Annotated in this window: 195 protein-coding genes, 5 tRNA genes, 1 other RNA gene and 1 riboswitch; of the genes, 66 read left to right on the top strand and 135 right to left on the bottom strand. The window is 72.8% G+C overall.

Annotated features, from left to right (window positions below; translation table 11 throughout):
• Nucleotides 1-128 precede the first annotated feature (128 nt).
• The 7 genes from QUG98_RS11620 to QUG98_RS11590 form a co-directional block, all read right to left on the bottom strand.
• Entirely contained in the window at nt 129-1166 is a 1038-nt protein-coding gene (locus tag QUG98_RS11620) for an LLM class flavin-dependent oxidoreductase (RefSeq protein ID WP_289470662.1), read from the bottom strand.
• 133 nt (nt 1167-1299) lie between these two features.
• Nucleotides 1300-1935 (bottom strand): thymidine kinase, encoded by a 636-nt coding sequence (locus QUG98_RS11615; protein ID WP_137767739.1) that lies wholly within the window; start codon nt 1933-1935, stop codon nt 1300-1302.
• On the bottom strand, nt 1935-2636 hold the full coding sequence (locus tag QUG98_RS11610) for a response regulator transcription factor (protein WP_224441368.1): 702 nt from the start codon (nt 2634-2636) through the stop codon (nt 1935-1937). Before QUG98_RS11610 ends, QUG98_RS11615 begins: the two co-directional genes overlap by 1 nt.
• The gene (locus tag QUG98_RS11605; protein ID WP_289470661.1) at nt 2623-3819 is read right to left on the bottom strand and encodes a hypothetical protein; all 1197 of its coding nucleotides are present in this window, start codon (nt 3817-3819) and stop codon (nt 2623-2625) included. Before QUG98_RS11605 ends, QUG98_RS11610 begins: the two co-directional genes overlap by 14 nt.
• Nucleotides 3816-5111: a sensor histidine kinase gene (locus tag QUG98_RS11600; RefSeq protein WP_289470660.1), complete on the bottom strand. Its 1296-nt coding sequence runs from the start codon at nt 5109-5111 to the stop codon at nt 3816-3818. The genes QUG98_RS11605 and QUG98_RS11600 overlap by 4 nt, the downstream gene beginning before the upstream one ends.
• 157 nt (nt 5112-5268) lie before the next feature.
• On the bottom strand, nt 5269-6447 hold the full coding sequence (locus QUG98_RS11595; protein WP_289470678.1) for an Rv2578c family radical SAM protein: 1179 nt from the start codon (nt 6445-6447) through the stop codon (nt 5269-5271).
• Nucleotides 6448-6518: 71 nt separating this feature from the next.
• Nucleotides 6519-8006, bottom strand: coding sequence for a malate:quinone oxidoreductase (locus tag QUG98_RS11590; RefSeq protein ID WP_289470659.1), 1488 nt, complete (start codon nt 8004-8006; stop codon nt 6519-6521).
• A gap of 191 nt (nt 8007-8197) precedes the next feature.
• On the opposite strand from QUG98_RS11590, the gene QUG98_RS11585 reads away from it, so the two are divergent.
• Nucleotides 8198-9295, top strand: coding sequence for a hypothetical protein (locus QUG98_RS11585; RefSeq protein WP_289470657.1), 1098 nt, complete (start codon nt 8198-8200; stop codon nt 9293-9295).
• Between the two features lie 83 nt (nt 9296-9378).
• On the opposite strand, the gene QUG98_RS11580 is transcribed toward QUG98_RS11585, so the two are convergent.
• From QUG98_RS11580 to ffs, 6 genes are all read right to left on the bottom strand, one after another.
• Nucleotides 9379-10428, bottom strand: a complete 1050-nt coding sequence (locus QUG98_RS11580; RefSeq protein WP_289470655.1) for an aspartate-semialdehyde dehydrogenase — start codon at nt 10426-10428, stop codon at nt 9379-9381.
• 37 nt (nt 10429-10465) lie between these two features.
• Nucleotides 10466-11731, bottom strand: a complete 1266-nt coding sequence (locus tag QUG98_RS11575) for an aspartate kinase (RefSeq protein WP_058729137.1) — start codon at nt 11729-11731, stop codon at nt 10466-10468.
• A gap of 121 nt (nt 11732-11852) precedes the next feature.
• The gene (gene recR, locus QUG98_RS11570) at nt 11853-12452 is read right to left on the bottom strand and encodes a recombination mediator RecR (protein WP_058729138.1); all 600 of its coding nucleotides are present in this window, start codon (nt 12450-12452) and stop codon (nt 11853-11855) included.
• Nucleotides 12452-15436, bottom strand: coding sequence for a DNA polymerase III subunit gamma and tau (locus QUG98_RS11565; protein WP_289470654.1), 2985 nt, complete (start codon nt 15434-15436; stop codon nt 12452-12454). Before QUG98_RS11565 ends, recR begins: the two co-directional genes overlap by 1 nt.
• A 144-nt stretch (nt 15437-15580) precedes the next feature.
• Nucleotides 15581-22960: a choice-of-anchor G family protein gene (locus QUG98_RS11560; protein WP_289470653.1), complete on the bottom strand. Its 7380-nt coding sequence runs from the start codon at nt 22958-22960 to the stop codon at nt 15581-15583.
• A gap of 350 nt (nt 22961-23310) precedes the next feature.
• Nucleotides 23311-23407, bottom strand: an RNA gene (ffs, locus tag QUG98_RS11555) — signal recognition particle sRNA small type.
• 36 nt (nt 23408-23443) lie between these two features.
• Between ffs and QUG98_RS11550 the strand changes: the two genes are divergently transcribed.
• A complete protein-coding gene (locus QUG98_RS11550) occupies nt 23444-24118 on the top strand; it encodes an SDR family oxidoreductase (RefSeq protein WP_289470652.1) in 675 nt (224 codons plus the stop codon).
• 151 nt (nt 24119-24269) lie between these two features.
• Here QUG98_RS11550 and QUG98_RS11545 read toward each other — a convergent pair whose 3' ends face one another.
• Both QUG98_RS11545 and pta read right to left on the bottom strand, forming a co-directional pair.
• On the bottom strand, nt 24270-25466 hold the full coding sequence (locus tag QUG98_RS11545; protein WP_058750786.1) for an acetate/propionate family kinase: 1197 nt from the start codon (nt 25464-25466) through the stop codon (nt 24270-24272).
• Between the two features lie 97 nt (nt 25467-25563).
• Nucleotides 25564-27672: a phosphate acetyltransferase gene (gene pta, locus QUG98_RS11540; protein ID WP_289470651.1), complete on the bottom strand. Its 2109-nt coding sequence runs from the start codon at nt 27670-27672 to the stop codon at nt 25564-25566.
• Nucleotides 27673-27794: 122 nt separating this feature from the next.
• On the opposite strand from pta, the gene QUG98_RS11535 reads away from it, so the two are divergent.
• Together QUG98_RS11535 and QUG98_RS11530 are read left to right on the top strand one after the other, a co-directional pair.
• A tRNA-Ser gene (locus QUG98_RS11535) sits at nt 27795-27882 on the top strand.
• Nucleotides 27883-28171: 289 nt separating this feature from the next.
• Nucleotides 28172-28816 (top strand): hypothetical protein, encoded by a 645-nt coding sequence (locus QUG98_RS11530; protein ID WP_289470650.1) that lies wholly within the window; start codon nt 28172-28174, stop codon nt 28814-28816.
• Nucleotides 28817-28890: 74 nt separating this feature from the next.
• Here QUG98_RS11530 and QUG98_RS11525 read toward each other — a convergent pair whose 3' ends face one another.
• Both QUG98_RS11525 and QUG98_RS11520 read right to left on the bottom strand, forming a co-directional pair.
• Nucleotides 28891-30981, bottom strand: a complete 2091-nt coding sequence (locus QUG98_RS11525; protein ID WP_289470649.1) for a helicase HerA-like domain-containing protein — start codon at nt 30979-30981, stop codon at nt 28891-28893.
• 189 nt (nt 30982-31170) lie between these two features.
• Nucleotides 31171-32427: a multidrug effflux MFS transporter gene (locus QUG98_RS11520; RefSeq protein WP_289470648.1), complete on the bottom strand. Its 1257-nt coding sequence runs from the start codon at nt 32425-32427 to the stop codon at nt 31171-31173.
• A 296-nt stretch (nt 32428-32723) separates the two neighbouring features.
• Here QUG98_RS11520 and QUG98_RS11515 point away from each other — a divergent pair, with 296 nt between their 5' ends.
• Nucleotides 32724-33305 carry a TetR/AcrR family transcriptional regulator gene (locus QUG98_RS11515; protein ID WP_289470647.1) on the top strand — a complete coding sequence of 194 codons (582 nt, stop codon included), beginning with the start codon at nt 32724-32726 and terminating at the stop codon, nt 33303-33305.
• A gap of 63 nt (nt 33306-33368) precedes the next feature.
• Here the strand turns inward: QUG98_RS11515 and QUG98_RS11510 are convergent, their stop codons facing one another.
• From QUG98_RS11510 to QUG98_RS11490, 5 genes are all read right to left on the bottom strand, one after another.
• Nucleotides 33369-33911 carry a substrate-binding domain-containing protein gene (locus QUG98_RS11510; protein WP_289470646.1) on the bottom strand — a complete coding sequence of 181 codons (543 nt, stop codon included), beginning with the start codon at nt 33909-33911 and terminating at the stop codon, nt 33369-33371.
• Between the two features lie 31 nt (nt 33912-33942).
• A complete protein-coding gene (locus tag QUG98_RS11505; RefSeq protein WP_289470645.1) occupies nt 33943-35343 on the bottom strand; it encodes an MFS transporter in 1401 nt (466 codons plus the stop codon).
• 142 nt (nt 35344-35485) lie between these two features.
• Entirely contained in the window at nt 35486-36631 is a 1146-nt protein-coding gene (locus QUG98_RS11500; protein ID WP_289470644.1) for a cystathionine gamma-synthase, read from the bottom strand.
• A gap of 61 nt (nt 36632-36692) precedes the next feature.
• The gene (locus QUG98_RS11495) at nt 36693-38057 is read right to left on the bottom strand and encodes a cystathionine beta-synthase (RefSeq protein ID WP_289470643.1); all 1365 of its coding nucleotides are present in this window, start codon (nt 38055-38057) and stop codon (nt 36693-36695) included.
• 10 nt (nt 38058-38067) lie between these two features.
• Nucleotides 38068-39969 carry an ABC transporter ATP-binding protein gene (locus tag QUG98_RS11490; protein WP_289470677.1) on the bottom strand — a complete coding sequence of 634 codons (1902 nt, stop codon included), beginning with the start codon at nt 39967-39969 and terminating at the stop codon, nt 38068-38070.
• 129 nt (nt 39970-40098) lie between these two features.
• On the opposite strand from QUG98_RS11490, the gene QUG98_RS11485 reads away from it, so the two are divergent.
• A complete protein-coding gene (locus QUG98_RS11485) occupies nt 40099-41523 on the top strand; it encodes an APC family permease (protein ID WP_289470642.1) in 1425 nt (474 codons plus the stop codon).
• Between the two features lie 151 nt (nt 41524-41674).
• Here the strand turns inward: QUG98_RS11485 and QUG98_RS11480 are convergent, their stop codons facing one another.
• The 5 genes from QUG98_RS11480 to QUG98_RS11460 all read right to left on the bottom strand — a co-directional run bounded on the left by QUG98_RS11480 (nt 41675) and on the right by QUG98_RS11460 (nt 46272).
• Entirely contained in the window at nt 41675-42592 is a 918-nt protein-coding gene (locus tag QUG98_RS11480) for a hypothetical protein (RefSeq protein WP_289470641.1), read from the bottom strand.
• Between the two features lie 265 nt (nt 42593-42857).
• The gene (gene rplL / locus QUG98_RS11475; protein WP_058727461.1) at nt 42858-43241 is read right to left on the bottom strand and encodes a 50S ribosomal protein L7/L12; all 384 of its coding nucleotides are present in this window, start codon (nt 43239-43241) and stop codon (nt 42858-42860) included.
• Between the two features lie 51 nt (nt 43242-43292).
• Nucleotides 43293-43808, bottom strand: a complete 516-nt coding sequence (gene rplJ, locus QUG98_RS11470) for a 50S ribosomal protein L10 (protein ID WP_058727460.1) — start codon at nt 43806-43808, stop codon at nt 43293-43295.
• Nucleotides 43809-44074: 266 nt separating this feature from the next.
• Nucleotides 44075-45097 (bottom strand): sensor histidine kinase, encoded by a 1023-nt coding sequence (locus QUG98_RS11465; protein WP_434533439.1) that lies wholly within the window; start codon nt 45095-45097, stop codon nt 44075-44077.
• Between the two features lie 434 nt (nt 45098-45531).
• Complete coding sequence (locus tag QUG98_RS11460) at nt 45532-46272, bottom strand: response regulator transcription factor (RefSeq protein WP_289470639.1); 741 nt, start codon at nt 46270-46272, stop codon at nt 45532-45534.
• 160 nt (nt 46273-46432) lie between these two features.
• Between QUG98_RS11460 and QUG98_RS11455 the strand changes: the two genes are divergently transcribed.
• Genes QUG98_RS11455 through QUG98_RS11445 form a run of 3 tightly spaced genes read left to right on the top strand, consistent with a single transcriptional unit; the run spans nt 46433 to nt 49600 of the window.
• Nucleotides 46433-47494, top strand: a complete 1062-nt coding sequence (locus QUG98_RS11455) for an acyl-CoA dehydrogenase family protein (protein WP_289470638.1) — start codon at nt 46433-46435, stop codon at nt 47492-47494.
• Nucleotides 47488-48840 carry a bifunctional PIG-L family deacetylase/class I SAM-dependent methyltransferase gene (locus QUG98_RS11450; RefSeq protein ID WP_289470637.1) on the top strand — a complete coding sequence of 451 codons (1353 nt, stop codon included), beginning with the start codon at nt 47488-47490 and terminating at the stop codon, nt 48838-48840. The genes QUG98_RS11455 and QUG98_RS11450 overlap by 7 nt, the downstream gene beginning before the upstream one ends.
• Nucleotides 48841-48868: 28 nt before the next feature.
• The gene (locus QUG98_RS11445; RefSeq protein ID WP_289470636.1) at nt 48869-49600 is read left to right on the top strand and encodes a glycosyltransferase family 2 protein; all 732 of its coding nucleotides are present in this window, start codon (nt 48869-48871) and stop codon (nt 49598-49600) included.
• 27 nt (nt 49601-49627) lie between these two features.
• Here QUG98_RS11445 and QUG98_RS11440 read toward each other — a convergent pair whose 3' ends face one another.
• From QUG98_RS11440 to QUG98_RS11415, 6 genes are all read right to left on the bottom strand, one after another.
• Nucleotides 49628-50611, bottom strand: a complete 984-nt coding sequence (locus QUG98_RS11440; RefSeq protein WP_289470635.1) for a TolB family protein — start codon at nt 50609-50611, stop codon at nt 49628-49630.
• A gap of 101 nt (nt 50612-50712) precedes the next feature.
• Nucleotides 50713-51552 carry a carbohydrate ABC transporter permease gene (locus QUG98_RS11435; RefSeq protein ID WP_058727455.1) on the bottom strand — a complete coding sequence of 280 codons (840 nt, stop codon included), beginning with the start codon at nt 51550-51552 and terminating at the stop codon, nt 50713-50715.
• Nucleotides 51545-52540, bottom strand: coding sequence for a carbohydrate ABC transporter permease (locus QUG98_RS11430; protein ID WP_175415997.1), 996 nt, complete (start codon nt 52538-52540; stop codon nt 51545-51547). The genes QUG98_RS11435 and QUG98_RS11430 overlap by 8 nt, the downstream gene beginning before the upstream one ends.
• Before the next feature lie 173 nt (nt 52541-52713).
• The gene (locus QUG98_RS11425) at nt 52714-54015 is read right to left on the bottom strand and encodes an ABC transporter substrate-binding protein (RefSeq protein WP_137767765.1); all 1302 of its coding nucleotides are present in this window, start codon (nt 54013-54015) and stop codon (nt 52714-52716) included.
• A gap of 138 nt (nt 54016-54153) precedes the next feature.
• Complete coding sequence (locus QUG98_RS11420) at nt 54154-55308, bottom strand: Gfo/Idh/MocA family protein (RefSeq protein WP_289470634.1); 1155 nt, start codon at nt 55306-55308, stop codon at nt 54154-54156.
• The gene (locus QUG98_RS11415; protein WP_289470633.1) at nt 55305-56051 is read right to left on the bottom strand and encodes a sugar phosphate isomerase/epimerase family protein; all 747 of its coding nucleotides are present in this window, start codon (nt 56049-56051) and stop codon (nt 55305-55307) included. The genes QUG98_RS11420 and QUG98_RS11415 overlap by 4 nt, the downstream gene beginning before the upstream one ends.
• A 143-nt stretch (nt 56052-56194) precedes the next feature.
• Between QUG98_RS11415 and QUG98_RS11410 the strand changes: the two genes are divergently transcribed.
• On the top strand, nt 56195-57406 hold the full coding sequence (locus QUG98_RS11410) for an ROK family transcriptional regulator (RefSeq protein WP_289470632.1): 1212 nt from the start codon (nt 56195-56197) through the stop codon (nt 57404-57406).
• Between the two features lie 59 nt (nt 57407-57465).
• Nucleotides 57466-58218 (top strand): YqaJ viral recombinase family protein, encoded by a 753-nt coding sequence (locus QUG98_RS11405; RefSeq protein WP_434533437.1) that lies wholly within the window; start codon nt 57466-57468, stop codon nt 58216-58218.
• Here the strand turns inward: QUG98_RS11405 and QUG98_RS11400 are convergent.
• From QUG98_RS11400 to QUG98_RS11375, 6 genes are all read right to left on the bottom strand, one after another.
• Nucleotides 58215-58823: a Pr6Pr family membrane protein gene (locus QUG98_RS11400; RefSeq protein ID WP_289470631.1), complete on the bottom strand. Its 609-nt coding sequence runs from the start codon at nt 58821-58823 to the stop codon at nt 58215-58217. The genes QUG98_RS11405 and QUG98_RS11400 overlap by 4 nt on opposite strands.
• Before the next feature lie 86 nt (nt 58824-58909).
• Nucleotides 58910-59599 carry a 50S ribosomal protein L1 gene (rplA, locus tag QUG98_RS11395; protein WP_058727448.1) on the bottom strand — a complete coding sequence of 230 codons (690 nt, stop codon included), beginning with the start codon at nt 59597-59599 and terminating at the stop codon, nt 58910-58912.
• Nucleotides 59600-59684: 85 nt separating this feature from the next.
• On the bottom strand, nt 59685-60116 hold the full coding sequence (gene rplK / locus QUG98_RS11390; RefSeq protein ID WP_017888638.1) for a 50S ribosomal protein L11: 432 nt from the start codon (nt 60114-60116) through the stop codon (nt 59685-59687).
• Nucleotides 60117-60275: 159 nt separating this feature from the next.
• Nucleotides 60276-61319 carry a transcription termination/antitermination protein NusG gene (nusG, locus tag QUG98_RS11385; RefSeq protein ID WP_058727447.1) on the bottom strand — a complete coding sequence of 348 codons (1044 nt, stop codon included), beginning with the start codon at nt 61317-61319 and terminating at the stop codon, nt 60276-60278.
• A 150-nt stretch (nt 61320-61469) separates the two neighbouring features.
• Complete coding sequence (gene secE / locus QUG98_RS11380) at nt 61470-61748, bottom strand: preprotein translocase subunit SecE (protein WP_289470630.1); 279 nt, start codon at nt 61746-61748, stop codon at nt 61470-61472.
• A gap of 20 nt (nt 61749-61768) precedes the next feature.
• A tRNA-Trp gene (locus QUG98_RS11375) sits at nt 61769-61841 on the bottom strand.
• Nucleotides 61842-62055: 214 nt separating this feature from the next.
• Here QUG98_RS11375 and QUG98_RS11370 point away from each other — a divergent pair.
• Nucleotides 62056-63240 (top strand): pyridoxal phosphate-dependent aminotransferase, encoded by a 1185-nt coding sequence (locus tag QUG98_RS11370; RefSeq protein WP_289470675.1) that lies wholly within the window; start codon nt 62056-62058, stop codon nt 63238-63240.
• A gap of 75 nt (nt 63241-63315) precedes the next feature.
• Here QUG98_RS11370 and QUG98_RS11365 read toward each other — a convergent pair whose 3' ends face one another.
• Genes QUG98_RS11365 through QUG98_RS11355 form a run of 3 tightly spaced genes read right to left on the bottom strand, consistent with a single transcriptional unit; the run spans nt 63316 to nt 65221 of the window.
• Nucleotides 63316-64353: a UDP-N-acetylmuramate dehydrogenase gene (locus QUG98_RS11365; protein ID WP_434533438.1), complete on the bottom strand. Its 1038-nt coding sequence runs from the start codon at nt 64351-64353 to the stop codon at nt 63316-63318.
• On the bottom strand, nt 64350-64775 hold the full coding sequence (locus QUG98_RS11360; protein ID WP_289470628.1) for a MaoC/PaaZ C-terminal domain-containing protein: 426 nt from the start codon (nt 64773-64775) through the stop codon (nt 64350-64352). Before QUG98_RS11360 ends, QUG98_RS11365 begins: the two co-directional genes overlap by 4 nt.
• The gene (locus QUG98_RS11355) at nt 64772-65221 is read right to left on the bottom strand and encodes a MaoC family dehydratase N-terminal domain-containing protein (RefSeq protein WP_082687594.1); all 450 of its coding nucleotides are present in this window, start codon (nt 65219-65221) and stop codon (nt 64772-64774) included. The genes QUG98_RS11360 and QUG98_RS11355 overlap by 4 nt, the downstream gene beginning before the upstream one ends.
• Before the next feature lie 121 nt (nt 65222-65342).
• Between QUG98_RS11355 and QUG98_RS11350 the strand changes: the two genes are divergently transcribed.
• Nucleotides 65343-65720 carry a hypothetical protein gene (locus tag QUG98_RS11350; protein WP_288467248.1) on the top strand — a complete coding sequence of 126 codons (378 nt, stop codon included), beginning with the start codon at nt 65343-65345 and terminating at the stop codon, nt 65718-65720.
• A gap of 277 nt (nt 65721-65997) precedes the next feature.
• On the opposite strand, the gene QUG98_RS11345 is transcribed toward QUG98_RS11350, so the two are convergent.
• From QUG98_RS11345 to QUG98_RS11325, 5 genes are all read right to left on the bottom strand, one after another.
• Nucleotides 65998-66074: transfer RNA gene (locus QUG98_RS11345), tRNA-Met, on the bottom strand.
• A 32-nt stretch (nt 66075-66106) separates the two neighbouring features.
• Nucleotides 66107-66178 (bottom strand) — tRNA-Thr (locus QUG98_RS11340).
• A 92-nt stretch (nt 66179-66270) separates the two neighbouring features.
• Complete coding sequence (locus QUG98_RS11335; protein ID WP_289470627.1) at nt 66271-67518, bottom strand: peptidoglycan DD-metalloendopeptidase family protein; 1248 nt, start codon at nt 67516-67518, stop codon at nt 66271-66273.
• A 146-nt stretch (nt 67519-67664) separates the two neighbouring features.
• Nucleotides 67665-68486, bottom strand: coding sequence for an inositol monophosphatase family protein (locus QUG98_RS11330; protein WP_289470626.1), 822 nt, complete (start codon nt 68484-68486; stop codon nt 67665-67667).
• A gap of 88 nt (nt 68487-68574) precedes the next feature.
• Nucleotides 68575-68656, bottom strand: a tRNA-Tyr gene (locus QUG98_RS11325).
• Nucleotides 68657-68774: 118 nt separating this feature from the next.
• Here QUG98_RS11325 and QUG98_RS11320 point away from each other — a divergent pair.
• Nucleotides 68775-69263 carry a YajQ family cyclic di-GMP-binding protein gene (locus QUG98_RS11320; protein ID WP_058730193.1) on the top strand — a complete coding sequence of 163 codons (489 nt, stop codon included), beginning with the start codon at nt 68775-68777 and terminating at the stop codon, nt 69261-69263.
• An 11-nt stretch (nt 69264-69274) separates the two neighbouring features.
• On the top strand, nt 69275-70735 hold the full coding sequence (gene cls / locus QUG98_RS11315; RefSeq protein WP_289470625.1) for a cardiolipin synthase: 1461 nt from the start codon (nt 69275-69277) through the stop codon (nt 70733-70735).
• A 57-nt stretch (nt 70736-70792) separates the two neighbouring features.
• Here the strand turns inward: cls and QUG98_RS11310 are convergent, their stop codons facing one another.
• From QUG98_RS11310 to QUG98_RS11295, 4 genes are read right to left on the bottom strand one after another with little or no spacing between them, the layout of a single operon-like run.
• Nucleotides 70793-71974 (bottom strand): heparan-alpha-glucosaminide N-acetyltransferase domain-containing protein, encoded by a 1182-nt coding sequence (locus QUG98_RS11310; RefSeq protein ID WP_289470624.1) that lies wholly within the window; start codon nt 71972-71974, stop codon nt 70793-70795.
• Nucleotides 71975-71984: 10 nt separating this feature from the next.
• Complete coding sequence (locus QUG98_RS11305) at nt 71985-73355, bottom strand: FAD-dependent oxidoreductase (RefSeq protein WP_289470623.1); 1371 nt, start codon at nt 73353-73355, stop codon at nt 71985-71987.
• Nucleotides 73356-73411: 56 nt separating this feature from the next.
• Complete coding sequence (locus QUG98_RS11300) at nt 73412-74488, bottom strand: polyprenyl synthetase family protein (RefSeq protein ID WP_289470622.1); 1077 nt, start codon at nt 74486-74488, stop codon at nt 73412-73414.
• Nucleotides 74489-74520: 32 nt separating this feature from the next.
• Nucleotides 74521-75312 carry a demethylmenaquinone methyltransferase gene (locus QUG98_RS11295; protein WP_289470621.1) on the bottom strand — a complete coding sequence of 264 codons (792 nt, stop codon included), beginning with the start codon at nt 75310-75312 and terminating at the stop codon, nt 74521-74523.
• An 84-nt stretch (nt 75313-75396) separates the two neighbouring features.
• On the opposite strand from QUG98_RS11295, the gene QUG98_RS11290 reads away from it, so the two are divergent.
• Nucleotides 75397-76656: an isochorismate synthase gene (locus QUG98_RS11290; protein ID WP_289470620.1), complete on the top strand. Its 1260-nt coding sequence runs from the start codon at nt 75397-75399 to the stop codon at nt 76654-76656.
• A gap of 66 nt (nt 76657-76722) precedes the next feature.
• Here QUG98_RS11290 and menD read toward each other — a convergent pair whose 3' ends face one another.
• Nucleotides 76723-78525: a 2-succinyl-5-enolpyruvyl-6-hydroxy-3-cyclohexene-1-carboxylic-acid synthase gene (gene menD, locus QUG98_RS11285; RefSeq protein WP_289470618.1), complete on the bottom strand. Its 1803-nt coding sequence runs from the start codon at nt 78523-78525 to the stop codon at nt 76723-76725.
• Nucleotides 78458-78850 carry a PLDc N-terminal domain-containing protein gene (locus tag QUG98_RS11280; protein ID WP_289470617.1) on the bottom strand — a complete coding sequence of 131 codons (393 nt, stop codon included), beginning with the start codon at nt 78848-78850 and terminating at the stop codon, nt 78458-78460. The genes menD and QUG98_RS11280 overlap by 68 nt, the downstream gene beginning before the upstream one ends.
• 78 nt (nt 78851-78928) lie before the next feature.
• On the opposite strand from QUG98_RS11280, the gene QUG98_RS11275 reads away from it, so the two are divergent.
• Nucleotides 78929-79258, top strand: a complete 330-nt coding sequence (locus tag QUG98_RS11275; RefSeq protein ID WP_289470616.1) for a DUF4229 domain-containing protein — start codon at nt 78929-78931, stop codon at nt 79256-79258.
• 24 nt (nt 79259-79282) lie between these two features.
• Here the strand turns inward: QUG98_RS11275 and QUG98_RS11270 are convergent, their stop codons facing one another.
• The 4 genes from QUG98_RS11270 to QUG98_RS11255 all read right to left on the bottom strand — a co-directional run bounded on the left by QUG98_RS11270 (nt 79283) and on the right by QUG98_RS11255 (nt 82817).
• Nucleotides 79283-80278: a 1,4-dihydroxy-2-naphthoate polyprenyltransferase gene (locus QUG98_RS11270; protein ID WP_289470615.1), complete on the bottom strand. Its 996-nt coding sequence runs from the start codon at nt 80276-80278 to the stop codon at nt 79283-79285.
• Nucleotides 80279-80302: 24 nt separating this feature from the next.
• Nucleotides 80303-81454, bottom strand: a complete 1152-nt coding sequence (locus QUG98_RS11265; RefSeq protein ID WP_289470614.1) for an AMP-binding protein — start codon at nt 81452-81454, stop codon at nt 80303-80305.
• Nucleotides 81455-81470: 16 nt separating this feature from the next.
• Nucleotides 81471-82400, bottom strand: a complete 930-nt coding sequence (locus QUG98_RS11260) for a 1,4-dihydroxy-2-naphthoyl-CoA synthase (RefSeq protein WP_289470613.1) — start codon at nt 82398-82400, stop codon at nt 81471-81473.
• Nucleotides 82401-82472: 72 nt separating this feature from the next.
• Nucleotides 82473-82817, bottom strand: coding sequence for a hypothetical protein (locus tag QUG98_RS11255; RefSeq protein WP_058729677.1), 345 nt, complete (start codon nt 82815-82817; stop codon nt 82473-82475).
• A 436-nt stretch (nt 82818-83253) separates the two neighbouring features.
• Between QUG98_RS11255 and QUG98_RS11250 the strand changes: the two genes are divergently transcribed.
• Nucleotides 83254-84234: an o-succinylbenzoate synthase gene (locus tag QUG98_RS11250; protein ID WP_289470612.1), complete on the top strand. Its 981-nt coding sequence runs from the start codon at nt 83254-83256 to the stop codon at nt 84232-84234.
• A gap of 271 nt (nt 84235-84505) precedes the next feature.
• On the opposite strand, the gene ccsB is transcribed toward QUG98_RS11250, so the two are convergent.
• The 6 genes from ccsB to QUG98_RS11220 all read right to left on the bottom strand — a co-directional run bounded on the left by ccsB (nt 84506) and on the right by QUG98_RS11220 (nt 90784).
• Nucleotides 84506-85480: a c-type cytochrome biogenesis protein CcsB gene (gene ccsB / locus QUG98_RS11245; RefSeq protein ID WP_289470674.1), complete on the bottom strand. Its 975-nt coding sequence runs from the start codon at nt 85478-85480 to the stop codon at nt 84506-84508.
• Between the two features lie 8 nt (nt 85481-85488).
• The gene (gene resB, locus QUG98_RS11240) at nt 85489-87117 is read right to left on the bottom strand and encodes a cytochrome c biogenesis protein ResB (protein WP_289470673.1); all 1629 of its coding nucleotides are present in this window, start codon (nt 87115-87117) and stop codon (nt 85489-85491) included.
• A gap of 73 nt (nt 87118-87190) precedes the next feature.
• The gene (locus tag QUG98_RS11235; RefSeq protein WP_289470672.1) at nt 87191-87889 is read right to left on the bottom strand and encodes a cytochrome c biogenesis CcdA family protein; all 699 of its coding nucleotides are present in this window, start codon (nt 87887-87889) and stop codon (nt 87191-87193) included.
• 45 nt (nt 87890-87934) lie between these two features.
• Nucleotides 87935-88546, bottom strand: a complete 612-nt coding sequence (locus QUG98_RS11230; protein ID WP_289470611.1) for a TlpA family protein disulfide reductase — start codon at nt 88544-88546, stop codon at nt 87935-87937.
• A complete protein-coding gene (locus QUG98_RS11225) occupies nt 88546-89202 on the bottom strand; it encodes a histidine phosphatase family protein (protein WP_289470610.1) in 657 nt (218 codons plus the stop codon). Before QUG98_RS11225 ends, QUG98_RS11230 begins: the two co-directional genes overlap by 1 nt.
• 91 nt (nt 89203-89293) lie before the next feature.
• Nucleotides 89294-90784: a SulP family inorganic anion transporter gene (locus tag QUG98_RS11220; protein ID WP_289470609.1), complete on the bottom strand. Its 1491-nt coding sequence runs from the start codon at nt 90782-90784 to the stop codon at nt 89294-89296.
• 179 nt (nt 90785-90963) lie between these two features.
• On the opposite strand from QUG98_RS11220, the gene QUG98_RS11215 reads away from it, so the two are divergent.
• Complete coding sequence (locus QUG98_RS11215; RefSeq protein ID WP_289470671.1) at nt 90964-91356, top strand: MerR family transcriptional regulator; 393 nt, start codon at nt 90964-90966, stop codon at nt 91354-91356.
• Between the two features lie 223 nt (nt 91357-91579).
• Here the strand turns inward: QUG98_RS11215 and QUG98_RS11210 are convergent, their stop codons facing one another.
• Nucleotides 91580-91924 (bottom strand): hypothetical protein, encoded by a 345-nt coding sequence (locus QUG98_RS11210; RefSeq protein WP_289470608.1) that lies wholly within the window; start codon nt 91922-91924, stop codon nt 91580-91582.
• A gap of 140 nt (nt 91925-92064) precedes the next feature.
• Between QUG98_RS11210 and aspS the strand changes: the two genes are divergently transcribed.
• Nucleotides 92065-93405, top strand: coding sequence for an aspartate--tRNA(Asn) ligase (aspS, locus tag QUG98_RS11205; protein WP_289470607.1), 1341 nt, complete (start codon nt 92065-92067; stop codon nt 93403-93405).
• Nucleotides 93406-93477: 72 nt separating this feature from the next.
• On the opposite strand, the gene QUG98_RS11200 is transcribed toward aspS, so the two are convergent.
• The 5 genes from QUG98_RS11200 to QUG98_RS11180 all read right to left on the bottom strand — a co-directional run bounded on the left by QUG98_RS11200 (nt 93478) and on the right by QUG98_RS11180 (nt 95231).
• Nucleotides 93478-93771 carry a Dabb family protein gene (locus tag QUG98_RS11200; RefSeq protein ID WP_289470606.1) on the bottom strand — a complete coding sequence of 98 codons (294 nt, stop codon included), beginning with the start codon at nt 93769-93771 and terminating at the stop codon, nt 93478-93480.
• Nucleotides 93768-94022 carry a glutaredoxin family protein gene (locus QUG98_RS11195; RefSeq protein WP_289470605.1) on the bottom strand — a complete coding sequence of 85 codons (255 nt, stop codon included), beginning with the start codon at nt 94020-94022 and terminating at the stop codon, nt 93768-93770. The genes QUG98_RS11200 and QUG98_RS11195 overlap by 4 nt, the downstream gene beginning before the upstream one ends.
• An 83-nt stretch (nt 94023-94105) precedes the next feature.
• Nucleotides 94106-94204: a 30S ribosomal protein bS22 gene (locus tag QUG98_RS11190; RefSeq protein ID WP_003792170.1), complete on the bottom strand. Its 99-nt coding sequence runs from the start codon at nt 94202-94204 to the stop codon at nt 94106-94108.
• A gap of 125 nt (nt 94205-94329) precedes the next feature.
• Entirely contained in the window at nt 94330-94524 is a 195-nt protein-coding gene (locus tag QUG98_RS11185) for a helix-turn-helix domain-containing protein (protein WP_058729786.1), read from the bottom strand.
• A gap of 191 nt (nt 94525-94715) precedes the next feature.
• Nucleotides 94716-95231: an ArsR/SmtB family transcription factor gene (locus QUG98_RS11180; RefSeq protein WP_289470604.1), complete on the bottom strand. Its 516-nt coding sequence runs from the start codon at nt 95229-95231 to the stop codon at nt 94716-94718.
• 72 nt (nt 95232-95303) lie between these two features.
• Here QUG98_RS11180 and QUG98_RS11175 point away from each other — a divergent pair, with 72 nt between their 5' ends.
• Nucleotides 95304-96743: a TrkH family potassium uptake protein gene (locus tag QUG98_RS11175; RefSeq protein WP_289470603.1), complete on the top strand. Its 1440-nt coding sequence runs from the start codon at nt 95304-95306 to the stop codon at nt 96741-96743.
• 52 nt (nt 96744-96795) lie between these two features.
• Nucleotides 96796-97452, top strand: coding sequence for a potassium channel family protein (locus tag QUG98_RS11170; RefSeq protein ID WP_202596823.1), 657 nt, complete (start codon nt 96796-96798; stop codon nt 97450-97452).
• A 94-nt stretch (nt 97453-97546) separates the two neighbouring features.
• Here the strand turns inward: QUG98_RS11170 and proC are convergent, their stop codons facing one another.
• Nucleotides 97547-98377, bottom strand: a complete 831-nt coding sequence (gene proC / locus QUG98_RS11165) for a pyrroline-5-carboxylate reductase (protein WP_289470602.1) — start codon at nt 98375-98377, stop codon at nt 97547-97549.
• 96 nt (nt 98378-98473) lie between these two features.
• On the opposite strand from proC, the gene QUG98_RS11160 reads away from it, so the two are divergent.
• Nucleotides 98474-99430 carry a cation diffusion facilitator family transporter gene (locus QUG98_RS11160; protein WP_289470600.1) on the top strand — a complete coding sequence of 319 codons (957 nt, stop codon included), beginning with the start codon at nt 98474-98476 and terminating at the stop codon, nt 99428-99430.
• A 52-nt stretch (nt 99431-99482) separates the two neighbouring features.
• Here the strand turns inward: QUG98_RS11160 and QUG98_RS11155 are convergent, their stop codons facing one another.
• Nucleotides 99483-99914, bottom strand: a complete 432-nt coding sequence (locus QUG98_RS11155) for a nucleoside deaminase (protein WP_289470670.1) — start codon at nt 99912-99914, stop codon at nt 99483-99485.
• A 75-nt stretch (nt 99915-99989) separates the two neighbouring features.
• Between QUG98_RS11155 and upp the strand changes: the two genes are divergently transcribed.
• From upp to QUG98_RS11125, 6 genes are all read left to right on the top strand, one after another.
• The gene (gene upp / locus QUG98_RS11150) at nt 99990-100625 is read left to right on the top strand and encodes a uracil phosphoribosyltransferase (protein WP_058729799.1); all 636 of its coding nucleotides are present in this window, start codon (nt 99990-99992) and stop codon (nt 100623-100625) included.
• A 677-nt stretch (nt 100626-101302) separates the two neighbouring features.
• Entirely contained in the window at nt 101303-102073 is a 771-nt protein-coding gene (locus QUG98_RS11145; protein ID WP_289470599.1) for a winged helix-turn-helix domain-containing protein, read from the top strand.
• Between the two features lie 282 nt (nt 102074-102355).
• Nucleotides 102356-102856, top strand: coding sequence for a MarR family winged helix-turn-helix transcriptional regulator (locus tag QUG98_RS11140; protein WP_152999132.1), 501 nt, complete (start codon nt 102356-102358; stop codon nt 102854-102856).
• The gene (locus QUG98_RS11135; protein ID WP_289470598.1) at nt 102853-104202 is read left to right on the top strand and encodes a cryptochrome/photolyase family protein; all 1350 of its coding nucleotides are present in this window, start codon (nt 102853-102855) and stop codon (nt 104200-104202) included. Before QUG98_RS11140 ends, QUG98_RS11135 begins: the two co-directional genes overlap by 4 nt.
• Nucleotides 104199-105671, top strand: coding sequence for a serine hydrolase domain-containing protein (locus QUG98_RS11130; protein ID WP_289470597.1), 1473 nt, complete (start codon nt 104199-104201; stop codon nt 105669-105671). Before QUG98_RS11135 ends, QUG98_RS11130 begins: the two co-directional genes overlap by 4 nt.
• A 91-nt stretch (nt 105672-105762) precedes the next feature.
• Nucleotides 105763-106335 carry a TetR/AcrR family transcriptional regulator gene (locus tag QUG98_RS11125; protein WP_289470596.1) on the top strand — a complete coding sequence of 191 codons (573 nt, stop codon included), beginning with the start codon at nt 105763-105765 and terminating at the stop codon, nt 106333-106335.
• 177 nt (nt 106336-106512) lie between these two features.
• Here the strand turns inward: QUG98_RS11125 and QUG98_RS11120 are convergent, their stop codons facing one another.
• The 5 genes from QUG98_RS11120 to QUG98_RS11100 form a co-directional block, all read right to left on the bottom strand.
• Nucleotides 106513-107127: a superoxide dismutase gene (locus QUG98_RS11120; protein WP_289470595.1), complete on the bottom strand. Its 615-nt coding sequence runs from the start codon at nt 107125-107127 to the stop codon at nt 106513-106515.
• 45 nt (nt 107128-107172) lie between these two features.
• Nucleotides 107173-107682 (bottom strand): flavin reductase family protein, encoded by a 510-nt coding sequence (locus QUG98_RS11115; protein ID WP_058729777.1) that lies wholly within the window; start codon nt 107680-107682, stop codon nt 107173-107175.
• A 132-nt stretch (nt 107683-107814) separates the two neighbouring features.
• Nucleotides 107815-109338, bottom strand: coding sequence for an MFS transporter (locus tag QUG98_RS11110; RefSeq protein WP_289470594.1), 1524 nt, complete (start codon nt 109336-109338; stop codon nt 107815-107817).
• A 224-nt stretch (nt 109339-109562) separates the two neighbouring features.
• The gene (locus QUG98_RS11105) at nt 109563-110585 is read right to left on the bottom strand and encodes a LacI family DNA-binding transcriptional regulator (protein WP_289470593.1); all 1023 of its coding nucleotides are present in this window, start codon (nt 110583-110585) and stop codon (nt 109563-109565) included.
• Nucleotides 110564-112612, bottom strand: a complete 2049-nt coding sequence (locus tag QUG98_RS11100) for an aldo/keto reductase (protein WP_289470592.1) — start codon at nt 112610-112612, stop codon at nt 110564-110566. The genes QUG98_RS11105 and QUG98_RS11100 overlap by 22 nt, the downstream gene beginning before the upstream one ends.
• A 136-nt stretch (nt 112613-112748) precedes the next feature.
• On the opposite strand from QUG98_RS11100, the gene QUG98_RS11095 reads away from it, so the two are divergent.
• On the top strand, nt 112749-113303 hold the full coding sequence (locus QUG98_RS11095; RefSeq protein ID WP_289470590.1) for a TetR/AcrR family transcriptional regulator: 555 nt from the start codon (nt 112749-112751) through the stop codon (nt 113301-113303).
• Between the two features lie 91 nt (nt 113304-113394).
• Nucleotides 113395-113565 carry a hypothetical protein gene (locus QUG98_RS11090; protein ID WP_153257430.1) on the top strand — a complete coding sequence of 57 codons (171 nt, stop codon included), beginning with the start codon at nt 113395-113397 and terminating at the stop codon, nt 113563-113565.
• 204 nt (nt 113566-113769) lie between these two features.
• Here the strand turns inward: QUG98_RS11090 and QUG98_RS11085 are convergent, their stop codons facing one another.
• The 9 genes from QUG98_RS11085 to QUG98_RS11045 all read right to left on the bottom strand — a co-directional run bounded on the left by QUG98_RS11085 (nt 113770) and on the right by QUG98_RS11045 (nt 124925).
• Complete coding sequence (locus tag QUG98_RS11085) at nt 113770-114396, bottom strand: hypothetical protein (protein ID WP_289470588.1); 627 nt, start codon at nt 114394-114396, stop codon at nt 113770-113772.
• Nucleotides 114393-115070 carry a TetR/AcrR family transcriptional regulator gene (locus QUG98_RS11080; protein ID WP_289470587.1) on the bottom strand — a complete coding sequence of 226 codons (678 nt, stop codon included), beginning with the start codon at nt 115068-115070 and terminating at the stop codon, nt 114393-114395. The genes QUG98_RS11085 and QUG98_RS11080 overlap by 4 nt, the downstream gene beginning before the upstream one ends.
• Before the next feature lie 92 nt (nt 115071-115162).
• Nucleotides 115163-115642, bottom strand: coding sequence for a 6,7-dimethyl-8-ribityllumazine synthase (gene ribH / locus QUG98_RS11075; protein WP_289470585.1), 480 nt, complete (start codon nt 115640-115642; stop codon nt 115163-115165).
• A complete protein-coding gene (gene ribB / locus QUG98_RS11070; RefSeq protein WP_434533436.1) occupies nt 115639-116442 on the bottom strand; it encodes a 3,4-dihydroxy-2-butanone-4-phosphate synthase in 804 nt (267 codons plus the stop codon). Before ribB ends, ribH begins: the two co-directional genes overlap by 4 nt.
• A complete protein-coding gene (locus QUG98_RS11065) occupies nt 116439-117080 on the bottom strand; it encodes a riboflavin synthase (protein ID WP_289470584.1) in 642 nt (213 codons plus the stop codon). Before QUG98_RS11065 ends, ribB begins: the two co-directional genes overlap by 4 nt.
• Before the next feature lie 90 nt (nt 117081-117170).
• Nucleotides 117171-117304: riboswitch (FMN riboswitch) on the bottom strand.
• Nucleotides 117305-117638: 334 nt separating this feature from the next.
• On the bottom strand, nt 117639-120083 hold the full coding sequence (locus QUG98_RS11060; RefSeq protein ID WP_289470583.1) for a bifunctional lysylphosphatidylglycerol flippase/synthetase MprF: 2445 nt from the start codon (nt 120081-120083) through the stop codon (nt 117639-117641).
• On the bottom strand, nt 120080-121411 hold the full coding sequence (locus tag QUG98_RS11055; RefSeq protein ID WP_289470582.1) for an alpha/beta hydrolase: 1332 nt from the start codon (nt 121409-121411) through the stop codon (nt 120080-120082). The genes QUG98_RS11060 and QUG98_RS11055 overlap by 4 nt, the downstream gene beginning before the upstream one ends.
• Nucleotides 121412-121581: 170 nt before the next feature.
• The gene (locus QUG98_RS11050; protein ID WP_289470581.1) at nt 121582-123459 is read right to left on the bottom strand and encodes a hypothetical protein; all 1878 of its coding nucleotides are present in this window, start codon (nt 123457-123459) and stop codon (nt 121582-121584) included.
• Nucleotides 123460-123551: 92 nt separating this feature from the next.
• Nucleotides 123552-124925, bottom strand: coding sequence for a hypothetical protein (locus tag QUG98_RS11045; RefSeq protein WP_289470580.1), 1374 nt, complete (start codon nt 124923-124925; stop codon nt 123552-123554).
• A 111-nt stretch (nt 124926-125036) separates the two neighbouring features.
• On the opposite strand from QUG98_RS11045, the gene QUG98_RS11040 reads away from it, so the two are divergent.
• Nucleotides 125037-125468 (top strand): GNAT family N-acetyltransferase, encoded by a 432-nt coding sequence (locus QUG98_RS11040; RefSeq protein WP_126892230.1) that lies wholly within the window; start codon nt 125037-125039, stop codon nt 125466-125468.
• A gap of 32 nt (nt 125469-125500) precedes the next feature.
• Here the strand turns inward: QUG98_RS11040 and QUG98_RS11035 are convergent, their stop codons facing one another.
• The 3 genes from QUG98_RS11035 to QUG98_RS11025 are packed head-to-tail and all read right to left on the bottom strand — an operon-like array spanning nt 125501 to nt 127023.
• Nucleotides 125501-126028 (bottom strand): Lrp/AsnC family transcriptional regulator, encoded by a 528-nt coding sequence (locus QUG98_RS11035; protein ID WP_289470579.1) that lies wholly within the window; start codon nt 126026-126028, stop codon nt 125501-125503.
• A gap of 58 nt (nt 126029-126086) precedes the next feature.
• The gene (locus QUG98_RS11030) at nt 126087-126602 is read right to left on the bottom strand and encodes a hypothetical protein (RefSeq protein ID WP_137767817.1); all 516 of its coding nucleotides are present in this window, start codon (nt 126600-126602) and stop codon (nt 126087-126089) included.
• 31 nt (nt 126603-126633) lie between these two features.
• Nucleotides 126634-127023 (bottom strand): DUF5997 family protein, encoded by a 390-nt coding sequence (locus QUG98_RS11025; protein ID WP_058729189.1) that lies wholly within the window; start codon nt 127021-127023, stop codon nt 126634-126636.
• Between the two features lie 33 nt (nt 127024-127056).
• On the opposite strand from QUG98_RS11025, the gene QUG98_RS11020 reads away from it, so the two are divergent.
• Nucleotides 127057-127845 carry a LysR family transcriptional regulator substrate-binding protein gene (locus QUG98_RS11020; protein ID WP_289470578.1) on the top strand — a complete coding sequence of 263 codons (789 nt, stop codon included), beginning with the start codon at nt 127057-127059 and terminating at the stop codon, nt 127843-127845.
• Nucleotides 127842-128312: a GNAT family N-acetyltransferase gene (locus QUG98_RS11015; protein ID WP_289470577.1), complete on the top strand. Its 471-nt coding sequence runs from the start codon at nt 127842-127844 to the stop codon at nt 128310-128312. The genes QUG98_RS11020 and QUG98_RS11015 overlap by 4 nt, the downstream gene beginning before the upstream one ends.
• 11 nt (nt 128313-128323) lie before the next feature.
• Here the strand turns inward: QUG98_RS11015 and QUG98_RS11010 are convergent, their stop codons facing one another.
• Nucleotides 128324-128938: a DNA-3-methyladenine glycosylase I gene (locus tag QUG98_RS11010; protein ID WP_289470575.1), complete on the bottom strand. Its 615-nt coding sequence runs from the start codon at nt 128936-128938 to the stop codon at nt 128324-128326.
• Between the two features lie 34 nt (nt 128939-128972).
• Entirely contained in the window at nt 128973-129380 is a 408-nt protein-coding gene (locus QUG98_RS11005) for a VOC family protein (RefSeq protein WP_289470668.1), read from the bottom strand.
• A gap of 104 nt (nt 129381-129484) precedes the next feature.
• Here QUG98_RS11005 and QUG98_RS11000 point away from each other — a divergent pair, with 104 nt between their 5' ends.
• Nucleotides 129485-130015 carry a DUF3800 domain-containing protein gene (locus QUG98_RS11000; RefSeq protein ID WP_289470574.1) on the top strand — a complete coding sequence of 177 codons (531 nt, stop codon included), beginning with the start codon at nt 129485-129487 and terminating at the stop codon, nt 130013-130015.
• Nucleotides 130016-130338: 323 nt separating this feature from the next.
• On the opposite strand, the gene QUG98_RS10995 is transcribed toward QUG98_RS11000, so the two are convergent.
• Complete coding sequence (locus tag QUG98_RS10995; protein ID WP_289470573.1) at nt 130339-130665, bottom strand: hypothetical protein; 327 nt, start codon at nt 130663-130665, stop codon at nt 130339-130341.
• Between the two features lie 24 nt (nt 130666-130689).
• On the bottom strand, nt 130690-132360 hold the full coding sequence (locus QUG98_RS10990) for a sodium:solute symporter family protein (RefSeq protein ID WP_289470572.1): 1671 nt from the start codon (nt 132358-132360) through the stop codon (nt 130690-130692).
• Between the two features lie 137 nt (nt 132361-132497).
• On the opposite strand from QUG98_RS10990, the gene aroQ reads away from it, so the two are divergent.
• Nucleotides 132498-132977, top strand: coding sequence for a type II 3-dehydroquinate dehydratase (aroQ, locus tag QUG98_RS10985; protein ID WP_289470571.1), 480 nt, complete (start codon nt 132498-132500; stop codon nt 132975-132977).
• A gap of 425 nt (nt 132978-133402) precedes the next feature.
• On the opposite strand, the gene QUG98_RS10980 is transcribed toward aroQ, so the two are convergent.
• Nucleotides 133403-133999: an NAD(P)H-dependent oxidoreductase gene (locus QUG98_RS10980; protein WP_289470570.1), complete on the bottom strand. Its 597-nt coding sequence runs from the start codon at nt 133997-133999 to the stop codon at nt 133403-133405.
• A gap of 87 nt (nt 134000-134086) precedes the next feature.
• Between QUG98_RS10980 and QUG98_RS10975 the strand changes: the two genes are divergently transcribed.
• On the top strand, nt 134087-134554 hold the full coding sequence (locus QUG98_RS10975) for an MSMEG_6728 family protein (RefSeq protein ID WP_289470569.1): 468 nt from the start codon (nt 134087-134089) through the stop codon (nt 134552-134554).
• Nucleotides 134555-134797: 243 nt separating this feature from the next.
• Here the strand turns inward: QUG98_RS10975 and QUG98_RS10970 are convergent, their stop codons facing one another.
• The 6 genes from QUG98_RS10970 to QUG98_RS10945 form a co-directional block, all read right to left on the bottom strand.
• Nucleotides 134798-135067: a hypothetical protein gene (locus tag QUG98_RS10970; RefSeq protein ID WP_289470568.1), complete on the bottom strand. Its 270-nt coding sequence runs from the start codon at nt 135065-135067 to the stop codon at nt 134798-134800.
• Between the two features lie 69 nt (nt 135068-135136).
• A complete protein-coding gene (locus QUG98_RS10965) occupies nt 135137-136321 on the bottom strand; it encodes a cysteine desulfurase family protein (protein WP_289470567.1) in 1185 nt (394 codons plus the stop codon).
• Between the two features lie 4 nt (nt 136322-136325).
• A complete protein-coding gene (gene nadC / locus QUG98_RS10960; RefSeq protein WP_289470566.1) occupies nt 136326-137294 on the bottom strand; it encodes a carboxylating nicotinate-nucleotide diphosphorylase in 969 nt (322 codons plus the stop codon).
• Complete coding sequence (locus QUG98_RS10955; RefSeq protein ID WP_289470565.1) at nt 137291-139066, bottom strand: L-aspartate oxidase; 1776 nt, start codon at nt 139064-139066, stop codon at nt 137291-137293. The genes nadC and QUG98_RS10955 overlap by 4 nt, the downstream gene beginning before the upstream one ends.
• A gap of 34 nt (nt 139067-139100) precedes the next feature.
• Nucleotides 139101-140372: a quinolinate synthase NadA gene (gene nadA, locus QUG98_RS10950; RefSeq protein WP_289470564.1), complete on the bottom strand. Its 1272-nt coding sequence runs from the start codon at nt 140370-140372 to the stop codon at nt 139101-139103.
• An 8-nt stretch (nt 140373-140380) separates the two neighbouring features.
• The gene (locus QUG98_RS10945) at nt 140381-141139 is read right to left on the bottom strand and encodes an NUDIX hydrolase (RefSeq protein WP_289470562.1); all 759 of its coding nucleotides are present in this window, start codon (nt 141137-141139) and stop codon (nt 140381-140383) included.
• Nucleotides 141140-141239: 100 nt separating this feature from the next.
• Here QUG98_RS10945 and QUG98_RS10940 point away from each other — a divergent pair, with 100 nt between their 5' ends.
• The 3 genes from QUG98_RS10940 (at nt 141240) to QUG98_RS10930 (ending at nt 144501) form a co-directional block, all read left to right on the top strand.
• On the top strand, nt 141240-141521 hold the full coding sequence (locus QUG98_RS10940) for an acylphosphatase (RefSeq protein WP_289470561.1): 282 nt from the start codon (nt 141240-141242) through the stop codon (nt 141519-141521).
• Between the two features lie 164 nt (nt 141522-141685).
• Nucleotides 141686-143170 (top strand): MDR family MFS transporter, encoded by a 1485-nt coding sequence (locus QUG98_RS10935; RefSeq protein ID WP_289470560.1) that lies wholly within the window; start codon nt 141686-141688, stop codon nt 143168-143170.
• A gap of 83 nt (nt 143171-143253) precedes the next feature.
• Complete coding sequence (locus QUG98_RS10930) at nt 143254-144501, top strand: D-arabinono-1,4-lactone oxidase (protein WP_289470559.1); 1248 nt, start codon at nt 143254-143256, stop codon at nt 144499-144501.
• 134 nt (nt 144502-144635) lie between these two features.
• On the opposite strand, the gene QUG98_RS10925 is transcribed toward QUG98_RS10930, so the two are convergent.
• The gene (locus tag QUG98_RS10925; protein WP_289470558.1) at nt 144636-145127 is read right to left on the bottom strand and encodes a 2'-5' RNA ligase family protein; all 492 of its coding nucleotides are present in this window, start codon (nt 145125-145127) and stop codon (nt 144636-144638) included.
• A gap of 239 nt (nt 145128-145366) precedes the next feature.
• On the opposite strand from QUG98_RS10925, the gene QUG98_RS10920 reads away from it, so the two are divergent.
• Genes QUG98_RS10920 through QUG98_RS10910 form a run of 3 tightly spaced genes read left to right on the top strand, consistent with a single transcriptional unit; the run spans nt 145367 to nt 148028 of the window.
• Complete coding sequence (locus QUG98_RS10920; RefSeq protein ID WP_289470557.1) at nt 145367-146317, top strand: MetQ/NlpA family ABC transporter substrate-binding protein; 951 nt, start codon at nt 145367-145369, stop codon at nt 146315-146317.
• Nucleotides 146317-147357: a methionine ABC transporter ATP-binding protein gene (locus QUG98_RS10915; protein WP_289470556.1), complete on the top strand. Its 1041-nt coding sequence runs from the start codon at nt 146317-146319 to the stop codon at nt 147355-147357. The genes QUG98_RS10920 and QUG98_RS10915 overlap by 1 nt, the downstream gene beginning before the upstream one ends.
• Complete coding sequence (locus tag QUG98_RS10910) at nt 147354-148028, top strand: methionine ABC transporter permease (RefSeq protein ID WP_224441431.1); 675 nt, start codon at nt 147354-147356, stop codon at nt 148026-148028. Before QUG98_RS10915 ends, QUG98_RS10910 begins: the two co-directional genes overlap by 4 nt.
• Nucleotides 148029-148288: 260 nt before the next feature.
• Here the strand turns inward: QUG98_RS10910 and QUG98_RS10905 are convergent, their stop codons facing one another.
• Both QUG98_RS10905 and QUG98_RS10900 read right to left on the bottom strand, forming a co-directional pair.
• Nucleotides 148289-149068, bottom strand: coding sequence for an endonuclease/exonuclease/phosphatase family protein (locus QUG98_RS10905; protein WP_082687787.1), 780 nt, complete (start codon nt 149066-149068; stop codon nt 148289-148291).
• 175 nt (nt 149069-149243) lie between these two features.
• A complete protein-coding gene (locus QUG98_RS10900) occupies nt 149244-150656 on the bottom strand; it encodes an MFS transporter (protein ID WP_289470554.1) in 1413 nt (470 codons plus the stop codon).
• 199 nt (nt 150657-150855) lie between these two features.
• Between QUG98_RS10900 and QUG98_RS10895 the strand changes: the two genes are divergently transcribed.
• The 5 genes from QUG98_RS10895 to QUG98_RS10875 are packed head-to-tail and all read left to right on the top strand — an operon-like array spanning nt 150856 to nt 156271.
• Nucleotides 150856-152088: an alanine racemase gene (locus QUG98_RS10895; protein ID WP_289470553.1), complete on the top strand. Its 1233-nt coding sequence runs from the start codon at nt 150856-150858 to the stop codon at nt 152086-152088.
• On the top strand, nt 152088-152942 hold the full coding sequence (locus tag QUG98_RS10890; protein WP_289470667.1) for an IclR family transcriptional regulator: 855 nt from the start codon (nt 152088-152090) through the stop codon (nt 152940-152942). Before QUG98_RS10895 ends, QUG98_RS10890 begins: the two co-directional genes overlap by 1 nt.
• A complete protein-coding gene (locus tag QUG98_RS10885) occupies nt 152939-153946 on the top strand; it encodes a sugar kinase (protein ID WP_289470551.1) in 1008 nt (335 codons plus the stop codon). The genes QUG98_RS10890 and QUG98_RS10885 overlap by 4 nt, the downstream gene beginning before the upstream one ends.
• Before the next feature lie 49 nt (nt 153947-153995).
• Nucleotides 153996-154664, top strand: a complete 669-nt coding sequence (locus tag QUG98_RS10880) for a bifunctional 4-hydroxy-2-oxoglutarate aldolase/2-dehydro-3-deoxy-phosphogluconate aldolase (protein ID WP_289470550.1) — start codon at nt 153996-153998, stop codon at nt 154662-154664.
• On the top strand, nt 154661-156271 hold the full coding sequence (locus QUG98_RS10875) for an N-acyl-D-amino-acid deacylase family protein (protein WP_289470549.1): 1611 nt from the start codon (nt 154661-154663) through the stop codon (nt 156269-156271). The genes QUG98_RS10880 and QUG98_RS10875 overlap by 4 nt, the downstream gene beginning before the upstream one ends.
• 34 nt (nt 156272-156305) lie before the next feature.
• Here QUG98_RS10875 and QUG98_RS10870 read toward each other — a convergent pair whose 3' ends face one another.
• Nucleotides 156306-156692, bottom strand: coding sequence for a RidA family protein (locus QUG98_RS10870; RefSeq protein ID WP_289470548.1), 387 nt, complete (start codon nt 156690-156692; stop codon nt 156306-156308).
• A gap of 269 nt (nt 156693-156961) precedes the next feature.
• On the opposite strand from QUG98_RS10870, the gene QUG98_RS10865 reads away from it, so the two are divergent.
• Entirely contained in the window at nt 156962-158215 is a 1254-nt protein-coding gene (locus tag QUG98_RS10865; protein ID WP_289470547.1) for a glycosyltransferase family protein, read from the top strand.
• Between the two features lie 115 nt (nt 158216-158330).
• On the opposite strand, the gene QUG98_RS10860 is transcribed toward QUG98_RS10865, so the two are convergent.
• The 3 genes from QUG98_RS10860 to QUG98_RS10850 all read right to left on the bottom strand — a co-directional run bounded on the left by QUG98_RS10860 (nt 158331) and on the right by QUG98_RS10850 (nt 160896).
• Nucleotides 158331-158822: a pyridoxamine 5'-phosphate oxidase family protein gene (locus QUG98_RS10860; protein WP_289470546.1), complete on the bottom strand. Its 492-nt coding sequence runs from the start codon at nt 158820-158822 to the stop codon at nt 158331-158333.
• 150 nt (nt 158823-158972) lie between these two features.
• Entirely contained in the window at nt 158973-159599 is a 627-nt protein-coding gene (locus QUG98_RS10855) for a hypothetical protein (protein ID WP_289470545.1), read from the bottom strand.
• Between the two features lie 187 nt (nt 159600-159786).
• Nucleotides 159787-160896 carry an LLM class flavin-dependent oxidoreductase gene (locus QUG98_RS10850; protein ID WP_224441436.1) on the bottom strand — a complete coding sequence of 370 codons (1110 nt, stop codon included), beginning with the start codon at nt 160894-160896 and terminating at the stop codon, nt 159787-159789.
• Nucleotides 160897-161008: 112 nt separating this feature from the next.
• On the opposite strand from QUG98_RS10850, the gene QUG98_RS10845 reads away from it, so the two are divergent.
• Nucleotides 161009-161938, top strand: coding sequence for an SDR family oxidoreductase (locus tag QUG98_RS10845; protein WP_289470543.1), 930 nt, complete (start codon nt 161009-161011; stop codon nt 161936-161938).
• 171 nt (nt 161939-162109) lie between these two features.
• Here the strand turns inward: QUG98_RS10845 and QUG98_RS10840 are convergent, their stop codons facing one another.
• Together QUG98_RS10840 and QUG98_RS10835 are read right to left on the bottom strand one after the other, a co-directional pair.
• Complete coding sequence (locus QUG98_RS10840) at nt 162110-162877, bottom strand: SGNH/GDSL hydrolase family protein (protein ID WP_289470542.1); 768 nt, start codon at nt 162875-162877, stop codon at nt 162110-162112.
• 99 nt (nt 162878-162976) lie between these two features.
• Entirely contained in the window at nt 162977-163765 is a 789-nt protein-coding gene (locus tag QUG98_RS10835) for an NRDE family protein (RefSeq protein WP_289470541.1), read from the bottom strand.
• A 65-nt stretch (nt 163766-163830) separates the two neighbouring features.
• Between QUG98_RS10835 and QUG98_RS10830 the strand changes: the two genes are divergently transcribed.
• The 7 genes from QUG98_RS10830 (at nt 163831) to QUG98_RS10800 (ending at nt 169468) form a co-directional block, all read left to right on the top strand.
• On the top strand, nt 163831-165132 hold the full coding sequence (locus QUG98_RS10830) for a bifunctional phosphopantothenoylcysteine decarboxylase/phosphopantothenate synthase (protein WP_289470666.1): 1302 nt from the start codon (nt 163831-163833) through the stop codon (nt 165130-165132).
• A gap of 45 nt (nt 165133-165177) precedes the next feature.
• On the top strand, nt 165178-165576 hold the full coding sequence (locus tag QUG98_RS10825; RefSeq protein WP_058729100.1) for a DoxX family protein: 399 nt from the start codon (nt 165178-165180) through the stop codon (nt 165574-165576).
• Nucleotides 165573-166370, top strand: coding sequence for a DUF2071 domain-containing protein (locus QUG98_RS10820; protein ID WP_289470540.1), 798 nt, complete (start codon nt 165573-165575; stop codon nt 166368-166370). Before QUG98_RS10825 ends, QUG98_RS10820 begins: the two co-directional genes overlap by 4 nt.
• The gene (locus tag QUG98_RS10815; RefSeq protein ID WP_289470539.1) at nt 166367-166828 is read left to right on the top strand and encodes a DUF1810 domain-containing protein; all 462 of its coding nucleotides are present in this window, start codon (nt 166367-166369) and stop codon (nt 166826-166828) included. Before QUG98_RS10820 ends, QUG98_RS10815 begins: the two co-directional genes overlap by 4 nt.
• A 122-nt stretch (nt 166829-166950) precedes the next feature.
• Nucleotides 166951-167613, top strand: a complete 663-nt coding sequence (locus QUG98_RS10810; RefSeq protein ID WP_289470538.1) for a GntR family transcriptional regulator — start codon at nt 166951-166953, stop codon at nt 167611-167613.
• Nucleotides 167614-167777: 164 nt separating this feature from the next.
• Nucleotides 167778-168239 carry a MarR family winged helix-turn-helix transcriptional regulator gene (locus tag QUG98_RS10805; RefSeq protein ID WP_289470537.1) on the top strand — a complete coding sequence of 154 codons (462 nt, stop codon included), beginning with the start codon at nt 167778-167780 and terminating at the stop codon, nt 168237-168239.
• Nucleotides 168240-168535: 296 nt separating this feature from the next.
• The gene (locus tag QUG98_RS10800; protein WP_289470536.1) at nt 168536-169468 is read left to right on the top strand and encodes an aggregation-promoting factor C-terminal-like domain-containing protein; all 933 of its coding nucleotides are present in this window, start codon (nt 168536-168538) and stop codon (nt 169466-169468) included.
• A gap of 148 nt (nt 169469-169616) precedes the next feature.
• Here the strand turns inward: QUG98_RS10800 and QUG98_RS10795 are convergent, their stop codons facing one another.
• The 4 genes from QUG98_RS10795 to QUG98_RS10780 are packed head-to-tail and all read right to left on the bottom strand — an operon-like array spanning nt 169617 to nt 171397.
• A complete protein-coding gene (locus QUG98_RS10795; RefSeq protein ID WP_289470535.1) occupies nt 169617-169925 on the bottom strand; it encodes a hypothetical protein in 309 nt (102 codons plus the stop codon).
• Nucleotides 169922-170626: an Asp23/Gls24 family envelope stress response protein gene (locus QUG98_RS10790; RefSeq protein WP_289470534.1), complete on the bottom strand. Its 705-nt coding sequence runs from the start codon at nt 170624-170626 to the stop codon at nt 169922-169924. Before QUG98_RS10790 ends, QUG98_RS10795 begins: the two co-directional genes overlap by 4 nt.
• On the bottom strand, nt 170623-171177 hold the full coding sequence (locus QUG98_RS10785; RefSeq protein ID WP_058748505.1) for an RNA polymerase sigma factor: 555 nt from the start codon (nt 171175-171177) through the stop codon (nt 170623-170625). Before QUG98_RS10785 ends, QUG98_RS10790 begins: the two co-directional genes overlap by 4 nt.
• A gap of 16 nt (nt 171178-171193) precedes the next feature.
• Nucleotides 171194-171397 (bottom strand): hypothetical protein, encoded by a 204-nt coding sequence (locus QUG98_RS10780; RefSeq protein WP_289470533.1) that lies wholly within the window; start codon nt 171395-171397, stop codon nt 171194-171196.
• A 112-nt stretch (nt 171398-171509) separates the two neighbouring features.
• Here QUG98_RS10780 and QUG98_RS10775 point away from each other — a divergent pair, with 112 nt between their 5' ends.
• Nucleotides 171510-172145, top strand: coding sequence for an MOSC domain-containing protein (locus tag QUG98_RS10775; RefSeq protein ID WP_289470532.1), 636 nt, complete (start codon nt 171510-171512; stop codon nt 172143-172145).
• Here QUG98_RS10775 and QUG98_RS10770 read toward each other — a convergent pair.
• The 5 genes from QUG98_RS10770 to QUG98_RS10750 form a co-directional block, all read right to left on the bottom strand.
• A complete protein-coding gene (locus QUG98_RS10770) occupies nt 172047-172529 on the bottom strand; it encodes an MmcQ/YjbR family DNA-binding protein (protein WP_289470531.1) in 483 nt (160 codons plus the stop codon). The two genes, QUG98_RS10775 and QUG98_RS10770, sit on opposite strands and share 99 nt — an antisense overlap.
• An 89-nt stretch (nt 172530-172618) precedes the next feature.
• On the bottom strand, nt 172619-173203 hold the full coding sequence (gene epsC / locus QUG98_RS10765) for a serine O-acetyltransferase EpsC (protein ID WP_289470530.1): 585 nt from the start codon (nt 173201-173203) through the stop codon (nt 172619-172621).
• Nucleotides 173200-174138, bottom strand: a complete 939-nt coding sequence (cysK, locus tag QUG98_RS10760; protein ID WP_137767861.1) for a cysteine synthase A — start codon at nt 174136-174138, stop codon at nt 173200-173202. The genes epsC and cysK overlap by 4 nt, the downstream gene beginning before the upstream one ends.
• Before the next feature lie 138 nt (nt 174139-174276).
• Nucleotides 174277-175293 (bottom strand): PDDEXK nuclease domain-containing protein, encoded by a 1017-nt coding sequence (locus QUG98_RS10755; protein ID WP_289470529.1) that lies wholly within the window; start codon nt 175291-175293, stop codon nt 174277-174279.
• Between the two features lie 167 nt (nt 175294-175460).
• A complete protein-coding gene (locus QUG98_RS10750; protein ID WP_289470528.1) occupies nt 175461-176495 on the bottom strand; it encodes a dipeptidase in 1035 nt (344 codons plus the stop codon).
• Nucleotides 176496-176540: 45 nt separating this feature from the next.
• Here QUG98_RS10750 and QUG98_RS10745 point away from each other — a divergent pair, with 45 nt between their 5' ends.
• Nucleotides 176541-177113: a GNAT family N-acetyltransferase gene (locus tag QUG98_RS10745; protein WP_289470527.1), complete on the top strand. Its 573-nt coding sequence runs from the start codon at nt 176541-176543 to the stop codon at nt 177111-177113.
• Complete coding sequence (locus QUG98_RS10740; RefSeq protein ID WP_289470526.1) at nt 177110-177604, top strand: SRPBCC family protein; 495 nt, start codon at nt 177110-177112, stop codon at nt 177602-177604. The genes QUG98_RS10745 and QUG98_RS10740 overlap by 4 nt, the downstream gene beginning before the upstream one ends.
• Here QUG98_RS10740 and QUG98_RS10735 read toward each other — a convergent pair.
• The 8 genes from QUG98_RS10735 to QUG98_RS10700 all read right to left on the bottom strand — a co-directional run bounded on the left by QUG98_RS10735 (nt 177571) and on the right by QUG98_RS10700 (nt 186586).
• On the bottom strand, nt 177571-178401 hold the full coding sequence (locus QUG98_RS10735; protein WP_289470525.1) for a MurR/RpiR family transcriptional regulator: 831 nt from the start codon (nt 178399-178401) through the stop codon (nt 177571-177573). The genes QUG98_RS10740 and QUG98_RS10735 overlap by 34 nt on opposite strands.
• The gene (locus QUG98_RS10730; RefSeq protein ID WP_289470524.1) at nt 178398-179699 is read right to left on the bottom strand and encodes an allantoate amidohydrolase; all 1302 of its coding nucleotides are present in this window, start codon (nt 179697-179699) and stop codon (nt 178398-178400) included. The genes QUG98_RS10735 and QUG98_RS10730 overlap by 4 nt, the downstream gene beginning before the upstream one ends.
• Nucleotides 179696-181009 carry a pyridoxal-phosphate-dependent aminotransferase family protein gene (locus tag QUG98_RS10725; protein ID WP_289470523.1) on the bottom strand — a complete coding sequence of 438 codons (1314 nt, stop codon included), beginning with the start codon at nt 181007-181009 and terminating at the stop codon, nt 179696-179698. The genes QUG98_RS10730 and QUG98_RS10725 overlap by 4 nt, the downstream gene beginning before the upstream one ends.
• Nucleotides 181006-182412 (bottom strand): allantoinase AllB, encoded by a 1407-nt coding sequence (allB, locus tag QUG98_RS10720; protein WP_289470522.1) that lies wholly within the window; start codon nt 182410-182412, stop codon nt 181006-181008. The genes QUG98_RS10725 and allB overlap by 4 nt, the downstream gene beginning before the upstream one ends.
• The gene (locus QUG98_RS10715) at nt 182409-183197 is read right to left on the bottom strand and encodes an aspartate/glutamate racemase family protein (protein WP_289470521.1); all 789 of its coding nucleotides are present in this window, start codon (nt 183195-183197) and stop codon (nt 182409-182411) included. The genes allB and QUG98_RS10715 overlap by 4 nt, the downstream gene beginning before the upstream one ends.
• A gap of 156 nt (nt 183198-183353) precedes the next feature.
• Nucleotides 183354-184916: an NCS1 family nucleobase:cation symporter-1 gene (locus QUG98_RS10710; protein ID WP_289470520.1), complete on the bottom strand. Its 1563-nt coding sequence runs from the start codon at nt 184914-184916 to the stop codon at nt 183354-183356.
• A gap of 169 nt (nt 184917-185085) precedes the next feature.
• Complete coding sequence (locus tag QUG98_RS10705; protein WP_289470519.1) at nt 185086-185979, bottom strand: SDR family oxidoreductase; 894 nt, start codon at nt 185977-185979, stop codon at nt 185086-185088.
• Between the two features lie 184 nt (nt 185980-186163).
• Nucleotides 186164-186586, bottom strand: coding sequence for a hypothetical protein (locus QUG98_RS10700; protein WP_289470518.1), 423 nt, complete (start codon nt 186584-186586; stop codon nt 186164-186166).
• 216 nt (nt 186587-186802) lie between these two features.
• Here QUG98_RS10700 and QUG98_RS10695 point away from each other — a divergent pair, with 216 nt between their 5' ends.
• The 5 genes from QUG98_RS10695 to QUG98_RS10675 all read left to right on the top strand — a co-directional run bounded on the left by QUG98_RS10695 (nt 186803) and on the right by QUG98_RS10675 (nt 188864).
• Nucleotides 186803-187168, top strand: a complete 366-nt coding sequence (locus QUG98_RS10695) for a hypothetical protein (protein WP_289470517.1) — start codon at nt 186803-186805, stop codon at nt 187166-187168.
• 232 nt (nt 187169-187400) lie between these two features.
• Nucleotides 187401-187859 carry a hypothetical protein gene (locus QUG98_RS10690; protein ID WP_289470516.1) on the top strand — a complete coding sequence of 153 codons (459 nt, stop codon included), beginning with the start codon at nt 187401-187403 and terminating at the stop codon, nt 187857-187859.
• Nucleotides 187860-187927: 68 nt separating this feature from the next.
• Nucleotides 187928-188065 (top strand): isochorismatase family protein, encoded by a 138-nt coding sequence (locus QUG98_RS10685; RefSeq protein ID WP_289470515.1) that lies wholly within the window; start codon nt 187928-187930, stop codon nt 188063-188065.
• A gap of 3 nt (nt 188066-188068) precedes the next feature.
• Complete coding sequence (locus QUG98_RS10680) at nt 188069-188473, top strand: isochorismatase family protein (RefSeq protein ID WP_289470665.1); 405 nt, start codon at nt 188069-188071, stop codon at nt 188471-188473.
• Between the two features lie 151 nt (nt 188474-188624).
• Nucleotides 188625-188864 (top strand): hypothetical protein, encoded by a 240-nt coding sequence (locus QUG98_RS10675; protein ID WP_289470514.1) that lies wholly within the window; start codon nt 188625-188627, stop codon nt 188862-188864.
• 234 nt (nt 188865-189098) lie between these two features.
• Here the strand turns inward: QUG98_RS10675 and QUG98_RS10670 are convergent, their stop codons facing one another.
• The 10 genes from QUG98_RS10670 to QUG98_RS10625 form a co-directional block, all read right to left on the bottom strand.
• Nucleotides 189099-189440 (bottom strand): ribonuclease E inhibitor RraB, encoded by a 342-nt coding sequence (locus tag QUG98_RS10670; RefSeq protein WP_289470513.1) that lies wholly within the window; start codon nt 189438-189440, stop codon nt 189099-189101.
• Between the two features lie 121 nt (nt 189441-189561).
• Entirely contained in the window at nt 189562-190284 is a 723-nt protein-coding gene (locus QUG98_RS10665; RefSeq protein WP_289470512.1) for a VIT1/CCC1 transporter family protein, read from the bottom strand.
• A gap of 87 nt (nt 190285-190371) precedes the next feature.
• Nucleotides 190372-190869 (bottom strand): GNAT family N-acetyltransferase, encoded by a 498-nt coding sequence (locus tag QUG98_RS10660; RefSeq protein WP_289470511.1) that lies wholly within the window; start codon nt 190867-190869, stop codon nt 190372-190374.
• Between the two features lie 33 nt (nt 190870-190902).
• Nucleotides 190903-192300 carry an LLM class flavin-dependent oxidoreductase gene (locus tag QUG98_RS10655; protein ID WP_289470510.1) on the bottom strand — a complete coding sequence of 466 codons (1398 nt, stop codon included), beginning with the start codon at nt 192298-192300 and terminating at the stop codon, nt 190903-190905.
• Between the two features lie 190 nt (nt 192301-192490).
• Nucleotides 192491-192940, bottom strand: a complete 450-nt coding sequence (sufU, locus tag QUG98_RS10650) for a Fe-S cluster assembly sulfur transfer protein SufU (protein ID WP_289470509.1) — start codon at nt 192938-192940, stop codon at nt 192491-192493.
• A complete protein-coding gene (locus tag QUG98_RS10645) occupies nt 192937-194232 on the bottom strand; it encodes a SufS family cysteine desulfurase (protein WP_289470664.1) in 1296 nt (431 codons plus the stop codon). Before QUG98_RS10645 ends, sufU begins: the two co-directional genes overlap by 4 nt.
• Before the next feature lie 110 nt (nt 194233-194342).
• Nucleotides 194343-194555, bottom strand: coding sequence for an antitoxin (locus tag QUG98_RS10640; RefSeq protein WP_289470508.1), 213 nt, complete (start codon nt 194553-194555; stop codon nt 194343-194345).
• 117 nt (nt 194556-194672) lie between these two features.
• Entirely contained in the window at nt 194673-195968 is a 1296-nt protein-coding gene (locus QUG98_RS10635; protein WP_289470507.1) for a chloride channel protein, read from the bottom strand.
• Between the two features lie 120 nt (nt 195969-196088).
• Nucleotides 196089-198209 carry an alpha-galactosidase gene (locus QUG98_RS10630; protein WP_289470506.1) on the bottom strand — a complete coding sequence of 707 codons (2121 nt, stop codon included), beginning with the start codon at nt 198207-198209 and terminating at the stop codon, nt 196089-196091.
• 145 nt (nt 198210-198354) lie between these two features.
• Entirely contained in the window at nt 198355-199338 is a 984-nt protein-coding gene (locus tag QUG98_RS10625; protein WP_289470505.1) for a magnesium and cobalt transport protein CorA, read from the bottom strand.
• 84 nt (nt 199339-199422) lie between these two features.
• On the opposite strand from QUG98_RS10625, the gene QUG98_RS10620 reads away from it, so the two are divergent.
• Nucleotides 199423-200280 (top strand): TspO-related membrane protein, encoded by an 858-nt coding sequence (locus QUG98_RS10620; protein WP_353067845.1) that lies wholly within the window; start codon nt 199423-199425, stop codon nt 200278-200280.
• Nucleotides 200281-200378: the final 98 nt, after the last annotated feature.

The following is a 200378-nucleotide window of genomic DNA, read 5'->3' as shown; positions in this document are numbered from 1 at the left end:
AGCGTGGGACACGAAGGCCTCCTGGTCGGTGAAGCGGTTCCTAGACAGCTCCACTCCACCACCGGGAGGCCTTCTTCGATCAGCGCGTCACCGACCGCCCGACGACACAACGTCCCTGGACATCACAGCTAGACCGTCGCGCCCGCCGGCACCAACCGTCCCTCGGCCTGCAGCGACGCCACCACGTCGAGCGCCTGGTGCCGGTAGCGGGCCTGCGCAGCGCCCAGAGCGACGATGACCCCGTCGGCCCCGGTCGACGCGACCAGCTCGTTGAGCTTCGCCGCGACCTGGTCCCGCGACCCGTACGCCTGCCGCTCGGTCCGCGCGGCGATGAACCGACGCTCGAGGTCCGAGAACTCGTACGCGCGCGCCTCGTCCATCGACACCGGTTCGGGCTTCGCCCCCTGCCGCATGCGGATGAACGAGATCATGCCCGGAGCGCTCTGCTCCTCGACGACGGCAGGGTCCTCGTCGGTGACGACCTGCACGCCGATCAGTGCGTTCGGCGTCTGCCGGAAGCGCGACGGCCGGAACGAGTCTCGATAGAGCGCGAGCGCCGCCTCGGTGTTGTCCGATGCGAAGTGGTGCGCGAAGGCGAACGACACGCCGAGCGTACCCGCGACCTGCGCGCTGTAGCCCGACGAGCCGAGGAGCCAGAACTCCGGCACGTCGCCGTAGCCCGGCACCGCGCGGATGCGCGACAGCGGGTTCGACGCGTCCATCCCGGTGAAGAACCCGATCAGGTCCGCGAGCTGCTGCGGGAAGTCGTCGACGTCGAGCCGGTCGGTCCGACGCAGCGCCATGGCGGTCGCACCGTCGGTCCCAGGAGCCCGGCCGATCCCGAGGTCCACGCGGTCGCCGTAGAGCGCGCGCAGGGTGCCGAACTGCTCGGCGATCACGAGCGGCGCGTGGTTCGGCAGCATGACGCCACCGGAGCCGATGCGGATCCGCGAGGTGGCGGCGCCGACCGCGCTGAGCAGGACCGCCGGCGCGGACGACGTGATGCCCGGCATGCCGTGGTGCTCCGCCACCCAGACGCGCTCGTAGCCGAGGTGCTCGGCGTGCACGGCCATGTCGATCGAGCCCTGCAGGGCCTCGGTGTTCGACTGACCGTACTCGCGGGTGGCCAGGTCGAGGACGGACAGGTGCACGGTGGCGTCGCTCATGCAGACGACAACCGTCGCCGGCCTGCGCGCATTCCGGGCCACGGGACGGACGGGAGGCTCGTGGCGACGCCGCCACGAGCCTCCCGTCCGTCAGCGGGTCACCTGACGGACGCGGGCCGGGTCAGTGGCCGCGTCAGTGCGCGAGCTCGCCGTCGAGCCGTCCGCCGGACTCGCTGAGGTAGCAGTTCGCGCACAGCGACTCGTACGTGACGTCGACGCCGTCGATCGCGACCTGCGATCCGTCGAAGACGAAGCGGCCGTCGACCTTCCGGGCGTTGAACACCGCCTTGCGACCGCACCGGCAGATGGTCTTGAGCTCCTCGAGCGAGTGCGCGACCTCGAGCAGCCGCGCGCTGCCGGGGAACGCCTCGGTCCGGAAGTCCGTGCGGATGCCGTAGGCGAGCACGGGGACCTCGTCGAGCACGGCGATCCGGAGCAGGTCGTCGACCTGGCGCGGGGTGAGGAACTGCGCCTCGTCGACGAGCACGCAGCTCACCGGTCGCACCATGCCGTCGAGCCGGTCCGACTCCGGGTCGCTCGCGCCCGCCTCCGCGACCGCAGCCCGGACGTCGTCGTGCGGGGCGAACACGACGTCGACGGCCCGGGTGACACCGAGACGGGAGACGATCTCGCGGTCCCCCTTGGTGTCGACGGACGGCTTCGCGAGCAGGACGCGCTGCCCGCGCTCCTCGTAGTTGTACGCCGCCTGCAGGAGCCCGGTGCTCTTGCCGCTGTTCATCGCGCCGTACCGGAAGTAGAGCTTCGCCACTACGCGAGGAACCCGTCCTCGGCGGCACGGCGGATCAGGTCCGACTTCTTCGACGCGGGACGACCGACCTTGCTGTACTTCTCACGCACGCGACGCAGATAGGTCTTGGCTGTCTCGTACTGCACGTTCATCTGCGCGGCGACCTCGTTCGTCGAGTAGCCCGACACGTACAGGCGGAGCGCCTCTTCCTCGCCAGCGCTGAGCTTCGGTCGCTGGTGGGCGTTCGCGCCCGTCGGCAGCGGCCGCCAGTCGCGCTGCGGCGGGGTCTCGCGCGAGACGCCCATGACCTCGCGCGCGACGTCCATGACCTCGCGCATCGGCAGCGACTTCGACAGGAACGCCGCGGCACCGGCGGCGAGTGCGCGGTCCCGCGACTCGCGGCTGTCGACGCTCGACAGCACGATGACCTTCGCCCCGGCGGCCCGGCAGGTACGGACGCGCGCCTCGATCGACACCGGTTCCTTGAGCTGGAAGTCGAGGAACACGAGGTCCGTCGGGAAGTTCTCGCTGTGCACCATCTCGAGCCACGTGTGCGCGGTCAGGGCGAGGTCGAAGTCGAAGGCGTTCACGGCGATCCAGCTCGACAGGCTGTCGAGCAGCACCTCGTGGTCGTCGAGGATCGCCAGCCGCACGCGTCGGGTTCCGGGCTGCGGGAGCGGGGGCACGCCCTCCGTGGTCCGGTTCGGGTCAGTGCTGGTCATAGGAGAACCTTAGTGCGAGGGACGATGGGCGGACGGCGACGTCGAGGTCGGGGAAGGTCACGCGGAGGACCGCGAAGTACGGGTCGAAGGTGCGGTGGATGCCGACGTCGGAGTCGTCGACCGCGAGCTCCAGGCGGACCTCGACCCGGTCGGGCGGAGCGCCGGGCTCCTCGGCACGGCGGACCTCGGCGGCTCGGCGGACGACCGCGCGGAGGCGTGCCGGGTCGACCGTCGCCGACCCGAGCGCGGCGCGGAGGAAGGTGCGGACCACCGTGCGCTGGTCGGTGTCGAGCGTCGCGATGAGTCCGTCCGGGTCGTCGACGGACTCCGCGGAGCCGCCGTCCACGGTCACCGCGTACTCGAACCACGTCCGGTCGGCGTCGGCGACCATGGCGCGACGGATGCCGTCGGCGATCGCGCGGGCCCGAGCGCGGTCGGCGTCGGTGATCTCGTCACGCGTCCGGAGCTCGGTGAGGAACGGCGCGACGTCGCGGCCGAGGATGACCGAGCGGTCCTGCTGCACGCTCGCCGCGATGCCGTCCCGGTCGGCGCGCGCCACGGAGTACGAGCCCGCGCGGATCTGCACGCGACTCGCCAGGCCGCCGAAGGTCCACGCGAAGACGACCGACGCGCCGGTGAGGACCAGGGTCGGGGCCGCTGCGAGGAAGGCCGCGACGGACGTGGGCACCTGGTGGGGGAACGTGGCCGCGGCGATCCCCCATGCCGTGGCGTCGACCGCGGCGAGGACGGTGCCACCGATGGCCAGGTCGCGCCACGGCCGGTACGGCGCGACCACGACGATGCCGGTCGCGGTCAGCAGGGACATGAAGTCGTTGAGCGCGTTGCGGTCCGGCCCCCACTGCGCGGCGACGCTGGCGACCGTCGCCGCGCCGAGCAGCACGACGTGGAGCACGAAGGCCCACCGCGGGAACGGGGCGCGGAACGGCGACGACGCCGTGACGACGACCGCTGCGGACGCCGCCAGCAGCAGCACGGTGAGCGCACTGAGCGTGGGGCTCCCCACCACGTCACGATCGAACACCGACACGAGCAGTGCCCAGAGGACCCCGGCGGCACCGAGCAGGACCGCGAGCGGGCGGGAGCCCATCGCGCCGAGGGGATCCCACTGCTGCGCCGTCCTGGCGCTCCGGACGGCCGCGCGCACCGCGTCGACGCGGCTCACCGGGTGCTCCCCCGGTCAGACTCCCCGGTCACGGCGAACGAGGCCGCGCCGCTGGTGCGCACCCCACCGGAGCGTTCGCCGCCGGTGCGTGCTCCGTCGGTGCCGGGCGCGGTGTCCCGGCGTTCGTAGGGCACCGACATCATGACGCTGGTCCCCGAGCCGGGCGACGACCACACCTGGACGTCGCCACCGACGCGACCGATGCGCTCACGGACCGAGCCACGCAGCCCCATCCGGTCGGCCCCGGTCTCCTGCTCGTCGAACCCGCGACCGTCGTCGACCACCATGACGGTGCACGACGCTCCGTCGTCGAAGACGCTGACCTCTGCGGCGTCGGTGCCGGCGTGCTTCCGGACGTTCGCCAGGCACTGACCGACGGCGCGCAGCAGGGCGGTCGCCGCGGGTGGGTCGAGCCGCGCCAGGGCAGCGGGATCCCCGGTGACGGCGACCGCGAGCCCCTCGGCACGGTGCTCGTCCACCATCGCGGTGAACTCCGCTCCGGCGGCTGCCGGGTCCGGCTCGGCCGACCGGTCGGCCGGGGCGAGCCACTGCTTGCCGGTGAGCATCGCCACGTCGGCCTCGATAGTCCGCGCCAGTTGCGGGTCCATGGGTCCCTCGGGCGCCAGGGCGATGGCCCCGAGGTGGTTCAGGACGGTGTCGTGCAGGATCGCCGCGGCCTCGGCCTCGATGCCGGCGCGGTAGGCGGACACGTGCTCCTCGCGCGCGGAACGGAGCAGCTCGGGCTGCACCCGCTCGGAGCGGGCGGTGTTCCTGCTCGTGAAGAGCACGAGGGCGACGACGAACGCCAGGGTGATCCAGGCGAGCACGAGCGGTCGGGGCGGACCGCCCGCCTGCAGCACGGCGATCCCGGTCGCGAGACGGCCGACCAGGAACCCACCGATCGACCAGACGACGACACGGCTCGCGACCGCGCCGGCGCCGCCCACGAGCACGAGGGGGATGACCGCGAGGGACAGCAGGTAGCTCGTCACCCACCCGGCGGGGACCTCACGCTGCACGATCGTCGTGAACCACCACGTGCACACACCGCCGGTCAGCAGGAACGCCACGGCGGAGCGCCACGTGCCGAACTGCACGTGCACACCGATCATCGCCAGCATCGGCAGGAGTGCGAGCACCGCCCCGGCGACCCGAACGTCGGGTTCGGCCGTGCGGTACAGCAGCAGTGTCACGGCCGCGGCGACGACGGACCCGATCGCGGCCGCGTGGAACGCGCGCACGGTCGACCACGCGTTCACTCGCGGAGCGAGGTGCGTGGGGATGCCGAGCACGGGTCGAGGGTCCTTCCGGGAGTCGTCCGGTCGCCGGGTCACGCGGCCGGTGCGGGCCGCCCGTGTACCCCGAAACGAGCACGATCCGGCGACCCGCTCGATGCTACCGCCGATCACCGACACAGGGTGTCCCCCGAACGCGGAAGGTGGACGCTCCTCAGAACAGGGTCGGCCCGGTCCCGCTGCCGACCGCTGCCGCGGTGCCGCGTCGGTCGAAGCCGGGGTCCGCGCGCTTGAGCGGCGACGAGGTCGGGCGGGACTGCTCGTCGAGGGACACCGGGACGCGGTACCCGTTCGTGATGCCGGCAGCCGTCGCGCGATCAGGCACGAGGTGCGCCTGACGGTCGCTGAAGCCCATCGACCCGGTCGTCGGATCGACCCGGCCGAGGCCGAGGCCGTGTGCGGCGAGGATCGGGCGCACCCGCTCCGCGAGCCAGCGCCGGTAGTCGGCGGGCGCGTACGTGTTGTCGAGGTACATCGAGCGGTAGCGGGCGACGAGGTCCGGGCGCGTGCGCTGCAGCCACGCCGACCACCACGGCTTGACGCCCGGCCGCAGGTGCAGTGCGGAGTACATGACGCTCGAGGCACCTGCCGCCGCGGCACGACCGATGGCCTCGTCGAGGTGCGCTCGCGTGTCCGTGATGAACGGCAGCACCGGCATGAGGAACACCGAGCACTCGAGCCCGGCGTCGCGGATCGCCCGGACGGTCGCCAGTCGTGCAGCGGTCGTCGGCGTGCCCGGTTCGACCTGCTGCTGGAGCTCGTCGTCGTACACCGCGATCGACATCGCCAGGTCGACCGGCACGCTCCGTGCCGCCTCGACCAGCAGCGGGAGGTCCCGCCGCAGCAGCGTGCCCTTCGTCAGGATGCTGAAGGGCGTCCCCGACTCGGCCAGTGCACGGATCACGCCGGGCATCAGGCGGTAGCGCCCCTCGGCCCGCTGGTACGGGTCGGTGTTCGTGCCGAGCGCCACGGGGTGCCGGTCCCACGTCGGCTTCCGGAGCTCGCGGCGCAGGACGTCGGCCACGTTCGTCTTGACGACGATCTGCTGGTCGAAGTCGGCACCGCCGTCGAACTCGAGGTAGGTGTGGGTCGGTCGGGCGAAGCAGTACACGCACGCGTGACTGCACCCGCGGTAGGGGTTGATCGTCCACCCGTAGGTGCCGCTGCCGTCGGCTGCCGGTACCCGGTTCAGGGCGCTCTTCGCCAGGACCTCGTGGAAGGTCACCCCGGCGAACTCCGGCGTGGTGACACTGCGCACCAGCCCGCTGTTCGTCTCGAGTCCGGGCAGCGCGTCGTCGCGCTCCGCTCCGATCGCCTGCCCGCTCCACCGCACGGCCTTATTCGAACACACGTTCGAACGGACTGCAAGCCAGGCGTGAGCGTGCAGCTCGGTCGCGCGCGACCTCAGTGGTGCAGGCCGAGGACCTTCGCGGTGTGCTCGAGCGTCTCGTCGGCGAGCTGCGGGTCCGCGCCGAGGTCCTTGCCGTACGTCGGGACCATCGTCCGGACCATCGGGACCCAGGCGTCCCAGCGGTCCGGGAAGCACCGCTGCAGCATCGACAGCATGATCGGCACCGCCGTCGACGCCCCCGGGCTCGCTCCGAGCAGGCCCGCGATCGAGCCGTCCGCCGAGGTGATGACCTCGGTGCCGAACTGCAGCACGCCGCCCTTCTCGCGGTCGGGCTTGATGACCTGTACGCGCTGCCCCGCGGTGATCCGGTGCCAGTTGTCGGGCTGGGCCGTCGGCATGAAGTCGCGCAGGGCGTCGAACTTCGTCTGCTTCGACGCCAGGAGCTGCCCGACCAGGTAGCGGACGAGGTCGAAGTTCGAGAACGCGACGCTGAGCATCGGCCGGAGGTTGTGCGGCCGGATCGAGCGGAACAGGTCGAACAGCGAGCCCTGCTTCAGGAACTTGGGGCTGAAACCCGCGTACGGGCCGAACATGAGCGACGCCTTGCCGTCGACGATCCTGGTGTCCAGGTGCGGGACGGACATCGGCGGAGCGCCGACGCTGGCCTTGCCGTACACCTTCGCGGAGTGCTTCTGCACGACCTCGGGCTCGTCGGTCCGGAGGAACTCGCCCGACACCGGGAACCCGCCGTACCCACGGATCTCCGGGATGCCCGACTTCTGGAGCAGGTGCAGGGCGCCGCCGCCGGCACCGACGAACACGAACTTCGCGGCGATGCGCTGCGTCGACCTCCCGATCTCGTTGCGGACGTCGAGCACCCACCCCTCGGAGATCTTCGAGCGGGTGATCTTCTTCACCTGGTGCGACGGCTCGAACTCCACGCCCTCGATCTCGAGCTCGTCGAAGAGCTGTTGCGTGAGCGACCCGAAGTCGACGTCCGAACCGGCAGCCGAGTACGTCGCGGCGATCGGCTGGTCCTTCTTGCGGCCCGGGATGAGCGCCGGCGCCCACTTCCGGATCTGCACCGGGTCGTCGGAGTACTCGATGCCGGCGAAGAGCGGGTGGCCCTGCAGTGCCTCGTACCGCTTGCGCATGTACTCGACGTTGTCCGCTCCCCAGACGAAGGAGATGTGCGGCGTCGGGTTGATGAAGTTCGACGGCTGCGGCAGCGCGCCCGTCTCGACGAGGTGCGCCCAGAACTGCCGCGAGACCTGGAACTGCTCGTTGACGGTGACGGCCTTGGCGATGTCGACGTGCCCGTCGGGCATCTCCGGCGTGTAGTTCAGCTCGCACAGCGCCGAGTGGCCCGTCCCGGCGTTGTTCCACGGGTTCGAGGACTCCTGCGCGACGGAACCGAGGCGCTCGTACACGCGGATCTTCCACGTGGGCTCGAGTCGGTGGATGATCGCGCCGAGCGTGGCGCTCATGATCCCTCCCCCGACCAGGACGACGTCGATGGGGTCCACCTGCTTCACTGCCACCCGTCGATCCTACCCACTGCCGCTGGACCAGCCGGGGCGCGGACCCGCGCTGAGGGCGGACGTGCGGGGAACGCTCGGACGACGCGCACCGTCCCGAGCAACCGTCACCATGACGGGCGGTGGTGAAATGTTGCACATCGTGCATGGCACCATGTCGTGGTCCCGCTCCCCCGACACGGAAGGTCCCGCCCTTGTCCCACCTCCGACGGCCCGCACTCGTCGCGCTCCCACTCCTGTCCGCTGCCGCCTTCGCACCGCTCGTCCTCGGCACCGCGGCCCACGCCGCAACGCCCGTCGACCCGACGACGGACGCCACGACGACGCTCGAGGGCACGCTCCGTGTCCCCGGCTCCGACGGGTTCGTCGCGGTCGCGGACGACGGCGCCCAGCTCGTGCTCGACTCCCGGCCCGCGGTCGCCGACACCGTGCGCTACCCGGCTCCCGACACCACCGGGCCGCTCGTCGTCGGCGAGCACTGCCTGGCGGCCGCCAACGGTCCGGGGCTGCCCTTCGCGATCCTCGCCGATGTGTCGTCGCCGACCGCCTGCCTGCAGGTCCGGACGACCGCCACGGCTCCGCACCGGGTGCGCTTCACCGCGGACGACCCGCTGTCGCCCGCGAACGGCCTCAGCCTCGGTCTGCAGCCGGGCGGGCCGCTCCTCGCGCTCACCGCGAGCGGCGGCGAGCTCGAACTCGTCACCGAGGGGCGCGTCGTGGCGCCCGCGCTCGACGGGACCGAGCTCCCGGTCGGGTCGGACCTGACCGGCACCGCGACACCGGGGGCGCACGTCGTCGTCCTCCGCGACGGCCAGGTCCTCTGCGAGGCGGACGCAGCGGATCGGGACGCCGACGACGCCGGTCGGTGGTCCTGCACGCCGAGCGCAGCACTGGCGGAGGGGACGCACAGACTCGAGCTGCTGAGCTCGACCCCCGCGGGCCAGCTCACCGATCCCGCAACCGTCCTCGTCGAGATCGTCGGCACCCCCGGCCCCGGCGACGAGACCGGTCCGGGAGACGACGCAGACACCGGCGGCCAGACGGACCCGGCCGGACCCGCGTCGCCCGGCGGTAGCACGACGCCGGGTGACGGGGCGGTCGCCACGGCGGACCAGGCGTCCTCCGACGCATCCGCACCGGGCGCTCCGCGGACGTCGGCGCGGTCCCACGACCGTCTGGCGTGGACCGGTGCCGACGTCACCGCACCGCTCCTCGCTGCCGTCGGCCTCGTCGCCACCGGCGCCGGAGCACTCGTGCTGCGCGGTCGCCTGCGGGCGCGCGCGCGTCGCTGACCTGCACCGGACGGACGGGAGGCCCGTGGCGGTGTCGCCACGGGCCTCCCGTCCGTCCGGTGTCGCGCTCGCGACCGTGGTCGCTACGCCGTGACCGCGCGCCGCTCGAGGATCGTCTCGGCGATCTGCACCGCGTTCAACGCGGCGCCCTTCCGCAGGTTGTCGTTGCTGACGAACAGCGCCAGGCCGTGCCCCTCGGGCGCGGACTGGTCGGCGCGGATGCGGCCGACGAAGGACGGGTCCTGGCCAGCGGCCTGCAGCGGCGTGGGCACGTCGGCCAGCTCGACGCCCGGGGCGGCGGCGAGGATCTCGGTCGCCCGCTCGGGCGACAGCGGCTGCGCGAACTCGGCGTGCACCGAGATCGAGTGACCGGTGAAGACCGGCACGCGCACGCAGGTGCCCGCCACGAGCAGGTCCGGCAGCTCGAGGATCTTGCGGCTCTCGTTGCGGAGCTTCTTCTCCTCGTCGGTCTCACCCAGACCGTCCTCGACGATGCTGCCTGCGAGCGGGACGACGTCGAAGGCGATCGGGCGGACGTACTTCACCGGCTCCGGGAAGGTCACCGCGGAACCGTCGTGGGTGAGCGCCGCGGCGTCCTGCTCGAGTGCGGCGCGCGCCTGGCCGAGGAGTTCCTCGACACCGGCGAGCCCGGAGCCGGAGACGGCCTGGTAGGTGGTCGCGACGAGGCGGCGGAGGCCGGCTTCGCTGTCCAGCACCTTGAGCACCGGCATGATCGCCATCGTCGTGCAGTTCGGGTTCGCGATGATGCCCTTCGGCGCCTCGTCGATCGCGTGCGGGTTCACCTCGCTCACGACCAACGGCACCTCGGGGTCCATCCGCCACGCGCTCGAGTTGTCGACGACGAGCGCACCGGCCGCCGCGAACCTCGGCGCGAGGGCACGCGACGCCGTGGCCCCGGCCGAGAACAGGGCGATGTCGATGCCGGACGGGTCGGCGGTCTCCGAGTCCTCGACCAGGATCTGCTCGCCGCGGAACGGCAGCGTCGTCCCGGCGGACCGGGCGCTGGCGAAGAACCGGACGTGGTCGGCCGGGAACGCGCGTTCCTCGAGGAGACGACGCATCACGGCGCCGACCTGGCCGGTGGCGCCGACGACGGCGACGGTGGTGCTCATGTGGTGCTCCTGCTCGTGGATCGTCCGGAGGCCGTGCTCAGCGGCCGGTACCGGCGTAGACGACGGCGTCCTGGTCGGCGTCGAGCCCGAAGGCCTGGTGCACGACCCGCATGGCCTCGTTCAGGGTGTCGGCGCGGGTCACGACCGAGATGCGGATCTCCGAGGTGGAGATCATCTCGATGTTGATGGACGCCTCGTGCAGGGCACGGAAGAGCGCCGCGGAGACGCCGGCGTTCGTGCGCATGCCCGCACCGACCAGCGCGAGCTTGCCGATCTGGTCGTCGTACTGGATGCCCTCGTAGCCGATGTCGGCCTTCGCGACCTCGAGCGCGGTCAGGACGCCCTGGCCCTGGTCCTTCGGCAGCGTGAACGAGATGTCCGTGCGTCCGGTGACCGCCTCGGACACGTTCTGCACGATCATGTCGATGTTGGCGCCGGCGCGGGCCACGATCGTGAAGATCTCGGCGGCCTTGCCCGGGGTGTCAGGCACGCCGACGACGGTGATCTTCCCCTCGGAGAGGTCTCCGGCGATGCCGGTGATGATCGGTTCTTCCACGGTTTCCCCCTCTGCAGGGTTGTAGACGATGGTGCCCTCGGCGTTGCTGAACGAGGACCGGACGTGCAGGGTGACGCCGTGTCGTCGGGCGTACTCGACGGCACGGATGTACAGGACCTTGGCGCCGGACGCGGCGAGCTCGAGCATCTCCTCGCTCGTGATCCGGTCGACCTTCTTCGCCTTCGGCACCACGCGCGGGTCCGCGGTGAAGATGCCGTCGACGTCGGTGTAGATCTCGCAGATGTCCGCGTCGAGCGCGGCGGCGAGGGCGACGGCGGTGGTGTCCGACCCGCCGCGACCGAGCGTGGTGATCTCGCCCGTGGTGCGGTTGAAGCCCTGGAAGCCGGCGACGATCGCGACGTGCCCGGCGTCGAGTGCCTCACGCACCCGCTTCGGCGTCACGTCGACGATCCGAGCCTTGCCGTGCTGCGCGTCCGTGAGCATGCCGGCCTGGCTGCCCGTGTAGGACGAGGCCTCGACCCCGAGGCTCTTGATCGCCATCGCGAGCAGCGCCATCGAGATGCGCTCCCCCGCCGTCAGCAGCATGTCGAGCTCACGACCGGCGGGGATCGGCGTCACGGAGTGCGCGAGGTCGACGAGCTCGTCGGTGGTGTCGCCCATCGCGGAGACGGCCACGACGACGTCGTTGCCCGCCTTCTTGGTCTGGACGATCCGCTTCGCCACGCGCTTGATGCTCTCGGCGTCCGCGACGGACGATCCACCGAACTTCTGCACGATCAGGGCCACTGGCTGGTACTCCCGGGGACGACGGTTCCGCGACGGTCGCGCGGTCTGACAATCGTAGAGGGTGTTCCGCGGATGTTGCGTGCGAGGCGTGCTCGACGCAACGATCCTGCGCGACGGGCGATCAGCCGCCGACCAGGCGACGGCCCTCGAAGGCCCGGCCGAGCGTGACCTCGTCCGCGTACTCGAGGTCACCGCCCACCGGCAGGCCGGACGCCAGGCGCGTGGTGCGGATGCCCATCGGCACCAGCAGTCGGCTCAGGTAGGTCGCCGTCGCCTCGCCCTCGAGGTTCGGGTCCGTCGCGATGATCACCTCGTCCACCGTGCCGTCGGCCAGCCGCGTCATGAGCTGCTGGATGCGCAGGTCGTCCGGACCGACACCGTCGATCGGGCTGATCGCCCCGCCGAGCACGTGGTAGAGCCCGCGGAACTCGCGGGTGCGTTCGATCGCCGCGACGTCCTTCGCCTCCTCGACCACGCAGATGACGCTCGGCGAACGCCGGGGGTCGCGGCAGATGCTGCAGCGGACGTTCTCGGTGACGTTGCCGCAGACCTCGCAGAAGCGGACCTTCTCCTTGACCTCGGCCAACAGCTCCGACAGCCGGGCCGGGTCGAACGACTCGGTCTGCAGGATGTGGAACGCGATGCGCTGCGCCGACTTCGGGCCGATGCCGGGCAGTCGACCGAACTCGTCGATCAGGTCCTGGACGATGCCGTCGTACATCAGGCGCCTTCCTCGTGCAGGGCGGTCTCCTCGATGAACTGCGCACCGAGGATCTCACGGACGACTGCCTCGCCGTAGCGGCCGGCCACCGGTGTCCGGCGGACCTGGGGCGGCGCCGTCCGCTGCTGGGTCTGCGGTGCCTGCTGCGCGGCCGTCTGCTGTGCGGCGCCCTGCTGTGCCGTGGCGTGCTGTGCTGGGGCGTGCTGTGCCGTGGCGTGCTGCGTTTGCTCCGGTGCGCCGGTCCGGGACGGGCTGGCCGCACGACCAGGCGCGGGCGCTGCCGCTCTGCCGCCAGCCGGAGGGCCCGGGTCGGGGAACGGCGCTCCGTCGTCGTAGGGGTCGTCGTCGAGCGGGTAGTCGTCGACCGGTACGTCGCCGGCGGCCAGCGGTGTCGACCGCGGGCTCGGCGCCGGTGCCGGTGCCGCCGCGACTCCGGGCGCGGTCGGTGTGCTGTCCGCCGTGTCGCCGGACGGCGGCTCATCCGTGGTCGGACGTGCCGGTGCGCCACCCAGGGCCGAGGCCGGGCGGAGCTGCGCGGCGAGGGCCGCGTCGGCGGCGGGGTCGGACACCGGTGCGACCGGGGCGACCGGCTCCCCCGTGTCCGTCGTGCCGAACGGAGCGGACCAACCCGGCTCCGGGCGCCCTGGCGCAGCACGGGACGTCGGGTCCGTCGCCGGGATCGCCGCGACGACCCAGTCGGTCACCGGGCCGGTGGACGCCGGGGCGGCCTGCTGCTGGGACGGCTGCTGCCGAGACGGCGGCTGCTGCTCCGACTGCTGCTGCTCCGGCCCCGACGGCTGCGGCTGAGAGGCGGTTCCGGGCGTGGTCGACTGCTGCTGCGCCGACGGCGACTGCCGGGAGGGGGCCCCCGGCTGCCCGGCGGCCCCCGGCTGCCCGGCGGCCCCCGGCTGCCGCCCATGGTCGGTGCTCGATGCCGCGATCTGCTGCTCGGGCGTCCGTGCCGGCTCCTGCTGCTGCGCGCTCTGCTGCGGACGACCGCCCGGCTGCTGCGGAGCCCCGTCACCGCCGGGTCCCCCGCCGGGACGCTGCTGCCCCGGACCGCGGGCGACGAACTTCACCCGCAGGCCGAGCACGTCGATGATCGCCGATCGGAGCAGTTCACTCACGCTCGTCGACGGATCCGACGCCTCCTTGAACGAGGCGACGTCCTGCTGGCTCGGGAACGTCAGGGTGAGCACGTCGTCGCGCAGGGCGGTGACCTGCGCCGTGACCACCACGGACCACGCGGACCGGCGGGCGCGCTGGACGTGCTCGACGACCTGCGGCCAGGCGTCGCGGAGCTGCTGGAACCCCACGGCGCTCACCGGTCGCACCACGGGCTCGTCCCCGACCGCGGTGCCCTGCCCGGTGGACGAGGCGTTCGCCGCTCCCGAGGGTCCGTGCGGCGTCGGCGCTGCCGGACGCTGCTCGGTCGCCCCGTCAGCCCCGGTCGACGGCACGGACCCGGCCGTGCTCGGCACGGCCGCTGCCCAGGACGCTGCGGCTGCACGAGCCGCAGCGCGTGGGTCCGCTGACCCGGCCGGTGCCGCCTGGTCCTGCGCAGCACCGGCCGGAGCCGCCTGGCTCGATGCCGCGGCGGAGGCGCTCGACTGCGGAGCGGTCGGAACGGACCCGGCCGAGCCGGACTGCGCGGACGGGACGGACTGCGCCGACGAGCCCACGGGCGCCGCTGCCGGACCCGCCTGCGGCGCGCGGGCAGCCGTCGGCGTCGAGGACTGCGAGCGTGACGTCGACGCGGACCGGTCAGCGGCCGACGTGGATGGCGCAGCGGTCGCCGCGGCGTCGTGTCCGCCGGCGTCGCCGACGCCGACGCGCCGCTCGAGCCGCTCGACGCGCGCGAGGGCCCCCCGCTGCGTGTCGTCGGCCTCGGGCACGAGCATGCGAGCCGTCATGAGCTCGAGGTGCAGTCGCGGTGACGTCGCACCGGTCATCTCGGTGAGCGCGCGGTTCGCGATGTCGGCAGAGCGGGACAGCGCCGTCGCCCCGAAGACCCCGGCCTGACGGGTCATGGTGTCGAGCTCCTCCGGGGAGATCCCGCGGAGGACGGCTGCGGCGCTCTCGTTCGTCGCCGCGACCACGATCAGGTCGCGGAGGCGCTCGAGCAGGTCCTCGACGAAGCGACGCGGGTCCTGACCGGTCTGCACGACGCGGTCCACCGCGGCGAAGGCCGACGCGGGGTCGGCGACGGCCAGGGCGTCGACGACGTCGTCGAGCAGTGCGGCGTCGGTGTAGCCGAGCAGGGCGACGGCTCGCTCGTACGCGATCGCGCCGTCCTCGCTGCCGGCCATGAGCTGGTCGAGCAGCGACAGCGTGTCGCGGACCGAACCCCCACCGGCACGGACGACGAGCGGCAGCACGCCCGGCGCCACGGAGACCGACTCCTGCTCGCACAGCTGCTCGACGTACTCGAGCATGGTCGCCGGCGGGACGAGTCGGAACGGGTAGTGGTGGGTCCGGGAGCGGATGGTCCCGATGACCTTCTCGGGCTCGGTGGTCGCGAAGATGAACTTGACGTGCTCGGGCGGCTCCTCGACCAGTTTGAGCAGGGCGTTGAAGCCCTGCGGCGTCACCATGTGCGCCTCGTCGAGGATGAAGATCTTGTAGCGGTCGCGGGCCGGTGCGAAGACCGCCCGGTCGCGCAGGTCACGGGCGTCGTCCACGCCGTTGTGGCTCGCCGCGTCGATCTCGATGACGTCGAGCGATCCCCCGCCGCCGCGCGCGAGCTCGACGCAGCTCGGGCAGACGCCGCAGGGCGTGTCCGTCGGCCCCTGCTCGCAGTTGAGGCAGCGGGCGAGGATGCGTGCCGACGTGGTCTTGCCGCACCCGCGCGGTCCGCTGAAGAGGTACGCGTGGTTGACGCGGTTCGTCCGCAGGGCGGTCCGCAGCGGGTCCGTGACCTGCGACTGACCGATCAGCTCGGCGAAGTTCTCGGGCCGGTAACGGCGATACAGGGCGGTGACCACGGGTCAAGGGTAGCCGGGACGGCCGACAGCCAGGCGCCCCCGGTGACCGCCTGTGGAGGCGGGCCGACAGGCGGCACGGCACCGCGCCTCCCGGCCGTCGTGGTGACGGGCGGGAGGCGCGGTGCGGTGGGTGCGGACGTGCGGTCAGGCGCGTCCGCGGCGGCGGATGCCGCGTGCGAGGCGGGAGAGCCCGAGCAGCAGGAACCCGAGGACGACGAGGCCGCCCGCGGCACCTGCGAGCGGTGCCACGTCCGCGCCGGTGAAGGCGAGGTCGCGACCCGTGCCGTTCCCGGTCCCGACGCCGTTCCCGGTCCCGTTGCCGAGCCCCGTCCCGTTGCCGGAGCCCGCACCGTTCCCGACGCCGCCCGGCAGACCGGGCTGACCGGGCTGACCGGGCTGACCGGGCTGACCGGGCTGACCGGGCTGACCCGGCTGGCCCGGCTGGCCCGGCTGGGCGGCGAGCACCACGACCGGCACCGCCTGGGCGGCGGACGTGGCACCCTCGACGGTCTGCGTCACCGTGAAGGTGTGCGGCCCGACCCCGAGGTCCACGGACACCGACCAGGAACCGTCGGCACCGGCGTTCGTCACGACGGGGTCCCCGCCGTCCGTGCGGACCGTGACGGTCGCACCCGGGTCCGCCGTGCCGGCGACCCGCCAGGTGCCGGTGCCGTCGGGGCCGGCGGTCTGCCGCGCGCCCGGCAGGGGCGAGGTGACCGTCAGCGGATCGGCCACCCGCACCACGATCGGCACGACCTGGGAGTCGGACGTGGCACCGCCGACGGTCTGGGTCGCCTGCAGCGTCCAGTCACCGGCGGGCACCTGCTGGAAGGTGACGCTCCAGCGACCGTCACCACCCGCCGTCGTCGTCAGGACCTGGCCGGTCGACAGCCGGACCTCGACCGCTGCGTCGGCCGCGGCCGACCCGGAGACCGGCACGGTGGTCGTGGCGTCGAGTCCCGGGGCCTCGAAGAGGCGGCCCGGCGTCGGGTCCGTGATGACGACGGCGTCCTCCTCCGCGGCGACCACGCTGATGCCGTTGGTCACCGGGGCCGAGGTGACCCCGCCGACCGTCTGCGTCGCCGTCACGGTGTGGTCCCCGAGCGGGACGCCCGGCACGGTCACCGTCCAGGAGCCGTCCGTGCCCGCCGTCGTCGACACCGTGGTGCCGTCGATGGTGACGGTGACGGTCGCTCCCGGCTCGGCCGTCCCGCTGACCGGCACGGAGACCGTGTCCTGGTCGGTCGGGAACACCTGGCCGTCCGCGGGGGCGACCACCTGCAGCGCTGCCACGGCGGCGACGGTGAAGGTGACGTCGGGTGCTGCGGTGGTGGCGCCGTCCACGGTCTGGGTGGCCGACGCGGTGTGCGCGCCGAGTGCGACGCCCGGCACGGTGACCGCCCAGTCGCCCTCGTCGTCCGCCGTCGTCGTGACCGCGGTGCCGCCGTCGACGGTGACGGTGACCGCCGCACCCGGCGCCGAGGTGCCCCCGACCCGGACGGGTGTGGTGTCGCCCACGATGCGGATCGTGCTCCCGGCCGCCGGCGTCGTGATGACGACGGCGTCCTCGTCGGCGACCTCCACGGTCACGTCCACCACGACCGGGTCGGAGGTGGTGCCGCCGACCTCCTGGCCCACGGTGACGGTGTGGTCGCCGGGACCGACGCCGGGCACGACCGTGTCCCAGGTGCCGTCGTCACGGACGGGCACCTCGACCGGGTCACCGTCGTCGACGACCACGGTGACCGTGCCGCCCGGCTCGCCGGTACCGGCGACGGGCAGGTCGACCGTCGGGTCGGACGCCGGCACGGTGACGACCTGGTCGTCGGTCGGCGTGGTGACCGTCAGGGGCGCACCGGCCTGGACCGTGAAGGTGCTCGCCACCGGTGCCGAGGTGGACCCGTCGACCGTCTGGGTGGCCCGGACGGTGTGCTCACCGGTCGCGACACCCGTGAACCGGACGCTCCAGGTACCTGCGTCGGTCGCCGTCACGGACTGCTCGTCGCCGTCGTCGAGGGTCACGCGGACCTCGGCACCCGGCTCGGCAGCTCCGTTCGCGAGGATCGACGCGAGGGAGTCGTCCTGCGCCACCGGGACGGTGGACCCGTCGGCGGGTACGGCGATGGTGAGCGGTGCCGCGACCACGACCTCGATGCCGACCGTGACCGGCCGGGAGGTGGTGCCGCCGACCTGCTGGGTGACGCTGACGGTCGTGGTGCCCGCCGGGACCCCGGGGACGTCGACCTCCCAGTCACCGTCCTCGTCGGCCTCGGTCGAGGCGTCACGGCCGCCGCCGAGGTCGACCACCACGGTGGCGCCCGGCTCGGCCGTGCCGCGCACGGTCACCGTCGTCGTGGCGTCCTCCTCGGCGACGCGCACCTCGTCGCCGTCCGCGGGGGCGGTGATGACGACCGGTGCCGCCGCGACGACCTCGAAGGGGCGCTCGACCGGGGTGGTCGAGGTGGACCCGCCGACCGTCTGCGTCGCCGTCACCTCGTGCTCCCCGACCGCGACGTCCTCGACGTCCACGCTCCAGGTGCCGTCGGCGCCCGCCGTCACCTCGACCGGCTCGCGGTCGTCGACGGTCACCGTCACCGTCGCGCCGGGCTCCGCGTCCCCGGCGACCGTGACGGTCGTGGTGGCGGCGTCGTCCGCGACGGTGACGGTGCCCTCCGGCTGGCGGATGACGAGCTCGGCCGCGGCGACGACCGAGACCGGTCGCGTGACGGGGGCGCTCGTCGTGTCGTTCACCGACTGCGTGACCGAGGCCGTCCAGGACCCCACGGGGACGTCCTCGACGGTGGTCGCCCAGGTGCCGTCGTCGCCCACGATCGTCTCGGCGGTGCCGCCGGCACCGAGGTCGACGGTGACCGTCGCCCCGGGCTCGCCGGTACCGGCGAAGTCGACGTCGGTGGTGGCGTCGTCGTCCGCGACCGTGACGGTCGTGGCTCCGGCGGGGGTGGTGACGGTCAGCGGTGCACCGGCACGCACCGACAGCGTCGCGCTGACGGGTGCCGAGGTGATCCCGCCGACGACCTGCGTCGCCCGGACGGTGTGGTCACCGGTCGGCACGTCGGTGAACGTGTGGGTCCACCGTCCGTCGTCGCCCGCCTCGACCGTCGTCTGCTCGCCGGTGGAGATCGTGACGGTCACGGGTGCGCCCGGCTCGGCCGTGCCCGCGGCCACGACGTCGACCGTGCCGTCCGCGTCGGCCACCGTGATGACGTCGCCGTCCTCGGGGCTGGTCAGGGCGAGCGGCTCGCCCGCCCGGACCGTGAGCGTCTGCTCCGCACTGGAGGCAGTGGTGCCGCCGACCGTCTGGGTCGCGGTCACGGGCTGCTCGCCCACGCCGACCCCACCGACGACGACCGTCCAGTCGCCGTCGCCGTCTGCCGTCGTGGTGGCCTGGGCGCCGCCGACACGGACCGTCACCGGTGCGTTCGGCTCGGCCGTACCGGACACCGTCACGTCACGCGTGGTGCCGTCGTCGGGGACGAGCAGGACGGCGCCGTCCTCGGGCGACGTGATGAGCACGTCGTCCGCGGCCACGATCGTGACGTCGCGGGTCACCGGGTCGGACGTCGCCGGGCTCGAGACGGCGCCCGGCAGGGTCTGGGTCACCGACACCGGGTGGGTCCCGACGCCGACGCCCTCGAACGTGACCGACCAGGTGCCGTCGGCGCCGACCGTGGTGGCCTGCCCCGGCTCCTCGCCGTCGATCGTCGCGACGATCGCGGCGCCGGGCTGCCCGGTGCCGGTGACCGTCACGTCGCGGGTCACGTCGTCGCCGGCGACCGGGATCGCCGCCGTGCCGGGAGCCGTGATCGCGAGGGGCGCGGCGACGTCGACCGTGAAGCCCACGGGCAGGGCGTCCGTGCTCACGCCGTTCACCGTCTGCGTCGCGTCGATCGTGTACCCGTCCGGGGCGAGGCCGGCTGCCTCGACCGACCAGGTCCCGTCGACGCCGTCGGCGGTGGTCGGCAGCTCGAGGTCACCGACCGTCACCGTCACGGCTGCACCGGGCTCGGCGACACCGCTGATCGTCACCGTCGCCGATGCGTCCTCGTCGACCACGACGAAGCGCGAGCCGACGGCGGGGCTGTCGATGGTGATCGCGGTGCCCGGGACGACGGTGAAGTCCCGCGTCTCGGTGGGACCGGTCGTCCCGTTCACGGTCTGCACGGCCTCGACGGTGTGCTGACCGGTCGCGAGCTGCACCGGGTCGAGCGCCCAGCTGCCCGTGGTGTCCGCCACGACGTCGACCGGTGCTGCTCCGTCGACGCTGACCGACACCGTGGCACCCGGCTCGGCGGTCCCGCGGACCACGACCGACGCGTCGCCGGTGCTCGTGGCCGGGATCGCCTGCCCGTCGGTGGGAGTGGTGATCACGAGGTCGTCGCCGACCGCGATCGTGATGTCGCGCTCGATCGCGGGCGAGGTCCGTCCGCCCACGGTCTGGGTGACCGACACGGTGTGGCCACCCGTCCCGACGCCCGGCAGGGTCACCGACCAGGTGCCGTCGTCGGCCACGGTGGTCGTGACGGGCGTGCCCTGGTCGAGCACGACGTCGACGCCGGCCCCCGGCTGTGCCGTCCCGGTCACGGCGACGTCGACCGTGTCGTCGTCGTTCGCGACGACCGTCGTCGCGCCCTGTGCAGGTGCGGTCACCTGCAGCGGTGCGGCGGGGACGACCGAGACGACCCGCTGCTGCGCGGGCGACGTCGTGCCGTCCACCGTCTGGGTGGCCGAGAGCGTGTAGCGACCGACCGGCACGTCCGTGACCGTGGTGGACCAGTTCCCGTCACCGTCGGCCGTGGTCGTGGCGGTCCGGCCGCCGCCGAGCGACACGGACACGTCGGCGAGCGGCTCCGCGGTGCCGGTGACGCCCAGGTCCGTCGTGGAGTCGGCGTCGAGGACGGGCACGGTGGCGCCGTCCGCGGGCGCCGTGATCCTCAGCGGCGCACCGGCGACGATCTCGAAGGCCGAGGTCACGGGTGCCGAGGTGGCACCGGCGACGGTCTGCGTCGCGGTGATCGTGCGCGCACCGACCGGCACGCCCAGGAACGAGGCCGTCCAGTCGCCGTCGTCGTCCGCCTGCGTGATCGTCGCGAAGGAGCCGCCGAGGTCGACGGCGACCGACGCGTTCGGCGCAGCCGACCCGGTCACGGTGACCGACCTGGTCGAGGTCGTGTCGGCGACCGTCAGCACGGCGCCGTCGGCCGGGTCCTCGATGGTGACGTCGGGCACGGCCGTGACGGAGAAGGCACGGGTGACGGGCGCACTCGTCGTCCCGCCGACGGTCTGGGTCGCCGTCGCGGTGTATGTGCCCGCGGGGACGTCCTCGACCGTGGCGGTCCAGGTGCCGTCCGGGTTCGCCGTGGTCGTGGCGGTCAGGCCGCCGCTGAGGGTCACGTCGACCCGGGCACCGCCCTCGGCCGCACCGGTGAGCACCACGTCGCGGGTGTCACCGACGAGCGGCAGGACCGCTCCGGCTTCCGGCGTGTCGATGGTCAGCGTGCGTGCGGCCACGACCACGAAGTCCCGCGTCACGGGTGCCGAGGTGGTGTCGCCGACGGTCTGCGTCACGCTCGCCGTCTGCGCTCCGACCGGGACCGCGTCGACGGGGACGCTCCACACGCCGTTGCCGTCGGCCGTGCCGCTCGCCGTGACGCCGTTGCCGATGGTGACGTCGATCCGAGCGTTCGCGGTCGAGGTGCCGGTGAGGGTCACGGGCGTCGTGGTGCCCGTCGTGGTGAACTGCTGCCCGGCGGTCGGGGTGTCGATGACGAGCGGGCGCTGTGCGACGACCGAGAACGTCTGCGTCGCGGTGCCGGCTGCGACACCACCGACGGTCTGGGTCGCGGTGACGGTGCGGTCCCCGACCGGCACGCCGGTCAGGACCGCCGTCCACCGGCCGTCCGCGCCGACGGGAGCGGAGGCGGCGAGGGTGCCACCGGCGGAGAGGGCGATGGAGGCCCCCGGCTCACCGGTGCCGCTCACGGTCACCGAGCGCGTCGACGTGTCCGTCGGGACGCTGAACTGCTGCCCCGCGGTCGGGGCGGTGATGGTCGGGGCGATGAAGGCCGTGGCGCGCACCGTCGAGGTGGCGAGGTCGACCGTCGCGGCGTTCAGCCGGGGCAGGATCGTGAGCCGGAGAGCGGTCACGCTCTGCGCTCCCGTGTCGTACCCGCGGGGGTCGCGGAAGCCTGGGCCCTGCTGCGCGTTCACCGTCAGGTCGACCACCTGGCGGAGCAGGAGCACGACGGGCGAGAGCGCCGTCGCAGCGGCCGTGGTGGTCGTCGTGAGCGTCGACACGAGCTGGGTCAGCGCGGCCGGGTCCGCCAGGGGCTGCACGGCGGCCCGCAGGGCCGGGACGATGGTGCCGTTCGCGACGACGCCGAGCACTGCACCGACGTCGAGTCCGGCGAGCGACCCGGTCGTGGTGATCCTCGGTGCGACGGTGGTGGCGCCGGTGAGGTCGCCGATCGTGGTGGCGACCGACAGGGTGACCGGCACGCTGACGAGCGCGGCGGTGAGGGTCGCCCCGACGTCGACGCGGACCTGGGTCGCGTTCACGGCGTTCGTGACGGCGGTCCCGAGGGTGGTCGGCAGCCGGGTCCCGAGGATGTTCGTGATGCTGCTGTTGATCGCCGCGATCGCCGCGTCGGTCAGCACCGGGGTGTCGGCGGGCTGGTCGTTCAGCCGCGTCAGCGCGTCCAGGTCGACGGTGATCGTGCCGGCCGACGGCGTGATCGTGACCGCACCGTCGGTGATCGGCTGCGCGAGCACGCCGTCGACGGTCGGCCCCAGGTCGAGGCTGGCCGTCGTCCGGACGGTCGCGCCGGACAACCCCACCCCGGGGAGCAACTGGCCGGGGATCGACGCGCCGGTCACCGCCGTGCTGAGGGCGCCGGTGACGGAGGTCGCGAGCGAGTCCACGTCCTGCCGGAGCGACGCCGTGAGTCCCGCGACCGCCGGGCTGGTGAGCTGCAGGTTGGCGCCGGCGATGCGGTAGTCGCTCGTCGTGGCGACCGTCGACCCGCGCGTGGCGCTGATGGTCGAGGCGAGTGCACCGATCTGCAGCTGCGCGTTCGACAGCACCGACGTGTCCGCGCCGACCCGTGTCAACAGCGGGTCCAGGTCCAGCGTCGACGCCCCGGCACCGGTACCGCTGCCGACGCCGATGGCCCCGTCGCTGCCGACGAGGCCGGAGGACCCCGTCGCACCGGTCTGCGAGCTCGTCGCGAACTGCCCGTCCACCCCGAGGGTCAGGATGCCGTTCGCGCCGAGCAGGTCGACGTTGTTCGACAGCCGGACGCCGAGGCTGTTCAGCGCCGTGAGGTCGAGCGGCTGGTTCGTCGTCCCGCCGACCGTGCTCGCGCTGCTCGCGGAGTAGGCACCGCGGAGCTGGGCGATCGCGTCGACGTCGACGATGCCGGAACCGCTGAGCAGGACGCCCTCGGCCTCGGCGACGTCCGTCGGCGCCGCAGCAGCGGGTTGGATCGCCACGGTGGCGGCGAGCAACGCCGTCACCGTGGCGACGACACCGCCGCGCAGGAGGAGGCTCCGGTCACCGGGAGCTCGTCGTCGAGCCCGGTCCCCGTCGCGGGTGATCCATCGTGTCCAGTCGACCGCCCCTGCGGGTACGCGAGTACCCCGGAGCGACACGTGCCTGCGCATGCGTGTCCCGTTTCCTGGCAGGCGCGCCTGCCACCTGATCCTCGGACTCCCCCGCTGGTGAGACGGGAGAGGGTCGGAACCCTGGTTGGGAGTTCCTGAAGGTGATCTTTACACACGAACAGGAATCGCGCACGGGATGACGGCAGATTTCGCCGAGGTGCCCCTCGACGGCCGGAACCGGAGGTCCCTGGAACGGAGAAGACTCCTCACGCACCCGCCAGAGCCCGGTTACCCTTGCTGCGTTTCCGCCCTGGGGGAGTTGGCCTGGATGGCGTCACGTGAGGAGCCTCCGGAAGTCTACCGGATGCTCCGGGCAGTATCGGACACATGAAGATCGCCATCGCCGGAGGACACGGCCAGATCGCACTGCTCCTCGCCCGCCTGATCACCGACGCGGGCCACGACGCCGTCGCGGTCATCCGCAACCCGGCTCACGTGACCGACGTCGAGCAGCAGGGGGCGACCGCCCTGGTCGTGGACCTGGAACAGGTGGACGACGACGAGCTGGCACTGCGCCTCCGCGGCGTCGACGCCGTCGTCTTCGCGGCGGGAGCCGGGCCGAACAGCGGTGCGGAGCGCAAGGAGACCGTCGACCGCGACGCGGCGATCACGCTGGCCGACGCGGCGGAACGGATCGGCATCCGCCGCTACGTCATGGTGTCGGCGATGGGGGCGGACTCCTACGACCGCGAGCGCGCGGTCGTGCCCGCCCGGTCGGAGGACGACGTCTTCCAGGTGTACCTCCGGGCGAAGTCGGAGGCCGACGCGAACATCCGGATGCGGAACCTGCGCTGGACGATCATCCGACCGGGAGCTCTGCTCGACACCCCGCCGCAGGGCACCGTCCACGTCGGCCGGACGGTGCCCCGGGGTTCGATCCCCCGCGCGGACGTCGCGGCCCTCGTCCTGCACGCCCTGCTCGACGACACCGCGGTGGGGGTGCAGTTCGAGGTCACGAGCGGCAACACGCCGATCCCCGCGGCGCTGCACGCGCTCAGCTGACCCGCGCCGCGAGCGCCGGCGTCTCCGCGAGACGCCGGCCGCGGATCGAGACGCCGCCCGAACCGGCACCGTCCCGAAGACGCGGCGGCGTCTCGACGGACCGGCACCGCTCCGGCGGACCGGCGGCGTCCCGGCCAGCCGGCACCGACCGCTACAGCGCGACGGCGGCCGACTGCCGAGCGATCTCGAGCTCCTCGTTCGTGGGGACGACGAGCACCGCGACGCGGGACGAGTCGGTGGAGATGAGCCGCGCCTCCTTCGAGTGCAGCTCGTTGCGGTCGGCGTCGACCTCGATGCCCAGGTGCTCCAGGCCGGCGAGCACACGCCGCCGCAGCAACGCGTTGTTCTCCCCCACCCCGGCGGTGAACACGACGGCGTCGAGCCCACCGAGCTGCGCCGTGTACGCACCGACGTAGCGACGGATGCGGTGCCGGTACACGGCGAGCGCCGCCTCCGCCTCGTCGTCGCCGCCGAGCGCTGCGTCCTGGACGTCGCGCATGTCGCCGTTGCCGGTCAGCCCGAGCAGCCCGGACCGCTTGTTGAGCATCGTGTCGAGGTCGTCGAAGGACATGCCGGCCTCGCGGTGCAGGTGGATGAGCACGGCCGGGTCGAGGTCGCCGGAGCGCGTGCCCATCACGAGGCCCTCGAGCGGCGTGAGCCCCATCGACGTCTCGATCGACCGTCCACCGTCGATCGCAGCGGCGGACGCCCCGTTGCCCAGGTGCAGCACGATCGTCTTCAGCTCGGCCAGCGGTCGACCGAGGAACGCCGCCGTCTGCTCGGAGACGTACTTGTGGCTCGTGCCGTGCATGCCGTAGCGGCGGATCCGGTACCGCTCGGCCAGGTCGGCCGGGATCGCGTACGTGTAGGCGTGCGGCGGCATCGTCTGGTGGAACGCGGTGTCGAAGACGGCGACGTGCGGCACGTCGGAGAACACCTGCTTCGCCGCGCGGATGCCCTCGAGGTTCGCCGGGTTGTGCAGCGGCGCGAGGCTGTTGAGGTCCTCGATCTGCTGCTCGACCTCGTCGGTGACGACGGTCGCCGCGTCGAAGGTGGTCCCACCGTGCACGACGCGGTGCCCCACGACCGCGGGCGGGTGCTCGTCGAAGGACGGTCCGACCTTCGCGAAGGCGTCGATCATCGCCTGGAAGCCCGCGGCGTGGTCGGGCACGGACGCCGCGTCGTTCGACGACGACTCCCCCGTCAGCGCGTTGGTGTGCTTCCACGCCCCCGACGACTCACCGATGCGCTCGACGAGCCCGGAGGCGAGCGTGCGCTCGCCCTCGAGCTCGATGAGCTGGTACTTGAACGAACTCGAACCAGAGTTCACGACGAGGGCTGCGGTCACTTCGGTGGTGCCTTTCTCGGGACGGTCGGGAGGCGCGGTGCGGGCTGGTGGGTCGGGCTGCGGTCGGTCGCGGCCCAGCGGGGTCGGGACCGATCGGTCAGGCCGCGTCGGTCGCGGTGCCGGCCTGGATCGCGGTGATCGCGACCGTGTTCACGATGTCGCTCACGAGCGCGCCGCGGGACAGGTCGTTGATCGGCTTCCGGAGGCCCTGCAGGACCGGCCCGATCGCGACCGCACCGGCCGACCGCTGTACCGCCTTGTACGTGTTGTTGCCAGTGTTGAGGTCCGGGAAGACGAACACCGTGGCCCGGCCCGCCACGGGCGAGTCCGGCATCTTGGTGCGGGCGACCGTCGGGTCGGCGGCGGCGTCGTACTGGATCGGACCCTCGACGAGCAGGTCCGGGCGACGCTCGCGCACGAAGGCGGTCCCCGCGCGGACCTTGTCGACGTCCGCGCCGCTGCCGCTGTCACCGGTGGAGTAGCTGAGCATCGCGACGCGGGGGTCGATGCCGAACTGCGCCGCGGTCTCCGCCGACGAGATCGCGATGTCGGCGAGCTGCTCGCTCGTCGGGTCGGGGATGACCGCACAGTCGCCGTAGACGAGCACCCGGTCGGCGAGCGCCATCAGGAACACGCTCGACACGATCGAGGTGTCGGGCCGGGTCTTGATGATCTCGAAGGACGGCCGGATGGTGTGCGCGGTGGTGTGCCTCGCCCCGGAGACCATGCCGTCGGCAAGGCCGAGCTGCACCATGAGCGTGCCGAAGTAGGACACGTCGGTCACGGTGTCGCGGGCGAGCTCGATCGACATGCCCTTGTGCGCGCGGAGCCGGGTGTACTCCGCAGCGAAGCGCTCGCGCAGCTCGGGGTCGAACGGGCTGACGAGCTGCGCACCCTCGAGGTCCAGCCCGAGCTCGGTCGCCCGGGCCCGGATCGACGCCGGCTCGCCGAGGATCGTGAGCGCGCAGACCTGACGCTGCAGCAGCGTCGACGCAGCGTGCAGGATGCGGTCGTCATCGCCCTCGGGCAGCACGATCCGCTTGCCGTACCCACGGGCGCGGTCGAGCAGCCCGTGCTCGAACATGAGCGGTGTGACGACCCCGGACGGGGTGAGCTGCAGGCGGTCGCGCAGCGCGTCCGCGTCGACGTGCTGCTCGAAGAGCGCGAGCGCCAGGTCGGCCTTGCGGGGCGAGTCCGCCGCGAGCCGCCCGCGGGTGTGGGTGATCCGGAGCGCGGTGTCGTAGGTCCCGAGGTCGTTGCGGGCGATCGGCAGCGAGCTCGACAGCCCCTCGAGCAGCCGGGTGATCTGCGGCGAGGTCTCGAACCCGCCGTTCAGGATCACGCCGGCCAGGCTCGGGAACGTCTCCGACTGGTTCGCGAGCACGGTGGCGAGGAGCACGTCGCTGCGGTCACCTGGCACCACGACGATGCCGCCCTCGATGAGCCGCGGCAGCACGTTCTCCATGCTCATGCCGGCGACCACGGTACCGAGCGCCTCGCGGTCGAGCAGCGCCTCGTCGCCGCGCACGAGCGTCGCCCCGGTCGCCTCGAGCAGCGCCCGGACGGTCGGTGCGACGAGCACGCGGTCCTCGGGGATCGCCCAGACCGGGGTGTCGGGGTGGTCGTCGCGCACGGCGCGTTCGACACTCGCGACGATCGCGTCGAGGGCGTCCGGGTCGGCGCGGTTCACCACGACCCCGAGCAGCTGCGCGTGGGCCGCCCGGAGCTCGCTGGTGGTGACGTCGGCGACCTGCGCCATCGCGTCGGGGGTCCGGGCGCCGCGCTCGGCCGAGTCGCGTCCGCCGAGCACGAGCAGCACCGGTGCGCCGAGGTTCGCCGCCACCTTCGCGTTGAACGACAGCTCGGTCGGGCTGCCGACGTCCGTGTAGTCGGACCCGAGGACCACGACCGCGTCGCACTGTCGCTCGACCTGGGCGAACCGGCTGAGGATCGTGCCGAGTGCCGCGTCGGGATCGGCGTGCACGTCGTCGTACGTCACGCCGACGGCCTCGTCGTAGGACAGCCCGACCGCCGAGTGCTGCAGCAGGAGCTCGAGCACGTAGTCCGGCTCCGCCACCGATCGCGCGACCGGTCGGAACACGCCGACCCGTCCGACGGAGCGAGCGAGGGTCTCGAGGACACCGAGGGCGACGGTGCTCTTGCCCGTGTGTCCTTCTGCTGACGTGATGTAGATGCGGGTCGACACCCGTCCAGGCTAGTCGCGGCCACGCCGTGCGCTCTGGGAGTCGGCGGGGCCGTGGACGGACGTGGTCGTGACCACCCCCGCGAACCTGTACCATGGGGTGTCGTCGTCGCGAGACGGCGCCAGGAGAATTCGCCTAGTGGCCTATGGCGCACGCTTGGAAAGCGTGTTGGGTGCAAGCCCTCGGGGGTTCGAATCCCCCATTCTCCGCCAGCAGCACCGAAGGGCGCGTCCACGAGGACGCGCCCTTCGTCGTCCCGGGCGACTCCGCTCTCCACCGGCGCCGTCCCCCACCGGAGGGACACGCACGCTCCCCGTGCACGACGGGATGGCCGGGAAACGCCCAACGGGGGTGGAACGGGCTGTCCTCTGCCCCCGCTTGGCCCTAGTCTGTGCACACGGACGGCCCCGGGGCGGGTCGGACGGTGCAGCGGACGGCAGGGGCGTCGTCCGCCCGATCGTCCGGGTGTGTCCGCGCACCCGAGGGGAAGAGGAGACCACGGTGGGGGAAGCGACGGTGCCAGCCGCAGGACGCCTGCGGACGCCGGTCTACGACGTGGTCCTGCGCCCCCGGCGCTCGCTCGTCCGGTCCACCGTGCTGAGCATCGTGTGCTCGGCGGTCCCCCTCGCCGTCGCCCTCGTGTGGGTCTCGCTGCCGGAGCGCTGGTGGGCACTCGTCGCGGGGCTCGTCGTCGCCCTCGCCGTGCTCGTCGGGGCGCTCTTCGTCCGGCTCGGTCAGGCCTTCCTCGGGATCGACGACGACGTCGTCGTCCTGCACGCCGTCCTCTCCCCGAACCGCCGGATCGCCCGCGAGCGGGTCCACCGGCTGGTCGTCGCCCCGACGTACGGAGCCTCGACCGAGCGGACCGCGCGCGAGCTGCTGGCCTTCGACGCCGCGGGCGCCCACCTGTTCCGCCTGCGCGGTGACGTCTGGGGCGACCGGGCCCTCGACCGCGTCGTCGAGGCGCTGGACGTGCCCGTCGAGCACGAACGCCGCCCGGTCCACGTCCGCGAGGTCGCTCGCCGCTGGCCGGCGAGCCGCACCTGGTACGAGCGCCGCGGGGGCGTGCTGCTGGTCGGCGTGGCAGCCGTGTGCATCGTCGCCGGGCTGCTCGCGGTCGAGACCGTCGGGCTCCTGACGCGCTGACACCGCCCGGGTGCATCCCACCGCGGCCACGACGCACCCAGGGCGACCGGCCAGCAGCGGCCGACCCGGCGACTTCAGCGCCGTCGGCGCAGGGTCGAGAAGATGCCCCGGACGACCTCCTTGGCGATGGTCTGCCCGAGGCCGTTGCCCAGCAGCCCGCCGAGCGGGTCGTCGCCGGCCCGTCCGCCGGAGCGCGACGAGCGCGTCGAGCTCGACCGTGACCGGCGCCCCGCAGCAGCCCGTTCCGCCTGCTCGAACTCGCGCTGCGTCCGCTCGTACTCGGCCTGCGCTGCCTTGCGCTCGCGCTCGTCCCGGGCGGCCTGTGCGGCGGCCTCCTTCGCCGCCTCGGCGGCGGCTCGTGCAGCCTCCTGCTCGGCGTCGGCCTGCGCCTGTGCCGCGGCCGCCTCGGCGGCCGCCGACTCCATCCGGGCGGCCAGGACCTCGCGAGCCGACTCGGGGTCGACGGAGGTGCCGTACCGGGCGAGGAGCGGGGACGAGGCGACCCGTGCCTCCAGGACGTCCGACGGCAGTGCGTCCATCGACCCCTGCGGCGCCCGCAGACGGGTCCACGCCACCGGCGTGGGCGCGCCGTCCTCGTCCATCACCGTGACGATCGCCTCGCCCGTCGCGAGCGAGGTGAGGACCTCCCCCAGGTCGTAGTCGCTCGTCGGGTACGTCGACACCGTCGCCCGCAGCGCCTTCGCGTCGTCCGGGGTGTGCGCCCGGAGCTGGTGCTGCACGCGCGAACCGAGCTGCGCGAGGACGTCGTCGGGCAGGTCCTCCGGGGTCTGCGTGACGAACACGATGCCGACGCCCTTGGAGCGGATGAGCCGGACGGTGCGGACGATCTGCTCCCGGAAGTCCTTCGACGACCCCGAGAACAGCAGGTGTGCCTCGTCGAAGAAGAACACGAGCTCCGGCTTGTCGGTGTCGCCGACCTCGGGCAGCTCGTTGAACAGGTCGGCCAGCAGCCACATCAGGAACGTCGAGAAGACCTCCGGCTGGTCCTGCACGCCCGGCACCTCGAGCAGGCTCACGATCCCGCGGCCGTCCGGCGCGGTGCGCAGGAACTCGCGGGTGTCGATCTCGGGTTCCCCGAAGAACCGGTCGGCACCCTTGTCGGCGAAGGTCACGAGCTCGCGGAGGATCACCCCGGCGGTCTGCTTCGACAGGCCGCCCAGCTCCGCGAGTTCCGCCTTGCCCTGGTCGCTCACCAAGTACGTGAGCACGGCGCGCAGGTCCGACAGGTCGACGAGCGGCAGCCCGGCACGCTCGGCGTGGTGGAAGACCAGTCCGAGCGAGGACTCCTGCGTCGCGTTCAGGCCGAGCACCTTCGACAGCAGCAGCGGGCCGAAGCCGGAGACCGTCGCGCGGATCGGTACCCCGGTGCCCTGCCCGCCGAGCGAGTAGAACTCCGTCTGGCTCGCCGTGCCCTGCCACCGCTGGCCGATCGCCTCGGTCCGGGCGAGGAGCTTCGCGTTCGGCGCACCGGCCTCGGCGAGACCGGAGAGGTCGCCCTTGACGTCGGCCGCGAACACGGGCACGCCGTTCGCGGCGATCTGCTCGGCGAGCAGCTGGAGCGTTCGGGTCTTGCCGGTGCCGGTCGCGCCGGCGACGAGGCCGTGCCGGTTGAGCATGCCGAGCGGGATCCGGACCTGGACGTCCGGCAGCGGGACGCCGTTGACGAGGGCCCCGAGCTCGAGTGCGGTGCCCTCGACCGCGTAGCCGGCGCGGATCGCCTCGACCGCGTCGGCGCCGAGCGGTCCGGTCGCCGGTACCTGCGGGTGGTCGGAGGTCGACGTGGGGTCGGTGGTCGACACCGGATCGGCGGCCGACGTGGGGTCGGTGGTCGACGACGGATCCGTGGTCGCGTCGGGCACCGTCCGGCCGGGAGGCGCGGTGCCCGTCCCACCCGTCGGCCCGGCCGTCGACGCGGTCGCGTCCACGGCCGTGGTCGCCTCGTCCGCTCGGCTCGCGGCCGGGGCCGCGGTTCCCTCGCCCGCCCGGCTCACGTCCGGGGCCGCGGTCCCCTCGGTCGCTCGACCCAGCGCGGCGGCGAGCTCCTCGGCCCGTCGAGCTGCCTCGTCCGCCAGCCGTCGCGCCTCCTCGGCCGCTGCCTGCGCCGCTGCTGCCGCTGCCCGTGCCTGCTCCACCGCGTCGGTCATGTCCGCAGCATACGGACGGACGCGCTCACCGGTCCGGTGACGTCTCGCGGGGCCGATCCGGTGCGGGCTCGGACGACGGAGTCGACGTCGTCCGACAGCGGGTTCGTCGTACGACCGCGCCACCGCTGCACGTCCCCGCTCCGGCGCCCCCAACCGCACGGCCCGGCGTCAGCGGACGTCACTCCCGGGTCAGTGCGAGAGCGCCGGCACCGTCCGCGGCCGGACGACCACCCAGAGCACGATGACCGCCACGGCCGCCGTGCACGCCATCACGCCCGCCATCGGCGTCGCCGCGGTGATGCCGAGCCAGCCGACGATCGGCGACACGAGGCCAGCGACCCCGAAGTTGAGCGCGCCGAGGAGCGACGCGGCGGTGCCGGCCTCCTTGCCGTGCGCGGCGAGACCGATCACCTGCACGAGCGGGAACGTGAACCCGCACGCGGCGATGAAGAACCACAGCGGCACGAGCACCCCGACGAGACCGGCTCCGAGCTGGTCGAGCACCACGATCGCGACGGCGGACACGAGCAGGGTGGCGGTCGAGCAGGCGAGGATCCACTGCGGACCGACCCGCTGCGCCAACCGCGACGAGACCTGCACGCCGACGACCACGCCGATCGAGTTCACGGCGAAGAGCAGACCGTACTGCTGCGCGTCGAGTCCGTAGACCGTCTGGAACAGGAAGGGCGAGGCGGAGAGGTACGAGAACAGTCCGCTGAACACCATCGCGCCGATGAGCGCGACGCCGACGAAGATGCGGTCGGAGAGCAGGGCCCTGTAGCGCTGGCCGATCGTGGAGTGACCGGCCTCCTTCCGCCGGGCCGGCGGCAGGGTCTCCACGATGAGGAGCGACGACGCGATGACGACGGCTGCGCCGTAGCACGCGAGGAACACGAACACACCGCGCCAGCTGACGAACTGCAGCATCTGCGAGCCGATGAGCGGCGCGAGGATCGGTGCGAGGCCGTTCACCATCGCCAGGCGGGAGAGCATCCGGACGAGCGGCTTGCCGCCGAACAGGTCGCGGACGGTGGCCATCGCGACGACACCGCCGGCCGCGGCGCCCATGCCCTGCAGGACGCGGAACAGCGCGAGCACCTCGACGTTCGGCGCGAGCGCAGCACCCACCGACGCCGCGACGTGCACCGACGTGGCGATGATCAGCGGGAGGCGCCGTCCGACCTTGTCGCTCCACGGCCCGACGAGCAGCTGTCCGACGGCGAAGCCGAGGGTGGTCGCGGTCAGCGTGAGCTGCACGGCGCCCTCGGAGATGCCGAACTCGCGCTCGAGCGACGGGAACGCCGGCAGGTACAGGTCGATGGTGAACGGCCCGAGCGCGGTGAGCGCGCCGAGCACGAAGACGTAGACGAGGCGCTGCCGCCGGGTGAGCGAGTCACCGGGGTGCAGCACGACGCGGAGCGAGCCGGTGGTGGCGGGCGCGGTCACGAGCGGTCCTTCACGGGGGTCGGGTGCAGGAGAGGCGGGATCGGGTCCGCTCGCCGACGTCGGGGACGGTCGACGGCGGCCGAGGCAGACGGACGCACGATCGGATGAGACCGGGTCGAATCGAATCGATTCGGCGTCGGAACCATCCTAGGGCCTGAGTGAGCGCTCTCGCGACGTCCGTCCGCCGTCGTCCACGTCACACTGCGCGCTCTGTCCCGTCCGCGCGGTCGCCGTGCGGTAACGTCGGACTGCTCGAGCGCCGCCTGGTGCGGACGGAACGAAGAGGGGGTGGTGTCGTGGTCGACGCCCGGATCGTGCACACCACGGCAGCGCTGCGTGAGGCGATCCTCCGACTCGCAGCGGACCGCCCGGTCTCCTCGATCACCGTCGCCGACGTGACCCGTGCTGCGGGCATCAACCGGGCGACGTTCTACTCACACGCGGTGTCCCCCGGCTCGCTCCTCGCCGACGCGCTGACGCCCGAGCTCGACCGCATCCGCGCGGACGACGTCGAGGCCCGTCGGACGGCGTCCGCCCGCGGCGCGGACGAGGACGAACTCGCCACCATCACCCGCCGCGGCATCGACGCCGTCGTCGAGCACGTCGTGGCCCACCGTGACATCTACGCCCGCGGGCTGCCCGACACCGAGGACGCCTCGCTGCACCGCATGCTCGTGCAGCACTTCACCGTGTCGAGCGCGCAGCACATCCGCGAGCTCGACCCCGTGTCCCGCCCACCCCTGCTCGACGACGTCGCCGCCGGGTTCGTGGCCCAGGGCTTCGTCGGTGCGATCGAGGCGTGGCTCGCCGGACCGCGGCGTTCCCGGAAGTCCCTGGTCGAGACGATCACCCTGTCGTTCCCGGCCTGGTGGCACTGAGCCGAGCCGTCGACCGCGTCCGGTCGCGCTGACCCGGAGCCGGCGGCGACCGCGGTCCCGACGTCAGTCGGCCGTGTCCGGCTGCTCGCCGCGCTGCAGCGATCGGACGACGGCGACCGCAGCCCGAGCGGTGTCCCCGGCACCGGCTGCCGCGGGCACGCGGTGGTCGGCGGAGATGCCGTCACCACCGGTCCCGCTCGCCGGCACCGGGTCACCGACGGACACCACGACCACGCCCGCGTCGTGTGCCGTCTGCACCCCCTCGGCGAGCGCGTCGGGATCGGCGGCGTGGACGAGCAGCGCCTTCGCTCCGGCACGGACGAGCGCGTCGACGGAGCGGGCCTGCTCGACGGCGGTCGCCGAGGACGGTGCCACCCGGACGTCCGGGTCGAACCCGGCGCCCGAGAGTCCGCGCTCGAGGTCCGCCGCGAGCGCCTCGTCCCCGGGAGCGAGCACCACCCCGACCACGGCGTCCGCGGCGAACCCGCCGTCCGAGCTCGTCAGGTCGGTGCTGCGGACGGGCGTCGGCGCGGCGGTCGTCGGCCCCTGGCACCCGGTCAGGGCGAGGGCCGCCGCCACGAGGACGGTGACGACGCTGGTGCGCACGGGACCTCCTCGGCTCGATCGGACCCCCACGCTACCGCCGGTCGGATGCGGCGGCGCGGGGCGCCAGCGCCGCGGGCACGGGGCCGAGCCGCCGCACCGCCACCGTTCCGAGGAGCGCGATCACCGTCATCGCGACGAACACGAGCGGGAACGACCACGCCCCCTCGGCTCCCCCACTGCCGACGAAGAGCAGCCCCGTGACCGCGAGGCCGACGACGCTGCCCGAGGCGTCGGCGATCGTGAGCGCCGAGCTCGCGAACCCGTCGTCGCCCTCGCCGGAGAACCGCAGCGTCAGCATCGACAGCCGCGGGTACATCGCGCCCATGCCCGCACCGCCCACGAACCACCCCGCCACGAGCACCCACCACGGCAGGTCCCACACCGCGACGGCGAGCGCGCTGAGCAGGCTGACCAGGACGAGCGCGAGCCCGGTACCGAAGGTCCGGGACGCGGTGAGCCGCTGCTCCCCGAGCCGACCGTGCAGCCAGCTCGCCCCGGCCCAGCTCAGCGCTGCCACGGTCAACGCGAGTCCCGCGGCCGAGGCGCTCAGGCCGTGCCGTTCCTGCAGCAGGAACGGCACGTAGGCCTCGCTGCCGAAGAACGCGGCGGCGACCAGGCCGCGCAGGAGCACCACGGACGGCAGGCCCGCGGCGGCCCGGAAGGTGCCCGCCGGCAGGAGGGGCCGCAGCGCCGCCCACGCGCCGACGACCCCGACGACGACCGCCACGACCCGCGCCCACGGTCCGAGGTCCGGCGCGACGTTGAGCAGCAGGATCGCGACGGCAGCCGCGACCGACCAGCCGATGCGCCCCGCCCGCCACGGCGGCCGACGCTCGACCGGCGGCGCGTGCAGGCGTGCCAGCGTCGGGACGAGCAGCGCGAAGGCGACGACCGCGATCACGAGGGCTCCTGCGAAGACCCAGTGCCAGCCCCACACCTCGGTCACGACTCCCGCGAGCGCCGGCCCGACGAGCGCGGGCACGACCCACGCGGCGGCGAACCCGGCGAACACCGGGCCGTGCAGCTCGGCCGGGAAGATCCGGGCGACGAGCACGTACAGCACGACGTCGATCGCGCCGGCTCCGAATCCCTCGACGAGTCGACCGGCCAGGAACACCTCCATCGTCGGCGCGGTCATCACCACGGCCGTGCCGATCGCGAAGAACGCCGCCGACACCCAGGCGACGATCCGCCCGCCGGAACGGTCCGTCCACGTTCCCGCGAGCACCATCCCGGGCACGCCGGCTGCGAGCGGGGCCGCGAAGGCGAGCGCGTAGAGGGTCTGTCCGTCGAGGTCGCGACTGATCTCCGGCATCACCGTCGTCATGGCGAGGTTCTGGAACGCCGCCACACCGACGATGGCGACCATGCCGAGCGTGGCGAGCGCGTAGCGCCCACTGAGGATCCCCGACCTCCTCGCCACGCTGCTCACCGGACCAGCCTAGGGGGCGGCGCCGACGATCCCTCGCCTCCTCGTGACGGACGGGAGGCTCCCCACCGGTCCGGTGGGGAGCCTCCCGTCCGTCACCACAGCGGCACCGGCCGTGGTCACCGGGACCGTCGGCGCGACGTGGTCAGCGCGACAGCGCCTGCAGCACGTCTGCGACGAGGTCGCCCTGGTCCTCGATGCCCACCGACAGGCGGACGACGTTCTCCGGGACGGCGAGCTCGGTGCCCTTGACCGAGGCGTGCGTCATCTCGCTCGGGTAGCCGATGAGCGACTCGACGCCGCCGAGGGACTCGGCGAGCGTGAAGACCTCGGTGGACTCGACGAAGCGCTTCGCTGCCTCGGGTCCGCCGGTCAGGGCGACGGACAGCATCCCGCCGAAGCCGCGCATCTGCTTCGCGGCGACCTCGTGCCCGGGGTGGTCCGACAGACCCGGGTAGTAGACGCGCTCGACGCCCGGCGCGGAGACGAGCGCCTCGGCCACGGCCTGCGCGTTCGACGAGTGCCGTTCCATCCGGACCGGCAGCGTCTTGATGCCGCGGGTCGTCAGGAAGGCGTCGAACGGCGACGCGATCGCGCCCGCACCGAACTGCAGGAAGCCGACCTGCTCCGCGAACGCCTCGTCCCGCAGGACGACCGCGCCACCGACGACGTCGGAGTGCCCGCCGAGGTACTTCGTCGTGGAGTACGAGACGGCGTCCGCACCGAGCGACAGCGGCTGCTGCAGGTACGGCGACGCGAAGGTGTTGTCGACGACGACCAGTGCGCCGGCGGCGTGCCCGACCTCGGACAGCAGCGCGATGTCCGCGATCTTCATGAGCGGGTTCGTCGGCGTCTCGACCCAGAGCACGGTCTTCGCGGGCGCGCCCTCCAGCGCTGCGCGGACCCGGTCGACGTCGCTCATGTCGACGACGACGAGCTCGACGCCCCACGGCACGTGCAGGCGGTTCACGAGGCGGTGCGTGCCGCCGTAGACGTCGTTGCCCATCACGACGCGGGCGCCCGGCTCGAGGTACGCGCGGAGCAGGGCGTCCTCGGCGGCCAGGCCGGACGCGAACGAGTACGCGGCGACGCCGCCGTCGAGGTCGGCGAGCAGGGTCTGCAGGGCGTCCCGCGTCGGGTTGCCGCCGCGGGAGTACTCGTACCCGTTCCGCATGGCGCCCACGCCGTCCTGCACGTAGGTGCTCGTGACGTGGATGGGCGGGATGACGGCACCGGTCGTGGCGTCGGGCTCCTGGCCGGCGTGGACGGCGCGGGTGGCGAACTCGGTCATGCGCTGGGGTTCCTCGTGGATCGGGGCTGCGGGTCGGGCGTGGGGGTCTGCTGGACCGATGTCACTCGGACAGCGACGTGAGCAGGTCGTGCCGGGTGAGCACGGTGACGGGCTTGCCGTCGTCGACGACGAGCAGCGCGTCGACCGTCTCGAGCGCCCGACGGGCGGCGGTCAGCGACTCACCGGTGCCGATCAGGGGCAGCGGGTCGCCGACGAAGCCGCTCACCGCGTCGGTCATCGCGGCGGCACCGGTGAAGACCTGCTCGAGCAGGTCCTTCTCGGCGACGGCGCCGACGACCTCACCGATCACGACCGGCGGCTCGGCGCTCAGGACGGGCATCTGCGAGACACCGTAGGTCGACATGATCTCCACCACGTCGCGGACGGTGTCCGACGGGTGGGCGTGCACGAGGTCGGGCAGGCGACCGCCCTTGTCCGCGACGACCGCGCCGACCGTGCGGGTGTCGTCGCCGTCGGCGAAGCCGTAGGAGCGCATCCACCGGTCGTTGAAGATCTTGCCGAGGTACCCGCGGCCGCCGTCCGGCAGCAGCACCACGACGACGTCGTCCTCGGTCAGGTCGCGTGCGGCACGCAGGGCGGCCACGACGGCCATGCCGCTCGACCCGCCGACGAGCAGGCCCTCCTCGCGCGCGAGGCGCCGCGTCATCGCGAAGGACTCGGCGTCGGTGACGGCGATGATCTCGTCGGGGACCCCGGCGTCGTAGGCGCCGGGCCAGAAGTCCTCGCCGACGCCCTCGACCAGGTAGGGCCGACCGGTGCCGCCCGAGTAGACGGAGCCCTCGGGGTCGGCGCCCACGATCCGGACGCGGCCGTCGGATGCCTCCTTCAGGAAGCGACCGGTGCCCGAGATGGTGCCGCCGGTGCCGACGCCGGCGACGAAGTGCGTCAGCCGTCCCTCGGTGTCGCGCCAGATCTCCGGGCCCGTGGTCTCGTAGTGGCTGCGCGGGCCGTTCGGGTTCGCGTACTGGTTCGGCTTGTAGGCACCGGGGATCTCCCGCACGAGCCGGTCGGACACCGAGTAGTACGACTCGGGGTGGTCGGGTGCGACGGCGGTCGGCGTCACCACGATCTCGGCGCCGTACGCGGTCAGGACGTTCCGCTTGTCCTCGCCCACCTTGTCCGGCAGCACGAAGACGCAGCGGTACCCGCGCTGCTGGGCGACGAGTGCGAGGCCCACGCCGGTGTTGCCCGAGGTCGGCTCGACGATCGTGCCCCCGGGGCGGAGCTCGCCGGAGGCCTCGGCCGCGTCGATGATCCGTGTGGCGATGCGGTCCTTCGACGAACCGCCCGGGTTGAGGTACTCCACCTTGACCAGGACGGTCGCCCGGATGCCCTCGGTGACACGGTTCAGTCGGACGAGCGGGGTGTCACCGACCAGGTCGACGACGGAGTTCGCGTAACGCACGCGGCAGAGTCTAGGTGGCTGGCCCGGTCGTCGTCTGGGTTGCGACGAAGGATGTCGACGCATCGTTCTGCTGGTGGAAGAGCGAGGCGTAGACGCCGTCACGTGCGAGCAGCTCGTCGTGGTCGCCCCGCTCGACGATCCGCCCGTGGTCGAGCACGAAGATCACGTCGGCCTCGCGGATCGTCGACAGCCGGTGCGCGATCGCGATCGTCGTGCGTCCCGCCGCCGCCGTGTCGAGCGCGGTCTGCACCACGTGCTCGGAGATCGAGTCCAGCGCACTCGTGGCCTCGTCGAGCACCAGCACCGGCGGGTCCTTCAGCAGCACGCGCGCGATCGCGATCCGCTGCTTCTCGCCGCCGGACAGCCGGTAGCCACGCTCCCCCACCACCGTGTCGTACCCGTCCGGGAACGAGGCGATCGTCTCGTGGATGTTCGCCGCACGGGCGGCACGTTCGAGCTCCGCGTCGGTCGCGTCCGGCTTCGCGTAGCGCAGGTTGTCGCCGATGGAGGCGTGGAACAGGTAGGTCTCCTGGCTGACGATCCCGACGTGGCGCATCAGGTCCTCGTGCTCCAGGTCACGCACGTCGGCTCCGGCGAACCGCACGCTGCCCGACGACGCCTCGTACAGTCGGGGCACCAGGTACGAGATCGTCGTCTTGCCCGCCCCGGACGGTCCGACGAACGCCGCGAACTGGCCGGGCTGCAGCTCGAACGAGACCCCGCGCAGGGTCGGCTTGTCCGGTTCGCCGTCCGGGTACGTGAAGGAGACGTCGTCGAAGGCCACGTGCCCCAGGCGCGACTCGTCCACTGGACGGGCGTCGGGGGCGTCGGTGATCGCCGGGCGGAGGTCGAGGTACTCGAAGATCCGGGCGAAGAGCGCCCCCGACGTCTGGAGGTCGAGCACCACCCGCAGCAGGCCGACGGTCGGGAAGAGCAAGCGCGACTGCACGGTCGTGAACGCGACGATGGTGCCGGCGGTGATCGGGACGTCACCGATGATCAGGTACGCGGCGACCACGTAGATGACCGCCGGGATGATCGACAGGAAGACCTGGACGATCGCGAAGAACCACTGCCCGGACATCTGCTGCCGGACCTGCAGCTGGATCTGGTTGCGGTTCTCGTCCTCGTAGCGCTTGGTCTCGCTGCGCTGCTGGGTGAAGCTCTTGGCGAGCAGGATGCCGGAGACGCTCAGGGCCTCCTGGGTGATCGCGGTCATGTCGGACAGCGACTCCTGCGTCTGCGCGGCGATCCGGGCGCGCACCTGGCCGACCCGGCGCTGGGCGATGACGAGCAGCGGCAGGAGCACGACCGCGACCAGGGTCATCTGCCAGCTGAGCAGCAGCATCGCCACGACCGCCGCGATGACGGTGACCGTGTTGCCCAGCACCGAGGAGATCGTGTTGTTGAGCACGCTCGCGACGCCGCCGACGTCGTTCTGCAGGCGAGACTGGATCACGCCGGTCTTCGTGCGGGTGAAGAAGGCGAGCTCCATCCGCTGCAGGTGCGCGAAGAGCCGCATGCGCATCGCACCCATGACCTTGTTGCCCACGGTCGCCGTCAGCCAGGTCTGCCAGATGCCGACGCCGGCGCTCGCGATCCAGAGCGCGACCATCCCGCCGACCAGCTCGAACAGGACCGGCAGGTCGGGCCGTCCCGAGGGCGGGAAGAGCCCGCGGTCGAAGGCCTGCTGGGTGAGCAGCGGCGGGATCACCGAGAGTGCCGCCCCGACGAGCACGAGGACGACCGTCAGCACGATGGCGCGTCGGTGCGGGACGAACAGGCCGGCGATGCGTCGGAGCAGGTGCGGGATCCGGGGCGCCTCGGCGTTCGCGGCCCTCTGCGCCTGCACGTCACCGCTGGAGATCCGCCCGCCGCCGCGGGGACCACCCGGACGCATCCCGTGCCCCATGCTCATGGCACCAACGTATCCCCGGCACCGACGCCGGGCGGCCGCCGTCGGCCCTCGGCGTATTTGACCCCGTTCAGGGGCCGTGCGACCATCGTCCGTCCCCTTCCCCGCGCCGATCACGAGGTCCCATTGACGTCCGCGCCCACCCGCCCCACGTCCCTCCGTCACCAGCTCGCACGCCGCAAGCCGATCGAGCAGCTGCAGGCCGAGGCCGCGGCGGGCGTCGACGGCGAGCCGCTCCGGCGTTCGCTCGGGGTCTGGCACCTGATGATGATCAGCGTCGGGGCGACGCTCGGCACCGGCATCCTGGTCGTGCTCGGGACCGCCGTGCCGCTCGCGGGTCCAGCGGTCTGGATCTCCTTCGTGCTCGCCGGCGTGGCCGCGCTGCTGTCCGCGCTGTCGTACGCCGAGATGGCCGGCGCGGTGCCGACCTCGGGGTCGAGCTACTCGTACACGTACGCCACGATGGGCGAGGGCATCGCCTGGGTCTGCGGGTGGTGCCTCGTGCTCGAGTACGCGGTCTCCGTCGCCGCCGTCGCGGTCGGGGCCAGCGAGTACGTCGACGAGACCCTGCGCGTCTTCGGGCTGCACCTGCCCGCGGCGATCGCGGCCCCGCCCGGCGACGGCGGCGTGGTCAACCTGCCGGCCGCGGTGCTCGTGCTCCTCGCGATGGCGGTCCTGCTGCCCGGAGCCCGCGAGAGCGCCTGGGTGAACACCCTCATGGTCGTCGTGAAGATCGCCCTGCTGGTGTTCTTCGTCGTCGTGGCGTTCACGGCGTTCTCGTCGCAGAACTTCGCACCCCTCGCGCCGATGGGGGCAGCCGGGGTGACCGCCGCGGCCTCGCGCCTGTTCTTCTCGTACATCGGGTTCGACGCCGCGTCGACCGCGGGGGAAGAGGCGAAGGATCCCCGCCGTGACCTCCCCCGGGCGATCATCGGCTCGATCGTGATCGTCACGACGCTCTACATCCTCGTCGCGATCGCCGCGATCGGAGCCCGCCCGTGGACGTCGTTCTCGTCGGACGAGGCCTCGCTCGTCCGCATCGTGGTCGAGGTCACCGGGCAGCCGGTCGTCGCGCTCGTCTTCTCGATCGGCGCCGTGATCGCCATCGCCAGTGTCGTGCTCACGGTGCTCTACGGCCAGACCCGCATCCTGCTGACGATGGCTCGTGACGGCATGGTGCCGACCGTGTTCGGCCGGGTGTCACCGCGCACGGGGACCCCGGTGCCGAACACCCTCATCGTGGGCGTCGTCGTCGCCGTCGGCGCAGCACTGGTGCCCCTCGGCGAACTCGCCGACGCGACGAGCATCGGCACGCTGGTGGCCTTCGCCCTGGTGAACGTCTCGGTGATCCTGCTCCGCCGCACCCGCCCGGAGCTCGAGCGTTCGTACCGGGTCCCGCTCTTCCCGGTCGTCCCCGCGCTCGGCACCCTGTGCTGCGTGCTGCTCGCGGTGTTCCTCGGTGCGGGCACCTGGATCGCGTTCGGCCTGTGGATGGTCGCCGGCGCCGTGCTCTACCTGGCCTACGGCCGCCGCCACAGCACCCTGCGCTGACGCGCCCGCCCGCCGCCCGCCCGCCGGCCCGCCACCGCCCGCCCGCCCCGCTTCAAGTCGGTTCCGCCGAAGCGACAGACTGCCGCGAACCCCTCGGCGCACGGTGTCGCCCTCGCGGCCGACTCGTGTCGAGCTTCTCACCGGCCCTCCCTCACCGGCACCGGACGCCGTGCGCCCGGAAGAGCGCGCGCAAGCGCTCGGCGTCGACCAGGTGCCACCACCGGGGTCGGACGACGGTCTCGACCTCGGGGCGCACGCGGAGTCGGTCCTCACGGATCTTCTCCGCCCAGACCACGTCGGACGCCGTCCTGCCCTGCAGCATCTCCGGGTCGTCGTACTTCTGGCGACCGTCGAACTCCACGATGACTCCTTCATCCGGCAGCCAGAAGTCGACGCGGTCGACTGTTCCGTCCGGAGCGACGAAGACGTGTTGCGGCACGAGTCCGCGCAGGCCGAGCTGTCCCGCGCGAGCGGCGAACCACGACTCACCGACGGACTCGTGCCGAGCATCGGTCAGCTGCATCGCCCGTTCGACGCGCGCGGCTCCCCATGGCCCGGCTTCCGTGGAGCGTGCGCGGAGATCGTCCTCCGGTACGCCCGCACGCAGTGCGTGATCGAGCGCGACGACCGCGGCACAGAGCGATCCGCGACGAGCCAGTCCGACCACCGTCTGGGCGAGCTCGGTCACCTCGACGCCGTGGAACGCGAGGCCTGAGGCGCGCGGGCGCTCCGCGTGCATCGTCAGGCCGACACGGCTGCGGTCGGCTTCGAGGTCCGGTGCGGACACGTGCGCCTGTGTGGGCCACGGGTCGATCCTGGGGACGCCGAGGACTGCGGCGGCGGAGTCGAGCGCCCACATACTGCCCGGGCGCACGAGCGGGAGGACGGCGCGCATCCTGACCAGGTGGCGCGCGCGCTCGTCGAGCACGTCCCACGCACGTGCCTCGACGTAGACGCCGTGGCGCACGCGGACGAGCTCACCTGTTCGGTGACGACGCTGCAGGTCGCGAGCACTGGAACGGTCGAGTGTGTCGGTCCGGAGCACGGTGAGGGCGTTCGATGGGTGCACGGCGCAACCCTGTCGTCCTGACAGCACCGACCAGGCCGGGTGCGCCGATCTGTGGACAGCGCCCGCGCCTCCCAGCCGTCCGCTGGTGCACTCCCGCCGCCGATCAGCACCACAAGAGCGACAGACTGCCGCGGACGGTTGGGCGCGCGCTGTCGCTTCCGCGGAGATCACCGCGCAAGCGACATCACTCGCGCGGCGAACCGCCCGCGCACGACGAAGGCCGCCGCCCCGAGGGGCAGCGGCCTTCGTGACCGAACGGTCGAGACTACGCGAGCTCGATCGTGGCGCCGGCGGCCTCGAGGGCCTCCTTCGCCTTGTCGGCCGTCTCCTTGTTGACACCCTCGAGGATCTTGGCGTCGGCGGTCTCGACGAGCGCCTTGGCCTCGCCCAGGCCGAGCGACGTGAGGCCACGGACCTCCTTGATGACCTGGATCTTCTTGTCACCGGCCGACTTGAGGACGACGTCGAACTCGGACTTCTCCTCGACCTCCTCGGCGGGGGCAGCAGCGCCACCGGCCGCGGCGACCGCGACGGGGGCAGCAGCGGTGACCTCGAAGACCTCCTCGAACTTCTTCACGAAGTCCGAGAGCTCGATGAGCGTGAGCTCCTTGAAGGCCTCGATGAGCTCGTCCTGCGAAAGCTTCGCCATGATTTTCTCCTACTACTAGCTAGTACGTGTGGTTGATGAACGCGTGCCTGATCAGGCCGCGGACTCCTGCTTCTCGCGGAGGGCGTCCACGGTGCGGACGGCCTGCGAGAGGGGTGCCTGGAACAGGTACGCAGCACCGAACAGCGAGGCCTTGAAGGCGCCGGCGAGCTTGCCGAGCAGCACTTCGCGGGACTCGAGGTCAGCGAGCTTGTCCACCTCGGTCGCGGTCAGCGGGTTACCGTCGAAGTAACCGCCCTTCACCACGAGCTGAGGGTTCGCCTTGGCGAATGCACGCAGCGACTTCGCGACGGCGACGGTGTCACCGTGGACGAAGGCGAGAGCGGACGGACCGGCGAGCTCGTCGTCGAACGACGTGATGCCGGAGTTGTTCGCCGCGATCTTGGTCAGCGTGTTCTTCACCACGGCGTACGTGGCGTGCTCACGGATCGAGTTGCGGAGCTCCTTGAGCTGCGCGACCGTGAGACCGCGGTACTCGGTGAGCAGAACGGCGTTCGAGCTCTGGAATGCTTCCGTGAGCTCGGCGACCGCAGCTTCCTTGTTCGCCATGGTTCTCCTTGGGGTTCTTGCCGGCTAGCCCCTGGTCACCACACGAAAAAAGCTCCGGCGCAGAGGCTCGGAGCTGCTCCCCCGCGAACGGGAGGAGTTGTTCTGAACACCTGCGCTGGCTGCCCCACGAGTGAGGACCTTCGGTCTGTGCGCGAGCGCACAGACGACCGGCGGTCTTTGGCTTCGAAGAAGGTACCACAGGATCCGGCGGTGACCAAGCGCCGGCCGGGAGGCGCGGTGCGGGCCCGCCACGCGCCTCCCGGCCGTCAGGCGGTCACCCCGTCACCCGTGACGGCCCGCGCACCCGCGCGCGCCGGTCGGGTCGCCGGCAGGTGCACCGTGAACACCGTGTCACCGGGAACGCTCGCGACCGCGACCCGGCCGCCGTGTGCCTGCACGACCGCATCGACGATCGCCAGCCCGAGCCCCGTCGACCCGGCACTCCGGGACCGCGAGCTGTCCGCCCGCGCGAAGCGTTCGAACAGCTTCGGCAGGAACTCCGGGTCGATGCCCTGCCCGTCGTCCCGGACGGTCAGGTCGACGCCGTCGGGAACGGGGGCGAGACCGACCGTGATGCGGGTGCCGTCCGGGGTGTGCGTCCGCGCGTTCGTCACGAGGTTGACGACCACCTGGTGCAGGCGGGCAGCGTCACCGGGGACGACGACGGGTTCCTCGGGCACGTCCACCGCGATGACGTGGTCGGGCGACGCAGCGTGGGCGTCGTTCACCGCGTCGAGCACCAGACCGGTCAGGTCCACGTCGGCGAACTGGACCTCGCGACCCTCGTCGAGCCGGGCGAGCAGCAGCAGGTCTTCGACCATGCTCGTCATCCGGAGCGACTCCGACTCGATGCGGCTCATCGCGTACACGACGTCCTGCGGCAGGTCCGCGCCCATCCGTCGGGTGAGCTCGGCGTACCCGCGGACCGACGCGAGGGGCGTGCGGAGCTCGTGCGAGGCGTCGGCGACGAACTGCCGGACCTTCTGCTCCGAGCGCTCCCGGGCCTGCATGGCGTTCCCGATGTGTCCGAGCATGCGGTTGAAGGCGGTGCCGACCCGGCCGACCTCGGTGCGTGGGTCGGTGTCGGGGACCCGCACACCGTCGAGCGCGTCACTGCGCTCGAGCGGCATCCGCGCGACCGACGACGCGGTCTCGGCCACCCGTTCGAGCGGGCGGAGCGATCGGCGGACGACGACCGCGGCGAGCGCGATGGCGACGAGGAGCGCGAGCACCGTGACGACGAGCACCACGCCGAAGAGCTTCCAGACGCTCTCGTACACGGGTGCCATCGGCAGTCCGACCACGAGCACGGCGGACCCGAGCGACACGGCGGTGACCCGGTAGCGCCCGAGGTCGCTGCCGAGGTCGACCGTGTGCGCCGCACCGTCGACGGTGACGTCGTAGAGCGCGCGGGTGGCGGACGGCGCGACCTGGTCGATGTCACCGTTCTCGTCGAGCACGCTCCCGACGGCCACGTTGCCGTCGAGGAAGTACACGGTGAGCGTGCCTGCTGCCTGACCGCTCGGTCGCCCGATCTCCGGTCCCGGTCCGTTCGTCCCCTGGCGCTCGACCGACCGCTGCGCGCGGTTCGTCGCACCGGAGAGCTGCTCGTCGATCGCCGACCGCTGGATCGAGAACAGCGCGATGATGCTGCCCGCCCCGATGACGGCGCTGACGGCGACGACGAGCGCGACGATGCTCAGGACGAGACGTCGGCGGAGGGTCACGAGGTCGGCTTGATGACGTACCCGACGCCGCGCACGGTGTGGATCATCGGGGTCTCGCCGGCGTCGATCTTCTTCCGCAGGTAGGAGATGTAGATCTCGACGACGCTGGACTTGCCGCCGAAGTCGTACGACCACACCCGGTCGAGGATCTGCGCCTTCGAGAGCACACGGCGGGGGTTGCGCATGAGGAAGCGGAGCAGCTCGAACTCGGTCGCGGTGAGCTCGATCGGCCGTCCGGCGCGGGACACCTCGTACGACTCCTCGTCGAGCACCAGGTCCCCGACGACGATGCGGGAGTCGCCGGCCTCGGACACCGAGATCTGCGAACGGCGGATGAGCCCGCGGAGCCGCGCCACCACCTCCTCGAGCGAGAACGGCTTCGTGACGTAGTCGTCGCCGCCCGCGGTCAGCCCGGTGACGCGGTCCTCGACGGAGTCCTTGGCGGTGAGGAAGAGCACCGGGGTGTCGTCGTTGTTCTGCCGGAGGCGACCGAGGACCTGCAGGCCGTCGAGGTCGGGCATCATCACGTCGAGCACCATCGCGTCGGGCTTCCACTCGCGTGCCGTCGACAGGGCCTCCTGCCCGCCGTTCGCGCTCTTCACGTCCCAGCCCTCGTAGCGGAGCGCCATCGACAGCAGGTCGGTGAGGCTGGCCTCGTCGTCCACGACGAGGATGCGCAACGGCGAACCGTCGGCGCGGGTGAGGCGGGGGGCTGCGGCGGGCTGGGAGATGGTCACGTCTCGAGGATCGGGGCGCTTCCTATGAGCCGTCTGTGGAGCACCCCTCCCCGCTCTGTGGATCGTCCGACGGGCGCCTGCGCCGCGCAGCGGCTCTCCACGAGCCGCACGACGCGGTCCCCGGACGGCCGCACGGCACCGCCGCCGTACGGTCGGCCGCATGCTGCGATCCCCGGCCTGGCCCGCGTCCGTCTCGCACGTCGACACGGCGTCCGTCGAGGCGGCGGCCGGGAGGACCGGCTCCGCACCGGCGGACCGTCTCGCCTTCGCGCGGGTGCTCGCCGAGACCACCCCGGTGCTGACCGCGGGGACGGCCGGCTCGGTGTTCGCCACCCTGGCGGCGGTCGCCGCCGCCGACGTCGCGCTCGCCCGGACGGTCGAGCCGCACCTCGACGCACTCGGCATCCTCGCGCAGGCGGGCGCTGCGGTGGCGTCCGGGTCGACCTGGGGCGTCTTCGCGGCCGAGGCCCCGGGACTCCGGGTCACCGCGACGCCGTCGTCCGGCAGCGGCGCGTCGGACGGTGCCGTCACGCTCGACGGCACGAAGCCCTGGTGCTCGCTCGCGTCCTCGCTCACCCACGCCCTGGTGACGGCGCACGTCGGCGAGCAGCGCCAGCTCGTCGCGGTCGACCTCCGCCAGCCCGGGGTGACCGTGCACGACGAGGCCTGGGTCGCCCGCGGGATGCCCGACGTCCCGAGCGGTCCCGTCGACCTCGACGGCGTCGTCGGCACCGCGGTCGGCGCTCCCGGCTGGTACCTGACCCGCCCGGGCTTCGCGTGGGGCGGCATCGGCGTCGCCGCGTGCTGGTGGGGCGGCGCGGTCGGGCTCGCACGGGTGCTCCGGACGGCCACGGCCGCGCGACCCGGTTCGGAGCTGCTGCAGGCCGCACTCGGTGCCACGGTCGCCGACCTCGCCGACGCCGAGGACGCGCTCGCGACCGCCGCGGCCCGGATCGACGCAGCCTCGACCGACGCAGCCGGACCGGACGACGACACCGACTGGTCGCTCGTGGCACAGGTCACGCGGTCGCGGGTGCGCCGCGCGGTCGACGCGGTGTCGCAGCGCGTCGTCGCGACGCTCGGGCCCGCGCCGCTGGCGAACGACGCCGCGGTCGCCGCACGGGTCGCCGACCTCGGGCTCTACGTGCTGCAGGACCACGGCGAGCGGGACCTGGCCCGGGTCGGGCGGATCGTCGCCGAACGCGGCGGTGTCGCATGGTGAGCTTCGACCACCGCGAGCCCGGCACGGACCCCGCGGCGTGGACGGCGTTCCTCCGCTCGGTGCGCGCGGCCCCGGTCGACCTCCGGAGCGTCGGTGCCGTGGTCGTCGTCGCGCCGCACCCGGACGACGAGACCCTCGGCGCCGGCGGGCTCATCGCGACCGCCGCCGACGCGACCCTCCCCGTGCACGTGCTCCTCGTCACCCGCGGCGAGCGCTCCCACCCCGACTCCCCCACCGCGACACCCACCGACCTGGCAGCGCGCCGGTCGGCCGAGTTCCGGGCCGCGCTGCGGGTGCTGCACCCGACCGCCGGTGCCACCGAGCTCGACGTCCCCGACGGTGCGGTGCGCGAGCACGCGGAGGTGCTGCGCGCCGCGCTCGAGCACCGGCTCGCCGGGGCCCCGCGTCCGACGCTCGTGGTCGCACCGTGGCGCGGGGACGGGCACCGCGACCACCGGGTCGCCGGCGAGGTCGCGGAGCAGGTGGTCGCCGCGACGCCGGGAACGGAGCTGCTCGCCTACCCGGTGTGGGCCTGGCACTGGGACGACCCCGTTGCGCGCACCATGCCGTGGGATCGCGCCCGCGCACTCGTCCTCGACGCCGACGTCCGCGACCGGAAGGCCCGGGCGCTGGCCGCGTACCCGTCGCAGACGGAGCCGCTGTCCGACGCGCCCGGGGACGAGGCGATCGTCGACGACCGCCACGCAGCACACCACCTGCGCGCCGAGGAGTGGCTGTTCGCGCCGCTGCGCTCGCGCTCGCGGGAGTCCTTCGACGCGCACTACGCCCGGAAGCCCGAGGGGTGGGACTTCGAGGGGTCCTGGTACGAGCAGCGGAAGCGTGCCGTCACCCTGGCCGCGCTGCCCCGCCCCCGCTTCCGGTCGGCGCTCGAGCTCGGCTGCGCCACCGGGGTGCTCACGGCAGCACTGACCGAGCGCGCGGACGCGGTGCTCGGGACGGACGTCGCAGCCGCCGCGATCGAGCGCGCTCGGCATCGTGCTCCGGCCGCGCGCTTCGAGACGGCCGCGTTCCCCGCCGAGTGGCCGGACGGACGGTGGGACCTCGTCGTCCTGTCCGAGGTCGGCTACTACCTGTCGCCGGACGACCTCGACCGCACCGTGGACCGGGTGCGCGGGTCGCTCGACGACGACGGCGTGCTCGTCGCCTGTCACTGGCGTCACCCGGACGACGACGCGGTGACCGACGGTGACACGGTGGACGCCCGGCTCACCGCCCTGTGGCCGCGGCCCGCGCTCGTGCGCCACGTCGAGGAGGACTTCGTGCTCAGCGTGCTGCCGGGTCCCGCCGTCACCTCGGTCGGCCGCGCCGAGGGGCTCGTCCGGTGAGCACCTCCCGCGCCGAGGGGCTCGTCCGGTGAGCGCCGCCCGCGTCGACGTCGTCGTCCCCGTCCACGACGAGGAGGCCACGGTGCGCGCTGCCCTCGACGCGCTGGCCGCTGCCGTCACGACCCTGCAGACCGCGCACCCGTCGGTACGGTCCGGCGTCACGCTCGTCCTCGACGGGTGCACCGACGGTACAGCCGGCATCGTCGAGGCGACCCGGCAGACCGACCCGGTGTGGCGGGCCGGACACCTCCACGTGCGGACGTCGCCGCGCGTCGGCGTGGGCCGTGCCCGGGCCGTCGGGACCGCGCACGCCCGAGCGCTCGCCCGGACGTCGCCGCCCGACCGACACTGGTTCGCCCACACCGACGCCGACTCGCGGGTCCACCCGGACTGGCTCGTGCAGCAGGTGGACGCGCTGCTCGCCGGAGCGCACCTGCTCGTCGGCGCGGTGGTCCCCGACCCCGACGACCTCGAGCCCGCCGTGCTCGATCGCTGGCGGGCGGCGCACCCACCCGGGGCGACGCTCGGGCACGTGCACGGCGCGAACCTCGGCGTGCGCGCGGACGCCGACACCGCACTCGGTGGGTTCGACCCCGTCCCGGAGCACGAGGACGTCCGGCTGGTGGAACGGGCGCGGGCGCTCGGGCTCGACGTCCGGGCGACGACCGAGCTCCCGGTGGTGACGAGCGGGCGCTTCGCCGGCAGGACCCCGGGCGGCTACGCCGAGCACCTCCGTCGTACGTACGGCGACGCGGGCTGACCCGCCCACCGTGGTCACTCGACGCGCTCAGGCCACCGGGTAGTCGCAGTACGCGAACCAGCGCGAGTCCGGCGACCACGGCGGCACGTTGACCGTCCCCTGGCCGCCGTCGAGCACCACGAGGGTCTCGGGCAGGACGGCGATCCGCGCACCGCGCGTCAGGGCCCCGGGCAGCAGCCGCAGCTCCACCCGGTGGTCGGCGGGGTGTCCCTGCACGCCGGGCTCGTACGACAGGTAGAGCAGGTGCGCGCCGTCCGGGGACAGGTGTGGGAACCAGTTCACCCGGTCGTCGGCGGTGATCCGCACGGGATCGCCCGCGGCAGCGCGGCCCGTGGTGCCCTCGCCAGCACCGTCGGATCCGTCGAGCCGGAGCGCTGCGAGCTGGGCGGTGCCCGGCGTGAAGCGCTCGGTGTTGAACAGCAGCGTCCGGCCGTCCGGCGTGATCGCGCAGCCGTCGTCCGGGTGTTCGTCGCGGGTCAGGAACGTCGTGGCTCCGGACACCGGGTCGACGAGCGCCACGTCGGTCGTCCAGACACCGTCCGTCGTCCGCTCCCCGACGATCGCCGCGAGCGTCGAGCCGTCCGGCGCGATGCCGTGCAGGTAGTACTTCCGCACGACCGGCAGCGCCGCCCGTGTGTCGGTGATGCGCGTGGCCGAGCCCCCCTCGGGCAGCGGCACGCGGTACAGCTCACCGTCGCGGGCACTCACGACGACGGACTCCCCCGACGGGTCGAGCACGTGGTCGTTGTTGATCTCGTCGACCCCGGGCATCGGCACGGGCACGAGCGCGGTCTCGTCGAGCACGCGGTCGTCGTCGGCCTCCGGGAGCGGCAGCAGCCAGAGGTCACCGCCGCCGTTCAGCACGAGCGTGTGGTCGTCGAGGACGTTCGGCGCCTCGACGAGCACCGTGTCCGACTCGAACACGAGCCGACTCGTCCGCGAGGCCACTTCGTACACGTGCACCCGGCTGGTCTGTCCCGGCAGCAGTTGCCGCCCGCGTGTCGCTGTCATGCGTCCATCCTGTCCGGTACGCGGAAGCGACAGATCTCCGGCAACCGTTGCCGCAGATCTGTCGCTTTCGCGGAACTGCCCGAGCGGAAACTGCGCTCCCCCTACTTCACCGCGCCCGCGGTCAGACCGGCCACGAACTGGCGCTGCACGATGAGGAACGCCACCACGACCGGGATCGACACGACGAGCGACGCCGCCATGATCTGGTTCCAGTACACGTTCGTCTGCGTGGAGTACTGCTGCAGACCGTTCGCGAGCAGCTGCCCGTCGCCGTTCGTCATCACCGAGGCGAAGAGGACCTCGCCCCACGCGGTCATGAACGAGTAGATGCCGACCGCGACGAGTCCCGGGCGGGCCGAGGGCAGGATGACCCGGAACAGCGCGCCCATCGGACCGGAACCGTCGACCATCGCGGCCTCGTCGAGCTCGCGCGGGATGGTCTCGAAGTAGCCCGAGAGCATCCAGATCGAGAACGGCAGCGTGAACGTCAGGTAGGTGATGATCAGCCCGAGCCACGACCCGACGAGCTGGATGCCGAGCGCGTTGCCGAGGTTCGTGAAGATGAGGAACAGCGGCAGCAGGAACAGCACGCCCGGGAACATCTGGGTGGAGAGCACCGCCGTGGTGAAGGTGCTCTTGCCCCGGAAGTTCCACCGCGACACGCCGTAGGCGGCGAAGGTCGCGATGATCAGCGAGAACAGCGTCGCGATCGTGCAGACCACGAGCGAGTTCACGAAGTACTTCGCGAGCGGCACCGTGGACCACATGTCGATGAACGGCTGGAAGGTGATGGTCGTCGGGATCCACGTGAAGTTGTTCTGCACGTCTCCGAGCGGCTTCATCGCCGTGGTGATCATCACGTAGAGCGGCACGACCGTGAACAGCGTCAGCAGGACGATCGTGACGACCTTGAAGGACTTGGCGCCCATTGTTTCACGCACGGACGGACCTCCGGTTGGTCACGGCCAGGTAGATGCCCGTGACGATGAGCAGGAAGAGCAGGAGCAGGACGCTCATCGCCGCACCGGAGCCGAAGTTCCAGGTGATGAACGACGCGTTGTAGATGTGGAAGCTGAGCAGGTCGGCGGCCGGCGGCTGCGCGGTCGAGCCGAACAGCACGTAGGGCGTGTTGAAGTCGTTGAACGTCCAGAGGAACATCACGAGCACGAGCGTCACGTTGACCGGTCGGACCATCGGGAGCGTGATCGAGCGCCACTGGCGGAAGGGCTTCGCACCGTCCACCGAAGCGGCTTCGTACACGTCGTTCGGGACGGACTGCAGCCCGGCCATGAGCATGAGGAACGCGAACGGCCAGGTCTTCCAGATCGCGACGACCACGACGGACACGAACGCGTTCGAGCCGATCAGCCAGAAGGGCCCCTGCCCGCCGAACAGCCCGAGCTGGTCGACGAGGACGTGGTTCACGGCGCCCGAGTCCCGCTGGAACATGAACTTCCAGGTGATGATGCCGGCGTACATCGGCAGCGCGTAGGGCACGAGGAACAGCGTGCGGAAGAGCCCGCGTCCCTTGAACGGCTTCTGCAGTGCGACCGCCGCGGCCATGCCGAAGGTCCACGCCAGTGCGACGACGATGATCGTGTAGCCGCAGGTGATGAGGAACGAGTTGAGGACGCCCTTGCCGATGGCCTGGTCGAAGTCGATCGCGACCGAGTAGTTGCGCAGCCCGGCGAAGGGCGCGGCACCCCAGTTCGCGATGAAGTACTTGGTGAGCTGGACGAACGAGATCCAGATGCCGGTGAGCATCGGCACGATGTGGATCAGCAGCTCGAACAGGACGGCGGGTGCGACGAGTGCGTACGGCAGCCAGTGGCGCTTCGGCTTCCGACCCGGCTGCGGCCCCGACAGGGTCGGGGCCTTCGTACGGGTCAGGTCGATGCGCTCGGAGTCGGGCAGGACCGAGGTGGTCATGGGTGGTGGCCTTCCGGCGATGACGGGATCGGGTGCGTCGTCCGCCGGGCCGTGGCAGCGGCCTGGAGGATCGACCAGCGTGAGCCGATCGGCTCACCCCCGGCGCGGGGCCGGGTGTGGAGGGGCGAGGCCCGGGGCGCGTCCTGCGGACGCACCCCGGGCCTCCGGGCCGACTAGCCGACCGACTGCGAGACCTGATCCTGCGCGGTCTGCAGGGCCGTCTTGATGTCGCTGTCGGACACCGTGCCACCGGTGGCGATCTTGGCGAACATGTCGTTCATCGCCTTGCCGACCGTCGACTCGAACTGGTCCTCGGCGGGCACCAGCGGGAGCGGCTTCGCCTTGTTGTTGTAGATGTCGAGGAACGTCTTCGTCTGCTCGTCGGTGACCGAGTCGGCAGCGGAGGCGAGCACCGGCAGCGCCGAGTACGGCTTGTCGAGCGTGCTCTGCGTCGACTCGCTCGTCATGAACTTCACGAACTCGAGCGCGCCGTCCTTGTTCTTCGTGTTCTTGAAGATCGACAGGTTGATGCCGGCCGGGAAGGACGCGATGTCCTTCGCGCCCTCGGGTGCCGGGAAGGGCACCACGCCGAACTGGTCGGCGGACATGCCGTTGGACGTGATGGTGGCGTTCGCGTTGTTCTGCGTCAGCATCATCGCGGCCTTCTTGTTCGCGAAGTCCGAGACCGCCTGCGTGCCGTTGTCGTACTGGGCGTTCGAGGTGTTGACGACCTTGTCCGACTGCATCAGGTCGAGGTAGCGCTTGATGCCGTCGACGTTCGCCTTCTCGGTGAAGGTCGGCTTGCCGTCCTTGTCGAACCACTCGCCACCGTTCTGCGCCGAGTTGATGAACGCGAAGTGGGCGTTCTCGGTGTACGACCCGCCGGCGATGGTGAAGCCGTACTGGTCGCCCGTTGTGAGCTTCTTGGCGTCCGCCGTCAGTTCCTCCCACGTGGTGGGTGCCTGGAGTCCGGCGTCCTGGAACATCTGCTTGTTGTAGTACAGGCCGTAGGCGAGACCGTAGAGCGGGACGCTCGTGACGGTCTTGCCGGGGGCACCGCCGGTGGAGAGCGCGACCTTGCCGAACTTGTCGGCACCGCCGATCGCCTTCATCTCCGAGTCACCGAACTCCTGGAAGGCGCCGGTGGCCTGGAGCGAGGTCGCCCAGGTGTTGCCGATGTTGACCACGTCCGGGCCCTGACCCGAGGTGACGGCGGTGGTGATCTTCGTCTGCAGGTCGTTCCAACCGATGACCTGGAGGTTCACCTTGATCCCGGTCTCCTTCGTGAACTTCTCGAGGACGGGGGTGAGCACCTCCTTGTCGTTCTGCAGGGACGTGCCCTGGTTGGACGCCCAGTAGGTGAGCGTCTTCGAGTCGCCGGACGAACCGGACGAACCCGAGGAGCAGGCTGCGAGGCCGGTCACGGTGAGTGCCGCGGCCGCGGTGATGGCCAGTGCGCGGATGGCAGTGCGCATGACTCTCTACTTTCTCGTCGTTGAGGTGGTGCAGGAGGTGGTGCGTGGTGCTGGTCGTGCTGTCGGGTGCTGCTGTGTCGTGCGGTGTCCCGGCCAGGTGTCCGTCCGTCGTCGGACGGGTCCGGCCGGCGCCGTCCGTCAGGACAGGGTGGACGCCGCGGGGTCCCAGCCCTCGGGGAGGGTCGGGGAGGGTTCGACGGTGCTCTCCACGAGCACGGTCTCACCACGTTCGGCTGCCTCGGCGATGGAGACCATGACGTCGAGGACGTGGAAGGCGAGGGCGCCGGGGACCCGGTTCTCCTCGCCGGCGCGGAGCGAACGGGCCAGGTCGACCACGCCGGTGCCGCGCGAGTAGGTGGAGCCGATCGCGGGGACGGTCTCGGGCTCCTCGGCGCCGTGCGCGTACAGCTCGGTGTCGCCGTCGAAGTTGTTCGGGTCGGGGAACACGACCGTACCGGTCTCCCCCGCGATCTCGACGAAACCGGTGCGACCGCGGTCCGACTCGAACGAGAACACGCTCTGCGCGCTCCCGCCGTGCTCGAACTGGATGAGCGCGGAGTGGTTCGTCGGGACCTCGACGGGGAACTCGGTGCCCGCCTTGGGGCCGGAGCCGATCGTCCGGGTGGCACGGGCCCTCGACGCCGTGGCGGTGACCTTCGCGACCGGTCCGAACGCCTGCACGAGGGTCGTGATGTAGTACGGGCCGATGTCGAACAGCGGTCCGGCCCCGTGTGCGAAGAGGAACTCGGGGCTCGGGTGCCACGACTCCGGGCCGGGGCTCTGGAACAGCGTCAGGCCGTTGAGCGGAGTGCCGATCCGACCCTCGCGGACGACGCGGAGCGCGGTCTGGAGCCCGGCGCCGAGGAACGTGTCCGGGGCCACGCTCACGGTCTTGCCCGCGGCACATGCCGCGTCGCGGAGCTCGGCGGCACTGGCACGGTCGAGCGCGTAGGGCTTCTCCCCCCAGACGTGCTTGCCGGCGGCGAGCACCTGCAGGGCGACCTCGACGTGCGCGGCGGGGATCGTCAGGTTGACGACGATCTCGATGTCGTCGTCGGCGAGGAGCTGCTCGACCGAGCCGGACCCGGCGACGCCCCACTTCTCGGCCTGGGCGGCGGCACGGGGCACGTCGATGTCGGCGATGAAGCGGACCTCGACGTCGGGGAACACCGTGAGGTTCGACAGGTACTGGTCCGAGATGACGCCGGCGCCGATGACACCGACGCCGACCGGACCGGTGCGACGGGCGCCGTCGACCGCGGGGGTCGCGGTGGCTGCGGTCGTGTCGGTCATGCCCGGGCCCCCTCGAGGAACGTGTACGAGTCGGCCACGGCCTGGAACACGTCGCCCTCGTGGTCGTCGAGCTCGACGACGTGCAGGGCGTCGGGCGCCGCGGCGACGATGTCGCGGATCGGCATCACGCCGTTCCCCACCGCGACCTGCTGCTTGTCGTCGTGCGACCCGTCGCCGTCCTTGACGTGCAGGAACTGCACCTTGTCGCCGAGGCGCTGCAGCACGGCCACCGGGTCGTCGCCGCCGACCTTCGCCCAGTAGGTGTCGAGCTCGAGTACGACATCGTCGGACAGCGCGTCCGCGAAGACCTCGTAGGCGCTCACGCCGTCGATGCGGTTCGAGAACTCGAACGCGTGGTTGTGGTACCCGAGCACGAGTCCGTGGTCGGCGGCGCGGGGAGCCAGTGCGCTGAGCTCGCGGGCGATCGCCTCGACGTCCTCGCGGGTCGTCCAGCGCGCCTCGTCGATGTGCGGGTCGATCAGGGTACCGAGACCGACGGTGACGCTCGCGTGGAAGATGCGCTCGAGGTCCTGCTCCCCGGCGTCCAGCAGCCGGGCGTGGCCGCTCGGGACCTGCAGGCCTGCGGCAGCCAGGGCGTCGCGCAGCTCCTCGGCGCGGTCGACGAACCCGAAGGCCTCGACGTTCGTGTAGCCGATGGACGCGATGCGCTGCAGCGTGCCCGGCAGGTCCGCCGAGAGGGCGTCCCGCACGGTGTAGAGCTGGACCGACAGGGGTTGTGTCACCAGGGGTTCTCCTCGTCGAGATGGTGGATCGTCAGTGATCGAGCGTCACACTATGGCCGCTTCTGTCGGCGGTCAAGCAAAAGTTGTGTCACCGTCGACAGTCTTCGTTGCGTGGCGCGATCGATGTGTGCTTCACTCCCGACATGGTCGACTTCACCCGGACGGCAGCGTCGCCTCCGGTCGGAGCGAGCGAGCTCTTCCAGATCCTCCGCGACGGCGTGCCGCGGACCCGGGCGGAGCTCGCCGCCCTGACGGGACTCGCACGCTCGACGATCGCCGTGCGCCTGGACGCCCTCGTCGACGTGGGGCTCGTGGGTCCCGTGGAGACCGCGGCGTCGACCGGCGGCCGTCCTCCGGCCCAGGTCGCCCTCGTCCCCCGCGCCCGACTCGTCGTGGCCGCCGACCTCGGCGCGTCGCACGGGCGCGTCGCCGTGACGGACCTGGTCGGTGCAGCACTGGCGACGCGCGAGGCGGCGATCGACATCGCCGCGGGCCCGGTCCCCACGCTCACGTGGCTCGTCGAGACCGTCGACGCACTGCTCGACGAGGTCGGCCGCGCCCGCGACGACGTCGTCGCGATGGGCATCGGCGTGCCCGGCCCCGTCGAGTTCTCCACCGGGCGTCCGGCGAACCCCCCGATCATGCCGGGGTGGGACGGCTTCGACGTCCCCGGGTGGCTGCGGGGTCACCTGTCCGCGCACGTCCTGCTCGACAACGACGTGAACATCGCCGCGCTCGGCGAACGGGCGCACGGCTGGCCGGACGTGGACCACCTGCTCTTCGTGAAGGTGGCGACCGGCATCGGGTCGGGCATCGTCTCCGACGGCCAGCTCCGCCGCGGCGCGCAGGGCACCGCAGGCGACATCGGTCACGTGCGGGTGTCGCGCGCCGGCGACGCCCCCTGCCACTGCGGCAACACCGGCTGCCTCGAGGCGGTCGCCTCCGGTCCCGCGATCGCGCGCGCGCTGCGGGCGAAGGGCCACGACGTGCACACCAGCGGCGACGTCATCGCCCTGGTCGAACGCTCCGAGCTCGACGCGATCGGCGCCGTCCGCCAGGCCGGCCGGGACATCGGCGAGGTGCTCGCCACCTGCGTCTCCCTCGTCAACCCGTCGGTGATCGCGCTCGGTGGCTCGATCACGCGCGCCGGGGAGCACCTGCTCGCCGGCGTCCGTGAGGTCGTCTACGCCCGCTCGATGCCGCTCGCCACGGAGCACCTCGTGATCGCGCAGTCCCGCGCCGGCTCGGTCGCCGCGCTGCAGGGCGCGGCCGCGCTGGCCATCGGGTACGCGCTCTCCCCCGCCGGTGTCGACGAGCTCGTCGCCCCCGCGGAGGGACGAGCGCTCGTCTCCTGAGGGCGGACGCCGCGCGCGTCGGTTCGCGCGGTGTCGGCCCGCGGGGTGAGAATCGTCGGGTGACGATCGTGCAGCCCACCCTGTGGGGCGACCTGGACCCCGGCCTGGAGGCCCTCCCCGCCTCCGCCACGCCGGCCGCGTCCGGCGCACGGTCGGCAACTGCGCCCGCTGCCGTCGGGCGGTCCGCCCCGGGTCCGCGCTCCGCGGCGGGCGTGCACGACGCGTTCACCGCGCTCCGCGGGCACACCGAACGGATCGTCGCGCACTCGTCCGACCGAGTGGCCTGGCTCCGCGCCCGCGCGATGGGGATCACCGCCACCGACGTCGCACGGCTCGCGTCGCTGCGCGCCGTCGAGGCGGTCGTCGCCGAGAAGCGCTACGGCTCCCGGTTCTCGGGCAACGCCTGGACCGAGCACGGCAAGGACCGCGAGCCCGTCATCGCCGCCTGGGTCGCCGCCACGCACGGCATCGAGCCCTCTGCGCACCTGTTCCACGCCAGCACGAACCGGGCACACCTCGCCACCCCGGACGGCGTCGGGTACGACGCGTCCGCGCGCCTCGTGCTCGCCGAGATCAAGACCACCGGCAAGGCGTGGCGGAGCATCCCCCGGCACTACCTGCGCCAGGTCTGGTGGCAGCAGTACGTCCTCGGTGCCGACCGCACCCTGTTCGTGTGGGAGCGGCACGACGACTTCGTGCCCGTCGCCGACGAGCCGGAGTGCCGCTGGGTGGACCGCGACGACGACCAGATCCGCGGACTCGTGCAGCTCGCCGACCTGGTGCTCGACAAGCTGCGGGCGTTCCGGGTCTAGACCTTCACGAGTCGCAACCGACTCATCCCGACCACGAGGACGCCGAGCAGGGCGATCGTGACCCCGACACCGATGCAGTACAGCGTGACGACGCCGTAGCCCTGCGACGGGTTCAGGAACGGGTACGGCACCCAGCCGTCCGTCGCACCCCGCACCAGGACGACGACCGTCCAGACCGCGGGGTAGAGCAGGAACCACCAGATGTGGCGGAAGAGCAGTCGCGCGCGGTCGGAGAACAGCAGCCAGTCGAGGACGGCGTAGAGCGGGATCCACTTGTGCAGCAGGTCGTTCGACCACGGGACCGTGTTCTCGACGGCAGCGCCGACGAGCAGTGTGTTGTAGACGATGCCGGTGGTCGCGATGTAGACCGTCGCTGCACCACGGAGGACACTCACGCCGAGGTCGGCGCGCTTGCGTCGGGCCGCCGCGACCAGGGTGACCGCGAACGCGATGCCGATGAGGATGTTCGACTGGATCGTGAAGTAGCCGAAGAAGTTGAACGGGTTGTAGCCCGCGAGCCTGGAGCTGACGAGCCACTGGCCGAGCACCGCGGCCACGACGCCGATCACGGCGAGGAGCCGCAGTGAGTTCACGAGGATGCGCACGGTGCCACGCTATCGGGACACGAACCCGGTACGCAGGAAGGCCCGCACCGGGATCGATGCGGGCCTTCCTGTGACTGATCAGTCGATCAGATGGCGTTGACGTCGAGCGGGATGCCCGGTCCGAAGGTCGTCGAGACGGCGCCCTTCGTGATGTAGCGGCCCTTCGAGGCGGACGGCTTGAGGCGGACGATCTCCTCGAGCGCGGCCGAGATGTTCTCGTCGAGCTGCTCCGGCGTGAACGAGGCCTTGCCGACGACGAAGTGCACGTTGGCGTGCTTGTCGACGCGGAACTCGATCTTGCCGCCCTTGATGTCGTTGACGGCCTGCGCCACGTTCGGGGTCACGGTGCCGGTCTTCGGGTTCGGCATGAGGCCACGGGGGCCGAGCACCTTGCCGAGACGGCCGACCTTGCCCATGAGCTCCGGCGTCGCGACGGCGGAGTCGAACGCGGTGTAGCCCTCGGCCACCTTCGCGATGAGCTCGTCGCCACCGACCTCGTCGGCACCGGCTGCGATGGCGGCCTCGGCCGCAGCGCCCACGGCGAAGACGATGACGCGGGCGGTCTTGCCCGTGCCGTGCGGCAGGATGACCGTGCCGCGGACCATCTGGTCGGCCTTGCGGGGGTCGACGCCGAGCTTCAGCGCGACCTCGACGGTGGAGTCGGTCTTCGCCGAGCCGGTCTCCTTCGCGAGGGCGACGGCCTCGGTCGGGGTGTAGAACTTGTCGGCCTCGATCTTCGCGGCCGCGGCCTGGTAGGCCTTGGACTTCTTCGCCATGGTGTTCTCCTCGCAGAGCTACGTGGTTGACGAGCCGGCGAGGCTCTCCCACGGAAAGGGGTCGGGGTGTGTGGGGCGCTGAGGCTTACGCCTCGACCGTGATGCCCATCGAACGAGCGGTGCCGGCGATGATCTTCGCGGCCTGCTCGATGTCGTTGGCGTTCAGGTCGGCCTGCTTGGTCTCGGCGATCTGACGGACCTGGTCCATCGAGATCTTCGCGACCTTGACCGTGTGCGGGGTCGAGGACCCCTTCTGCACACCCGCGGCCTTCTTGATCAGCTCTGCGGCCGGCGGGGTCTTGAGGACGAACGTGAACGAACGGTCCTCGTAGACGGTGATCTCGACCGGCACGACGTTCCCGCGCTGCGACTCGGTCGCGGCGTTGTACGCCTTGCAGAACTCCATGATGTTCACGCCGTGCTGACCGAGCGCAGGACCGATCGGCGGGGCCGGGTTGGCGGCGCCCGCGTTGATCTGCAGCTTGATGAGGCCCGTGACCTTCTTCTTCGGTGCCATGTTGTGCTTCCTCCTGGAATCGAACGCACGGGGACCCGTGCACTCTCCCGCTGGCCCGGCGGATCCGGACCGCGGTGAAGCCCCGCATGCCACAGCACGCGGGGCCAAACCTCAGTAGTCTACCCGATCGGTCGGACCGGGTCGACGCCCTGGGACGAACTAGAGCTTGGTGACCTGGTCGAAGCTCAGCTCGACCGGGGTCTCGCGCTCGAACAGCGACACGAGGACCGTGAGCTTGCCGCTCTCCGGCTTGATCTCGGAGATCGACCCCGGCAGACCCGCGAACGAGCCCTCCTTGATGGTGATCGTCTCGCCGATCTCGAAGTCGACCTCGGCCTGGGGCTGCGCCTGTGCGGCACCACCGGACTTCGCGCCGCCCTTGGTGGGCGCGGCCTCGGCGACCTGGACGAGCGACTTCAGCATGCCGAACGCCTCGTCGAAGCGCAGCGGCGTCGGGTTGTGGGCGTTGCCCACGAAGCCGGTGACGCCGGGGGTGTGGCGGACGACCGACCACGAGTCCTCGTTGAGGTCCATGCGGACGAGCACGTACGAGGGGATCCGGACCCGGGTGACCAGCTTGCGCTGCCCGTTCTTGATCTCGACGACGTCCTCCATCGGGACCTCGACCTGGTAGATCGAGTCCTCCATCGACATCGAGATCATGCGGTTCTCGATGTTCGACTTCACGCGGCGCTCGAAGCCCGCGTAGGAGTGGATGACGTACCACTTGCCCGGCTTCATCCGCAGCTCGGCCTTGAAGGCGTCGTACGGGTCGACCTCGGCGGGCTCGTCGTCGGCGTCGAGGGCTTCGTCCGCGGCGAGCGTCTCGTTCGCCTCGGCTGCCGTGGCGTCCTCGAGCTCGGACTCCTCCTCGTCCTCGACGGCCTCGACGGCAGCCTCGGCCTCGTCGGCGGAGTCGATCTCGAGCGCGTCGTCCACGACGGCGTCCGCCTCGGGGTCGCGGGACTCGGCCAGTGCGGTGAGCGTCTCGTCGACGGAGGCGTCGACCGTGCCGTCGTCCGGCTCGTCGCTCAGGCCGAGGGAGTCGTCGTCCTCGTCCTCGACGGAGATCGCGCGCTCCTCGGCGGACTCGACCGAACGGCCCTCGGCGGTCTCGACGTCGCCTTCCTGGTTCTCCTCGACCTCGGAGGACTGCTCAGCAGCCGTGGCGAGGTCGATGTCGTCGCGGGAGTAGTCAGACACTGCGGTTCTTTCCGTTCGGTGGTGCGGATCGGGTGAGTGGCCGGAGCGGTTCGCGTCCGTCGCCGTCTCGGGGAGACCGTACTCCTGTCCGTGTCCGGCCAGGTGGACGGACGCGGCCGGCCGCAGTCGGACCAGCCGGTCGACGACGGATCAGACCGTCGGACCGTTGCCGAACACGTAGCCGACCCCGAGTCCGAAGACGAAGTCGAGGATCGACACGAGGATCATCATCACGACGACGAAGACGAGCACGACGCCGGTGTAGCTGAAGAGCTCCTTGCGCGTCGGCGTGACAACCTTGCGGAGCTCGCCGATGACCTGGCGGATGAAGAGGGCGATGGCGGCGACCGGGCCACCACGCTGAGCACGGTCGGCCTTGGCCTTCGCGACGACGTCGTCCGTCGTCGTCTCCATGTCCTTGCTCGCCACCTTCACACCTTCCAGACTTGCAGGGCGGACAGGACTCGAACCTGCAACCTGCGGTTTTGGAGACCGCTGCTCTACCAATTGAGCCACCGCCCTGTGAGGGTCGAGACCCCCTGGCACACGTTCCGTCACCGTTCCGTGCGCCGGTGGTCGAGTGTACGGGAGTACGTCACACGCTGTCCACTCGGCCGCTCCCCCGGCGTGCCGCGCCGGTAGGCTCGTGGCCGTGAGCACCGCAGCCCCCGGCCCCGAGTCCACCGCCCCCGAGCACGCGCAGACCACCGTCGACGCATCCGCCGACCGTCCGCGCATCGCGTCGCGCATCGCCGCGATCGCGGAGTCCGCGACCCTGAAGGTCGATGCCAAGGCGAAGGCGCTGAAGGCCGCCGGTCGCCCGGTGATCTCGTTCGCCGCGGGCGAGCCGGACTTCGCGACGCCCCAGCACGTCGTCGACGCGGCCGTCCTGGCCGTGCAGGACCCGGCGAACCACCGCTACACGCCCGCGACCGGCCTGCCCGAGCTGAAGCGGGCCGTCGCCGAGAAGACCGCCCGCGAGTCCGGTGTCACGGTCGACCCGTCGCAGATCGTCATCACCAACGGCGGTAAGCAGGCCGTCTACCAGGCCTTCCAGACGATCGTCGACGAGGGCGACGAGGTCCTCCTCCCCGCCCCGTACTGGACCACCTACCCCGAGGCGATCAGCCTGGCCGGCGGCACTCCGGTCGAGGTCTTCGCCGGCAGCGACCAGGACTACCTCGTCACGGTGGAGCAGCTCGAGGCCGCCCGCACGCCGCGGACCAAGGCGCTGCTGTTCTGCTCACCCTCGAACCCCACCGGCTCGGTGTACTCGGCCGAGCAGACGAGGGCCATCGGCGAGTGGGCGCTCGAGCACGGCATCTGGGTCATCAGCGACGAGATCTACCAGGACCTGGTCTACGACGACGTCACCTTCACGGGCATCCTCGAGGCCGTGCCGGCCCTGGCGGACACCACGATCCTGGTCAACGGCGTCGCCAAGACCTACGCGATGACCGGGTGGCGGGTCGGGTGGTTCATCGGCCCGGCCGACGCCGTGAAGGCCGCGTCGAACCTGCAGTCGCACCTGTCGTCCAACGTCGCGAACGTGTCGCAGCGCGCGGCGATCGCCGCGCTCACCGGCCCGCAGGAGCCCGTGCAGGCGATGCGCGAGGCGTTCGACCGCCGACGCCGCGCGATCGTCGACGGGCTCAACGCGATCCCGGGCTTCGTCACGCCGACGCCGAAGGGCGCCTTCTACGTCTACCCCGACGTCACGGCACTGCTCGGCCGCGAGTGGGCGGGCTCGACCCCGACGACGACGCTCGAGCTCGCGGACCTGATCCTCGAGCACGCCGAGGTCGCGGTCGTCCCGGGCGAGGCCTTCGGTCCCTCCGGCTACATCCGGATGTCGTACGCGCTGGGCGACGACGACATCGCCGAGGGCGTCCGTCGCCTGACCGAGTTCTTCTCGGCGTAGACGGGGAACGACGAACGGCCCACCTCGACGAGGTGGGCCGTTCGTCGTCCTGGAGGGCCGGCGTGCGCCCGCTGGTCAGCTCGCGGCGAGCAGGTCCCCCACCACGACCGGCTCCGGCACCAGCGAGACACCGAACCGGTTCAGGACGGTCACCTGCACGTACCGCGCCAGCTCCGCGACCTGGGCTGCGGACGCCCCGCCGCGGTTGGTCAACGCCAGGGTGTGCTTCGAGGAGATCGCGGCGTGCGACCCCGGCACCGCGTACCCGCGGTGAACCCCGGCGTGCTCGATGAGCCACGCGGCGCTGAGCTTCACCTCGTCGCCGGCGGGCCAGCGGGGGGCCTCGGCGGGCAGGGTCTCGGCGAAGTCGGCGGAGACGATCGGGTTCGTGAAGAACGAGCCGGCGCTCCAGGTGTCCGGGTCGGCGTCGTCGAGGACCATGCCCTTCGACGCCCGGAGCCGCAGCACGGTCTCGCGGATCGTCATCGGCGCGACCGGGGTACCGAGGTCGACACCGAGCGAGCCGGCGAGCTGGGCGTAGCGGACCGGGACCCCCTGGTCGACGGTCGTGCCGAGGCGGAACTCGACCGTCAGCACCACGCCGCGGCGCCCGTGCTTGAGCGTCGAGGTGCGGTACCCGAGCGCCAGCTCGGCGGCGTCCACCCACGTGCGCTCCCCCGTCGACGCGTCGAGGAACTCGATGCGGGAGAGCACGTCGGACAGCTCGACCCCGTAGGCGCCGATGTTCTGCACGGGGGCGGCGCCGACCGTGCCCGGGATGCCGCTCAGGGCCTCCAGGCCGGTCCAGCCGTTCTCGACGGTCGTCGCGACGAACCGGTCCCACGGCTCGCCGGCCGCGACGCGGACGGTGACGCCGCCCGCGTCCGGCTCGGCGTCGACGCCGTGCGTGCGGACGAGGACGACGGTGCCGTCGAAGCCGTCGTCGGCGACGAGCAGGTTGCTGCCGCCACCGACGACGAGCCACTCGTCGTCCTGCCACGCGGTCTGCGCGTGCGCCACGAGCTCGTCGGTCGTCTCCGCGACCAGGAGGGTGGCTGCGGGGCCCCCGACCCGGAACGTCGTGAGGTCGGCCAGTCGCGTCACCACGGTCAGCGGAACACCACCGTGACCTGCGCCTTGCCGAGCACGGTCTGCCCGGCGGCGGTCACGGTGAGGTCGATGCGCTGCGGCCGGCCCTGGTCGTCGACGGTGCCGACCTTCGCGACCACGCCGACGGTCGCACCCTGTTCCGGGTCGACGACGACCGGGCGCGTGAAGCGGACGCCGTAGCGCTGGATCCATCCGCGGTCGCCGAGCCACTCGGCGACGGGCTGGACGGCGAGGCCCATGGTGAGCATGCCGTGCGCGAGCACGCCGGGGAGGCCGACGGACGCGGCGACGTCGTCGCGGTAGTGGATCGGGTTGAAGTCGCCCGAGGCGCCGGCGTAGCGGACGAGCGCGTCGCGGGTCAGGTGGACCTCGCGCTCGGCGACGACGGCGCCGACCTCGAGCGCGGTGGCGGGTGCGGCGGTCATGCGTCGTCTCCTCGGACCACGAGGGTGGAGGTCGCGGTCACGACGTGCTCCCCCGAGGCGTCCTGCATCGTGCTCTCGGCGGTCACCATGGCGTTGCCGCCCAGGGTCTTCACGCTCGTGACGGTGAGCGTGGCGGTCAGTTCGTCGCCGGCCACGATCGGCCGGTCGTACGTGAAGGACTGCTCGCCGTGCACGACACGGGAGAAGTCGATGCCGGCGTCCGGCTCGGCCAGGAGCTGCGCGAGCGTGGCCTCCTGCACGACGACGGCGAAGGTCGGCGGGGCGACCACGTCGGCGTACCCGGCGGCGCGGGCGGCGTCCGGCTCGTGGTGGATCGGGTTCGTCGCGAACACGGCGCGCGCGAACTCGCGCACCTTCTCGCGACCGACCAGGTAGGGCTGGGCCGGCGGGAACGTCCTGCCGACGAGCTCGGGGTTCACTGACACGGGTGGGAGTCTACCGAGCACCCTCGACACGCAGCTTTTCCATGAGGATGCATCGGCTATGCTCAGCCCACGGTGTCCGGGGGGACGCCGACGGCACGACTCCGGGGACGGGGAGAGATCGATGGAGCACACGACCGAGTACGCGGTCCACACGGGGGACCGGTGCACCGCGATGGAGGTCGCCGGCGCGGCGCTCCGCCAGGCGGGACACCGGGTCGAGTCGACGGGTGGCACGATCACCGCGACGACCGGCAACCGACTGCTGACGATCCTGCTCGGCGCACTCGTGCACCCGTCGCGGGAGTTCCGCCGCTACGAGCTCTCGACGACCGTCACGGGCACGTCGACCACGCTCACGCTCCGACATGCGCAGCACGTCACGGCGGTGTCCGGCGGGAGCATCGGAGCGGGGCGGCGGCGGAGCGCGTGGCAGCAGGTGGAGGCGACGCTCGAGCGGGCACTCCGGGCCGCTGGCGTGCTGACCGCTCCCCCGCGCTGAGGTTCGGGACCCGCCGGGCGCGGGTCGGTCCGCGCGTGGGAGGCGTTTTCGCGCGTGGGAGGCGTTTCCGCGCGTAGGAGGCGGTCACGCGCGTGGGAGGCGTTTCCGCGCGTGGGAGGACCGGCCTTCCTGCGCACCACGAGCGGAACGGCATCCCAGGGCGTCCGCGATGGGACGGAACGACGCGCCCGGGAACGACGCGGCCGGGGAACGACACAGCCCGGGAACGACGGGGCCCGGGAACGACGAAAGCCCGGCGATCTGGCCGCCGGGCCTGTGGTAGCGAGGACGGGACTTGAACCCGTGACCCCACGATTATGAGTCGTGTGCTCTAACCAACTGAGCTACCCCGCCAGAGATCCGGAGCGACAACAGCTCCGGGTCGGAGCCCCGAGTCAGGATTGAACTGACGACCCCTTCCTTACCATGGAAGTGCTCTACCACTGAGCTATCGGGGCGAGTGCCGCTCGGCGGCACCAGACGAGCGTAGCAGACGTGCGGCGGTGGTCGGGAACCGGACGCGACGCCCGGGCGTGCCGCCGCTCCCCCGTCAGTTCGCGTTCGCGCGGAGCCAGGCGAGCGGGTCCACCGGGACGCCGCCGACGTGGATCTCCAGGTGCAGGTGGGGTCCGGTCGAGTTGCCGGTCGAGCCGACCTCGCCGAGCTCGTCCCCCACGGCGACCTCCTGGCCGGTGACGACCTTGAACGTGCCGTCCTTCATGTGCCCGTAGACGCTGACGAACTGCTTGCCGTCGACGTCGTGCTGCACCCAGACGTCGTTGCCGAACCCGCCGTCGTGCGCCTGCACCTTGATCACGGTGCCCGCGGCGACCGAGCGGATCGGGGTGCCCTCGCCCGGGGCGAAGTCGACGCCCATGTGGTTCGTCGAGCAGAACGAGCAGCCCTCGACCTGGCGGCCACCGAAGCCCGACGTGATCGGGACGCCCGTCAGGAACGGCCACTGGATGGACCCGTTCGGGTCGTTCGTGAAGGTCGACGCGTCCACGTTCTTGTACTGCGTGGCAGACGTGACCGAGTACTGGTCGCGCGTGGTCTCGGCGTCGGCCGCGCCGTCACCGACGCTGAGCGACTGCCCGACGCCCGCGGCGGTGGTCCGGGCCGTGGTGGTGTCCGCCTGCGGGACCCAGAGCGCCTGCGCCGGCAGCGACGTCGAGACGACCAGGCCGGCGGCGAAGAGCAGTGCCCCGACCGCCGTGACGCGCGAGGCGTTCCGACGGAAGGCGTCACCGCGCGCGACGCCCGACGGCGCCGGTGCACCGCCGATGTGCCGGGTGGCGCGGTCGACGCGCACGGGCGGGGCCGTCCGCCGGTCGCGGACGCGGCCGGCCTGCGGTGCACGGTCGCGTGCGGTCTGCCCCGCGCGACCGCCGCGGGGCGACGGGGCGGTGTCGGAGCGCTGCGCGACCGACGGGCGGACCGGCTCGACGACCGGGGTGGGTGCACGCGAGGCGTCCACCGCGGGCGCCACGTCCGGCGATGCGGGGGCAGGCGGGGTGACCGCAATCGCCGACGGCGCGGGCAGGACGGGCGAGCTCGGCGCGAGGTCGATCGGCGAGACGGGGGCCACGGGCGTCGTCGGTGCGACGAGCTCGTCGAACGACGGCCCGGAGACGGACCCGGGGGTGGCCGTCGTCGCCTGCGCCGCGGTGAGGACCTCCGTCGCAGCGGCACGACGCTCGGCCTCGATGCGTGCGCGTCGCGTCAGGTGCACGACCGGTTCGGTCGTGGTCTCGGGGCGGGTCGGCGTCGTCGCGGTCGGCTGGGAGGCGTGGGGCATGTGTTCGGGGCTGATCCTGATCGGGGCACGAGGCGCTCGTTGGTAACGAGCAGGTAACGGGACTGCAGCACGCTAGCAGGGGCCGTCCCGCGCCGCCAGTCGCGTGCACGACCGTGCAGGACCCGGGACCGAGCCCTGCCCGGCGGTCAGCCCCCGAGCACTGCGGACTCGAGCCCGCGCACGAGGGCCTCGAGCTCGTCCGCGACCGCGGGCGCGGCGAACAGGAAGGACCGCGTGCCGCCGGCCTCCCAGATGCGGACGTCGGCGCCCGCCTCGGCCGCGACGAGCGACCCGGCCGCCATGTCCCACGGGTTGATCCCGCGCTCGTAGTAGGCGTCCACGGTGCCGGCGCCGACCGCACAGCAGTCGAGCGACGCGGCCCCGCCACGCCGGACGTCCCGGACCTCGCCGATCAGCCCGGCGAGCACCGCGACCTGCTCACGACGGCGGTCCGCGGTGTAGCCGAAGCCCGTCGCGACGAGCGCCTCGGCGAGCGACGCGGGCGTGGACACCCGGAGCGGGACCCCGTCGCGTGTCGCGCCCTCGCCGGCCACCGCGCGGTGCACCGTGCCCGTCGCCGGCGCCACGACGACGCCCGCGAGCGCCTCCCACTGCGTCGGATCCGCACTCCCCCGGACGACGCCGATGCTCACCCCGTACTGCTCGCTGCCGTACAGGTAGTTGACCGTGCCGTCGATGGGGTCGACCACCCACGTGATGCCCGACGAGCCGGTGCCCGAGCCGGACTCCTCACCGAGGAAGCCGTCGTCGGGACGGGTCTCGGCGATCCGCGCACGGACGAGCGCCTCGACCTCGCGGTCGGCCGCCGTCACGACGTCGACGATGCTCGACTTCCGGTCGGCGACCTCGACACCCTCCGCGCGTCGGCGCGCGGCGAGGGCGGCTGCCTCTCGGGCGATGGACTCGGCGAGGTCGGCGAACTGAGCTGGGGTGAGCGTGTCGGGCATGCCCCCCAGCCTGCCGGATCGCGACCAGGAAGGCCGCCAGCCCGGGAACGGCGACAGCCCCGTCCGATCCGGACGGGGCTGTCTGCTGTGGCAAGTGAGGGATTCGAACCCCCGAAGGCTACGCCGGCTGATTTACAGTCAGATCCCTTTGGCCGCTTGGGTAACTTGCCGTGTGCGCACCCGGCCGGTGTGGTCACCAACCGAAGGCGCGGTGAAGAGCATACCGGACTCTGGAGGGTGCTCGTGACCACCGAACCGGGACCGCGCCGCGCCGTTAGGCTGTCCGGCATGGCAGACAGTTCCTTCGACGTGGTCAGCAAGGTCGACAAGATGGAGGCGGAGAACGCCCTCAACCAGGCCGCCAAGGAGATCGAGCAGCGGTACGACTTCAAGGGCGCCGACGCGTCGATCGCGTTCAGCGGCGAGGACGTCCTCATCAAGGCGAACTCCGAGGAGCGCGCGAAGGCCGTCCTCGACGTGCTGCAGAGCAAGGCGATCAAGCGGAACATCTCGCTGAAGAGCCTGGACGCCGGCGACCCCTACCCCTCCGGGAAGGAGTACCGCATCGAGGTGAAGTTCAAGAACGGCATCGAGCAGGACGTGGCGAAGAAGATCGGTGCGTTCCTCCGTGCGAACGCCCCGAAGAGCGTGAAGAGCCAGATCCAGGGTGACGAGCTCCGCGTCTCCTCGAAGAGCCGCGACGATCTCCAGAACACGATCCAGCTCCTCAAGGGTGAAGAGTTCGACGTGCCGCTGCAGTTCATCAACTTCCGCTAGCGCCGCACCCCGTGGAGCACTGGCTCGGCGTCGCGGTCACCGTTCTCCTGGTCCTCCTGGACCTGGCGATCCGCGTCTTCTCGATCATCTACGTCCCCTACAACCGGAAGCCGCAGACCGCGACGGCCTGGCTGCTCGCGATCTTCCTGATCCCGTACATCGGGTTCATCGTCTTCCTGATCATCGGTTCCACGAAGCTGCCGAAGGCGCGGCGCGAGAAGCAGACCGAGATCAACGCGTACATCCTCGAGCAGACCGAGGGCATCGAACGCGTGCGCCGCGACCACCCCTGGCCGCCGTGGCTCGAGAGCGTGACGAAGCTGAACCGCGAGCTCGGCGCGATGCCGCTCGTCGGCGGCAACTCCGCCGAGCTCTACCCCGACTCGTACGAGTCGGTGCAGGAGATGACCCGCGCGATCGACCAGTCGCGGCGCTTCGTGCACGTCGAGTTCTACATCGCGACGCTCGACGACACGACGCGGCCGTACTTCGAGGCCCTCGCCCGGGCGCAGGCCCGCGGCGTCACGGTCCGGTTCCTGCTCGACCACTGGGCGAGCCGCGGGTACCCGGGCTACAAGGACACGCTCGCGTTCCTCGACCGGGCGAACATCGAGTGGCACCTCATGCTCCCGCTGCAGCCGCTGCAGGGGAAGTTCCAGCGCCCCGACCTGCGCAACCACCGGAAGATCATGGTGATCGACGGTTCGGTCGCGTTCACCGGGTCCCAGAACCTGATCGACCCGTCGTACGACCTGAAGTCGCACATCGAGAAGGGCATGGTCTACAAGGACCTGTTCGCCCGCTTCGAGGGGCCGGTCGTCGCAGGGCTCAACGCCCTGTTCGTGACCGACTGGTACAGCGAGACCGACGAGCTCCTGCTCCGCGAGAGCGACCCCGTCCAGCGGGCCGACCGCGCTGACGCGCTCGACTGCCAGGTCGTGCCGTCCGGGCCCGGGTTCGACGGCGAGAACAACCTGCGCCTCTTCAACGCGCTGCTGTACTCCGCGCAGGAGAAGGTCTCGATCACCTCGCCCTACTTCGTCCCCGACGACTCGATGCTCTACGCGATCACGACCACCGCCCAGCGCGGGGTCGCGGTCGAGCTCTTCGTCGGCGAGATCGGCGACCACGCGATGACGTGGCACGCGCAGCGCTCGTACTACGAGGAACTCCTCCGCGCCGGCGTGCGGATCTGGCTCTACCGCGCCCCCACGATCCTGCACGCGAAGCACTTCACCATCGACGACGACGTGTCGGTCATCGGGTCGAGCAACATGGACATGCGGTCCTTCAGCCTCAACCTCGAGGTCTCCGTGATGGTGCGCGGCCGCCGCTTCGTCGACGCGCTGCGCGGGGTGCAGGACGCGTACAAGGACGCGTCGTTCGAGCTCACGCTGGACGCGTGGCTCGAGCGCCCGCGTCGATCGCAGGTCCTCGACAACGTCGCGCGGCTCACCGCCGCCCTGCAGTAGGTCCCCGGCCGGGAGGCGCGGCGCACGCCCGCCTCGCCGGTCGCCCTGGGCGCTCGGTCAGGGCGCGGTCGGCACCAGTCGGGTGAGGCGGGCGATCAGGCGCTCGAGCGGTCCGCTGCCCAGGAACGCACGCCACAGCATCGCGAAGACCACCGACCCGGACGCGAACAATGCCCACGCGGTTCCCGACTCCGGGTACGTCGGCAGCAACGCGATCACGACCAGGTGCCCGGCGTAGACCGTGAGGGGCATCGACCCGACCGCGGCGAGCGGGAACGCGATCCGCGCCGCGGTCCGGCCGCGCCCGTCGAAGACCAGCGTGCACAGGGCGATCACGGCCACCGCGACCCCGGCGGTCCCGACGACGTCGACGACCGACGAGGAGTGGTCGCGCGGGGACAGCAGCAGCTGCGCCAGGGCCGACGCTCCCCCGCTGCCGTCCGGCGCCCACGGCACCCCGGGGAACGCCTCGAACACCGCGCCGGGCGGGACCGGCGCCAGGACGTTCCCGAGCACGTACGCGACGACGGCGACCAGTGCGCCGGACACGAAGAGCGCGACCTGCGTTCTGCGCGCCTCTCCCCACCGGCACGGCCCGGACGCCGCTGGCGCGTCGTCCGGGTAGCGGCGGCGTGGGCCCAGACCGACCCTGGCGACCGCGAGCCCGACCAGGACGTACGCCAGGAACGTGACCACCGGGTAGACGAGTCCGAGCTGGACCTCCCACATCCCGGCCCCCGCGTAGAGCGGGACGACCGCGAGCGCGACGACCGGCGACGACAGCGCGCACACCGCGGCGGCGACGAGCAACCCGACCGGCCGCCACCGGAGCGCCGGGAGGACGAGCAGGAACAGCGCGCCGTACGTGGGCAGGATCACGTAGACCGGCGTGCCGAGGGCCATCAGCAGGAGCCCGACGGCGACCACCGCCACCGCGCGGATCGCCAGCCGAGCCCGGATCCGTCCGATCGCCGGCGGCCCGGGCGGGTCCGTCTGGCCGCTCGTCAGGCCGATCGAGACGCCCGCCAGCACCGCGAACAGGGTCGACGGCCGCCCGTGCGCCACGGCGGACCACGTGGCGGGATCGCTCCAGTCGACCTCGTCCGCGATGCCGCCGATGTGGGCGGCCATCATGCCGAGGAGCGCGAGCGCCCGCGCGACGTCGACGCCCTGCAGGCGGCCGGGCGCGACGAGCACGCCCCGCATCGCGGCGGGCGGTGCGGGGCGTGCGGCGGTCATCGTCCGGCGATCAGCTCGTGGGCGACGAGACGCGTCGGAGCGAGACGTCGACCATCTCGTCGCGGGGCACGACCTTGATGCGCTCACGGCCCTCCGCGGCGCCGAGGGCCTGCTCGTGCTCGTCCAGCGCGTGCCAGCCGTCGAGGTCCGTGTACTCCACCCCGCGCTCGCGGAGCAGTGCCGGGACCGCCTCGGGCGACGGGTCGGCCGGGGTCCACCACGATGCCTGGTCGTTCACGATGTGCTGGACGGTCTCCATCGCGTCGGACTTCGTGTGCCCGATCAGGCCGACCGGCCCGCGCTTGATCCAGCCCGTGGCGTAGACGCCGGGGACGGGCGAGCCGTCCTCGTCGAGCACCTGGCCCTCGCGGTTCGGGATCACGCCGGTCGTCTCGTCGAAGGGCACGCCGGGCAGCGGGGAGCCGAAGTAGCCGACCGCGCGGTACACGGCCTGCACCGGCAGCTCGCGGATCTCCCCCGTGCCCTCGACGCCGCCCTCGCCGTTCGGCCGGGTGCGCTCGTAGCGCAGCGCCGTGACGCGGCCGTCCTCGCCGACGATCTCGACGGGCTTCGCCCAGAAGTGCAGGTGGAGCCGCCGGCTGGCCTGCCCGACCTCGCGCGTGCGCCACTGCTCCAGCACGCGGTTCATCACCATGACCTGCTTGTTGGTCTGGATCGCGGTCAGCGACGCCTCGTCGTGGTCGAAGTCCTCGTCGTACACGACCATGTCGACGTCGCGGAGTTCGCCGAGCTCGCGGAGCTCCAGCGGTGTGAACTTCACCTGCGCCGGGCCGCGTCGGCCGAACACGTGCACGTCGGTGACCGGGGAGTCCTTGAGCCCCTCGTACACGTTCGCCGGGATCTCGGTCGGCAGCAGGTCGTCCGCGTGCTTCGCGAGGATGCGTGACACGTCGAGCGCGACGTTGCCGTTGCCGATCACCGCGACGCTCGACGCCGTCAACGGCCACGTGCGCGGCACGTCAGGGTGGCCGTCGAACCAGCTGACGAAGTCGGCGGCGCCGTAGGAGCCGTCGAGGTCGATGCCGGGGACGTCGAGCTCGGCGTCCTTGATCGCACCGGTCGAGAAGAGCACCGCGTGGTAGTGCTGCTTGAGGTCGTCCAACGTGATGTCGCTGCCGAACCGCACGTTGCCGAACAGCCGGACGACACCGCGGTCGAGCACGTCGCGCAGTGCGTTCACGATGCCCTTGATGCGCGGGTGGTCCGGGGCCACGCCGTAGCGGACCAGCCCGTACGGTGCGGGCAGCTGCTCGAAGAGGTCGATCGACACGTCGGTGCCGTGCGCCTCGCGCAGCAGGATGTCCGCGGCGTAGATGCCGGCGGGACCGGCGCCGACGACGGCGATTCGGAGGGTGGGCACTGATGTCTCCAGTTCGTTCGGTCGGGACGCTCCCGGGCGGCGGCGCGCCTCCCGGTTCAGCGGCTGCGTTCGACGACGGACTCGGCGAACCGCGTCAGTGCGCGTTTCACGGTGCCGTCGGGCAGCGGTTCGAGGGCTGCGACCGCCTCCTCCGCCCAGCGGACGGCGACGGCGCGGGTGGCGGTGGTCGCCTCGTGCTCGCGGAGCGCGGCGACGGCCGACTGGTAGGGCGCGGAGTCGACGGCGTCGTCGGGAGCGTCCTTGACGTCGTGCTCGATGCGGGCGAGCAGCGCGGCCGCACCGTCGTCACCGGCGGCGAGACGCCGGAGCTGCAGCAGGGGCAGCGTGTCGACGCCGGCGCGCAGGTCGTTGCCGGCGATCTTGCCGGTGCGGTCCTTCGCGGGGGCGAGGTCGATGACGTCGTCCACGAGCTGGAAGGCCACGCCCACCTTCTCGCCGAAGGTGCCGACGGCGTCGAGGTAGGCACGATCCGCGCCGGAGAACATCACGCCCGCGCGGGCGGCGGTGGCGATCAGCGACCCGGTCTTGTCGCTGAGCACCTGGATGTAGTGCTCGACGGGGTCGTCGTCGGGCTGCGGTCCGGTCGTCTCGTGCAGCTGTCCCATGCAGAGCCGCTGGAAGGTCTCCGCCTGCATGCGGATGCCCTCGGTGCCGAGGTCGGCGGTGATCAGGCTCGCCCGCGCGAAGAGCAGGTCACCCGTCAGGATCGCGACGTTGTTGCCGTAGGTCACGTGCGCGGCGGGCACCCCGCGGCGGACCGGCGCCTCGTCCATGACGTCGTCGTGGTACAGCGACGCCAGGTGCGTGGTCTCGATGCTCACCGCGGCCTTCACCACGGCGTCCGTCACGCCGTTGCCCAGCTGCGCGATGAGCAGGGTGAGGGTCGGCCGGATGCGCTTGCCGCCCGCCGAGAGCAGGTAGCGACTCGTGGTGTCGGCGAGGGTGTCGGTCGAGTGCATCGCCTCCTCGAGCCCCGCCTCGACGAGCTCGAGCCCGTCGTCGACGGCGCTGATGAAGCGCCGCTCGGACGGGGTCGCGAACAACCGCTCGCCGATGCCCAGCGAGGCGCGGAGGCTCGGTGCGCGACGTGCGACCGGGACGCTCGGGTTCAAGTGCTGCTCCGTGTTCGGGGTCAGGTGACCGGTCAGGCGTCGCCGGGTTCGACGCTCGGCTGCTCGCCGGTGTGCTGGTGCTCGCGACGTGCCTTCGCCCGACGGGCGACGGACTCGCGGACCTCGCCCGCGACCGGCTTGCGGCCGCGGTGCAGCGCGACGATGCCGGCGGTGAGGTTGCGGTGCGCGACCATCGTGAAACCGACGCCGCGGAGCCACTGGCTGAGGACCTGCTGGTCCGGCCACGCCTCGATCGACTCGGCCAGGTAGCGGTAGGCCGCGGGGTTGCTGCTCGACAGCCGCGCGATGCCCGGGAGCACGCGCTTGAGGTACGAACCGTACCCGAAGCGCAGCAGTGCCATCGGCGGTGTGGAGAACTCGCAGATGACGAGCCGGCCGCCCGGCTTCAGCACCCGGAGCATCTCCGTGATCGCCTGCATGGGGTCGTTGACGTTGCGCAGACCGAAGGAGATCGTGACCGCGTCGAAGGTGTCGTCGTCGAAGGGGAGGTGCTCGGCGTCGCCCTCGACGAACGTGATCTCGGGGTGCCGCTCACGCCCGACGGCGATCATGCCCGCCGACAGGTCGAGCGCCGTGACGTCCGCGCCCTTCTTCGCCAGGGCGGCTGCGCTCGTGCCGGTCCCCGCGGCGATGTCCAGCACCGTCTCACCCGGCTGGGGGTCGACCGCCCGGACCGTCGCGACGCGCCACAGCGGAGCGTTGCCCGCCGACAGGATGTCGTTCGTGAGGTCGTACTTCGCGGCGACGTCGTCGAACATGGCCGCCACCTCGTCCGGCCGCTTGCTCAGGTCCGCTCTGCTCACCGCACCATCCTAGAGGGCGAGGCTCCCCGCTGCCCGGACGCCCGGCCGGGGTCCGGCGGGTCGCCGCACGCGTACGATCGGCTCGTGACGCGAACCACCACGGCGACCCCCACGCTCACGGTCTCGACCCGGATCCTCGACGACCCGGGGGACGTCCTCCGTCACACCCTCCGGGACGCACCGCTGGCGTTCGTCCGGAGCGGGGACGGCATCGTCGGGATCGGTGAGGCGGCGCGGTTCACGTTCTCCGGCCCCGACCGGATGCGGCAGGCGTCCGCGGTCTGGCGCGACCTCGTGCAGGGTGCCGTCGTGGACGACCCCGTGCAGCTGCGCGGCACCGGACTCGTCGCGTTCGGGTCCTTCGCCTTCGCCGACGACTCCGCCGAGCGGAGCGTGCTCGTCGTGCCCCGGGTGGTCATCGGCAAGCGCCGCGGGAAGGCCTGGCTCACCGCCGTCGACACGACCCCCGACCCCGAGCCACTGGCCTTCTCGCGGACCTCCGTGCCGGTGCCGGCCGTCGGCGGACACGTCTCGGTCGCACTCGGCCCCGGGCGGATCGACGAGGACGCCTACGCCGCGGCCGTCACGGACGCCGTGCGCCGGATCACCGCGGGCGAGGCCGAGAAGGTCGTCCTGGCGCGCGACCTGGTCGGCGCGCTGCCCGCCGGAGCCGACCAGCGCGCGATCCTGCTCGACCTGGCGGCCGCCTACCCGCAGTGCGTCACGTTCGCCGTCGACGGCCTGGTCGGCGCGACCCCGGAGACCCTCGCCCGCACCGACGGCACGGAGCTGTCGGCACGGGTGCTCGCCGGGAGCGCCGCACGCGGTGCCGATCCGGTGTCCGACCGCGCCGCCGCCGAAGCCCTTGCAGCGAGCGCGAAGGACGTCGAGGAGCACGGCTTCGCGATCGCGAGCCTGCTGCACGCACTGCGGACCGTCGCGACCGACGTCCGCGCCGACCCGGAGCCCTTCCGTCTGCAGCTGCCCAACCTGTGGCACCTGGCCACCGACGTCCGGGCGACCCTGCCGGTCGGCACCACCTCGCTCGACGTCGCCGACGCCCTGCACCCGACCGCCGCGGTCGCCGGTACCCCCACCGACGTCGCGGTGCGCCTGGTCGCCGAGCTCGAGGGCGTCGACCGCGGCCGGTACGCCGGTCCCGTCGGCTGGCTCGGGGCGAACGGCGACGGTGAGTGGATGCTCGCACTCCGCAGCGCCCGGATCGACGACGACGGGACGGTGCGTGCGTGGGCGGGCGCCGGGATCGTGGCGGGCTCGGAGCCCGCGCGCGAGGTCGCCGAGACCGCCCTGAAGTTCCGCCCGATCCGGGACGCGCTGGCCTGACGTCACCGGGCTGCTGCTGGCCGGAGCCGCGACCGGTCGGGGCGGGCCGACAGCAGCCGTCGGTCGTCAGTCGGTCAGCGGGACCTCGACGACCAGGCGCTGCGCCGGGTCGGTGAGCGCGCCCTCGAGGTCGCCCCAGGTCGCCGCCCGACGGTAGGCCCACCCGAGCCCGGTGACGACCCGCTCGACGTCGACGTGCTGCGGCGTCGTCATGACTCGCCGCATGTCCTGCTCGGGGGTGGTCGCCGCGACCTCGAGGCCGCGGAAGATCGCGCCCCCGCCGTCGTTGCCCACCACCACCTGGACACGGTGCGCCGGCTCCTCGATCCCGGTGACGAACGCCCCGAGGTCGTGCAGGAACGTCAGGTCGCCGACGAGCACCCGCGTGGTGCCGACGGAGTCCGGCGTCCGTTCGAGTGCGGCGGCGATCCCCAGTGCGGTCGACACCGTGCCGTCGATCCCCGCGAGGCCGCGGTTCGCGTGCACCCGGATCTTCTTGCCCGGCACGTGCGCGTCGGCGACCCGGATCAGCTGCGAGGCGCCGAGCACGAGGCGGTCGTGCGGCCAGGTCGCGCCCCAGACCGCCTCGACGAGCATGGTCCGGTCGACCGCTCGACGACGCAGGGCCACCTCGTCGCGCAGGTACCGGTTGCGCTCGGCGCGGTCCCCCGAACGCTTCGCGTCGAGGTCCGGCCCGGCATCGCCGTCGCCGAGGAGCGCGCGGCTCGTCGCCACCCACCGTCCGACCCACGCGCGGTGCGCCGGGGTGGTCCGGCCCGTCACGCGGACGTCGGAGACGAAGGCGGTGGCGGCGTCCGGCCGGGAGGCACGGGCCGGGTCGAAGGGGTCGGCCCCCGGTCCGCGGACCACGACCGTCTGGACGTCGGCCCGCTGCAGCAGGGCGGGCACCTCGCGGCTGAGCGTGGGGTGTCCCAGGACGACGGCGCGGCGCACGGCACCACCGAACTCGGGGTCGCGGAGCAGCTCCCGGTAGGTGACGACCAGGTTGCGGCCGAAGCGCGCCCCGCTCGACACCTCGGCCAGCAGCGGCGCACCGAGCTCCCACGCGATCCGTTCGGCGTCCTCACCGGCGTCGTGGCCAGCGATGACGACGGTCGCGGGCTGGTCGTCCGGTGCGAGCTCCGCGACCGGCAGTCCGGCGTGCACCCGACGACGGGCGTGCTCGGTGTCGACCTCGTCCTCCGGCACGGCGCGGACGTCCTCGGGTCGCAGCCCGGCGGACAGCGGCTCGCGGAAGGCGACGTTCAGCTGCACCGGACCCGGCTGGCCGGTGTGCCCGGACGCGACGGCGACGGCCTCGCGCGCGAGGGACCGGACGGCGTCGACGGCCGTGCCGCCCTGTGCCGTCGGTGCCTGCACGTCGCGCACGAAGGACACGGCCGGACCGAACAGCCCGGGTTGGACCGTCGTCTGGTTGCTGCCGATGCCCCGCAGCTCGTCCGGACGGTCGGCGGAGAGGACGACCATCGGCACACCGGAGTGGTGCGCCTCGAGCACGGCGGGGTGCAGGTTGGCCACGGCGGTGCCCGAGGTGGTGACGACCGCTGCCGGGCGGCCCGACTCGACCGCGAGCCCGAGCGCGAAGAAGCCGGCGGTCCGCTCGTCGAGCCGGACGTGCACGGTGGTGCCGCCGGCACGTTCGAGCGCGACCGCCGCGAGGGCGAGTGCCTGCGACCGGGAGCCCGGGCTCACGACGACGTCGGTGACACCGGCGCGCGCGAGTTCGCGCAGGAGCGCGAGGGCGAAGTCGGTAGCCGGACTGCCGGAGCCCGCGGGCCCGTCAGCGATCGGCGGGGCAATCGTCGTCTCGTTCGTCGCGGTCGCGTCGTTCGTCGCGGAGCTGGTCATCGCGGAACTGGTCCTCGAGGTCTCGGAGGGTTGCGTCGTCCTGGTCCGTTCCGGTGCGGAGTGTCCCGGTGCCACGAGGGCCACCGAGGAAGTCGGGGTCGTCTTCGGGTCCACGGTACCGGGGCGCCGGTCCGGGCGTGGCGGGGGCCCGACCGAGCACGAACCACAGCAGACCGCCGAGCACCGGCAGGACGAGCACGAGGAGGATCCACCACCCACGCCGCAGGGAACGGACGCGCTGACGTGGCATGGTCGCGCAGTCGATGACCGCGTAGACCGTGAAGGCCACGGCGGCGACGGCGACGATCAACCACAGACGGACCATGCGACGACTCTAGGCAGCGCGCCTGGGACGGACCTGCCCGTCAGCCGCTGCACGAGCGACGTTCCGTAGACTCGTGGGGTGAAAGCGTGGCTCGTCTACACCCTTGCCCGGCTCGGCATCTTCGCCGCGGCGCTGGCCGTCCTGCTCGTCATCGGCCTGAAGTGGTACTGGGCGGCGATCGGCGCCGCGTTGATCGGCCTGCTCGTGTCCTACATCGCCCTGCCCCGACTCCGGGGCCGGGTGACCTCGTCCATCGCCGAACGCCGGGGTCGACCGGAGCACGATGCCGACTCGGACTTCGAGGACGACTTCGTCGACGCTGCCGACACCGACGCGACCGCCGCCACCGACCAGCCCGTGTCGGACGCCGACCGGCACCGCGAGCGTCGCGAGCACGACACGGAGTAGCCCTGCGCCGCTCGCGCGTCGCTCCTACGGCAGGAGGACGAGCGTGAGGCCCAGGACCACGCCGTAGGCGAGCGACGCGAAGGACGACAGCTGCAGGGCCGTGATGAGTTCGCGCGGCTTCCGCGACGAGACGCCGATCGCGAGTGCCGGCAGCGCCAGCAGCAGCGAGAAGTACGCGAACCCGGTGCGGAAGTACAGCAGCACGAACCACAGCAGCACGACGTACGGCAGCATCAGGAACAGCCCGAACAGGACCCGGGCGACGGGCCGACCGACCACGACCGCGAGGGTGCGCTTGCCGGCCTGACGGTCCTCGTCCACGTCGCGGATGTTGTTGACCATGAGCACGGCGCAGGCGAAGAAGCCCGCGGCGACGGCCGCTGCCCAGCCGCTCGCGGTGATCGCCTGGATCTGCACGTACTGGGTGCCGAGCACGGCGACCAGCCCGAAGAAGACGAAGACGAACACCTCGCCGAGCGCGTTGTAGCCGTACGGCTTCTTCCCGCCGGTGTAGTACCAGGCCGCGACGATCGCGGCCGCGCCGACGAGCAGCAGCCACCACGTGCCGGTGAGCAGGACGATGACCAGACCCGCCACCGCGGCGAGCCCGAAGAACGTCAGCGCGACGGTGAGCACCGTGCGGGGCTTCGCCAGGCCGGCACCGGTCAGACGGGCAGGACCGACGCGGAACTCGTCCGTGCCCCGGACGCCGTCGGAGTAGTCGTTGCTGTAGTTCACGCCGATCTGCAGGAACAGCGCGACCGCGAGCGCGAGCAGGGCGACCGCCAGGTGGTGGTCGCGCCCGAGGTACGTGCCGAAGTCGCCCGGCGCACCGGAGTCGACGAACGCCACGCCGGTACCGAGCACGACCGGCACGACGCCGAGCGTCAGCGTGCGGAGCCGGGCACCGCCGATCCAGTCGCCCGCGGTCGCCCGCTGCTTCGTGCGCTCCGGTGCCGAGGCCTTCGCCGGGTTGCCGCTGCGGCCCTTGACCGGGGTCCTGTTCTTCGTACGTGCCACGGCCGACCATCGTATCGGTGCCGACTACGGGGAGGGTGCGCCCTCGGGGTCGGCCAGCGCGCGGACGGCCCGGCGGTCGGGCTTGCCGGACGCGAGCATCGGGAGCGCGTCCACGACCAGGACCGCGGCGGGACGGGCTGCGCGTCCGAGGGCCTCCGCGACGTGGACGCGCACCGTGTCGAGGTCGAGCGGGCGTTCCGTGACGACGACGGGCACCTCGCCCCACTCCCCCGACGCCCGTCGTGTGACGACCGCGGCGTCCTGCCCGGGCAGCTCGCGCACCCGGCGCTCCACGGCACCGAGCGGCACCTTCTCGCCACCGGAGACGATCACGTCGTCGAGCCGGCCGAGCACGCGCAGCCGACCGTCGTCGTCGATCGTCGCGGCGTCGCCGGTCCGGTACCAGCGGTGACCGTCGCGCTCGACGAAGGTGCGAGCCGTGCGCCCCGGGTCGTCGAGGTACCCCTCGGCGAGCATCGGACCGGACAGCTCGAGCGCGCCGTCGACGAGTTCCGCGCGGACCGTGCCGAACGGCGTGCCGTCGTACACGCAGCCGCCGCTCGTCTCGCTCGCACCGTAGGTCGTGACGACCCGGACGCCGGCGTCGAGGGCGCGCTGCCGGAGTGGTGCGGGGGTGGACTGACCGCCGACCAGGACGGCGTCGAACCGGGTCGCGGCCGCGGTGGCGCGCGGGTCGTCGAGCACGCGGGCGAGCTGCACCGGCACGAGCGACGTGTAGCGGCGGGGCGCTGCGGGGCCGACGTCGAGCCGGTCGACCGCGTCGGCGAACGCACCGCCGTCGAAGTGCCCCGGCGGGACCACGACCGGACTCGTCCCCGCCGTGATCGAGCGCGTCAGGACGTTGAGGCCGGCGATGTAGTGCGTGGGGAGCGCGAGCACCCACCGACCGGATCCGCCGAGTGCGGCGTCGGCTGACGCCGCACTCGCGAGCAGTGCGTCCGCGGACAGGGCCACCCGCTTGCCGGTGCCGGTGGACCCGCTCGTCTCGACGACCAGGGCGACCCGCTGCGCGACGTTCGACGGCGGCGGTGTCGGCAGCGCCGGGGCGCCCTCGGCGACGGGGAGCAGTGCGGGACCGCCGGCGAGGGCAGCCTCCAGGCCGCGCAGCACCGCGGACGAGTCGGACGCGCCGATCGCGATCAGCGGGCGGTTCACCGGCGGGCTCCCGGGCTCAGTAGTGCCACGGGAACGAGGTCCACTCCGGCCTGCGCTTCTCGAGGAAGGCGTCGCGCCCCTCGACCGCCTCGTCGGAGGCGTAGGCGAGGCGTGTCGCCTCGCCCGCGAAGACCTGCTGGCCGACCATGCCGTCGTCCACCGCGTTGAAGGCGTACTTGAGCATGCGGATCGCGGTCGGCGACTTGCCGAGGATCGTCTCGCCCCACCGGATCGCCTCGCGCTCGAGGTCCTCGTGCGCCACGACCCTGTTGACCGCACCCATCTCGTAGGCGCGTTGCGCCGAGTACTCCTCGGCGAGGAAGAAGACCTCGCGCGCCAGCTTCTGCCCGATCTGGCGGGCGTAGTAGGCGCTGCCGTAGCCGCCGTCGAAGGACCCCACGTCGGCGTCGGTCTGCTTGAACCGACCGTGCTCCGCGCTCGCGATCGTCAGGTCGGCGACGGCGTGCAGTGAGTGCCCACCGCCCGCGGCCCAGCCGGGCACGACGGCGATGACGACCTTCGGCATCATCCGGATGAGGCGCTGGACCTCGAGGATGTGCAGCCGGCCCATCGACGCCTGGGCGGCGGCGGGGTCGACCCCCTCGGGCGGAGCGCCCTCGTCGCCGACGTACTGGTAGCCGCTGCGGCCACGGATGCGCTGGTCGCCGCCGGAGCAGAACGCCCAGCCGCCGTCCTTCGGGCTCGGGCCGTTGCCGGTGAGCAGGACGACGCCGACGTGCGGGTCCTGACGGGCGTCGTCGAGCGCGCGGTAGAGCTCGTCGACGGTCCGCGGACGGAAGGCGTTGCGCACCTCGGGCCGGTCGAAGGCCACGCGGACGATGCCCTGCGAGACGTGCTTGTGGTACGTGATGTCGGTGAAGTGCTCCGCGACCGGAGCAGCGGTCCAGACGTCGGGGTCGAACAGGTCGGAGACGGGAGCAGCCATGTCCCCACCGTATCGCCGGGCTGTGGGACCGGCCCCCGCTCCGTGCTGGTCGAGACTCCGTCCCCGTCGGGGCTACATCCCCGTGAGGGCTTCGGGGGCGAGGACGACGAGCAGCACGATGAGGATGACCGGGTTCGCGAAGAACGCGAGGACGACCCCGACCGCGCCGTACCAGCGACCGAACGACCCGACCGCGGCGATGAAGCCGAGCACCGCGGCGATCAGGGTGAGGAAGACCACCACGAAGCAGATGCCGAAGGCGAACGTGGTGTCGCCGCCCATGAAGACCGCGAAGGCGCTGGCGTCGACCGCGGCGGAGACCACGGCGAGTCCGAGCGCGATCTTGCCGACGATCGGGTTCCGGCGGCGGCGGGCGGCGTGCTCGAGTGCGCGGGTGTCGACGGTGTTGCGCTGCATCAGGCGCTCGAAGTCACCGGTGTCGGAGCGACCTCCGGGAGGACGGGGTCCGGCGGACCGGGCGGCCGCGTTCTCGACGGGTCGGGACGTTCCCGGAGCGGCCGCACGCTGCGCTGCCGTCCGCTGCGCAGCTGCCTGCCGGGTCGCACCGGGACGCTGCGCCGCCGCCGCGCGTTGCGCTGCGGCACGCTGCGCCGCGGCGCGCTGCTGCGGATCCGACGCCACCGGCCCTCCCTCTCCTCGGTCGCCGAACGGACGTGCCACGGTGGTCCGTGGCGCCGTCGACGCTGGGCCGACCGGTGCATGCTAGTGCCCGGCCCTGGCGGTCGGCTCCGAGGAAGCGGCGGGAGCGCTGGGCGCGGGATGGGTCTCGGCGTCGCCGGTCCTCGGCGCGGCCACCCCGGTCGCTGTCACCGCTCATGCGCGAGGATGGGGTGTGCTCCCCGACCTCGCCGACCTCACTGCAGACGCCCACGTCGTCGCATTGCCCATGCGCGTCCGTTTCCGTGGCATCACCGTCCGCGAGGCCGTGCTGCTCCGCGGACCCGCAGGGTGGACGGAGTTCTCGCCCTTCGTCGAGTACGACGACCACGAGGCGACCGCATGGCTCCGGAGCGCCGTCGACTTCGGGTGGACCGAGCACCTCCCCGCAGCCGACACCGTGCCGGTGAACGCCACGGTGCCGGCGATCGGGCCGGACGCGGTCGCCGGCCTCCTGGCGCGCTACCCCGGCTGCACGACCGCGAAGGTCAAGGTCGCCGAACCCGGCACGCGCATCGAGGACGACGTCGCCCGCGTCGCCGAGGTCCGTCGCGTGATGGGACCGGAGGCTGCGCTCCGTGTGGACGCCAACGGGCTCTGGTCCGTCGACCAGGCCGTCGAGGCGCTCGAGCGGCTCGCGCCGTACGGACTCCAGTACGCCGAGCAACCGTGCCGGTCCGTGCCCGAGCTCGCCGAGCTCCGGCGACGGATCGCGGGCCTCGGCGTGCCCATCGCCGCCGACGAGAGCGTGCGTCGGGCGTCGGACCCGCTCGCCGTGGCCCGGGCCGGGGCGGCCGACGCGCTCGTCGTGAAGGCGCAGCCGCTCGGCGGGGTCACCGCGGCGCGCGCGATCGTCGCCGAGGCCGGTCTGCCGTGCGTCGTCTCCAGTGCGCTCGACACGTCGGTGGGGCTCGGGACCGGGGCGTTCCTCGCGGCGGCGGCCATGTCGCCCGGGTACGCGGCGGGGCTCGGGACGGCCGCGATGTTCGAGACGGACGTCACCGCCGCTCCCCTGCTGCCGGTCGACGGGCACGTACCGGTCCGTCGCACCGAGGTGTCCCAGGAGCTGCTGGAGCGGAACGCAGCGTCCCCGGAGCGGACGGCGTGGTGGTCCGAGCGGCTGGAACGCGTCCACGCCCTGCTCGCCGCCGCCTGAGCGCAGCGGCAGCGGCGTCGGCGTCGGCCGTTCCGGTACGACGACGTGCCGCATGCGATCCCTTGAGTCGCACGACGTGCCGCCGGGTCGCGCCACCAGCGGCAAGTCCTGCGACGAAGGACGACGGGGCCCTCCGGGCCGGACCGGCCGGGGCCGACCCGGGTGCACCGACACCGGGGCACCGCCAGCGTGACGGACGGGAGGCGGGGTGCCAGCTGGCACCGCGCCTCCCGTCCGTCGTGCCGGTCGCGTCGAGGACGCCCGGCCGGGCTCACAGGCCCGAGTAGCTGTGCAGGCCCTTGAAGAAGACGTTCACGACGGAGAAGTTGAACATCACGGCGGCGAAGCCGATGAGCGCCAGCCAGGACGACCGCGCGCCGCGCCAGCCGCGGGTCGCACGGGCGTGGATGTACCCGGCGTAGACGACCCAGATGATGAAGGTCCAGACCTCCTTGGTGTCCCACCCCCAGTACCGACCCCAGGCGCGCTCGGCCCAGATCGCACCCGCGATGAGCGTGAAGGTCCAGAGCACGAAGCCGACGAGCAGCACGCGGTAGGTCAGGACCTCGAGCCGTTCGGCGTCGGGCAGCGTCTCCATGAAGCGGAGCTGCCTGGACACCGGGCGGCCCTGTCGGTAGGTCTGCACCAGTTGCGCCACGGCGAGTCCGGCGCCGAGGGCGAAGAAGCCCGTGCCCGCGATCGCGACGAAGACGTGGATGACGAGCCAGTACGACTGCAGTGCGGGCTGCAGCGGGACGACGGGCACCCAGTAGTTCACGGTCGCGATGCCGAGCAGGATGATCGTGAGCCCCGTGATGAACACGCCGAGGAACTTCAGGTTCTGCCAGAACTGCACCAGCAGGAAGATCAGCGTGATGAGCGCCGTACCGGTGAGCGAGAACTCGAACATGTTGCCCCACGGCACACGGTCGGCCGCGATGCCGCGCAGGACGGTCGCGCCGACGTGCAGCACGAGCGCGAGGATCGTCATCGCCATGCCGACGCGCTCGAACTTCGTGCCGCCACCGCCGGAGCGGCCCCGGTCGGTGTCGACCTTCTCGAGCACGACCGTGCCACCCTGCACCGTCGCGACGGTGCGTTCGGCGGGTGCGGGGGCGGCGGCACCGGCCGCCACCTGGCCGGACCGCTTGGCCATGTCGAGCGCGAAGGAGATGAACGCGACGACGTAGACCGCCATCGCGGAGTACGTCAGGACGACCGAGTAGGTCGCGAGGTTGGTCGTCATGTCCGGGTTCACGAGGGGATCCTAACTCCGAGGTCCGACAGGTGCCTCTTGGCGATGTCGTCGACGGCGCGCTCGAGGTTGGGGTCCTCGCCGCGCGCCAGACCGGCGTACTCGAGGTCGTACTCGCCGTGCTCCGCACCCCTGCGCGGGACGGCCTTCACCCACACGCGGCGACGGGGCACGAACAACGACGTGAGCAGGCCGAGCACCGCGAGCACCGCGAACCCGGCGACGAACAGCTGCGACGGGTCGTGGTGCACGTCGAGCGAGACGTAGCGCTTCACGCCGTCGAAGGTGATCGAGCCGGTGCCGTCCGGCAGGGTCTTCGTCTGGCCGGGCTTCAGCTCGATGCTGGCGGTCTCCGACTGTCGCCCGGCGATCTGCTCGAGGCCGCTGGTGTCGAGCGAGTAGACGCTCTGCGGGACACCGCTGTCGAGGCCGAGGTCGCCGCGGTACACCTGGAGCGTCAGGAGCGGGTTCTGCGCGTCCGGGTAGGCGCTGGCGAAGGCGCCGGTCGACAGCTTCGACGCGGTCGGGTAGAAGAACCCGACCATGCCGAGCTGCGACGGCGAGGCGTCCGGCACCTTGATGACGCCGGTCGACGTGTAGTTCGCGTCCTCCGGCAGGAACGGCACGACGTCCTGGAACGCCACGTTCCCCTTGCCGTCGCGGACCGTGACCTGCATCGCGTACCCGTTGCCGAGCAGGTACACGTTCGTCCCGCCGACCGACAGCGGGTCGTTCACGCCGATGCGACTGGTCTTCGGAGCCCGGCCCTTCTCCTGGCTGGTCACCGTCGCCGAGTAGTCGAGGGCCTGTCCGAGGGCGTCGAGGTTCTTCTCCTCGTAGGTCGTCGTGAACTTGTCGAGGGTCAGGTTGTAGCCCTGCAGGTCGGTCTGGCGGAACCAGCGGCCCGGGTTGAAGGAGTCGTACGAGCCGAGGACGTTCGAGAACGTCTGGCCCTCGACCAGCAGGCGCTGCCCCGTGTAGCTGAACCCGCCACCGAGGCCGACTGCCACGAGCACGCCGACGAGCGCCGCGTGGAAGACGAGGTTGCCGGTCTCGCGCAGGTACCCGCGCTCCGCGCTCACCGAGTCCCCGAAGCGCTCGACCCGGTACCCGGACCGCTTGAGCAGGGTCGCCGCGCGGCTCACGGCATCGTCGACGGACGGGAGGCTCGTGGTCGCGTCCGCCTCGACGGGGACGGACCGGTAGCCGGCGAGTCGGCCGAGGCGCACCGGGGTCTTCGGCGGTCGCGTCCGCAGCGCCTGCCAGTGGTGCTTCGTGCGCGGGACGATGCACCCGATGAGCGAGACGAACAGCAGCAGGTAGATCGCGGAGAACCACACCGAGGTGTACGTGTCGAAGACCTGCAGGGTGTCGAGCACCGGGAAGAGCTGCGGGTGGTCCGCCTTGTACTGCACCACACCGTTGGGGTCGGCGGTGCGCTGCGGCACGAGCGAGCCCGGGATCGCCGCCAGCGCCAGGAGCATGAGGAGGAAGAGCGCCGTGCGCATGCTCGTCAGCTGGCGCCAGAAGAAGCGGACGTAGCCGACGAGGCCGAGCTTCGGCTGCGTCGGTCCGTCGTCGCCGGTCGCCACCGGAGCGGCGCTGTCGACGTGGTCGGACGGGCGCATCGGGTCGGCGCCCGAGGTCGTCTCGTCCACGGGGACGCGCTCGACGTCGGGTCGCTCGGGGGTGGCGTCGTGCTCAGACCGCGGGGACAAAGCTCTGGATCACCGCCCCGAGGCTCGACATGACGGCCGACCAGATGCCGGTGACCATGAGCAGACCGATGACGATCAGGATCGCTCCTCCGATGATGTTGACGGTGCGCATGTGGCGCTTGACGACCCGGATCGCCCCGGTCGCCCACCCGGCGCCGAGCGCCACGAGGACGAAGGGGACACCGAGCCCCAGGCAGTACGCGACACCGAGCCACATGCCCTGCCAGGCGCTGCCCGACTGCACGCTGAGCAGGTTGATCGCGGCGAGCGTGGGGCCGAGGCACGGGGTCCAGCCGAGGCCGAACACGATGCCCAGCAGCGGTGCCCCGACGAGCCCGGTCGCGGGCGTCCACGACGGCTTGATCGTGCGCTGCAGGAAGGTGAAGCGTCCGATGAAGACCAGGCCCATCGCGATCACGACGACCCCGAGCACCTGGGTGATCAGGTCACGCCACCGCACGAGCCAGAACCCGAGGGCACCGAACACCGTCGTGTACGCGACGAACACCGCGGTGAAGCCGAGCACGAACAGCACGACGCCGAGCACGACCCGCCCCCGACGCTGGCCGCCCTCCGCGATCCCGCCGACGTACCCCAGGTACCCCGGCACGAGCGGGAGCACGCACGGGGACAGGAACGACACGAGCCCCGCCAGGGCGGCGACGGGCAGCGCCACCAGCATCTGGCCGCTCAGGATCGCGTCGGCGAAGGGGTTGCCGGGCACGGGTCAGGACGCCTTGCCGTCGAGCTCGTCGCCGACCAGGGTCTGCAGGATGCTCTTGCCGTCGATCGCACCGAGGACGCGGGCGGCCACGCGGCCCTGCTTGTCGAGGACGATCGTCGCGGGGACGGCGTTCGGGGCGATCTGCCCGGAGAGGGCGAGCTGCACGGCGCCGTCGCGGGCGTCGAGCACGGTCGGGTAGTCGACGCCGAAGGTGCGCTCGAACGCCGCCGCGGTCCCCGCTTCGTCGCGGACGTTGACGCCCACGAAGACCACGTCGTCGTCGGCGTACTGGTCGTGCACCTGGTTGAGGTACTTCGCCTCGGCGCGGCACGGCGGGCAGCCGGCGTACCAGAAGTTCAGCACGACGACCTTGCCGCGGAGGTCCTTCGCCGAGATGGTGTCGCCGTCGGTGTCCTTCGTCGTGAAGTCGACCGGAGCGCTGCGGTCGTCGGCCGCCACCTCGGTCACCGCCCCGGTGCCGGAGATGTAGTTCTGGGTGGTGCCGCTGCCGTACTGGCGCGACAGGTCGTCGTTCGACGACGAGCACCCGGCGAGCGCCAGGGCTGCGATCACCGCCGAGGCCGCGACGGCGGCGATCCGGCTGCGTGCGGACATCAGACTGCTCCTTCGTCGACCGCGGACGCGCGCAGGGACAGCGCGGGGTCCGCGTACCCGACCTCGGTGAAGCGACCGGACGAGGTGGCGGGCACACGCTCGAGGGTCGTGATGCTGGACAGGTCGCACCGACGCTTGCGGGGGTCGTGCCAGAGCGGCCCCCCGGCGAGCTTGCGGTGCACCGTCCAGATGGGCAGCTGGTGGCTGACGAGGACGACGTCGCCGCCGTCCACGCTCTCCCACGCGGAGGTGGCCGCGGCGAGCATGCGGTTCGCGATGGACTCGTACGCCTCGCCCCAGCTGGGGCGGAACGGGTTCGCGATCCAGGGCCACTCGGCCGGTCGCCCGATGGAGCGCTTCGTGAAGCCGGGGCGCTGGCCCTCGTACCGGTTCGTGGGCTCGATCAGCCGTTCGTCGAGCGAGACCTCGAGCCCGTAGGCAGCCGCCCAGGGCGCCGCGGACTCCTGCGTGCGCTGCAGCGGCGACGCGACGATCCGTCGGACGTCGACCCCGGCGTCGTGCCAGGCGGTCGCCGACGCGGCGGCCATCCGGGCACCGAGCTCGCTGAGCCCGAAGCCGGGCAGCCGGCCGTAGAGCACTCGCCCCGGGTTGTGGACCTCGCCGTGCCGGACGAGGTGGATCCGTGTCGCGGGCATGGGTTCCAGTCTAGGTCGCTCCACCGTCATCACCCGCCCCACAGCGGATTCACCGGATGTGCGAGCGTTCAGCCCCGGCTCGCTCGGCGGATCAGCCCAGGCGTCCGGTCAGCCGTCCGTGCAGCGCGACGGATCCGGTGTTCAGGTTGACGACCTCGACCGTCGAGCCGTGCCGGGCGTACCGCTGCTCCACCCCGTCGAGCGCCGCGACCGTGCTCGCGTCGAACACGTGCGCGGCAGACATGTCGACGATCACCCGCTCCGGGTCCTCGGCGTAGGAGAACCGTGTGACGAGGTCGTTCGACGAGGCGAAGAAGAGGGCGCCCTGCACGCGGTAGCGGACCGTGTGCTCGTCGACCGGTTCGCGCACCACGGCGACCACGTGTGCCGCTCGACGGGCGAACACGAGGGCCGCGACCACCACACCCACCAGGACACCGGTGGCGAGGTTGTCGGTGGCGACGACCACCACGACGGTGATGACCATGACCGCCGTCTCGCCGAGCGGCATCCGTCCGAGCGTGCGCGGCCGGATGCTGTGCCAGTCGAAGGTCGCGACGCACACCATGAGCATCACTGCGGTCAGCGCCGCCATCGGGATCTGCGCCACGAGGTCGTGCAGGACGATCGTCAGCACGAGCACCGACGCTCCCGCGGCGAAGGTCGACACCCGCGTCCGCGCGCCCGCCGTCTTCACGTTGATGACGGTCTGGCCGATCATCGCGCACCCGCCCGTCCCGCCGAAGAACGCCGACGCGATGTTCGCGATGCCCTGTCCCCACGACTCGCGCCACGCGCTGGACCGGGTCTCCGTCAGGGAGTCGACGAGCTGCGCCGTCAGGAGCGTCTCGATGAGCCCGACGATCGCGACCCCGAACGCGTACGGCGCGACGATCTGCAGGGTCTCGAGCGACAGCGGGACCGTGATGCCGCCGAAGCCGGGCAGGGCGGTCGGCAGGGACCCTTCGTCGCCCACCGTCGGCACCGCGACCCCGAACACGATCGTGATCGCCGTGACCACGACGACCGCGATCAGCGGCGCCGGGACGGCCTTCGTCAGGAAGGGGAAGGCGACGATGATGCCGACGCCGAGGGCCGTCAGCGGCCACACCACGAGCGGGATGTCGTCGCCGAACAGGTTCGGCAGCTGCGCGGTGAAGATGAGGATCGCGAGCGCGTTGACGAAGGCCACGTTGACGCTGCGCGGGATGAAGCGCATCAGGCGGGCCACCCCGAGGAACCCGAGCACCAGCTGGAACACACCGCCGAGCACGACCGCGGGGACGAGGTAGGCGACGCCGTGGTCGCGCACGAGCGGTGCGATCACGAGCGCGACCGATCCCGCGGCGGCGGAGATCATCGCGGGCCGGCCTCCGACGATCGAGATCACCACCGCGATCACGACGCTCGAGAAGAGCCCCACCGCGGGGTCGACGCCGGCGACCACCGAGAACGAGATCGCCTCGGGGATCAGGGCGAGGGCGGTGACGACACCGGCCAGGACCTCGCGGGTCAGCAGACGAGGTGACCGGAGGGCGCTGAGGACGCTGGGTGCCGCGGGGGCATGGGGTGCGAGGGACATCGCTGACGACCCTACCCTGACGTGAGGGTAGGGTTGGCACGGCGACACCGAGCGACGACGGAGGGAGGTCTGCCACGATGACGACCGTGCACTCCCCCTCACCGACTCCCGACGACCGGACACCCGACCAGGTCACGGACGGTCCGGCGCCCGGCGAGACCACGCACATCGGCGAGACGATGCACATCGGCGAGACGATGCACATCGGCGAGCTCGCCGAGCGTGCCGGCATGTCCCTGCGGACGATCCGCCACTACGACGAGGTCGGCCTCCTCGTGCCGAGCGGTCGGACCGCCGGGGGCTTCCGCGTGTACACGGCGCAGGACCTCGACCGCCTGCTCGTCATCCGTCGGATGAAACCGCTCGGGTTCACCCTCGACGAGATGTCCGAGCTGCTCCGGGTCGTCGACGCCCTGGCCGGGGCGGCCCCGGAGGACCAGCCGGCGCTCGCCGCCCGGCTCGACGCCTCGCTCGAGGATGCCCGCGCCCGGCACGCGAAGCTCGTCGAGCGCGCCGGCATGGCCGAGGAGTTCATCGGCACGCTGAGCACCCTGCGCGCCTCGCTCCCCTGACCGGCGGGCGACTCCGCGCCGTCACCGGTCGACCAGCAGTTCCCCCGCCTCGATGAGTCGAGCTCGTTCGCGCCGGGCGGCGCGCCACTCGTCCTGTCGGCGGAGCAACTCGTCGTGCTCCCAGATGAGACGCCGAGCTCTCCACGGGCGCCATCGGTACCGCCTGCGCACGCGCTGCCGCCATTCCTCCTGCCGCTGCCTGACCAGGGCGAGCACTGGATCCTCAACCGCCATGTCCGTCCCTTCCGGTGATGAGTCCGAGCACCAGCGTCCCGAACACGGCGTCGTCACCGTGCAGGTTCTGCATGTCGTACATCGCGTTGGCGCTGATGCTGCCGATCTCCGCGCGACCGGTGTCCGGGTCGCATGCCTGCTCGACCGTCCACACGAACCGCGCCCACGCCCGGTCGCGCTCCTCACGCGCCACGTCCCGCCGCCACCGCACCAACGCCCAGACGCCGGCCACGGCCGCGCCGAGCAGCGTGACCGCCGATCCGACCACCGCGGCCAGCACCGCCGCCACCGCGACGGGCGGCCAGGCCGCGAGCCCCACTCCCGATGCCGTCATCCGGGACCCCTCTCGACTCGCGACCCGACCACACGGACGACGCTACGGAGACGCCGAGGCCGACCCGCGCCTCCCGGCCGCAACTGTGGAGGACGCACGCCGCGAGCCCACCTGTGGAGGAGGCCGTAGACTCGACGACCGTGATCGAACGCACCCGCATCGCCGACCTCGCCGCCCTCCCCGACGGCCCCGTTGCCGTCGCCGGCTGGGTGGAGACCGTCCGCGACCAGAAGAAGGTCCAGTTCGTCGTCCTCCGCGACGAGACCGGCGCCGCGCAGCTGGTGAACCCGGCGACGCGCGAGGCCGAGGACGGCGACGACGACGCCCAGGCCCGGCTCGCCATCACGAACGAGATCTCGGGCCTGGCGCACGGCACCTTCGTGCACGTCCGCGGCACCCTGAAGCACGACGAGCGCGTGAAGCTCGGCGGCCTCGAGGTCAAGGTCGGTTCGCTCGAGGTCGTCAGTGCGGCGATCCCGGAGACGCCGATCGCGGACGACTCCTCGCTCGACAAGCGTCTCGACTGGCGCTTCCTCGACCTGCGCAACCGCAAGCAGAACCTGATCTTCCGCATCCAGACCACGCTGGAGCACGCGTTCCGCACGTACTGGGTCGAGCGGGACTACATCGAGATCCACACCCCGAAGCTGATGGCGTCGGCATCCGAGTCACGCGCCGAGCTCTTCCAGCTCGAGTACTTCGAGACCACCGCCTACCTGGCGCAGTCGCCGCAGAACTTCAAGCAGATGGCCCAGCCCGCCGGCTTCGGCGCGGTGTTCGAGATCGCGGACGCCTTCCGCGCCGACCCGTCCTTCACGAGCCGCCACGCGACGGAGTTCACGAGCGTGGACGCCGAGATCTCGTGGGTCGAGTCGCACGCCGACGTCATGGCGATGCACGAGGAGCTCCTCGTCGCCGGCTTCACCGCCGTCAAGGCGAAGTACGGCAAGGAGATCGAGGAGGTCTTCGGCTTCGAGTTCGTCGTGCCGACGGCCCCGTTCCCCCGCGTCACCCTGGCCGAGGCCCGGAAGATCGTCGCCGACAGCGGCTACGAGGTCGTCCGCGCGGACGGCGACCTGGACCCCGAGGGCGAGCGTCGTGTCAGCGCCTGGGCGAAGGAGACGCACGGCTCCGAGTTCGTGTTCGTCACCGACTACGACGCCTCGATCCGCCCGTACTACCACATGCGGCACGCCGACGACCCGACGCTCACGAACAGCTACGACCTGCTGTTCAACGGTGCCGAGATCTCGACCGGCGCCCAGCGCGAGCACCGCGTCGACGTCCTCGAGGCGCAGGCCGTCGAGAAGGGCCTCGACCCGGAGGAGCTCGGCTGGTACCTCGACTTCTTCCGCTACGGCGTCCCGCCGCACGGCGGCTTCGGCATGGGCCTGGCCCGCGTGCTCATGCTCGCGCTGCACGAGCCGTCCATCCGTGAGGTCACCTACCTGTTCCGCGGTCCGACGCGCCTGACCCCGTAGTCACCACCGACGACGACGGCCACCCTCCGACAGGAGGGTGGCCGTCGTCGTGCACGGGCCGGGAGGCTCGGCTCAGCTCTCCCAGTCGACGGCCGCCCGTCCCGTGACCAGCTCGCGGATCTCGGCGGCCGCCGCCTGGTGGTCCGGGTGGACCTGGTACTCGTCGAGACCGGCGAGGTCGTCGAAGGTCGCCACGACGGCGACGTCCTGGTTCTTCCCCGGGTACGCGACGTTCTCCACCACCTGCAGCGACCGGATCGAGCCGATCGTGCCGACGAGTCCGGTCAGGAGCTCGCGGATGCGCTCGATCGTCACGGAGCGGTCGAGGTCCGAGCGGACGGTCCAGGAGACGACGTGGTGGATCATGCGCGGGCCTCTGCCTTCTCGAGGGCACGTCGGAGCCGGTCGGCGTCCACGTGCCAGTTGCTGTGGACCCGGCCGTCGACGAGCACGACGGGGATGTCCTCGGCGTACTCCGCACGAAGGGCGTCGTCGTCGAGGATCGACCGCTCCTCCAGCGTCGTACCGGGATGGGCCGCCACGACCTGTTCGACGACCGGACGGGCGTCGTCGCAGAGGTGGCAGCCGGGCTTCGTCAGGAACGTCACGGCGGGCATGTCCCCACCCTAGACCGGCGGGACGCGGCACCCGGGAACACGAAAGCCCCGGCGGACCGGGGCTTCGGGTGCAAGTACTGGACTTACTTCTTGTTGCGACGCTGGTGACGCGTCTTGCGAAGGAGCTTGCGGTGCTTCTTCTTCGCCATGCGCTTGCGACGCTTCTTGATGACAGAACCCATAGTGGACCTCGCTCGGAACGATGCTGATGTGTGGACACCGGGCCCGAAGAGACCGCGGAAAATCAACCCGGCCGAGTCTAGCGGAGCGCAGCGGTCCTGTCGAACGAGCGCGAGCCGGGGCGACCTCAGCCGACGTCGGCGATGCCGCCGCGCAGGAGCTCGGCGACGGCCGACTCCGGGACGCGGAAGGACCGGCCGAACCGGATCGCGGGGAGCTCCCCCGCGTGCACCATGCGGTACACGGTCATCTTCGAGACGCGCATCATCTCGGCCACCTCAGCGACGGTGAGGAAGCGCACGTCGTCGAAACTGCCGGTCATGGTCCGCCTTCGGGTACCCGCGGTTCGCGCGGGGTCGGTGTGACCTGTGTGGTCAAGGGTGAGTGTAGGGGCGCGTGGGACCGCGTGTCCAGGAGACTCCGAGCAGACGCTCGACCGGGCCCGACTCGGGCATCGGGCCGGACCCGATCCGGGCGTCCGACCGGACCCGGCGCGGCCGTCGGGCCGAGCGCTCAGTCGTCCTCGCCGCGGCGCGTGAAGCGCTTCCGACCGCGGTCGACGACCCGCTCCCAGCCCTGCTGCGCGCCCGTGAACGCGGCCGTCGCACGGTGTGACGCCTCCGCCATCACGCGACCGAGTTCGGTGCCCACCTCGACCGTCGACCGCCCGGCTGCACCGGAGCGCCGCACCGAGACCGGCTGCCCGTCCATCGTCCACGCGGTCGTGGCCGGGGTGCCGTCCGCGTCGACCGCGCCGGTGAAGGGGACCACCCACTCCTCGAGCCGCACGAGGGGTTCCGGGTCGAGCCGGTAGAAGCGGTGCTGCCCTTCCTCCCTGCTCGACACCAGGCCGTGGTCGCGCAGGACCCGGAGGTGCTTCGACACGGTGGGCTGGCTCACCCCGATCTTCTCGACGAGCTGGCCGACGCTCAGCTCACCCCCGGTGGCGTCCGCGCCGTAGGCCGTCAGCAGTGCACCGAGCAGCTCGCGCCGGGTGGGGTCCGCCACGACGGTGAAGATGTCGGCCATGGGGCAAGGCTAGTCGGACGGCCGCGCATGTACCATGTCCGCTGACCTGCTCGACGGCTCCGGAGGCGCCCGATGCTCGACCGCACCGAGCCGCTCGACCGGCACGCGCCGGTGAGCGACGTCCGTCGGTGGTGGAACAGCGTGCTCGACGTCCTCCGGGCATCTCCGTCGCGACTCGCGATCCTCGTCTTCGTCGCGCTGATCCTCATCTTCACGACCCTCTTCACGACCCCGTGGGCGTCGGCGGACCGCACCCCCACGCACTTCGCGGACGCCCTGTTCACGGCCGCGTCGGTGGTCTGCGTGACCGGCCTCGCCACCGTCGACATGGCGACGCACTGGTCGGTGTTCGGCAAGGTCCTGATCGTCGTCGGCACCCAGATCGGTGCGGTCGGCGTGCTCACCTTCGCCTCGATCCTCGGACTCGTGGTCACGCGGCGGCTCGGACTACGCGCGAAGCTCATCGCCGCGGGCGACTCGAACCCCCTCCGCACGCACTCCGGTGCGGTGCCGGAGGGACAGGCCGTGCGGCTCGGCGAGGTCGGCACGCTGCTGCTCACGGTCGCCGTCAGCACCCTGACGATCGAGGTCGCCGTCGGCGTGCTCATCCTGCCCTCGGTCCTCGCCGCGGGGTACCCGTTCTGGACGGCGGTCGGCGACGCCTTCTACTACGCGGCGATGGCGTTCACGAACACCGGCTTCTCGCCGAACGCCGACGGGCTCGCCCCGTTCGCGAACGACTACTGGTTCCTCTCGATGCTCATGGTCGCGGTCGTCGCCGGGTCGATCGGCTTCCCGGTCATCCGTGCGGTGACCAAGCAGTTCCGGACGCCGCGCCGGTGGCCGATCCACGTCAAGCTCACCCTGACCACGAGCGCGGTCCTGCTCCTGGTCGGCGCCGTCGTCTACACCGCGCTCGAGGCGTCGAACCCCCGCACGCTCGGCGACGCCGGAGCGGGGCACACCGCGTTCCAGGCGCTCTTCTTCTCGACGATGACGCGGTCCGGCGGCTTCGCCACGATCGACGTCCAGCAGATGCACGGCGCGAGCCTGCTCGTCACCGACATGCTCATGTTCATCGGCGGCGGCTCCGCCTCGACGGCCGGCGGCATCAAGGTGACGACGCTCGCCGTGCTCTTCCTGGCTGCCGTCGCCGAGGCTCGCGGGCGGCGGAGCATGGAGGCGTTCGGTCGACGCATCCCGAGCGACGTGCTGCGCGTCGCGGTCGCGGTCGTGCTCTGGGGCGCGACCATCGTCGCCGTGATGACGGTCGTCCTGCTGCAGATCACCGGCGACTCGCTCGACCGGGTGCTCTTCGAGGTGATCTCCGCCTTCGCCACGTGCGGGCTGAGCTCCGGCATCTCCGCCGAGCTCCCCGAGGCCGGGAAGTACGTGCTCGCCGCCACGATGTTCCTGGGTCGGGTCGGTACAGTGACCATCGCCGCCGCGCTGGCCGCCAGCCAGAGCCGGCAGCTGTTCCGCCGTCCCGAGGAGAGGCCGATCGTTGGCTGACCGCCGCGTCGCACGCGCCGAGCGCCGTGCACCCCACCCCGTCACCGGCGCCGTGAGCCACGACGCGCCCGTGCTCGTCCTCGGCCTCGGGCGCTTCGGAGCCGCCACCGCCGGGCAGCTCGAGCGGCAGCACCGCGAGGTGCTCGTCGTCGACACCGATGCCGCGCTCGTGCAGAAGTGGTCGGACCGCGTCACGCACGCCGTGCAGGCCGACGCGACCGACATCGACGCCCTCCGGCAGATCGGCGCCCAGGACTTCGCGATCGCGGTGGTCGCCGTCGGCTCGCACCTCGAGTCGAGCGTGCTCATCACGTCGAACCTGGTCGACCTCGGGATCCCGCAGATCTGGGCGAAGGCCGTCAGCCGGTCGCACGGCACGATCCTGTCCCGCATCGGCGCCAACCACGTCGTCTACCCGGAGCGCGAGGCCGGCGAGCGCACGGCGCACCTCGTCTCCGGCCGGATGCTCGACTTCATCGAGTTCGACGACGACTTCGCCGTCGTCAAGATGTTCCCGCCGCGGGCGGTCCGCGGCAAGGACCTCGCCACGACGGTGATCCGCACCCGGCACGGCCTGACCGTCCTCGGCATCAAGTCGCCGGGCAGGGCGTTCGTGCCGGCCACGCCGGACAGCATCATCGGCGAGGACGACGTGATCATCGTCTCGGGGACCGAGACGGACCTGGAGCGCTTCGCCGCGCTCGAGTAGCGACCCGACGACGGACGGGAGGCCCGTGGCAGCGCCGCCACGGGCCTCCCGTCCGTCCCCCGTCACGTCGGACAGACCGGTGCGGCACCCGCGGTCAGGACGCGGCGATCTCCTCGGCCCGCGCGATCGCGGCGCGTGACGCACGCGTGAACGTGCCGGCGAGGTCGGCGTCCTGCAGGACGGCGACGGCGCGCTCGGTGGTGCCCTTCGGGCTGGTGACCGCGCGGCGCAGGTCCGCGGGCTCGAGACCGGACGCGGCGATCAGCTCGACGGCGCCCCGGATCGTCCCCTGCACCATCGTCGCGGCCTGCTCGGGCGTGAAGCCGAGTGCCTCGGCAGCCTGCTGCCACTGCTCGACGAGCAGGAAGACGTAGGCGGGACCCGATCCGGAGACGGCGGACAGGGCGTCGAGCTGCGCCTCCGGGACCTCGATCACCTGGCCGGACGCGGTGAAGACGCTGGACGCGAGGGCGACCGCTTCGGCGTCCGCCGTGGTCCCCGCGCTCACGCCGGTGACCCCGTGACCGACGCCGATCGGGGTGTTCGGCAGCGCCCGGACGACGCGGACCCCGGCGGGCACCCGGGCCTCCATCGAGGCGAGCGTGGTGCCGACCGCGACGCTCACGACGACCGCACCGGGGTGCAGGGACGCGGCGACCTCGTCGAGGACCTCGCCGACCAGGTACGGCTTCACGCCGAGCACGACGAGCCCGGCGCCGCGGACGGCCTCGCGGTTCGCGTCCGGGTCGGTCTCCGTCGCCGTCGCGTCGAGGCCGCGTTCGCGCCACGCAGCCGCGGACTGCTCGGAGCGCGTCGTCAGGGTCACGGTCGTCGGGTCGAGTCCCGCGGCGAGCAGGCCCTCGAGGACGCTGCCGGACATGGAGCCGACGCCGAGCATGGCGGTGCGGGGCAGTGCGATCGTCATGGACCCGACCCTACCCAGCGCCCGCGCCTAGGATCGGTCCGTCAGGGGGCCGTCCGCGGGGGCCGGCCCGGTGCACCGCAGGGAGAAGGGACACCCGTGAGCGCTTCGGGAGGCACGAGGGCGATCCTCGCCGCGCTGGCCGCGAACGTCGGCATCGCGATCGTGAAGTTCGTCGCCGCCGCGATCAGCGGGTCGGCTGCGATGCTCGCGGAGGGCGTGCACTCCCTCGCCGACTCCGCGAACCAGCTCCTGCTCCTGCTCGGCGGCCGGCGCGCGCGGAAGGCCGCCGACCAGGAGCACCCGTTCGGCCACGGCCGCGAGCGGTACGTGTACGCCTTCGTCGTCTCGATCGTCCTGTTCACCATCGGTGGTGTGTTCTCGCTGTACGAGGGCGTCGAGAAGCTCGCCGACCCGCACCCGATCACGAACTGGTGGCTCCCCGTCGCCGTGCTCGTCATCGCGATCGGGCTCGAGGGCTTCTCGCTCCGGACGGCTCTGCGCGAGGCCCGCCCGCACAAGGGCTCGCAGTCGTGGGTGCAGTTCGTGCGTCGGGCGAAGGCGCCGGAGCTCCCCGTCGTGATGCTCGAGGACACCGCGGCGCTCACCGGTCTCGTGTTCGCGCTGTTCGGCGTCGGCCTCACCGTGCTCACCGGCAACGGGGTGTTCGACGCGATCGGCACGATCCTCATCGCCCTGCTGCTCATCGCGGTCGCGATCGTGCTCGGTGTCGAGACGAAGAGCCTGCTCGTCGGCGAGGGCGCGAGCGCGGTCGACGTCGAGCGGATCCGGGCGGCGGTGCTCGACGGCCCCGAGGTCAAGTCGATCGTGCACCTCAAGACGCTGTACCTCGGGCCGGACGAGCTCATGGTGGGCATGAAGGTCGCGGTCGACGGCGACCGACGCCTCGGCGACGTGGCGGCGGGGATCGACACGGTCGAGCGGCGGATCCGCGACGCCGTCCCGGCCGCGCGCGTGATCTACGTCGAGCCGGACGTGCTCCGGACGGGGCCGCGTCCACCGACCGAGGCGATCGTCATCCGCGCGGCCGACTGAGGCAACCCGTGCCGCCGGCGCCGTCCGTCCGGCGGCGCCGTCCGTCCGTCCGTCAGCGGCGCTCGCGGAAGAACGCGTCGAGCAGGTCGGCACAGGCCTGCTCACGGACGCCGGCGACGACCTCGGCGCGGTGCGGCAGGCGCCGGTCGCGCGCGATGTCGTAGACGCTGCCGCTCGCCCCGGCCTTCGGGTCCCACGCCCCGAACACGATCCGGGGCACGCGTGCGGCCAGGGCGGCACCGGCGCACATCGGGCACGGCTCGAGCGTGACGACCAGGGTGTGCTCGGCGAGGTGCCAGTCCCCGGTCGCCCCGGCAGCGGCGCGGAGCGCGAGCACCTCGGCGTGCGCGGTCGGGTCCTGCCGGGCCTCGCGCTCGTTCCGACCGACCGCGACGACCTGGCCCGCGGCGTCGAGCACGACGGCACCGACCGGGACGTCCCCCGTGTCCAGGCACGCACGGGCCTCGTCGAGCGCGCGGTCCATCGCCGCGGTGAACGGTCGTCCGGCTGGGTGCTCCACGCGTCGATCCTGCCCCATCGGCACGGTACGCTCGACACCATGCGAGTCCACGTCGCCGACCACCCGCTCATCACCCACAAGCTCTCGGTGCTCCGCGACCGGACCACACCCTCCCCGACCTTCCGCGCCCTGACCGAGGAGCTCGTCACGCTCCTCGCGTACGAGGCGACGCGCAACGTCCGGGTCACGGCGACGCCGATCGACACCCCTGTCGCACACACGATGGGCGTCGCCATCGCGAAGCCCCGTCCGCTCGTCGTGCCGATCCTGCGCGCCGGGCTCGGCATGCTCGAGGGCATGGTCAAGCTCGTCCCCACCGCCGAGGTCGGCTTCCTCGGCATGGCCCGCAACGAGGACACGCTCGAGCCGCAGACCTACGCCGAGCGCCTGCCCGACGACCTGTCCGGCCGACAGTGCTTCGTGCTCGATCCGATGCTCGCGACCGGTGGCACGCTGGCCGCCGCGATCGACTTCCTGTTCGACCGTGGGGCCGAAGAGGTCACCTGCGTCTGCATCCTCGGTGCGCCCGAGGGCCTCGCCGCCGTCGAGCAGGCCGTCGGCGACCGCAACGTGAGCATCGTCCTCGGTGCCCTCGACGAGAAGCTCGACGAGAACGGCTACATCGTGCCGGGACTCGGCGACGCCGGCGACCGCCTGTACGGCCTGGCCGAGTAGCACCCGCTCCCCCGACGCCCCCGTCGGCACGGCTCCGGCCGTGTCGGCGGGGGCGTCTCGCGCACGTCGCGGCGTCCGGCGCGCACGCCGGCGTCCCGCGCGCACGCCGGCGTCCAGCGCGCACGCCGGCGTCCAGCGCGCACGCCGGCGTCCCGCGCTCCGCGCTCCGCGCTCCGCGCCCGGTCCACGTGTCGGCGGACGGGAGGCGCGTGGCGGGTCCGCAGTGCGCCTCCCGTCCGACGGTCGGTCCCGCCGGAGCGCCGCCTGTTCGCTGCCGTCACCGTCCGCGCGGACGGTTGACAGCGCCTTGGTATACCGCCGATACTCGTCCCATGACTGCAACCGTGTCCTCCCGAGTCCTCTCCGAGGCCCTGGGGAACGTCGACATCACGATGTCGACGTCGGCGGTCATGCGTTGTCGAATGTGTGCCTGATCGGTACCCGTTCCAGCCGGATCCCCCGCGACACCACCCCGGTCGCGCGCGTGTGATCCCCGGGTGACAGCACCTCGACGACGCCGCGACAGCACGTTCCGTCGAACCGACCGTCACCCGTACCTCCCGGGAGGCCCCGGTCCACCGCAGGACCGCTGGGCGACACGGCGATCAGCCGTACCCGGACCGACGCACTCGACACCGCACGGTGCACCGCACCGCAGCCCCGCCCGGAGAACCGCCATGTCGCTCACGATCCCCCAGCCCCGCACCGCCCTCCGTCCCGCCACCACGGTGCCCACCGACCTCGGGACGGTCACGCCGATCCGACCGCGTCGCGAGCCCGTCGCCCCGCCGGTCGCGAGCGGGATCCCGACCAGCCCGGTCGTCGCGCCGCAGCGGAACCGTGCCCTGCCGGAGGGCACCGAGGCTCGCGGCTTCGCGCTCTACGTCGGCATCGACGAGGCTGCTGCCGCGGCCGCCGGCACGACCCTGGCGGCCGTGGTCGAGCAGCTGAAGGCCCTCACCGCCCAGCTCGTGCCGTCGTCGGAGACCTACGCCGCGGTCGCCGTCGCGGCCGAGGGCTCCGGCGGGCGTGACGTCGACGTGGTCCGCCTCGCGCTGCAGGACCGCTCCGCCGTGGCCGCCCGCAAGCAGGCCGAGAAACCCGAGCCCGAGGAGACCGGGGTCGTCATCGACATCTCCCGGAAGCGCGTGACGCTCGACGGCGAGGCCGCTCCGCTGACCTACAAGGAGTTCGAGCTCCTCCAGTTCCTCGTGCTGCGCGAGGGCCAGACCGTCGACCGCGCTGCGATCATCGACGGTCTGTGGTCCGACGACGAGGACGAGACCCCGAACGAGCGCACCATCGACGTGCACGTGCGGCGGCTGCGCTCGAAGCTCGGGGCGTTCGAGGAGATCGTGCGGACCGTGCGCGGTGTCGGCTACCGCTTCGACCGGCACGCCGACGTCGCGGTGCGCTACGCGTCGACGCCGTCCCCCGACCTCTTCTGATCCGCTCCGGCGACGTTCGGTGAACTCGCAGCGAACGAAGGCCCCACACGCTGGCGCACCGTTACCGCCTCGTTATACAGTCGGTCGTGCAGGCAGTGTTTGCTGTGGCACCGCCTGCGGAATGTGATTGCAGGACACTCTTGGTGCAAGGGAGAGGGCCGGTCGCTCAGAAGGCGACCGGCCCTCGTCACGTCCGGGGACGTCGCCCGTCCCCCGAGCCGGGTCCGGCGTCGCACGCCGTCGGTAGTGTGGGCTGACCGTACGACCGGAGGGACGACGACCGTGGACGACGCACGCCGCAGCGACAAGGCGACCGCTGTCGCGGCCTGGGAGGCCCTGTTCCGGGCGCAGGTGACCGTGATGCGCGCACTCAACGCCGACTTCCCGGGCGGTGAGATCTCCTTCAACGAGTACGACGTCTGCTTCAACCTGTCGACGCAGCCCGGACGGCGGGCACGCATGCGCGACCTGACCGGACACCTGCTCCTGACACAGCCGAGCGTGAGCCGACTGGTGGACCGCCTGGCGTCGCGGGGCATCGTCGAGAAGCAGCCGGACCCGAGCGACGCGCGGGGCGTGATCGTCGCCCTCACGGCGCACGGCTTCGACGTCTACCGCTCGGTCGCGGTGCAGCACGCGCAGACCATCGCCGACCAGGTCGGCGCCGGGCTCGACGACGACGAGCTCCGGACCCTGACGGCGCTCTGCACGAAGCTGCGCGACGCAGCGGGCGCGGGTGCCGGCGTCCGTCGACCCCGCGCACCCGAGGCGGTGTCGGCGTGAGCGGCGCGCTCGTCTGGCTGCGCGAGGACCTGCGACTCGCGGACAACCCCGCCCTGCGTGCGGCGATCGACCACGGCGGTCCGGTGACCGTCGTCGTGGTGCTCGACGAGGAGTCGCACGGCATCCGTCCGGTGGGGGCCGCCAGCCGCTGGTGGCTCCACCACTCGCTCGCCGCCCTCGACGCCGAGCTGCGGGACCGCCACTCACGACTCGTCCTGCGCCGTGGCGCCGCCGCGCGGGTGATCCCCGAGCTCGTCGCGCAGACCGGTGCCGATGCCGTCTACTGGAACCGCCGGTACGGCAAGGTCGAACGGGACCTCGACGCGGGCATCAAGAGCGCCCTGACCGACGACGGGAAGGACGCCCACAGCTTCGCGGCGAACCTGCTCTGGGAACCGTGGACCGTCCTCACCGGACAGGGCGAGCCCTTCAAGGTCTTCACCCCGTTCTGGCGCGCAGCCCAGGCGATGCCCGAACCGCGGCACCCGCTGCCGAAGCCGCGGGACCTGCCCGCTCCGGCGGACGTCGAGTCCGACGACCTCGACGACTGGGCCCTGCTGCCGACGGCGCCGGACTGGGCGGGCGGGCTCCGCGACGCGTGGGAGCCCGGCGAGGCGGGCGCGCACCGGAAGCTCGAGCAGTTCGTGCACGGGCCGCTCGAGGACTACGACCAGCGCGACGAACCCGCGACGGCCGCCACCAGCGACCTGTCCCCGCACCTCCGGTGGGGCGAGGTCAGCCCGTACCAGGTGTGGCACCGACTGCACGGCGACCTCGAGCCCGAGCAGCGCCGGCAGGCCCCGGCGTTCCTCCGCCAGCTCGCGTGGCGCGAGTTCAACTGGAACGAGTACTTCCACTGCGACGACATCGCGACCGTGAACGTGCGACGCGAGTTCGACGCCTTCCCGTGGCGCGAGGTGGACGACGACGAGCTCGACCGCTGGCGGCACGGGCGCACCGGCTTCGACCTGGTCGACGCCGGCATGCGGGAGCTCTGGCACTCCGGGGCGATGCACAACCGTGTCCGCCTCGCCGCGGCGAGCTTCCTCGTGAAGAACCTCCTCGTCGACTGGCGCATCGGCGAGCAGTGGTTCTGGGACACCCTGGTCGACGCCGACCCGGCGAACAACGCGGGCAACTGGCAGTGGGTCGCCGGCTCCGGCTTCGACGCCGCGCCGTACTTCCGCGTGTTCAACCCCGACCGGCAGATGGAACGCTTCGACCCGCACAAGGAGTACGTGCGGCGGTGGGTGCCCGCGGACGAGGACCGCCCGGAGCCGATGGTCGACCTCAAGGCGTCGCGCCAACGCGCGCTCGACGCCTACGACCGGATGCGTCGCGCATGACGCCGTCGGCCGGGGTGCTCGCCGAGGTCGACGCCCTGTTCGCCGCACGGGTCGCCGACCGGGTGGCCCCGAGCAGCGTCTGGGGCGTCTTCGACCGGGACGGCCTGGTCGCCAGCGGTGGTCACGGCGACCGCGGTGACGGCCGCGCGCCCGACGCCGACACGGTCTACCGCATCGCCTCGTGCACGAAGAGCGTGACCGCCGCGACGCTGCTCACCCTGGCCGCCGAGGGGCGGGTGGCCCTCGACGACCCGATCACCACGGCGGTGCCGGCGTTCGCCGAGGTCGTCCTGCCGTCGGCCGACGCGCCGGTGCCCACGCTCCGCATGCTCCTGACGATGTCCGGCGGGCTGCCGACCGACGACCCGTGGGCGGACCGGCAGGAGTCGATCGACGACGACGCCTTCGACGCGGTGCTCCGCGCGGGGCTGCTGTTCGACTCCGTGCCCGGCACGCGCTTCGCCTACTCGAACACCGGGTACGCCCTGCTCGGCCGCGCGGTCGCCCACGCCGCCGGGGTGCCGGTCACCGAGGCGGTGACGGACCGGGTGCTCCGACCCCTCGGACTCGCGGACACCGTGTTCAGCGCCGCGGCGGCACGCGGGTACGTCGTCACCGGTCAGCGCGACGACGACGGCTCGTGGACCCCGCAGCCGATGACCGGTCCGGGGGCGTTCTCGCCGATCGGTGGACTGTTCTCGACCGTGCGCGACCTGGCGCGATGGGCGCGGTTCCTCGCCTCGGCGCACACCGACGCGCCGGAGGACGGTCCGGTCTCCCCCGCCGACCGCCGCGCGATGCAGCAGGCGATGCGGATCGTGCCGCCCTCGGTGGTGCCGACGGCGGGCCGTCCGACGGCGTACGGCTTCGGGCTCTTCGTGGAGCAGGACGACCGCGCGGGTGAGATCGTGTCGCACTCGGGCGGCTACCCGGGCTTCTCGGCGCACGTGCGGTGGTCGGCGGAGCACGGCCTCGGGGTGGTCGCGTTCGAGAACGCCACGCAGGCGAAGGTCTCGGTGCCGGCCGAACGGGCGCTGGACCTGCTGCTCGCCGAGGTGCTCGCAACGCGGGCGACTCCCACGAGCGCCACGGCCGCGGCGCCGGGCGTCCGCCGTACCGCCGAGGCCACGCGCGTCGCCCAGCAGGCCGTGACGACCCTGCTCCGGGCCTGGGCGGACCCGTCCGTCGACGACGACACCGCCGCCGACCTCGGGACGGCCGTCTGCACGCCGAACGTCCCGCTCGACCGTCCGTGGGTCGCCCGACGTCGCACGCTGCTCGAGGGCGCCCAGGCCGTGGGCGCCGAGTTGGCGGCAGCTCCGGTGGACGAGCAGTCCGTGGCGCCGTCCCACCTGCGCTGGTGGATCCCCGGCAGCGCGGGACGCCTGCGGGTCGAGATCCGGCTCGCCCCGCTCGCGGCCGGTCGGGTGCAGACCCTGACCGTGACCCCGGAGCGTGCCGAGCGGTAGCGTACGGCGGCCCGGCGGGTGATCCGCTAACATTTCAGGTGATCGTGTCCGCACGGTCGCCGACCGATCACTCGACCTCGCCGGAGACGCCATGCCCAGGAGACCCGACCCGACCCTGAAGCCCACGATCGTCGCGAAGGTCGCCCGGCACCTGCAGGACACGAAGCTCGAGGACGCCTCGGTCCGGAGCATCGGCCGCGTGCTCGGGACGAGTGCGTACCCGATCGTGTACCACTTCGGCTCGCGCGAGGCGCTGATCGACGCCGTGGTCGACCACGTCTCCGCCGCGCAGGACCGCTCGCTCGACCCCGGTGCCGACCCGTGTGCGCTCACCGAGCACCTGCTCGCCGTGTTCGGCGGGCTCGACACCCCGGAGCGGCTCCTCGCCGTCCGTCTGACCTTCGAGCTCGGCTGCGTCGAGGGACTCGACGGCCGCGACCGTCAGCTGCGACTGCACCGTCGCCGGGTCGACGAGCTCTCGGCGTGGTGCCGGGCACACGGTCGGTGCGAGGCGGATGCCGACCGGACCGCACAGGTCGCGGTGGCAGCGGCCCGCGGGGCCCAGTGGAGCGCCCTCGTCGACCCGGACCGCTCGGACGTCGACGGCGCGCTGCGCGCGATCGCACAGGACCTCGCGGCGTCGGTACGCCTCGCTGCCGCCTGACGATCGACGAGCGCGCGCCCGATCGGCACGACGACGGCTCTGCACGACGACCGACCCGCACGACGACCGACCGACCGGCACCAGGAAGGACCCGCACGACGACGGACGGGAGGCGCGGTGCCAGCCGGCACCGCGCCTCCCGTCCGTCAGCCGGTCACCACGTGACCGGCAGCCGCGTCACAGGGTGACGAACGACTGCGACTTGGCGTTCGCGAAGCGAGCCGCGACGTTCTCCCAGTCGACGATGTTCCACACGGCCTTGACGTAGTCCGCCTTGACGTTGAGGTAGTCGAGGTAGAACGCGTGCTCCCACATGTCGAGCATGAAGATCGGCACGACGCCCAGCGGCACGTTGGCCTGCTGGTCGAAGAGCTGGAACGTGGTGAGCTTCTGACCGACCTGGTCCCACGCGAGCACCGACCAGCCGGAGCCCTGGATGCCCGTGGCGACGGCCGTGAACTGCGCCTGGAACTTCTCGAACGAGCCGAAGAACTCGTCGATCGCCGCGGCGAGCTCGCCCTCAGGGACCTTCGTGTCCGGGCCGAGGTTGGTCCAGAAGATCGAGTGGTTGACGTGCCCGCCGAGGTTGAACGCCAGGTCCTTCTCGAGCTTGTTGACGTTCGCCAGGCTGCCCGACTCGCGGGCCTCGGCGAGCTGCTCGAGCGCGGTGTTCGCACCCGTGACGTAGGTCTGGTGGTGCTTGTCGTGGTGCAGCTGCATGATCTTGCCGCTGATGTGCGGCTCGAGCGCTGCGTAGTCGTACGGCAGCTCCGGCAGGGTGTACTCAGCCATCTGAGGTCCTTTCGATCGGTGGTTGGCGGAACGGTGCCCCGCGGCTCACGAGAGCCGGGAACGGTCGGAGAGGGAGTGGAATTCCCGGTTGTGGTAGACCAGCGGCTCGCCGCGGTCGGTCCCGGTGGCGATGTCGAGCACCTCGGCCACGACGACCGTCGACGAGCCGATCTCGGTCGTCGAGCGGGGGCGGCACCGCAGTGCGGTCGCGGCGGCGGGCAGGTAGCGCTCGCCGGTCGGCAGCGTCCCCCACATCGGGTCGTCCGCCGCGGGGCTGCCGGTCGCGGCGAACCGCTTGGCGAGACCGACGCTGAGCGAGTCGACGAGGTGCACCACGAAGACGTCGGCGCCGAGCACGACCCCGGCGGAGCCGGACTTGGTCGAGAGCGAGAAGACGAGGACGGGTGGGTCGACGGCGACGCTCGCGACGCTCGAGGCGGTCAGGCCCGTCGGGCCGTCGGGCCCCTCGGCGGTGATGACCGCGACACCGGCGGGGTGTCCGCGGAAGGCGGCCTTGTACGCGTCGGCGATGGTGGCCGGGGTGTCGTCGGGCATGGCAGTCGTGGTGTTCCTCCGGGTGGGATCGGCCGCGGCTGCGCGGCCACCCCCCACCGTAGGACCTCGACCGGGGTCCACGTCAGCGATTCCCAGCTTCGCCCGATCCCGGGCGCGCCGGGCGGACGTGCCTCAGTCGCGCTTCAGCATCACCATGGAGGCCGCCGCGGCGACGAGCATGAGCACCGCCGCCACCGCACCGGTGATCGTCACGCCGGAGTCGAACGCGGCGCGGGCGCTCTCGAGCAGCGCCTGCCCGGCCGTGCCGCCGAGGTCGGCGGCAGCGGACACCGCGCCGCCGAGGGTCTCCTGCGCCGCCGTCCGCGCCGAGCCGGTGAGGGCGTCCGGCACCAGCACGTGCGACCGGTAGGCGGTGGCCAGGATCGTCCCGAGCACCGCCGTCCCGAGCACGGCACCGATCTCGTACGCGGTCTCGGACACCGCCGACGCCGCGCCGGCCTTGTCCGCGGGGGCCGTGGAGATGATGAGGTCGTTCGTGACGGTCTCCGAGGCGCCGATGCCGATGCCGAGCAGCACGAACGCGACCGCGAGCGCGACGATCGTGGCGTGGTGCCCGAGGACCGAGACCATCGTGTAGGCGGCGGCCGAGAACGCCAGGGAGACGGCGACGACCCACCGCGGGGCGACCCGGGCGACGATCGGGACGACGACGAGTCCGGCGACGATGGTGAGCACCGACCCGGGCACGAGCACGAGCCCGGAGGTGAAGGGGTCCAGTCCGGCGACGAGCTGCAGGTGCTGCGCGATGAAGAACAGGAACCCGGTGAGCGAGAACATCGCCGCCATGTTCATCAGCACGCTGCCCGTGAACGCGGTGCTCCGGAAGAGCCGGAGGTCGAGCATCGGCGTCCGGGAGCGCAGCTGTCGACGGACGAACGCGATGCCGCAGAGCACGCCGACCGCGAGCGCCGCGATCGCGAAGCCGCGCTCCTCCGGGTGCACGACCGACTTGATCGCCCACGCGGTCGGGGCGAGGGTACCGAGCGACAGCAGCATGCTCGGGACGTCGACCGGGCCCGGCTGCGGGTCGCGGGACTCGGGGACGAGGAAGGGCACCCCGACGAGCATGAGCACGAGGATCGGCACCGCGACGAGGAACACCGCGCCCCAGTGGAAGTGGGCGAGCAGCGTGCCGCCGACGAGCGGGCCGAGCGCGTTGCCCGCTGCGAACATCGTCGACCAGACGGCGAGGGCGACGCGGCGCTCCCCCGCGTCGACGAAGACGTTGCGGATGATCGACAGGGTGGCGGGCATGAGCATCGCCCCGAAGACGCCCATCACGGCGCGCGCTGCGACGAGCATCCAGGCCTCGGTCGCGAAGGCCGCGGCGACGGACAGCAGTGCGAAGCCGGTCGCGCCGACGACGAGGATGCGGCGTCGCCCGATGCGGTCGCCGATGCTCCCCATCACGACGAGCAGGCCGGCGAGCACGAGCGGGTAGGCGTCGACGATCCAGAGCTGGGTCGTCGCGCTCGGGTCGAGGGCGCGCGCGATGGTCGGCAGCGCGAAGCTCAGCACGGTGTTGTCGACGGAGATGAGCAGCACCGGGAGCATCAGCACGGCGAGGGCGGCGAACCGTCGCGCGCGGCTGCCGGTGACGGCGGTGGCGACGGGGCTGGTGAGCAGAGCGGACACGGTGACTCCCTGGGGAACGAGCCGGACCAGGTCGACGGCGGACACTTTCGGTGGGACAGACGAGACGGGACGCGGAAGTGGTCACGCGCCCCGTCAGGACTCCGTAAGTGTACCGTCTGGACGGTTGTGGTTGCAAGTGCAACCAACGGGCGGACGGGAGGCCCGTGGCGACACCGCCACGCGCCTCCCGTCCGTCGTCGGTCCCCTCGGCGGACCACGACCGCTCAGGCGGACTCGCGCACCAGCAGCCGGTGGCGGACCGTGCGCTGCACGGCCGCGCCGGACCGCGGCAGGTCACCGACCAGCATGCCGGTGGCGAGGTCGAGGGCCTCGCGCGCGACGGCGTCGAGGTCGACCGCGAGGGTCGTGAGGGTGGGTGCGACGAGCGTGCCGAGCGCGAGGCCGTCGACCCCCACCACGCGGAGGTCCCCCGGGACGTCGATCCCGGCGCGTCGGCAGGCGCCGAGGACCCCGAGCGCCATGAGGTCGTTGAAGGCGAGCACCGCGTCGACCCGGCGGAACCGCTCGAGCGCCCTGGTCGTCATCGCGGCGCCGAGCTCCGAGGTCGGGGCGTCGGCGATCGCGACCTCGGGCAGGTAGCCGCGGCGGCGGAGGGCGTCGAGCATGAGCCGGCCGCGCCCGCTCGGCCGGCCGGTGTCCGACGCGTCGACGATCACCGGGTGTCGGACGCCCGTCTGCACGAGGTGGTCGGCGAGGTCCTCGACCGCCTGGGTCGGATCGATCCGGACGGCTCCCCGGAGCACCTCGCCCGCGGGGTCGAGCTCCACCACGGGCGCGGACCCCAGGTGTTCGACGAGTTCCGGCGCCCGGGCACCGAGGTACCCGACCACCACGTCCGTCTGCACCCCGAGCGCCCGGACCGCGCGGTCCGAGTCACCGGCGAGCCCGGCGTCGGCGAGCATGACGTCCCACCCCCGTGCGGCCGCGAGCCGGAGCACCGCGGCAGCGAGCTCCGGCGAGTACGGGTTCCGCAGGTCGTCGACGACGAGCCCGAGCTGCCGGTCCCCGCCCGTGACGAGCCCGCGGCCGAAGCGCGACGGACGGTAGTCGAGCGCGGCAGCCGCTGCGAGCACACGCTCCTTCGTCGCCGGACTGATGCCGTACAGGCCGTTCATCGCCCGGGTCACCGTCTGCCGGGAGACCCCGGCTGCGGCCGCGACGTCGTGGATCGTGGCGCGCGCCGGGGTCGGACCGACGGTGCGGCTCAGTCGCGCAGGTCCAGCCACGCCACCTGCTCCGGGCTGAGCTCGACGGACAGCCCCGTCATCGAGGACCGTGCCTCGGCGATCGTGCGCGGTCCGAACAGCGGGAACGTCGGGAAGGGCTGGTGCAGCACGTACGCCAGGGCGATCGCGGTCGCCGGGACGCCGTACTGGTCGCCGAGCGCCCGCGCGCGGCGGAGGCGCTCGAAGTTGTCGTCGGAGTAGTAGCAGCGCACCAGTTCGGCGTCGCTCGTGTCACCCGGGGCGGCGCGGCCGGTGAAGAACCCTCGGGCCTGCGACGACCAGGGCAGCAGCGGGACCTGGCGCTCCTCGAGCCAGCGCTTCGACGCCGGGTCGGTCGCGTGCTCGCAGCCGTCCCACGGCACGTCGTACGCCTCGGCCAGGCCGAAGTGGTTGCTGAGGACCTCGAAGCCGTGCTTGCCGTTCGCCGCGGCGTAGGCGTTCGCCTCGTCGAAGCGCGCCGGGGTCCAGTTCGACCCGCCGAACACGCGGATCCGGCCGGCACGGCGGTGCTCGTCGAGGACGTCGACGAACTCGCCGACGGGGACGTCCGGGTTGTCCCGGTGCATCATGTAGATGTCCGCGTGGTCGGTGCCCTGCCGGTCGAGGCTCTCCAGGAGCTGCCGGGTGAGCGACTCCGGGTCGCAGTACGGGGTGTGCGCGCCCTTCGTGATGACGACCACGTCGTCGCGGATGCCGCGGTTCTGGATCCACCTGCCGAGCCGTCCCTCGAGCACCCCGCCGCCGTAGACGTACCCGGTGTCGAAGACGTTGCCGCCCTGCTCGACGAACATGTCGAAGATCGCGCTCGCGTGCGCGAGGTCGGGCTGGTTGTCGACGCCCATCACCAGGCGGGACATGCGCTTGCCGACGCCGGGCACCTCGCCGTAGCGCATCGGGGCGTCGTCGCGGACGCGCAGGGGGCGCCCGCTGACCGTCGGCACGTCGGCGGTCTCGGCCTCGAACGGGTAGCGCAGACCGATCGCGGCGCGCCAGCGGTCGAGCGTCCTGGCGGTCGCGAGGGTCTCGTCGAGGGTCATCTGCGCCGCCTCGACCGCGCCGGACGCCAGGGCCGCGGTCGTCGCGTCCGCCTCGAGGGCGTAGGGCTCGGCACCGGCGAAGGACAGCGTGCGGGGGTCCTCGTCGACGGTGTGCACCGTGATGGTCGGGTCGGCCGAGAGCGTCCACGGGTCGGTCAGCACGATGCGGCCGCGGGTGCCGTGCACGGTGACGGCGTTCTCGTCCTGCACGCGGACCCCCGTGCGGACGCTCGCGGTGGTGCCGTCGCGGTACGTCAGGTGTGCGACCGTCCACTCGTCGACGCCGGTCGGACCGAGGGTGCCGGTGGCGGTGAGCTCGACCGGCTCGGCGACGGCGACGCCCGTGGCGGCCTGCACGACCGCGGCGGCCATGGTCACCGGGTAGCCGCCGACGTCCAGGATCCCGCCGCCGGCGGTGGCCACGTCGAACAGGCGGCCGCTGCGCTCCCCGCTGCGGAACGCGAAGGACGCATCGACGTGGGTGACCCGGCCGACGACGCCGTCACGCACGAGGTCGAGCAGGGCCGCGGTCTGCGGGTGGAAGCGGTACATGTACGCCTCGACCAGCGGCAGACCGGCCTGCCGTGCGGCGTCGACCAGGGCCATCGCGGTGCCGTGGTTCGGCGCGAGGGGCTTCTCGCAGAGCACGGCCTTGCCGGCGTCGAGGGCGCGGAGCACCAGGTCGGCGTGACCGGTGTGCACGGTCGACACGTACACCGCATCGACGGCGGCGTCGGCGAGCACGGCGTCGTACTCCCCCGCGCGGACGTCGGTGAAGCCGTGCTCGGCGGCTTCGTCCGCGAACACCTGCGCCCGTCCGGGCGACGAGCTCCCGGCAGCCACGAGGGTGCCGGTCGACGCGGGCAGCTGGGAGAGGAAGCGGCGGGCGATGCTGCCCGGGCCGAGGACGGCCCAGCCGGGCGAGGCCCCGCCGCCCGGGGAGCGGTCGTCGGCGGGCGTGGTCGAGGGGGTCGCGGTCTGCGCTGACATGCGGATCCTGTTCGTGTCGTGAACCTTCACGGTCACGGCGACGCTAGCCGCGCGGATGCTGCGGGACAAGCCGTTCGTGAACGTTCACGGAACCCGGCGGTCGTCACGGTCCGGACGGTTCCCTAGACTCGTCCGCATGGCAAGTGCCCGAGACCGTGTCCTGGACAGCTTCGTCGCCATCGTGTGCGAGGAGGGCGAGCGTCCGGCGACCCTCGACGCCGTCGCGGCGCGGGCCGGTGTGTCGAAGGGCGGGCTGCTCTACCACTTCGGGTCGAAGGCCGCCCTGGTCGAGGGGCTGTGCGAACGCCTCTCCGACCTGTCCGCCATCGACGTCGACCGGATGCGCGAGGCCGAGGACGGCGCCGCACGGTACTTCGTGCGCAACTGCCTCTACGTCGGGAGCGAGCTCGACCTCGCCCTGCTCGCGGCCAGCCGGCTGCAGCAGGCCGGGTACGAGGAAGCGGGGCGCACCCTCGACGAGACCGAGAACGCGTGGCTGGAGACCCTGGTCGACGCCCTCGGCGACGTCCCCACGGCGCAGGCGGTCAAGTTGCTCGGCGACGGGCTCTACCACCAGGCCTCCCTGGGCGCCGCGATCGCGACGGACCTCCGCCCGAACCGCGGCACCGTCGACATGGACGCCCTGCTCGCGGTCGTCGACCGGCTCATCGCGACGCGGCCCGTGGGCTGAGGTCGGCGTCTTCCGGCCGTCCGTGAACCGGTCCGCTCCTTCCTGGGGATAGACTGGTCGGGATCCACCCGCTCGAACCGGAGGTACCACCGTGGGCCGCGTCATCGCCGCTTTCTTCTCGATCCTGCTGCTGCTGGTGTCGATGTACCTGTTCGGGTTCGCGTTCCAGGTGCAGTCGGGCCAGGCGTTCGTCTTCATGGGCGGCCTCGTGCTCATGTCGCTCTCGTTCTTCCTGCCGATCCACGTCTTCGGCAAGAAGTAACCGCAGCCGTACATCGACGGCCCCGCACCTCCCTCCGAGGTGCGGGGCCGTTCGTCGTCCACGGGCGCGGTCGTCCGCAGCGCCCTTGCCCACGCCTTCGTGTCGAACCACGGAGCCGACATCGAACCACCCCCCACAGCTGGTTCGATGTCGGTTCCGCAGTTCGGCACCGGCGCGGACCGCGTTGCGCGAGCGGCTCCGGCGTCACACGAGCGCCTCCGGTGGCGCGGTCGGCGGCGGCTCCGGCGTCGGCTCCGCCGTGTCGCGCCGACGGGCACCCCGCAGCTGACCGCGCCGCGCCAGCGCTCCCGCGACACCGGCAGCGAGCCCCATCGGCAGCGCCGAGCCCACGTACACCAGGGGGTCGCCGTACCCGCCCGCCAGCAGGAGCGCGGCGACCGCGGTCGACACGACCGCGAGCACCGCGGCGGTCAGTGCCGTCCAGGCCACGTGCGCTCGGTCCGACCGCACCCGTCGGAGCCGATTTCCGACGGCCCACGTCACCGGGAGCGACAGGGCGGTCGCGACGAAGGCCGGGATCGCCGACACCAGCGGCACGAGGACGACCCACCAGAGGGTCGACGTCGCGTCCGCCACCGTGACGTCACCGCCGACGAGCACCACCACGAGACCGACCACCGTCGGCAGGAGGCTGAGCACGGGCAGGACGACGAGGATGAGCCACCCGTAGGCACGCGCCTCGAGCGCGACCGAGTCCGCCAGGGTCCAGGTGCGGCCCGCCGCGGGGCCCGCGACCGCGGCGACACCCGAGTCCGCGGCGGGGCCCGAGTCCGCAGCGGTCCCGTCGACCTGCCGGCCGTCGCCGCTCATGCGTCCCGCCCCGCGACGATCCCGACGATGCCGGTGACCGAACGCCGGAACGGCCGGACGCGCAGCATCGGCAGCGCGAAGCGCAGGATCCCCAGTGCCGCGTCCACCAGGCGGTCGGTGCGACGTTGCCCCGGCGAGCCGTCGTGCACCCAGAAGAGCGTGACGAGCAGGTACGCCGTCCACAGTGCCCGCGGCAGGTCGGCCTGCAGCTCCTCGGGCACCCGGTTCCGCGACTGCGTGACAGCCCGTTCGAAGAGCCCGAGGACGACATCCCGGGCCGGGGCCGACTCGTCCGAGAACGGGTTGTTCGGCGACCCGGGCGCGATCGCGGTGGTGAGGAACTGCGGGGCGATCGCGTGCCAGGACGACAGGTTCTGCAGCCCCGTGCGGACGACGATCCCCACGCGGTCCGTCAGGTCCTCGACCCCCTCGAGCGCGGGCGCCGCGAGGGTGACGTGCTCGTGCTGCACCTCGACGTAGAGCTCCTGGACGAGGTGGTCCTTCGTCGGGAAGTGGTAGTACGCGTTCCCGACCGAGAGCCCAGCCTCGGCCGCGATGCCCCGCATCGTCGTGCCGTCGTAGCCCTGCTCGCGGAACGATCGCAACGCCACCTCGCGGATGCGTCCGCGTGTGCGGTCACGCTTGGAGACCGCCTCCCCCTGTTTTTCGAACATGTTCAAAACCTACACCGGCACACTGTCGGTGTCCACGGACGACGAAGCGCCCCGCACCACGGGTCCGTGGTGCGGGGCGCTCTCGTCGTCGGTCAGGCCAGCTGGCGCAGGCTCCGGAGTGACACGGCCGTGGCGATCGCAGCGTGCGCGGCCTCGGCGCCCTTGTCCTCCTTCGAGCCGGGCAGACCGGCACGATCGATGCCCTGCTGCTCGTCGTCCAGCGTCAGCACACCGAACCCGACGGGCTTGCCGGTCTCGAGTGCGACCGTCGTCAGGCCGTTCGTCGCGGCGCTCGACACGTACTCGAAGTGCGGGGTCCCACCGCGGATGATCACCCCGAGGGCGACGACCGCGTCAAACCCGCCCTCGAGTGCCGCCTTGGCCACGACCGGCAGCTCGAAGCTCCCCGGCACCGGCACGACCTGCGCGGTGGCGCCGAGGCGCTGCACCTCGCGCTGGGCTCCGGCGAGGAGGCCCCCCGCGATGGTCTCGTGCCACTGCCCGGTCACGATCGCCACCCGGATCCCCGATCCGTCGACGTGGTCGCGCTCGGCGGCTCCTGCTCCGCTCATCGTGTCGTTCCCTCCTGGGACGCGGACCCAGCCGCCGCCCGGTCTGCCGCGTCGAGCCACTCGACGAGTGCGGCGATGGTGATGACGGGCACGCCCTCGCGCGCCCCGAGTTCGACGAGGCCCGGCAGACGCATCATCTCGCCGTCCTCGCCGACGATCTCGCAGATCGCCGCCGCGGGCCGGAGCCCGGCTGCGGTGACCAGTTCGATCGCGGCTTCGGTGTGCCCGGCGCGTTCGCGGACGCCACCGGGTCGGGCTCGCAGCGGGACGACGTGCCCCGGGCGGTGCAGGTCGTCGCGGACCGAGGTCGGATCGGCGAGCACCCGGAGCGTGCGTGCGCGGTCGTGCGCGCTGATCCCGGTCGTGACACCGACCGCGGCGTCGACCGTCACGGTGTAGGCGGTGCCGCGGACGTCCTCGTTGTGCGCGACCATCGGCGGGAGGTCGAGCGCGTCGGCGATCTCGGCGCTGACCGGGGCGCAGATGAACCCCGACGAGTGCGCGACCGTCCACGCGATCCACTCCGGGGTGGCGAGCTCGGCGGCGAGGATCACGTCGCCCTCGTTCTCGCGGTGCTCGTCGTCCGCCACGATCACCGGACGACCGGCGGCGATCGCCGCGACGGCGTCCGGGATGCTCGACAGCGCGGGCCGCGCCGGAGCGCCGCTGCCGACCACGTGCGCGGCGCCGTCCACGTGCGCGGTGCCGTCCACGTGCGCAGCGCCGTCGCACTGCCCGGCTGCAGCCGTCGGCCCGACGCCGCCCGTCTGCGCGAGGTGGGCGGCGTCGACGGCGGTCACCGTGCCTCCAGGACGGGAGCGGTGGCGGCGTCGAGCCGGAGCATCCGGCGGACGTGGCGCGCCAGGACGTCGGTCTCGATGTTCACCCGGTCACCGGGGACGCGGGCGCCGAGCGTGGTGGCCTCGAGCGTCTCCGGGATCAGGCTGACCTCGAACCACGCGTCGGACGGCGGGGTGGCCTCGTCGGACACGGCGCTGACGGTGAGGGAGACGCCGTCGATCGCGACCGAGCCCTTGTCGACGACGAGCGGGCTGAGGTCGGGTGCCAGCGAGAACCGGACGCGCCGCCAGCCGTCGCCGTCGACCGTCTCGAGCACGGTCGCCGTTCCGTCGACGTGGCCCTGGACGATGTGCCCGCCGAGCCGGTCGCCGACCGAGGCCGCGCGCTCCAGGTTGAGCCGGTCCCCCACGGCGAGCGCGCCGTGGGCGCTCATGTCGAGCGTCTGCTTCATGACGAAGGCGGTGAACGTCTCGTCGGTCTGCTCGACGACGGTCAGGCAGACGCCGCTCGTGGCGATGGAGTCGCCGTGGCGGGCGTCGGCGACGACCTTCGGACCGCGGACGGTGAGCGCGACGGAGTCGCCGTGCTGCTCGACGGCGGTGACGGTGCCGAGTTCCTCGATGATGCCGGTGAACACTGGTGTCCTCTCAACGGGACTCCGGGGGTGCTCGACGATCGTCGGCATCGACGGACCGGGCGCGTCCGGGTACGGACGTGTCCTGTCCGCCAGCGCTTCCTCCCATCCGGACTCTCACCGTCGGTCCCGGAATCCCACCGGGTCAGCATCGGTCGGGTTCGCACCCGTCGTCAGCTCGTGGACTGTCACCACCGGTTCGGACTTGCACCGACCCCGGAGCGCTTGCGTACCCCGAACGATACCCCACGCCCCCGACCGTGCGCCCGGCGCCGTTGCGTCGTGTGACGGGACCGCGGACGCCACCGGCCACGGGACGGACGGGAGGCACGTGGCGGGGCCGTGGCGCGCCTCCCGTCCGTCCTGTGGTGCGCCGCGTCGCCGGAAGCCGCCACGAGACGCCGGCGTCGGCGTGCGACGCCGCGGACGCCGCTAGACGCCGCCGGATCGGGCGGCGTCTCGCGCGGCCCCAGGCGTCGCGCTCGGACGCCGGCGTCCTGCCGATCGACCGGCACCTCCGACGACGCCGGCGTCCCGTGTCGACGCCGGCGTCCCGCGACGTCAGCTCCGCCCGCGCACCAGCGCGACCGCCTGCCGCAGCGACAGGTCCGGCAGGTAGGCCCGCACGACGGCGACCCCGATCGCCGGGAGCGCCACCGGGTCCGGGTAGGCGAGCACCAGCGGGTGCAGCTCCGGCCCGAACTTCGCCTTGAACCGCAGCAGCGACCGGAAGCCGTAGACGGGCTCGAGGACACCGCCGACCAGGTCGAGCAGGTCCTGCACGCCCTCGGCGGCGGGGGCACCCTCGGCGGACTGCGCGAGCGGCGCGGCGGACAGGCTGAGGCGCTCCACCCCGTCGTCGCGCATCCGCTGTGCGGCGCTCGCGACCAGGAACTCCATCACGCCGTTCGGGGCCGCGTTCGTCCGGCGCATCACGTCGAGCGTCCACCCGACCACCCTGCCGGCGCGGTGGCTCGGCAGCCAGCTCGTGACGGCGAGGACGGTCCCCTCGGGGTCGAGCGCGACGAGCGTCCGCACCGCGGGGTCCCGCATCTCGTCGATGCCGCCGAGCGTGAAGCCCATCTCGGGGAGCTCTCGCTCGGAGACCCACTCCTCGGAGATCGCCTCGATCTGCCGCACCGTCGCCGGGGGCAGGTCCTGCCACGACGACCACAGCGCGGTGATGCCCTCACGGTCCGCCTTGTTGACGGCGGTGCGGACGTCCTGCTTCTTCTTGCCGCTCGTGGTCCAGGTGCGCGGGTCGAGGTCGGCGTCCTCCGCGACCGGCAGCGTCTCCCAGCCCTGCGCCGTGAGGGTGCCGGCGGCCTCGGTGCCGATCCCGTAGAAGACGGCCGTCCAGCCGTTGTCGTCGCACCACCGGGCGAAGTCGACCATCGCCGCGTCGCGGGCGTCGGGCCACCCGAAGGGGCCGCCGACCGTCACCGCGACCCGGCCGTTCCGGCGGAACGCGACGCCGGCGCGCCCGTCCTCGCTGAACCAGTAGGCGTTGCCCTGCCAGGTCGTCATCCACCCGAAGGTGTCCCCGCCGGCGGCCTCGAGCAGGGTGCGGGCACGGAGTCGGCTCTCGCGCAGTCCGTCCGCGTCCGCGTCCGGCTCGACAGCACCCGTGGGACGGACGGCGGCGCCGGCGACGACCAGCCAGAGCACCGGGCCCGCGGCGCCGAGCACGAAGCGGAGTGCCGGGTCGAGCGAGGCCAGCCGGTCCCAGAACACCACGGGCGACAGCGGGCCGAGCGCCGCGACGACGAGGCGGAACGGATCGGCGACGGTCTCCCGGGTCGACGCCGCGGTGACGAGCACGACGGTCGTCACGACGACGAGCGCGACGAGGACCACGACGGCGAAGGTCACGACGCGTCGGCGTGCGGGCAGCACCGTGAAGGACCGGCGGAGCAGCACGAGCACGAGGGCCGTCGCGAGCGGCACGACCACGGACGCGACCACCGAGACGGTGACCACGAAGCGGTTCTCGGCACCGTGGAGCGCTGCCGCTCCGGCGGGCAGGAGTCCGTAGGTCACGGCGGCCGCGACGGCGAGCACGACGTCGACGACCACCGCGAGCCACACCGCGAACCGGCTCCCCCGGAAGAGGCCGAGTCCGGCGACGAGGAGCACGAGGAGCGGCGCCACCGCGAGCACGAGCGTCCACGGATCGGTCGCCCGGTACGCCAGCAGTCCGCGGAGGCACTCGCCCGACGCGCTGTCGGCACGGCAGCCGTGCACGGGGGTGACCGGACCGGTGCCGACGACGGCCGCGAGCGGGGCGAGGAGCCCCACGCGGGCACGGGACACGAGTGCGATCACCGGGCCGACGGCGGACACCAGCACCACGGTGCCGAGCAGGACGCGTGTCTCGCGGTGCGAGCTCCTGGTCCAGCCGAGGCGGGCGGGACCGCGCCGGAGCAGGTCGCCGAGCAGCCACCCGGCCGCCGTCGCGAGCGCGGCGTACAGGTCGGAGGCGTGTCCGGCGTAGAGCAGCAGCGCGGCGACCACGGCCACGGCGTTGACCCGGATGCGTCGGCGCCAGAGCGGGCCGGCGAACGCGCTCGCGGTCACGATCGTGCCGACCAGGGCGGTCCAGGGGTCGAAGCTCGTGGCGCGGCCGAGCAGCAGGCTCCCGACCTGGCGCCCGTCCTGGTCGACGAGCGCCGTCAGGGCGCCGAGCCCGGTCCCGACGACGGTCGTCACGACGAACGCGAGGACGGTCCGGCGTCCGCCCATGAGTCGCTCCGACGCTCCGACGAGCACGACGACCCCGACCAGGGTGAGGACGAGCGCCACGACACCGGTCGTCACCGCGAAGACGCGGAACGGACTGAGGGGCACGGCGTCGAGGGTCGCGGTGCGGGCGACGACGCGGGCGACGAGTCCCCCGACCGAGGTGAGGAGCACGAGGACGAAGACGACGGCGGTGACCGGGTAGCGCCGGACCGACCTGACGATCCGCGACCACACGGCGGTCACTCCTGACGTGGTCCTGCTCACAGCGCACCCTCCTGTTGCGGGAGACCGAGGTGCGCCAGGACGACGGGCAGTCCGTGCGCGAGCACGTAGCGGACGGTGTTCCAGTCGTGTGCCGATCCCGGCGACACGATGACCTGCGTCTGCATGCCCGCACGGACCGCTGCGGCGTGCAGGGTCTCGGTCGACGCCCGGTAGGGGGCGTCCTCCGAACCGTAACCGAAGACGGTGAGGTGGTCACGGTACGGTCCGTGTGCCGCCATGATCGCGACCGGTGCCGCAGCGCGGTACGCGGCGGCCGACCCGCCGAAGGCCAGCGCGGTGCTCGTGTGCGCGTTGCCCGTGACGGGGGCGAGCTCGCTGGAGATCGCCAGCGCCGAGCCGAAGACGTCGGGGTGCTCGGTGGAGAACTGCATCGCGCAGGTCGCGCCCTGTGAGAACCCGGTGATGCCCCAGGCGCCGGGGCCGCTGGCGACCGGCAGGTGGTGTTCGATCCAGTCGACCGTGTCGGTCATCACGTAGGTCGCGCTCCGGCCGAGGCGTCGGGAGTCCACGCACATCGGGTTGCGGTTCGGCGCCCCGAGCTGGTCCGGCGAGACGACGATCGGCGCGAGCCCGTCGTGGGCCGCCGCGTAGCGGTCGAGGAAGCTCCCGAGGTCTCCGGTCTGGAACATGTCGGCCGGCTGTCCGGGCTGCCCCGAGAGCGCGACGAGCACGGGCAGGCGAGGCGGATCCGCGACCTGCGCCGCCGGCGGGAGCCAGACCACCGCCTTGCGTGCTCGGAAGTGCGAGACCTTGCCCGGGATCGACACGCTGATCGTCTCGCCCTTCGTCGGCATGCCGGCGGGAGCGTGCCAGTCCGCGGCGTCGACCTCGGGCTGCGACGACGGCTGGTCCGCCAGGACCGGGAGGTCCCTGGTCCGGTACGGGTTGGTCGCGATGGCCTGCTCGATGTTCTTGTAGAACCCGAAGTCCACGTTGACGCCGAGTCCCGCCGACAGCACGAGTGCGCCGGCGGCTGCGACGGCGAGGACGCGTGCGAGCCACCCGCCCTGCACCGCCACGACGAGCAGCAGCGCCACACCGGCGAACGCGAAGGCGATCCACATCCGGGTGACGGGGGTGAACTGCACGCCGAAGTCGTCCTGCACGTCACCCGTCCACCACACCGCGACGAGGCCGATCGCCGCGCCGACCGCGGCGCCGCCGACCCGGACCGCGGCGCGACGCAGACGGTGCCGCTCGTGCAGCGGACCGACCAGGGCCCAGCCGGCGAGGAGGGCTGCGATGACGTACACCGGGACGAGCAGACTGCTGCCGGTGATCGGGACGCGGAGGAGTTCGTGGAGCACGGGTTCATCGTGGCCCCGCAGCGCTGCCGCACAGCCTCGGAAGCGCTTCCACTGCGCTCAGGTTGGCCACCGAGTGCTCCCAGGGAAGCTCCAGTCGCTCCAAAGCGGCGGCCGATGGGCGGACACGGGGAGGAGGGGCGCCGCGGACGACGCCCCTCCACCCCCTGGTGTCAGGCGGTGCGCTTCCGGAGCGCGAGCACCCCGGCTCCCAGGAGCAGGAGCAGGAACGCGATGCCCGCGGGGACCGTCTGCGAGCCGGCTCCGGTGTAGGCGAGCTCGGGCTGCGTCGCCCCCGCAGGAGCGGTCACCGCAGCCGTCGTCGCCGACGCGGTCGGCCGGGAGGCACTGGTCGCCACGACCGCGCCGGCCGCGGTGACGTCCGTGGTCGCGACCGGGACCGTGGTCACGCCCGGCTCCGAGGTGCCGGGGGTGGTGTCGCCGGGCACGGTCGTGCCGGGGTCCGTACCCGGGTCCGTGCCCGGGTCGGTACCGGGGTCGGTACCCGGGTCGGTACCGGGGTCCGTGCCCGGGTCGGCACCGGGGTCCGTACCGGGGTCGGTACCGGGGTCCGTGCCCGGGTCGGTGCCCGGGTCGGTGCCCGGGTCCGTGCCGGGGTCGGTGCCCGGCGTCGTGCCCGGGTCCGTGGTGCTGGTGCCGTCACCGACGATGCCGATGCCGTTCCCGCCGATGGTGATCGGCACGCTGATGACGGGGATCACCTGCGTCCCACCGAGCAGACCGCCGTCGCCGGAGGTCGTGCCGCCTGCGCTCGGGGCCGTGCCCGATCCCGTGCCCGTGCCACTGCCCGGGGTCGCGGTGCTCGTGCCGTCGCCGACGACGCCGATGCCGTTCCCACCGATCGTCACCGGGACGGACACGACCGGGGCGACCTGCGTGCCGGAGCCCACGCCGTCGTCACCCGACGTCGTGCCACCCGTCGCCGGGGTCGAACCCGTGCCCGTGCCGGTACCGGTGCCGGTGCCGGGCGTCGTGGTGCTCGTGCCGTCGCCGACGACGCCGATGCCGTTCCCACCGATCGTCACCGGGACGGACACGACCGGGGCGACCTGTGTGCCGGAGCCCACGCCGTCGTCACCCGACGTCGTGCCACCCGTCGCCGGGGTCGAACCCGTGCCCGTGCCGGTACCGGTGCCGGTGCCGGGCGTCGTGGTGCTCGTGCCGTCGCCGGGGACGCCGATGCCGTTCCCACCGATCGTGATCGGCAGGTCCACGACCGGCGACACCTGCGTGCCACCGAGCACCGCGTCGTCACCCGACGTCGTGCCACCCGCGGTCGGGGTCGCACCCGCACCGGTGCCGGCGGTCGGCGCCGTCCCCGTCGCCGAGCCGTCGCCGAGGACGCCGATGCCGTTGCCGGTGACCGTCACCGGGACGGACACGACCGGAGCGACCTGCGTCCCGGACGCGATGCCGTCCGATCCGGACGTCGCCGGCTCCGCGGCCGGCGCCGTGGGCGCGGGGCTGCTCGTGGCCGCGACCGGCGCGGACGCCGGAGCAGCCGATGCGTCGCCCGCGACCCCGACGGCGTTGCCGGAGACCGTCACCGGAGCGGTGACGTCACCGACGACCTGCGTCCCCGACGCGACTCCGTCCGAGCCGGACGTCGTCGGCGCCGGAGCGGGAGCCGGTGCCGGGGCGGGAGCAGGTGCCGGGGCGGTCGCCGCTGCGTCGCCCGCGACGCCGACCGCGTTCCCGGTCGCCTGGACCGGCGCCGTGACGACGGGTGCCACCTGGGTACCGGACGCGATGCCGTCCGATCCCGAGGTGACCGGAGCCGCCGGAGCGGGGGCCGGAGCAGGAGCAGCGACGGGCGCAGCGGCCGGGGCGGTGGAGACGGCGTCGCCGAGCACCCCGAGGGCGTTCCCGGCGGCGGACACCGGCGCGCTGATCGCCGGAGCGACCTGGGTGCCGGACAGGAGGCCGTCGTCACCGGAGGTCGTCGCAGCGTTCGCCGCGCACGCCCCTCCGAGCGTCAGGCCGCCGACGAAGAGGGTGAACCAGAGCCCTCTCGAGACGTACTTGTTCATGGTCGTTCGTTCCTCACTGATCGAGATCTGTCGTCCGACCGCGATGGCGGTCGGGTGGTGCGGGCCTGCCGTGCCGGACAGGCGCACCGATCTCAGTCAGGAGCGACGTCGTGGTCGCCGACGACGGAGGTGGGGACCACGTCGTCGGCGAGGGTGCCGCGTGACCCCGCGGCGAGGGAGAACAGGACGCCGGACGTGCCGTCGACCCCGACGGGCGCAGCGCCGGCGGAACCGGAGGCGGAACCGCCGGTGGTCCCGGAGGTGCCCGGACCGGACGGGAGGCCCTCGTGGCCGTCACCGTCCGCCGGGACGAGCAGTGCCGCGCCGCCGACCGTCGCCGCGACCGGCGCGATCGCGGGTGCGGCAGCGACCACGGTCACGGCCCCGGCGCGATCGCTGGTCGGAGCACCGACGAGCGCGGCGGCGGCCGGCGCCGTCGTCGGCGCTCCGAGGACCACCGGAGCGTCCGTCGTCGGTGCGCCGGGGCCGGTCGTCTGCAGCGGGGTGCCCACGGGCTGCTCGACCGGACCGCCCACCGGGACCGGCGTGGTCCCGGGAACGGGCAGCGCGCCTCCCGGCAGGAGGGGCGGCAGCGGGACCGGCAGGACCGGCCCGACGGGCAGTGGCAGGACCGGGAGCGCGTCCTCGACGGGCGCGACGACCTGCTCGACCGTCCCCGGCAGCACGCCGACGGTCGTCCCGACGACGTCGACCACGTCGTCGACGACACCGGTGACCGGGCGGGTGACGGTGCCGAGGGTGTCGTCGCCGAGCAGTTCCCGCGTCACCGGGAGCGCGCCGACCACCGTGTCCACGGTGCCGACGACGCCGGAGACGGGCCGTGCGTCGGTGACCGACTGCACCGTCTCGGTGACGGGCCGGACGACGCCGGTCAGGGTGTCGGTGAGCGGCCGGGAGGCACTGCTCACCGCGCTCGTCGCACCGTCCGTCGTCGACGTGGCCGGGCTCGCGGCGGTGCCGGTCGGGACCGGTGCCGCCTGCTGCGGAGCGGGCGTCGACGTCCCGGTGTGCTGCGCCGGCGGTGCCGCCGGGACGACCGGTGCGGCCGGCTGCACCGGCGGCGCCGCCGGAGCGGGCCGCGTCGGCACCGGAGCCGGCACAGGTGCCGGTGCAGCCGGGACCGGCGCAGCCGCTGCAGGAGCGGGGGCGGCGGGGACCGGAGCCGCGGGCACCGGAGCGGCGGCGGGCGGGGTGACGGCACCGCGGACGGGCGCGACGGCGCTGTCGACGACCCCGCCGACGCCCTGCGTCACGCCCTGGACGGTCCCACCGACGTCCTGGACCAGCCCACCGACCAGCCCGCGCTGCTGCGGGGCACCCTCGGCTGCGGCGGCCGGACGGGCGCCGAGCAGCAGCGAGAGCAGCACGAGCGCAGCGGCGACCCCGACGCCCACCAGGGCGGTCCGGAGCAGCGCGCGCCAGGGGTCGCGCAACGGCTGGTCCATGCGCTCACCTCCTGATCTCGGCTGCGCACGTAGAGTGGTTGACCGGCACTGTACGCCGATCGATCCCGGACCGGAACCGGTTCAGGGAGAAATTCTCAGGAAAGGCCGCACGTGGTCTCGATCTTCTCCGCCCCGACGCGCAACCTCGACATCGTGACGCTGCACGAGATCCTGCGGCTCCGACAGGACGTGTTCGTCGTCGAGCAGGAGTGCGCCTACCCGGACATCGACGGGCGTGACCTCGAGCCGGGCACGGTGCAGTTCTGGGCCGGTCAGGGCTCGGTGGACGCGACACTCCGACTCCTCCGCGAGGACGACGGGACCGAGCGGATCGGCCGCGTCGCCACCGCCCGGCACGCCCGGTCGCAGGGGCTCGGGGCGCAGCTCATGGAGGCGGCGATCGCCGAGTCGCGGTCGTCGTCGATCGCGATCAACGCGCAGGCGCACCTCGAGCAGTGGTACGGCCGCTTCGGCTTCGTGCGCTCCGGTGACGACTTCCTCGAGGACGCCATCCCGCACGTCCCGATGACGCGCACGCGCTAGACGGGCGCTCCGCCGGTGGAGCGCCGCTCCGATCAGGCGCGCCAGCGGCGGAGCTCGTCGAACGACCGCCCCTGGTTCGCCCGGTCCGCGACGAGCCGCTCGAAGACGATGTTGGTCTGCGTCGTCGCCACCGCCGGGTCCCCGCTCAACTCGTCGGCGACGAAGTCCCGCAGCTGCTCGGTGGAGGTGCACGCGATGTGCACCAGGAAGTCCTTGTCGCCGGCGAGGAACGAGACGTCCTGCACGACGGGCACCCGGAGCAGGCGCTTCGCGAAGTCGCGGAGCTCGTGCCGGGCGGCGGCGTGGACGCGGACGGACACCATCGCCTCGATCGCGAACCCGAGCCCGGCGACGTCGACGTCAGCGCGGTAGCCGCGGATGATGCCGGCGTCCTCGAGCGCGCGCACCCGGGTCAGACAGGTCGAGGGCGCGATCCCGACCGCGGCGGCCAGCCGGTTGTTCGGGATCCGGGCGTCGGCCGCCAGGGTCCAGAGGATGCGCTCGTCGACCTCGTCGAGGCGCGGCGTGCTGACGGGGCGACGGACGGTTCGGTCGGACACGCCCCGAACGTTACCGCCGGACGGCGCCGGGGCTCCATCGTCGCGCGCGTCGGCTGTGCTACATCGCCAGGGTCATCCCGACGACGGCGACCGTCATGGCGAAGACCTCGCCGCTGCGGACCGCACGACGGTCCTCGCGCGCCCACTCGTACCGGAGCAGCCAGCCGCTGAACCCGCAGTAGCCGATCACCCCGGCGCCGAGGACCACGGAGAGCGCGATCCCGTGGCCCGCGTGTCCGTCGGTCAGACCGGTGGCGTGCCCCATCAGCAGCATGCCGGCCATCACGACCGAGGACAGTGCCCGGTGCACGTCCATCGGTTCCGCCCGGCGCCCGTCCGGCCGACGGCGGCGCAGCACGGGCAGCGGCGCCAGGAGCAGCAGGACGGCGGCCGCGAGGAGCGTCCACGAGGCACCGGCCTGGACGACGGGCAGCACCATCGCCACGAGCATCACGGCCGCGGGGACGATCACGCCGGGGCGGGGACGGTAGCGGTCCCCCACGATGCAGCACACCGACGCGAACTGCGGCACGACGAGCATCGCGTCGGCGACGGTCTCGTGCACGGCGGTCATGGCGAGCGGCGTCCGGGGTGCTCCCGGTCGGTCAGTCCTGGGCGCGGGCAGCGGCCTTGTCGGCGCGCTCCTGCTTCACACGGGCGTTCTCGGCGTGCACCTCGGCCTGGGTCGCACGCTCGCGCACCAGCCACTCCGGCATCTCCTGCAGCAGCGCCTTGATCTCGGCGGTGGTCAGGGGCTCCTCGACGCCGGCGCGCACCAACCCGGAGATCGACACGCCGAGCTTCTGGGCGACGACCGGGCGCGGGTGCGGCCCCTCGCGACGGAGTTCCTCGAGCCACGCCGGCGGCTGCGTCCGGAGCTCGTCGAAGGCGGTCCGGGTGACCGGCTCCGCGCGGAACGACTCCGGGGCTGCCGCCAGCAGGATGCCGAGCTTCTTCGCAGCCGTCTCGGGCTTCATCGTCTGTTCCTGCGCCATGGGTACCAGGGTACGGCCCCTACACTCGGTTGCATGACCGCGGCCCTCACCATCGCCTTCGTCCCGGGGGTCTCCCCCGCGAAGTGGGTCCGGGTCTGGCGGGAACGCTTCCCGGACGCCGAGCTCGGCCTGCTGCCGATCGGTCCCACCGACGTCGACCAGGCACTCACCGGCGAGGCGGACATGGCCTTCGCCCGGATGCCCGTCGGCGCACACCTCAACGCCATCCCGCTGTGGACCGAGACCGCCGTCGTCGCGATGCCGAAGGACGGCCCCCTCGCCTCGGCCGACGTCGTGACCGAGGCCGACCTGACGGACGTGCACGTCGTCGACGCAGGCCCGGTGCCGGAGGACGTGTCCGCCGCCCTAGACCTCGTCGAGGCGAACGTCGGCGTCGTGGTGCTCCCGCAGTCCCTCTTCCGCGCCGCCAGCCGCAAGGACCTGGTGGCGAAGCCCCTCGACGGCGCGGCGGGGACCCGGATCGCCCTCGTCTGGCGCGACGCCGACGCCTCGGACACCACCGAGGAGTTCATCGGCGTCGTGCGCGGCCGGACCGCCAACAGCTCGCGGAACGCGGCCGACCGGCCGGGAGGCACGACGAGCGCCGCCGACGACGGCTCGCGCGGGGCGCGCGGCGGCTCCGGCGCCGGTCGCGGCTCCGGCGGCAGCGCTCGCTCCGGCGGCGGCAAGGCCACCGCGAAGCAGGCCTCCGGCGGCAAGGCGGGCGGCAAGGGTGCCCGCAAGCCCCGCGGGTCCGGACGCCCCGGGACCCAGCGACTGGGCAACGGCAAGCCGAAGCGCGGCTCGAAGGGCAACCGATGACGGACACACGGCTCGTCCCGATGCCGACCACGCGCCTCCCGGCCTGGCTGGACCGCACGATGGCGGAGTACGTCGACTCGCGGATGCGTGCCGGCGAGACCCGCGAGCAGGCCGAGGCGAACAAGCAGCGGTCGCTCGACCAGTGGTTCCCGGACGGCTCACCCCTGCCCGACCACTTCGTCTGGGACCTCGTCGACGACACGGACGCGATCGTCGGGTACCTCTGGATCGGACCGTTCTCGTCCGGCAGCACCGAGTGGTGGGTGTTCGACGTCGAGGTCGACGAGCAGCACCGTCGCCGCGGGCACGCCCGGCGGGCGCTCGAGGCCGGACAGCGGGTCGCCCGCGAGCACGGCGCCACGAGCATCGGGTTGAACGTCTTCGGCTACAACGTCGGCGCGCAGGACCTGTACGCCTCGCTCGGCTACCGCGTCACCGCGACGCAGATGCAGCTCCCGCTCGACTGAGCGCGGGCTCCTCAGCCCCAGACGCCGGACGACCCGCGCCGGTGGCTGCCGACCAGGTGCGTGTCGACGATGCCCAGTGCCTCCATCAGCGCGTGCATCGTCGTGGGCCCGACGAAGACGAACCCGCGCTTCCGGAGCGTCTTGGACAGGGCGACCGACTCGTCGCTCGTCGTCGGGACCTCTGCGATCGTCCGCGGCGCCGGTGTCTCCTCCGGCCGGAAGGACCACACGAGGTCGGCGAGTCCGCCGTCGGCGCGCAGGGCGATCGTCGCGGCCGCGTTCGTGATCGTGGCACGGATCTTCGCCCGGTTCCGGACGATGCCGGCGTCCGCCATCAGCCGCTCGACGTCGTCGTCGCCGAAGGTCGTGACGACGTCCGGGTCGAAGTCGGCGAACGCTGCGCGGAACGCCGGTCGCTTCGCCAGGATCGTGCGCCAGGACAGCCCCGACTGGAACGCCTCGAGCGACAACCGCTCGAACACGCCGCGCTCGTCGTGCACCGGCATGCCCCACTCGGTGTCGTAGTACTCGCGGAGCATCGCATCGCTCGCGGCCCAAGCCGGTCGTGCAAGTCCGTCGTCCCCCGTCACCAGGCCGTCGGGGGTCGTGGTCAGGTCGGTGCGCACGGCTCCATCATGGCCGACGGCACCGACAGGGACGTCACTCCTGGTCGTCCCCGTCGGTCATCGCCGACTGGTCCATCCAGACGTACTCCCACCGGTGGCCGTCCGGGTCGGTGAAGCTCCGCTGGTACATCGAGCCGTGATCGGTCTCCGGGCGGTCCTCGTTCCCGCCGGCCATGACGGCCGCGTCCACGATGCGGTGCACCTCGTCCTTCGACGCGGCACTGAGGGAGTTGATGACCTCGATCGTGCTCGGGTCGGCGATCGTCTTGTCCGTGAACTCACGGAACTTGGCGTGGGTGAGGAGCATCACGTACACGGTGCTGCTCACCACGATGCACGCGGCGGTCTCGTCGGTGAAGTCGGGGTTCACCGCGTACCCGAGCGCCTCGTAGAAGCCGACCGCCCGGTCGAGGTCGGCGACCGGCAGGTTGATGAACACCATCTGTTCCACGGCGGATCCCTTCGTCGGACACCAACCTCGCGCAGCCGCGCGTCGAGCGCAACCGTTCCGCGCTCTGGCGCACTGGTACGTCATACTCTGGTCGGATGGAGCGCGCCTACGTCGACGAGTCCGAGCCGGGCGGAGGGCTCGACCACACCAGCTACGTCCTCGCCGCGGTGGTGGTCGTGCAGCACCAGGTCGAGTCCGCGCGGGACGCGGTCCGGTCAGCGACCCCCTCCCGCATGCGGAAGCTGCACTGGTACGAGGCGCTGCGGATGCAGCGCATCTCCTGGTTGGATCTGCTCGCGGTCGCGGCAGCGGTCCTGGTCGTGCGCTACGACGGCGCTCCTGCACGTGCAGAGCGGCGACGACGAGCGTGCTTGGAGCGCCTCGTCTGGGAACTCGAGACCCGCGGCGTGCGGCACGTCGTGCTCGAGTCGCGAGGCACCTCGCATGACGCCGCCGACCGTTCGATGCTCGACGCCCTGCGTCGACGGGGCATCGGCCGGTCCGTCCGGTACGAGCACGTCCGAGGGACCGACGAGCCCCTGGTCGCCCTCGCGGACCTGGCGTGCGGGGCGTACGCGTCCGGGTTGCACCAGGAGATCGGCGCAGAGGTCGTCGTCGTGCGCTGAGACAACCCGACGTACCGCGGAGCGGAGCGCCGTGGAGGTCGGCGGCTGCGGAGTCGCGAGGCCCGGACAGCGCGAAACCCCGGGCCCGCGCTGGCTGCAGGCGTATCCGGGGCTCACTTCCGGCCGAGCAACACGCGGCCGACATGTCAATGTTAGGAACGGCGACCAGCGTCGTCAAGTGCACAGCGCCTCCCGCCTGCCCACTCCTTCCTGTGCCGCCCGCCGCGGGAGGTGAGAGCGGGCGTACCTGGTCGAATGATCCGACCTGGTACGCCCGTTCTCATCGGGTGCGCCCGCTCCTACCGCGCGGAGGCGGCTGCGGATCAGGCCCGCTCGCGCCCCTCGCCCGCGGCGCGCTGGTCGGCCTCGGCCTCGGCCTGGCCGACGATGTCCTCCGCCGGCACCGGGTTCAACCGGTCCCACAGGAAGAAGAGCAGCCCGCCGACGAGCAGCGAGAGCCCGACCCAGAGGTTGATGTGGATGCCGCCGGTCTTCTGCGGATCGGTGTCCCAGTGGACGATGCCGACGATCGTGGTGATCACGCCGTAGAGCACGAACAGGCCGCCGAGGATGCGGCGCAGGTCGAGTCGGCGGGTGGAGCGGACGAGGGCCGCCTGCTCCGCGGTGAGCTTCGTGGTGTCCTCACGCATGGGAGTACTCCTTCGGGTCCGGGCCTAGAGGAACGGCAGGTAGAGGGCGACGCACAGCACGAGCGCGACCGTGCCGAGCAGCGCGGGCGAGCGGTACCAGGCGGTGTCGGTCGCGACGGCACCGGCGGTCATGTCGATCTTGCCGACGCCGTAGACCAGGCCGCCGAGCTCCGAGACGTCCTTCGGCTTCGTGGCGAGCGAGACGAGCACACCGACGACGAGCACCGTCACGAAGGAGATGATCGCGCCGTACATCGTCTCGGCGGTCGCCGTCGAGAAGAGCGACGGGTCCACCAGGTAGGCGATCCAGGTGATCGTCGGCGTGACGATGCCGAGCACGTACCCCCAGAGCGCCCCCTGCGTGGTCATCCGCTTCCAGAGCAGACCCAGGATGAAGACGCCGAAGAGCGGTGCGTTGAAGAACGAGAACAGCGTCTGCATGTAGGTCATGATGTTGCCGGCCTGCGCGGCGAGGAAGGCCGTGCCGATGCCGACGACCACGCCGACGACCGTGACCCAGCGGCCGGTCTTCAGGTAGTGCAGGTCGGGCATGTTCGGCTTGATGTAGCGCTGCCAGATGTCGTACGTGAAGACGGTGTTGAACGAGGAGACGTTCGCCGCCATGCCGGCCATGAACGAGGCGAGCAGACCCGTGACCGCGATGCCGAGCACACCGGTCGGCAGGTACATCTGGATGAGCTTCGGGATCGCGTCGTTGTACGTCAGCTCCCCGGAGGCGAACTGGTTGCCGACGACGGCCGCGGCGATCAGGCCCGGGATCACGACGATGAACGGGATGAAGAGCTTCGGGATCGCCGCGATGAGCGGGGTCCGGCGGGCCGCCGACATGTTCTTCGCCGAGAACGCGCGCTGCACCTCGGTGAAGTTCGTCGTCCAGTAGCCGAAGGAGAGCACGAAGCCGAGGCCGAGCACGATGGCGAGCCAGTTCGCCCCGATCGGGTTCGTGACGTCGCCGATGCCGGTGCCGGTCCAGGTCTGCAGGTGCTGCACGCCCTGGGTCTGCTCGATCGCCTCGGTCAGGCCGCTCCAGCCGCCGACACGGTGCAGGCCGACGATCGTCAGCGGCACGAGGCCGGCGATGATGACGAAGAACTGCATGACCTCGTTGTAGATCGCGCTGCTCAGGCCACCGAGGGTGATGTACGCGAGCACGAACGCGGCGGACACCAGGATGGCGAGCCACTCCGGCCAGCCGAGCATCGCCTCGATGACGATCGCCATCGCGTAGAGGTTGATGCCGGCGATGAGCACGTTCGACACCGCGAACGCGATCGAGTTCACCAGGTGCGGCGCCTTGCCGAAGCGGCGGAGCATGAACTCCGGCACCGAGCGGACCTTGGAGCCGTAGTAGAAGGGCATCATCACGAGCCCGAGGAACACCATCGCGGGCACTGCGCCGATGAGGTAGTAGTGCAGCGTCGCCATGCCGATCTGGGCACCGTTCGCGGCCATGCCGAGGATCTCGGTCGCGCCGAGGTTCGCGGACACGAACGCCAGCCCCGTGATCCACGCCGGCATCGAGCGGCCGGACAGGAAGAAGTCCATGCTCGTCCGCACCTGCTTGCGGGCGGTGAACCCGATGCCGATGACCACCGCGAAGTACACGATGATCATCAAGTAGTCGACCCAGCCCAGTTCGAGCCGGATCCCGTTGGTCGCCGCAGCGAGAACCATGCGATCTCCACATCAGTGTGTTGCAGTCGGCAACTGCGCCGACCCGGACGGGAACGTTACACCGCGATGTGACCGTTCACACACCCGGCACACCCGTCGCCGAGGCAGCGCCCCCGTCGCTCGGTAGGCTCTCCCCCATGAGCGAGCCGGCCACCGACACCACGACACGCCCGCGGCGGATCCTCGTCCTGAACGGGCCCAACCTCGACATCCTCGGGCGGCGCGACCCTGCCCAGTACGGCACGGTGACGCTCGCCGAGCTCGAGGCGATCGTGCACACCGAAGCGGCCGTACACGGGCTCGAGGCCGACTTCCGGCAGACCAACCGCGAGGGCGAGCTCGTCGAGTGGCTGCACGAGGCGCTCGACGACTTCGTCGGGGTCGTGATCAACCCCGCCGCCTACGCACACACCTCAGTCGCGCTCCACGACGCCGTCGAGGCGCTCAGCGTCCCCGTGGTCGAGGTGCACCTGTCGAACACGTGGAAGCGTGAGCCGTTCCGGCACGTCGACCACGTGGCGACCGCCGCGACGGCGGTCATCGCCGGCGCGGGCGCCGACGGCTACCGGCTGGCCGTCGCGCACGTCGCGACGCTGGTCGCGGACCCCACCGACTGACGGCCTGGAGGCGCGGCGCCCGCCCGCCACGCGCCTCCCGTCCGACGCCCCCGGCCCCGCCGCCCAGCGGCCCCGCCAGCCCGGCCCCGCCGATCCGATCTCCAGCGGCCCCGTTCCGGGCGCACGACCTGCCGCTCACCTTCCGCCGCGACGGCGAGTCGTGCGACCAGGACGAACGCCCGCGGCGTGTCGTCCGACCGGGAGCGTGGCCACCGCCGGGCGCACGACCTGCCGCTCACCTTCCGCCGCGACGGCGAGTCGTGCGACCAGGACGAACGCCCGCGGCACGTCGTGCGACCGGGAGCGTGGCCACTGCCGGGCGCACGACCTGCCGCTCACCTTCCGCCGCGACGGCGAGTCCTGCGACCCGGACGACGACCGACGGCACGTCGTGCGACCGCGGGCGGCAGCGCCGGCCCGGCCGTCTAGAAGTCGGCGGGGCGACGGACGTCCTCGGCGCCGACGGCCGCGAAGCCTCCGCGGACGATCGGCAGCGCCCGTCGGACGGCCTGGTCGATGCGCAGCTCGAGGTCGACGCCGGCGAGGTCGTACCCGCCCTCGCGCTTGGTGAAGTCGCGCTCGTTGCCGAACACACCGAGCGGCAGGGTCGTCGACTGGAAGAAGCCGAACAGCGGTCGCATCTGGTGCTCGACGAGCAGCGCGTGCCGGTCGCTGCCGCCCGTGGCGGTCAGGAGCACCGGGGTGTCGACGAGGTCGTACTGCCCCACCCAGTCGAAGAAGAGCTTGAAGGCACCGGAGTACGCCGCGCGGAACGCGGGACTGCCGACGACGAGCACGTCTGCCGCCTCGACGGTCTCGAGTGCCCGTCGGGTCTCGGCCGACATCGCCTCACGCGAGGGCGCGGCACCGAGGTCCGCGAGCAGGGGCCCGATCTCGACCTGCGCGGTCCGCGCGTCCGGCAGGTCCTCCGCAAGGCGCGCGACGGTCGCCGCGACCAGGGTCGAGGTGCGCGAGGGGTCCGATGGGCTGCCGCTGACGCCGACGACGAGTGCTCCGTCCATGCGCTCGATGCTCACACGTCGTCGGGGTGCCCGCCCGGGTGTGACGACTTGTGTCGCGGTCCAGCGGCCCGGCGTACCGTCCGGTGGATGCAGACGTTCCTGCCCTACGCGGACTTCCGCGCCTCGGCCGAGGTGCTCGACGACAAGCGGCTCGGCAAGCAGCGCGTCGAGACCCTGCAGGTGATGCGGGCGCTGACCCTGCCGGACTACGGCTGGCAGCGCCACCCGGTCGTCGCGATGTGGCGGGGGTACCGTCCGGCGCTCATGGCGTACCAGGACGCGACGTGCCGGGTGTGGCTCGAGCGCGGGCATGCCGACACCTGCCTCGAGAAGACGCTCGCCGACCTCGGCCTGGTCCCCGAGGACCTGGTGGCCTACGAGCGCGGGGACTTCGCCGTGCCCGCGTGGAACGCCGATCCGGCGGTCCACGAGTCGCACCGCTCGAAGCTCGTGCAGAAGGCACCGGAGCACTACCGGCCGCTGTTCCCCGACGTGCCCGACGACCTGGACTACGTCTGGCCCGGCGTACCGGAACCACCTGTACCGACGCACTGACCGGAGGGCCGAGCGATCGCTGCCCGGGCGACACCACCGCGGCCCGCCGTGGACTGACAGGGGGGTGCGGCGCCGGTCAGGGTCCGGCGCCACGTCCACGACGGGCGCGGTGGCCGCTCGGACACGACGACAGGGGATGTCGTGTCCGGCGCCGGACGCGGTCAGGGGTACCACGTCCGGTCAGGAGCACCGCGGGCCCCAGAGGGGGGGGACGGGACCGCGCGGTGCTGGCTTCGGGTCAGGTCACCGGGGCTGTTCGACGTCCCCCCGGTACCGGTCCGCCTCGCTCGGTGCGGGCAGGGATCGACGGATCGCCGCGGTGCCGACGGCCGGGAGCAGGGCGCTCGCGACGGTGGCGAGTGCACCCACGGTCGCGATCACCCCGAGCGGGGCGGTGCCGAGGTCGTGCTGCGCGGCGAGGGCGAGCGCCGCCACGGTCGCCGGCGCCGGCAGGAGCTGGACCGCCAGGAAGGGGGCCTCCCGTCGGTGCCGGGTCGTGATCGCGTTCGCCATGTGTCCATGGTGACGGACGATCAGTGTCCGCAGAAGGGGGGACATCACCCCAACTGTGGAGGAGAACGTCTAGTACACCCCTCCGAGGCTGCGGACGGCCGCGACCGACGCGGCGACCGCGTCCACGACCACGGGTACGTCCGCCTCGGTCAGTCCGGCGTCGAAGGTGAGTCGCAAGGCTGTCCGTGCGGTGTCCTCCAGCAGACCGATCGCGGTGAGGACGTGCGAGGCCTCGGTGCTCCCCGCGGCGCAGGCGCTGCCCGACGAGGACACCACGTCACGAGCCTCGAGCTCGAGCAGCACGGTCTCGCCGTTGACCGCCGCGGGACCGCCGGGCACCGCCGGGAAGCAGAACGACGCGTGCCCCGGGAGCCGACGCGCGCCGGGCACGGTCGGTGCGGCTCCGGTCAGCACGGCACCGGGGACCGACGCCAGGACCCCCTCGACGACGGCGTCGCGGGTCGTCGTCGCCCGGTCGGCGTCGGCGTCCCGGGAGTCCTCGACGAGCGACACCGCGGTCGCGAGGGCGACCGCGCCCGCGACGTCCTCGGTGCCGGACCGTCTCCCCCGTTCCTGTCCCCCGCCGTGCAGCAGCGGCTCGAGCGGCACACCGCCCCGGACGGCCAGTGCACCGGTGCCCTTCGGCGCGCCGAGCTTGTGCCCGGAGAACGAGACCGCGTCGACGCCGAGCCGGTCGAGCCCGATCGGCAGCCACGGCGCGCTCTGCACCGCGTCGGTGTGGAACCGGGCGCCGACACCGTGCGCGACCGCCGCGAGTGCCGGCAGGTCCTGCACGGTGCCGATCTCGTTGTCGGCGTGCGCCACCGAGACGAGCGTGGTGTCCGGACGGACGGCCCGCGCGAGGGCCTCTGGTGTCACCGTCCCGTCGTGCTCGACCGGCACCAGCGTCACCGTGAACCCGTGGTGGCGCTCCAGGTACCGGCAGCTCTCGAGCACCGCCTCGTGCTCGATCGCGCTCGTCACGACGTGCCGACCACGGGGCGCCGCGAGTGCGATCCCCTTCACGGCGGTGTTCGCGCCCTCGGTGCCGCCGGTGGTCAGCACGACCTCGCCGGGCCGGCACCCGAGGAACCGGGCGATCGTCGCACGGGCGTCGGCGAGCCCCCGTGCCGCGGCGTCGCCGACCCCGTGCGTCGAGGACGGGTTGCCGAACACGCCGGTCAGGTACGGCCACATGGCCTCGAGGACCTCGCGGCGGACCGGCGTGGTGGCGGCGCGGTCGAGGTAGAACACCGCGTCAGGCGCCGGTCGCGTCGGCGCCACCACCGGCGGGCGCGCCGGTCACGTCGACGTCGAGCCCGAGGTCGAGCGCCCGGGCCGAGTGGGTCAGCGCCCCGACCGAGACGACGTCCACCCCGGTCCGTGCGATCGCGCCGACGGTCTCGAGCGAGACGCCACCCGAGGCCTCGACGAGTGCGCGGCCGGCGACCATGTGCACGCCCTCGACGAGCTGCTCCGGTGTGAAGTTGTCGAGCATGATCGTGTCGACCCCGGCGGAGACGACGGCCTCGACCTGGTCGAGCCGGTCCACCTCGACCTCGAGGTGGACCGTGTGCCCGAGTCGACGGCGGGCGTCGCGCACGGCGTCGCCGATGGGGGTGCCGCCGGCGAGCAGCACCGCCAGGTGGTTGTCCTTGGCGAGGACGGCGTCGGACAGCGAGTTCCGGTGGTTGTGGCCGCCGCCGCAGCGCACGGCGTACCGCTCGACCGCACGGAGGCCCGGCGTCGTCTTGCGGGTGTCGGCGATCCGGGTCCCCGTCCCCGCGACCGCTGCGACGTACCGCGCGGTGACGGTCGCGATGCCGGACATCCGCTGCACAAGGTTGAGCCCGACGCGCTCGGCACGCAGGACCGAGCGGGCGGGTCCCTCGACGGTCGCCAGCACCTGCCCCGCCGCGAACGTCGCGCCGTCGGCGAGGTGCAGCTCGGTCCGCACCGCGGGGTCGACGGCGTGCATCACGGCCGCGAACACCGCACCGCCGGACAGCACGCCGGGCTCGCGGGCGGCCAGGGTCGCGGTCGCCCGGGCGTCGACGGGGATGAGCGTCTCGCTGGTGACGTCGCCCCACGGCGCGTCCTCCTCGAGCGCGGTCTCGATCACGCGGCGCAGGGCGTGCGGTGGGATCGTCCCGGGGTCGGACGGTCCGGCGGGACGGACGTCGGACGCGTCGGTGGCACCGGCGGATGCGGGGACGGTGGTGGTCATGCGGGGACTCCCTGCTGGACGGTGGCGGTGCTGTCGGACGGCGTGGTGCTGTCGGACCGCGTGGTGCTGTCGACCGGGGCTCGACCGGTGGCGACCGCGCGGGCCCAGCCGACGGACACCGGTGCGGACGGGTCGGTTTCCGGGTGGTCGGTCCGAGCGTGTGCGCCGCGGGACTCGGTGCGGGCCTCGGCGGCGAGCGCGGTGATCCGCGCCAGGTCGAGCAGAGCACGGTCCTCGTGGTCCCGGACCGAACGCGCCACCGGCGGTCGCAGGGCGGCGAGCGCGCGACGCGCGGCCGCCAGTCCGTCCGCGTCACGGAGCAGGCCGACCCGCTCCGTCATCTCGGTCTGCACCGCCTGCCGGAGGTGAGCGGCACGGTCGGGGTGGGCGGAGCCTCCAGGCCGTCGCTCGCGGTCGGACCGGTACGGCGTGGCGTCCGGTCCCGTCGCGCGCCGCTCCGTCGTGTCCGGTCCCGTCCCGTCCGGCCGGGAGGCACCACGCGGGTCCGCCACGTCGCCCACCCGGTCGTCGGGCACGGTGCGGACCGGCAGGGTCGCGTCGCCGCGCAGGCGCGGTCGGGCGGGTCGCGGCGCGCCGATCGCGTCGGCGGTGCGCACGCCGAACACGAGACCCTCGAGCAGCGAGTTCGACGCGAGCCGGTTGGCGCCGTGGACGCCGGTGCAGGCGGCCTCACCGACGGCGAGGAGGCCCGGCAGGCTCGTGCGGCCCTCGCTGTCGGTGGCGATCCCGCCCATCGCGTAGTGCGCGGCGGGGGCGACCGGGACGCCCTCGCGGGTCCAGTCGAAGCCGGCCGCACGGGTGGCGCGGGTCAGCCCGGGGAAGCGCGCGACGAGCCGATCCGCGCCGAGTCCCGTCGCGTCGAGGAGCACGGGGGCGCCGCCCTGGTCGCGGACGGCGGCCGCGATGCCGCGGGCGACCACGTCGCGCGGGGCGAGCTCGGCGTCCGGGTGCACGGCGGTCATGAAGCGCCGGCCGGTCGCATCGCGGAGGACGGCACCCTCGCCGCGGACCGCCTCGGACAGGAGTCCGCCGTCCGGGACGGCCAACCGGGTCGGGTGGAACTGGACGAACTCCAGGTCCGCGAGGACGGCACCGGCACGCCAGGCGGCGGCGACGCCGTCCCCCGTCGCGACCAGCGGGTTCGTCGTCTCGCGGTACAGGTGCCCGGCACCCCCGGAGGCGAGCACGACCGCGTCGGCGTCGATCCGTCGGGGGTCGCCGAGCAGGTCGCGCACGTCGACGCCGACGACGGCGCCGTCGCGGACGACGAGGTCGGTGAGGCAGGTGCGTTCCAGCACGGTGACGTGCCGGCGGAGCAGGGCGGCGACGAGGGTGCGTTCCACGGCCGCCCCGGTGGCGTCGCCGTCGGCGTGCACGACCCGCCAGCGTGCGTGCGCGGCCTCGCGCCCGCGGGCGAGGTCGTCGCCGTGGCGGTCCAGTGCGTCCGGGTCGGTCGTCCGGTCGAACGGCACACCCAGGGCGAGCAGGTCGCGGACGCGCGCCGGCCCGTCGGCGCAGAGCAGTGCGACGGCGCGCGCGTCCGCGCTCCCGACGGCGGCGGTGTGGGTGTCGTGCTCGTGCAGGGCGACGGTGTCGTCGGCACCGAGCGCGACGGCGATGCCGCCCTGCGCGGCGGCGGTGGCGCCGTCGGCGAGCCCGCCCTTCGTCACCAGGGTGACGTCGTGGCGGGCGCTGGCGCGGATCGCGGCGGTGAGCCCGGCGATGCCGGACCCGACGATGACGACGTGCACGGTGCGGTCCTCGGTGTCCTCGGTCGCCGGACCGTCAGCCGCGGGGCTTCGCGGCGAGCATGCGCTCGAGCGCGACCCTGGCGTCGGCCTGCACGTCGGTGGGGACCGTGATCTCGTTGAGGACCTCGCCGCGGACGAGGGCCTCGAGCACCCAGGCGAGGTAGCCCGGGTGGATCCGGTACATCGTCGAGCAGGGGCAGACGACCGGGTCGAGGCAGGTGATCCGGTGCTGCGGGTACTCGGCGGCGAGCCGGTTCACCATGTTGATCTCGGTGCCGATCGCGAACGACGTCGGCTCGGTGGCGGCCGCGACGGTCCGACGGATGAGGTCGGTGCTGCCGGCGGCGTCCGCGGCGTCGACGACCGCCATCGGGCACTCGGGGTGCACGATGACCTGCACGCCCGGGTCGTCGCGCCGGGCCTGCTCGATCTGCTCGACCGTGAAGCGGCGGTGCACCGAGCAGAAGCCGTGCCAGAGGACGACCTGCGCGTCGAGCAGGGTCTGCTCGTCGTTGCCGCCGAGGGCCTTGCGGGGGTTCCACATCGGCATGCGGTCGGTGCTGATCCCCATGGCCTTCGCGGTGTTCCGGCCGAGGTGCTGGTCGGGGAAGAAGAGCACGCGCTGCCCGCGCTCGAACGCCCACTCGAGGACGGTCGCCGCGTTCGACGACGTGCAGACGATCCCGCCGTTCCGGCCGCAGAACGCCTTGAGGTCGGCGGCGGAGTTCATGTACGTGACCGGGATGACCGGGACGCGCCCGTCGGCGTCGGGCTCCGTGCCGTAGACGGCGGTGAGCTCGGCCCACGCCGCCTCGACGCTGTCGATGTCGGCCATGTCCGCCATCGAGCAGCCTGCGGCGAGGTTCGGCAGGATCACGCGCTGGTCGTCGCGGGCGAGGATGTCCGCCGTCTCCGCCATGAAGTGCACGCCGCAGAACACGATGGCCTCGGCGTCCGGCTTCGTCAGGGCGGCGTTGGCCAGCTGGAACGAGTCGCCGAGGAAGTCCGCGTGCCGGACGACCTCGTCGCGCTGGTAGAAGTGCCCGAGCACGACGACGCGGTCCCCCAGGGTCGCCTTCGCCCGCTCGATGCGCGCGTGCAGTTCGTCGTCGCTCGCGGTCTTGTACTCGTCGGGGAGCTGCCCCTGTCGCGGTGCGGAGGTCGGGATGACGTCGGACATCGACGAGCCGGGACCGTAGCCGGGACGGCTGTCGAAGTCCCACGTCGGTGCGGCGAGGTCGGGCGTGCAGGTGCTGCCCGCGACGGCGCCGTTGGAGATGCGCTCGATGGTGACGGCGATGGACACGGTGGTTCCTATCGGTTCGAGGTGGACCGCGGCGGCAGGACCGTGGCCAGGGTCGTGGCCCCGGTCGTGGTCCGGGTCGTGGTGTCGGTCAGCGGACCGTTGTCCGCGTAGGCCAGGTCGGGGTTCGAGCGGTACAGTCGGGCCGGCCGGTGCCGGTCGCCGCTCGTGGTCTCGTCGGTGGGCAGGATCGCATCGGTCCGCTCGACCTGTCGGCGGAAGTTCGCGGGGTCGAGGGTGCGGCCGAGCACCGCCTCGTACACACCGCGGAGCTCGGCCAGGGTGAAGCGGTCGCCGAGGAAGGCCTGCGCGATGCGCGAGTACGACATCTTGTTGCGCAGTCGCCAGAGGGCGTACTCGACGATGCGGTCGTGGTCGAACGCGAGCGCCGGGTGTTCGTCGGCCAGGAACCACCGGACGTTCCAGTCGTCGGGGACGGACTCGGCCTCGTCCGGGTGCACGAGCGCCCAGTAGACGATGGACACGACCCGGCTCGGCGAACGGTCGACGTCGCCGAACGCGTAGAGCTGCTCCAGGTACCGCGGTTGCACGTTCGTCGTCTCGCGCAGGCGTGCGGCAGCGGAGTCCTCGAGCCCCTCGTCCGGACCGACCCAGCCGCCCGGCAGCGCCCACGAGCCCTCGAACGGGTCGGTCACGCGGCGCACCAGCGGCATCCACAGCGCCGGAGCCCCGGTGTCGGGGTGCGGGCGCAGGGCGACGATCACGGTGGAGACCGCGACGCGGATGCTGGTGGGATCAGTTTGTGTCATGGTGACTCGAAGTGTTCGGGTTGCGTTGACACTATCACCGTTCACGAGACCGGAACAGACCTGTAACGCACCGGGGACCACGCGTGCCTACATTGACGGCATGACGACGGTGACGAGGGTGCACGCCGTGGTGTCCGGCTCGGTGCAGGGGGTCGGCTTCCGGTACTGGACCGCACGCAAGGCAGACGGACTGGAGCTCGACGGGTACGCCAGGAACCTGTTCGACGGGACGGTCGAGGTCGAGGCCGAGGGGCCGTCCGAGTCCGTGGAGGCGCTCATGGCGTTCCTGCGCACCGGCCCGCCGACGGCCACCGTGACCGACGTCACCCGGCGCAGCGTCGTGCCGCACGGCGACGGCGACGGGTTCGCGATCCTGCGCTGACCGCGTGCGGGGTCCGTTGGGGTCGGTCCGTGCGCTCGGTCCGTGCGCACGGTCCGTTCACGAGGACGACACACGGAAGCGGAATACTCGGATCCGTTCAGGCTGTTGCCCCGTCTGCGCAGTCCGCGCCCCCTCTGCACGTCGTCACTCCCCAGGAGCCCCGCATGACCCAGGCCGTCGATTCCGCCCCGCGCACCGGGAGCGTCTCGCAGCCCTCCGCCGGCGAGACCAGGCTCGTGATCGGGCTGCTGCTCGTCTCGGCGTTCGTCGTCATCCTCAACGAGACGATCATGGGCGTGGCGCTGCCGCGGCTCATGGAGGACCTCGACATCTCCGCGGCGACCGGGCAGTGGCTCACCACGGGCTTCCTGCTGACCATGGCCGTCGTGATCCCGGTCACCGGGTTCCTGCTGCAGCGCTTCAGCACCCGGCAGGTCTTCATCGCGGCGATGGCGCTCTTCTCGCTCGGCACGCTCGTCGCCCTGGCCGCACCCGGGTTCCCCGTGCTGCTCGTCGGCCGCATCGTGCAGGCCAGCGGGACCGCGATCATGATGCCGCTGCTCATGACGACCGTCCTCAACCTGGTCGAGCCGGCGCACCGCGGCCGGATCATGGGCAACATCTCGATCGTCATCTCGGTCGCGCCGGCCGTCGGTCCGACCATCTCCGGCCTGATCCTCAACGCGTTCTCGTGGCGGTGGCTGTTCGGGTTCGTGCTGCCGATCGCCGTCGCCGCGCTCGTGCTCGGCATCCTCAAGGTCCGCAACGTGACCACGCCCCGACGCGCGCCGCTCGACGTCCTGTCGGTCGTGGTCTCCGCCGTCGCGTTCGGCGGGATCGTCTTCGGGCTGTCGAGCTTCGGCGAGGCCGGGTCGACCGGTCCGCTCGTCCCCGTCATCGCCCTGGTGGTGGGCTTCGCGGCACTGGCGTTCTTCGTCGTCCGGCAGACCCGCCTGCAGCGCACGGACCGTGCTCTGCTCGACCTCCGCACCTTCCGCACGAAGGGCTTCACCGTCCCGATCGTGGCGATGGGCATCAGCTTCATGGCGATGTTCGGCACGCTCATCCTGCTGCCGATCTACCTCGAGCGCGTGCTCGGACTCGAGGTCCTGACCGTCGGGCTCCTGCTGCTGCCCGGTGGTCTGCTGATGGGACTGCTCTCCCCCGTCGTCGGACGCATCTACGACCGCCGGGGTCCCCGGGTGCTGCTCGTGCCGGGCTCGATCATCATCAGCGCGGTGCTGTGGGCGCTCTCCACGGTCGGCGTGGACACGAGCGTGTGGTTCGTCCTCGGCGCCCACGTCGTGCTGAGCATCGGGCTCGCGCTGACCTTCACACCGCTGTTCACCGCCGCGCTCGGGGGCCTGCCGCCGAAGCTGTACTCGCACGGCAGCGCGGTGCTCGGCACGACCCAGCAGCTCGCGGGCGCGGCCGGCACGGCGCTCTTCGTCACGCTCCTCACGATCGGTGCCGCCTCCGCGGGCGCCGACGCCGACGCCGCCGGGGTCGCCGCAGCGACCGCCTCGGGCGTGCAGACGGCGTTCCTGGTGGGTGGGGTCATCTCACTGGTCGGCATCCTGACGTCGGCGTTCATCCGCCGGCCCGCGACGCCAGAAGGCGCTCCCGCCGGCGCTCCCGCGATGCACTGACCTGCGCCCGCCCGCGGTGCCCCGTCGACGACGGCGTGGCATCGTGGGCGGCATGCGGTCGACGGCGTGGCATCGTGGGCGGCATGCGGTCGACGGCGAGCGAGGTCAACTGGTCCGGCACGGTCACCTACTCGGCCGAGCGGGTGGAACGCCCGCGCACGCTGGAGGAGGCCACTGAGATCGTCTCGAGGTCCCGACGGGTGCACGGCCTCGGCACCCGACACTCGTTCAACGACGTCGCGGACGCCCACGGGGTGCTGCTCGACCTGACCGGGCTCCCCACCGACCTGGTCGTGGACACCGACGCCGGCACGGCCTCGATGGGCGCCGGCACGCGCTACGGCATCGTCGCCCCGGACCTCGACGCCGCCGGGGTCGCCCTGCACAACACCGGTTCGTTGCCGCACATCTCGCTCGGTGGCGCGATCGCCACCGGCACGCACGGCTCCGGCACGACCCTCGGGTCGCTGAGCACCGCCGTCCGGTCCTTCGAGCTCCTCGGCGCGGACGGCTCCGTGCGCACGGTCCGCCGCGGCGACGTCGACTTCGACGGGGCCGTGCTGCACCTCGGGCTGCTCGGCATCGTGACGCGCGTCGAGGTGGACGTCGAACCGACCTACCGCATGCGCCAGGACTCCTACGGTCCGATCCCCTGGGACCGGTTCGTCGCGCACGTGGCCGACGTCCACGCGGCCGCGTACTCCGTGTGCTCCTACACGGTGTTCGGCGACGAGATCGGCGAGGTGCTGCTGAAGTCCCGCGTGCCGGAGGGCGCCGACGACGTCGAGGTGCCGGACGAACTGCTCGGCGCGCCGAGGCTGCCGGGACGCCCGGCGGACGGGCACGTCACCGCCCGCGACGGCACGGTCGGCCCGTGGTGGGACCGTCTGCCGCACTTCCCCATCGACGCCGTGCCGAGCGTCGGGTCCGAGGTGCAGAGCGAGCACTTCGTCCCACTCCGGCACGCGGCCGCGGCGCTCGACGCCCTCCGCGGACTGGCCGACCGGATCCAGCCGCACCTGCACGTCTGTGAACTCCGGACGATGGCCGCCGACCCGTTCTGGTTGAGCCCGACGCAGGGCGAGGACGTGCTCTGCATCGCGTTCACCTGGCGGAAGCACCCCGACGCCGTCGCGGCGCTGCTGCCGGACCTCGAGGCACGCCTCGCGCCGTTCGACGGGCGACCGCACTGGGGCAAGACGAGCTCGCTCGACACCGGTGCGGTCGAGGCGCTCTGGCCACGACTGGCCGACTTCCGGCGGCTGGTGGCGGCGGCCGACCCGGAACGGGTGTTCGCGTCCGGGTTCGGTGAGCGGGTGCTGCGGACCTGAGCCGCGCCTCCCGACCGGGACCGCTCGTCGCGCGACGAGCGCGGGACCGGCCGTCACCCGACGGGCGCGGGACCGCCCGTCACCCGACGGGCGCGGGACCTGCCGTCCGTTTCGTACCGGCACGATGCCGTCCGTCACCCGACGGGCGTCACCGTCTTCGTCTCGCCGTCCCAGTGGCGCACCCCGCCGACCGTCAGGGTCGCCGGCAGCGGGGTCGCGCGCAGCGTGGCGACGGCGGCGGGCAGGTCCTCGTCGCGGACCCGACGGGCGAACGTGACGTGCGGCGACCAGGCACCGGGCACCGAGGTCTCGACTGCGTCCGGCGCGACCCGGTGCACCGCGGTGTGGAAGGCCGACAGCCCCGGGTCCACGACGACGGCCCGGACGAGTACGGACCGCCCGGCTCCGGCGGGGAACAGCAGGAGCCCCCCGAGCCGGAGCGTCGTCGGCACGGGGGCGTCGAAGCCGTCCGGGATCGGCAGCGCATCGCCGGCGGCGAGCGTCACGTGCGGGTCGTTCGTCCCCGACCGGCCGAGGCTCGGCAGGTCGGCCGCCGTCAGCGCGTCCCACGCCGCACGCACGGCCGCGTCGGAGTCGGGGTCGAGGACGAGTTCGATGCTGCGCACACCCCGAGTCAACACACGCTCCCCTGCGTCCGGCACGCGCCCCGCACGGCCTGTGGAGAACCCGGCGGGATGTAACACGGCGGAACGCGTCGTGCGTGTCGCGCCGCGGGCAGCCACACTCGGAACCTGGCCGCGCATCCCGCGGCTCCCCACCGCACCGCCCGTGCACGCCGCCGTCCGGGCCCGCCACGCCCGGCACCGTCTCCACCGTCCGGGCACGTCCCCCACGAGGAGCACCCATGTCCGCAGCACCAGTCCTGCCCCAGAAGCCGAAGGGCAAGCGCCCCGTCGGCTGGATCATCGCTGCCGCGGTCGTCGTCATCGCGATCGTGGTCGCCGTCGTGGTGGCGGCCGTCCGCTCCGGCGGGTCGGACGACGCTGCCTCCGGTGGCGGCTCCGGCAAGACCGTGACCATCGGTGTCTCCGACAAGTCGCTCGGCTACTGGAACACCTACACGAAGCTCGCGAAGGAGCGACTCGGCGTAACCGTGGAGCTCACGAACTTCTCGGACTACTCGCTGCCGAACCCCGCGCTCAAGGACGGCCAGCTGGACATCAACCAGTTCCAGCACATCCAGTACCTGGCGGACTACAACGTCACCTCGAACGACGACCTGCAGCCGATCGGCTCCACCGCCGTGTACCCGCTGCCGCTCTACGCGACGGACTACGCGAAGACGAGCGAGCTGCCGCAGGACGCCAAGATCGCGATCCCGAACGACTCGATCAACCAGGCGCGGGCGCTCCTCATCCTGCAGTCCGCGAAGCTCCTCGAGCTCAAGGACGGCGGATCCGCGTTCTCGACGACGACCGACATCACCTCGTCGAAGGTCGACGTCCAGCCACTCGACGCCTCGCAGACCGCGAATGCCCTGCAGCAGGGCTCGGTCGCCGCGGCCGTCGTGAACAACAACTTCGCCACCGCCGCGAAGCTCCCGACCAGCGACATCATCTTCCAGGACGACCCGGCCAGCGCGAGCGCAGCCCCCTACGTGAACGTCTTCGCCGTGCGCGACGCCGACAAGGACAACGAGACGTACCTGGACCTCGCGAAGCTCTTCCAGGACGACGCCGTGCAGCAGGCGTTCAAGAAGGACCTGCCCGAGGCCGTCGCCCGCGACGAGAGCGCCACGAAGCTCCAGGACGAGCTCGCGAAGGTCGAGCAGGACGCGAAGGCGGCCAAGCAGTAGTGCCCGCCCTCGTCGAACTCCGCGGCGTCTCGAAGCACTACCGCCGCGCCGACACCGGCGAGACCGTGGTGGCCGTCGAGGACGTCTCCCTGGACGTGCACCAGGGAGAGGTCCTCGGCGTCATCGGGTACTCCGGTGCCGGCAAGTCCACCCTGGTCCGCCTCGTGAACGCCCTCGAGCTGCCCTCGTCCGGCACGGTCACCGTCGGTGGCAAGGAGCTCACCGCCATCCCGGAGAAGGAACGCCGCCTGGCGCGTCGGAAGATCGGCATGATCTTCCAGCAGTTCAACCTGTTCCGCTCCCGCACCATCGCCGGCAACGTGGCGTACCCACTCAAGGTCGCGGGTGTCGCGAAGGACGAACGCGACCGCCGCGTCGCCGAGCTCCTCGACTTCGTCGGGCTGCTCGAGCGCGCGCACGCGTACCCGGAGCAGCTGTCCGGCGGGCAGAAGCAGCGCGTCGGCATCGCCCGTGCGCTCGCCGGCAACCCGGAGCTGCTGCTCGCCGACGAGGCCACGAGCGCCCTCGACCCGGACACGACCTCCGAGGTCCTCGCGCTCCTCCGCCGGGTCAACCGTGAGCTCGGCGTCACCATCGTCGTCATCACGCACGAGATGGACGCGGTCCGGCAGATCGCCGATCGCGTCGCCGTCATGGAGAACGGTCGCGTGGTCGAGGTCGGGGACGTCTACGACGTGTTCGCCTCGCCGCAGACCGGCGCCGCCCAGCGCTTCGTCCGCACCGCCCTGCACGACCGTCCGTCCGCCGAGCAGCTCGCCCGGCTGCGCGAGCACCACCGCGGCCGGCTGGTCACGGTGCAGATCACCGACGAGGTCGGTCTGCAGAACCGGATCGACGCGGCGTTCCGGACGGCCGGCGTGTCCGCTGAGCTCGTCTTCGGTGGCGTCGGTGAGATCCGCGAACGCCGCATCGGCTCGCTCACCTACGAACTGACCGCCGACGACCCCGCGGCCGTCGACCGGGCGCTCGGTGCGCTGCGCGACGTTCGGATCACCGTCGACGAGGAGGTCGCAGCATGAACGGCAACGGCTTCCAGAGCGTGATCGACACGTTCGACGTCTTCCTCGGCGCGATCCGCGACACCCTCGTGATGACGCTGGTCTCCCTGGTGTTCGCCGGCGTGATCGGCCTGGCGCTCGGACTGGTCCTGTACGCGACCCGTCCGGGCAACCTGCTCGGCAACCGGGCGGTGTACACGATCGTCAACGTGCTCGTGAACATCGTGCGCCCGATCCCGTTCGTGATCTTCCTCGCCGCGATCGCGCCCCTGTCGCGCGTCGCGGTGCAGACGACGATCGGCGTCCCCGCGGTGACCTTCGCGATCTCCCTGGCGGCATCGTTCGCGGTGTCGCGGATCGTCGAGCAGAACCTGCTCGCCGTCGACCCCGGCGTGGTCGAGGCCGCGCGGGCGTCGGGGGCGCACCCGGTGTCGATCCTGCTGACGGTCCTCATCCCCGAGGGCGTCGGGCCGCTCATCCTCGGCTACACGTTCATCTTCGTGGGCATCGTCGACATGACGGCACAGGGCGCCCTCATCGGTGGCGGTGGCCTCGGCGAGTACGCGATCGTGTACGGCTCGCAGCGGTACGACTGGTGGATCGTCTACGTGTCGGTGGCGGCGATCGTGGTGATCGTGCAGCTCGGGCAGTTCATCGGCAACCGGCTCGCCAGGGCGACGCTGCGTCGCTGAGGTGACCACGGGTCGCCGAGGCGGTCACGGACGGACGGGAGGCGCGGTGCCAGCTGGCACCGCGCCTCCCGTCCGTCGTCCGGTCACGGTGCGTCGTGTCGTCGCGTCCCGCCGTCGGCTCCTGTCGTGTGGGCGGGCTCTGGTCGCACGACGTGCCGCTCACGATCGCCCGGGACGGCACGTCGTGCGACCAGGGCGGTGTGCCGACGGCACGTCGTGCGACCAGGACGCGGAGCGCGACATCGCCGCGCACGCCGGTGTCAGGCGGCGGGGGCCTCCGGGACCTCGACGGCGGCGGTCGCGACGCCGGGGTGCTCGTAGTGCGCCCGGACCAGGATCGGCCGGTGGTCGGAGATGCCCGCTGGCAGGGTCTCGACGCCGGCGATGTGCAGACCGACGCTCGTCGCGAAGTCGAAGTGGCCCGTGAACTTGCGGTAGCGCAGGTAGGTCGGCTGGTCGGAGAGCGACAGCGCGAAGCCGTGCTCCTCGATCTTGCGGCGCAGGTTCGTCTGGAACCAGGGGTAGTTGAAGTCGCCGACCATGATCGCGGGGGCCTCGTCGGAGAGGTCGCGGACGAACTGGTGCGCAGCCTCGATCTGCTTGCGCCGGAGGGAGTTCGTGGCCGTCAGCGGCGACGCGTGGAACGACGCAACGATCACCTCGGTGTCGGCCTCGGTGTCACGGAGCCGCATCGCGATGAGCCGCTCGTGCGCGGGCGCGAGCACCCGGTCGTGCAGGGACTTCTGCAGCGAGTGGATGCTGAAGTCCTGCACCTCGAACCGGTCGTCGCGCTTGTAGATCGCGAGCCCGAGGCGGTTGGCCTTCGTCGACGCGGCGAGGGAGAGCCCGGCGACCTCCGGCGCGAGGTCGTTGCTGTCGCACTCCTGCACGCAGATGACGTCCGCCTGGGACGCCTCGGCCAGCGCGGCGAGCTCGCCGTTGGCGGTGTGCTCGCGGAGGTTGTAGCTGACGACGCGCAGCTCGGTGGGCTGCACGGCGGTGTCGCCTGCGATCGTCCCCTGCTGCTGTGGCCCGGCCATGCTGCCTTCCGTCCTGGGTGTCTCGGTCACCCTGCCGCGGCAACCGTACTCGGCTGTCGCGGACAGTTGCTGTGACCGTAGCGCACCCCGGGTTTCTGGCGTGTGACCGTGTCGCGAACGGACAGCGGACGGCGCGGCGCCGCCACCGCACACGCCGGTCGGCGCCGGACGCCGGTCAGCGCGCCGTAGCCCGCACCCGGCGCACCGGACGCACCGTGTCCCCCGCCGTCCGGCTCATCAGGACGCCCTCGACGCACGCCACGACGAGGAGCACGGCGATCACCCAGAACGCCACGTCGTAGGGCCCGGTCCCGCCGAGCCCGGCCGCAGCCCGGATCGCCACGGCGGCCACCGCCACCCCGAAGCCCGCCGCGACCTGCTGCAGCGTGGACGAGAGCGTGTTCGCCGGGGTCATGTCCGCCTGCTCGACGTCCGCGAAGGCGATCGTGTTGTACGCCGTGAAGCCGACCGAGCGCGCGGCGCCGCTCACCACGAGCAGCACGGCGAGCAGCCAGAACGGGGTGTCCTCGGTGAGGAACACCATCGCGACGACGCTCAGCGCCGCGATCGCGCTCGACACGACGATCACCGGCCGGTAGCCGAACCAGCGGAGGAACGGCGTCGTCATCGGCTTGATCCCGAGGTTGCCGACGAACACCCAGAGCACCGCGGACCCGGCGAGCACCGCGCTCCAGCCCCAGGCGTCCTGGAACAGCAGCGGCAGCACGAACGGCACGGCCGACACCGCGAGCCGGAACAGGCTGCCACCGGCGTGCGAGACGCGGAAGGTCTCGAGCCGGAACGAGCCGAGTCCCATGATCGGGTGCGGCGCCCGGCGGAAGTGCCGGACGGCCAGCCAGCAGCACACCGCGCCGACGACGCCGGACACGACGACCGCGACCAGGGGGATCTCGTCGAGCGCGAGCAGCGAGGCCATCACCACGAGCGACCCGAGCCCCAGGCACGCGAGCAGCGACCCGCGCCAGTCGAACGGGACGCGCTGGGGTGCGCGCTCCTGCGGCACGAGCACCAGCGCGGCGACGAAGGCGACGATCCCGAGCGGGATGTTGACGAGGAAGATCCAGTGCCAGCTGAGGGTGTCGACGAGCACCCCGCCGACGAAGGGCGCGATGATCGGCGCGGCGAGTGCGGGCCAGGTGAGGATGGCGATGGCCGTGACGAGCTGCTCGCGTCCCGCGCCGCGCAGGACGACCAGGCGCCCGACGGGCACCATCATCGCCCCGCCGAGTCCCTGCAGGATCCGCCAGGCCGTGAGCTCGACGAGACCGGTCGACGCGGCGCACAGTGCGGACGCGACGGTGAAGAGCGCGATCGCCCCGGCGAACACGGTGCGCGACCCGACCCGGTCGGTGAGCCAGCCGCTGACCGGGATGAACACGGCGAGCGTGACGAGGTACGCGGTGATCGCCACGCCGATCGCAGCGGAGTCGACCCCGAGGTCGCGCCCCATCGCCGGGGCGGCGGTCGCCAGGATCGTGCCGTCCAGGAGCTCCATGAAGAAGGTGCCCGCGACGAGCACGGCCACCGCCGTGCTGCCCCGTCGTCGTGTCGTCGTCATCGTCGTCATCTCAGGTCGAATGCTATGCCTGCTCGGTTTCTGCGCCGCGCAGCCGGCGAGCACCCGAGCGCCGCGCAGCGACGGCGTCCCCGACTCGCCACACAGCACGTTCTGCAGCGCAGAATGAGTCCGACGACGACGTTGCCTGGAGGGCCGCAGCACGGGGAACGTTGCAGCAGGAGCGGACCGCACCAGCGCAGGAGGACCGATGACGACCACCCCCGCAGCAGGGCAGCCCGTCCACACGCCCGGCACCGTCACGACGAAGGGTGCCGCCGACCCCGCCGCCCCGGTCGTCGGGCGCCACGTCCTCGACCGCGCGCACCTGCCGGTGATGACGCTCCGGGAGTCCGCCCTCGCGCACAACACCGCCGTCATGCAGTCCTACGTCGACCGCCACGGGCTGCTCCTCGCCCCGCACATGAAGACGCACATGGCACCGGCCCTCGCCGACCGGCAGGTCCGTGCGGGCGCCTGGGGCGTCACCGTCGCGTCGGTCCAGCAGGCGATGGTCGCCTGGGCGCACGGCGTGCACCGGATCCTCGTCGCGAACGAGGTCCTCGACCCCGCCGGCCTCGCCTGGCTCGCGTCCCGGCGCAGCGTCGACCCCGACGCCGACGTGCTGTGCAACGTCGACTCGCTCGCGGGGGTCGCGGCCGCGGCGAGCGCCGCCCGCTCCGTCGACGGCACCGTGCACGTCCTGGTCGAGGTCGGGTTCCCCGGCGGCCGCACCGGGGTCCGCTCGGCGGACCGGGCGCGCGAGGTCGCCGAGGCCGCGCACGACGCCGGGCTCGTGCTCCGCGGGGTGACCGGGTACGAGGGCGGCCTGCCCGACGTCGACACCGCCCGCGCATGGGTCGCCGGGGTGCTCGCGATCGCCGGCGACCTCCGCGGTCTCGTCGCCGGACGCGCGCTGCTCAGCATGGGCGGGAGCGCCTGGTTCGACGGGGTGGTCGACGCCGTGCAGGACCGGCCGGACGACGTCGACGTGCTGCTGCGGTCCGGCGCGTACCTGACGCACGACGACGGCTTCTACGCCGAGCGCACGCCGTTCCGCCGCCGCCCCGAGGAGGGCTCGCTCCGCCCGGCGATCGAGGTCTGGGGCCGCGTCACGTCGTGTCCGGAGCCGGGTCGCGCGCTGGTCGGGGTGGGCAAGCGCGACGTGTCGTTCGACGAGGGCCTGCCCGTCGTGCGCGGGATCCGGCCGGGAGGCACGGCGCACGACCCGCAGGTCGTCCCACCCCCCGGCGCGGTCACCGTCACCCGCCTCGACGACCAGCACTGCTACCTCGCCCTGGCCGACGGGGCACCCGGGCTGACGCCCGGCGACGTCGTCGTGTTCGGTGTCTCGCACCCCTGCACGGTCTTCGACAAGTGGCGGCAGGTGCAGCTGCTCGCGGACGACGACACCGTCACCGAGACGATCGCGACGTGGTTCTGATGCCCGCCGACGACGAGCAGCGGTCGGCCGCGGCCGTCCCCGCACGGAACGCCGCACTGTCGCTGCGCCGTGGCCTGGCGCTCCTCGACCACGTGGCCGACCGCACGCGGAACGGCGCCGCGTCGGTGACCCTCGGCGAGCTCGCGTCGATGCTCGGGACCGCGAAGTCGACGGTGCTGCGCCTGACCGCCCCGATGGTCGAGACGGACCTGCTCCGCCGCACGCCCGACGCCGGGTTCACGCTGGGGCTCGGCGCGCTGCTGCTCGGGCAGAGCTACCTCGAGGGCATCGACCTGCGCTCCGCTGCCGCGCCCTTCATGCGGCGCACCGCCGAGTCGACGGGGCTGACGTGCCACCTCGTCGTGCCCGACGGCACGGACATCGTCTACGTCGACAAGGTCGAGACGCGCGGCACGGTCCGGATGGGGTCGCGCATCGGGAACCGCCTGCCGATGCGCAACACGGCGTCGGGCAAGGCGATCGTGGCGTTCGGCGACCCCGGGCTCCTCGGCGCGGTGCTCGCCGTGCCCGCGACCGCGATGACCGACCAGTCCATCACCGACGACGGGCGCTGGCGGCAGGAGGTCGAACGCACCCGGGCGCGCGGCTACGGGATCGACGACCGCGAGAACGAGCCGGGCATCCGCTGCGTCGCCGCGCCCGTGCTCGACCACGCGAACCAGGTCGTCGGCGCGATGAGCATCTCCGGGCTGGCGTCCCGCTTCCCGGCGGCGGCGGTCCGTGAGCTCGGGGACGGTGTCGTCCGGACCGCGCTCGAGATCTCGGTCGCCCTCGGGTCGTCCTCCGCACAGCTCGCCCTCCGGCGGACGGCCCCGGGCGGGGCGGTCCGGTGACCGCGGGCGCGGGGGTGCTCACCCTCGGCGAGACGATGCTGCTGCTCGCCGGCCCGGGCGTCGGCGAGGTGTGCGATCTCGACCACATGCGCGTCGACACCGGCGGGGCGGAGAGCAACGTCGCGATCGGCCTGGTCCGGGCCGGCGTGCCGGCGACCTGGGTCGGCCGGGTCGGAGCGGACCCCGCGGGCGACCGGGTCCTGCGCGACGTGGGACAGGCCGGCGTGGACGTCGTCGCGGTCGTCGACCCGGAGCGCTCGACCGGGCTGATGATGAAGGAACGGCTCCGGGACGGCCGCACCCGCGTGACCTACCACCGTCGGCACTCCGCGGGGTCGGCGCTCGTGCCCGAGGACGTCCCGCCCGGGCTCGTCGAACGGTCGGCGCTCGTGCACGTCACCGGCATCACGCTCGCGCTCTCGGAGTCCGCCCGGCGGACGGTCACCGCGGTGCTCGACCGGGCCGAGGCCGCCGGGGTCCCGGTGTCGTTCGACGTGAACCACCGGCAGAAGCTGCTCGACGCCGCGGTCGCCCGGGAGCACTACCGCGCCGTCGCCGCCCGTGCCGCGGTGGTGTTCGCCGGTGACGACGAGGCGCGCATCCTGCTCGGGGCACCGGACGACCGGGACGCTCCGACGGGGTCCGACGAGGACCTCGCCCGGGGGCTCGCCGACCTGGCCCGTGGTCGTGCCGTGGTCAAGCTCGGCTCCCGCGGTGCCGTCTCGGTCGTCGACGGGCGGACGACCCGGCGCGCGGCGACCCCGGTCCGCGTCGTCGACCCGGTGGGTGCCGGCGACGCGTTCGTGGCGGCGTGGCTCGCGGCGACGATCACGGGGGCCGATCCGGACAGCGCACTCGACCGCGCCGCCGACGCCGGGGCGCTCGCCTGCACGGTCCCGGGCGACTGGCGCCTGCCGGCCCCTGGGGCAGTGGCCGAGGTCGACGCCGACCGCGCCCCCGACCCCGACACGACCGATGCCGTGCACGACCACGTCGACCGCTGACCCCGCACCCGAAGCGCACGAACGACACCCCGACCGAGGAGCCCAGCCCGTGAGCACGAACCGCACGACCCCCGGCAGCACCGCACCGGCCCCCGACCACGGCACCCGGCACGGCGCGGGTCCCGCCGTCGCGATCCTCCGCGGTGGCACCGGCGAGCACGTCGAGGCGGTCGTCGACGCCCTGGTGGGTGCCGGCGTCCGGGCGGTCGAGCTCACCACGAACACGCGACGGTGGCGCGAGGGCACCGCCTGGACCGCACGACGCTTCGGCGGCGACGTCTCGGTCGGGGTGGGCACCGTGCTGGAGCCCGAGCAGGTCGACGAGGCCGCCGAGCTGGGGGCGTCCTTCGTGGTCAGCCCGCACCTGGACCCGGCGATCGGCGAACGCGCCCACGAGCGCGGACTCGGGTGGTACCCGGGCGCCGCGACCCCGACCGAGATCGTGCGGGCGTGGCGGCTCGGCGCCCGGGCGGTGAAGGTCTTCCCGGCGGCGCAGCTCGGTGGCCCCGCGTACCTGCGGCAGGTGCTCGCCCCGCTCGACTTCGTCGACGTCGTCCCGACCGGCGGGATCGGGGTCGACGACGCCGCCGACTACCTGGCGGCCGGGGCGGTGGCCGTCGGACTCGGTTCGCCCCTGGTCGGCGACGCCCTGTCCACCGGGGACGTCGGTGCCGTGCGGTCCCGGGCCGGACGGCTCCTCGCGGGACTCGCCCGGTGACCACCGTGGGCGCCGGTGCCGCGGTCCTGCTGCGCGGCGGGTCGGTCGTCGGTCCGGACGGGCTCCACCGCGCCGACGTGCTCGTCGCCGGCGGCCGGATCACCGCGGTGGGGACGGAGCTCCCCGTGCCCGACAGCGTCCGCACGATCGACTGCGGCGGGCGCGTCGTGCTCGCCGGGGCCGTCGACGCGCACGCCCACGCCGGGTCGCGGGTCTTCGACGAGGACGTCCAGCTCGCCCTGCTCCGACAGGGTGTCACCACGATCGTCACCGGCCAGGACGGCGTCGGTCCGGCCCCCGGTGACGGGACGTGGGCAGGCCGGTACTTCGCAGCGATCGACGGCCCGCACCCCCGGTACCGCGGCGACGGCATCGCGGGCCTGCTCGCGACGTACGACGGCACCACGCCGGTGAACGTCGCGACCCTCGTGCCCGCCGGCACCGTCCGGCACGAGGTCGTCGGCGACGAGGACCGCCCCGCGACCGCCGAGGAGACCGCTGCGATGCGAACGCTCGTCCGCCGCGGGCTCGCCGACGGGGCGCTCGGGCTGGCCTCCGGACTCGACTACGTCCCCGGGCTGTACGCCGACACCGCCGAGCTCGCCGCGCTCTGCCGGGAGGTCACGGCAGCCGACGGGGTCTACGTCTCGCACGTCCGCGGCGGGTACGAGGCGAACCTGCGCGAGGGGCTCGACGAGGTCGCCGCGATCGTCCGGGCGAGCGGTGTCCGTGCGCACGTGTCGCACCTGCACGCCCCGGTCGACACCGCCCTCGGCGCGCTCGACGACCTGGCGGCCGCGGGTGTCCCGCTGACCTTCGACGCCTACCCGTACTCGCGCGGGTGCACCATCCTGTCGATGCTGCTGCTCCCCGCCGCGCTCGCCCGTCCCGGTACCGACGACCTGGCCCGGGCGGTCGCCGACGCCGACGGTCGTGCCCGGGTCCGCGCCGCCGTGCTCGCGCGGGTGACCGCGCGCCCGGACCTCGGACCGGGCTGGGCCGGCCAGGTCACCCTGTCGCACGTGCCGTCCCCCGCACACCACGACCTGCAGGGCAGGACCCTGACCGAGGCGGCCGCCCTGCGCCGCACCGAGCCCGTCGACCTGGCGGTCGACCTGCTCGTGGCCTCCGCGCTGCAGGTGACGGCGATCATGCGGGTGCCGCGCCCCCGCTCCCCCGCGGACCTCGCGCCGCTCGTCCGGCACCCGGGGCACACCGCGGGGTCGGACGGCATCCACGTCGGCACGCACCCGCACCCGCGCGCCTCCGGCACCGTCGCGCGGTACCTCGGCGACTTCGTGCGCGCCGGGCTGCTGACCTGGGCCGAGGCGCAGCGGCACCTGTCCACCACCGCCGCCGAGCACCTGCGGCTCGGCGACCGCGGGGCGGTTCGTGCCGGTGCGGTCGCCGACCTCGCGGTCGTCGACCCCGAGCGGGTGGCCGCGCGCTCGACCTACGACGATCCCACGGCCACCGCGGTCGGGACGGACGACGTGCTGGTCGCCGGTGTCCCGGTGCTCCGGCACGGGGAGCTGACGGGCGCGACCCCCGGCGCGGGGATCCGGCGCGGCGGCGCGCCAGCACCCCGCGGGATCGCGCCCGCGTGAGGTTCCGTTCAGGGACCGGGACGCCGGTGGACGGTCAGGAGGCGCTGGGCAGCACCGCGACGACGTCGATCTCCACGAGGATGCCGGCCAGGTGCGACTGGACGGTCGTGCGCACCGGGTACGGCTCCGAGAAGTGCTTCGCGTACTCCGCGTTGAAGGCCGCGAAGTCGCGGTCCGAGTGCTCGAGGTGGACGGTCGACTTGACGACGTCGTCGAGGGTCGCGCCGTGCTCGGCGAGGACGGCGGCCACGTTGGCCAGCACCTGGGCGGTCTGACCGGCGACGTCGTCCGCCATCACGCCGGTCGCCGGGTCCTGCGGTCCGAAGCCAGCGGTGTACAGGAACCCGTTCGCCACGATCCCCTGGCTGTACGGGCCGGCCGGGGCCGGGGCGTTCTCGGTCACGATGGCGGTCTTCGGCACGGTGGCTCCTCGTGGGTCGTCGGACGTGGCCCGGCAGCGCGGGGTCGGCAGCACGGTCTCCGCGATCGTGCTCCCGTCCCGTCGGGCGCGGGCCTTCAGGCTAGGACCGGCCACGCGACGGAGGCCGACCACCCGCCGGTGTCGTGCCGTCCTGCAGAACGCAGGACGAGTCTCCCGGCCGGCGGTGGTGCGTGCCGGAGGGTGCCAGGCGACGGTCGGTACGCTCGTGTCGTGCCCACCACGAGCCCTGCGCCCGCCGGAGCGGGCCGGTGAGCCGGACCGACGGCGCCGTCACCGGGACGCTCGCGAACGGCCGACGACGCATCGTCGACCTGGCGACGAGCCTGCCCGTGTGGGCCGCGGTCCTGCTGGTCTGGGGCGGCGGGCGTCTCGTGTCCACGGTCTGGTTGGCGCTCGCCTACCCGCTGATGGCCCGTGCGATGCCGGACAACGCGATCTGGGGGAACGAGCACGGCTTCGGGTCCTTCCTGACCGCGTGGGACGGGCAGTACTACGAGCAGATCTCCGTGCACGGCTACCCGAGCACGCTGCCCCTCGACACCGCCGGGCACGTCGCACAGAACGCATGGGCCTTCCTACCGGCGTTCCCCTTCGCCATCCGGATGCTGACGGCCTCGACCGGGGTGCCGTTCACCGTGGGTGCACCGCTCGTCGCCCTCGCCGCCGGGCTGGTCGCGACCTTCCTGCTGCACCGGTTGGTGAGCGACCGTGCCGGGCACGCCGCGGGCATGTGGGCGGTCTTCTTCTTCACCTGCGGTCCGCTGTCGTTCCTGCTCCAGGTGGGCTACGCGGAGAGCACCTTCCTCGCGCTGACGTTCGGTGCCCTGCTCGCGCTCGAGCGGCGTCGGTACGGCCTGCTGACGGTGCTCGGGGTCGTCGCCGCGTTCACGCGCCCGGGTGCGCTCGCGCTGCCGCTGCTGCTCGGGGTCGTCGCACTGGTCCGCTGGGTGCGGGCACGACGGACGGCAGCCGGCACCGGTGTGCGGTCGCTCGACGCCTTCCCCGTGGCGGAGCGGGTGCGGGTCGTGGTCGCGGGCGTGGTGATGGCGGCTGCGGGGCTGGCGTGGCCGGTCGTCGCGGCGCACGTCACCGGGCGGCCTGACGCCTACCTCGAGACCGAGATGTCCTGGTGGGTCAACTTCATCGGGCGGGTCGAGTTCACGCCGATGACGCCCTGGTTCCTGATCGCCGGCCGCTGGCTCGGGGTCGGCGGCGTCCTCATCGTGGTGTTCCTGCTCGTGGCGTACCCGGTCTGGCTGCTGCGCCGGTCGACCCGGGCACTCGGCGCCACGACGGTGCTGTACTCCGCCGCCTACGCGCTCTACATCTTCGCGGTGTCGCTGCCGATGGCGTCGACGCCCCGGCTCCTCATGCCGCTCGCGCCGCTGTTCGGCTCCCCCGAGCTCGTCGCACGGCCCTGGATGCGCTGGACGTTCGTGAGCTGTGCGCTGCTCGGGCAGCCGGTGCTCGTCGCCGTGCTCTGGTTGCTCGGCCCGCCCTGACCCCGACCCGGACTTCGCCGAGACGCCGCCGCGACGGCGAGACGCCCCGGATCCGGAGGCGTCTCGCGTGCTCGGCGGTGTCTCGCCGCTGCAGAGGTGTCTCGATGGACTCCTGCTAGAGCTCGACGGTGCCGTGGTGGCCGGTGTCGGGCTGGCTCTGCTTGCCGAGCGCGGCCTTCAGCGTCTGCACCAGGCTGCCGACCGGGCCGGTGTCCTGCGTCCAGTACTCGACCGAGTCACCCTCGACGGTCAGCAGTCGGATGGTCGGGTCCTGTCGGCCCTCGGGGAACCACGCCTCGGCGAACGGTGACCAGAGTTCGTCGATCACGGAGTCGTCGCGGGTGACCGTGGCCGTCCCGGCGATCGACAGGTAGCCGCCCTGCGACTCGATGGCGACGTTGACGTGCGGGTTGCGCACGATGTCCTCCACCTTCTCGCTGCCGTCCTGCACCAGGAAGCGCAGGGTCCCGTTGAACGCCTTGTCCTGCACGGCGAGGGGACGGGCGTGCAGGTTGCCGTCGTCGCTGACGGTGGTGAGCAGGGCGGTTCGGGCGCCGTGGACGATGTCCGAGATGGCTGCGCGGTGGTCTGCCTGCGTGTCGGTCATGATGCTCCTGTTCGTCGTGCGCCCCGTTGTGCTCGACGTCCGGCCGGGCACTGCCCGGGCGCGTTCCGTTCCCGTCAGTGTGCCCCTCGTCGCTGGGACCTGCCCGGCGCGGCCAGGCTGGCCCCGGAGCGCGGAGTGGACGGGCCGGGGTCAGGCGGAGGGTTCGCGGATCGTCGTCTCGACGTCGACGACCTGCGGGACGCGCGGCATCGAGGCGAAGCCGAAGGCCACGGGCGGGTCGAGCGGGGCCAGTGTGCCGAGCGGCTCCCCCGCCCAGGACCCCGAGACGGCCGTGACGTCGTGCGCCCCGGTCACGCCGTAGTACTCGCGACGGCCGCCTCCGGCGGTGCCGGCGGTCCCCGCGCCGGGAGCGACGAGTCGTGCAACGGGGTCGATCACGCTGAGCCACCTGGGGTCTCGCGCGATCGGCTTCGGCACGATGCGGAGCACCCGCCCGAGCGGCGAGATCGCCCCGACGTCGATCGAGGCGCGGAGCGGGCCGGCGTCGAGCTCGAGCCCGCGCGCGGTCCGCCGGGCGCTGACGTCGACCACGGAGACGGTGTCGAACCGGTAGGTGCCGGAGACGTACGCTGCGACGATCTCGTCCGGCGCGAGCAGCACGCTCGACCCGTCGGGCTGCTCCACGAAGACGTCCGTGAAGGCCCCGAACGGCGACCGCTCCCACATGCCGACGACGAACCGCACGCCGGACGTCGTGCCGACGCCCATGATGCGACCACGGAACCGACGCTCGACGATCTCGGGACGGGGTGACATGCCCTGGACGCTACCCGGCGCTGCCGTGAGCCGGCGTGGCGGGCGCAGGGCGGGCCTCCCGGCCGGATGCCGGCCCGTGCCGCTGACGCTGCTGCTGCTGCGGAGCGGAGCGTGACGCAGAAGCGACAGACTGTGCCGGAACATCGGCGCACATCTGTCGCTTCCGCGGGAGGAACGGGACGACGCCCTACGGCACCGGCACCGGCTCGGCGAGCAGCTCGCGCACCCGCGGCGCGACCCGCGTGCCGTAGAGCTCGATCGACCGCATCATGTCCTCGTGCGGCAGGCGCCCCGTCGCGTAGCGCATGTCGAAGCGCGAGACGCCGAGGATCCGCATGTTGCGCGCGATCTTCCGCGCCACCGTCTCCGGCGACCCGACGTACAGCGACCCGCCCGCGGAGAGCCCGGCCTGGTACTGCGCGGCGTCCAGGGGCGGCCAGCCGCGCTCGCGGCCCAGACGGTCGGTGACGGCCTTGTGGTACGGCCAGTACCGCTCGGCGGCCTCCTCGTCGGTCTCGGCGACGAAGCCCGGCGAGTGCATCGCGATGGGCTGCTGCGGGAGCTCGAGCTGCGCCAGCGCCTGACGGTAGAGCCGCGAGAACGGGGCGAACTGTGCCGGCTGCCCGCCGATGATCGCGAGGAACAGCGGCAGGCCGTACGACGCCGCGCGGATCACGGACTGCGGCGAACCACCGACGCCGACCCACGTCGGGATCGGGCCGTGCTCGAGCTTCGGGAAGACGTCCTGGTCGACCAGCGCCGCACGCTTCGTCCCCGACCAGGTGACGGCGTCGCCGCCGCGCAGGGCGTTCCAGAGCTGCAGCTTCTCCTCGAACAGGACCTCGTAGTCCGACAGGTCGTAGCCGAACAGGGGGAACGACTCGGTGAAGGACCCTCGGCCGAGGATGACCTCCGCCCGACCGTCGGACAGGGCGTCGACCGTGGCGAAGCGCTCGTACACGCGGACCGGGTCGTCCGACGACAGCACGGTGACGGCGGAGCCCATCCGGATGCGTTCGGTACGGGCGGCGATCGCAGCGAGGACGACCTCGGGGGCGCTGACCACGAAGTCCTCGCGGTGGTGCTCCCCGACGCCGATGAAGTCGATGCCGACCTGGTCGGCGAGCACGGCCTGGTCGACGACGTCGCGGATGCTCTGTGCGTCGGACCGGAGCGACCCGTCGGCACGCTCGGTGACGTCGCCGAACGTGTCGAGGCCGAGCTGCACCGGTCCGATGCGCTCGGGTGCGGGCGGCGGGACGTCCGAGGGACGGCCGGTGCCGAATGCGTTGCTCATGTGCGCCTCCTGGTCGATGCGTTCGCATAGATCGTAGCACCCTGCGGCCCCGCAGGCCATCCCCGCGACCCCGTCCGGCGACCGGCCAGCACGGCGGCGTAGCGTCCCGCGCATGGCGAACATCCCCGACCAGACCGGCCGTCGCATCGTCGTGACCGGCGCGAACAGCGGCACGGGCAAGGAGACCGCGAAGCGACTCGCCGGCGCCGGGGCGAGCGTCGTGCTCGCCGTCCGCACGACCGCCAAGGGCGAGGACGCGGCCACCGAGATCCGCCGGGAGCACCCGGGCGCCGACCTCGAGGTCCGCGAGCTCGACCTCGCCGACCTCGGCAGCGTCCGCCGGTTCGCCGCGGGGATCGCCGACGAGGACCGTCCGCTCCACGTCCTGGTGAACAACGCCGGTGTGATGGCCCCGCCCGAGCGCTTCGAGACCGCCGACGGCTTCGAGCTGCAGTTCGGCACGAACTTCCTGGGGCACCTGGCGCTGACGAACCTGCTGCTGCCGACGCTGCTCGGCACGGCCTCGGGCAGCGACGACCCGCGGCCACCGCGCGTCGCCACGATGTCGAGCCTCGCCGCGATCCCCGGCAGCATCCGCTTCACCGACCCACAGTGGGAGCACGGCTACAACGGCTGGCGCGCCTACGCCCAGTCGAAGCTCGCCGACCTGCTCCTCGCCCTGCACCTGCACCGCCTGTCCGTCGAGCGGGACTGGCCCCTCGTCAGCACGGCGGCGCACCCCGGGTACACCCGCACGAACCTGCAGTCCGCCGGGCGTTCGCTCGGCCGCGACCGGCCGGTGCGGGCCAGCGACCGCGCACTCCCCCTCACGCAGGCGGTGGAGCAGGGCGCGGAGCCGCTGCTCTACGCCGCGGTCGGTCCGGCTGCGGTCGGCGGCGCCTACTACGGGCCGTCCGGGTTCGGCGGCCTGACCGGTCCGACCACGACCGTGTCGGTGCCGCGGTCGGCCCGCAGCGCGGACCTCGCCCGCTCGCTGTGGGCGGTCGCCGAGGACCTCACCGACACGCACGCGCCCGCCTGACCGACGGCGCGCGGCGGCGGCGCGGCACGTCGGCGGACCACGGCGTCACGGCACGTCGGCGCACCGCGGCGCCGCGGCAGATCGGCGCACCACGGCGCTGCGGCAGATCGGCGCACCGCGACGTCGCGACACGTCGGCCGGGAGGCACCACCCGCCCCCGCCCCGTCGGCGTCAGAACCGCACGTGGTCCCGCGCGAACGCAGCGATCACCCCGGCCTCGAGGGCACGCTGCCCACGGGCGGTCGGGTGCACGTCGTCGGACTGCATCCACTCCGGGTGGCCGGACAGCGGCTGCCCGACGTCGACGTAGGTGCCACCGTCGCGCCGGACCGCCCGGTGGAGCGCGTGCGAGATCGTCGCGAGCTGCGCCGGCGGGGCCTGCTCGTTCCACACGGCGCTCAGCCCCACCACCCGGGCCTCGGGCAGGTCGCGGTGGACCAGGGCGACGAGCTGGTCGGTGGCGCTCGTCACCTGCGCGTCGTCCTCGCCCAGGTCGTTGGAGCTCGCCTGCACGAAGACCACCCGGGGTCGCAGGTCGACCGCGCGCTTCACCAGTCCCGGGTACGCGCTGGCGCACTCGTCCTGGTCCCCCTCGGCGACGACCCCGGCGCCGTCGCAGGACAGGTTCGTCAGCTGCCACCGTTCGGTCCGGGCGAGGAGCGCCGGCCAGGCCTGCTCCGGCGTCAGCCCGTGACCGCCGCTCACCGAGTCACCGATCACGACGATCCGCTCCCCCGGGGCGTGGTCCCAGGCGCGGCCGGTCGCGCTCGGCGACGGTGCCGCGGCCACCGAGGAGTCCTCGCTGCACCCGACGAGGGCGAGTGCGGTGAGGGCGGCGAGCGCCGTCGCGACGACGGCTCGGCCGCGGGGGCGGCGGCGCGGGGCGGGGCTGCCGTCGCCCGCCGGGGTGAGCGGGGACGGCCGTGTGGTCGGGGTCACGTCGGGGACCGTACGCCGTCCGGCCACGACCGGACCGTCCAGTGCGCTGCTGCTCCTCACAGCATCGGGGGTCCTCGGGCGGCAGCGTCGGGTCGTGCCTCAGGCGCGGTGGAGCTCGACCGACCCGTCCAGGCGTCCCGGGTGGGCGAGCCGGGCGTGCTGCAGCACCGTCCGACCGGGTGCGACCGCGGCGGCGACGACCGACAGCGTCGCGACGTGTCCGTCCGGCTCGACCGCGTCGCGGAGGATCGCGTCCGGGTGGTCGGAGGGCAGCATCGAGGACTCCGCGAGCACGCCGAACCACCCGCTCCAGCCGTCGCCCGCGTCGTCGCCGTGGTCGACCGTGCGGAGTTCGTCGAAGGGGCCGAGGACGGGCGGGCCGGTCGGTGCGGGGGCACTGCGGAAGGCCTCGAGCCAGCGTCCGATGCGCGGTGCCGCAGGGTCGTCGGGCGCGCCGTGGGTGACCATGTGCACGCCGGGCGCGAGCTCGGTCGTCCGGACCGCCGTGCCGTCCCACGTGTCGACGGCGGCACCGTCGGCCGTGGCCCGGACGAGGTTGAACGCCCGGGTGGTCGGGAGCGCGTCGTCGTGACCCGGGGCCGCACCGGTCAGGGCGTCGAGCGGCAGCACCCCGCGGGTCGTCCACGTCCCGTCCTCGCTCGGTACGGCCTCGGCGCGGTTCAGCACGACGGCGAGTCCCGCGGTGTCCGAGGCCGCGAGCCAGGCGCCGCCGGCGGACCGGTCGCGGACGCCGCGCACGGTCGGGTCGAGCTCGGGCCACCAGGCGGCGGGCGGGTCCCAGGGCCGGTCGGGCGACTCGTCGCGGAGGGCCAGCACGGTGACGGGCCACGCGGCGGCGGGGTCGACGCGGACGACGACGGTGCACATGGGCTCGATCCTCGCACGGCGCTCCGGGTAGCGTGACCGACGTGGATGCTGCAGCAGGTCGCCGTCTGTCCGTCGTCGTCGGGATCACCGGGGGCATCGCCGCCTACAAGGCCGTCGGGGTGGTCCGCGACCTCGTCAAGCGCGGCCACGACGTGCACGTCGTCCCGACCGAGGGCGCGCTCCGCTTCGTCGGCCTGCCGACGCTCGAGGCGCTGAGCCGGAACCCCGTCACGACGAGCGTGTGGGACGACGTCGCCGAGGTGCGGCACGTGGCGCTCGGACGCCGGGCGGACCTGGTGGTCGTGGCCCCGGCGACCGCGGACGCGCTGGCGCGCATGGCGCACGGCCTGGCCGGGGACCTGCTCGGGACGACCCTGCTCGCGACCGAGGCACCCGTGGTCGTCGCGCCCGCGATGCACCCGCAGATGTGGGAGCACCCGGCGACGCGCGCGAACGTGCGCACCCTGCGCGACCGGGGGGTGCACGTCGTCGGCCCGGTGGTCGGTGCGCTCACGGGCGACGACGCCGGGATCGGCCGGATGGCGGAACCCGAGGAGATCACGGCCGCGGCGCTGGCGGTGCTCGACCGCCCGGCGGAGGCGGGGCGACGGGACCAGGGCGGGGAGGGCCTCCCGGCCGGTGCCGTGGCGGGGACGGGCTCCGGTGCCGCGGCGACGGGCGCGCGGGGTGACCAGGGCGACCTCGCGGGGGTCCGGGTCGTCGTGAGCGCCGGTGGGACGCGGGAGCCGTTCGACCCGGTGCGCTTCGTCGGCAACCGGTCGAGCGGTCGCCAGGGGGTCGCGATCGCCGCGGACGCCGTCCGACGGGGCGCGACGGTGACGCTCGTCGCCGCGAACGTCGACACCGGGCTCACCGCGGGGCTCGGGGCGACGGTGGTGCCGGTCGGGTCCGCCCGGGAACTCGCCCACGCGGTGCACGCCGCGGCGACCGATGCCGACGTGGTGGTGATGACCGCGGCGGTCGCCGACTACCGACCGGCCGAGGTCCGACCGGACAAGCTGAAGAAGGACGAGCAGGGCGACACCATGACGCTCGAGCTCGTCCGCAACCCGGACGTGCTCGCCGACCTCGTGCGCGCGCGCCGCACCGGGCAGATCGTCGTCGGGTTCGCGGCGGAGACCGAGCCCGACCGCGATGCCCGGATCGCCCTCGGCCGCGCCAAGATCACCCGGAAGCCGGCCGACCTGCTCGTCGTGAACCACGTCGGGTGGGACGCGGGCTTCGAGCGCGAGGAGAACGCCATCGAGGTGCTCGTGCCCGGCGGCGAGGTCGTCCGTGAGACCTCGGGCAGCAAGGCCGACGTCGCCACGGCGGTGCTCGACCTCGTCGCGACCGCGCTGACCTGAGCGACGCCCGGCAGCCACACGGGCGGCGGCGTGCACGATGGGGCCATGCGACGACGCGAGCGCTCCCGACGCGCCACCCGGACCGCCACCGTGCTCGCCGTGCTCCTCGGCGGGGCCGGTGTCACGCACTTCCTGCGCCCGCGCGGGTACGACCGGATCGTGCCGGAGGGACTCCCGCCGCGTCTGACCACGGTCGTGTCCGGCGTGGCCGAGCTCGGCATCGCCGCCGGGCTCGCCGTCCCCGCCACCCGACGGGCGTCCGGATGGGCGGCCGCAGCCCTGTTCCTCGCGGTGTTCCCCGCGAACGTCAAGATGGCCGCCGACCTGCTCGACAGCCCGCGCGCCGGTCGCGTCGCACGACTGGTCGGCGTCCTGCGGCTGCCGCTGCAGGCCCCGCTCGTCGCCTGGGCCGTGCGCGTCGGCCGACACGCGCCGCGTCGGTGACCGAGGCGGTCGCCCGGCGGGCTGCGGTCCCGCTCGTGCACCGTCCGGTCGCCGTGCACGCGTGGGAGGACGTCGTCTTCGCGCACTGGCGCCGGGACCCGTCGTCGCTCGCCCGGCTCGTGCCGCGGGGCACACGGCCCGACGTGGTCGACGGGAGCGCGTGGGTCGGGTTGACCGCGTACGTGTTCCGCGAGACGGCCGTCCCACCGTTCCCGCCCTCACGGCGACTCGGCTCGATGACCGAGGTCACGATCGAGATCCCGACCGTCGACACCAGGGGGCGCCACGGCATCGTGTACCGCACGGTCGACACCGGCCACGTACCCGCGATCGTCGCCGCGAACACCCTGCTCGGCGTGCCGTACACGTTCTCGCACGTCCGGGCGACCCGTCGCGGGGACACCCTCGACCACCGCTCCGTCCGGCACCCGGCCCGTGCGGCGCACCCGGGGCGGTGGGCTCGGGAGCTCCTGCGGGGCCGCCAGCCCAGTCCGCCGCGACCGCGCCCGCGGCACGACGCCGTCGTCCGGGTCACCGCCGGCGAGGTGGCGGACACGCCGCTCGCCGCCGCGCTCACCACCCGCTCGGGCATCCACGCGCGACACCTGGCGCAGACACTGTTCTGGCAGCGACAGCACGCTCCGCTGGCGACCCGTTCCGCCCGGCTCGAGCGGCTCGAGGGCGACCTGCCGGACGCCGTGGGGCTGCCCGGACTCCTCGACCGGGCACCCGACTCGTTGCTCGTCGTGGACGCCACGACGGTGCGGTACGCATGGGGCGGGGTCGTGCGGTGAACGTCGACGGAGACGCCGTCGACCGGCAGGACCGCGACCGGTACGACCTCGACCGCTTCGTGCGCGCGCAGGAGGGCGTGCACGAGCAGGCGCTGGAGGAACTCGCGGCCGGCCGGAAGCGCTCGCACTGGATGTGGTTCGTGTTCCCCCAGCTCGCCGGGCTCGGGCGCAGTGCGACGGCGCAGCGGTACGCGCTCGAGGGCGTCGCCGAGGCGCGGGCGTACCTGGCGCACCCCGTGCTCGGACCCCGACTGCTCGAGGCTGCCAGGACCGCGGCGACTGCTCCGGCCCGGAGTGCGGACGACCTGTTCGGAGGGATCGACGCGCTGAAGGCCCGCTCGTCGATGACGCTGTTCGCCCGGGCCGCGGTGGACCCGGCACCGTTCCGCGCGGTCCTCGACCGGTGGTTCCACGGCACCGAGGACCCGCTGACGGTCCGGCTCCTCGACGAGGCCTGAGCACCGGCGCCGCCCCGGCGACGCGTGACGGACGACCGTTCACATATCAGGTACGGTGATCACGCGCCGACACCGACCGGTTCCGGCGTCCCACACCGTCCACCGAGAACGAGGACACCCGCATGCCGGTCCCCAGCAGCGCCCCCACCGAGCACCAACTGCTCCGCGACACCGTCCGCCACAAGATCCACGCCGCGATCATGGACGGCACGCTGGAGCCCGGTGAGCGGCTGAACGACGACGAGCTCATCGCCTGGCTCGGCGTCTCCCGCACCCCGATCCGCGAGGCCCTCAGCCAGCTCGCCCGCGCCGGTCTCATCGAGATGGCGCCGAACCGCTACACCAGGGTCACCACGCCGAAGGCCGAGGAGGTCGTCGAGGCGATGCAGACCCTCGGGGTGCTCTTCGGCGGGGTCGTCCGCCTGGCCGTCCCCCGGCTCACGGCGTCGACGCGGAAGAAGATCCTCGCGCAGCTGGACCGGACGATCACGGAGCTCGACGCCCACGACGTCCCGGCCGTGAACCACGACGCCCTGTCCGTCTTCGGGCTCTACGTCGACGCCTGCGGGAACGAGAACCTGCAGCGGGTGTGCCGCGACACGACGGACGGGCTCGCCTTCCGACTGCGCCTGCCGAACCTCGACGAGCTCATCGACTGGGACCAGCTGACCACGGACTTCCGGCGCCTGCGCGACGCGACCGAGAGCGGCGACAACGTGGCCGCCGAGCTGGCGACCGAGGCGATCCACCTGCTCCCCGGCGAGAAGCAGCACCGCCCGGGCTGAACGGACCTGTCACTCCGTACAGGAACGCCCGCTCCGGACCACGGAGCGGGCGTTCGCGCACTCGGCGGCGGCCCGCCCGGTGCTCGGTAACGGTCCTGCCCGCACCGGTAGCATCGCTCCGACCACGGTCGAACCGCCTCGACCCGACGACCCGGGAGCCCCGCATGAGCCACCGCCAGCCGGACCGCACGGAGATCGCCGCACGCCTGGCCGCGGCGGTCGGACGCATCAACCGTCGCGCCCGCACGGACTCGGCCTCGCTCGGGTACGGACTCGTCTCCGCGCTCGCCACGATCCAGACCGAGGGACCCCTGCGCCCCGGCGACCTGTCGCGGATCGAGGTGGTCACGAAGCCGACCATGACGCGCATCCTGACCGAGCTCGAACAGCGCGGGTTCATCGAGCGCGAGGCCGACCCGACGGACGGTCGGGCGTTCATGGTGTCGGCCACCCCGGCCGGGATCGCGGCCGTCGAACGGGCCCGTTCGGACCGCACCGGCATCGTCGCCGGACTCATCGCCGACCTGCCGGCCGAGGACGTCGACGCGATCGCCGCGGCCCTCGTCGCGCTCGAGCGGATCGGTCAGGGCGAGCGCACCCAGGAGGCTCCCACCTCCGGCAGCTGAACCCGTCGCTCGGCGGCCGTTACCGAACCGTTACCGAGGGGTGGACGGACGGTTCTGCCAGTCCTCCTGGACGCGCCGTCCAGGCTGACACGTCATCGTGTCGGCTTCGCCCGAGCAGGCGGCCACCCGGTCGCCCAGCGGCGGACGGACGGGCCCCACACCACCGTCCGGTCCTCCCCCGGCTCGCGGCTCCCCCCACGACGGCCGTCCCGACGGTCGTGCACGCTCCCCCACACCCGCGTGCCCGATCCGGCGTGCCCGGGAGTCGCCCTCCAGCCGGCCGACCACCGGAACCGATGACGCGAAACACCCCCGAACCACCCAGCACGACCCGACCCGGCACGACCCGACCCGGCACGACCGCGGCGAACCCGACGACGGCGACCACCCGACGCCAGGCGCTCGACACCCCGAGCCGCCGTGTCCGCCGCGCGCTCCGCAGCCGGTCCGCCCTGGTCGTCGGCGGAGCGGCCGCCGTCGCCCTCGTCGGCGGCCTCGCGACCGTCGGCGCGCAGCCGGCGATCGGTGAGGCGATCGGCATGCCCTCGGCGAGCGCCACGAGCACCCCCGCGCTGCACGGGGCGGACCTCGACCGCGCCCAGGCCGCCGCGACCATCGCGACCGCCCGCACGGTGCTCGCCGACGCGAACGACAAGACCGACACGAGCGCCCTCGAGCGCCAGGTGCACGCACTGTCGGACTACCGCAGCATGTCCGGCTCCGCGATCACCACCCACATCGCCTCGACCGTCGACGCCACGACGCAGGTCGCGGACCAGAGTGCGTCGCAGGACAAGGCGGACGCCGACGCGGCCGCAGCAGCGGCGGCGAAGGCACAGGCCGACGCCGAGGCGCAGGCCGCTGCCGAGCGCGCAGCGGCGGAGGCCGCCGCGGCAGCCGAGCGCCAGGCGGCCGCGAACACCGTCGCCGGAGCCAAGGCGACCGCGTCCTCGATGGCGTCGTCGCAGTACGGCTGGGGCTCCGCGCAGTTCCAGTGCCTGGACCACCTCTGGACCAAGGAGTCCGGGTGGGACTACCAGGCGGTCAACCCGAACGGTGGCGCGACCGGCATCCCGCAGGCGCTCCCCGGATCGAAGATGGGCACCGTCGCGGCGGACTGGCGGACCAACGCCACCACGCAGATCACGTGGGGGCTGCAGTACATCAGCGCGGCCTACGGCACGCCCTGCGCGGCGTGGGCCCACTCGCAGGCGACCAACTTCTACTGAGCCGCGAGCGGGTGACGGTCGTCACCACCTGACGGACGGGAGGCACGGTGCCAGCGGGTACCGAGCCTCCCGTCCGTCACGTGGCCCGTCCCTCAGGTGGTCCGTCGCTCCCGCGTGCCGTCTCCGTCGAGTGGACGGACCGGTCCGATCAGCCGACGCGCGCGATGCGCACGTCCACCCGGCCGAGCGTGAGTCCGCGCTCGCCGGCGACGCGGAGAGCCGCGTCGTGCGCCGCGCGCGCTGCGACCCGGGCGGGCACCGATCCGTCGGTGCCGACGACGACGCGCAGGACGTCGTCGTCGAGCACGACCCGGGACACCGGTGCACGCGAGGCGATGCGGCGGGCGGACTCGACCGCGCTGCCGAGCGTCGGCTTCGCGCGGTACAGGTCGGCCACACCGGGTGCCGCCAGGACGGCCTCCTCGATCGCCGCGGCCGTTGCGTCGTCCAGGCTCATGCGGGGTCCTCCTCGTCGGTGGTGCCGAGCGCACCGGGCGCCGCTCCGTCGTCGTGCCGCGGTGGGAGCGGGGGTAGGAGGTCCCGGACCCGCACGTCGACCGCCTCAACCACCAGGTCGGTCTGCTCGGCGAGGGCCTCGGCGACGGCCTGGCGGACCTGCTCGGCGGCGGCGTGGATGGGTGTTCCAGCCCGGATGGCCAGCTCGACCAGGACCCGGACGGGTGCGTCGAGCAGCGTCACGTCGCCCTGGAGCGAGCACCGGGCGATCACGACGCCGGGCACGACGTCGCCGGCCGTCCGCACCAGCGACCGGATCGCGCCCTCGGTCATCACGGGGCGCTCGGTCGGCACCGACGGGCGGAGCGGGACGTCGCGACCGGCCCGGGCCTCGAGCGAGATGTTCGCCAGCACACCGCCGATCCACGACTCGTCGGCCGGTGCCTCCTGCTCGGCTGCGGCGTCGAGCGAGCCGAGGGACGACTGGCGGAGCCGGACGAGGGCGGCGAGGGCGTTCTGGCACGCGGCCGAGTCGTCGATGCTCGGGTCGGCGGGCTGCATCCCGGCGTCCAGGTAGTCCGCGAGTTCGTCGATGGTGTGGCCGTCGAGGTCCTCGGGTTCGAGAGCGTCGAGGCGCACGTCATCGTGCTGCACGTCCTCTGGCTGCACGCCGTCCGGCTGCACGTCGTCTGGTGCGGTCATCGCCATGCCTCCATGAGACGGATCATGTTCTTCCTCGCGCGCGAGAGCAGTCCCCGCACCGTCGACACCGGCAGGTCGAGTTCCTCGGCGATGTCCTCGTAGCGGTACTCGAGCACCTCCTTCATCACCCAGCACCGCCGCTGCGCCTCCGGCAGCTCGGCCAGGGCGGTCTCGACGGCCTCCTCGCGCGACCGGGCCTCGGCGACCCGCTCCGGGGCGTCGTCGCGCGGTGCCTCGACCTCGAGCTCGGTGACGTCGAGGTGCTCGCGCCGCGCACGGATGCGGTCGATGCACTTGCGGCTGAGGATGCGCATGAGCCACGACTTGACCTTGGCGCCGTCCTCGAGTGCGTCGAGGCGGCCCCACGCGGTGATGAAGGTCTCCTGCACGACGTCGTCGAGTTCGTCGGTCGATCCGAGGGTGCGCCGCGCGTAGGCGCGGAGCAGCGGTGTGTACCGCCGGATGAGGACCTCGAACGCCCGGACGTCGCCGTCGGACGAGCGGCCCGCGAGGACGGCGTCGTCGAGGTCGGCGAGGGGCTGGTACGGCACGTCACCCTTCTACCGGTCAGTGGTGGAGGAAGTCTGGGCGGGTGGCGGCGGGGCCGGTCCCGATCACCTGCAGCGGGCCGACCGGACGGGCGCCGAGCGTGCGGACGCGCACCTGTGCCAGACCGTGTGCGGAGGGGGTGCGTGCCGTCGCACCGTGGCTCGGGGACGCGCCGGGGCGTCGCAGGACGGCAGCGGCGGTGGCGCGGGTGGTGTCGGACATGGTCGGTCTCCTCTGGTTCCACCGGTGTGACGGATCCCGGAGCCGGATCGTCACGCCACCGGGAGACGTCACGGGCTGCGATCCGTCCACCGCCTGCGTCAGGATGGGGAGCATGAGCCACATCACCGCCGTCTGCCGCGTCGACCAGCTGCTCCATGACTCGGGCACGATCGGGATCACCGCGATCGACAAGCGTCCGGTGGACGGCCCCGTCCGCGTCCGCCCGCTCGGGCTCCACGCGGACGTGCAGGCGGACCGGAAGCACCACGGCGGCGAGGACCAGGCGGTCTACGCCTACGCCGACGAGGACGCCGCGTACTTCGCCGAGGCCCTCGGGCGCGACGTCCCGCCGGGCCTGTTCGGCGAGAACCTGCGCACGAGCGGCGTCGACGTGACCGGCGCCGTGACGGGCGAGCGGTGGCGGATCGGCGAGACGCTCGAACTCGAGGTGACGATCCCCCGGGTGCCCTGCGGCACCTTCGCGCGCCGGATGGGGATCCCCGGGTGGGTGAAGCGGTTCGCAGCGGAGAACCGTCCGGGCGCCTACCTGCGGGTCCTGCACAGCGGACCGGTGGCGGCGGGCGACCGGGTGGTCGTGACGCACCGCCCGGAGCACGGCGTCACGATCGGGGAGATCTCCGCCGGGCTGTCACCCGAGCGGGCCCGCGCCGTGCTCGACTCGGGAGACCGGCTCGCCCCGAAGGTCGTCCGCGACGTCTCGAAGGTCCTCGCCCGCGGTCGCGTCTGAGTCACCGGCACGGCGTCCGGCGCCGGGGTCGAGCGGGCGTCGGGCCCTCGGGAGGCCGGCGACCACGAGGTCGTACGAGTTCGCGACGAGGTCCTCGACCATCGTCTCGTCGAGACCGTCGCCCGGCGAGAGCGTGATCCAGTGCCGCTTGTCCATGTGCCACCCCGGGGTGATCTCGGCGTGGTCGCGCACGAGCGCTGCTGCGTGCGGGGGCGCGCACTTGAGGTTGACGATCGGCACGCCGCGCAACGTCGTCGCGAGGACGAACATCCGACCGACCACCTTGTGGACGACGGACTGCTCGCCGAAGGGCTGCGTCTCCTCGACCGCGGGGAGCGCCAGGGCCGTCCGGAAGGTCACCTCGTGCAGTGCTGCGCCGTCCACCCCACCAGCATGCCGCACCGCCCCGACACCGCGGCGGGCGCGGCCACAGCGGCGGGCGCGGCCGCAGCGGCGAGCGGGGCCGGTGGTCGTCAGAGCGTCGGGACGCTCTCGTGCCCTGTCCGCGGCCGGGCGGTCCCGGCGATGCCGGTGACGACGGAGCCGGCGGGTACGTCCTTCGTCACGACCGTGTTCGCGCCGACGACCGAGTCCGCGCCGACCGTGATCGCGCCGATCAGCGACGACCCGGCGCCGAGCACCACGCGGTCCCCCACGGTCGGGTGCCGCCGCTGCCCCGGACCGTGTTCCCCGCCACGCCCGCCGAGGGTGACCCCGTGGAAGAGCAGGACGTCGTCACCGATGACCGCCGTCTCCCCGATCACGACGCCCATGCCGTGGTCGATGAAGAACCGGCGACCGACGCGGGCGCCGGGGTGGATCTCGATGCCGGTGACCGAACGGGCGATCTGCGCGACCACCCGTGCGGCGAACCGCGAGCCGGGGAGGCCCCGCGCGAGCCAGAGTCGGTGCGTGAGCCGGTGGGTCCAGATCGCGTGCAGCCCCGAGTAGACGACCGCGTTCTCCAGGTCGCCCCGGGCGGCGGGGTCACCGCGGCGTGCCGCAGCCAGGTCCTCGCGGACCCGCCACAGCACGCCACGTCGGACGGCACGCGTCACGCAGTGAGCCCCTCGAACAGCGGCGTGGACAGGTAGCGTTCGCCGGTGTCGCACACGATCGCGACGACGCGCTTGCCGGCGTTCTCCGGTCGGGCCGCGATCTCGACGGCCGCGTGGATGATCGCGCCGGACGAGATGCCCGACAGGATGCCCTCCTCGGTGCCGAGCGCGCGGGCGACCCGGAGCGCGTCGTCGAGCTCGACGTCGAACACCTCGTCGATGACGTCGCGGTCGAGGACCTCGGGGACGAAGTTGGCACCGATGCCCTGGATCTTGTGCGGGCCGGCCTTCCCCTCGGTCAGCAGCGGCGAGTCCTTGGGCTCGACGGCGACGATCTGCACGCCCGGCACCCGCTCCTTGAGCACCTGCCCGACACCCGTGATCGTGCCGCCGGTCCCGACCCCGGCGACGAAGACGTCGACGTGGCCCTCGGTGTCGCGGAGGATCTCCTCCGCCGTGGTCTTCCGGTGGATCGCGGCGTTCGCGGGCGTTTCGAACTGGTGGGCGAGGATCGCGCCGGGGGTCTCGTCGACGATCTGACCGGCGCGGGCCACGGCGCCCTTCATGCCCTCGGAGCCCGGGGTCAGGACGATCTCGGCGCCGAAGGCCCGGATCAGGGCCCGCCGTTCGACGCTCATCGTCTCGGGCATCGTGATGACGACCCGGTAGCCACGTGCGGCACCGACCAGGGCGAGCGCGATGCCGGTGTTGCCCGATGAGCCCTCGACGATCGTGCCGCCCGGGCGCAGCTCGCCGGACTCCTCGGCGGCGTCGATGATCGCGACGCCGAGGCGGTCCTTCACGCTGGAGCCGGGGTTGTAGAACTCGAGCTTCGCGAGCACCTCGGCCCCGTCCGCCTTCGGCAGGCGGTTGAGCCGGACGAGCGGGGTGTTGCCGAACGCCTGCGAGATGTTGTCGTAGATGGTGCCGGTCATCCGTTGTCGTCCTCCGGGTCGAGTCGTCACGCCGTCGGTGGCGGCGCTGCGGGTCCGCTCGCGATCCTAGCGACGGCGCCCGGCGTTCCCCTGTCGATGACGCCCGTTGACGCCCGTTGATGCCTGTTGACGCCCGTCCTACTCGCCGCCGAGCAGCGCACGGCGTAACTGCGCCTCCGTCGGCAGCGATCGCTGCAGGTCGGGCGGCAGGAGCTCGTAGGACGCGACACCCACCGGTGCGTTCGCCGCGCTGAGTGCGTAGCGGACGACGGCGTCGTTCTTGCCGCCGACGAGCAGGAGCCCGACGGTCTCGGCGTGGTGGTCGCGGCGCAGTCGATCGTCGACGAGGGCGACGTAGTACGTGAGCTGGCCGAGGTTCTCCGGCCGGAAGGCGCCGGTCTTGAGCTCCACGACCACGTAGCGCAGCTGCTCGACGTGGAAGAAGAGGAGATCGACGAAGAAGTCACTGCCCTCGACCTCGAAGTGGACCTGGCGTCCGACGAACGCGAACCCGTCGCCGAGCTCCCGGAGCGTCTCGGCGATCCGGGTCGTCATCGCCGCCTCCAGCGTTCGCTCGTCGCGGTCGCCGTCCACCGCGAGGAAGTCGAGGACGTACGGATCGCGGGTCATCTGCTGCGCCAGGTCGGCTCCGTCCGCGTCGAGCAGGCGGCTGAAGTTCGTGCTGGCGGCACCGTGTCGCTCGTGGGCGCCGCTCCTGATGTTGTGGCGGAGGACGTTCCGAGACCACCCGGACTGCGCGGCGGTCGCCGCGTACCACGCCCGTACCGCAGGCGATCGGACACCGAGCAGGAGCGTGACGTGCCCCCAGGGCAATCGGTCAACAAGCTGTTGACCGATTGCTTGCTCGTTCGGCCATGCGGCCGCGAACTGACGCATGTACTTGAGGTTCGTCGCGGAGAGGCCGCGCATCGCCGGGAACTCGCTCCGGAGGTCTTCCGCGAGGCGACCGAGGACTCCACTCCCCCACGGCGCGGATCGTGATCGCTCGAGCAGCTCGCGGCCGATCGCCCAGTAGAGGTGGATCATGTGCGCGTTGGCAGCGAGTTGCACCGCGGTCCTGGTGCCGCGGACGTGGTCGCGGATGGCGTCGAGCGTTTCCCGGTACGTAGCCGGGAGCAGGTTCCCCTCGTTCATCGCCCAAGTGTCATGAGCAGGGCGCGCGCGGGGCGAGCGATCGGGATGTACAGCGACCGCGATGGGACGACGCGGAGCAGGAGTCCCGAGCGGCGTGCGGCGGTCGTACGCCGCGCCTCCCGGCCGCGTCCCTGCCACCGCAGCCCGACCGCGACCGCGCGCCCGCGTCAGCGGAGCGCGCTCCGCGCGAAGCGCTCGTCGGTCGCCTCGAGCACCCGCAGCACGTTCCCGCCGGCGAGCGCCCGCAGGTCGTCGTCGCTCCAGCCGCGGCGGCGGAGCTCCTCGGCGAGCACCGGGTACCGCGACACGTCCCGCAGGTCCGGCGGCAGCACCGGTGTGCCGTCGTAGTCCCCGCCGAGCCCGATGTGGTGCAGCCCCGCGACCTCGCGGGCGTGGTCGACGTGGTCGGCGACGTCCGCCACCGTGACGAGCGGCGGCTCCCCCTCGGAGCCGGCCTCCTCCCAGTCCGCCCACGCGCGCGACACGAACTTCGGCACGAACGTGATCATGACCACGCCCCCGTTGTCCCCGAGCCGGGCGAGCACGTCGTCGGGCACGTTCCGCGGGTGGTCGTCGACGGCGACGGTCGACGAGTGGCTGAAGACGACCGGCTGCGTCGCGACGTCGAGGGTGTCGCGCATCGTCGCCGGGGCGGTGTGGGACAGGTCGACGAGCATGCCGATCCGCTCCATCTCGGCGACGACCTCGCGGCCGCGGTCGGTCAGGCCGCCGTGCGCCCGGGCACCGGTGGCCGAGTCCGCCCAGGTCGTGTCGTCGTTGTGCGTCAGCGTCATGTAACGGACACCCAGCCGGGCGAACGACCGGAGCACCGCGAGGTCGTCGCCGATCGAGTGGCCGCCCTCGGCACCGAGCAACGACGCGATGCGTCCGGCATCGACGGTGGCACGCAGCTCGGCGGCGGTCCGCACGAAGGTCAGGTCGTCCGGGTACCGCGCGATGATCCTGTGCGCGGTGTCGATCTGCTGCAGCGTCGTCCGCACGGGATCCGGGTCGTCGGACGGCACGAACACCGACCAGAACTGACCGACTACCCCACCGGCCCGGAGCTTCGGCAGGTCGGTGTGCAGCGTCCCCTGCTCGGTGTCGATGCCCTCGACGCCGGAGTCGTGGGACTCGCGACGCTCCCACGGCAGGTCGTTGTGTCCGTCGATGACCGGGAAGGCGAGGGAGTCGAACGTCATGTCGCCGACGCTACCCTGCGACCGCAGGCTCACTAGGCTCGCGGTGTGCTCCCCGTGACGCTCCGCACCGACCGGCTCGTGCTCTCCGCTCCGGGTACCGCCGACGTCGAGGCCGTCGTCGCGTACGCGAACGACCCCGACGTGATCGCCTTCACCCCGGTCCCCGTGCCGTACGGCCACGCCGAGGCGCACCAGTTCATCGAGCGGGTCGGCGACGGCTGGCGGGACGACACCCGCTACGACTTCGGGATCCGACGGGTCGACGACCCGCGCCTGCTCGGCACGGTCGGCGTGTTCGGCTTCGTGGACGGGGCGGCCGAGATCGGCTACGCGCTGCACCCGGACGGCCGCGGGCACGGGTTCGTGACCGAGGCCGCAGCGCGCGTGCTGGATTGGGCCTTCGCAGCGCCGCCGACCGGGCTGGGTCTGGTGCGGGTGCAGTGGCGCGCGCTCGGGACGAACGCGGTCTCGGCCGCGACGGCCAGACGGATCGGCATGCGGTACGAGGGCCGGTCCCGCTCCGCCGTCGTGCACCGTGGGGTCCGGCACGACCAGCTGCTCGCCGCCGTGCTCCGGGACGACGACCGGACGACGCCGACGGACTGGCCGACACCGTGACCGTCGCCTTCCGCGTCGTCACCGACATCGCCGCTCCGGTCGAGCGCGTCTTCGCGCTGTCGCTCGACATCGGCGCGCACGAGCGATCGATGGCCGGCACCGACGAACGCGCGGTGGCCGGCACGACGTCCGGCACGATCGGGCTCGGGGAGAGCGTCACGTGGCGCGCGCGGCACTTCGGGGTCGTCTGGTCGATGACGAGCAGGATCACCGCCATGGATGCTCCGGGTCGCTTCGTCGACGAGCAGGTGCGTGGTCCGTTCGCCCGGTTCCGGCACGAGCACCGGTTCGGACCGTCGGCCGGCGGTACGCGGATGGTCGACGAGATCGTCTTCCGGGCACCCCTCGGCCCGCTCGGGTGGCTGGCCGAGCGGATCGCGCTCGCCCGCTACCTGCCGCGGCTGATCGCCGCGCGCAACGCATCGCTGCGCGACGAGCTCGAGCGGGACGGGGACGGTCAGCGGGGGGCGAGCTCCCCGAGCGCGTCGTAGGCCGCCGCCACGGCGTCCACCCGGGCACGCCCGGCCGGCCCGGAGGCCTCGTACACGTCGTTCGCGATCGCCGCGACGACCGCGAAGAGCGCCGCCATCGAGTCGAACGCCGACGGGGAGTCCACCGGGCAGAGCACCGCGGTCGCCGCGGGAGCCGCGATCACCGCCGCCGTCGGGTCGCCGAGCACGACCACGTCGGCACCGGTCGCGACGCAGTGCTGCACGAGCCGCTCGGCACCCGCCGCGTGCCGCCGGACGGTGACGAGCACGACGAGGTCTCGCCGGTCGAGGTCCGCGACCTCCTCGCCCAGTCGCTGTCCCGGAGCCGGACCGATCCGGACGTCCGGACGCACCTGGGCCAGTTGGGAGCGGAGCTGCATCGCGACGGGGTGCGCGCCGCGTTCCCCGACGACGAGCACCCGACGAGCTCGGACGATGCGGCGGGCCAGCCGGACGCGGTCCGCCCGTGCGAGCGAGGCGAAGGCGGCGTCGAGGTTGCGCGCCTCGACCGCGCGCTGGTCCACGTGGGCCGCGTCCTCGGCCGCCCACGGCAGCCCGCTGCCCCGGGCGGACATGAGTTCCTGCCGGACCTCGGCGGCATCCTGGAACCCGAGGGAGCGGACGAGCCGCGAGACCGTGGCCTTCGAGGTGCCCGACTCGGCCGCGAGTTCGGCGGAGGTGCCGACGAGCAGCAGCTCCGGGTCGTGGCGGACCATCGCGGCGACCCGTCGTTCCGCGGGCGACAGTCGGTCCCAGACCGCGTCGACCCGGGCCCGGACGTCCGGCACGGCGCTCACCGCGTCTCCGCCCGGTCGTCGGCGATGCGCTCCACCGCGACGGCCAGTGCGTCGAGACCGAGTGCGACGTCGTCCTGCGAGACGAACTCGTCCGGGTGGTGGCTGATGCCGTCCGGGTTGCGGAGGAACAGCATCGCGACGTCGGTGACGAGCCCGAGGGACATCGCGTCGTGCCCGGCACGTGAGAACAGCTCCGCCGGCGCGGTCTCCCCCGTCGAGGCGATGCCGGCACGGACCGCGTCCATCAGCGCCGACGCGCAGAACACCGCCGGCGCGCGGTGCACCTCGGTCGGCGACACCGTCACCCCTCGGCGGGCCCCGATCTCGTCGAACGCGGCCGTGATGGACTCCCAGACGCGGTCACGGCCCTCGTCGAACTCGCCGCGCAGGTCGACGCTGAACCGGGCGAGCCCCGGGACGACGTTGACGGCGCCGGGCTCGACGGACATCGTGCCGACCGTGCCGACGTGCTGCTCGGCGCGGCAGATCCGTTCGACGGCGAGCGCCGCCTCGGCCGCGGCGAGCAGGGCGTCGTGGCGCCGCTCGTACGGGGTGCCGCCGGCGTGCCGGGCCTCGCCGACCGCCTCGACGGAGAACCGCCGAGCGCTCGCGATGCTCGTCACGACGCCGAGCGCTTGGCCCGCTTGCTCGAGGGACGGACCCTGCTCGATGTGCGCCTCGAGGTAGCCGACGAGTCGTTCCGGGGGCAGTGCCGCCTCGCCGACGCGGGCGGGGTCGAGGCCGAAGTCGGTGAAGGCCTGCCGGAGCGTGGTGCCGTCGCCGTCCTCGAGGTCCCACCAGGCGTCGTCCCAGACCCCGGCGACCGCGGAGGACCCGAGCAGGGCCTTGCCGAACCGCGTTCCCTCTTCGTCGGAGAACGCGATGACCTGCAGCGCGAAGGGCAGCGGCCCGGACGCGGCGAGCCGGGCCGCGGTGCGGATCGCCATGAGCACCCCGACGACACCGTCGTAGCGACCGGCGTCGACCACGGTGTCGAGGTGCGAGCCGAGCAGCAGCACGGGGGCGTCCGGCGTCGCGCCGTCGACGATGCCGTGCAGGTTGCCGGCGGCGTCCTGCCAGGTGCGGAGTCCGGCGTCCTGCATCCACTCCGCGACCATCGCGTTCACCCGGGCGTGCTCCGGGGACAGGTACACGCGGGTGGTGCGTCCGTCGTCCTGCGAGACGGCCGCCAGGGTGTCGCACCAGCGGACGATCGTCGCGGCGTCCGCGATCGCTCGGGCACTGGCGGTCGGCGTCGCCGGGGCGTCGGTGGTCGCGGGCCCGGTCGCCGGCGTCACGCGGGCGCTCCGACCGGCGCGGTGCTCCCCGTGTGGACGTCGCCAGGAGCGTGGACGTCGGCAGCGGCGTGGACGTCGGCAGCGGCGTGGACGTCGGCAGCGGCGTGGACGTCGAGGGCGGCGTCGACCCCGGCGCCCTGCGGCACCACGTGGCCGGCGCGGCGCAGGCAGTGCTCGAGCGCGGCGAGGGTCCGCACGACGGTGTCCTTCCGGGCGTTGTAGCCCATCGTCCCGATGCGCCAGACCCGTCCGTGCAACGGCCCGAAGGACGTGCCGATCTCGATGCCGTGGTCCTCGAGCATCGCGCCGCGGACCTCGTCGCCCACGACGTCGTCGGGGATCTCCACGGCGACGACGTTGTGCATCTTGTGGGCGACGTCGCCGAAGACGCGCAGCCCGAGGGCCTCGACCCCGGCGAGCATCGCCCGCCCGGCGGTCGCGTGGCGCTCGATCACGGCCTCGCGCCCCTCCTCGAGCAGGATGCGGGCGCACTCGTTCGCGGCGTAGAGCATCGACGCGGCCTCGGTGTGGTGGTTGAGGCGCCGCGGACCCCAGTAGTCGAGGATCATCGCGAGGTCGAGGTAGTTCGAGCGGATCGGGTCGTCGGACACGACGTCGTCGGCCTCGCGGATGCCGGCCTCGATGCTCCGGCGGCCGTCGAGCACCGCCACGGCACGCGGCGACAGGGTGATCGGTGCACTGCCGGAGGGCCCGCCCAGGCACTTCTGCAGGCCGGCGCTCACGACGTCGATCCCCCAGGCGTCGGTCTCGAGCGGGTTGCCGCCGATGCTCGCCGTGGCGTCGGAGTACAGCAGCACGCCGTGCCGCTCGCAGATCGCCCCGAGCTCGTCGAGCGGCTGGTTCATCGTCGTCGAGGTGTCGCCCTGCACGACCGCCAGGACCTTCGGCCGGACCCGGCGGACAGCGTCCTCGATCACCGACGGCGGGAACACCTGCCCCCACTCGGTCTCGATCGTGTGCACCTCGGCACCGGCTCGCGTGGCGATCTCGGCGAGCAGGTGCCCGAAGCGTCCGAAGACCGGCACGAGCACGCGATCACCCGGGGCGAGCAGGGACACCAGGGCCGCCTCGATGCCCGCACGAGAGGTGCCGTCGACGAGCACCGTCGCGTCGTTCCGCGTTCCGAAGACCTGGCGGTACAGCTCCTGCGTCTCGGTCATCGTCGCCGTCATCCACGGGTCGTACTGCCCGACGAGCGCGGTCGACAGTGCGCGGAGCACGCGGGGGTCCGCATCGATCGGTCCCGGCCCCATGAGGAGTCGGGCGGGCGGGTTCACTGGCTGGGTCATGGTGCCTCCGTTCCGTTCAGGATGATACCGGAACGTTCGTTTCGTGCGTGTTGCGGTGCCGTCGGGCGGTCGACCAGGACTCCCTCGACGGCGGTGACCCCGTCGTCGGCCGACGCCACGTGCCGTCCGCGGAGCCAGGTCTCGGTGACGACACCGACCGTGCGGAGCCCGTCGTAGGCGGAGACCGGGTTGCGGTGGGCCAGCGCCGACACCTCGACGACGCCCTTAGCCGCGGGGTCGAGGACCGCGAAGTGGGCGACCGTGCCGGGCGCGATCCGGCCGCGGTCGGTGAACCCGACGAGCGCCGCGGGTCCCGTCGTGAACCACGGCAGGACGGCCTCGAGCGGGATCCCCCGGCGCACGGCCTCGGTCCACACCGCACGGAAGCCGACCTGGAGTCCGGCGATGCCGCCCCAGGCCGAGCCCCAGTCGTCGGTCTTCAGGTCGGCCGTCGACGGCGAGTGGTCGGACACGACGCAGTCGATCGTGCCGTCGAGCAGCCCCGCCCACAGCGCGTCACGGTTCGCGTCGTCGCGGATCGGCGGGCAGCACTTGAACTCGGTCGCACCGTCCGGGATCGACCCGGCCTCGAACGCCAGGTAGTGCGGACACGTCTCGACGGTCACCCGCACGCCGTCGGCCTTGGCCGCGCGGATCATCGGGAGCACCCCCGCGTCGGACAGGTGCAGCACGTGCACCCGGGCTCCCGTCGCCCGGGCCCCGTCGAGGACCCGCGCGACGGCGGACTGCTCGGCGCTGCCCGGACGGGTGGCGAGGAAGTCGACGTAGTGCTCGCCGAGCGACCCGTGCGGCACCAGGAGGTCCGGGTCCTCGGCGTGCACGATGAGCAGCGCACCGAGTTCGGCGACCTCCTCGATCGCCGCCCGGAGCTGCACCGGGTCGAGGTGCGGGAACTCGTCGACGCCGCTCGGCGCCGTGAAGCACTTGAAGCCGAAGACCCCGGCGTCGTGCAGCGGGCCGCGTGCTCCGGCGTTCGCGGGGACCGCGCCGCCCCAGAACCCGACGTCGACCGCGACGCGACCCTCGGCGCTCGCCTGCTTCACCGCGAGGGCGTCGACGTCCACCGTCGCGGGGATCGAGTTCAGCGGCATGTCGATGATCGTGGTCACACCGCCGAGGGCCGCCGCCCTCGTGGCCGAGGCGAACCCCTCCCACTCGGTGCGACCGGGTTCGTTGACGTGCACGTGGGTGTCGACGAGTCCCGGCAGCAGCACGTGCTCGTCCGGGACGGTCCGGTCCTCCGTCGCCGCGACCGACGCCTCGAACGGCAGGACCGCGTCGACCACGCCGTCGCGGACGACGACCGCGGCCGGCTGCAGGACGCCGTCCACCCAGGCCCGCCGAGCGCGGAGCACCAGGTCCGCGTGCACTGCGGCGCTCATGCCGGCACCTCCGCGAGCAGCACCGGAGCGGACACCGGCGCCGAGGACCCGGCGGCCTGCACCGAGAACCCGGACAGCAGCCCCGTCACCGGCTTCGGTGGCGGCGGGGCGTACTCACCGGCCTTGCCCGTCCGCAGCCCGAGCCGGACGAGCGACTCCGCGAGGACCGTGGCGGCGGCCACCCCGTCGACCACCGGCGCACCGATCTCGCGGGAGACCTCGGCGCAGAACTCCGCCATGCCCGCACAGCCGAGCACCACCGCGTCCGCGCCGCCCGCGATCACGGCGCGGCACTCCTCGACGACGAGCTCCCGCGCCCCCGACGTCGGGTCGTCCAGCTGCAGCACGGGCACCTCGCACGCCCGGACCTCGGTCACCAGGGAGGCGAACCCGTAGCGCTCCGCCAGCTCCCACGCACGCCCGGTCGTGCGGGCCAGCGTCGTGACGACCCCGAACCGGCGACCGAGCATCGCGGCGGCGTGGAAGCCCGCCTCGGCGATCCCGATCACCGGACCGGCGGCGAGCTCCCGCGCGGCGTCGAGTCCCGGGTCCCCGAAGCACGCGACGACGTACGCGTCGACCCCCTCCTGCTCGCCGAGCGCGATCTGCTCGAGGAGCCCCGGGACCGCGAGCGCCTCCTCGTAGTGGCTCTCGATCGAGGCCGGTCCGGTGCTCGGCGTGACCGCCTCGACGACGGTGTCGGGGCCGGCGACGGCGGCCGCGGCGCGGCCGATCGCCGCTGTCAACGACGCGGTGGTGTTGGGGTTGACGACGCGAATGTGCAAGCGGGACCTCTCGGACGGGAGTGGGGACAGGAGGGAGGCGGTGGACCCGGGAGGCGACGGTGCGGCCGGGAGGCGGGTCGCGCCTCCCGGCCGGTATCGGCGACCAGGTCGTGACGGTGTGCGGATCGTGTCGCCGGGTGCCGTGTGGCGGCCGGGTCAGTCGCGTCCGACGGCTGCGCCGTCGTCGACCGTCGGGTCGTCCGCGGCCAGGACCGGCATCCGGGGCGATCGGCGCTCGAGCGCCCAGAAGACGACCAGACCGAGGCCGCAGCCGATGAACCAGCTGTAGTTGCTCAGCCAGGGCAGGACGCCCGTCGCCGGCGGCAGCACCGCGCTCGCGACCGACACGGCACCGGCGACCAGCAGGGTCCACATCGCGTTCGGGTTCCAACCGGCGCGGTACCAGTACCGGGCGGTGGGCTCCTTCGTGTACATGTCGTCGACCGCGACCCGCTGCTTCGCGACGAGGTAGTAGCCGGCGATCAGGATCCCGAAGAGCGGGCCGATGAGGGCACCGAGGATGCCGAGCGTGTAGAGGATCGCCTGGTCGTTGCCGTACCAGTTCCACGGGGTCAGCAGGACCGAGCCGACGGCGGCGATCATGCCGCCCGTCCGCCAGCTGATCGTGCGCGGCGCGACGTTCGAGAAGTCGAACGCGGGGCTGATGAAGTTCGCGACGATGTTGATGCCGACCGTCGCGGTGACGAAGGTGAGGCCACCGAGCAGGATCGCGAACGGTGCGTCGATGGCCTGGACCGTCTCGATCGGGTCGGTGATGAGCTTGCCGAACACCGGGACGGTCGCGCTCGCGCAGAGGACGGTGAGCACCGAGAAGAAGAGGAAGTTGACCGGCAGGCCCCAGAAGTTGCCGCGCTTGACCGACCGGAACGAGCGGCCGTAGCGCGAGAAGTCTCCGAAGTTCAGCATCGGGCCGGAGAAGTAGCTGACGACGATCGCGACGGCCGAGAGCATGACCGGGATCGAGGCACCGAACGACATCGGCGCGCCCGTGTGCAGGGTGAGCGAGATGTTGCCGATGCCGGCCTTCGCCACCAGGTACACGGCGAGCGCGATCATGACGACGTAGACGGCCGGACCGGCGAAGTCGATGAACCGGCGGATCGCCTCCATGCCCATCGAGAACAGCGCGGCCTGGGCGACCCAGAGGATGCCGTAGGAGATCCAGCCGAGCGCGGAGAGCCCGAGGAACGAGTGGTCGAGGAGCGCCGCGGAGCCGGGGACGAACTTGAGGAACACGATGTTGAGCGACTGCGCGGCGAGGAACGTCTGCACGCCGTACCAGGCCGTCGCGATCAGACCGCGGATCACGGCGGGGACGTTCGCCCCGATGACGCCGAACACCGCGCGGTTGATGACCGGGTACGGAACGCCGGTTCGCTGCGACGGCTTCGCCACGAGGTTGGCGAAGACCTGCACGATGAGGATGCCGACGACGAGGGCGACGAGCACCTGCCAGCTCGCGATGCCGAGCGCGAAGAGCGACCCGGCGGTGACGTACCCGCCGACCGAGTGCACGTCGGACATCCAGAACGCGAAGATGTTGTAGCTCGTCCAGCGCTGCTCGCGCAGGGGTGCGAGATCCTCGTTGGTGAGCGCCGGGTCGTACCCGGGCTTGACGACTCCGGCGCCGGCTGCTGCCGACGAGGTCGTGCGGGGGGCGTGGGGCGCGGCGACCGGGGTCGCGATCTCTGTGACCAAGGCGTCCTCCGTGGGAGTGGGCAGCGGGGGTCCCCGCTCGTGGACGACGCTATGGAGGCTGTTCGCGCCGTCCGTTTCCCTCGTGTAACGGTCGTGTGACACGACCAGCCGGCTGGAACGGACGTTCCGAGCTGCAGGCAACCGTCGTCAGTGCCAGGTGCTCACCGGGTCATCGGCGGCCGGGGAGCCGCAGGTCCCGCCAGGTGAAGCCGCCCCGGGGCGGGAGCGCCGCTCGGATGTGCTCCTCGTCGAATCGGGCCGTCGGCGCGAGGTCCGCCGGGAGCTCACCGGCCGGCTGCGTCGCCTCGGTGACCCCCTCGGCGAGCATCCGCACCTGGGCCTTCGCGACGAGCGGCACACGCATGGTCCACTCGGTGACCTGTCCGAGCACGCGGTGCGCCCACACGGGTGCCGGGAACACCCGCACCGGCCGATCGACCACGCGGGCGACCCGGCGGACCGCCTCGCTGAGCAGCAGCGCCTCACCGCCGCGGACCGCCACCGTCCGGCGGGACAGACGCCCCTCGAGCGCACCGACGAGCACGTCCACGAGCTCGGCGACGGGGATCGGGCTGATCGTCTTCTCGCGGAACCCCACGGACGCGAAGAGCGGCACGGTCTGCACGGTGTGGCTCAGGTGGTCGACGAGGTGGTCCCCGTGCCCGTAGATCATGCCCGCCTTGAGCACCGTGTAGTCGAGCCCGGACGACCGGACCATCTCCTCGGCCGCCCACTTCGTCTCGTGGTACGGCGATCCGGTGCCCGGCCGAGCCCGCAGGAAGCTCAGGAGCACGACGCGCTGCACCCCTGCGCGGTGGGCCGCCTCGAGCACGGCGGCGGTACCGCGGACGTGCACCCGCTCGAACGACTGGTCGCCGATCTCGCGGTTGATGCCGGCGCAGTGGGCGACCGCGTCGACCCCCGCGAACGCCTCGGTGAGGGCGTCGACGTCGTCGATCTCGACACCGGTCCGACGCGACACCACCACGACGTCGTCAGCGGCGTACCGCTCCGCGAGGTGTCGTCCCACGAATCCGGTCCCGCCGGTGATCGCTACCCGCATGTCTGTCCCTCCGCCCGGGGCGGCGCGCCCCTGCGCTCACTCTAGGGAGTCTCGTCAGACCCCGTCGGCGGGTGTCGAACGGGCGGGACGTCGGACTGGAGGCGCGTGGCGAGCGGGCGCTGCGCCCGCGGTCCGGAGCACGACGAGCGGCTCCCCCGCGTCACTCCGGTTGGAGGTGGACACCTCAGTCCTCGCCGAGCTCCCCCGGGACGGGCAGACCAAGCAGGGTGATGAGCTTCAGCAGGGTCTCCTCGGCGAAGTCGTCGACGGGATCCTCGACGACCGCTTCGGCCAGGAGCGGCCGGATCGCGGCTGCTGCCACCGAGCTCCCCGTCACTGCTGCGGCCCACCTCGCCAGCCCTTCGGCCTGCTCGTCCAGGTCGACGTCGTCGCTCTCGTCCGGGTCGTCGAAGTAGTCGCGCGGTTGGAACCCGAGGTAGACCAGCCCTCCGGCGGACGGTCCGGGCTCGTACGCCACGGTGACCAGGTCGCTGTCGTGGACGGACGCGGAGAAGAAGGGCGCGGGTTGGGCGCCCGGGTCAGCGATCTCCTCCTCGTCGACGGTCCATCGCTGACCGGCGTACGTGAACGTGGCGAACATGCCCATGCGGGACCGTCCTTCGGATCGTCGAGGTGACGCCGGCCCGGGGAGAGCGGCGTGCGTGCAGTGTAGGGCTTGCGCGGATCTGCACAGCGCCGGCCCGGCGCGTGACCGGCGCCGACAGGGCGTGCAGTTCGAAGCCGAACGCCGTCCGAGAAGTCATCGCCGGTAGAGCGGACAGACGGGCCAGTCCGTGCGTGGCGCTCCGGGTACTGTTCCGTCGTGCAGCCACCCGCGGAGGAACCGCTCGTCTGGAAGGTGGCGCGAGCGCCCCGGGAACGAGGGGTGCCGGGTACCTGGCCGACGATCGCGGCGCTCGCGGTCGGTCTCGCTGCGACGGTCGGCGTCGTCTGGTTCGCGCTCTCCTGGCCCGTGGTCATCGGCGGCGCGCTGGGCTGGGCGCGCTGGATGCTCGTCCTGGTGCAGGGAGGTCTGTGGCTGTCAGCGGCCGCTCTGTGCGTGTGGCAGTGGAAGCATCGCCGGAGTGGCCTGTGGGTCGCACTCACGGCGGGCGTCGTCGCCAGCGTCTTCTTCGTCGTCGCGACGTTCTTGCTCGTTGCGTCCCTTCCCTGTCCGTCGTTCTGCTGAGGACGACGCCGTCCCCGGCAGCGTCGACAGCTCACGACAGCATCGAGCCCCAGGTGATGTCACCGTGACAGAAGACCGCGGTCACCCCGTCGCCTGCCCACACGTCGATCCACGTGGGAGCCGTCGGGCGGGCACTGATCGACGGGAGCGAGGACTTCGCGAGCACCGCGATTGCCGCCCGGACGGGCCAGACGGGCTTGCACGGTCCGCGAAGAGGTCGGAGGTTGCCCGGGTGATCGTCCTGGGACCTCCCGCGGTGCGCTTCGGTTCGGCTGCCGTCGGAGTCGCCGTCGGCCTGTTCGCGAGCGTTGCGGCCGCCGCAGCGGCGGACGGCGGAGAGCCGCTGTTCCTGCCGGCCCTGATCCTGCTCGTCGGTGTCGGGACCGGCAGCTGGCTCGCCGGTCGGGCGTTGCGGCTCGGTGTCGTCGTCCTCGCCGACCACTTCCTCGTTCGCGGCCTGCTCTGGTCCCGCCGCATCCCGTACGCCGCCATCACGTCGATGCCCGATGCAGAAGACGTCACAGTGCTGCCCTACATCGGTTGGTGGCACCGAGGCCGTCGCTGGATCTCACCCGTCACGGCCTTCTGGGTCTCCCCGGGTTTCCTGGCAGGCCCGGCGGAACGCTCGGCTGCCACGTCCGTGCGCCTGCTCGACCAGTACCGGATCGACCGGGTACGGCGCTCGAGCTGAGCGCAGGACCATCCGCGCTGCCGTGCGCGGGACCTCCTCGCCACTGCTCCTCAGTGGCAGGATCCCTCATGCCGACCGTGAGTGCGCTCCTCGTCATCGACCTGCAGCGAGGCGTCGTGCGCGACTGTTTCGATGCCGAGGGCGTGCTCACGCGGACCGCCCGACTCGTCGGCAGAGCGCGAACGAGCGGCGTGCGGGTGGTGTGAGTCCTGGACCACGGCGACTTCACCGAAGGGTCTCCGGACTGGGAGCTCGCAGCGCCCCTGGAGCGCCGACCGGACGAGCCGCTCGTGCAGAAGGAGTACCGGGACGCGTTCTCGGACACCGACCTCCTCGAGATCCTGGAGCGCTCGGGGGTGCAGCGCCTCGTCGTCGCCGGTGCGCAGAGCGACTACTGCGTCCGGACGACGACCCAGGCCGCAGCGGTCCGCGGGTTCGACGTGACACTGGTGTCCGACGCGCACACGACGACGGACGCGGAGCACGACGGTGTCGACATCAGTGGGGAGCAGATCGTCGCCCACACGAACATGTACTTCGGCGGCCTCCGGTACCCCGGCCGGCACTTCGCCGCCGAGCCGCACGACCGGGTGGACTTCGCACCCGCAGCCTGACCGCTCGCGCACTTCGACAGCTCACACTCCGACCACGACATCGCCGCGGATGAGCGCGATCGCGGACTCGTCGAACTGTCTCGGTCGTCGATCCTCCGTCGGACTGCCAGGGACGGGGCACAGCGTGTCCAGACCGGGATACGCTGCGGACATGACCGAGGTCCGCGCCCTCAACCTCGTCGGCGGCATCTTCGCGGCAGCAGGTGGCCTCATCTGCGCTGTCGCAGTCATCGCGACCTTCGCGGTCGGGTTCGATGGTGGAGCGAACATCGGCGCCGGCATCCTGCTCCTGCTCGGTGTGCCCTTGGCCATCGTGGGCGGAGCCGTGCTGCTCGTCGCCGCGGTCGGCTCGCTCGCCCGCCGTCGACGTCGTCCTTCCGACGCGCGGTGATGCCTGAGGCACCACCGTCGAAGCCATCCCGGTGCAGCCGCTCGCTGGTCTGCTCGTCGCGACGACCCTCGTCGTCCGACCCGTCGTGCGCAGAAGCGTCAGGTCGTCTCGCAGTCGACCGGACGCGGCCCTGGAGACCTGTCTCGGTAGCCGGTCGACCACCGGCACGCGCTTCGACGTGAGGCCGGTGTCCGACGCGCACGCGACGGCGGACGCAGAGCACCGTGCAGTGGCTCAGTCTCCCGGCATCTCCACCTCGCCGCCCCACCCGTCGTACGAGCCATGGTTCCGCTCGACGACCTCGAAGACCTCCCTGACGAAGCGGTCGGGTTCGGACGCATCGAGTCGTTCCGGCTTGCTCGCCTCGAGCGTCGTGCTGAAGAGCTTCGTGCGGACCTCCACCGTGTAGCCCAGTGCACGCAGCGCATCGGCGGCAGTCGACGCCGCACCCTTCGAGCGGAAGATCGCGAAGTGGTCGACGACGCGCGCCACTTCGAGCCGGTCCCCCATCTGCAGGCGCTGCTCGATCTGCAGGGCGGTGTCGGAGAGGGTGTCGGCGAGCGAGGATCGGGACATGCGTGCAGGCTAGCGACCCCACCTTCGTCGATGCGGCCGCGGCCAGGGTGGCGACCTGAGACACACCTCACCTCCCGACGCCAGGCCCCGGATCCCGGGCGCGGTTCCCGCCGTCCGCCGATCAGAGCGCGTGCGTCCCGAGCAACGCCCCCGCGACGTACGTCGCCGCGAGCGCGAGCGCGCCCCCGACGACGACCCGCAGCGCCGCTCGGCCCCGACGGGCACCACCGAGCACGGCCCCCGTGGTGCCCGTCAGCGCGAGCGCCACGAGCGACGCCGTCACCGTGACCGGCACGCGGAGGGACTCCGGCGCGAGCAGCATCGCGACGAAGGGCAGCAGGGCCCCGACGGTGAACGTCGCCGCCGACACCCACGCCGCCCGCCAGGGGCTCACGACCTCGTCCTCGGCGTCCCGGAGCGCGGCCTCGGCCCGACGCCGGCGGACCTCGGGGCGCGCGAGTTCCCGGGCGACGGCGTCCGCCACCGAGGCCTCGACCCCGAGCGACCGGTAGTGCGCAGCGAGCGCCGGCGCGTCCTCGGCGTTGGCCTCGAGCTTCGCCTGCTCCGCGGCCTGCCCGGTGCGCTGGGCGTCGCGGGCACCGCTCACCGAGATGTACTCGCCGAGCGCCATCGAGATCGCACCACCGACGAGCGCCGCGGTCCCGGCCGCCACGACCGGCCCGGTACCCGCACCGGCTCCGGCGACCCCAACAAGCACGGCGGCGACGGACACGATGCCGTCGTTCGCGCCGAGCAGCCCGGCGCGGAGCCAGTTGAGCCGGGCGGCGCTTGCGGCGTCGTCGTGCTCGGCGGTGGGGAGCGAGAGGTCCGATGCAGTCGACATGACGGCCATGGAACCACTCCCGAGCCGATCGCGCCAGCAAGGTGAGGCAAGCCTGATCAGGGGTTTCGTGGTGAGGTGAGCCTCACCTCACCCGCCGACGCCCGCCTGCCAGACGTGGGTCGGGCGGCCGCTGAGCGCGTGCGGGAACGGCTCGCCGACGGGCCGGAATCCGGCACTCGCGTACAGGGCGAGGGCCGGCGCGTTGTCGTCCAGCGCGTGCAGCTCGCACCGGTCGTACCCCGCAGCCGCAGCGGCGTCCACCGCGGTGGCGAGCAGTCGACGCCCGAGCCCGTGACCCTGCGCGGCGGGCGCGACCGCGAGCAGGCTGAGGTACGCGGCGTCGCTCGGCGTCCCGCCAGACCCGGGTGCGGTGACGAGGGCGAACCCGAGCGGGACGGCTCCGCCGTCCTCGGCGACGACGAGTGCCACCCGCTCCGCCGCGAACTTCTCGTGCGCACGTGCACGCACCGCGTCCGACGCCGGCACGCCGTCACGATCTGCGACGGCGTCGACCCAGAGCGCGACGCACGCCGCCGCGGTCGACTCGTCGTCCGCGGTGCGCACGACGAAGGACGACCCGATCACCGGACCACCCTACGTCGCGCCGACCGGGGTCGGTCAGGCGGTCGCCCGTGCGCCGACGCGGTACTGCGCGCCGCGGTGCTCGTCGGGCAGGCGGTCGCCACGACCGTGCAGCTTGTGGCGCAGGGACCCCTCGACGTACTCCTCCGGGTAGGCGCCGCGCGCTCGCAGCTCGGGCACGACGAACTCGATGACGTCCTCCCACGTGCCGGGCGTCACCGCGTAGGCGAGGTTGAACCCGTCGACGTCGGTCTGCTCCTGGATGTCGATGAGCTGCTGCGCGATCGTCGCCCCCGATCCGACGGCGACCGGCCCGAGCCCGCCGATCGCGGTGTGCTCGGCGATGTCGCGGACCGTCCAGTTCGAGCCGTCCTCCCCGGTCGCCGCCGACAGGTTCGCGGCCGCCGACTGGATGGCGTTCGACTCGATGTTGCCGAGCGGCTCGTCCAGGTCGTACTGCGACAGGTCGACGCCCATCCACCCGGAGTTGAGCACGAGCGCTCCCTCAGCCGAGGCGTACGACAGGTAGTCGCGGTACTTGGCCTGCGCTGCCTCGTCGGTCTCGTCGGTGATGACGGTGAGCAGTGTGTAGACCTTGGCGGCGTACCGGTCGCGACCAGCGGCCTCCAGAGCGTCCCGGATCTTCGCGACGGTCGCGGCGAGCTGCGGGACCGTCGGTGCGCCGACGAACACGGCCTCCGCGTTCTCGGCGGCGAAGCGGATGCCGCGGGGCGAGGCGCCGGCCTGGTAGACGACCGGGCTGCGCTGGACCGAGGGCTCGGACAGGTGGATGCCGGGGACGTCGAAGTGCTGGCCGTGGTGCTCGATCGGGTGCACCTTCGCCGGGTCGGTGAAGACACCGGTCTCGCGGTCCTCGACGACGGCGTCGTCCTCCCACGACCCCTCCCACAGCTTGTAGAGCACCTCGAGGTACTCGTCGGCGACGTCGTAGCGGTCGTCGTGCGAGAGCTGATCGGTCTGGCCCATGTTCCTGGCGGCGCTCGGCAGGTACCCGGTGACGACGTTCCAGCCGATGCGACCCTTCGTCAGGTGGTCGAGCGTCGAGATGCGACGGGCGAACGGGTACGGGTGCTCGTAGGCGGTGCCCGCGGTGATGCCGAACCCGAGGTGCTCGGTGACGGCAGCCATCGCGGAGACGAGCAGGATCGGGTCGTTCACCGGCACCTGCGATCCCGTGCGGAGCGCCGCCTCGTTCGTCCCGCCGTAGACGTCGTAGGTGCCGAGGACGTCGGCGATGAAGATGCCGTCGAACCGCCCGCGCTCGAGCAGCTGCGCCAGGTCCGTCCAGTAGGACAGCTGGTTGTAGTGCCGCGAGCGGTCTCGGGGGTGGCGCCACAGCCCGGAGGACTGGTGTGCCACGCAGTTCATGTCGAACGCGTTGAACCGGATCTGCCGCTGCTTCGGGTCGCTCACGGTCGCGACGCTACGTGGCGAGGGCGTCCTGGTCACGCACCGTGACGAAGCGTGACACGCGACCGTGTGCCGGACGGGAGGCGCGGGACCGGACCGCCCCGCGCCTCCTGTCCGGTGTCCGCTCGTGTCAGTGCGTCGCGCTGCCCGCGCAGAGGGTTGCGCTGGCAGGTCAGCGGGCCGCGCTGCGCGCTCAGTGGGCTGCGATGGCCTCGCGCGCCGCGGCTTCCGCCGCCACCCACGCGAGCATCCCGCACTTCACACGCATCACGAACTTCGAGACGCCGTGGAACGCGACGAGGTCCTCGAGGACGTCCTCGTCGGGTTCCCCCGCGCCGCGTGAGCGCATCATGTCCCGGAACGCGGACGTGAGCTCGAGCAGCTCGGGCACGGTCCGGCCGACGGCCATGTCGGTCAGCACCGACGCGGAGGCCATCGAGATCGAGCAACCGTCGCCCTGCCACCCGATCGCGGCGATGCGGTCCGTGCCGGTCTCGAGGCGCAGGCTGACGGTGATCTCGTCGCCGCAGGTCGGGTTCCGCTCGAAGTGCGACGCGTCGGGGTCCTCGAGCACGAGGTCGCCGTGCCGGGCCTTCGCGTGGTCGAGGATGACCTGCTGGTAGAGCGAGTCGAGGCCGTTCACGAGGCCGCTCCGAAGTAGCCGCGGACCTCGCCGACGGCCGTCAGGAAGCGGTCGACGTCCTGCTCGGTCGTGTACACGTAGGTGCTCGCGCGGCTCGTGGCGACCAGCCCGAGCCGACGGTGCAGCGGCTGCGCACAGTGGTGCCCGGACCGGACCGCGATGCCCTGCGCGTCGAGGAATTGCGAGACGTCGTGGGCGTGCACCCCGTCGACGTCGAAGGACACCAGTCCGGAGCGCGGCACCCCGGCGGGCGGGCCGACGACCCGGATGCCCGGGACCGCCGCGAGGCCGTCGAGCATGCGCTGTGCGAGGTGCTCCTCGTGCGCGCGCACCCGGTCCATGCCGATGCGCTGCAGGTAGCGGACCGCCTCGGCGAGCGCGACGGCCTGGGACACCGGCTGCGTGCCGGCCTCGAAGCGCTCGGGCGCCGGCATGTACTCCGCCGCCTCCATCGTCACGGTGGTGATCATCGACCCGCCGGTGCGGAACGGCGGCAGGGCGTCGAGGAGCTCGGCACGACCCCAGAGGACGCCGATGCCGTTCGGCCCGAGCATCTTGTGCCCGGAGAACGCGGCGAAGTCGACGCCGAGCTCCTGCACGTCGAGGGGTCGGTGCGGCGCGGACTGGCAGGCGTCGAGGACGACGAGGGCGCCGTGCGCTCGGGCGGCCGCGACCACGGCGGCGACGGGCGCGATCATGCCCGTGACGTTCGAGACGTGTGCGAAGGCGACGACCTTCGTCCGCTCGGTGATCCGGGAGACGGCGTCGTCCGCGGTCCAGGTGCCGTCGTCGGCGACCGGCACCCAGCGGAGCGTTGCACCGGTGAGCGCGGCGAGCTCCTGCCACGGCACCAGGTCGGCGTGGTGCTCGGCCTCGGTCACCAGGACCTCGTCGCCGGGGCCGATGCGGAAGCGCTCGGCCGCCGCTCCCCCGCGTCCGCGGCTGGCGTTGGCGATGCCGTACGCGACGAGGTTCAGTGCGTCGGTGGCGTTCGCGGTCCAGACGACCTCGGACGGCGACGCGGCGCCGATGAACCCGGCGACCGTCGCGCGAGCGTCCTCGTAGGCGTCGGTGCTCAGCGCTGCCAGGGTGTGCGCGCCACGGTGGACGGCGGCGTTGTCGTGCTCGAGGAAGCGCCGCTCGGCGTCGAGCACCTGGCGCGGTCGCTCGGCCGTGGCTCCGGAGTCGAGGTACGCGAGCGGCTGCCCGTTCACCTCCTGCTGGAGGATCGGGAAGTCCCGCTTGATCGCGGCGACCTCGGACTCGGTCAGCGGCTGGTTCGGGGCGAGCACGGTCACGCGGTCAATCGTGGTCCGTCCCGCCCCGCGCGTCCAATCGCCTGCAGCGGACAAGCCGCCGCAGTGCCGTCGGTCCGGCGGACCGAGCCGGGGCGGACCAGCCGCTACTCGTTGCCGATCCGCTTGTCGGCCGCGTCGCGGGCACCGTCGATCTTGTCGTCGTACTTGCCGCCGGTGGCCTTCTTCACCGCGTCGGCCACCCCACCGAGGACCTTGTCGCTGACGTCCTCGGCCTTCTCGCTCTTCAGGGCGTCCTGGACCTTGCCGTCCTTCAGGAACTCCTGCGCCTTCTTCGTGATGTCGTCGAACCCCGCCATGGACGGCTCCTCACCTCGTGCGGGGCCCGTCGCCCCGACCTGCCGCCGATGGTAGGCGCGCGCACCGCTCGTGTCCGCGCCGCACGAGCGGGGCGAAGACCGTCCGGGCGCTGCGCCTCAGACCATCTGGGCGCTGCGCCGCCGCGCGAGCACGTAGGACACCGCGACCGAGCCGGTGATCGCCAGCAGCGACGGGATGAGGATGTCGGTGCCCTCCTGCGTGAACTCGACGACGAGCACGAGCGCGGTGAACGGCGCGCGCATCGTGGTCGCGAGGAAGGCCGCGGCGCCGACGAACGCGAAGGCGGCGAGGCTCGACCCGTCGGCGGGCCAGAGCAGCACCCACAGGCCGCCGAGGGCACCGCCGACCGCGGAGCCGATGGCGATCGAGGGCGTCAGCGTGCCGCCGACCGCACCGGCCCCGATCGTCGCCGAGGTGGTGATGGTGCGGATGATGCCGAGCAGCAGCAGGAACACGATCGGCGACAGACCCGCGAACGTCGGCGCCTCGGTCGTGGCGTTCATCGCGACGAGTCCGAGGGCGCGGCCGTTGCCGAGGATCTCCGGGAACGGCACCGCGATGAGCCCGACCATGGCGAACACGACCGGCAGCACGACGAGCAGGTGCCACCCCTTCGGTGCCATCCCCTGCAACCGGTTCGTGAGCTTGACGAAGCCGACCCCGGCGAACCCGAGCACCGGCCCGACGATGATCGCCCACACCAGCAGCGAGGGCGACAGGTGCATCGCGGGCACGTGGTAGAGCACCTCGTCCGGGATCACGAGCCGGGCGGTGAACGCGGCGATCGCGCTCGTGGCGAAGGCCGGCAGCGCGGTGGCGAACGTCAGCTCGCCGAGCAGCACCTCGACCGCGAAGAGCGCGCCGCCGAGCGGGACGTCGTACACCGCCGCCAGGCCGGCAGCCGCTCCGCATGCCACCAGGATCCGCGTCTCACGACCGGTCAGGCCGGCACGCGCGGTGACGAGCTGGGACAGCCAGGCGCCGATCTCGCGCGGCGCGACCTCCTTGCCGATGGACGCGCCGAGGCCGACCGCGAGGATCTGCACCGCGGCGTTCGCGACCGTGGCGAACGCCGGCATCCGCTTGCCGTCGACGGCGCCGGTCACCGACACGACGGGCTTCGCCCACCGTCGGAGCGCCCACCACGCGACACCGGTCAGGACACCGGCCGCGGCGAGCGCGAGGAAGCGGTTGAGCCCGGACGGCGCGTCCGCGGCCTCGCGGTGCCCGCCGAACGGGTACCCGAAGGCGACGAACTGGATGGCCTGCAGGGCGAGCCACACCGCGATGCCCGCGACTCCGCCGGCGATGCCGACGAGCGCGGTGATGACGGCGAGCTTGACGGCCCAGACCGGCGTGGTCGTGCGTGTCGCGGTTCCGGTCTGCGGCATGACCGGAAGCCTAGCGGCGATCGGGACCGGCCCACGGACCGCCGACGTGACCTGTGGACGGACGGGAGGCCCGTGGCGGCGTCGCCACGGGCCTCCCGTCCGTCTCCTGGTCGCGTCGCGTCAGACGGCCGTCACGCGGAAGGGGACCACCCGGTCCGACGGCAGGAGCGGCGGCTGCAGACCGACCTGCTCGAGCACGCGGCCGCTGAAGACGCGGTCACCGGACCACCACTCGGGCGGGCGGACGTCGTGGCCGTCACCGACGAGGACGGGGTCGACGCGGTACCGGGTGTCCGGGTCGAGGCCACGGAAGACGACGCGGCCGACGCCGGACACCTCGGACCGGCCGGTGCTCGCGACGAAGAAGGCGGCCTCGCGGCGGTCCTCGGCGACCACGCCGTACACCAGGCGCGTCGGGTCGACCTCGTCGACGCGGACGAGCAGCCCGCCGTGCAGCAGGGCGCGCCACTCCTTGTGCAGCGCGATCCACGACGCGAGCGTGCGCTCCTCGTCCTCGGTGGCCTTCGCCAGGTCCCACTCGACCCCGAAGTGCCCGATCAGGGCGGTGCCGGCGCGGAAGGCCACGTCGTGGAAGCGACCCGTCGTGTGGTTGACGCCGCTCGCGACGTGCGCGCCGAGGAGCTCCGGCGGCAGGAGCTGCTGCGTCCACCGGTGCATCTGCTGGCGCTCGGAGGGGTCGATGTCGTCGGACACCCACACCCGGTCGGTGTGCTCGATCACCGCGAGGTCGACGCGGGCACCGCCGGACGAGCACGACTCGATCTCGAGGTCCGGGAAGCGTTCCTTCAGCGTCGCCATCAGCCGGTAGGTGGCCAGGGTCTGCTCGTGCACGGCCGCGCTGCCGCCGGGGAAGCCCGCCTCGACCAGATCGCGGTTGTGGTCCCACTTGACGGAGTCGACGCCGTACTCGCCGATGATGGCCGTCATGCGCTCGAGCACGTGGTCGTACGCCTCGGGGATCGCGAGGTTGAGCACCTGCTGGTCGCGGGAGCGCACCGGCAGCCGCCCGTCGGCCTGCATGATCCACTCCGGGTGCGCGCGGGCGAGGTCGCTGTCCTCGTTGACCATCTCGGGTTCGAACCACAGGCCGAACTCCATGCCGAGTGCACGGACGCGGTCGACGATCGGGCCGAGGCCGTCCGGCCAGACGTCCTCGTCGACGTACCAGTCACCGAGGCCCGCGTGGTCGTCGCGGCGGCCGCGGAACCAGCCGTCGTCGAGGACGTACCGCTCGACGCCGAGGCGGGCGGCGCGCTCGGCCAGGTCGGTGAGCCGGGCGAGGTCGTGGTCGAAGTAGACCGCCTCCCAGACGTTGATCGTGACCGGGCGCGGGGTCGTCGGGTGCTGCGGGCGACTGCGGAGCCAGTGGTGGAACCGGCGGGCCTGGTCGTCGAGGCCCTCGCCCCAGGCGCCGTAGACCCACGGTCCCTCGTACGTCTCGTCGGCGTCGAGCCGGACCTCGCCGGGCAGCAGGAGCTCACCGCCGCCGACGACCTGACGTCCGGTGGCCAGGCGTTCGGCGAAGTGCCGGTGGTTGCCGCTCCACGCCGTGTGCACGCCCCACACCTCACCGTGGGCGAAGCCGAAACCGGGCTCCCCCACGCTGAGGACCGTGGCGGCGTCCGCGCCGGTGCGACCCTTGCGGCTGTCGCGCTCGTGCGTGCCGACGACGAGTTCGCGGCGCTGCGGGGTGCGCTCCTTGCCCCAGCGACCGGCGAAGTCGAGGACCTCGCGGGCACGGGAGGGCACCGGGAGCGCGACGGTCAGGTCGTCGACCGTGTACGTGCCGGCAGCGGTGTTCGTCACGGCCGCGCGGGTGCGCACCAGGCCGGAGCCGAGCATCTCGAGGGTGATCCGGACGGCGAGACCGGCGGTCGGGTCCTCGGCCTCGGCGGTCAGCCGGGTGTCGTCGACGTGGAGCGCCGTCACCGTGAAGGCCGGGGACCAGTCGCGGCCGTCGCGGTGGCCGGAGAGTCCGGGACGTCCGGTCCACCCGCGGTGGGGCTCGGGCAGCAGGGCGAGGCGGACCGGCACGTCGGCCTCGTTGTTGGCGACCGGGGCGACGTCGGCGTCGGCGAGGGCGACGAGCTCGTCGTGGCCGAGCGTGCCGAGGGCAGCACCCCAGTGCACGACGGCGGGCAGCGCGCCGTCGCGGCAGTCGAGCACGACGGACACCCCACCGGCGGTCAGGTGGACGAGGTCGTTCGTGGTGGTGGGCATCGTTGCTCCGGTCGGCGTCGTCGACGCCTGCGCGTCGTGGGCACGACGAGCCTGGCCGCCGCGGTGCGTCCCGCGCAACACGACGCGCGCGGCTGCTCGGAACCGGCGGAGTGCGGATGGCCGGAGTCGGTGCCGCGCGGCTTCGTCAGAACCAGCGTTTCACCTTGAACACGACGAACAGGATCGCGGCGAAGGCGATCATGGCGACGATCGACAGCGGGTAGCCCCACGTCCACGACAGCTCGGGCATGTGCGTGAAGTTCATGCCGTAGATCGCGGCGATGAGCGTCGGGGCGAACAGGATCGCCGCCCATCCCGAGATGCGCTTCGTGTCGTCGTTCTGCTTCTGCGCCGCCAGGGTCGAGTCGACCGTCAGCGCGTTCTGCAGCAGCTGACGGAAGGTGTCGAGGCGCTCGACGGTGCGGATGACGTGGTCGAGGACGTCGCGGAACCGGCGCTGCAGCTCGACGGGCAGGTGGTACTTCTCGGCTCCGCGGTGCAGGTTCTCGATGATGCCGATGAGCGGCCGGGCTGCGCGCTGGAAGTCGACGACCTCGCCGAACAGCTCGTAGATGCGCCGCGAGACCCCGGCCACACCGGAGAACAGCTGGTCCTCGATCTGGTTGATGTCCTCCTCGAGTCCGTCGATCACCGGCGCGTACCCGTCGACGATCGAGTCCATCAGCGCCCAGAGCTGTGCCTGCGGACCGGCGGTGACCAGGGCCGGCTTGCCGCTGAGCCGCTGCAGCGCGCGCGGCACGGCCTGGGGTCCGCGCGGGTCGGCCGGGACCACCGCCAGGAAGAAGTCCTGCCCGACGAAGGCGTGCACCTCGCCGAACTCGACCTGTTCGGGGCCGTCCTGGTAGACCGCCGGCTTCAGCACGGTGAAGAGCGTCGAGCCGTACCGTTCGAGCTTCGGGCGCTGGTGTCCCTCGGCGGCGTCCTCGACCGCGAGCTCGTGCAGGCCGAGGGCGACCGCGACGTCGCCGAGCTCCGCGGCGTCGGGGCGGTGCAGCACGATGCACGCGCTCGCGCCCTGCTCGCCGATCATCCGGAAGGTGTCGTCGAGGGACGGGCAGGCGATCGGGGCGATGCGGTCGACGTAGACGGTGTTGAGCTCGACGGTCACGAGGCCACCGTACGCAGTGGCGGACGACTCGTCCCCCGACCACCTGGGCGTGCGCTGCGACCGGATCCATCGGACGGGCCTACCGTGCAGGTCATCAGCATGCTGACGAACGGAGCGGACATGAAGAAGATCTGGAAGCGCATCGCGGTCGCCGTGGGCGCCGTCGTGGCAGTGGTCGGCGCGTTCGTCGGCTCGGGAGCGGCGGGCGGGACCCCCATCGCCGAGGCGTCGGGCGGTGCCCTGTCGGCCTCGTCGACCGCGATCGCCCCCGCCGGACCGGCGTTCTCGATCTGGAGCGTCGTCTACGTCGGCCTGATCGCCTACACCGTGCGGCAGTTCTTCCGTACCGCCGACGACGAGCGCCACGAGCGCCTGTTCGTGCCCGCGGTGCTGTCCCTGCTGCTCAACGCCGCGTGGATCCTGTCCGTGCAGTTCGGACTGCTGTGGGCGAGCGAGCCGATCATCGTCGCGCTGCTGGGCGTCCTGGTGTGGGCGTTCGCGGTCCTGCGGCGGACCCGGCCCTCGGGCGCCGTCGAGGCGATCGTGACCGACGGGACCTTCGGGCTCTACCTCGGCTGGGTGTGCGTGGCGACCGCGGCCAACACCGCCGCGGTGCTGACGGCCGCGGGCTTCCGGGGCTTCGGGCTCGGTCAGGACGTCTGGGGCGTGCTCGTCGCGGCGGTCGCCGGACTCGTCGGGGTGCTGCTCGCGGTCTGGGGCGGCGGACGACTCGCTCCGACGGCCGCGCTGTCGTGGGGCCTGGCGTGGGTCGCGGTCGGACGGCTCGACGGCCCGCTCGTGTCCGTGCCGACGGCCGTGACCGCGGTCGTGGCGGTCGCCGCCGCGGTCGTCGTCACCCTCGTGGTGCGGTCCCGCGTCGGCTGGGCCGCACGCTCCCGCGGCGCCCGCGGCGCGGCCGGCGCCGCCGCCCGCGCGGCGTAGCCGCCGCGCCGGTCCCACCGCGAAAGCGACAGTCCTCCGCCGATGTTCGGCGGAGGACTGTCGCTTTCGCGGACCGGTCCCGCGGCGTAGCGCGCGCC

The sequence above is a fragment of the Curtobacterium subtropicum genome, from assembly GCF_030362975.1.
GTDB classification, from domain to species: Bacteria; Actinomycetota; Actinomycetes; order Actinomycetales; family Microbacteriaceae; genus Curtobacterium; species Curtobacterium subtropicum.
The sequence above is the reverse complement of the archived record's forward strand: the minus strand, read 5'-3'. Positions and strand labels throughout refer to the sequence as shown.

Excerpts from the sequence above, each read along its gene's own strand:
- QUG98_RS11620 (WP_289470662.1), bottom strand. The coding sequence starts at position 1,166 with ATGAGCGACGCCACCGTGCACCTGTCCGTCCTCGACCTGGCCACCCGC.
- QUG98_RS11610 (WP_224441368.1), bottom strand. The coding sequence starts at position 2,636 with ATGACCAGCACTGACCCGAACCGGACCACGGAGGGCGTGCCCCCGCTC.
- QUG98_RS11580 (WP_289470655.1), bottom strand. The coding sequence starts at position 10,428 with ATGAGCACCACCGTCGCCGTCGTCGGCGCCACCGGCCAGGTCGGCGCC.
- recR (WP_058729138.1), bottom strand. The coding sequence starts at position 12,452 with ATGTACGACGGCATCGTCCAGGACCTGATCGACGAGTTCGGTCGACTG.
- QUG98_RS11550 (WP_289470652.1), top strand. The coding sequence starts at position 23,444 with ATGAAGATCGCCATCGCCGGAGGACACGGCCAGATCGCACTGCTCCTC.
- QUG98_RS11525 (WP_289470649.1), bottom strand. The coding sequence starts at position 30,981 with ATGACCGACGCGGTGGAGCAGGCACGGGCAGCGGCAGCAGCGGCGCAG.
- QUG98_RS11500 (WP_289470644.1), bottom strand. The coding sequence starts at position 36,631 with ATGACCGAGTTCGCCACCCGCGCCGTCCACGCCGGCCAGGAGCCCGAC.
- QUG98_RS11490 (WP_289470677.1), bottom strand. The coding sequence starts at position 39,969 with ATGGGGCACGGGATGCGTCCGGGTGGTCCCCGCGGCGGCGGGCGGATC.
- rplL (WP_058727461.1), bottom strand. The coding sequence starts at position 43,241 with ATGGCGAAGCTTTCGCAGGACGAGCTCATCGAGGCCTTCAAGGAGCTC.
- rplJ (WP_058727460.1), bottom strand. The coding sequence starts at position 43,808 with ATGGCGAACAAGGAAGCTGCGGTCGCCGAGCTCACGGAAGCATTCCAG.
- QUG98_RS11465 (WP_434533439.1), bottom strand. The coding sequence starts at position 45,097 with ATGGCACCCGTGTACGAGAGCGTCTGGAAGCTCTTCGGCGTGGTGCTC.
- QUG98_RS11455 (WP_289470638.1), top strand. The coding sequence starts at position 46,433 with ATGCTGCGATCCCCGGCCTGGCCCGCGTCCGTCTCGCACGTCGACACG.
- QUG98_RS11450 (WP_289470637.1), top strand. The coding sequence starts at position 47,488 with ATGGTGAGCTTCGACCACCGCGAGCCCGGCACGGACCCCGCGGCGTGG.
- QUG98_RS11440 (WP_289470635.1), bottom strand. The coding sequence starts at position 50,611 with ATGACAGCGACACGCGGGCGGCAACTGCTGCCGGGACAGACCAGCCGG.
- QUG98_RS11430 (WP_175415997.1), bottom strand. The coding sequence starts at position 52,540 with ATGACCACCTCGGTCCTGCCCGACTCCGAGCGCATCGACCTGACCCGT.
- QUG98_RS11425 (WP_137767765.1), bottom strand. The coding sequence starts at position 54,015 with ATGCGCACTGCCATCCGCGCACTGGCCATCACCGCGGCCGCGGCACTC.
- QUG98_RS11420 (WP_289470634.1), bottom strand. The coding sequence starts at position 55,308 with ATGACCGACACGACCGCAGCCACCGCGACCCCCGCGGTCGACGGCGCC.
- QUG98_RS11410 (WP_289470632.1), top strand. The coding sequence starts at position 56,195 with ATGGTCGACTTCACCCGGACGGCAGCGTCGCCTCCGGTCGGAGCGAGC.
- rplA (WP_058727448.1), bottom strand. The coding sequence starts at position 59,599 with ATGGCGAAGAAGTCCAAGGCCTACCAGGCCGCGGCCGCGAAGATCGAG.
- rplK (WP_017888638.1), bottom strand. The coding sequence starts at position 60,116 with ATGGCACCGAAGAAGAAGGTCACGGGCCTCATCAAGCTGCAGATCAAC.
- QUG98_RS11360 (WP_289470628.1), bottom strand. The coding sequence starts at position 64,775 with ATGACCGCCGCACCCGCCACCGCGCTCGAGGTCGGCGCCGTCGTCGCC.
- QUG98_RS11350 (WP_288467248.1), top strand. The coding sequence starts at position 65,343 with ATGGAGCACACGACCGAGTACGCGGTCCACACGGGGGACCGGTGCACC.
- QUG98_RS11335 (WP_289470627.1), bottom strand. The coding sequence starts at position 67,518 with ATGCCCCACGCCTCCCAGCCGACCGCGACGACGCCGACCCGCCCCGAG.
- QUG98_RS11330 (WP_289470626.1), bottom strand. The coding sequence starts at position 68,486 with ATGCCCGACACGCTCACCCCAGCTCAGTTCGCCGACCTCGCCGAGTCC.
- QUG98_RS11320 (WP_058730193.1), top strand. The coding sequence starts at position 68,775 with ATGGCAGACAGTTCCTTCGACGTGGTCAGCAAGGTCGACAAGATGGAG.
- QUG98_RS11310 (WP_289470624.1), bottom strand. The coding sequence starts at position 71,974 with ATGACCGCCGCACGCCCCGCACCGCCCGCCGCGATGCGGGGCGTGCTC.
- menD (WP_289470618.1), bottom strand. The coding sequence starts at position 78,525 with ATGACCAGCTCCGCGACGAACGACGCGACCGCGACGAACGAGACGACG.
- QUG98_RS11280 (WP_289470617.1), bottom strand. The coding sequence starts at position 78,850 with ATGGTCCGTCTGTGGTTGATCGTCGCCGTCGCCGCCGTGGCCTTCACG.
- QUG98_RS11260 (WP_289470613.1), bottom strand. The coding sequence starts at position 82,400 with ATGGCTGCTCCCGTCTCCGACCTGTTCGACCCCGACGTCTGGACCGCT.
- QUG98_RS11255 (WP_058729677.1), bottom strand. The coding sequence starts at position 82,817 with ATGCAGCGCAACACCGTCGACACCCGCGCACTCGAGCACGCCGCCCGC.
- ccsB (WP_289470674.1), bottom strand. The coding sequence starts at position 85,480 with ATGACGACCAACCTCGCGACCTACTCGGTCGTCCTGACGTACTCCGCG.
- resB (WP_289470673.1), bottom strand. The coding sequence starts at position 87,117 with ATGCGCCCGTCCGACCACGTCGACAGCGCCGCTCCGGTGGCGACCGGC.
- QUG98_RS11235 (WP_289470672.1), bottom strand. The coding sequence starts at position 87,889 with ATGCTGGTGGCGCTGCCCGTCGCCGCCCTGGCGGGGCTCGTGTCGTTC.
- QUG98_RS11230 (WP_289470611.1), bottom strand. The coding sequence starts at position 88,546 with ATGTCCGCACGCAGCCGGATCGCCGCCGTCGCGGCCTCGGCGGTGATC.
- QUG98_RS11225 (WP_289470610.1), bottom strand. The coding sequence starts at position 89,202 with ATGCCCGCGACACGGATCCACCTCGTCCGGCACGGCGAGGTCCACAAC.
- QUG98_RS11220 (WP_289470609.1), bottom strand. The coding sequence starts at position 90,784 with ATGTCCCTCGCACCCCATGCCCCCGCGGCACCCAGCGTCCTCAGCGCC.
- QUG98_RS11215 (WP_289470671.1), top strand. The coding sequence starts at position 90,964 with ATGCACATCGGCGAGACGATGCACATCGGCGAGCTCGCCGAGCGTGCC.
- QUG98_RS11210 (WP_289470608.1), bottom strand. The coding sequence starts at position 91,924 with ATGACGGCATCGGGAGTGGGGCTCGCGGCCTGGCCGCCCGTCGCGGTG.
- QUG98_RS11200 (WP_289470606.1), bottom strand. The coding sequence starts at position 93,771 with ATGATCCACCACGTCGTCTCCTGGACCGTCCGCTCGGACCTCGACCGC.
- QUG98_RS11195 (WP_289470605.1), bottom strand. The coding sequence starts at position 94,022 with ATGCCCGCCGTGACGTTCCTGACGAAGCCCGGCTGCCACCTCTGCGAC.
- QUG98_RS11190 (WP_003792170.1), bottom strand. The coding sequence starts at position 94,204 with ATGGGTTCTGTCATCAAGAAGCGTCGCAAGCGCATGGCGAAGAAGAAG.
- QUG98_RS11185 (WP_058729786.1), bottom strand. The coding sequence starts at position 94,524 with ATGACCGGCAGTTTCGACGACGTGCGCTTCCTCACCGTCGCTGAGGTG.
- QUG98_RS11180 (WP_289470604.1), bottom strand. The coding sequence starts at position 95,231 with ATGGCCGACATCTTCACCGTCGTGGCGGACCCCACCCGGCGCGAGCTG.
- QUG98_RS11175 (WP_289470603.1), top strand. The coding sequence starts at position 95,304 with ATGCTCGACCGCACCGAGCCGCTCGACCGGCACGCGCCGGTGAGCGAC.
- proC (WP_289470602.1), bottom strand. The coding sequence starts at position 98,377 with ATGACGATCGCACTGCCCCGCACCGCCATGCTCGGCGTCGGCTCCATG.
- QUG98_RS11155 (WP_289470670.1), bottom strand. The coding sequence starts at position 99,914 with ATGGACCGCGCGCTCGACGAGGCCCGTGCGTGCCTGGACACGGGGGAC.
- upp (WP_058729799.1), top strand. The coding sequence starts at position 99,990 with ATGCGAGTCCACGTCGCCGACCACCCGCTCATCACCCACAAGCTCTCG.
- QUG98_RS11145 (WP_289470599.1), top strand. The coding sequence starts at position 101,303 with ATGTCGCTCACGATCCCCCAGCCCCGCACCGCCCTCCGTCCCGCCACC.
- QUG98_RS11130 (WP_289470597.1), top strand. The coding sequence starts at position 104,199 with ATGACGCCGTCGGCCGGGGTGCTCGCCGAGGTCGACGCCCTGTTCGCC.
- QUG98_RS11125 (WP_289470596.1), top strand. The coding sequence starts at position 105,763 with ATGCCCAGGAGACCCGACCCGACCCTGAAGCCCACGATCGTCGCGAAG.
- QUG98_RS11120 (WP_289470595.1), bottom strand. The coding sequence starts at position 107,127 with ATGGCTGAGTACACCCTGCCGGAGCTGCCGTACGACTACGCAGCGCTC.
- QUG98_RS11115 (WP_058729777.1), bottom strand. The coding sequence starts at position 107,682 with ATGCCCGACGACACCCCGGCCACCATCGCCGACGCGTACAAGGCCGCC.
- QUG98_RS11100 (WP_289470592.1), bottom strand. The coding sequence starts at position 112,612 with ATGTCAGCGCAGACCGCGACCCCCTCGACCACGCCCGCCGACGACCGC.
- QUG98_RS11095 (WP_289470590.1), top strand. The coding sequence starts at position 112,749 with ATGGCAAGTGCCCGAGACCGTGTCCTGGACAGCTTCGTCGCCATCGTG.
- QUG98_RS11085 (WP_289470588.1), bottom strand. The coding sequence starts at position 114,396 with ATGAGCGGCGACGGCCGGCAGGTCGACGGGACCGCTGCGGACTCGGGC.
- QUG98_RS11080 (WP_289470587.1), bottom strand. The coding sequence starts at position 115,070 with ATGTTCGAAAAACAGGGGGAGGCGGTCTCCAAGCGTGACCGCACACGC.
- ribH (WP_289470585.1), bottom strand. The coding sequence starts at position 115,642 with ATGAGCGGAGCAGGAGCCGCCGAGCGCGACCACGTCGACGGATCGGGG.
- QUG98_RS11050 (WP_289470581.1), bottom strand. The coding sequence starts at position 123,459 with ATGAACAAGTACGTCTCGAGAGGGCTCTGGTTCACCCTCTTCGTCGGC.
- QUG98_RS11045 (WP_289470580.1), bottom strand. The coding sequence starts at position 124,925 with ATGGACCAGCCGTTGCGCGACCCCTGGCGCGCGCTGCTCCGGACCGCC.
- QUG98_RS11030 (WP_137767817.1), bottom strand. The coding sequence starts at position 126,602 with ATGACCGCCGTGCACGAGACCGTCGCCGACGCGATGCTCGTCGTGCCG.
- QUG98_RS11025 (WP_058729189.1), bottom strand. The coding sequence starts at position 127,023 with ATGGCGCAGGAACAGACGATGAAGCCCGAGACGGCTGCGAAGAAGCTC.
- QUG98_RS11020 (WP_289470578.1), top strand. The coding sequence starts at position 127,057 with ATGACCGCGGCCCTCACCATCGCCTTCGTCCCGGGGGTCTCCCCCGCG.
- QUG98_RS11015 (WP_289470577.1), top strand. The coding sequence starts at position 127,842 with ATGACGGACACACGGCTCGTCCCGATGCCGACCACGCGCCTCCCGGCC.
- QUG98_RS11005 (WP_289470668.1), bottom strand. The coding sequence starts at position 129,380 with ATGGTGTTCATCAACCTGCCGGTCGCCGACCTCGACCGGGCGGTCGGC.
- QUG98_RS11000 (WP_289470574.1), top strand. The coding sequence starts at position 129,485 with ATGGAGCGCGCCTACGTCGACGAGTCCGAGCCGGGCGGAGGGCTCGAC.
- QUG98_RS10995 (WP_289470573.1), bottom strand. The coding sequence starts at position 130,665 with ATGCGTGAGGACACCACGAAGCTCACCGCGGAGCAGGCGGCCCTCGTC.
- QUG98_RS10990 (WP_289470572.1), bottom strand. The coding sequence starts at position 132,360 with ATGGTTCTCGCTGCGGCGACCAACGGGATCCGGCTCGAACTGGGCTGG.
- aroQ (WP_289470571.1), top strand. The coding sequence starts at position 132,498 with ATGAGCGAGCCGGCCACCGACACCACGACACGCCCGCGGCGGATCCTC.
- QUG98_RS10980 (WP_289470570.1), bottom strand. The coding sequence starts at position 133,999 with ATGGACGGAGCACTCGTCGTCGGCGTCAGCGGCAGCCCATCGGACCCC.
- QUG98_RS10975 (WP_289470569.1), top strand. The coding sequence starts at position 134,087 with ATGCAGACGTTCCTGCCCTACGCGGACTTCCGCGCCTCGGCCGAGGTG.
- QUG98_RS10970 (WP_289470568.1), bottom strand. The coding sequence starts at position 135,067 with ATGGCGAACGCGATCACGACCCGGCACCGACGGGAGGCCCCCTTCCTG.
- nadC (WP_289470566.1), bottom strand. The coding sequence starts at position 137,294 with ATGACCACCACCGTCCCCGCATCCGCCGGTGCCACCGACGCGTCCGAC.
- QUG98_RS10945 (WP_289470562.1), bottom strand. The coding sequence starts at position 141,139 with ATGACACAAACTGATCCCACCAGCATCCGCGTCGCGGTCTCCACCGTG.
- QUG98_RS10940 (WP_289470561.1), top strand. The coding sequence starts at position 141,240 with ATGACGACGGTGACGAGGGTGCACGCCGTGGTGTCCGGCTCGGTGCAG.
- QUG98_RS10935 (WP_289470560.1), top strand. The coding sequence starts at position 141,686 with ATGACCCAGGCCGTCGATTCCGCCCCGCGCACCGGGAGCGTCTCGCAG.
- QUG98_RS10930 (WP_289470559.1), top strand. The coding sequence starts at position 143,254 with ATGCGGTCGACGGCGAGCGAGGTCAACTGGTCCGGCACGGTCACCTAC.
- QUG98_RS10920 (WP_289470557.1), top strand. The coding sequence starts at position 145,367 with ATGTCCGCAGCACCAGTCCTGCCCCAGAAGCCGAAGGGCAAGCGCCCC.
- QUG98_RS10910 (WP_224441431.1), top strand. The coding sequence starts at position 147,354 with ATGAACGGCAACGGCTTCCAGAGCGTGATCGACACGTTCGACGTCTTC.
- QUG98_RS10905 (WP_082687787.1), bottom strand. The coding sequence starts at position 149,068 with ATGGCCGGGCCACAGCAGCAGGGGACGATCGCAGGCGACACCGCCGTG.
- QUG98_RS10900 (WP_289470554.1), bottom strand. The coding sequence starts at position 150,656 with ATGACGACGATGACGACGACACGACGACGGGGCAGCACGGCGGTGGCC.
- QUG98_RS10895 (WP_289470553.1), top strand. The coding sequence starts at position 150,856 with ATGACGACCACCCCCGCAGCAGGGCAGCCCGTCCACACGCCCGGCACC.
- QUG98_RS10890 (WP_289470667.1), top strand. The coding sequence starts at position 152,088 with ATGCCCGCCGACGACGAGCAGCGGTCGGCCGCGGCCGTCCCCGCACGG.
- QUG98_RS10860 (WP_289470546.1), bottom strand. The coding sequence starts at position 158,822 with ATGACCGACACGCAGGCAGACCACCGCGCAGCCATCTCGGACATCGTC.
- QUG98_RS10855 (WP_289470545.1), bottom strand. The coding sequence starts at position 159,599 with ATGTCACCCCGTCCCGAGATCGTCGAGCGTCGGTTCCGTGGTCGCATC.
- QUG98_RS10850 (WP_224441436.1), bottom strand. The coding sequence starts at position 160,896 with ATGAGCAACGCATTCGGCACCGGCCGTCCCTCGGACGTCCCGCCGCCC.
- QUG98_RS10845 (WP_289470543.1), top strand. The coding sequence starts at position 161,009 with ATGGCGAACATCCCCGACCAGACCGGCCGTCGCATCGTCGTGACCGGC.
- QUG98_RS10835 (WP_289470541.1), bottom strand. The coding sequence starts at position 163,765 with ATGTGCACCGTCGTCGTCCGCGTCGACCCCGCCGCCGCGTGGCCCGTC.
- QUG98_RS10825 (WP_058729100.1), top strand. The coding sequence starts at position 165,178 with ATGCGACGACGCGAGCGCTCCCGACGCGCCACCCGGACCGCCACCGTG.
- QUG98_RS10810 (WP_289470538.1), top strand. The coding sequence starts at position 166,951 with ATGCCGGTCCCCAGCAGCGCCCCCACCGAGCACCAACTGCTCCGCGAC.
- QUG98_RS10805 (WP_289470537.1), top strand. The coding sequence starts at position 167,778 with ATGAGCCACCGCCAGCCGGACCGCACGGAGATCGCCGCACGCCTGGCC.
- QUG98_RS10800 (WP_289470536.1), top strand. The coding sequence starts at position 168,536 with ATGACGCGAAACACCCCCGAACCACCCAGCACGACCCGACCCGGCACG.
- QUG98_RS10795 (WP_289470535.1), bottom strand. The coding sequence starts at position 169,925 with ATGAGCCTGGACGACGCAACGGCCGCGGCGATCGAGGAGGCCGTCCTG.
- QUG98_RS10790 (WP_289470534.1), bottom strand. The coding sequence starts at position 170,626 with ATGACCGCACCAGACGACGTGCAGCCGGACGGCGTGCAGCCAGAGGAC.
- QUG98_RS10780 (WP_289470533.1), bottom strand. The coding sequence starts at position 171,397 with ATGTCCGACACCACCCGCGCCACCGCCGCTGCCGTCCTGCGACGCCCC.
- QUG98_RS10775 (WP_289470532.1), top strand. The coding sequence starts at position 171,510 with ATGAGCCACATCACCGCCGTCTGCCGCGTCGACCAGCTGCTCCATGAC.
- cysK (WP_137767861.1), bottom strand. The coding sequence starts at position 174,138 with ATGACCGGCACCATCTACGACAACATCTCGCAGGCGTTCGGCAACACC.
- QUG98_RS10755 (WP_289470529.1), bottom strand. The coding sequence starts at position 175,293 with ATGAACGAGGGGAACCTGCTCCCGGCTACGTACCGGGAAACGCTCGAC.
- QUG98_RS10750 (WP_289470528.1), bottom strand. The coding sequence starts at position 176,495 with ATGACGTTCGACTCCCTCGCCTTCCCGGTCATCGACGGACACAACGAC.
- QUG98_RS10725 (WP_289470523.1), bottom strand. The coding sequence starts at position 181,009 with ATGACCCAGCCAGTGAACCCGCCCGCCCGACTCCTCATGGGGCCGGGA.
- allB (WP_289470522.1), bottom strand. The coding sequence starts at position 182,412 with ATGAGCGCCGCAGTGCACGCGGACCTGGTGCTCCGCGCTCGGCGGGCC.
- QUG98_RS10705 (WP_289470519.1), bottom strand. The coding sequence starts at position 185,979 with ATGCGGGTAGCGATCACCGGCGGGACCGGATTCGTGGGACGACACCTC.
- QUG98_RS10700 (WP_289470518.1), bottom strand. The coding sequence starts at position 186,586 with ATGGGCATGTTCGCCACGTTCACGTACGCCGGTCAGCGATGGACCGTC.
- QUG98_RS10685 (WP_289470515.1), top strand. The coding sequence starts at position 187,928 with ATGCCGACCGTGAGTGCGCTCCTCGTCATCGACCTGCAGCGAGGCGTC.
- QUG98_RS10675 (WP_289470514.1), top strand. The coding sequence starts at position 188,625 with ATGACCGAGGTCCGCGCCCTCAACCTCGTCGGCGGCATCTTCGCGGCA.
- QUG98_RS10670 (WP_289470513.1), bottom strand. The coding sequence starts at position 189,440 with ATGTCCCGATCCTCGCTCGCCGACACCCTCTCCGACACCGCCCTGCAG.
- QUG98_RS10665 (WP_289470512.1), bottom strand. The coding sequence starts at position 190,284 with ATGTCGACTGCATCGGACCTCTCGCTCCCCACCGCCGAGCACGACGAC.
- QUG98_RS10640 (WP_289470508.1), bottom strand. The coding sequence starts at position 194,555 with ATGGCGGGGTTCGACGACATCACGAAGAAGGCGCAGGAGTTCCTGAAG.
- QUG98_RS10635 (WP_289470507.1), bottom strand. The coding sequence starts at position 195,968 with ATGCCGCAGACCGGAACCGCGACACGCACGACCACGCCGGTCTGGGCC.
- QUG98_RS10630 (WP_289470506.1), bottom strand. The coding sequence starts at position 198,209 with ATGCCCACCACCACGAACGACCTCGTCCACCTGACCGCCGGTGGGGTG.